The following is a 223833-nucleotide window of genomic DNA, read 5'->3' on the forward strand; positions in this document are numbered from 1 at the left end:
CGGTCGCCTGATGCCGTCGTCTTCCTCCGTCGCTCTGGTCGCTTCGCTCCCGGCGCTCCTCCTCCAGACGACGGCGCTCCCTCGCGCTCCAGACGACGGCGCTGCCTCGCTGTTTGCCTGACCTTGGTGAAGTATGCCAGGTTAGGCAGGGCTAACTTTAATTAGGGTTGCCTAATATTTGCTGGAAAGGGATCAGATGAGACCGTTGCGCGCTCTGGTGGGGGCCGTACTTGTGGCGGTGCTCGCCGCCTGTGGTTCTTCGACTCCGGCTGAGCAGAAGCCGGCGGAGCCGTTTCGTATCGTCAAGCACGCGATGGGCGAGACCAAGATCCCGGTGCGGCCCAAGCGGGTGGTGGCCCTGGACCAGAGCTTCGTCGACGCGGTGCTGACGCTGCGGACGCCGGTGGTCGGCTACACCACATACCGGTCCATCGACACGAAGCTACCCGATTACCTGGGCTCCGTCGCCGCCGAGTACGGCAAGGAGGCCACCCCGGTCGGCACCCTGGAGCAGCCCAGCCTGGAGAAGATCATCGCGCTCAAGCCCGACCTGATCGTCTCGGCCAAGGTCCGTCATGAGGCCCTCTACGACAAGCTGTCCAAGATCGCCCCGACCGTCTTCAGCGAGACCACCGGCGCCATCTGGAAGGACAACATTCGGCTCATGGGGCAGGCCCTGGGCCAGGAGCAGCTCGCCGACACGACGATCAGGTCGTACGAGGAGCGGGCCGCGAAGATCGGCGCCGCGATCAAGGAGAAGGACGGGAAGCTGCCGACCATCTCCATCGTCAGGTTCGCCGGTGAGCCGACGACGCGGCTGTACGTCGAGAACTCCTACTCGGGTGTCGTGATGAAGGACGTCGGCTTCCCGCGCCCGGAGGGTCAGCCCACCAAGCAGGACGCGATCGTGGTGGACGTGAGCCAGGAGCGCATCGGGGATCTGGACGCGGATCACCTGTTTGTCGCGACATATCCTGACCCGTCGTCTGAGGGGCCCAAGGAGAAGTTCGTGGGCAACCCGCTGTGGGGGAAGCTCAAGGGTGAGAAGCACGAGGTCAGCGATCTGACCTGGATGAGCGCGGTCGGCATCCAGGGCGCCCATGCGATCCTCGACGACGTGGCGAAGCTCTTCGCCGTCGATCCCGCCAGAACCACTTCCTGAGCCGATCCCGCCAGAACCACTTCCTGAGCGATCCCGCCGGAACCACTTCCTGGGCCGTCCCGCCGGAACCGCTTCCTGACCGGCCAGAGCCGCTTCCTGAGCCGATCCGGCCGGAACCGGTTTCTGACCCGGCCGTGACCAGGTCAGCCCGCCGACAGGAACGTACGCAGGTCTGCCAGGTGGGGTGTGAGGTCCAGGCCCTGGGCGGCGAGCCAGTCCTGGTCGCAGTAGGTGCCCCGGTAACGCTCGCCCCCGTCGCAGATCAGGGTGACGATGCTGCCCTGGGCGCCGGTCCGGCGCATCTCGCGGATCAGGTCCACGCAGGCGGCCACGTTCGTGCCGGTGGAACCGCCCACGTCGCGGCCCGTCACCTCGTGGACCCAGTGCATCGCGGCGATCGACCGGGCGTCCGGAACGGTGATCATGCGGTCGATGACCATCGGCTGGAACGAGGGCTCCACCCTCGGCCGGCCGATGCCCTCGATGCGGGAACCCCGCGCGGTGACGGACGTGTCGCCCGACACCCAGCTCGGATAGAAGGCGGAGCCCTCCGGGTCGGCCACCGCGAGACGCGTGGGGTGACGGCGGTAACGGATGTAGCGGCCGATCGTCGAGGAGGTGCCGCCGGTGCCCGCGCCCACCACGATCCAGGTGGGCTCCGGGTGGGGCTCCATGGACATCTGCGAGTAGATCGACTCGGCGATGTTGTTGTTGCCCCGCCAGTCCGTGGCTCGCTCGGCGTAGGTGAACTGGTCCATGAAGTGGCCGTTCGTCTCGGCCGCCAGGCGGTAGGACTCGTCATAGATGGTGCCGGGGTCGTCGACCAGATGACACTTGCCGCCGTAGAACTCGATCAGCGCGATCTTCTCCGGCGACGTGGACGCGGGCATCACCGCGATGAAGGCCAGACCGAGGAGCCGGGCGAAATATGCCTCGCTGACCGCCGTCGAGCCGCTCGACGCCTCCACGACCGTGGTGGCCGGCCCGATCCAGCCGTTGGCCAGGCCGTACAGGAAGAGAGATCGAGCAAGTCGGTGTTTGAGTGAACCAGTGGGGTGGACTGACTCGTCTTTCAAGTAGAGGTTTATGCCCCAGTGCGAGGGAAGCGGGAAGACGTGGAGGTGCGTATCACAGCTCCGGTTGGCGTCGGCTTCGACTTTGCGAATCGCCTCCGTCACCCACAGTCGCGTCTCTATTTCATGCCGATCCACGAACTCCATGTTCATACGCTATCCCATGTGACTCTGACCACATTAAGTGCGGAATTGGGAGTATAGTGTTATGCTAACGAGACTGGTCCCGCCGTGGACGTGATGACGCACGCCGCGAGCAGGTGGACCTTTGACCTCTCTGACCTGGCGGAACCGTTAACGCGGCCCTTACGTGCCGATTGCGAAACTGGTACCAAGGCCAGCGGCTTGGCCGAGATGGGGGATAGCGCAAGGGGGAATGATTTGATCACCATGACCGATGAACAGCGACAAGACTGGTTCGAGCGCGACGTCGTGCCCGTGACGTCGCAGCTGTTCGCCTCCGCCATGCGCCTGACCCGCAACTCCGCCGACGCAGAGGACCTGGTCCAGGAGACCGTGGCCAAGGCGTATACCTCGTACCACCAGTTCCGTGAGGGCACGAACCTGAAGGCCTGGCTGCACCGGATCCTCACCAACAACTTCATCAACGACTACCGCAAGAAGCAGCGCTCGCCCAAGCTGGCCGCCGCCGAGGAGATCGAGGACTGGCAGCTGCACGCCGCCGAGTCGCACAGCTCCACCGGCCTGAAGTCGGCCGAGACCGAGGCGATCGAACGGCTGCCCGACAACGTCGTGATGAACGCGCTGCGCTCACTGCCGGAGGACTTCCGCGTCGCCGTCTACCTGGCCGACGTCGAGGGGTTCGCCTACAAGGAGATCGCCGAGCGCATGGGCACGCCGATCGGCACGGTCATGTCCCGGCTGCACCGGGGCCGCCGCCAGCTGCGCGGCATGCTGGAGGGCTACGCCCGCGAAGAGGGCGCCCTGCGCGTGCCGGCCCAGAGCGCCGCATAGCCGCCCGACCCCCGACCCCCTACCCGGAGCGGCTGCCTAGCCGTCCAACCCCATATGGAGCCGTACGCGGAGTGTTCCGTTCTCGGCGCGTAGGTCGACGTAGTCGCAGAGCTGTCGGCTGATCCAGAGCCCGTATCCTCTAGAGGATTCGGGCTCAGGTGGTATATAGCCCGGTAAAGGGTCATCGAGGGCGCCGCCCGGGTCGGCGATCTCGCAGATCATCTCCCCTCCGCTCACCCACATCTTGATCATGCCGTGGCCGGCGCCGTGCTCGACGCTGTTCGCGGCGATCTCGGAGACGCTGAGCACCAGGGAGCCGATGAGGTTCACGTCCATCCCCGCGGCGCTGGCGTAGTCACGTACCGTGTGCCGGAGCCCTTTGATCTCCCGCGCGGTGAAACTGACCGTCGCCACCCGCCCGCTCGGTGCCGGCAGCGGCTCCAGGTCGCCGTTCAGTACGAGCTCGTGCGGCCGGACGAAGCCGGGGCTGACGGCCTCGCCGGTGGCATCCAGCAGCAGGGGATGGATTGCCGGTTGATACTCCAGCACCGCAGCCGGGGTGGTTCGCGGGTTGTAGAGGCACAGCGCGACGGCCCTGGCGTCCTCCAGGGCGGCGTTCAGCACCGACTCGTACCGGATCCACTCGCGGGTCTCGCGCTCGCCGCGCTCGGGCCAGGGGATCTCGCCGATGACGAGCGTGCGCCGCCCCCGGGTGTACTCGTGGTAGGCGGCCAGCGTCCGGGGCGGGTGGATGTACCAGGTGCGGGAGTCTCTGTGGTCGATCTGCCGGGCTTCGTCGCCCAGCACCTCGTCGAGCAGCCGGAGCTTGTCCGCCGAGGTCGCCACGATGACCCGCCTGTCGTGGGCGAGGGCCGCGCGTACGCGTGGCACGATCAACCTCAGGAAGGCGTCATTCGAGTCGTACGACACCGCAACGTGCTTGAACGACTCGTGGTCTGGACGAGCCCGATCAGGGCGCACGGCCGAAACGTAGCAAGCGCTTGCAATCTGCGCAACGGCTGCGGTCGGCACCGCGCCGGACGGCCGAATTGACGCGCCAAGTGACCGCAACTGTCGCGCAGAGACCTCACGCGGGCCCTGCGAAGCGCCGGAGAGACCTCACGCGGGCCGCGCCAAGTGGCCGCGGAGACCCCATGCGAAGCGCCGCGTCAGGCGACCGCGATGAGCGCCACCGCGCCGAGCGCGCACGCGACGCCCGCCACCTGGATCGCGTGCAGCCGTTCGCCCAGCACCCGCCGGGCCAGCAGCAGCGTGCTCGCCGGGTAGAGGGACACCAGCACCGCCACCAGGCTCAGCAGGCCCTGCTGCTTGGCCTCCAGGTACAGCACGTTGGCCAGCATGTCGAGCACGCCCGCCGCGACGATGATGTGCAGCGACCCACCGGCCGGCTTCAGCGTGCGCCGCGTCGCCATCGCGAGGGCGACCACCAGCGCCACCGAGGACAGTCTGGCCCCCACCAGGGGCCACAGCCCGCCGTCGGCGGGAGCCAGGGCGAGCAGGATGAAGAAGCCGCCGAACCCGGCGCCCGCGGCCAGGGCGATGAGCACCGAGCCGATCGAGCCGCTCTTCGCGGCGGAGCGGTCCTGGCTGACCAGGAGAACGGAGCCGAGGGCCAGCACCACCCCGACCAGCGCCACGGGCTCGGGGCGCTCGCCGGTCGCCAGGCCGTACATAACGGGGAGTCCGGCCGACGTGACCGCGGTCGTGGGCGCCACCACCGACATGACGCCGGTGGCGAGTGCCCGGTAGAAGAGCATCAGGCCGGCGGCGCCCGCCACGCCCGCGCCCAGCCCCCAGAGCAGCGCCCTGTCGCTGAACACGCCGGGAAGCAGGGGCAGCAGCACGAGGATCACGGCCAGGCCGGAGAGCTGCGACAGCGTCACGACCGAGAACACCTGCGATCGGCGGGTGGCCAGGCCGCCGAAGAAGTCGGCCGTGCCATAGACCACCGCGCAAGTCGTCGCGAGGATCACCGCGAGCATGCTCCACCGTCCGTCCAGTTCATCAGAGTGCACTGCTAGTACAACACATTAGAGTACAACACAGTGCAAACCACCTTCACTACACTGCACTGCATGGAGGATCCGGAGACGATCACGCAGGCCATCGCCAACAACGTGCGCGCCCAGCGCGCGCACCGCGGGCTCACCCTCGACGCGCTGGCCGCCAGATCGGGAGTGAGCAGAGGCATGCTGGTCCAGGTCGAGCAGGCCCGGACGAACCCCAGCGTCTCCACACTCACCCGGATCGCCTCCGCGCTGGGCGTGACCGTGGCGAGACTGGTGGAGGTCTCAGACGTGCCGGTGGTGCGGATCGTCGAGAAGGCCGACGTGGTCACGTTCGACCAGGGCGAGGTGCAGGCGAAGCTGCTGGTCGGGGCCGATACGCCGATGATCCTCGAACTGTGGGACTGGCGGCTGGCGCCCGGCCGGCACCACGACGGCGACGCTCACCCGCCGGGCACCCGCGAGATGCTGACGGTCCTGGAGGGCGAGCTGACACTCACGGTGTACGGCAGGAGCCACGTGGTCAAGGCCGACTCCGCCGTGCTCTTCACCGCCGACAGACCCCATCGCTACGCCAACGAGGGATCCGAGGAGCTCCGGCTGGTGATGGTGGTCGCCGAGCCCAGAGAGGCGCCTGACCAATGAGGGCGCCTGACCGATGGGGGCGCCTGACCGATGGAGGGCGCCTGACCAATGGAGGTGCCTTACCAATAACACTAATAACGTCGAACAGCCTCCGGATCACCTTCTGGAGTTTGATGATTACAGCATGTCCTTGACGGCTGATGCCGGATGGTGGGTACATCCCGGTGTGTGCGACGTAACGTCAGCTGGGGGTGGCGCGTGACCGAAGGGCGCACGGCGACGGAGAAGTTCCACGCGGAACTGCACGGTCTCGGTGTCACCAGCGCCTACGAGGTGGGCGATGACGCCACCGTCTCGGTGTGGATCGGCCTGGTCGTGCATTACAGGGACGGCTTTTACCGCTGGCAGGAAGGGCCCGTGAAACGTCGGCATTTGGGTACGGATCCGGTTGGATGTGCCATACGCGTGGCGCGTCGATACACCGAACTGCAGGCCGATATCCCACTCTGGTGGGAGGACCTGGCCAAGGAGCTGCGGGGTAACCCGGTACAGGAATATCCGTAAACCCCGCTCTCGGGGGGTGGCATGCGGGGCTGGGCGATATCTCTGGCATTGCTGGTCGCGGTGGCGGGATGCGGGCCCCGGCCGATGATCCAACCCCAGCTGACCCGCCCACAGGCGCCCATCGACCCGAAGAAGCTGGCCAGGCGGCTCGAAGCCATGCAGCCGGGCTGGCCGGCGGCCCGCAGGATCAACTGCAGGCGCATGAAGTGCGTCGCGCTCACCTTCGACGACGGCCCCGGCGAATACACCGCCAGGCTGCTGGACCTGCTGAGCGCCCGGAAGGTCAGGGCCACGTTCTTCGTCGTGGGGCAGATGGTCGCCGCGCATGGGGGTGCCCAGCTCGTACGCCGCATCGTGGCCGAGGGGCACGAGCTCGGCAACCACACGTGGAACCATCCACCGCTCACCGGGTTGACGGACCGAGGGCTGCGCTTCCAGCTGGAGCACACGAACGATCTGGTGGAGCACGTGACCGGGGTCCGGATGCGGGTGATGCGCCCGCCGTACGGGGCGACGAACCGCCGGGTGGCCGCCGAGGCGCGGCGCCTGGGGCTGGCGCAGGTCCTGTGGAGCGTCGACACCCTGGACTGGCAGGACCGGGTGCCCGCCCTCGTGGCCAGGCGCGCGGGCAAGGCGGCAGTGGGGTCGATCGTGCTGATGCACGACATCCACCGCAGCACGGTCCAGGCCGTCCCCGCGCTGCTCGACCTGCTGGCGAAGAAGGGCTGCACGCCGGTGACCATCTCGGAGCTGTACGGCGGGACGCCGGTGCCGGGCCGGATGTACACGGCCCGGATGGACAAAGCCCGATGAGCCCGTACGGCCGTGCGGCGCGTCAAACCGTCGGTCGGCCGTGGCACTCTTGACCACATGGGTTTCACCGGTTTTCCCGACGAGGCGTTCGTGTTCTACGAGGGCCTTGAGGCGGATAACAGCAAGACATATTTCACCCGGCACAAGCACTTCTACGAGGACGCGGTGCGTGCGCCGATGCTCGCCCTCACCGAGGAGCTGGCGGCGGAGTTCGGCCAGGCCCAGCTGTTCCGCCCCTACCGTGACGTCCGCTTCGCCAAGGACAAGTCACCGTACAAGACCCATCAGGGCGCCTTCGTGGACCTCACGCCCGGCATCGGGTTCTATGTCCAGATCGGCGCCGACGGACTCTTCACGGCGGGCGGCTGCTACACCCAGGCGTCCGACCAGGTGGCCCGCTACCGCGCCGCGGCCGACGAGGACCTGACGGGCAAGCCGCTGGCGGACATGGTGACGGCTTTGCGGGCCGAGGGCTACGTCATCGGCGGTGACCGGCTCAAGACCCGTCCCCGTGGCATCGCGGAGGATCATCCGCGCCTCGACCTGCTGCGCCACAGGTCCCTGCACGCGGGCCGCCAGTGGGAGCCCGAGCCGTGGGTCCACACCGCCGAGGTCCTCGACCGGGTCCGCGCCACCTGGCGTGCCTTCGGGCCGCTGGTGGACTGGATGTGCGCCCACGTACGGGCCAGCGAGTTGCCGCGCCGCTGACCATGGGAGGTCGACAGAGCGTGACGGTGCGCGGGGACGACGCGGCGACGGTCACCGCCGAGACGGGGGATCGGACGCGCCGCGACCGCGTCACGCTGGCGGCGATCACCGCCACGGCGACCGCCCTCTACACCACGCTTTCCCTCACCAAGCTGGCGAACTTCAAGGCCGGCGCCTACGACCTGGTCATCTTCGACCAGGCCGTGCGTTCCTACTCCCAGTTCCGCCTGCCCATAGCCATCGTCAAGGGCGTCCACAACGGCTTCGGCCCGGACTTCTCCACCCTCGGCGATCACTGGTCGCCCATCCTCGCCCTGCTGGCCCCGCTCTACTGGCTGTTCGACGGCCCGGCGACGCTGCTGGTCGCCCAGGCGGTGCTGCTGGCCGCGGCGGCGGTCCCGCTGTGGGTGTTCACGCGGCGGGCGCTGGGGCCGGGCGCCGCGCATCTCGTCGCCGTGGCCTACACGCTCTCGTGGCCCGTGGTGGAGACCGTGGCGTTCGACTTCCACGAGGCGGCGTTCGCGCCGCTGCTCACCGCCGTGCTGCTCGAACGCCATCAGGCCGGTAAACGGGTCGGTGTGGTGACGGCCGCCCTGGCGCTGCTGTGCGTCAAGGAGGACATGGGGCTGCTGGTCGCCGGGTTCGGGCTGGTCCTGCTCACCCAGCGCGGCTGGCGGGTCCTGGGCGGCGCGTTCGTGGCCGGCGGGGCGGCCTACACGTGGCTGGCCTCGCAGGTGCTCATCCCGCTGTTCGGGGGGCGGGCCGACTACTACTGGGCGTACGGCGCGCTGGGGCCGGACATGCGGGGCGTCGCGCACACCGTCCTGACCGATCCGCTCGCGGTGCTCGCCCAGCTCGGCAGCCCACCGGTCAAGCTCGTCACGCTGGCCCTGCTGCTCGGCATCACGCTGCTGGCGGCGCCGCTGTCGCCGCTGCTGATCATGGCGGTGCCGCTGCTGGCCGAGCGGATGCTGGCCAGTTCGTTCCCCAACTGGTGGGTGGCCGGCTACCACTACAACGCCTTCGTCGTGGTGGTGGTCTTCGCGGCCGGAGTGGACGGCGTCCGGCGCCTGCGCGCCCGGCACGCGCCCAGCGGGGACCCGGTGACGCGGGCCGGGGTCCTGGGGGCGGCAGGCGGAAACCTGGTGGCGCGGATCGCGGCCCTCGGGGACCCGGCGAAGCGGGTCTGGGCCCTTGGGGATCGCGTGACTCGGGTCTGGGCTCTGGGGGTGGTCGGGTTCGCGCTGATCTCCGTGCCGTTCTTCTCCCTGGCCGGTCTCGCCGACCTCGACTCCTACCGGCACGACGCCCGCGAGCGGGCCGCGGCCGCCGCCGTCGCCGTGGTGCCCGACGGGGTGCTCGTGGAGGCGGCCAACAACCTGGCGCCGGCCCTGTCGGGGCGGAGCAGGGTGCTGCTGTGGGACCGCACGCGGCGCGATGCGCCGTGGGTCGTGGCCGACGTGGGGCGCAAGACCTTTCCGTTCGTGAACGTGGCCGAGCAGCGGGAGCGGGTACGGCTGCTGGCCGGCAGCGGCTACGACGTGCGCTTCTCCCAGGACGGCTACGTGGTCCTGGCGGCTACGGCCCGGACGACGAGGACACCTGGTCCCCCTTGAGGATGCGGTCCACGGTCTGGCCCGCCGCCGACGTCGCCGCCGTGGTGCCCGCCGCGATGACGACGGCCAGCAGCGGCGTGGCCAGGCTGCGTACGCTGCGTACGTTGCGCACCCGCGCCCACGGCTCCCCGGCCAGGTGCATGACGCGCCACTCCCAGTACAGTCCGAGCCCGATGCAGACCAGCGCCACCTCGCCCACCACGATGGCCACCACCTGCACCTTGACCGCCACCCCGATGTCCGGCTCGAACAGCGTGGGCAGGTAGGCCGACAGCTCCGTGACCAACGCCGCCGCCATCAGGTGGAGCGCCTTGGTCATCGGCTGGGTGCCCCGGACGCGCGGATAGAAGTAGCCGAACACGAAGCCGAAGGCGGGCAACGTCAGCAGATACCGGGAGTCGAACACGAAGCTGCTCAGGTCGGCCCCTGTCGGCCAGCCGAACACGAGCACGAAGGGCAGGCTCAGCAGCAGGCTGATCACGAACGCGTACACGCCGTTGTGCCAGGGCGTGCAGCCGGCGGCGGTGGCCAGGGCCGTCTCGGGGTGCCGCCCGTGCTCGTCCAGCGCGGCCTCCAGCTCGTGGCGCCGCGTGTCGAACTCGGTCATCGTCAGCTCGCCGGCGCCCAGCCTGCCCCGGCCGATGCGATAGAGCTCCTGCTCCGAGATGAGCAGGAGCCGCTTGTGCAGGGCGGCCCTGACCAGCTGCCGGTGTTCCTCCGCCGTGGCGGGCTCGACGACGGCCGGGTGGGGGCGTACGAGGAGCCAGCGGGCCGTCACCCAGGCGGCGATCGAAGTGATCGTCAGCTGCGGCAGCGCCACGTTGACGTCGGTGAGCGTGGTGCTGCCCCGAGGGGTGAGGTAGAGCACCATCAGGCAGGCGATCACCGTGGGGTGCGTCGCCGGGTGGTCGAGCGCGGCCAGCGAGCCGCCGAGCCGCCGGAGCCGGAGCACCAGCAGCGCGAACGCCAGCAGCAGTAACCCGAGCACCCCGCGTACGAGCGGGTCGAGCGGCAGGATGCCGATCTTCGGCATGTTCGACGTGTCGGTGCCGCCGAAGGGCAGGTTCCACGACCCACTGTCCAGCCACTCGGTCGGCCAGCCCTGCACCAGCAGGCTCACCAGCACGGCGCCCACGACCGCGGTGCGGGTCCACATCTTGGTGGCCACGGCGATGGCGGACACCGGGATCACCGCCCAGCTGAGGGCCAGCACCAGCCGGATGCTGTCCGGCGGGTACACCCCGGTCAGCAGCGCCCGGCCCCACAGGGCGAGCGCCAGCAGGCCGATCGCCGCCTCGGCCGCCAGCACCGCCAGCCGTACGATCACCACGCGGACCCCCAGGTCCACGCTGAACACCACCGCCGCCGCGGCGGCCGTCACGGCCGCGACCACGGAGCCGATCAGCAGCGTCTGGGCGGGCAGCTGCTCGTGCAGCCACGACCAGGACAGCATGCCGATGCCGACGAGGCAGGCGAGCCCGGTGACCACGAGCATGTCGCGGGTGGTCCACGGCGGGCTGGTCGGCAGGGCCCGGCTCGCGTGCCGCGCCGTGAGCGCCGGCAGCGCGAGGAACAGGGCCACGTACGCCACGGGCCGCCAGTCCGGTGCCAGGAGCGGGAGCAGCACCAGGGGCGTGACCAGGGCGATCCCCAGGAGGAGCTCGCGGTTGGGCGGCCGGTTCCACCAGGCCAGGCCGAGCGAGCGGGCCAGGAAGGCGGCCAGCGCGATCGCGGTGAGCACGCCGAGCCCGGCCGTCCACGAGAAGTCGTCGGCCTCCTCCGCGTCCGGGAACCCGTAGGAGTCCTGGGCCAGCGTCACCTTCACCAGGTACGACCCGACGGTGAACCGCAGGAGCTCCGACTCCTCCCGCTCGGGATCGAGCCCTTGGGCCTGCAGTACGGTCCAGTCGCCCGGCAGCAGGCTGATCGTCCGCTGGCTCACGATGAGCGGCTTGGCGCTGGGGGCGGTGAAGTCGAGCGTCATCAGATCGCTGGGCTTGAACTGCCGCAGCAACGTCACCCGGAACTCGGCCGTGGTCAGCCCGCCGGTTGTGGTGAGGATCGGTGCCGGTCGTGTGGTCGGGGCCAGCCAGTCGCCACCCACCTTGATGGCCCCGAACCCGTCGTCGGTGAACCGCTGGATGCCGCCGGGGAAGCTGCCGCCCTGCCGCAGCGTCTCGACCAGCGGGTCGGCCCGGTTCATGCGCAGCCGGTGCTTGATGGTCACCTTCACCTGGCGCTGCCGCTCGTCGAGCCGTCCCTGGGGCACGGCGCTCAGGTCACCCGGGTCGGCCCTGGTCACCGTGACCTCGGTCGTCGCCTGCCGGGCGAGCTTCACCTGCGGGTCGCCCCGGTCCTCCAGCTCCCATGGTTCGGGCACGGTGGGACTCGCGGACCGCGTGGACAGCGGCACGGGCCTGGCCGCCACCGTGCACCAGACGATCGCTCCCGCCGAGACCATCGCGAGCCCGAACGCGATGAACATCCGGAGCTTCCCCACAAGTGGATGATTCACTCACGGAGGGAGTTGTTCTCGCCACTCCGGTCACGGTGTGGTCACACCTGACTTCTACCGAATGTCAGGAAGAAGTCAGGTGTGGTGGGTGAGAGCCTGAATCAGGCGCGCTTGGCGCGAGCCGCGGAGCGGCCACGCGTGGAGGCGTCGAGGACCACCTTGCGGATGCGCACGTGGTCAGGGGTGATCTCCACGCACTCGTCCTCGCGGATGAACTCCAGCGCCTGCTCCAGCGACAGGTTGCGCGGCGGGATCACCTTCTCGGTCTCCTCGCTGGTGGAGGAGCGCATGTTGGTGAGCTTCTTCTCCTTGGTGATGTTGACGTCCATGTCGTCGGACCGGGAGTTCTCGCCGACGATCATGCCCTCGTAGACCTCGGTGGTCGGCGACACGAACAGCGTGCCGCGCTCCTGGAGGTTGAGCATGGCGAAGGCGGTCACGGGACCGGAGCGGTCGGCCACCAGGGAGCCGTTGTTACGGGTGCGCAGCTCGCCGAACCACGGCTCGTAGGAGTCGAAGACGTGGTGCACCAGGCCGGTGCCGCGCGTCTCGGTGAGGAACTCGGTGCGGAAGCCGATCAGGCCACGCGCCGGCACCACGAACTCCATCCGGATCCAGCCGGTGCCGTGGTTGGTCATGTGCTCCATGCGGCCCTTGCGGACGGCGAGCAGCTGCGTGATCGCGCCCAGGTATTCCTCCGGGCAGTCGACCGTGAGGCGCTCGACCGGCTCGTGCACCTTGCCGTCGATGGTCTTGGTGACCACCTGCGGCTTGCCGACGGTCAGCTCGTAGCCCTCGCGGCGCATCTGCTCGACCAGGATGGCCAGCGCCAGCTCGCCACGGCCCTGCACCTCCCAGGCGTCGGGCCGGTCGGTGGGGAGCACGCGCAGCGACACGTTGCCGACGAGCTCCTTCTCCAGCCGGTCCTTGACCATGCGGGCGGTGACCTTCGAGCCCTTGGACTTGCCGACCAGCGGCGAGGTGTTGGTGCCGATGGTCATCGAGATGGCGGGCTCGTCGACCGTGATGAGGGGCAGCGGGCGCGGGTCCTCGGGGTCGGCCAGCGTCTCGCCGATCATGATCTCGGGGATGCCGGCGATCGCGATGATGTCGCCGGGACCGGCCTCCTCGGCCGGCTTGCGCTCCAGGGCCTCGGTCATGAGCAGCTCGGTGATCTTCACCCGCTGGATCGTCCCGTCCGTACGGCACCAGGCCACCTGCTGGCCCTTGCGCAGCACACCCTGGTGGACCCGGCAGAGCGCGATGCGGCCCAGGTAGGAGGAGGCGTCGAGGTTGGTGACGTGCGCCTGCAGCGGGGCGCTGGGGTCGTAGGTGGGCGCCGGGATCGTCGACTTGATGATGTCGAAGAGCGGCTCCAGGTCCTCGGCGTCCGGCATGCCGCCGTCCTCGGGACGGTTCATGGAGGCGCGGCCCGCCTTGGCGGAGGCGTAGACGATCGGGAAGTCGATCTGCTCCTCGGTCGCGTCGAGGTCCATGAAGAGCTCGTAGACCTCGTCCACGACCTCCTTGATGCGCGCGTCGGGCCGGTCGACCTTGTTGATGCAGAGGATGACCGGCATCTTGGCGCCGAACGCCTTGCGCAGCACGAAGCGGGTCTGCGGCAGCGGCCCCTCCGACGCGTCGACCAGCAGGACGACACCGTCGACCATCGACAGGCCGCGCTCGACCTCGCCGCCGAAGTCGGCGTGGCCCGGGGTGTCGATGATGTTGAGGGTCATGCCGCCGTGACTCACGGCGGTGTTCTTCGCGAGAATGGTGATGCCCTTCTCGCGCTCGAGGTCGTTGGAGTCCATGACACGGTCGTCGACGTCCTGGTTGGCGCGGAACGCCCCGGACTGCCAGAGCATGGCGTCGACCAACGTGGTCTTGCCATGGTCGACGTGCGCGATGATCGCGATGTTCCGCAGGTCGTCGCGGCTGTTCAAAGGCATGATGACGTCTCGCTCTGTGATCGTGGGGTCGGCCACGCGAAGTCGCGGCCTTATAAGTCTAGTTGATCCCCTCTGATGGCAGGAGCGGGACGAGATGCCGCCTGGCGTAGGCACGGGCTTCGTCGTCGCTGTCCAGCGGTATCGCACTGTCCGGAGTGAGTACGAACGACAGCGCGATGCGGATGAACATCTCGGCCACGGCCTCGGCGTCAGGGGTGTCGAGGTGTTCGGCGAGATACGTCCTGGCGACCGCGAGGTACGCGCCCGCCTCCAGAGTGAGGTGCGGCAGGATCATATCGGGCTCGGTCGCCAGCAGTCTGCTCAGCAGCGGATGTCCCCGCACCAGGCGCAGCGTGACCGCGAACCCCTCCGTCACCCGGTCGGCCATGGTCGGCAGCGGCCCGACCGCCTGCTCGAACGCGCGCAGGAACCGGTGGAGCTCGCGCAACATCACGCCCTGGACCAGGTCGCTCTTGCGGGCGAAGCGCCGATAGACGGTGATCCGCGACAGGCCCGCCTGCCGGGCGACGTCGTCGACGGTCAGGCGGCGCAGGCCGTGCTCCAGCATCCGCGCGTAGGCCGCGTCGAGGATGCGCCCAGCCGTGGTCGGCTCGCCGGAGTCGTCCTGCATGGATCAAGACTATGGGCGGCTCGCCGGGCACCGGACGTACATAGCGGGTTGCACATTTCTACGCATGTCCTGGGCGGTGCCGGATGCCTACATTGGCGGCATGACCTGGACAGAGCTGGTGCTGGGCGCCTCTCCCGTACAGGGCGACCAGCCCGCGGTCAGCGACGTCAGAACCGGCGAGGTGCTGTCGTACAACGCGTTCGCGCGGAAGGTCACGCACGCGGCGGCGGGGTTGCGCCGTCACGGTCTGCGCTACGGCGACCGCGTGATCGTCGACATGCCGCTCGGGGTGGGGTTCGCCATCGCCGTCCATTCCGTCGCCTGGTCCGGGGGAGTGGCGGTGCTCGCAGACTCCGGGACCGCCCGCATGATGATCGCCCAGCGCGGCTACGACCCGCTCGCGGTGGATGTTCAGAAGGTCTTCACCTTCGAGCCGACGCCGGGGGAGCTCCCGTTCAGCGACCTGCTGGGTGAGCGTTCTGTCCAGTTCGGGCCGCTGGCCGGCCCCGCGCTGAGCGTCGGCGGCGAATACGTCTACGACCACGACGAGCTGGCGTCGGACCTGCGCAGCCTGTCGTCGCGGCTGCTGGTCAGCGAGGACGACGTCGTGCTCGCCGCGGTCAGCGATCCGCTCAAGGGGCTGCGGGTGCTCGATCTGGCGTTGATGTCGGGCGCCCACGTGGTCATCGCGCACGAGCCGAGCCTGATCGGCTGCCGCGTGCTCGCGCACGTGCACGCGGCCACCCTGGTGATCGCGCCGTACGAGGTGGTCAGACGCCTGCTCGGCGATCCGACGTTGCGCGTTGTGGACGAAAGGGCCGTCGTCAGCTCGCTCAGCCGGTGAAAAGTGCGACACTGTGGGAGAGTGTGATCCTTCCGCGACGCAGGGTGACCACAATGTCCGAGCCCCCCAGGCACAATCTTCCGGCCGAGCCCAACAGGTTCGTCGGTCGCGAGCGCGACGTCGACGACCTGTGCGGGCTGCTGGGTGAGACGCGCGTGGTCACGCTGTGCGGGGTCGGCGGCATCGGCAAGACCCGCCTGGCGCTGCGGGTCGCCGCGCGTCTGGTGCCCTCCTATCCGGGAGGTGTGTGGCTGGTCGAGCTGGCCAGGCTCACCCGGGGCGAGCTGATCCTGCAGGCGATCGGCCGGGCCGTCGGCATCCACGAGGAAGGCACCCGCCCGCTGCTCGACACGGTGGCGGCCCGGCTGCGTGACACGCCCGCCCTGCTGCTGCTGGACAACTGCGAGCACCTGGTCGACCAGTGCGCGCAAGTGGCCGCCGAGCTCGTCGCGGCGTGCCGGGGCCTCGGCATCCTGGCCACCAGCCGCGAGCCGCTGCGCATCGCCAGTGAGCTGGTCTGGCGGGTGCCGCCGCTCGACCTGCCCGACGAGCGGCATCCCGACGCCGAGTCCGTGCTGCTCTTCGTCGACCGCGCCACCGCCGCGGGCACCAGGCTGAGCCCGGCGAGCCTGGACGATGTCGTACGGCTGTGCCGGGCGCTCGACGGGCTGCCGCTAGCGCTGGAGCTGGCCGCGGCCCGCACCAGCCTGCTCAGTCCCGGGCAGATCGTCGATCGGATCGACGGCCGTTTCTCGCTGCTCACCACCGGCGGCCGCACCGCACCGCCCAGGCAGCGCACACTGCTGGCCGCGGTCGAATGGAGCTACGACCTGCTGTCGGCCAAGGAACAGGTGCTGCTGCGCAGGCTGTCGGTGTTCGCCGGGTCCTTCGACCTCGAACTCGCCGAGCAGATCTGCGCCGACCGGCCCATCTCCGAGGCGGAGATCGTCGACCTGCTCGGCGCCCTGGTCGACAAGTCTCTTGTGCTGTGCGACGAGGAGCGCAGGCGCTACCGGCTGCTGGAGACCATCAAGCACTACGCGGCCGAGCGGCTGGCGGAGGCGGCCGAGCGCGAGGTGCTGCGCGATCGGCACCTGGAGGTGCTGTGCGAGCTTCAGCTGCGCCACTTCGGTACGGAGATGGTCGAGCCCGACCTGCCGTGGCCGGTGCGGCTGGCCGCGCTGGAGGCCAGCCGGAGCCTGGTGGACGACCAGCGGGCCGCGCTCGACTGGGCGATCGAGTCCGGCAACGCGCCGCTGGGCCTGCGCCTGTGCGCCTACAGCACCAGCCTGCTCCCGGTCAGCAGTGCCAACCCGGCCGAGATCGTCGGCTGGGTCGAGCGGCTGCTGGCCCTCGACCTGACCCAGGTGTCCGATGAGCAGATCGCGCATGCCCATGCGTACCTGGCCTATGGGCTGGAGGGCCGCGACGAGCTGGCCCGCTCGCTGGAGTACGCCATGGCGAGCCTGGCGGGCCTGGGCGCCGACAACGTCTTCCCCAGCTGCGTCATGCACAGCCTGACGGTCGTGGTGCTGTTGCGCATGGGACGAGGGGAGGAGGCGCTGCACCATGCCGAGACCGGCCTGGCCCTGGCCACCGCCTCCGGCGACCAGTGGAACCAGGCGGCCGGGCTGGCCGGCCTGTCGGCGGTCGCGCTCACCCGCGGCCGGCTGCGCGAGGCCCAGTGTCACGGCGAGGAGGCCTTGGCCAAGGCCCGCCAGCACGGGCACCGCTGGCTGCTGGCCAGGACCGCGACGCAACTCGGCGCGGTCGCCGAGGCGCGTGGCGACCTGGTGAAGGCGATGGCTCAATACGAGCTGGCGGTCCCGTGGCTGGAGGAGCTCGACGGCACCATCGAGCTGGCCCGCTGCCTGGCCAGGATCGGCCGGGTCGCGGCGCTGCTGCACGAGTTCGAGGTGGCCAGGGAGCGGCTGGCCGCGAGCCTGAAGCTGAGCAGGCTGACCGGGCAGCGCCAGAGCGTGGCCCGCTGCCTGGTGAGCCTGTCGGTGCTGGCGGAGGCCGAAGGGGACCTGGAGAGCTCCGTACTTGCCGCCGCCTCGGCCACCGCGCTGCGCGAGTCGATGGGCCAGCACTCCGCCACGATCCGCATCGAGGAGCTGCTCACTCGCGCCCGCGCCAAGCTCGGCGAGGGCCGCACCGCGACGCTCTGGTCGCGGGGCAGGGCGATGAGTCCCGACGACGCCGCCCGCCAGGTCCTCGCGGGCGAGCGGCCGGTCCCGGCCGGTCCGGTGGCGACCGAACCCGTCAGGCACTCGCTGCTGACCGCCCGCGAGCAGGAGATCGCGGCCCTGCTGACCAGGGGCCTGTCCAACCGGGCCATCGCCGAGGAGCTCGTCATCAGCCCCGCGACCGTGGCCAGGCACATCGCCAACATCATGGAGAAGCTCGGCTACACCTCGCGCGCCCAGATCGCGGTGTGGGCGGCCGAGCAGCCGCGCGGTTCTGCATAGCGATCTGCATATTCCGCCCCATGTGTGCATGAGATGCCCTCCATAGCGTGGGCGCCATGGAGGAGCGCATCGTGATGGTGGACTCTGGCACCGGCCTGTGTCTCACCGAGGGGCAGCTGGACGAGAGGTCGGCCGCCGCGACCGTCCAGCTGCGACGCCGGGGCGTGCGCGCGGGCGACACGGTGCTCATCTGCCTGACCGTCGGCCCCGACCTGCTGGTGGCCACCGACGCGGTGATAGCCGCCGGCGGGATCGTCTGGCCGGTCCCGGCGGAGCTCGACGAGGGCAGGCTGCGGGATCGGATCATGGCCAGCCGGGCCCGCCTGATGATCTCCGACCTGCCGCGGGCGATGAACGCGGCGAGAGAGTCACGCGTCCGCATGGTGGTGAGCGTCGCGGAGCTACATTCGTATCCGGTCAGTCGCGAACTCTGCACGGAAAGTGATCCCACCGGACGGCGAACCAAGGGAGACTGTGAGGGAGTGTGATCCTCCCGCCAACACTTGGACCTTCTCCATGACTGCGCAAGTCCAGCACAACCTCCCCGCCGAACCCAACCGTTTCGTCGGACGGGCGCGCGACGTGGCCGAGCTGTGCGCGCTGGTCCGCGGCGAGCGCGTGGTCACGCTCAGCGGAGTGGGCGGCATCGGCAAGACCCGCCTGTCGCTGCGGGTGGCCGCCAACGCCCTGCCCGGCTTCACCGACGGCGTGTGGCTGGTCCAGCTCGCCCGCGTCAGCGACCCCGAGCTGATCGTGAAGGAGATGGCCGACGTGCTCGGCGTCCGCGAGGAAGGCTCCGAGCGGCTGCTCGACGGGCTGCGGATCCGGCTGCGCGGCACCAGGACGCTGCTCCTGCTCGACAACTGCGAGCACCTCGTCGAACCGTGTGCCGAGCTGGTCGCCGGTCTGCTCGCCGACTGCCCCGAGCTGAGATTCCTGCTCACCAGCCGCGAGCCGCTGCGCATCCCCGGCGAGCTGATCTGGCGGGTGCCGCCGCTCGACCTGCCCGACGAGCGGCATCCCGACGCCGAGTCCGTGCTGTTCTTCGTCGAGCGGGCGGCCGCGGCCGGGGCCCGCGCCGTGACCGACAGCATGCCCGACGTCATACGGCTGTGCCGGGCGCTCGACGGGCTGCCGCTCGCCCTTGAGCTGGCCGCGGCCCGCAGCAGCCTGCTCAGTCCGGGGCGCATCGCCGACCGGATCGGCGACCGGTTCAAGCTGCTGACCACCGGTGACCGCACCGCCCACGCCCGCCAGCGCACGCTGCTGGCCACGGTCGAGTGGAGTCACGACCTGCTCGCCCGCAAGGAGCGAGTGCTGCTGCGGCGGCTGTCGGTGTTCGCCGGGCGCTTCGACCTCGACCTGGCCGAGCAGGTGTGCGCCGACGGCGACCTGCTGCGCCGCGACGAGGTGCTCGACGTGCTCAGCGGCCTGGTCGACAAGTCGCTGGTGCTCCACCACGGCGACGGCGGCCGCTACCACCTGCTGGACACCATCAGGCACTATGCCGCCGAGCGATTGTGCGAGGCGGGCGAGGAGGCGCGGCTGCGCGGCGGCCACCTCAAGGTGATCTGCGCCGAGATGGAGCGCTGCAACGAGGCTGGTTCACTTCACCGCCGATTGTCGTGGCCGGCCCGCGCCGTCCACTTCGCCAGGGGGCGCCGCCTGCTCGACGACTGCCGGGCGGCGATCGACTGGGCCGTCGAGTCCGGCAGTGCCGAGCTGGGGCTGCGCCTGGCCCACGCGGCGCTGACCATCCTCGCGGTGCGCGGCGATCTGCGGGAGAGCGTCGGCTGGTACGAACGGCTGCTCGGCCTCGACCTGTCGGGCGTGCCCGACCAGCTGATCGGCGTGGCCAAGGGCGGCTTCGCCTACGGGCTCGAAACGCGCGACGAGCTCGACCGGGCCGCGGCGCTCATCGAGGAGAGCATCGAGGAGCAGCGGCGCCACCCCTATACGCATTGGCTCGGCGTCACCTACGGCGTGGCCCTGACCGTCTTCTTCCGCACCGGCCAGACCGGCACGGCCCTGCGCTACCTGCGCGAGCTCGAAGTGGCGGCCGCCGAGCACGACGACCTGTTCAACCTGACGACCGCCCGTATCGCCCGGCTCAACCTGGCGCTCTTCCAGGGGCAGCCGCGCCAGGCGCAGCGGTTCGGCGAGGAGGCGCTGGCCCTGGCCATGGAGACCGGCCACCACTGGACCCTGGCCAGGGCCCTGACTCACCTGGGCGCGGTGGCCGAGGCCAGGGGCGACCTGGCGGCCGCCATGCGGCACCACACGGCGGCGCTGCCCATCCTCGAAGAGCTCGACAACCGGGTCGAGTTGGCCCGCTGCCAGGCCAAGGTCGGCAGGGTGGCGGCCAGGCTGCACGACTTCCCCGCCGCCCGGCGCAGCCTGGCCGCCAGCCTGGTGCTGAGCACGCAGACCGGCCGGCGCAGCGGCGTCGTCCGCGCGCTGGTCGCCCTGTCCGTCCTGGCGCAGGCCGAGGGCGATCTCGACGAGGCGGTCGTCGCGGCCGCGGCGGCGAGCGCGTTGCGCGAGTCGATCGGCCAGCACGACGCCCCGGCCCGCACCCAGGAGCTGCTCTCGCTCGCCCGCGACAAGCTCGGCGAGGGCCGGGTGGCGCTGCTCTGGGCCAGTGGCATCGCGCAGGATCCCGGCGCGGTGGCCCGGCGGATCCTCGACCAGAAGACCGACGCCGGAGACGTTCATGAGCCCGCCGCCCTGCTCCCGTCCTTGCCCGCCACGCTGTTGGTGTCCTCGTCGGGCCCGGCCGCCCGCGAGCCGCGCTACGCGACGCTGACGGCGCGCGAGCGGGAGATCGCCGGGCTGCTCACCGAGGGCCTGAGCAACCGGGCCGTCGCGGCGCAGCTGGTGATCAGTCCCGCCACGGTCGCCAGGCACGTGGCCAACATCATGGAGAAGCTCGGCTTCGGCTCGCGCGCCCAGATCGCGGTATGGGCGGCCGAGCACGGCCTCGACTACCGGTGACCGTGAGCGCTGTATGGGCGGCCGAACATGGCCTCGACTACCGGTGACCGTGAGCGCTGTATGGGCGGCCGAACATGGCCTCGACCACCGGTGACCATAAGCTCGGAAACATGCCGCTCGCTCCCAACTTCCCGGTCATGCTCCGCACCGAGGACGGCGTCCGCATCGACGCCGCGCACACCCCGTCCACCCGCTCCGGCCTCGGCATCGTGGTGGCGCACGGGTTCACCGGCTCCTGGCGCGACCCGGCCACGCGGCGCATCGCGCACGTACTGAGCGGCTACGGCGGCGTGGTCGCGTTCGACTTCCGGGGGCACGGCCGTTCCGGCGGCGAGTCGACCGTGGGCGACAAGGAGATCCTCGACGTCGACGCCGCCGTACGGCACGCGCGGGTGATCGGCTATTCCAAGGTCGCCGTGGTCGGCTTCTCCATGGGCGCCGCCGTGGCCGTACGCCACGCGGGACTGCTCGGCGGCATCGACGCGGTGGTGTCGGTGAGCGGCCCGGCCCGCTGGCACTACCGCGGCACCAAGCCGATGCGCCAGGTGCACTGGGCCATCGAGCAGCCGATCGGCAGGTGGGCGGCCAGGGTCGCCAAGCGCACCAAGATCGCCCGCGGCGAGTGGGACCCGATCCCGGTGCCGCCCCACGAGGCCGCCGCGCTGATCTCTCCCACGCCGCTGCTGATCGTCCACGGCGACGCCGACGGGTTCTTCCCGCTGGAGCACGCGCACCAGCTCTACGAGGGCGCCCGCGAGCCCAAGAAGCTCTGGATCGAGCGCGGCTACGGCCACGCGGAGGCCGCGGCGACCCCGGAACTCATCCGCAGAATCGGAAAGTGGATCAGTACGAACCTTTTCTGAGTAATAGACGTCTATCTAGGGCGTAAGGAAGAAATCCACCGGGAGAAAGTCCTACGGGAAGGAAACCGTCGAGGCGGTGGACGTAGGACATACTGCGTGGAGTAGCGGAGACCACACCAAGCGTTGCGGGGGCGCGCTGGGTGCGGGGCGCCGTGAGAAGGGCTCCGGTACGGCCGTACCGGAGCCCTGTTCTCAGCCCAGGCGCGCGATCGTCTTGTACTCCAGGAAGCTGCTGAGGCCCTCGGGGCCCAGCTCGCGGCCCACGCCGCTGGCCTTGTAGCCGCCGAAGGGCGCGTTCGACTCCAGCATGAAGCAGTTGATCCCGTAGGTGCCGGTACGGACCTGGCGGGCCACCTCCATGCCGTGGTCGGCGTCGGCCGTCCAGACCGTACCGGCCAGGCCGTAGTCGCTGTCGTTGGCGATGCGGATCGCGTCCGCCTCGTCCTCGTACGGGATCACCGACAGCACCGGGCCGAAGATCTCCTCGCGGGCGATGCGCATCTCGTTGGTGACGCCCGCGAAGACGGTCGGGGCGACGTACCAGCCGCGGTCCATCGGCCGGTCCAGGCCGCCGACGACGACCTTGGCGCCCTCGTCCATTCCGGCCTGGATGTAGCCCTCGACGCGGTCCTGCTGCCGCTTGGCGACCAGCGGGCCGATGCCGGTGCCCGGGTCTGCGGGGTCGCCGACGGGCTGGGAGGTGACCATGTTCGCGACCGCGTCCACGACCTCGTCGTAGCGGGTCCGCGAGGCCAGGATGCGGGTCTGGGCGACGCACGCCTGGCCGTTGTTCATCAGCGAGGCGATGGCCAGCATGCCCATGCTGGAGGGCAGGTCCGCGTCGTCGAGGATGATCGCCGCCGACTTGCCGCCGAGCTCCAGGCTGACCCGCTTGAGCTGCTCGCCGCAGATGGCGGCGATGCGGCGGCCCGCGGCGGTCGAGCCGGTGAAGGCCACCTTGTCCACGCCCGGGTGGGAGACCAGGTGCTCGCCGGCCTCGCGGCCCGCGGGCACGATGTTGAGCACACCGGCCGGGATCCCGGCCTCGATGACCATCTCGGCGAGCAAGTAGGCGTCGAGCGGCGTCTCCGGCGCGGGCTTGAGCACGATCGCGCAGCCGGCCAGCAGCGCGGGCGCGATCTTGGTCATGGCGACGAACTGCGGGACGTTCCACGGCACGATGGCCGCCACCACGCCCACCGGCTCCCGCCGCACGGTCGTCGGCCCGAACAGGCCGGGCCGCTGCTCCTCCTGGGCGAAGGTCTTGCCGTAGTCGGCGTAGTACTGCAGCATGCCGAGCGGCTGCGGCGCCTGCGCCAGGTTGGAGAAGGTGATCGGCGAGCCCATCTCCTCGGTGATGAGCGCGGCCATCTCGCCCTGCCGGGCGGCGTAGATCTCGGCCAGCCTGCCGATCACCTCGGCCCGCTCGGCGAACGTCATGCGCGGCCACGGACCGTGGTCGAACGCCTGCCGCGCCGCGGCCACCGCGCGGTCCATGTCCTCGGGCGTGCCGTCGGGCACGCGGCCCACGACCTCTTCGGTGTGGGGGGAGATGACGTCGATGGTGCCGGTCCCGGCCGGGGCCACCCATTCGCCCCCGATGAACAGCGTGTCGTGCTGGCGCATGTCGTGAGCCTCCTGCTTGACCAAATGCTCGCTTGGTTGTCGTGCTCCTCAAGGTGACCGAACCATGTTCTGTCCACGCGCGCAAGAGGGGTCCGGCACGCGCGTACGCGTGCCGGACCCCTCTGGGCCGATCAGCCGAGCAGGTGCCGCAAGGACCGCTTGACCAGGTCCGTACGCATGGCCTGGGTCGTCAGGCTCTCCACGCCGAAGCCGAGGTAGACGGTGTCCTTGGTGGCGATGCCGCCGCCCTCCTCGAACACCTGGTCCGTGCGGGCCCAGGAGTTGATCGAGGGCGAGGTGCCCTCAGGAGGCGCCGCCGTGCTCCAGCCGCCGAGGTCGCTCTCGAACGAGGTCTGCTCCGCCGTCGCGCCGTTCAGCGTGACGGTGAAGTCGTCGAGGAAGACGCCCGCGCCCTGGGTGCTCCAGTCGCTGATGTACGAGACGGACAGCTCCACCTTCTTGCCCGCGTACGGGGTCAGGTCGACCTTCCACTGCTGCCAGCCGGCCGAGTTGCCCGAGGCGGCGTTCCACGAGCCGGAGGTGCCGGTCGGCTCGCAGCCCGGGCCCTGGTAGCGCTGGGTGAACGGGTGCAGCGCGCGCCAGCCCTCGCCGCCGCTGGGCGGGTCACAGCTGCTGCCCGTGCTCTGCGAGGTGTGACCGTTGACGTCCGGCAGGGTCGTCCAGTCGTCGCCGCCTGCGGTGTGCGCCTCGACGGTCAGGAAGTCCCAGTCGGCCTCGGTGTCGAATGAGGTCCAGAACGACAGGTCGCCACTGGTCTTGCCGGTCAGGTCGACGGTCTTGGTCAGCCGCTTCCAGGAGGCGTCGGCGATGCCGCTGTAGACGTCCCAGGAACCGGTGTGCGGGTCGAACGGCCCGCCAGGCCGTGCCCACTTGACCGGCGCGGAGCTGGCGAACTGCGGGAACTGGGCGGCCGGCAGGATCGCCGAGGTCGCCACGAAGGAGTTGGTGTGGCTCGGCTCCAGCGTGCCGGTGAAGCCCTTGAACCGGCCGCTCACGCCCTGCAGCGCGTACGGCAGGCCCGTGCCGGGGTTGATGCCCGAGTCGTCGAAGAAGACGTAGGCGCCCAGCCAGTACTGCTGGAAGTCGTTGAACACCTGGATGCACGGCGGGTCGTTGGGGGTCGCGCATTCGGGCTGGGCCGGTTGGTCGGGCTGGTAGTAGTAGGCGCCGTTGTTGTTGGCCGCGTACGACGGGTACTTGCCCGAGTGCAGGAGCTTGCCGCCCTCGTTCAGGTAGTCGCGCACGGCCAGCTCGGTGTCGACCCCGCCCTTGGAGGTGGTGCCGGCCACCTGGCCGACCGATCTCGGGATGATGTCGTCGCCCGTCTCCCAGACCACCGCCTTGTAGTGGCTGAGCACGCCGAGCGCGTGCGGAGCCTTGCGGCCCATCTTGTCCATGTCATAGACGTCGGAGCTGTAACCGGCCTCGTCGAGCGCCTTGACGTAGTCGTCGGCGTACTTGGCCTCGGTCACGCCCTGGACGGGGCTGAGGCCCGTGACGTCCTCGGTGGCCAGCACCAGCACCTTGCCGCCGATGTCACTGGCGACCTGGTAGGTGAAGTCCCCGCTCTTCCTGCCGATCGAGCTGAACCAGACCTTGACCTTGTCCCCGGGTCTGGTGCCGGTGATCTTGCCGCGCATCCAGTGGTAGTAGGTGTCGTAGCCCTTGCCGTAGCGCTCGCCGCCCCGCCACTCACCGGTCGGTACGGTCTTGGTCCGGCCGCCGTTGACCTGGTAGTTCAGGAAGATCGGGCCGAGCTTGCGCTTGGCGTCCACCTGGACCACCTGGTCCCGGCCGTAGCTGACCTCGAACGGGTCCAGCACGAAGTCGGCGGTGGAGTTGCCGAGGTGGTTGACCGGCTCGGACCAGTTGGTGGCCGACTTTGCCACGTCCAGGGCGAACGGGATGTTCTTCTCGAACTCCGCCTGGACCAGCGCCTCGTCGTCGGGGAAGACGAACCCGCAGCCGTCGCAGCCCTCGTCGAGCTCCGGCGTCCAGGCCAGCGTGCCGTAGGAGGCGTGGGCGTGGTCGGTCGTCTCGCCGTTGGTGGTGTAGAGCTCCGCAGACAGGTCCGGGTCGAAGCCCGCGATCGCCGGCTTGGCGTCGTTCCCGGAGATGGCCTCGTAGATCGGGTTGTCCGCGGTCTTGGTGGCGACCTGCCAGCCGATCGGATAGAGCAGCAGCGGGCCAAAGGAGTGGTAGTTCACCTGGCCCTTGAACCTGATCCGCCTGAGCAGCCCGTCGAGCGCCCTGGTCTCGGGCTCGCTGGCGGGCGCCGCGCCGCGGTAGGTCTCGCTGCTCGGGATCGACGAGGAGCCCTCCTCGTCGTAGTGGAAGTTGGTGGGGTAGTTGCGGTTCGGGTCGACGCCGTCGCCGGTGGTGATCCGCCCGTCGCCGTCGTTGTCACGCAGGTTCTTGCGCCACAGGCGGTTGCCCTCGGTGAAGGTGAAGTCGTAGCCGTCGGGGTTGGCGACCGGCACGAACCAGAGCTCGGTCCTGTTCAGCACATCCTTGAGCGCGGCCCTGTTGGCGATGACGTGCTTCAGCAGCCGCATGTCGACCTCGGTGGAGATCCACTCACGGGCGTGCTGCGTCGCCGAGTACAGCGTCGCCGGCTTGATGCCGTCGGGCAGCACCCTGGCCAGGGCGGTGACCTTGACGGCGAGGATGTCCTGGCCCTTCAGCGTCTTGCCGAGGGACTCGATCTTCACTATGTCCTTGTTCGCGTTGGCGATGGCCTTGAGCTGGTCGGCGATGCCGCCGGGCTCGGAGTAGGACTTCCAGACGGTGTAGCCGCCGGCGGCCTGCGCCTTGGCGGCCTCCAACTGGGTCTGGCCCTGCGGGTTGCGTACGGGCTCCGGCTTATAGCCGAGCTTGCGCAGGCCGTCGAGGTCGGTCTGGGCGGCGGTCACCTCGACGTGCTCCTTGCCGCCCTTGGTGTCCTGCTGGACGACGTCGAAGCCCTTCTCCTTGAGGGCCTGCCCGGTGCCGGGCGCGCTCTCCAGTTGGTAGAGCTCGATCCTGTCGCGGGGTGGTAGGGGGTCCACCGACGCCTGGGCTTCCAGGGCGACGAGGGACGTGCCGAGGCCGAGGACGACGGCGGTGGACAGGGTCAGTAATCGAGACACGAGGTCTGCCCCTTCGCAGAGACCAGTTTCGTCGCCATCTCAGACCGATACGTGGCGCTCGGCAAGGCCCAATCTTTATGCCTGCCTTAGATCGGACAATCCTCAGATAATTCGCCAAAGGGGCGCGACTTGCCGCGTTCAGGTGACAATATTCAAGATCATCTTCTATAGTTTCGGTCCGTCGATGAGGGGAGGACGGACGTGAAAATCAGTCGCTTCGCCCTATTCGCCATCGTTTTGGCGGGGCTGTTCGCGTTCCCCCTCCCGGTCTCCGCGGCTCCCAACCCGGCCGAGTTGCGCAAGCTGACCAAGCAGGCGTCCCAGCTCAACGATCTCTATCGCGGCCAGATCCAGAGCCTGGAGGAAGTACGGATCCAGGCCAAGAAGGCCACCGACAACTCCGGCGACCTGGAGGCCCGGCTCGCCGGCGCCAAGGCCGAAGTGACCTCGATCGCCCAGAGCACCTACATCGCGGGCCCGCTCGACGGCGTCCAGTTGATCGCCCCGGGCGTCGACCCCACCGTCGCGCTCGGCCAGGCGGCGAACATGACCTACCTGGCCAACGAGCGCATCAGCAAGGTGCAGAGCATCCAGGCGCTGATCGACAAGGCCGCTGACGCCAAGCGGACCGCCGCCGAAAAGATCGACAAGCTGAAAAAAGAGATCAAGACCATGCAGGGCAAGCGCCGCGAGATCGAGCGGCTCCTCGCCAAGTACGGTTTCCAGCAGCCAGGCGGCTCCTCGGGGCTCACGCCGCGCCTGATCGCGGTGCGGGCCGAGATCATGCGGAACTTCCCCATGCCGTACGGGGTGGGCTGCCTGCGGCCTGGTGACCCCGGTGAGCATGGCAAGGGGCGGGCCTGCGACTTCATGATGTCGAGCGGCGGGCGGGCGGCCACGGGGGCCGACGCGGACCGCGGTGACGCGCTGGCCGAGTGGCTGATCAAGAACGGGCCCCGGATCGGGGTGATGTACATCATCTGGAAGCAGCGGTATTACGACATTCGGTCGGGGGGTGGCTGGGACCCGATGTCGGACCGGGGTGGGGTTACCGCCAACCACTACGACCATGTGCATGTGTCGGTGTTCTAGCGGCTGTGCGGAACGACGGTCCGTTGGGGCTGGGGTCCCCGGGGAGGGATACCCCCTCCGGGGAGCGGAAGTAGACGGTCCGTTGGGGCTGGGGTCCCTAGGGATGGACCCCCTCCGGGGGAGCAGACGAAGCGGTCCGTCGTGCCTGAGGGCGGATGCCCCCTTCGGGGAAGGAAGAACGTGCTAGCGCTTGGTCGCCAGGAGGTCGCGGAACCAGGCGTATGACGCCTTCGGGGTGCGGTGCTGGGTGGGGAAGTCCACGTGTACCAGGCCGAAGCGCTGGTGGTAGCCCTCAGCCCACTCGAAGTTGTCCAGCAGTGACCAGACGAAGTAGCCGCGCACGTCGACGCCCTCCGCCGCCGCCTGTTCCACCGCTCTGATGTGGCCGTCCAGGAAGGCGATGCGGCCCTGGTCGTCGATCGTGCCGTCCGGGCCGGGGGCATCCTCCTGGGAGCAGCCGTTCTCCGTTACGTACACCGGCGGCAGCGCGGAGCCGTACCTGGTGCGCAGGCCCGTCAGGAGTTCGCGCAGGCCGTCCGGGACGACCGGCCAGCCGGAGGCGGTGGTGGGGTAGCCGGTGATGCCGTGATCGGTGAAGGGCAGGCCGTCGTCCGTGGGCGCGCCGATGCGGGTGGGGTTGTAGTAGTTGATGCCCAGGCCGTCCAGGGGTGCGGAGATGACGGCCAGGTCGCCGTCGCGGACCACGTCCATGGCGCCGATGGCCTTCAGGTCCGGATACTCGCCCAGCAGGATCGGGTCGTTGAACAGGCGGTTGTGCAGCGTGTCGTACGCGTCGGCCGCCGCCAGGTCCGCGGCCTCCTCCGAGACGGGCCAGACCGGGGTGCAGTTGTTCGTGATCAGTACCTGCCGCGCCCCGGCCGCGCGCAGCGCCTGTACGGCCAGGCCGTGGCCGAGCAGCTGGTGGTGGGCGACGGGCAGGGCGTCGAACAGCAGGGCCTGGCCGGGGGCGTGGACGCCCATGCCGTACCCGAAGGCCATGTGCACGAACGGCTCGTTCAGTGTGATCCACATGGGCACCCGGTCGGCGAGGCGCTCGGCCACTATCGCCGCGTATTCGGCGAAGTAGTAGGAAATATCGCGGTTCATCCACCCGCCCATGTCCTGCAGCGCCTGCGGCAGGTCCCAGTGGAACAGGGTCGGCACCGGCGCGATCCCCGCCGCCAGCAGGCCGTCGACCAGCCGGTCGTAGAAGTCGAGGCCCCTCGGCTCCACCGGGCCCGTGCCCAGCGGCAGCACGCGGGGCCAGGCGATCGAGAAGCGGTAGGCGTTGACGCCCAGGCCGGCCATGAGCGCGACGTCCTCGGGCCAGCGGTGGTAGTGGTCGCACGCGACGTCCCCGGTGTGCCCGTCCCGGATGCGGCCCGGCTCGTGGGCGAAGGTGTCCCAGACGGAGGCGCCCCTGCCGTCCTCCTTGATGGCGCCCTCGATCTGGTAGGCGGCCGTGGCAGTACCCCACAGGAACATGCGCACTCCTAAGCGATCATCCGAGTGGGACTCATGTTAACTCGCGGAGGCTCGGGGGAGCCTACCTGGCGGTAATACGCCAAGATGGGGGGCATGACGAGTACCCTGCGCCGGCGTCCAGCCCAACGCCGCAGCGTGGAGCGAGTCGAACGGATGCTCGACGAGTGCGCACATTTGCTCGACGAGGTCGGTTACGAGGCACTGACCACCAAAGAGGTCGCGCGCCGGGCCGAGGTGCCGATAGGCACGTTCTACCAATTCTTCTCCGACAAGCAGGGCCTGGTGCGAGCGCTGGCTCTGCGCAACCTCGACGCCTTCCTGCAGCGCATCACCGAGCGGCTCACGGAGCGGATCGCCGAGTCCGGTCTCGACCACTGGACCGACCTGGTCGACCTGGCCATCGATGAGTTCGTGGCGATGAAGCGGACCACTCCGGGATTCGCCGTGGTCGACTTCGGAGAGGTGCTGACGGCGCCGGGCGGGCCGGCGCTCAAAGGCACCAACCGGATGCTCGACGCCGCGCTGGAGAACAACGTCGTGGTCGCCGACCGGCTGCGAGCCCTCACGGTCGACCTGCTCGACGCGCCTGTCGGGCCGGGGCTCGACCGCGCCCTGCTGGTGGCGGTCGAGGCCACGGACGCGGTGCTCAAGCTGGCCTTCCGGGTGCGTCCCGACGGTGATTCCGACCTGATCGCCGAGTGCAAGCAGCTGGTCCACCGCTACCTGGCCGACCACCTGCCCTGACGGGCCGTCTGCCGCTGACGGTCCGCCTGCTTCTGTGTCTGCGGCACTTCGCGGGAGCGCTCCCGCCACACTCCGGGCCGCAGTGCCGGTCTCAGCAGGCCGTGTCCAGCCGGGCGCGTAGCTCGTCGTCCAGCCGTACGTCCGCCGCGCCCAGGGCCTCCTCGAGCTGGGCCATCGTGGAGACGCCGACGATCGGGACGTGCCCGTCGGCCAGCAGCCAGGCCAGCACCACCTGGTTGGGCGTCGCCCCCACCTCCGCCGCCACCTCACTCAAGACCGCGAGCCGCCGGGTCGTACCCGGATGCTGGTAAATGTCGGGGATCGGGCGGTCGGCCCGTGTGTAGGCGCCCGCCATCAGCGTGTTGTACGCCCACAGCGTCATGTCGGGCTCGGCGCGTACATACTCCAGCGTCTCGTCCGTCGCCAGCGCGTGGCCCGACTCGGCCGGCCGCGTGAGCGGTCGCGGGCGCAGGTAGGTGTGCCGGAGCTGCAGGCATGTGTACGGCAGCCAGCCCCGCGCCGCCGACAGGTTCCTGGCCCGCTCGGCCCGCCAGGTGGCCAGGTTGCTGGCCCCCACGCTGCGGATCCTGCCCTGCCGGGCCAGGTCGTCGAATGCCCCCAGGGTCTCCTCCAGGGGTACGGACCGGTCCTCGATGTGCGACCAATACACATCGATGTAGTCCGTCCGCAATCTCCGCAGGCTGCCCTCGATCGCCTTGCCGATGGAGGCGGCGGACAGTCCCTCCGCCGAGGCGAGCGTGTCGTCGCCGGGGACGGTGGGCCGGGCGCCGGTCTTCGTGCTCAGGAAGATCTGGTCCCGGTTGCCGCGCGCCGCGAGCCAGGAGCCGATGGCCAGCTCGCTCTCGTCGCCCGTGCACCCCGGCACCCAGAACGGATAGCAGTTGGCCGTGTCCAGCATGGTGCCCCCGGCCTCGACGAACCGGTCCAGAATGGCGAAAGTGTCCTTCTCGTCGACCGCGGTGCCGAACGGGATCGTGCCCAGTGCGATGTTCATGGTGGTGATCGTGGAAGCTGGAGTGCGGTCCATGTCAAGCCGGAGAAACAGTTGACCTGGAGTCGGCTCCAGGTGCGATGCTTCTGCCGTGAGCGTCTACACACCCGCGGAAGTGGTCGAGGAGACCGGCTTCACCCTGGACACGTTGCGCTACTACGAGAAGATCGGCCTGCTGGAGCCCGTCGGCCGCAACGCCGCAGGTCAGCGCCGGTTCACCGAAGAGGACGTCGGCTGGCTCGGCACGATCCGCTGCCTGCGTGACACCGGCATGCCGATCGCCGAGATGCTCCGCTTCGCCGCCCTGGTCCGGCAGGGCGACCACACGATCGCCGACCGCATCAAGCTCCTGGAGGAGCACGACGGCCGCGTACGGGAGCAGATCGCCAACCTCACCGAGCGTCAGCGCTACATCCACAACAAGATTTCCTACTACCGCAGCGTCGTCTAGCCCTGTCTTTGGGGTCCGGTTGTTAGACCGGGACCATGGCCGGGCCCAGGGCGAGACGGATCAACATCCCGCTGCGCCGCGTCGCCAAGGGGTGCGCGATGCTGCTGTTCGCGGTGCTGGCCAACATCACGGTGATCCAGGGGTTCGGGGCGCGGGGGCTCAACGCCGATCCGCGCAACCAGCGCTCCGCCATCGCCAGGTTCGACCATCCGCGCGGCGACATCCTCACCTATGACGGCACGACCGTCGCCGTGAGCCGGGCGACGGCCCGCGGGCCGTACGCGTATCGCCGTGTCTACCCCCACGGCGAGCTGTACGCCCCAGTGACCGGGACGGCGTCACTCAGCCGGACCACGGGCATCGAGGGGGCCTCGGACGACGTCCTGTCCGGCGACGACCCGAGGATCCAGGTCCGCTCACTCGTCAGACACGGCAGGGCCCGCGGCGCCGACGTCCGGCTCACGATCACCGATCGCGCGCAGACGGCCGCGTACGAGAGCCTCAGGGCGGCGGGCCGGCCGGGCGCCGCGGTCGCCGTCAACCCGGCGACCGGCGCGATCCTCGCCCTTGCCAGCTACCCGACGTACGACCCCAACGCCTACACCACCACCGACCCCGCCGAACTGGCCAAGACGGACCGGCGCCTGCGCGGCGACCCCGCCGGGCCGCTGGTCAACCGGGCGGTCAGCCAGAGGTATCCGCCCGGCTCCGCGTTCAAGCTGGTCACCACGGCCGCCGCCCTGTCGTCGGGCGAGTACTCGCTCACCTCACGGGTCGACGCGCCCGACCGGCTGCGGCTGCCCGGCAGCACGGCCTACCTGCCCGAGACGGGCGGGTCCTGCGGCGATGCCCGTCCGACGCTGCCGGACGCCTTCCGGTCCTCCTGCGACACCGCCTTCGCCGGCATCGGCCTCCAGTTGGGGCAGGACATCCTGCGCGACCAGGCGGAGGCGTTCGGCTTCAACGACCGCGACCTCACGATCCCGTTGCAGGTCACCGCCAGCACCTACCCTCCGAACATGAATCGGGCCCAGACCGCCCTGTCGGCCATCGGGCGGCATGACGTCCGGGCCACGCCGCTGATGATCGCCATGCTGTCGGCCGCCGTCGCCAACCACGGCGTCCTCATGCGCCCGTACCTGGTGGAGGATGTACGCCTGCCGGACGGCTCGCTCATCGACCGGGCCGACCCGGCGCCGTACCGGGTGAGCATCCCCGCCACCCTGGCCCGCCAGCTCACGTCGATGATGCGCACGGTCACCGGTGCCGGCGGTTCCGGTACGGCGTCCGCCATCCCGGGCGCGCAGGTGGCGGCCAAGTCGGGGGTAGGGGAGGATCACGCGCTCTTCACGGCGTTCGCCCCGGCGGACACGCCGGAGGTGGCCGTGGGCGTGGTCCTGGAGCACGCCGCCCCGTCGACCGCCGCTCTCATCGCCCGCGCGGTCCTGGAGGCGGCACTCTCCTAATGAGGTACGCCAACCCGCGCCCACGGGGATGACCTCGGCACTCTTCTCCTCCTACATATGAGGCTGCACAGACCTCTCTACACATCTCCGGGGCCGAACGGTTACATCCTCGAATGGCCATCTCGACGCATGCGGCGTCCCGTCCACATGTCTAACGTTCTGCATGTGATCGACCGCACCTTGCGATCTCGCCTCTCAGTCAGGGGGCGTCGTGGCTCGATCCAATGGGGCGTCGCGTGTCCAGGCGGAGCTTGGCCTCCTCGGAGGGGTGGGGGTCTGGTTCCGGACGCGTGACAGCGGGCTCGAGCCGCGCAGGGCTCGGGCCCGCCCACCACCTGCTGGTCGTCGCGCCTATGCGGACCTGTTATCAGCACATGCCTTGACGGCTCCAAGTGCGAAGTGGGTTGATTGCCCTACTGACAACGTTGTCAACCTTCACCACTCGGGGTTTCGAAGGGACGGTGTGCGATGCGACGACGGTGGTTGGCGGCCGTCGCGATCACTATGGCGAGCGTGCTCGGCCTGGCCGGCTGCGGTGGTAGCGGCGGCGGCGCAACGGCGAGCCCGCAGGCCACGGGTGGCGGCGAGAAGAAGCAGGTCGAGGTGTTCTCGTGGTGGACCGGGCCGGGTGAGGCCGACGGTCTGAAGGCGATGCGGGAGATCTTCGAGAAGGAGAACCCGAACTACACCTTCTTCGACGCGGCGGTGGCGGGCGGCTCCGGCGACAAGGCCAAGGCGCTGCTGCAGTCGAAGTTGCAGGCGGACACCCCGCCGGACACTTTCCAGGGTCACGCGGGCGCCGAATTGCAGGGCTACATCAAGGCGGGCGACCTGGAGGACCTCAACTCCCTCTATGACGAGTTGAAGCTGAAGGACGTCTTCCCCTCCCAGCTGATCGACCAGATCAGCGTGGACGGCAAGATCTATTCGGTGCCGGTCAACATCCACCGGTCGAACGTGCTGTGGTTCAACCCGAAGCTGCTGAAGGAGGCGGGGATCGCGGCCGCGCCCAAGTCGGTCGACGAGTTCATCGCCGACCTGGGCAAGGTGAAGGCCAAGGGCAAGATCCCGCTGTCCATCGGCTCGGAGTGGACCGTGGTGCACCTGATGGAGAGCGTGCTGCTCGGCTCGCTCGGCACCGACGCCTACAACGCGCTGTTCAAGCCGGGCGCCAACTGGGGCAGCCCCGAGGTGAAGAAGGCGCTGGAGAGCTTCAAGACGATCATGTCGTACGCGGGCGACCCGCAGGACGACTGGCAGCCCGCGGCCAAGCAGGTGGCCGACGGCGAGGCCGCGTTCAACGTCATGGGTGACTGGGCCTACGGCTACTTCCACAACCCGCCGGACGGCGGCCTGGGCAAGAAGTCGAAGGAGGACTTCGACTGGGCGCCCTCTCCCGGCACCGAGGGCACCTACCTGTGGCTGTCCGACAGCTTCACGCTGCCCAAGGGCGCCAAGAACCGTGACGGGGCCATCGCCTGGCTCAAGGTCGCGGCCAGCAAGGAGGGACAGGACGCCTTCAACCCGAAGAAGGGCTCCATCCCCGCCCGTAAGGACGCCGATCAGTCGCTCTACACCGACTATCTGGCGGACGCGCTGAAGGACTGGTCGAGCAACAAGCTGGCCGGCTCCATCCAGCACGGGGTGTCGGTGAACCAGCCGTGGCTGGCCTCGATCACCGAGGCGGTCGGCCTGTTCATCGGCAGCAAGGACGTCGCGGCCCTGCAGAAGGGGCTCGTCGACGCCGCAACGGCCAACGCGCAGTAAGACAGTCACCCGGGTACGGCAGGCGTTCACGCCTGCCGTACCTCTTGGAGGGGATGTTGTGAGGCGGGCACGCACCTGGCTGCCTGGTTTACTCCTCGTCACGCCGTCCATCATCGCGATCGGCGTGTTCGTGTACGGCATGCTGGGCTGGAACTTCCAGCTGGCCATGACCGACAAGCACGACGAGGTGTCCGAGGGCAAGTTCGTCGGGCTGAAGAACTTCGTCGACATCTGGGACCTGCCTCGATGGCACCTCTCGGTACAGCACGCGATCATGTTCACGCTCGTGTTCGTGCTGGGCGCGCTGGTGCTCGGCTGGTTCCTGGCCTTCCTCATGGAGAAGGGGATCAGGGGCGAGGGGACGTTCCGGGCGATCTACCTGTTCCCGATGGCCATCTCGTTCGTCGCGACCGGCATCGTGTGGCGCTGGCTGATGAACTCGGGGATGGAGCAGCGGGCGGTCGGGCTCAACCGGCTCTTCGACTGGATCGGGCTGCCGCAATGGCAGTGGTTCCGGGATCCGGACTGGGGGATGGCCGCGATGGCTCTCCCGGCAGTCTGGCAAATGTCCGGATATGTCATGGCACTGTTCCTGGCGGGGTTCCGCGGCGTGCCGGAGGAGCTGCGCGAGGCGGCGCGGGTCGACGGGTGCAACGAGTGGGGCGTCTACCGGTACGTCGTGCTGCCGATGCTCCGGCCCGTGACGCTGTCGGCGCTGATCATCCTCGGGCACATCTCGCTCAAGGTGTTCGACCTGATCGTGGCGGTGTCGGGCAAGCAGATCATCACCGACGTGCCCGCCGTGTTCATGTGGGTGGCGGTGTTCGACTCCCACGACCCGGCCAAGGGCGCCACCATCGCCTCGTACATCGTGCTGAGCGTGGCCGTCTTCGTCATCCCGTACCTGATCTGGTCCGTGCGTAAGGAGAGGCGTTCATGACCGCGGTGATCGGGCGCCGGCGGGTGTCCAGCGGCGTGCGGCTCGTCCTGCTGATCGCCTTCGTGGTGATCTTCCTGATCCCGATCTACGTCCTGCTGGTCACCAGCTTCAAGCCGCTCACCGAGGCGGACCCGAGCCAGGCGTGGAATCTGCCGCGGACCTGGACTTTCGAGGCGTGGCGGGTGGCATGGGAGAAGCTGGCCCCGGGCCTGTGGAACTCCGTCCTGCTGGCCGTGCCGGGCTCGCTGCTGTCCTGCGTGCTCGGTTCCATGAACGGCTACGTGCTGTCGAAATGGCGCTTCCCGGGCGCGGACCTGCTGTTCACGCTGTTCCTGTTCGGCATGTTCATCCCCTACCAGGGGGTGATGATCCCGCTGGTGCAGCTCCTGGTGAAGCTCAACGAGGTGACCGGGCTGCAGGGCGTCTTCTACGGCGGGATCCCCGGGCTGACGCTGGCGCATGTGGTCTACGGCATCCCGATCTGCACGCTGATCTTCCGCAACTACTACGTCACCATCCCGGACGAGCTCATCGAGGCCTCGCGGGTGGACGGCGCGGGGATGCTGCGTACGTACTGGTCGGTAGTGCTGCCGGTGTCCGCGCCGGCCATCGCGGTGGTGATCATCTGGCAGTTCACCTCGATGTGGAACGACTTCCTGTTCGCCGTCTTCCTCACCGGGCCGACGAGCTGGCCGACGACCGTCATGCTCAACAACATCGCCGGCGCCCAGGCCACGCCGTACAGCCAGCAGATGGCGGCGGCGATTCTGGCGTCGGTGCCGACGATGCTGATCTACGTGCTGCTCGGCCGGTTCTTCATGCGCGGGCTGATGGCCGGCGCGCTCAAGGGATGACCGTCAAGGGATGACCGTCAAGGGATGAGCGCCGCTGGGTTGGCCCAGTGCTTGAGCGGCTCCTTGCGGACGTAGCGGGCCACGTCCTCGGCGACGATCTCGGCGGCGTTCATGGCCGTCTCCTTGCTGGCGCCGGCCAGGTGCGGGGTCATCACCAGGTTGGGGGTCGTGAGGAGCCGCGACCCCGCCGGGATGGGCTCCTCGGGGAAGACGTCCACCGCGGCGCCGAACAGGTGACCCGACTCCAGCGCGTCGCACAGGGCGTCGTAGTCGAGCAGCGAGCCGCGCGCGCAGTTGACGATGACGGACCCGCGGGGCATCGCGGCGATCTGCGGTGCGCTGATCATGCCGATGGTCTCGGGGGTGGCCCGCGCGTGCAGGGAGAGGAACTGGGAGCGTTCGAGCAGCTCGGCCAACTCCACCTGTCCTGAAATTTCCACGTAAGGGTCGTAGACCAGGACCTCTGCCCCGAAGCCCTCCAGCATGCGGGCCACCCGGCGGCCGATCGCCCCGTAGCCGACCAGGCCCGCCGTGGAGCCCTCCAGCTCGGGCCCGACGTTGTCATAGGTGTAGTAGTCGCCCCGCCAGACGCCCCCCGCCAGGTCGGCGTGCGTCTGGGGGATGCGGCGGGTGGCCGCGAGGAGCATGGCCAGCGTGTGCTCGGCGGTGGCCACGGCGTTGCGTCCCGGCGCGAACGTGACCGCGACGCCCGCCTCGGTGGCCGCGTCCAGGTTGGCGTTGACCGGGCCGCCCCGGCTGACACAGAACAGCTTGAGCTCCGGCGACGCGTCCAGCACCCGCTTCGTCAGGGGGGCCATCTGGGTCACGCAGACCTCGACGCCGCGCAGCGCCTCGATCAGCTCGTCCTCCACATCGGACGCCTCGTCCACCTCGCTCACCCGGCCGAACGGCACCTCCGGCCACGGCAGCGTCAGCTCGCTGATCTCCACCTCACCGGGAACCGCGTGCCGGAGCGCGTCGATGAAGAGGCGGTTCTGGACGAAGTGGTCGCCGGCGGCGAGGACTCGGATGGTCAACGAAGAGCTCCAATCGGGGAGTTGTACCGCAGGATCGCCACCTGGCCGTTCCGCGGGCGGATCTCGGTGATGGCGCAGTTGTCCAGCTTTGGGAAAAGCCGCCGGTACTCGTCCAGCGGCACGCCCATGAGGCGGCACAGCGCGATCCTGATGACGGTCGTGTGGGCGACGACCATCACCCGGCCGTCGGGATGGGCGGCGGCGATGTCCTGCAGGCACTCGGTGAACCGGTCAGCCGCCAGCTTGGGATCCTCGCCGCCCGGCAGCGGGTTCGTGGCGGGATCGGCCTCGAAGGCGGCGCGGGCCTCGGGGAAGCGCTCGCGCATCTCCGCCGCGGTCAGCCCGTCGGCCTGGCCGAAGTCGAGCTCCCGCAGTCGCTCGTCCACCCGCAGCTCGACACCCGCCGCCTCGGCGCTGGCGGCGGCGGTGATGCGGGCCCTGCTCAGCGTGGACGCCCAGACGGCCGCGAGCCCGGCCCGGCCCGCCCAGGAGGCCAGCTGCCCGGCCTGGTCGAGGCCGCGCGGGGTCAGCTCGATGTCGCTGAGCCCGGCGTAGCGGTTCTCGGCATGCCAGACGGACTCGCCGTGGCGCACCAGTGCGATGTTGGTCATGGCGCGGTCCTCTCACGGGCGTGGTCGGCGGCGCTCGCGGGCAGCCAGCCGCGTCCTTCCAGTTCGGTGACGAAGCGTAGGTAGGTCTCGTCCATGCGGGGTCCTGCCGGGTCCACGACCGCGCGGGTGCGGATCATCGCGGCCGCGTCGCCCTTGTCTCCGGCGGCCAGTACGGCCATGCCGAGCGCGGGCTCGGCGTTCTCCCGCAGCGTGACGGGACGTCCGAGGACGTCGGCGCGCAGCTGGGTCCAGTACGCGCTCCTGGTGGCTCCGCCGGTCAGCACGATCTCCCCGTCCGCCGGGGCGCCCAGCAGGTCGAGATAGTCGAAGCAGAGCCGCTCGACGAACGCCGCGCCGCGCAGGATCGCCACGTAGCGCTCGACGTCGTCGGCGGGGCGGCCGAGCGTGAATCCCTCGGCCTCGGGCGCCACGAACGGGAACCGCTCCCCGCGCGACACGAGCGGATAGGTGACGACCGGCTCCCCGGTGCTGGTGGGGGTGGCGGCGGGACCGAAGCGGGCGGTGGGGCCGTAACGGGCGGCGGCCTGGGTGCTCATCGCGTCGAGGTCCTGCCCGGCGAACTCGCGGGTCAGCACCCCCGCGCCCGTGCTCGACGCGCCACCCGGCAGCCACGAGCCGTCCGGCGCGCGGTGCGAGTAGACGACGCCCAGCGGGTCGTGGATCAGCTCTCTGGTGACGCCCTTGAGCACCAGGGTGGTGCCCATGACGGAGTTCCAGCTGCCCGGCGTCATCGCCCCGGCGCCGAGCTGCGCCGCGCACCCGTCGGTGGTCCCGGCGATCACCGGGGTGCCGAGTGGGATGCCGGTGCTCGCGGCGGCCTCGGCGCAGACCGTGCCGAGCGTGGTGCCGGGCCGTACGACGTCGGGCAGTGTCTCGGCGGGCACCCCCAGCTCGTCGAACACCTCGTACGGCCACCGCTCCTCGATCAGGTCCACGCCGGTCTTCAGCGCGTTGCTCAGATCGGTGGCCACGTCGCGCCCGACCAGGCGCCGGTTGACGAAGTCGTTCTGGTGCGCCAGCCGCGCGCCCGGTGGGGCGTCAGGCAGCAGCCACAGCAGCTTGGGCAGCGCCCAGTTGGCCTGCATGCGCTGGTAGCCGAGCCGTTGCCAGACGGCCGCGCCGACCGAGTCGATCCGCGCCACCTCGGCCGCCGCCCGCCGGTCGTCGTACATCAGACCGGGGGTCAGCGGGGTGCCGTCGGGGCCGGTCAGCAGGATCGTGCCCGAGGTCGCGGCCACGGCGACGCCGCGGATCCGCTCCGGCGGCACCTCGCGCAGCGCCTCGCGGGTGGCGGCGGCGAGCTGGCGCCACCACTCCTCAGGGTCCTGCTCGTGCCGGGGCCCGTCGCGGTGGCTGGTCAGCGGCCTGCTCGCCGCACCGAGCACCTCGCCGCCGTCCGTGACGGCCATCGCCCGGACGCTCTGGGTGCCCAGGTCCACACCGATCCAGACGCTCACGAGCGCCCCCGCATCTCGGCGAGCAGCGGCCATGATCGGGCGCTGGTCTCGCGCAGGGCCAGGAAGTCCTGGTACGCCGTGCCGTACGCGCCGGACTCGGGTCGTACGGCATCCCGCAACCGGACGAACCGGTCGGCCGCCGCCTCGATGCTCGTGGCCGCGCCCGTGGCGACCAGGCCGACCAGGAAGGCGCCCCTGGCGCCGACCTCGGTGTCACCCGATCGGAAGACCGGCAGGCCGGTGACGTCGGAGATCATCCGCAACCACAGCGCGCTGGCCGAGCCGCCGCCGCACACCCGCAGCTCGTGCGGCCCCTCACCGGAGGCGGCCAGGCAGTCCTGGATGACGAGTGTGAGCCCTTCGAGCACGGCTCGGGCGACGTGCTCGCGCCCATGCTCGAAGGACAGGCCGAGGAAGGCGCCTCTGGCCAGTGGATCGGAGAACGGCGCGCGCTCACCGGCGGGGGAGAAGTAGGGCTGGAACGACAGCCCGCCCGCGCCCGGCGGGCCGGTGGCGGCCAGCTCGCCCAGCTCGGCCGGGCCGTCCAGGCCGAGCAGCCGGCAGGCCCACTGCAGGACCTCGGTGCCGGCGAAGGTGGGGAAGGCGCGCAGGTAGCCGTCGGGCATCGCGATCGTGATGCCGACGGGCTCGCCGTCCAGGTCGGGCCGCTCGACGACGGTCTCCGTGCAGAGCGTGGTGCCCAGGATGCTGCACGCCTGTCCGGGGCCGACGCTGCCGGCGCCGATCGCGGTGGCGGCGATGTCGTAGGGCGCCATCACGACCGGTGTCCCGGCGGGCAGCCCGAGGAGCTCGGCGGCCTCCCGCGTCAGGGCGCCCACCCGGCGCGTGTCGTCGCGCAACTCGGGCAGCAGGCGTTCGGCCCATTCCAGGCCGAACATGGCCAGGAGCGCGGGGGAGTAGGCGCGGGTGCGCAGGTCCATGAAGGGGGCCGAGCCGTCGGACTCGTCGGCGGCCAGCTCGCCGGTCAGCCGGGAGAAGATCCAGCCGCCGCACGTCAGGTTGGCGGCCGAGCGAGTCAGCCGGTCGGGGTCGTGCTCGTTCAGCCAGGTCAGGATCGCGTGGGGGAGACCGGAGGCGGCGGAGGAGCCGTTGACGCGGAAGGCGTCGGCGGCCAGCCCTGAGCGGTTCCAGTGGTCGACCGTGGCGGCGGCGCGGCCGTCGTTCCACAGGATCGCCGGACCGGTGGGGCGGCCCGCCGCGTCGACCAGCCAGCAGCCGTCACCCTGCGCGGTCACGGCGACGAAGTCCGGCGCGGTGCCGAGCCGGGACGCGACCTCGCGGACCGTGCCGGCGACCGCGTCCCAGACTGAGTCCATGTCCTGCTCGGCCTGGCCGGGCGCGGGCCTGGAGACGGTGGTTCCGTGCCGGGCGACGGCCGTCTCGGCGCCCGTCTCGTCGTACCCGACGGCCTTGATGACAGTGGTCCCCGCGTCGACGCAGATGACCGCCATCAGGCGCGTCCGTGGGAGGTCCGCGACTTGCGGGCGATCGAGTCGACGACCACCGCGAGCAGCAGGACGATGCCCGTGACCACGAAGCGGATGGAGGAGTCGAGGTTGAGCAGGGTCAGCCCGCTGGAGATCGACTGGATGACGATGATGCCGAGCAGCGCGCCGAAGGCCGTGCCGCGCCCGCCGAACAGGCTCGTCCCGCCGATCACGGCCGCCGCGATGGCGTTGAGGTTGACGTCGCCCGAGCCGCTGCTCTGGTTCGCCGCGGCCAGCCGGGCCGCCGCGAGGATGCCGCCGACCGCCGCGAACGACGAGCAGAGCACGAACACCGAGGTGTAGACGGCCTTGACGTTGATGCCCGCGCGGCGCGCGGCCTCCACGTTGCCGCCGACCGCGTAGACGGCCCGGCCCCACTTGGTACGCGACAGCAGGTAGTGCATGATCAGCACCAGCGCCACGAAGAAGATGAACATCCAGCCGATGCCGCGGGTCTGCCCGAGGTAGTAGACCACGAAGGCCAGCACGACCAGCAGCGCCAGGCTCCTGACGGCCAGCATGGACAGGCTCCTGGCCGACAGCCCGGCGCGCCGCCGCTCCTGGGCGTGCAGGTAACCGCTGGCGAACAGCCAGACGGCCGCGATCACCGCGAAGCAGTACGACAGCCAGGCCGGTACGAAGTCGAGCTGCGCGAAGTTCACCAGGCCCGAGTCGAACGGCAGGTTGATCGAGCCCTTGGTGCCCAGCACGTAGAGCTGCAGCCCGAGGAAGGCCAGCAGCCCGGCCATCGTGATGACGAAGCTCGGCACCCCGAAGCGGTTGAACAGCTGCGCGTACACCCAGCCGATCACCGCGCCCATGATGACCGCGGCCAGGATGGCCAGCCAGACCGGCAGCCCCTTGGCCACGAAGAGCACGGCGAGCACGGCCCCAGACAGGCCGCTGACCGAGCCGACCGACAGGTCGATCTGGCCGACCAGCAGCACGCAGACGATGCCCAGCGCGATGATGCCGGTCGCGGCCGACTCCAGCGTGAGGTTCACCAGGTTCGCGCTGGACAGGAAGATCGGGTTGAGGATCTGCAGCACCGTCCAGATGACGATGAGCCCCACCACGACGGGGATCACGCCCAGGTCGCCGCCACGGGCCCGTTCGAGCACGTCGGCGATCGCGCCGCGCAGCCCTTCGTTCCCGCTCAGCCGCTCGTCCTGGCGGTCCGTGGTGAGCGTGCTGTTCATGAGGGCAGACCTTCCTTGCGGCGCGCCTGGCGCTGGGAGACCGCATTGTCGGTGGCGCCGGTGATGGCGGCGATGATCTCTTCGGTGGAGACCGCGCCCACGTCGAACACCCCGTTGTTGCGGCCGAGCCGGAGCACGGCCACGGTGTCGGCCACGGCCTGCACGTCGGCCATGTTGTGGCTGATCATGATGACGCCGAGGCCGTTCTCGCGCAGCCGCTCGACCAGGTTGAGCACCTCCGCCGTCTGGGCGACGCCCAGGGCGGCGGTCGGCTCGTCGAGGATGATCACCTTGGGGTCGCCGAGCAGCGACCTGGCGATGGCCACCGTCTGCCGCTGGCCGCCGGAGAGCGCGGCCACCGGCACGCGGACACTCGGGATCTTCGCTGACAGCTGGCGGAGCAGCTCCCAGGAGCGGGTCTCCATCGCCACGTCGTTCAGCCGGAGCGGGCGGACCTCCTGGCCCAGGAACAGGTTCTGGATCACGTTGAGGTTCTCGCACAGGGCGAGGTCCTGGAACACGGTGGCGATGCCGAGTTTGTGCGCCGCCGCCGGCGTCGGGATGTGGATGTCCCGCGACTCGAAGGTGATCGTCCCCGAATCGGGCGGATGCACCCCCGACAGGATCTTGACCAGCGTCGACTTGCCCGCGCCGTTGTCACCGACGATGGCCATGACCTGGCCCGCCGCGACATCGAGGTCGATATCGGTGAGCGCGGCGACCGCTCCGAACGTCTTGCTGATCCCTCGCAGGGACAGAACGCTGTCCGCTTGCTGTGTGGGCGACAAGGCCGCTCCTCCCTAGCCCTACTTGATGTCCAGGTCGGCGCAGCCCTTGGCGTATTCGCCGGTGCACACTTCGCCGGCCTTCATGATGCCGCTGTCGAACAGGACCGCCTTGATGTTCTCCTTGGTCACGACCGTGGGGACGAACAGCTGGGACGGCGTGTTGTAGAGCGTGGTCTTGCCCGCGGGCTTCTTGCCCTGCATGAACTGGTAGGCGACGTCGGCCGACGCTTCCGCCACGATCTTGATCGGCTTGGAGATCGTGTTGTACTGGTCGCCGGCGATGATCCGCTGGGCGGCGGCCGGCTCGGCGTCGTTGCCCGTGACCGGCGGCACCTTCACGCCGGCCGCCTTGAACGCGGCGATCGAGCCGCCGCCGGTGCCGTCGTTGGCCGCGACCACGCCGGCGATCTGGTCCTTGAACTGCGTGATCTGGCCGCTGACCCAGGTCTGGGCCTTCTCCGGCTGCCAGTCGGGAGTGTCGTACTCGGCCAGCAGCTTCAGGCCGCTCGGGTCGATCGCGCTGTGGATGCCCTTCTTGATCAGGCCGGCCGCCGCGTCCGTGGGCGAGCCGTTGACCTCCAGGAGGCCGCCCTGGATGTTCTCCTTCTTGAGGTGGTCGACCAGGGACTGGGCGATCATGTTGCCGATCTTCTCGTTGTCGAACGAGATGTAGTAGTCGGCGGGCGTGGCCGGGATCGGCCGGTCGTAGGCGATGACCGCCACTCCCTGCGACTGCGCCGTCTTGACCATCGTGGCCGCGGCGGCCGAGTCGACCGGGTCGAGCACGATGGCCTTGACGCCCTGCGCCAGGGCCGAGTTCGCCTGTTGCTGCTGCTTGGCCGCGTCGGAGTCGGCGTTCTGGTAGATGACCGTGCAGCTCGGGCAGAGCTGCTTCATCTTGGCCTCGAACAGCGGCTTGTCCTGCAGTTCGTACCTGGTGGAGGCGAGGTCGGGCATGAGGAAGGCCACCTTGGCGTTCTCCGCGCCGCCGCCCGCCTTGGTGCCGCTGGAGCCGCTGTCACCACCGGTGGAACCGGAGCCGCAGGCGGCCAGCGCCGACCCTGCGATGACTACAACCGCGGCGAACGCGGAGGTCCGCATCTGAACTCTCTTCACGGGATATTTCCTCACTTACTACGTCCTCACGGACTCGCTGATCGCGTCGCTCCCCTGAAAACGCCACGGGAGACAAGCCGCTCACAACCGGCCACGTCCTGTGGTGTGGCTCACGCTAGCGCGAGGTCTGAATAATTGTCCAGCAAAAGTGTTCAGGGCATGAGCCTGGTTTTGGGCAAGAAGTAGTCGTTTGGGGTTCGTTCCCGGTTTGTCGGGTGTTTATCAGGGTGTCGCTGTCGGGAACGTCGGCTGCTTGTCAGGAACGGCGTGCCGCGGCCAGGAGGCCCTCGGCGGTCAGGACGTCGGTGACCAGCTGGTTGAAGTAGCCGCCCTTGGCGCCCGCGATGATCGACAGCACCTTCTCGGCGCCCACCGCGACGGCGATCGACGACGGGATGCGGCGTAGTTCGTGCAGGCCGGGGGCCACCAGGCGCTCGCTGCCCGGGTAGGAGACCGGCTCGCCGGCGCGGTCGTACACACGCATGCAGACGTCGCCCACGGCCTCACGCAGGCTCTCCGCGTCGCGCGGCATGAAGGCGGGCACGACCTGCCGCATCAGCGGCGCGGAGCCGACGCCGACGATGGCGCACTTGGCGTGCGCCCACAGGTCCATGACCTTGCGCACCGACGGCTCGTGCTGGAGCGAGTAGAACAGCTCGGGCCCCGGCAGCGCGGGCGCGTACAGGTAGCTGGGCACGCCGCCGACGCGTTCGGCCAGGATGCGGGTGGTCTCGTTGGTCTGGAACCACGGCTGCGGCTCCTCCTGCCCGCCCACGGCTGGTGCGATGGTGACGCCGGGGAACTGCCCGAGCCCTTCACGCGCGCACTCGTACACCGTGCTGCCGGACGAGACCAGCACCACGTCGCCCGACTCCAGCCCGACCCCGGCCAGGGCACGGGCCAGCCCCGGCGCCAGCCAGGGGCCCAGCGCCGGGCCGCTGACCTTGGGGACCAGGTGGACGCGCCGCAGCCGCAGCGCCTCGGCCACGCTGGCGGCCAGGGGGCCGTCCTCAAGGGTGGCGGGACGGTGCACCTTGATCTCGACGATGCCCTGGCGGCGGGCCTCGGTGAGCAGCCGGCTCACGGTCGCCCTGCTGACGCCCAGCCGCTTGGCGATGTCGGCCTGGGTGGCGTCTTCGAGGTAGTACTGGGTCGCCGCCGCGTACATGAGATCGTGCGGGAACCGGGCCTGCGCCTCTGGCGCGACATCGGCGGCCTTCATGCGCGCGCTCCCTCGGCCTGAACAGTTGTGCTGGACGGATGTGACTATACCTTCGTGCCCTCAGATCACGGGGGTATCGAGTCTGCCGAACTATCATCGGTCCTCGCGCGCGTACCCGTGCTTCAGCTGTTTCCCGCTATGAGGGCGTCGCCGAGTGGGGTGCGGGCGTACAGGACGGCGCGGCCTGTACGGGTGCCCGCGATGAGGCCGGTGCGGCGCAGGGCGGCCAGGTGGCCGCCGGTGGTGCCGAGGCTGTGCCCGAGCAGGGCCGCGAGGTGGGTGGTGGTGGCGGGCACGGCGAGCTCGGCGAGGATGCGGGCCCGGGTGCGGCCGATCAGCACCGCCAGGCCCGCCCCCGTTCCTGTCGCGGGCGCCTCGACGGCCGTGCCGCGGGCCGGGTACGTGAGCGCGTACGGCCAGGCGTCCTCCAGGTAGGCGCCCACGGCGGGCACGAACGCCGACGGCAGGAACAGCAGCCCCTTGCCGCCGAGCCGGTGCCGCTCGTCGCTCTGGCCCATCCGGACCTCGATGTACCCGTCGCCGTGCCACCGGACCTGCTCGCTCAGGTCGTCGAGCGCGGCGGCCCAGCCGTACGCGGCGAGCCGGCCCGCCCGCTGCACCACGTCGCGTTCCAGGATCGCCTGGAAGCGCGGCCAGTCCTTGGACAGGATCTCCGTCCACAGCGTCTCGTAGGCATCGGCCAGCACCTGGACGACGTCGGGTCCGAGCAGCAACTCCCTGGTCCACTCCGGCACGGGCGGCCGCTGGGCCAGGACGGAGGCGATCTCGCCGTGCGCCTGCTCGACCGGAGTCGTGCGCATGGCGGCCAGTTCGGTCTCGAACGGCACGCTCATCCCGGCGGGCGGCGGCGCGATGAAGTCGACGTTGCCGGTGCCCTTGTTGCCGGTGATCGCCGCCATGGCGCGCAGGGCGGGGTGGCGGCCGGCGAGCTCCTTGTACCGCTCGTGCCACCTGCCCACCCACCGCCGGTGCGCGCCCGCCCTGGTACGGCCTTCGAGCACCCACTGCGCGTGCATGGTCTCGATCAGCGGCGAGATGGCGAACCGGCTGGCCACCACGTCCTGCGGGGTGACCTCGATCCTGAACACCTTTCGTTTATATCCGAAACAGTCGCCCTCGCCGGGCGTGCTCCCGCAGCATCGTGACCGGCGGCTCCGAGACCTCCCTCCGGAGCCGCCCTTCTCACTCAACAGGGGGTGCGGGTTGACCGAGCGTGGGGCCACCTTCGGGCAGGTGTTCGCGGTACGGGAGTTCCGGGTGCTGTTCGGCAGCTTCGCGCTGCTGATCTCCGGGGACTCGATCAAGATGCTGGCATTGTCGGTGCTGGTGTACGCGGAGACGGGATCGCCGGCGCTCTCGGCCGCCACGTACATGGCCGGGTGGCTGCCGTACATCCTGGGCGGGATGTTCCTGCTCTCGCTGGCCGATCGGCTGCCACCTCGGGCGGTGATGGTCGCGGGGGAACTGGTCAGGGTGGTGGTGTGCCTGCTGCTGGCTTTCGCCGGGCTGCCGGTGCCGGTGATGCTCGGGCTGGTGCTGGTGACGGGGTTGTTCGCGCCGGTGTTCGGGGCGGCACGCAGTGCGTTGCTGCCGGACGTACTGCCTGGGGACGCGTTCGTGCTGGCGCGGTCGCTGATGGGGGTCACCTCGGCCGGCGCCCAGATCGCGGGGCTGGCCGTGGGGGGTGCCTTCCTGGCGGTCACGGGGCCACGCGGGGCGCTGGCGATCACGGCAGGGCTCTCGGCGGTGGCCGCCCTGGTGCTCCGGTACGGCCTGCCCTACCGGCCCGGCCGGGGCGCGGCTGTCAGTGGTGTGGCGGCTGGCGGTGCGGCGGTCGGCGATGCCTCGGCGGCTCGCGGTGCGGGCGGTGGGGCCGTGCGGGTGACTCTGCGGGTGAATCGGCTGCTGCTGGTCGATCGGCGGGTGCGGGGGCTGCTGCTGGCGAGCTGGCTGCCGTGCATGTGCATGGCAGGGGCCGAGGCGATGGTCGTGCCCTATCTGGGCGGTCAGGGGCAGGCGGGGGCGGTGCTGGCGGCGGCGGCCGGTGGGATGGCGGTCGGGGAGTTCACCGTCGGGCGGTTCGCGGCTCCGGCGATCAGGGAGCGGCTGTCGCTGCCGTTGGCGGTGCTGATCGGGCTGCCATGGTTGGCCTTCCTCATGGCGCCCGGCGTGGCGTGGGCGGCGGTGCTGGCCGCCGTGTCCGCCGCCGGGGTGTCCTACCAGCTCGGGTTGCAGCGGCGCTTCGTGGACGCGGTGCCGGAGGAGGCGCGCGGCCAGGCGTTCGGGCTGCTGTCGGCCGGGCTGATGACCGGGCAGGCGATCGGCGCGGCGGTGATCGGTGTCCTGGGTGAGGCGATCGGCCCGGGACCGGCGATCTTCGCGGCGGGCATCGCGGGCGTCCTCGCCGCCCTGGCCCTGTCCGGCACACTACGCCCGGAAGCTCGCTCCGTCTCCGCCTCGGAGGTCACGGAGGTAGTTCGCCCGAGCCGCGGGGGATGAGGCGTACCGGCAGCTCGACGTGCTCCGACGGCCCGCCGTCCCCCGCCAGGCGGCGGAACAGCAGCTCGGCGGCCACCCGGCCCATCCCGGCCGGGTCCTGGGCCACCACCGTCACGCCGGGCGTCAGCAGGTCGGCCAGCTCGAAGTCGTCGAACCCGACCAGCCCCATCCGCCGCCCGCCCAGCGCACGCAGCGCGGTCACGGTGAGCCGCCCATTGCCGGTGAACAGGGCGGTCGGCGGCGAGTCGAGCGCCAGCATGCGCTCCAGATCGTCCCGGACCGTCTCGGGCGTCGGGGCGTGCATCGCCACCAGCCGGGGGTCGTAGAGCGGGCCGAGGGCCGCGCGGTAGCCCGCCAGCCGCTCGGCCGCCGTATAGATCGACGGATGGTCGCCGAGCATGGCGATCCGCCGGTGGCCGTGTGCCAGGAGGTGGCCGACGGCCTCCCTGGCGCCGCCCGCGTTGTCGCTGAGCACGGTGTCGACGTCCAGGCCAGGCCCGGGCGGCCGGTCGGCGAACACCGCGGGCGTCCCGGCGTCGAGCTCGGGACGCAGGTAGGAGTGGTCGTCACCGGCGGGCACCACGATCAGGCCGTCGACCCGGCGGGCGCAGAACGTACGCACCAGCTCGCGCTCCCTGGCCGGTTTCTCGCCGGACGAGCCGCTCAGCAGCAGGCAGCCCTCGACGATGACCACGTCCTCGACCGCCCGGCTCAGCCCCGCGTAGAACGGGTCGGCGACGTCCTCGATGACCAGCCCGACGGTCGCGGTGCGGCCCCTGCGCAGCACGCGCGCGCTCTCGTTGCGGCTGTAGCCCAGCCGGTCGATGGCCTCGCGCACCCGTTCGGCCGTCGCCGGGTTGACGCCCGGCTCGCCGTTGACGACGCGCGAGACCGTCTTGAGCGCCACCCCGGCTGCCGTGGCGACATCCTTCATCGTCGGTCTCACCCTTGGATCCTTTCCCAAGTAGGACGGCCAGACAACGTTGTCAGAGCGTTATGCGAGAGTAGAGGTTCTATGCCCCTGAGATCCGCACTCCTCGTCGCCGGGTTCGTGCTGGCCGCGCTGAACCTGCGGCCCGCGATCGCCGGCATCTCCCCGCTCCTCGATGAGATCATGAACGACGTCGGTCTCACGCCCGCGGCGGGCGGTGGGATCACCACGGTGATGGTGGTCTGCTTGGGCGTGTTCGGGCCGATCGCGCCGCTGCTCGCGCGCCGGATCGGCCTGGACCGCACGCTGCTCGCCGGGCTCCTCGTGCTGGCCGCCGGCGTGGTGCTGCGCGGCCTCGACGGCATCCCCGCGCTGTACGTGGGCTCGGCGATCGCGGCCACCGCCATCGCCGTGATGAACGTGGCCATGCCCGGCATCACCAAGGAATATTTCCCCGACCGGGTCAACCTGATGACCGGCGTCTACAGCTCCGCGATCGTGGGCGGCGCCGCGACCGCCTCGGCGCTGGTGATCCCCGTCGAGCACGCCACGGGCTACGGCTGGCGCGGCATGTCGGCGCTGATGGCCGTACCCGCGCTGCTGGCCGCGTTGCTCTGGCTGCCGCAGGCGCTGCGCGGGCAGGCGGGGCCGCAGGGCGGGCCGCGGCCGTTCGGGGTGGTGCTGCGCAGCCGGGTCACCTGGTACGTGACCGCCCTGATGGGCCTGCAGTCCTTCACCTTCTACGTGCTGCTGGCCTGGCTGCCGACGATCTTCCATGACGCCGGGCTGCCCGCCGACCAGGCCGGCTACCTGCTCAGCGTGACGAACCTGGTCCAGGTGGGCGCCACACTCGGCGTGCCGATCCTGGCCGGGCGGCGGCCGTCGCAGGTGCCGTTCGTGATCGGGGCGGGGCTGCTGACCGTGGCCGGATACCTCGGCATGTTGCTGGCCCCGGTCGCCGCGCCCTGGCTGCCGTGGCTGTGGATGGTCGTGCTCGGGGTCGGGCAGGGAGCCTCGTTCGCGCTGGCGCTGCTGCTGATCGCGCTGCGTGCGCCCGACCCGGCATCGGTGACCGCGCTGTCGTCGGTGGCGCAGTCGGTGGGGTACGCGGTGGCCGCGCTGGGGCCGGTGCTGTTCGGGCTGCTCAGGCAGGTGTCCGGCGGGTGGACGGTGCCCTTACTGACGGGGCTCGGGGTGCTGGGGGCGCAACTCCTGGCCGGTTGGTTCGCAGGGCGCCCTGCTACCTTGGGTAAGGCTTACCGGTAGTGGAAGGACTTCACGTGCTCACGGAGGCGCTCCAGCGGTTGGCCGACGAGCGCGGCGGGGTGATCGGGGTCGAACCCGAGCTGGTCATCACGCCGGACGAGACCTGGACGGCCGCCTCGGAGCTGCTGCGCCCGCCGTACACCCTGCTGGAGGAGCTGGTCGACCAGACGGCGGCGCGCTGGAGCGCCCCGCGCCACGTCGGTGCCGCGCTGTTCTGGAAGACCTACGGCTACTGGCACACGCTGCCGATGGCGCTCGGCTGGGCGCTCGACGGGCGGGTGCCGACCATGCGGCCGGCCGAAACGTACTTCAAGGTGTCCGGGGCGGGGGTGACGATCGCGGCCAGCCGTGTGAGCTGGGGCTCCGGCGTCGCGCCGATCAGACGGGCGCTGGCCGAGTCGCAGGAGCCGCTGGTACGCGTGCTCAGCCGGATGGCCAGAGTGGGTGAGCGGACACTCTGGGGTTCGACCGCGGAGGCGTTCGCCCACCCGTTGACGCAGTTCGTGGCGGGTGACTACATGGCGCTGCTGGCCGAGGTCGGCAAGCCGGTCGACGGGCTGATCGAGCCCGCCGACGACGGCTACTTCCGCAGGACCTGCTGCCTGTGGATCGCGCTGCCCGACGTGGAGCCCTGCGCGAGCTGCTGCGTGCTCAGGCCACCACCGCGTCGTCCATCGGACGAAGCTCGTCGGCGTAGCTGACCGAGACGCGGCGCATGACGCCGGTGTCGTCGATGGAGTACTGGCCGAGCCGCCACAGCGGCGGCGAATAGGCGTGGATCGAGACGCTGTTGTCCACGGCACCGTTGAGCCGGTGGATGTGGTCCGGGCCGAACGAGAACGACTGGCCCTCCGACACCACGGTCTCCAGGTGCTCGCCGCCGATGCGCGGGTTGCACTCCAGCAGCGCCCCCTGGACCACGTGGACCGCGCCCGAGGAGATGTCGTGGTCGTGCCAGCCCGTGTCATCCTCGGGCCGCCAGCACAGGAGCCAGACGTCGACGTAGGCGTCACGGTAGAGCGAGGCGTAGTGCCGGCCGCCGTCGGCGGGGAACTCCACCTGATCGCGCCACTCGGCCGGGTCGGCTGCCAGCTCGTTCACCAGCTTGCGCAGCTCGCGCCGGTCCAGTGTGCGCTCCGGGAGCCGAGCACAGGCGCCCCCGTCCTGGGTCTGATTCATGCCGGGGTGCTCGAGGATTAGCTCGCTCACGTACGGGTCTCCTTTCGGCCGAGTAGACGACGGGGATTGGTGACCCGGATGGCGTGGGCGGCTGCCTCGCCGAGCCCCGGGTCGGGTGCGGTGGCGTAGGGGGCGTCGGAGCCGTTGACCACGACGTCGACGCCGAGCTCGCGGACGATCGCGTCGATCGCGCGCGGGCCGTACGAGGAGGTCTCCACGAAGCAGCCGGGGTCCACCAGGCCGCGGCCCGTGCCGCCCCTCGCGATCAGTCGCTCCGAGTGGAGCGGGGCCAGCCCGGCCAGCAGCGCGAAGCACACGCGCAGCCTGGGATGGCGCGGTCTGACGACCGCGTGGAAGTAGTGCCACGACGCGTGCATCTGCTGGACGTACGGCACGAGCGCGGGCCACCAGGACGGTGTGCCGGGCGTGGCCGCGGCCGGGCCCGGATGGACGAACAGCGGCAGGTCCCGCTCCGTGAGCACGTCCAGCAGGCGGTCGTCGGGCAGGGCCGTCGCCGGGATCTGCAGCCCGGCGAACCCGCGGTCGAGGTCCTTGGCCAGGCGCTCGGGGTCGGGCTCGCTGTGGCAGGTCGAGGCCCACGCGCCGAACGGCTCGGGCAGCCCGAGCGCGCCCTCGTGGTAGGCGTCGAGCAGCGGCCACGCCTCCTCCGGAGGCAGGAACTCGATGCCGAGCGGGCTGGACAGCGAGACCAGGGCCAGCTCCAGCCCGGTGACGTCCCGGTCGGTGTGGTCGGCGGGGTCGACCTCGTAGGGCGGCTCGCCGTCGAGGATCAGCGTCCAGCCGTCGAGGTAGGGGGGCGCGGTCCGATCGCGGAGCGCTTCGACGAATGTTCCGGTCCACAAATGCTGATGGATGTCGATGATCACGACCACACCTCCCTCTATTTCCTACTAGTATTGCAGGTAAACCTATCACGCTGGAACTTCATGCTGTGAACCGTTTCAGTGATACGGTTCAGTGAACCGCTTCACTGGACAAATGTCAACGGTTGGCCGCTTGCCCCCCGATAGGGACGAATCCCGCCGGCGGCCCCTTTGGCATGCGAGCTTCTGTCGGTGCCACGCAATAGGCTGACTAGATGCCACGGAAGAGAGCGACGATCCGGGAAGTGGCCCAGGCGACCGGTCTGTCGCCGGCCGCTGTCTCCTACGCGCTGCGTGGCATGCAGGTCTCCGAGGAGACCATGGAGCGGGTCCGCGCCGCCGCCGCCGAGCTCGGCTACGAGGCCGACCCCATCGCCAGGGCCCTGGCCAGCGGGCGCACCAACATGATCGGGCTGCTCTGCGGCTCCCTCGAAGACCTCTGGCAGCAGTCGCTGGCCGTCGGCATCAGCAGGGGCCTGCGGGAGAAGGACCGCTACGCGCTGATCCTCGACGCGGTCGGCGACCCGGCCCGCGAGCGGGCGCTGGCCCAGCAGCTGCGCGACCAGCGGGTCGACGGCATGATCGTGCAGCCCGTCGATCCGGCGGCGCCGTTCTGGTCGGAGCTGTGCGAGTCGCTGCCGGTGGTGGCGATCGGCGACTCACTGGCGGGCACGGCCGGCGAAGTGGTCTTCGACAACCGCCGCGGCGTCACCCTCGCGCTGGAGCACCTCCACGCGATGGGCCATCGGCGGATCGCCCTCCTGACGCCGACTTTGACCAGCACCCCCGACCGTCCGGCCGACGTGCTCGTCACCGCCGAGGCCGACCGCCTCGGCCTCGACATCGTGGTGGCCACCGCGCCCCACGGCCTGGCGGCGGCCACCGACGCGGCCCACCGCATCCTCGACGCGCATCGGCCTAGCGCGGTGTTCTGCTTCGCCGACTCGATCGCCTATGGCGTTTACGCGGCGGCGGCGGAGCTGGGGCTGTCGATCCCCGGCGACGTCTCGGTCATGGGTTACGACAACCACCCGATGTCGGGCCTGCTCACACCGGGGCTCACGACGGTCGACTGGGACATCGACGGTATCGTGCGGGCCGCGGTGCGCCTCATGTCGGCGGCGGCCGACGGGGGGACGCGGCGTCGGAGGGTGGTGCAGCAGCCGACACTTCGCGAACGGGGCTCGGTGGGGCGCCTGTCGGTCGCGGGCGGTCCGTAGCGGCGGGTTGCTGGTCGTCGGTGGGCGGGGCTTTGGCGGCGAGCGGGCGGGTGTCTGTCGTCGGGGGGTCGTGGTGGCTGGCCGCCTGTCTTCCGCGGGCCGTAACGGCGGGATGTCTGTGCCGGTCAGCGGCCGTCTTCCTGGAGGCCCTCAGCTCCGTGCGGTGGGGGGCGGGTGCCCACCGCTTGCCGTACAAGATCGAAAAGGTTGTGAGAGCAGCAGCCGTGCGGCGTGGAGGTCATCCGAGAGGGGACGGTCGGGGACATCGGGCCTCTTGTGACGGCGACGCGCTCGCAGGCGAGCACGATCTCCAGCGGCTCCGGTGGCGCGGCTCGGCCGGCGCGGCCCGGGCCCGATCCAGTGAGGAGATCGTGACCCGGGCCGCGCCGTACGCCGCCGCATGGACCCGCGCGCAGGTCAGACCGGCACCGCCGAGCTCCACCGGGATCAATCGTTGTCGGGGATGAACAGACCGAGCAGCCAGCTGACGACGCTGATGATGATCGCGCCCCAGAAGGCGGCCGGATAGAAGTTGGCGACATGGAAGGGGATGTCGAGCTGGCCGGAGATCCAGCTCGTCAGCAGCAGCATGGCCGCGTTGATCACGAGGAGGAACAACCCCAGCGTCAGCACGATCAGTGCACAGCCCAGCGTTTTGATGATCGGCTTCACGATGGCGTTGATGAGGCCGAAGATCAGGGCGACGATGAGCAGGGTGCCCCAGTATTTGGGGGTGTTCGACCCGGCGATCTGAATGCCAGGGACGAACTGGATGGCGACCCAGAGGGCGACCGCGGCCGCCAGGGTTCTGATGATGAATCTCACGCTGGTTGATCCTCCCATTACCGATCGGTGCTCCGATAGAGGCACTCCGTGATGAGCGGATATGTGCCGCCCGGCCACCCACTGTGATACGCCTTGTCGATAGGCGTTACCGAGGGGCAACGCTGGGAAGAGGCAGTCGGGGGAAGGGAGCGAGATGGACTCGGATGGATTCGAATCGCTGTCGGCCAGCGAGCTGCACGATCGCGCGGTCAGCTACGCCGTGCGCCACGGCGATCTGGGCTTTCTGTGGAACCTGTTGCGAGTGATCCCGGCGGCCGAGGCCGCCAGCGGTCACGACACCGAGACCGCCAACGACCTCAGCCGGGTGTCCGCGCTGCTCAGCGATGCCCTGGCGGCCGGCGAAGGCGAGCTGGGCGAGGCTCTGCGGCCGGTCTACATCGAATATCTGAGCAAGCATCCCGAGGCCTAGCGCTTCCACCCCACAGCTGTTCCGTTCCGCGCCGATCGAACGCCCGCGCGACTCGCAAGGCTGCGCGACCCGCAAGGCTGCGCGACCCGCAAGGCTGCGCGACCCGCAAAGCCGCGCGACTCGCAAAGCCGCGCAGCCCGAAGGCCGCCTCAGCCCGCCAGCAGGGCTTCCGGGCTGCTGTAGGCGGCGAAGCCGGACGTGGTGATGACCTCCTGGTCGTCACGGCCGATGATCATGGTCTGGTACGGCCCGGCCGCCGCGAGCTCCATGGCGAAGCGCCTGCCCAGCACCGGCCCCATGGCGTACATCGCCGTCGCGTAAGCGTCGGCGGCGCCCAGGTCGGGGCCGAGCACGGTGACCGACCCGAGGGTGTCCTGCTTGATTCCGGTGCGCGGATCGACGACCTTCGCGCCGCCCGTGGTGGCGATGCCCAGGTCGTGGGTGAACACGACCGTGCGCACCCGATCGGTACGCGGATCACGGACGCCGATCTGCCAGCGCTTGCCGGGGGCGGCCGAGCCGCGCACCCTGATGTCCCCACCGGCGTTGATGTGGTGATCGACGGCGCCGGCGTTGGTCAGCGCGCGGGAGAGCCGTTCGAGCGCCCAGCCCTTGATGTAGCCGGAGGCGTCTATGACGCCGTTGATGCGGGACTCGAACCACCCGCCGGTCGCCTCGCTGAGCTCGTCGCAGCGATGCAGCACCTCGATGAGCTCCGGGACCTGCCGGATGGTCCCACCGCGGTTCAGTGCGCTGATCTGGCTGTCTTCCCTGGCGGGGTTGAACGTCTCGTCCACCCAGCGCAGCCAGGCGAAGGCGTCGTCGAGTACGGGGGCCAGCTCGCGCCGTGGCAGGGCGGTGCGGATGTCCACGCTGACCGGTATGCCCATGACCATTTCGACACGGGCGCTTCCGGGGAAAGTCGTCACCTTGCCTCCTTGTTCGCAGCAACCGTCCCACGGCGCGCGTAATGCCTGGTTAAACCCTAGGCTTGGGTTTGAAACGAGTTGTCCTGACCTGCGCCTTTGGTACGGATAGCCGGGTCAGGGCGCCCCGGACGTACCGCTGGAAGGGCCGGGGTCCGGCGACGATCACGGTGCGTTCGGCGATGTCGGGCACCTGGCGGCGCAATCCCGAGGCGCTGAGCCGCTCCTTGGCCCGGGGGTCGTGCTCCTCGCCCTCGACGAGCACCAGGCCGTGCTCGGCCTCCAGCTCGCGCAGCTCGTCGGTCACCCGGTCGGTCCGGTAGACGGTCACGGTGTCGCCCGTGCGGGTGGCGAGCAGGTCGCGCAGCCCGGCGGGTTCGAGATCGGCGACAATGAGCAGGGAGCCCCGGGTGGTGGCCCGTACGCCGTGGTGCCAGACGGCCATCACGGCCGCGATGCCGTACAGCAGGAGCGAGCCGGTGCGGCTGGCGCTGGTCACATAGGCGGTGGAGCTGAGCTGGTGCGCCACCAGCAGCGTGCCCGCCACGTACCCGGCCAGGCGCAGGCGCCGCCTGACCTGCTCCGAACGGAGGAGTTCCGGCGCCCTGGCCGACAGCAGCCCGAGCGTCACCAGCAGTCCGGCGACGGCCCACGCGGAGGGCCGCCAGGGGTAACCGAACCCCGGTTGGATCGCCCCGAACTCCGCGACCGCCACACCGCACCAGAACACGATGAGAGGCTGATTCGCCTTTGCCTCGCTAGCCATGGGATAGACGATGCTCGCCGAACATGAGAGGCGTCTGAGTAGTGTCTGAAACATGGCTAACGTACGAGTTGAGCGGACCGAAGACGGCGGGTTCCGGGCGACGAACGCCCGCGGCGCGGAGGTACAGATCGGGGCCGGCGACGAGGAGGGCGCGTTCACGCCCGTCGAGCTGCTGCTCGCGGCGGTGGGCGGGTGCAACATCGTGACCGTGGAGCCCCTGACCGCCAAGCGCGGGCAAAGGCTGATCCGCCTGTCGATGACCGTCGAATCGGAGAAGGTCGAGCCGAACCTGCTGGGTCCCGTCACGGTGACCTATGACGTCGAAGTCCCCTCCGAGCAGGCGGACGAGGTCTTCCGGGCGGTAGCGGATCGGGTGCACGCGAAGTACTGCACGGTCAGTCGCTCCCTCCAGGAAGGTACGGAGGTCCGTTTGGTAATCCCGTAACCGGATTAGGCGGACATTCGACCCCCCTATGACACGTTCGTTGCATTCGTCTCGGTAGTGTCGAGGCAGGTCAAGAGTCCTGCGACTGACTTGCAGACTTTTACCGAAGAGCGGACGCGGAGGGGGACCGTCGTTCGCAGTGCGGGACCGCCGGCGTTTTTGGGGGAAAGCGCCGGCCTGGACCGCCCTCGGTCGGGGCCGGACAGTTGGGGGACTGTCCGGCCCCGATTCATGCGTATTGTTCGGTTCTGTGACAAAGGTCCTCATTGACTGCGATCCCGGCATCGACGACGCGCTGGCCCTGGCGCTGGTGGCGGGCACCCCGGCCCTCGAACTCGTGGGTATCACCACGGTAGGCGGCAACGTCGACCTCGCGTTGACCACGGCCAACGCGCTGGCACTCAGGGAATTTCTCGATCTCGGCGACGTTCCGGTCGTTCCCGGCAGCGCGGGCGCGCTGGTGTGCCCCACGGTCCGCGCCGCCGACATCCATGGTCTGTCCGGCCTCGGCGACGCCGTCCTCCCACCGGCGACCCGCCCCGTTTCCGACGGCCACGCCGTGGACTTCATCGTGGAGAGCCTGCGGGCCGCTCCGGGCGAGATCACGCTGGTCGCCATCGGCCCGCTGACCAACATCGCGCTGGCCGTACGCCGGGAGCCACGCGTCGTGGAGTGGGCCCGCGACTTCGTGATCATGGGCGGCTCCTACACCCGCGGCAACACGACTCCCGCGGCGGAGTTCAACATGAAGGCCGATCCGGAGGCGGCCGCCATCGTCTTCGACGCCGGTTGGACGGTGAAGATGCTCGGCCTCGACGTGACCCTCACGGCCGCGGTGACCACCGAGGTGCTGGACCGGATGCGCCCGCTCGGCCGGCTGTCCGACCTGCTGGTCCCGGCCGCCCAGTCCTACGGTGAGGTCACGGCCGACTCCGGGCCGGGCATCCATGACGCGTGCGCCGTGGCGTACGTGCTCGACCCCGCGCTCTTCACCTGCGTACCGGCGCGGGTGGACGTGGAGACGATCGGCCGGCACACCTCGGGAATGACGGTCACCGACTTCAAACTCCGAGACGCGCGGCCCAACGCGCTGGTGGCCACATCGCTGGATGTGAAGCGGTTCTGGGAGACGGTGCTGGAGGCCTACGAGGGGCTGGGCGAGCGGCTCGGATGATGTGCTGGGTGGTGCGCGGTGGCTGCTACAGTTACTTCTGTTGCGGGCGCCGCTAGCTCAGTTGGTTAGAGCAGCTGACTCTTAATCAGCGGGTCCGGGGTTCGAGTCCCTGGCGGCGCACCAGCGAAGGTCTTCTGGCCAGGTAAAACCGCCTAGTTCACTAGGCGGTTTTACTGTTTTCTGGGCCGGGATCAACGCCTTCAGGCGACCCACGCCATGGCCCCGCCGTCACTGGAAAAGACCGGCTCTACCGGGTGGTTCGTTGGAATCTCCATGTCGCCAGTGGGATGAAGACGACGAGGATGGCGATGGACCAGGCCAGGGTGGCGGTGAGGGGGTGCTGCAGCGGCCATGATCCCTCTGTGGGGGTGATGGTGGGGTTTCCGAAGAGTTGGCGGCTGGCGGCGACGAGGGCGCTGATGGGATTCCAGTCGGCGATGAAGCGGAGCCAGGTGGGCATGCCGTCGGTGGGGACGAAGCTGTTGGACAGCGCCGAGATCGGGAAAAGGATGGGGATGAGCGCGTTCGCGGTCTCGGGGCTGATGGAGAGGCCGACGGTGACGCCGATCCAGCTGACCGCGAAGCGGACGAGAAGGATGAGGCCGAATCCGGCCAGCGTGGCGGCCAGGCCGTTGTGGGCTCGCCAGCCGACCAGGAGTCCCACGCCGGCCATCATGGCGGTGGTGATGATGCCGGTGGCCAGGTCGGCGAGGGTGCGGCCGAAGGGGATGGCCGACCGTGCCATGGGCATGGAGCGGAATCGGTCCATGACGCCTTCGGCGATGTCCTTGGAGATGAGCAGGGCGCTGGCGATGACTCCGGTGATGGCGGTCATGGCGAACAGCCCCGGCATGAGATATTCGCGGTAGCTGCCGCCGCCCGGCACGTTGATGGCGCTTCCGAAGACGTAGCCGAACAGAAGCACCATGATGACCGGGACGATCATCGCGCCGACCAGTTCGCCGGGGTGGTGGCGGAGTTGGCTGAATTCCCGGCCGGCCACCGCCCATCCGTCGCGGATGGCCCAGCCCAGCCGGGAGAGCGGGCCCGCGACCGCGGGCGCTGCGGATGTGGACGTCACGGTGTCTCCTGCTCTTCGGTGGTGGTGTGGCCGGTCAGACGGAGGAAGACGTCGTCGAGTGTCGGTCTGCGCAGGGTGATGTCCTCGACGGTGACGTCCGCCGCGTCCAGCGCGCGGACAGCGGTCAGCAGGTCGTCTCTGGCGCCTTCGGTCAGCGCGCTGACCCTGCGGGCACCCGGGGTGATGTGGGGTTCGGTGGTGAACGCCTGGGCGAGTGCCGCGGCGGCGACCGGCAGGGTGGCCGGGTCTTCGACCACGACCTCGACGCGTGCGCCGCCGATGCTGGCTTTGAGGTCGGTGGGGGTGCCGTCGGCGATCAGCCGGCCGCGGTCGATGACCGCGATCCGGTCGGCGAGCTGGTCGGCCTCGTCGAGATATTGCGTCGTCAGGAGCACCGTGGTCCCCTCGCGGACCAGGCCGCGGACCAGGTCCCAGACCTGGTTGCGGCTGCGTGGGTCCAGCCCGGTGGTCGGCTCGTCGAGAAACAGCACGGCCGGCTCGATCATGAGGCTGGCCGCCACGTCCAGGCGGCGCCGCATGCCGCCGGAGTAGGTCCGCACCACCCGTCCGGCGGCCTCTAACAGGTCGAACCGCGCCAGCAGTTCCTCGGCACGCTGCCGGATCAGTTGTCCCGGCAGATGGTAGAGGCGGCCGAACAGGCGTAGGTTCTCTCGTCCCGTCAGCTTCTCGTCCACGGCGGCGAACTGGCCGGTCAACCCGATCTGATAGCGCACCGCGGTCGCCTGGCGGACGACATCGTGTCCGGCCACCCGGGCGGTGCCGGCGTCCGGCCGCAGAAGGGTCGACAAGATCCGGATCATCGTCGTCTTGCCCGCGCCGTTGGGGCCGAGCAGGCCGTAGACGGTGCCGGTCGGAACGGACAGATCAACGTCTTGCAGGGCGGTCGTCGAGCCGAAGCGTTTCACGATGCCGCGCGCTTCGACAACGGGCTGCGTTGTCATACCTGCTCCCAGAGAGTTGCGAGTGGCGCACCTTGGGGGCTTCCCCGGCGGCGGAGCACTCGGAGGAAGCTGGTCGATCACGTCGGGTTGATGCCTTCTGTCGCAGCTTTAACACCAGTAGCGTACCAGAATTGGATCGGTGCCAACAATGGTATCGATCCAATTAGCTACGCGGATGGCGTCTCCGCTCCGCCGAGGCCGGTGTCCAGGATGTCCAGTGCGCGGCCGGCCGTCTCGGTGAGGGCGGCGGTGATCTGCTCCGCCGGTTGGCCTCCGGCCCGTAGTCGCATCGCCTCTTCGACCATGGCGGTGACCGTGGTCAGGATGAAGGCGGCGAGTGCGCGTGCCGCGACAGGTCCCAGCCGCGCGGGCACCCGGTCGGACAGGATCGCCGCCAGGTCCTCCTGGTAACGGCTGCCGCGCCGCCGCAACGCGTCCTGTATCGAGGGGCTCTTCATGATGATCGCCCCCAAGAGGGCGAGGCGCGGGTCGCCCCCGGCTCGCCCGCCGCCGACTTGCGGGTCGCCCGCGGCCCGTCCGCCGCCTTGGGGGCCCGCGGCCCGTCCGCCGCCGCCTTGGGGGGCCTTCGGTGTCTCCGGCAGTTTCGCGAACATGCGCGGCAGTTCCTCCTTGAGGAACTCCGGTAGCGGGGTGCTCAGGGGAAGCTGGTCGATCAGGTCGATCACGTCGGCCTCCACCGGGCGGTGCCAGGCAAGGAGGAGGTCCTCCTTGGCCGGGAAGTGGTTGACGACGGTCTGTTTCGCGACGTCGGCGGCCTCGGCGATCTCGGCGATGGTCACCGCGTCGTAGCCGCGCTCGCTGAACAGGGTCAGGGCCGTGTCGGCGATCCGTTCCCTGGTCTGGATCCGCCGCCGTTCGTGTCGGGTCTTCACGGTCTCTTCGTGGGGCAGGTCTGTACTCATAGAAGTACCGTACCATACTTGGTCTCATATCAATATTGGGATCAGTCTTATTTTCTCGGAGTCGATGGCTACTCGATCGCGTTCCGATGGCGGCCTGGTGGGGTTGCCCTCAGTACTCGCGGATCCATCCGACCGACGATGAGGACAAAGCATGGGCAGCAAGGTTCAGATCGGCCTGGCGGTGGGCCGGGGCACGGGTGCCGAACTGGCGAGCGCGTTCGAGCAGGTCATCGGGAAGCTCGGGGACATCTACGCGGTGCGGCCCGTGATCAGTCGATCATCCCGGATCTACGGCTCGTACTTCTCGCTGCTTCCAGAGCTCGACGCCGGTCGCATCAAGGAGGCGACGGCCGAGGACGCGCGCCACTACGAGGAGTTCTGCCGCGGTCAGGCCAGCCGGGGAGTCACGGCGATATTCCGGACCGCGATCAACGCCCAGTCGCTGTACATCGTGCGAGAGCGCCTGCACTCGGTCAAGGTCGACGCCCTCGACACGGATCTCGTGTCACTCCTTCTGGTTCGCGACCAGGCCCAGGGTTTCTACACCGGCTTCAACACACACCACGACGGTGTCGTGACGCGCACGTTCCAGTTCAGCAGGCACACCACTGAGAAGGTCGTCTCGTTCGCGCTGGAGCGGGCGCGGCTGCACTGGGGGGACCGGCCGATCGACCGCGTGATCATGGCGTACAAGTTCCACCTGCTCGATGGCGCGCTGAGCGGCTGGGTGAGCGAACTCTCCCGGCGTTACGACATCGAGATCGAACTGTGCCAGCCGGACACCGCCAACCGCGACCTCATCGCCGGCGGCCTGTCCGGCCGGGTGCTCGTCATCGGAGGCAACGAATGGGCCGACATCATGCACGTGGTGCTGCTGGACTGGCTCGGCCTGGGCCGCCAGGAGAGTCGCTTCAGCGAGAACGTGTACCTCCACCCTGACCTGGCCGGGCTGGCCGAGTTCCAGACGGTGCACGGCTCCGCCGACAGCCTGGAGGGGAAGGATCTGGTCAACCCGACCGCGGCCATCCGGGCCGCGGCCGCCATCATGCAGCGGCATGCCGCCTGCGACGGCGCCGAGCGACTCGTCGAGCACGGGCTGGAGCGGCTCACCGAGCGCGGTCTGGTCACCGCCGACATGGGCGGCCGGCAGAGCACCACGTCGGTGGTGAACGCTCTGTGCGAGGCCCTGGAGTCACGCCGCGGGTGGTCAGGGACCCGGTAGGGCATCGGCCATGACCACCCGGAAGAGCACGGTGATACCGGCCGCCGCGAACGACGCGGCCGGACGGCGCGCCGCGCTGCTCGTGATCGACATGCAGAACGACTTCTGCCTCAGCGACAGCTCCGGTTCCGGTCGCCCGCTCGACCGGGCCACGGTGTCCGCGGTGGTGGAGAACACCCGCCGGTCCGTCGGGGTGGCCAGACAAGCGGGCGTGGAGGTCATCTTCGTCCGCTTCCTCGGCGACGAGAAGTACCAGGGACCGAGCTGGCGGGAACGCAACCGGCGACTGGGCAAGCGACCCCGGTGCCGGGAACACACCTGGGGCGCTGAGTTCCACCGCGTGGAGCCGGCGCCGGGCGAACGGGTGTTCACCAAGCGCGCCCACTTCGACGCGTTCCTCACCGCGGGATTCGAGGAGTATCTGGCCTCGCGAGGCGTGAGCACGGTGGTGCTGGCCGGGCTCTACAGCGATGTCTGCGTCGACTCGACCGCGCGGACGGCATTCCAGAAGGGCTACCACGTCACGGTCCTGTCCGACTGCACGACCAGCCTCCACCTCGACCCGGCCGCCGTGCTGCGCTTCATGGAGGTGTTGTACGGCGCCCGGATCACCTCATGGGAGGAGATGGCGCGGACCGGGCTGTGGGCGACCGAGCCGGCCGGGTGACCGGCGGCACTCCACGGGCACTCCAAGCGGCTCCGAACCGGCGGTGTGACATTCAGGAGCCAGTGAAATCCACGGTTAGGGGCGAGAGCATGGCGTTGGCGTACATCATCGACGGTGGGCTGCACGATCAACCGGGACTCGGCACCGATCTGTACGAGGCGTATCCCGCCGTGAGCAGCGTCTACGAGCAGGTGGCCGAGTGGACCGGCGTACCGGTGGAACGGCTGCTCTCCTGGGGGGCGGATCCGTTCGCCGAATACCGGGAAGTGGGTGCGATCAGGCGGGCGGCGGTGGTGCTCGGCGTCTGCGATGTCCTGGCCGAGCACGGGGTCCGGCCGGACATCGTCGCGGGAATGAGCCTGGGCGCCATGACCGCCGCCGCGGTCGTCGGCGCCGTGGAGAGGCGGGAACTGTTCGAGCTCCTCGCGCGCCTGCGCGAGATACCGCTGAGGTTCGACCCGCCGCAGGGCATGGCCAAGCTGTTCGTACCCGCCGGCCTCGATCCCGAGGAGTTCGTCGGCGGGTTCCCGGAGGGGGTGTACGTCGCGGTGGAGATCGGGCGCGTCGCCGGCCGGTCCTCGCGGCTGGTGCAGCTTTCCGGCCATCAGGAAGCCCTGCACCGGCTCGCCGAGCGGATGCCGGACAAGGAGGCGCTCGAGATTCCGCCGGAGAGCTCCATAGCCTTCCACTCACCGCTGCGGAACTACGTCCGCGAGGCCCTGGAACCGCAGATCGCCACCATGACCTTCGCGAACCCTGAGGTCCCGTTCTGCGGAGGCATGGAGCCCGGTCTGTACGCGACCGCGGACCAGGTGCGCGAGGTGTTCCGCAGGAACCAGACCGACCCCCTCAGCCTCCCCCGGATGCTCGAATGCCTCGACCGGCACGAGGTCGAGCTGTCCTTCCTGGTCGGCCCCGCCGCGGTGGATCTGTACCTCGGGGCGCTGGAACACGCCGCTGTCCATATCGACAAGCCGAAGCATCTGTCCGAGGCGCTGGACGCCATTCAGGAATTCGGGATGCTGCCGACCGAGCGGTGAGGAGGCCGTCGTGGACGCCCTGATCGAACAGTTCCTGGACCAGGACCTCGACGAGTGGACCCGAAAGGTGATCGCGCGGCACTTCGACCCCGAAGGCGGAAGCCCCTACTGGCTCAAGCGCGCGGCCAGCCTGCCCTTCGACCCGAGGGACGTGACCCGCTACGACGAGATGGCCGCGTTCGGCCCGTTCCCGCTGGTCGATCTGCGTACGCTCGATCCCGCCGACCTCGTGCCCAGATCGGTGCCGAGGCCGTTGATCGGGCGCGTCTTCGACTCGGGCGGCACCACCGGCGATCCTTGCCGCGTTTTCTACACCACGCGGATGCTGCGCCAGCGCGGGATCTGGCGCCGCTGGTCGTTGCGGGCCGAGGGATTCGAACCGGGGCGGGCGTGGCTGCAGGCGACGCCGACCGGGCCCCACATCATCGGTCACGGCGTCGCGGAGCTCACGGAGTATGACGACGCGCGCGTATTCGTGATCGACGTCGATCCGAGGTGGGTCAAACGCCTGGTGCGTGCGGGCCGGCCGGCTGAGGCCGAGGCGTACACCCGCCACGTCGTTGACCAGATCGCCAACATCGTCGAGCTTCAGTCCATCGACTACATGAGCACGACCCCCACGTTGTTCCGGGCCTTCGTACAGGAGGCCCCCGACCTGGCGCGGACGCTCAAGGGAATCCGGGTGGCCGGCACGCAGATCACCCCGGCCATGAACCGCGCCTTCAGGGAGGTCCTGGCCGGCGGAATCGTCGGGCGTACCTACGGCAACACCTTTGGCGTCGCCGCGGGACTGCCCGCCGCGCCGGACGGCGGGATCCTGCCTTACGTACCGACGTATCCGCACGTCACCATGGCCGTCACCGACAAGCAGGACTGGCGGCAGGTGGTCAGCTATGGCGCGATGGGACGGGTACGCCTGACCGTCCTGCACGAGGACCTCTTCCTGCCGAACATCCTGGAGCGCGACCAGGCGATGCGGTACGACACGGGCCCGGAATGGCCCTGCGACGGTGTCGCCAATGTCCGTCCACTCCAGATCACCCGCGCCACTCCCGAAGGCATCTACTGACATGATTCTGGTATGTGGGGCGACGGGCACCGTGGGTCGAGAGGTGGTGGAGCAACTCCGCCACACCGGGGAGAAGGTCCGCGCACTGACCCGTGACCCGGCAGCGGTCTCCTTCCCGCCCGACGTGGAGGTGGCGGGTGGCGACCTGGGCGATCCGGCCACCCTGGCGGCACCGCTGCGCGGGATTCGGTCGGTGTTCCTGACCGGGATGACGTACCTGCGGGCCGAACACGACCGGAACCTCGTGGAGGCGGCGGAAGCCGCCGGTGTGCGGCACATCGTCCAGCTCTCCTCGCTCGCCGTCGAGGAGCGCGATGGTGGCGCGCTCGCCCGCTGGCAACGGGCGGCCGAGAACGCGCTGCGTCGCTCGGACATGGGATGGACGATCCTGCGTGCCAGCGGTTTCATGTCCAACGCGCTGCGGTGGGCACCGCAGATCGTCGTCGCGGGGGTGGTCCGGGCGCCGTTCGGCGCGTCGCCGTCAGTCCCCATCGATCCGCGCGACCTCGCGGCCGTCGCGGTGGCCGCGCTCGTCGGCGAGGGGCACCGGCGCCAGGTATATCCGGTGACGGGACCCGAGGTGCTGACCACCCTCGATCAGGTGCGCGTCCTCGGCGACGTCCTCGACCGGGCCCTGCGCCTGGAGGAGATCACCCCGGCCGACGCCAGACGGGCCATGCTCCGGCACCTGCCGGAGGAGATGGTGGACGCTCTGGTCGGGATGTGGGGCAGCGCCGACGTCGAGTTGCGGACCCGCGTCCAACCGACCGTCGAGCGGCTCACGCGCTGGCCGGCCCGGACCTTCCGGGAGTGGGCCGCCGACCACGCCGACCGCTTCGCGCCGGGCACGTGGACGGGCGAGCGCCGTTCGCACTGAGACGGGCGACCGCCGTTCGCACGAGACGGGTGCCGCCCCGCCCCGCGCGGGGCACCCGGTGGCTCAGGCGGCGCGGTTACGGGGAGTCACGCGCGCCGCGCACCGCGGGGGCCACACTCCGTGCAGAAGTATCCCGGAGGCGTAACCGTGGGCGACCAGGCCCGCCCGGCTCCTGCGGCCCGACTTGCGGAGCATGTTCCTGACGTGGCTCTCCACCGTCCGGACGCTGATCCCGAGCTCCGTCGCGATCTCGGAGTTCGCACACTCCGTCGCCACCAAAACGAGGACATCTACTTCACGCCGGGTAAAACGCGGCTTCGAATACTCGACTGTCATGGCAGATTACTCACTGTACGCATCTGGCCCCCCGCTCTGCCTGGTTACGCAGTTAGGCATGGCCGTGATCATGTCTACTCACTCATACCCAGGAAAAGATCCGTGCCACCCGTGATGTTTTTAGACCTTGCTTGAGGCAGATTGAGGGAATCAAGAAGCACGCTAGAGGCACTGTTAAATGCGGCACTTACCGCATGCGTACGGATGATCGACGGGCACGTGCGCGGGTGCCGTAGAAGATCACACTCTTCGCGGAGTGCGGGCAGGGCGACGAGGGGGTGGCGGGTGGCAGCCGAATACCGCCCCGGTGCCGGCAGATCCGAGGAGTCCACCGGGCGGCTCGCGGTCGAGGGCGGGGTGGAGCTCCCGGCTCGGCGTCGCGCACGTGCGCCGCCCGGTCGCCGCCGGCCTCGGTCACCGGTCGACCGGCGGCGCCCGGGGCGGCTGACAACCTGCCTCCGGTCGAACGCGAAGACCCTGAATTCCCAAGACCATGAAAAGGCAGTTCTATTCTTATTGATGCGTAGTCGAGAATGGGTTCCGAACCCTCGGAGAAGTGCGGAGCGTCGGTTCATGAGAATTTCCATGCTGGGGGCTTTTCAGGTCGAACTCAACGGCAAATCAGACTTCACTCCCGATCCGCCCAAAGAAAGGACGGTGCTCGCTCTCATCGCGCTCCATGCGAATCGCGTGGTGAGCATCGACACCATCATCGGCGAGATTTGGGGTGATGGGCCGCCGAGGACCTCGGTGGCGACCGCTCGCACGTATATCTACCACCTGCGCAAGATATTCATCGAACGCCTCGGACCGGCCGGCGTCGACCTCCTGGCGACAAAGACCCACGGCTATCTGCTGCGACTCGCCGAGGATATGGTCGATGCCAATATCTTCTGCGGTCTCGTGGCGAAGGGGCGTCAACTACTCAGTGACGATCAGCCCGAGGACGCCGCCATCACGCTGCGTGAAGCGCTGGATATGTGGCGGGGCCCCGCACTCGGGAACGTGCCGTTGGGCCAGACCCTGAGCGCGTACGCCACCTTCCTCGAAGAGGAGCGCAGGAGCGCCAAGGAGCTCCGGATCATGGCGGACATGCGGTTGGGCCGCCATCGGGAACTGATCTCGGAGATCCGCTCGCTGGTCGTCGAGGATCCCGTGAACGAGTGGCTGAGCGCCCAGCTCATGATCACCCTCAGCCGGTGCGGTCGCCGGGGAGAGGCGCTCGGCGTGTACGCCGATCTGCGCAGCCAGCTGGCCACGCAGCTCGGCCTCGACCCGTCGCGGGACCTCCAGCGGCTGCATCACCAGGTGCTGGTCGCCGACCAGCAGCCGGTGCTCTTCTCGTGACCGGCTCTCGTGACCGGCTCTCGTAACCGGCCGACCAGCGGGTCTGTACCGCGTTGATACGCCGTCGATCCGCGTGCCGTGTCCTATCCGTGACCCGTCCTATCCGTGACCCGTCCTATCCGTGACCCGTCCTATCCGTGAATCGCCCTACCCGTGAATCCCGCCGTGACGTCGTTTCCGCACCGGACGGCTCGCGACGCCGGCATCGAGCGAAGGAGCCGCACCAGTGGAGTTGAAAGGTCGTAGCGCGCTGGTCACCGGGAGTTCTCAGGGGATCGGGAAGAGCACGGCGCTGGCGCTGGCCCGGCGCGGCATGCGGGTGTACGCGGGAGTTCGCTCGGCGGAAGATGGGGAGCGGCTGCGCGCCGCCGCCGAGACGATCACGGCGATCCGGCTCGACGTCCGCGAACTGCCGGACGTCAAGGCGGCCGCCGCGCGCATCGAGGCCGAGGTGGGCGAGTCGGGGCTGGACGTGCTGGTGAACAACGCCGGTGCCGTCGCGATGGCTCCGATCGAGCATGTGACCCTCGACGAGCTGCGAAACCTGTTCGAGGTCAACGTCCTCGGACAGGTCGCGGTCATCCAGGCGATGCTCCCCCTGCTGCGCAGGGCCGGTGGCCGGATCGTCAACATCGGCTCCGACGCCGCCAAGTTCACCCTGCCGCTGGCGGGGCCGTACGGGTCCGCCAAGGCGGCCTTCGAGGCCATCGCGGTGGCGCTGCGCCGGGAGGTGCGTGCGCAGGGAGTGACCGTGGTGGCCTTCCAGCCCGGCTCGGTCAACACCAGGCTGTGGGACCGCATCGTCGCGGACCTGCGCGCGGGCCGGGGTTCCTGGTCCGGCCATCCGTCCTATCAGGCCTTCGCCGCCGGTGTCGCGGCGGTGGCCGAGCGCGGGCGGCACCAGGGGCAGTCGCCGGAGGCGGTGGCGGAAGCGGTGGTCCGGCTGGTGTCCATGCGCCGGCCCCCGGTGCAGCGTCGGCTGGGATGGGACGCCAGGATGCGCAGCCTGATCATCGACCTGCTGCCTGCCCGTGCGGTCGACAACATGATCATAAAGAGCCTGACCTCGCACGGCGGCCGTCAGCCGGCTCACGCCCCGGAATCGATGTGATGCCCATGTCCTCGAATGACAAGCTCGACGCCGAGCACGTCGAGCGACTGATCACTGCCGGTACCGCGCCGGACGCGGCCGTCGCCGAACTGGTCGACGAGCTCGGTCTGGACACCGTCGGTGAGATCCTCATCGACGAGATCGTCTTTCGGTGCCCCCCGCCGGAGAACACCACGGCGGTCACCATCGCCCTGGAAGTCGTACACGGTGTGCGACGGCGCAGGACCCTACTCCGGGTAATGCGCGACGAGCCGATCAGCCAGGTGAACGGCGATGGTCGCGCCGTCCAGATGGTGCTGGAGATCGACGTCCTGGATCTCGTCCGCCGCATTTTCGGGCCGGTCGGGCACCGGCGCACGGGGGACTTCCGTAACGCGTTCCTCCCTTCGGGGCTCGAACATCTCGGGTATCTTCGCGACACGGCTCTCGCGACCGACACGCTTCTCTCGGGATGCGGTAACGACTCGGTTGATCTGGGCGCCCTCGCTGTCCGCTACGGATCGGACAAATGGGCCAGCCTCCATTGGTACGCCCCTCACTACGAACACCATTTCGAGCGGTTCAGGGACCATCCCGTCCGCTTGTTGGAGATCGGCATCGGCGGCGAGGATCGCGAGTTGGGTGGCGCTTCTCTGAAGATGTGGAAGAGATATTTCCACCGTGGGCTCATCGTCGGTGTCGACATATTTGACAAGTCGCTGCTGAATCAACGCCGGCTGACCGCCGCCGTGGCCGATCAGCGAGTGGCCGAGGAGTTGGCCGCGATCGGTGACCTATACGGTCCGTTCGACATTGTCATCGACGACGGCAGCCATGTGGCCGAGGACATCCGGACGGCCTTTCATGCGCTGCTGCCGTACTTGCGGCACGACGGGATCTATGTGATCGAGGACCTGCAGACGTCGTACCTGCCGGAATTCGGGGGCAGCGCGGGAGAGGCCGCGGAGCCGTACACGGCGGTCGGGCTGGTCAAGCAGCTCGTGGATGACCTGCACTTCCAGGAGCGCGCGTCGGCCGCCGACCAGCCCCCGACGCTCACCCAGGCCTGCGTCACCGGGATCCACGTCTATCACAACATCGTCTTCTTGGAGAAAGGCACGAACGGCGAGGAAGGCTTTCCCCATTGGCTTCGGCAGTTACTCGCCGGCCCCGGACATTCGTAAACCACTGTTTTCTGAGCTGCCGCGGGCACCTCAGCCGGCCAGGCCATCCCATCGGGACACCGTGTCCCCGAGCGTCGGCTGATCGAGGATGTGCTGCCGCAGAGCCAGCGCGGCCTGGCGATGGCCGTTGGCGCCGAGCAGCGGCGCGAGAGCCTGCTCGATGGCCGCGGCCGTCGCGGCGCCGGCCGCCAGGTGCCGGCCCGCGCCGGTGGCGGCGAGCCGTTCCCCCGCGAGTATCTGTTCGTGCAGCGTGGGAATGACCAGCTGCGGTACGCCGAGCAGCGACGCGGTCATCAGGGTGCCCGCGCCGCCCTCGTGCACGATCGCCGTGCACGACTCCAGCACCGTGCGCAACGGCATCCAGCCCGTCGCGGTGACGTTCTCCGGCAACGCGCCCAGCCGGGACACCTGTTCGTCGGATGCCGCGACCACGACGTCGACGTCATGGGCCGCCAGGGCGCGCAGCGCCTCGCCGGCCGGAAACTGGGCCTTGCCGGCCAGCTGCTCCACCGTGGTTCCCCAGGTCACGCACACTCTCGGCCGCCGGGAGGCGGCCATGATCCGGCTGGCGCCGGCGTCCGGCCCGTTGTACGGCACGTACCGCGCCGATGTGGTGCGGGCCTCCGGCGGCAGTTGCAACAGGGGCGGGCAGATGTCGAGGCACAGGTCCTCGCGGACGCGTTCTACCGGTACGTCGTGCTCGGCCAGGAGCGCACGCAGATCGGACGGCCAGTCGTCGTACAGCCGCATGGACCGGGCGCTGTCCAAGCCCCACGTATGGCGTACGGAAAGCGCGCCGGCCGCGCGGGCCGCGATGGCGCCGGCGAAGGTGATCGGATCCCAGACGACCACGTCGGCGGACCACCCCTTGGCGAGCCTGACGGTGTCGTCGGCCATGGCCCGCGCCAGCGCGCCGTAGACCTCGAGCACCAGCAGCCGCGGATCCGCCGGCCCGCCGGCGCGAGGTGCGCCCGGCGCGGTCAGCTTGGTCAGGCGGCCTTCGGCGTCCTTGCCCGGCGCGCTCAGTTTGGTCAGGCGGCCTTCGGCGTCCTTGGCCTTGGCCATCCGGTTTCTGAACATGCCGGCCGTGTCAAGATCGGCGCCGACGCACGCGGCGGGCAGCCCGCTGTCACGGAGGGTTTTCTGCAGCGCCGGTTGGGTGGCGACGAGCACCTCGTGCCCGGCCGCCCAGCTGGCCCACGCCGTCGGCACCATCGGGAAGAAGTGCGAGGGCCACGCCCAGACCACGAAGAGAATCCGCATGACCGCTCCCTTCAAGCGGGCTGGCCGTCACGGGTGACCCGGCGATGCCGGACCAGCCAGCCCCGGTCGGTGCGCACCAGCAGGTCCTCGCAGACACATGACTGGTGCAGCCGCGACTCGCCACCCGCCGGGGTCACGAAGATCAGCGCGTAGCAGGTCACCCGTACGCAATCCGCGTCTTCCGCCGGCCGTACGGACACCATGCCGTGCCAGTGACGGTGCGTCTCGCCCTTCCGCGCGCGTTCGGCCGCCGCGCGCGCGGAGGCGTCGGCCAGGTTGTCCCGCCCACGCACCGCGGGCCGCGGCGGCGGCGGCTCGAAGGTCCCGTCCTCGGTGAAGGTGGCCGCCCATCCAGCCGTGTCGCCGCTGTCCAGCAGGTGCATGTGCGCGGCGTAGAACTGCTGGATCTCCACGTACCGCGTGTCGAGTCGGGTCGGCTCGGTGTCAACGTTCACGTCGTCTCCGTCTCCGGCAGCGAATGTCGATTTCTCGTCGCCGAGGCTCGCCGCCGCACATCGAGCGCGACACGAGAACGAACCGAACGATCCTCTGTCTCAGCTCGGCGTCCGCTCGACCAGGCCAGGCCAGCGTTGTCTCCAAAGACCGGCGGAAAGGATGCGGTTCATGTCGGAGATGCAGCGTGAGGTCGTGGTCCGTGACGTCACCGTTCCAGCGACCGCGGAAACGGTCTACGCGATCGTTGCCGACCTGTCGTCGTGGCCACAGTTCCACCCGTGGGCCGTGCACGCCGAGGTGTGCCGGCGGGACATCTCCGGCACCCTCGTCCAGCACTGGGCCCTGACGGACCGGGCGGCGGTGCGGACTTGGCGGGCGCGCTGGCAGTTCGACCCCGCCGTGCGCCGGATCCGGTTCACGCACGAGACGCCACCGGCGCCGCTGCGGTCCCTGGAAGGCGAGTGGACCTTCGACGACCGACCCGGTGGCACCTGCCAGGTGACGCTGCGCCACACCATGACCTGCCTCCCCGGCGAGCGGGATCAGGTACGCGACCTCGCCCTGGGGATCGAGCGCAACACGCAGGAACTGCTGGAGACCGCCAGGGACACGGCAACGCGCTGGGAGGAGCTGCGCTCGCTCGTGCTCTCGTTCGAGGACCGCGTGTTCATCGCCGGCTCGATCCACGACGCCTACACCTTCCTGTACGAGGCCGGCGCGTGGCCGGACCGCATTCCGCACGTCTCCCGGCTCGTCCTGGAGGAGCCGTCTCCCGGAATCCAGTTCTTCGACATGGACACCAAGGCACCTGACGGGTCGACGCACGGCACCCGATCGGTGCGCGTCTGCCGCCCGCACCACCTGATCGTCTACAAGCAGACCGTCCTGCCGGCCCTGCTGGACGCGCACACCGGCCACTGGTCATTCCTGGAGACGCCCGAGGGTGTGCTCGCGTCGGCCCGGCACACGGTGACGATCAAGAGGTCGGCGCTCGGCCTGCTCGGTGACACGGCGACGGTGAGCGACGCGCGGCGCTACCTGCGCCGGGCGCTGAGCATCCACAGCGTGCGGAACCTGAACCTGGCCAAGGACCACGCCGAGGAGCCGGCCGGTGTCTGACCCACTCGCCGCCCGCCCGCTCTCGCTGCCGGAGATCCGTCTGGACGAGCGGCTCCATCAGACGGCGGAGCGGCTGCCGACCCGCCCGGCCATCAGGTGCGATGACGTCCTGCTCACCTTCGCCCAACTGGACGCCGCGGTGTCCCGGCTCGCCGACACGCTGCGCGAACTCACGGCGCCCGGTGGCTCGGTCATCGGCCTCGCGAACGCCTTCGACCCGTGCTTCGCGGTGGCGTACTACGCGATCCTGCGCAGCGGCAACACACTGGCGATCCTGAACCAGCTCCAGAGCGGGCAGGCGCTGGCGCACATGCTGCGCACGGCGGGTGTCCGGCTGGCGTTCGTGACCGATGACATGCGTACGCGTCTGGCCCCCGAGCTGACGGATACCGACCGGGTGGACCTGGTTCCGCTGCCGGCCGCGCTCACCCCGTCGTCGATCTCCGCCGGCCCGGCCGCCGCGACCGGACCGCGAGGGGCGGCCTGCGTGCTGTTCACCAGCGGTACCACCGGACTGCCCAAGGGCGTCCTGCTGTCGCACCGCAACCTGGTGGCCAACGCCGCCCAGATCGTCCGCGCGCACCGGCTCAGCCCCAACAGCGTGACGGTGAACCACCTGCCGAGCTTCCACCCGATGCACCTGAACTCCGCCGTGTGGTCGGGCGCCACGCAGGTGCTCTGCACCGATCCGGACCCGGTCGTGGCCACCCGCCTCGCGGCCGAGGTCGAGGCGACGCACTATTACAGCCTCCCGATGCGGCTGGCCCAGCTCGCCCGGGACACCCGGCTGCGCGAGCTCCGGCTGGACACCGTCAGGGCGATCCTGTCGGGCGGATCCGCGCTGGCCCCGGCGTCCGCCCGCGCGCTGACCGACCACTTCGGCGTCGCGGTGATGCAGGGGTACGGCCTGGCGGAGACCTCGCCGCTGACCCACTGCGACCAGCCGCCCTGGCCGCGGTACGGCTCGGTCGGTCCTCCCGTCGCTGAAACCGGGTGCCGGATCGTCGACGTCACGACCCGCGCGGTGCTGCCGGCCGGAGAACGGGGCGAGGTACAGGTCCGCGGCCCCCAGATCATGCTGGGCTACCTGGACACCCGGGAGCCCTCGCCGATCGACGCCGACGGCTGGCTGTCCACGGGAGATATCGGACGCCTCGACCAGGACGGCTACCTGTTCCTCATCGACCGGCTCAAGGACACCTTCAAGTACGACGACAACCTGGTGGCGCCGGCCGAGATCGAGCAGGTTCTCGCCACCCACCCCGCGGTGGCCGACTGCGTGGTCGTCGACACCCCCGACCCGCTGCACGGCGCCGTCGCCAACGCGCTGGTGGTGCCGCGTGCGGAAGGTGTCACCGAAGAAGGGATCGCCACGTTCCTCAACGACAGGGTTCCCGTTTACCAGCGGCTGGCGCGGGTGGTCCTGACCGCATCGATTCCGCGTGGGCCCGGTGGCAAGACCAGCCGCGCCGCGCTTCGCGACCTGCTCGGCGATCCGACGACGATCCAGTGAATCCGATTTCCCGAGAAGACGGAGTACGTTCATGGTCACCCTGGTGAACAAGCTGACCTGCACCGGAGACCTCACCGAATTCACCCGCATCCTGGAGCACCTGACCGAGTACATGCGGGCCCAGCCCGGCTACCTGTCCTCCGAGCTGCTGCGGTCCGTCCACCACCCGGAGGTGTACGTCGAGGTGGCGCGGTGGGAGAGCGCCGAGGCCCACCGGAACGCCGTCACCGGCGACGGCTTCCGCGAGCGGGTCGCCGGACTCGGCGCCCTCGCCACCGTCGACCCCGATGTGTACGACGTCGTCCACGAGAACTTGGGGACGGCGGGCCGATGACCGATCCCCAAACGACCGATCCCCAACTGGTCGATCCCCAACTGGTCGATCCCCAGGAGCACCCGCGCGGATCCGCCGGCGTCGCCCAGAGGGTGGCGCTGGTCACCGGATCAAGCCGGGGCATCGGCGCCGCGATCGCGCGGGAGCTGGCCGCGCGAGGAGCGTCGGTCGCGGTCAACTACCGGCGCCGCGAGAGCGACGCGCGGCGGGTCGTCGCCGACATCGAGTCCGCCGGCGGCCGGGCGGTGGCCGTGGGCGCGGACGTGACCAGCAAGGCCGAGGTCGAGGAGATGGTCAAGCGGGTCGAGGCCACACTCGGCCCGATCGGCATCCTGGTGATCAACGCGCATGGGTTCGACGAGTCCATCCGCGATTTCCCGCTCGACGTCGACGTCGAGGATCTGACGGCCATCGTGTCCGGCCAGATCCGCGCGGTGCTGCTCAGCGTGCAGGCCTGCGTTCCCGGCATGGTGGAGCGCGGCGCGGGCGCGGTGGTGACGATCTCCGCGCTCCAGGCGCGAGATCCGTGGATCCGGTCGATCACGCACGGCACGGCGAAGGCGGCGATGGAGGCGATCGCCAAGTTCCTCGCCCGCTACCTCGCCCCCACCGGCGTCAGGGTCAACACCGTCATCGCGGGGGTGACCAGGACGGAGTCGTCGGCGCAAATCCGGCCGGAGCGGCTCGCGGCCGCCGTCGAGATGGTCCCGATGAAGCGGATGGGCGAGCCCGAGGACATCGCCCGCCTGGTGGCCGCGCTCGCGTCGGACGACTCCTCCTACGTCACCGGGGCCTTCGTGCCCGCGTGCGGAGGGGCGCTGATCCTGTGACGGGCGCCCGGCCGCCGGTGCGGGGGAAGGGCCGATCATGGATCTCGGGCTGACCGGCCGCGTCGTCCTGGTGACAGGGGCGACGGGAGAGATCGGCGCGGCGATCGCCACGGCGTTCGCCGCGGAGGGCGCCAGGGTCGCGGTCGCCTACCACAGCGACAAGGCCGCCGCGGCCGACCTGGCCGAGCGCCTCGGCGCGGTGGCGGTCCCCTACGAGCTCGCCGACCCCGACTCGCCGGCCGGCACGCTCGCCGAGGTGGCCGAGCGCCTTGGCCCCGTGGAGGTGCTCGTCGCCAACGCGATGCGCTGGGGCCGCCGCCGAGGACCCGAGGAGCGGTTCGAGGACGTCGCGCCCGCCGACTGGTCGCCGGTGATCGCGGAGAATCTCACCCCCACCATCAGGACCGCACAGCACGCCGTCGCCGCGATGCGGGGCGGCGGCTGGGGCCGGATCGCGCTGATCTCCTCGCACGTGGCCGTCGACGGCCACCGTGGGCAGGAGTTCTACGGCGCGACGAAGGCGGGCCTGCACGGCTTCGCCAGGAGCCTGGCCTGGGACGTGGGCCGGGACGGTGTCCTGGTCAACGTGGTGTGCCCGGGACTCACGCTCACCCGCCGGGTCAGCACCGGCCTGCCGCTCGCGCTCCGGCAGAGGGAGACCGACCGTACGGCGACCGGGCGGCTCAGCCGCGCGCAGGACATAGCCGCCGCCGTGGTCTTCCTGTGTTCCTCGGCGAACAACAACATCACCGGAGAGGTGCTCACGGTCGCCGGCGGCCGGTGACACGGCTCCGCAGGTCACCGATCCCATCGCCAAGGAGGCAGAAGCCATGCCCACCGCACCGTCGGCGCCGGGCGCCTACAGCCCCGGCTTCCAGCTCGACCCGTTCCCGACCCTGGCCCGGCTGCGCGAGGAGGCGCCGCTCAACCGGGTGAAGCATCCGGAGGTCGGCGACGCCTGGCTGGCCATCCGCTACGACCTCGTCAAGACGCTCTCGGCGGACCGGCGGCTGGTCAAACCGCCCAATCCGCTGGACGGCAACTCGCTGAACAGCCCGCCACCGGTGCACACCAGGCTGCGCAAGCTGGCCCAGGCCAGCTTCACCACCCAGCGGATCGAGGCCCTGCGCGGCTGGAGTGAGCAGGTCACCGGGCAGATCCTAGACGACATGGCCGAGCGCGGCACCGTCGAACTGCTCGGCACCCTGGCCGATCCGCTGCCCATCACGGTGATCTGCAGGCTACTCGGCGTGCCGTACGAGGAGATGGAGGAGGTCAGCCACTGCGCGCGGGGCTTCCTGACGGAGTCCGAAGAGGTCCGCGACAAGGCGTTCGGTACGGCGCGCGCGTACGTGCTCCGCCTCGTGGCGCACAAGCGCCGCAACCCCGGCGACGACGTCACCAGCGCCCTGATCGACGCCAGGGACGGGCAGGACCGGCTCGACGAGGACGAGCTCGTCCGGATGGTGATGGCGCTGCTGGTGAACGGCTCCATCACGACGACCACCATCATCGGCACCGGAACGCAGCTGCTACTGACGCACCCGGACCAGCGCGAACTGCTCCGGCGCCGACCCGGACTCGTACGCGGCGCGGTGGAGGAGATCCTGCGGCTGGAGGCACCCATCAGCGCGCTGACCTGGCTGGCCACCGAGGAGATCGCGGTGGAGGGGTTCGTCATCGGCGCGGGCGAGTACGTCATGACCTGTGTGCAGGGCGCGAACCGGGACCCGTCCTGGTTCGACCGGCCGGACGAGTTCGACATCACCCGAAGCCCCAATCCGCACCTGACCTTCTCGCACGGCATCCACCACTGCCTCGGCGCGCCGCTGGCGCGGATGGAGGCGCAGGTGGTGCTGGGCGGGCTGGTGCGCAGGTTCCCCGATATACGGCCGGCGGGCGAGGCGGTCTGGCGCGACGGCCATATGGTGCGCGGCCTGACGCACCTGCCCGTAGCCGTCGGCGCGTCCTCGGTGTGAGCATGAGTGACGAGGTCTCGGCGGACGTGTGCGTGGTCGGCGGCGGTCCTGCCGGTCTCACACTGGCGCTGCTGCTGGTGCGCTCCGGCGTGAGCGTGGTGATGCTGGAGAAGAGCCCGCTGCTGACCCGCGAGTACTGGGGCGAGATCCTGCAGCCGGGAGGGCTGGCGATACTCGACCAGCTCGGCGTGCTCGACGCGGCCAGGCAGCGCGGCGGGCACGAGCTGGCCAGGTTCCGGTTCGTCGACAAGGGCACGACGGTGGTGGACATCGACTACCGGTCGCTGCCCGCGCCGCACAACTACCTGTTGAGCATGCCGCAGCGGAATCTGCTGGCCGCCCTGCTCGACGCCGTCCGGCGCTATGACCGTTTCGTCTATCGCGACGGCTGCCGGGCCACGGAGCTCATTCACGAGGATGGCCGGGTTCGTGGCGTCGTGGGCCGCGGCGCGACCGGCACCACGGTGGTCCGGGCCCGGTACGTGGTCGGGGCCGATGGCCGGTTCTCTCCCGTGCGGCGCCTGGCCGGGATCCCCAGTGGCCGCCGGGACGTGTTCGACTTCGACGTGTTGTGGGTCAAGCTGCCCGCCACCGAGCGGACCCCGCCGTACGCCCAGATCTTCCGGGATGGGGGCACCCCGCTCCTGGCTTACCCGTCCTGGCCGGACCACCTGCAGCTGGGCTGGACCGTCCCGCACGGCGGGTACGCGAAGATCATCGCGGCGGGGCTGGACGAGGTGAAGGCCCGGCTGGGGCGGGCCGCTCCGCCGTACGCGCCGCTGATCGACGCCGCCATCACCAGCCCGGCCGACCTCTCCCTGCTGGACGTGTTCGCCGCCAGGGCGCCGCGCTGGGCGGTGCCCGGCCTGGTCCTGACCGGTGACAGCGCGCACACCCACAGCCCGCTCGGGGCGCAGGGCATCAACCTGGCCATCCAGGACGCCGCCGTCCTGCACCCGCTGCTGCTGGCCGCGCTGCGGGAGCGGGACGAGGCCGTCACCATCGAGGAATTCGAGCGGCTGCGGGGGCCCGACATCGAACGGATGATGCGGATCCAGACCATGCAGGCCCATGGCATGCGCTCCGGTGGGCTGAAGGGCCGGTTGGGCCGCCTGTTCGTGGCGCGGGTCCTGTCGCGTACTCCGCTGTTCGCCAAGGTCACCCGCGAGATCGTCTACGGCAATCCGAACATCCGCGTGGCCACCGACCTCTTCCTGACACCTCCCTCGTCCTGACGACTCTCTAAGGAGTGACGACGTGCGCGTCATCGACCTGTCGACCCCGGTCGACGCGGCCGGCTTCGAACCCAATCCGGTACGTCATGAGATCCTTTCCCCCGCCGAGGGGGCCCGGCACATGAGCGACGAGATGCGCACCCATTTCGGGCTGGAACTGGATCCGTCCGCGCTGCCGGATGGGGAGTTCCTCTCGCTGGACACCCTGACCCTCACCACGCATACCGGCACCCATGTCGACGCGCCTTCGCACTACGGATCCACCGCCTCCTACGGCAGGCCGCGGAACATCGACGAGATGCCGCTGGAGTGGTTCATCGGGCCCGGTTGCGTGCTGGACGCGACCGGCGAGCCGGTGGGCGCGCTCGACGCCGACTGGGTCCGTGGGGCGCTGCGCCGGATCGACCACCACGTACGGCCCGGCGACATCGTCCTGCTGAACACCGGAGCCGCCGCCCTGTGCGGGACACCTGAGTACTTCTCGAAGTTCGTCGGCCTGGACGCCTCCGCCGTACATGTCCTGCTCGACCTCGGCGTCCGGGTGATCGGGACCGACGCGTTCAGCCTGGACGCGCCGTTCGCCCACATCGTCAGCACGTTCGCCGAGACCGGCGACCGGTCGGTGCTGTGGCCGGCGCATTTCGTCGGCCGCGACCGTGAGTACTGCCAGCTCGAACGGCTCGGGAACCTCGACGCGCTGCCCGCGCCGACCGGGTTCCAGGTCTGCTGCTTCCCGGTGAAGATCAGCGGTGCCGGAGCCGGCTGGGCCCGAGCGGTGGCCATCGTCTCATGAGCGGTTCTCTTTTCCCCGCGCGAAGCGGCCTCTAACCCATTTCGAGCAAGCGTCTACCCGGCTGGCCGATGATTTCCAACAACCGCCTCCGCCGGAGCGTTCCCGGGAAAGGGAGAATCGACGATGCTGACCATCGGTCTCGTGCAACAGGGCGCATGGGACATGCCATTGGAGTCGATGCCGCTCGCGGCCGGATATCTCAAGGCCGTGCTGGACGCGGACCCGGTCACCGCGGCCGCCGTCGACGTCAAGATAAACAATTTCCGGGGTGGCGTGGCGCTGACCGCGATGGCCCGGGACCTGTTCGGCGCGGAGATCCCCGAGGTGCTCGGTTTCTCGGTGCTGGGCTGGAACTACCGGAGCTTCGGCTGCCTGGCGGAGACGTTCAAACAGCTGAATCCGCGAGGCGTCGTGATATTCGGCGGAAACCACGTGGCGAATCAGGCGGACCGTGTATTCCGCGAAATGCCGCAGGTGGACTACGTGGTGAACGGCGAGGGGGAGACGACCCTTCCCGCCCTCGTCCGGTATCTGCTGGACAACCCCGGCGGCCGGGATCCGGCGAATGTCCCGGGCATCTCCTACCTCAGAGAACCCGGCAGCGTCCACACCACGCCGGACGCCGCGCGGATCGAGAACCTGGATGTCGTCCCGTCGCCGTTCCTGACCGGCGCCATCCCCATGAACTGGCCCAACGGCCGCTTCCGCTACGACGTCGCGCTGATGGAGACCAACCGCGGCTGCCCGTACAAGTGCTCGTTCTGCTACTGGGGCGGCGCCGTCGGCCAGCGGGTGCGCTCGTTCTCCCGGCAGCGACTCGTCGAGGAGCTGGACTTCTTCGGCTTCCACGAGGTCCCGACCGTCGTCCTGTGCGACGCCAACTTCGGACTTCTGGAAAGCGACGAGGAATTCGTCGAGGACCTGATCAAGACGCGGGAGCGCCGCGGCTTTCCGCGCGCGATCGAGACGAGTTGGGCGAAGAACAAATCAGCCAGATTCCACCGCATCGTCACCGAACTGCGGCAGCACGGATTCAAGAGTTCCTTCACCCTCGCCCTCCAGACGCTCTCCGACGATGCGCTGACCGAAATGCATCGCAGGAACATGAAGGTGAATCAGTGGGAGAGCCTGGCCACCTGGCTGGCCGACGAAGGGCTCGATTGCTACGCGGAGCTCATCTGGGGCGCGCCGGGAGAGACTCCGGACTCATTCTTCGAGGGCTATGACCGGCTCGCCGGAAAGGTCTCCAGAATCGCGGTGTATCCACTCCTGCTCCTGCCGAACACCTCCTACAGCGAGCAGCGCGCGGACCACGGTTTCGTGACGTTGCGCGGCGAGCACGACGACTTCGAATATGTTCTGGCCAATCGCAGCGCGACGCTGAACGAACATGTCCGGATGCAGCGCTTCATGCTGTGGGCCAGGGTGCTCGGCGAGAACCAGTTCTTGCGGCACGTCTGGCGGCCGGCCGCCGCGCTGACCGGGCAGACCCAGTCCGCTCTCATCACGAGCCTCATGCGCTGGTTCGAGTCGTCCGCCACGCCGGAGGCCAGGGAGTTCTGCGCGGCCATCCCGGTCATCGCGGAATCGCCGTCGGTGGTGCGGGCGCTCCGCGCGCTGTACGGCGGCCACTCGCTGGAGCGGGAGATCGAGATGTGGTGGCGGACCGCGATGGTCCCGCGGTTCCCCGAGCGGTGGCGCCCGTTCGCCGAGGAGCTCTACACCTACGAACACTGGACCCGCCCGGTGTACGTCGACCCGAACCTCGGGCCGCCGCCCGGCTGGCGAGCCGACGGCGCGTCGTACCAGACGGACCCGATCCGCTTCTCGCATGACATGCGCCGGGTGCTGCACCAGGGCGAGTGGGACCGGGACAAGCCTCCCGAGGCGGAGACGGTCTGGTACGTCTTCGACGCCAAGCCGGGCTTCTACGAACACATGGACAACCACGAGACCGCCGCCCACTACGCCGCCGAACCGCTACGGGTCGACCCGGCCCTTTCGCATGGAATGTGACCTGCTGTTCGCGTGATCGAGGAAGCGAGATGACATGCTTGTGGACAAGGTAGACGACGCGTCGTCCATCCTTCAGCTGGGCACGGCGTACGCGCCCGCCAAGATCCTGCACAGCGCGGTGGAGATCGGCCTGTTCGAAGCGCTCAGCGACGAGCCGGCCGATCTGGCGCAGGTGTGCTCGACGCTGGAGTTGCACCCCAGGCTCATGCGGGACTTTCTCGAAGCGCTCGTGGTGCTGGGGCTCCTGGACAAGGCCAACGGCGGGTACCAGGCCAGCGAGACGGCGAAGAAGTTCCTCGTTCCCGGTCATTCCGGCTACGTCGGCGGCCGCATCAAGATCGGCAGCCGGCTGCATTATCCCGCCTGGCACTCGCTGGCCGACGCGCTGCGCGACGGAAAGCCGAAGGCCAACATCGAGGCGGACGCGAAGGCGTACGAGCGCCTGTACAACGACCCCGAGAGGGCGCGCGTCTTCCTGTCCCACATGGACGCCAGCAACGTCATGGTGGCGCCGCAGCTCGACGAGTGCCTCACCTGGTCGGAGCACGAGTCGTTCCTCGACGTCGGCGGCGCGCGCGGCCAGGTGGCCGCGATCCTGGCGAGCAGGAACCGGCATCTGCGGGGAGGCGTGTTCGACTTCCCCATCGTTCGACCGTACTTCGACGAGATCATGGCGGAGTACGGGACCGCGTCCCAGGTCACCTTCCACCCGGGCGACTTCTTCCTGAACGCGCTGCCGGAAGCCGGCGTGTATCTCATCGGCCACGTGCTGCACGACTGGTCGGTCGAAGAACGGCGCCAGATCGTCAAGCGGATCTCCGAGGCGGCCCGGCCGGGAAGCCTGCTGCTGGTCTACGACCACATGATCGACGAGGACCAGCCCGATCTCCAGAGCCTGATCACCAGCCTCAACGTGGCGCTGGTAACCCCCGGCGGGTCGGAGTACACGGTGGCCGAATGCCGCGAGTGGCTGGAGGGGGCCGGGTTCCGGTTCATCCGCGCCCACCGCCTTCCCATCGGCAACGACACGGTCGTGGTCGCCGAGCGGACCGGCTGATCCGGCGGAAGGGCGGGAGATCATGGCGAAAGAGATCATGGCGAAAGAGATCATGACGGAATGGGATGTCCCCGCGCTGCTCGAGGTCGCGGCCAAGACGCCGCGCGAGGCGTTGGCCGTCCTGGCCAACGCGGACCGGTTCGCCCGTGCGATCCATGTGCTCGCCGAGCTGAACATCGCCGACCACCTCGCCGCGGGCCCGAGAACGGTGGCGGAACTGGCCGCCGAGGTGGGCGCGGATCGGCCATCGCTGTATCGGGTGCTGCGGTGCGCGGCGTCGGTGGGCGTCTTCACCGAGGTCGCAGAGGAGAGGTTCGGGCTGTCCCCGATGGCGGAAGGGTTGCGTACCGACATCGCGGACTCGGCGCGCGACGCCATCGTCATGGATGGATCTGATTTCTTCTACCGGGCGCTCGGCGCGCTCGGCCACAGCGTGCGCACCGGAGAAACGGCGTTCGACCACGTCTTCGGCATGCCGATCTGGCCCTACCTGGAGAGTGACTCCGGGTCGAGCCGCATCCTGGACGACGCGATGGCCGCCATCAACCGGCGGCTCGGCAACCGATATCTCGACCGGATCGACTTCGGCCGGTTCGAGCGCGTCGCCGACATCGGCGGCGGTAAGGCGATCTTCCTGGGCCTGCTGCTGGCGCGCTATCCCGGATGCGCCGGCGTGCTCTTCGAACGGCCGGCGATGGTCGAAGCGGCCGTGGCCTCGATCGCCGAACAGGGGCTGTCGGACAGGGTGACCGTCACAGCGGGAGACTTCTTCGCCGGCCCGCTGCCGGCCGGGTGCGACGCCTACATCCTGAACATGGTCCTGCACGACTGGAGTGACGAGGCCGCCGCCCGGATTCTCCGCCAGGTCAGGACGGCGATCGGCGACACCGGCGCCGTGCTGTTCGTCCTGGAGCAGGTCGTGTCGGAGCTGAACACCTGGGATCGCGCCAAGCTGCTGGACATCGACATGCTCACCGTCTGGGGCGGGCGCGAGCGCTCCATCCACGAGTGGGAACGGCTCCTGCGCTCGTCCGGCTTCGCCCTGGCCAACCAACCCACACCCGGAGAATGGACGGTACTCGAATGCCTGCCTCAATGATGTTGAACCTGCTCGCCATGGCCTCGCTCGCCCCTCTGTGCGTCGGAGGGATCTTGCTGCCATGACGGATCACTCCCCAACTCTCACTCCGTTCGCGGGCCAGCACGTCGTCGTCACCGGCGGCAGTTCCGGAATCGGCCGCGCCGCGGCGCTGATCTTCGCCCGGCAGGGCGCGGAGACGGTGTTCATCACCGGCCGGGACGCGGAACGCCTGAAGGAGACGGCCACGCTGCATCCGAAGCTGGTCCCCGTGGTGGCCGACGTCTCCACCGCCGAGGGCGCCGACGCCGTGGACGCGGCGGTCGGCGCGGGCCCCGGCGTCCTCGACGTCCTGGTGCACAACGCGGGGATCACCAAGAAGACGCCCCTGGGCCGGGTCGACATGGCGGACGTGATGACGGTGCTCGGCACCAACCTGATCGGCCCGCTGATCCTGACGGACCGGCTGCTTCCCCGGTTACGCGCCCCCGGCGCCAGCATCGTGCTCGTCACGAGCGTCGAAGGGCACCGGCCGCCACCGTTCGGCTCCTCGCTGTACGCGGCGTCCAAGGCGGGCGGCGAGATGTTCACCCGGGCATGGGCGGTGGAACTCGGCGAGGCAGGCATCCGGGTCAACGCGGTGGCTCCGGGTGTGACCAGGACCGACGCGGCAGCGCGCGCCGGCTTCAGCCCGGCCGACGCGCGGCTGGCGTTGGAGATCTTCGGGCAGGCCACGATCGCCGGACGGGTGGGCGAGCCCGAGGAGGTGGCCGTCTGGATCACCCGGCTGGCCGAGCCCGGCAGCGCGTACGTGACAGGCCAGGTGATCTCGGTGGACGGGGGGATCGAGCTCACCGGTATCCCCCGGAAACGGCCCATGAGGCCGCCGGCCGGGGCCGCCGACGCGGAGCGGCAGAAGTCGCCGTGACTCATGCGCTTCGAGGACCTCTTCATCGCGGCCACCGGCGTGTGGTTGCCGCCCGCCGTACCGGCTGATGGCGTCACACCGGGCAGCCCTCGCTCTGACGGCATCACGTCGGTGACGGTGTCCCGGAGCGAATCCGCGCCGGAGATGGCCACCCGGGCGGCTCGCTCGGCCCTGGCGCGAGCGGGCCACCGCGGCGACGACATCCGGCTGCTGCTGCACGCGAACGTCTACTACCAAGGGCACGATCTGTGGCCGCCCGCCTCGTTCATCCAGCGGTACGCCGAGGTGGGGGACTGCCCGGCCATCGAGATCCGGCAGATGTCCAACGGCGGAATGGCCGCGCTCGGCCTCGCGGCCTGCCACCTGGTCGCGGCCGGGGACGGCGCGGCGGCGCTGATCACCGCGGCGGACCGGTTCTGCCCTCCGGGGTTCGACCGGTGGCGCAGCGACGCCGGGACGGTGTACGCCGACGGCGGCGCGGCGATCGTCCTGTCCCGCGGCACCGGCTTCGCGCGGCTGCGCTGCCTGGTCACCGAGTCCGACCCCGGCCTTGAGCGGATGCACCGCGGCGACGATCCGTTCGGAGCGGCGCCGTTCTCGGTCCGCGGCCGGGTGGATCTCGATGCCGCCAAACGGGCCTTCCTCGCCAAGGCCGGGATCTCCGAGAGCGTGGCACGGGTCGCGGCCCGCCAGCACATGACGATCAAGCGGGCGCTCGCCGAGGCCGAGAGCAATCTGACTGACATCGACTGGTTCGTCCTTCCCAACTTCGGCCGCCGGCGGCTGGAGCTCACCTACATCGGCCCGTACGGCATCGACATCGAGCGGACCACCTGGCCATGGGGCCGGCGGGTGGGGCATCTCGGCGCCGGCGACCAGCTCGCCGGGCTGGACCACCTGGCGGCGACCGGGCGGCTGCGGCCGGGCGACCGATGCCTGCTCGCCGGCGTCGGCGCGGGGTTCACCTGGTCGTGCGCGGTCGTCGAGGTCCTGGCCGTACCGGGCTACCCGGCGAGGGGGGACGACATGGCAAGGAAGGAGGGGCCCGATGACCGGTGACGGTCGAACCCGAACACGCCTGCTGGCCTGGTCAGGGGCGCACGAGCACGACTGGCGGCAGACCGGCGCCGCGCTGGAACGATGGCTGACCACGGACGGTCCGCCCGAGTTCCAGGAAGCGGCGGACCAGTGGCGGCCGCCCACCCCGGCCGGGCCGGTGCGCGGCGCCGTACTGGCCGCGACCCATGCCGAGGCCCTGGCCGGGGTGCGTGCCGCGGAGCCGCGACAGGGCCGGAGACGGCCCGTGGCGCTGCTGTTTCCCGGCCAGGGCGCCCAGCACGCCCGTATGGGGGCAGGGCTCTATCGGCGAGATCCCGAGTTCACCGCCCGCATGGACGAGGTCATCGAGCTGTTCGGCCCGGACGCGCGGGCGATCAGAGACGACTGGCGATCACCGCGACCGGCGCTCGACCTCGACGACCTGCGACGGGCGCAGCCGCTGCTCTTCGCCGTCGACTGGGCGCTGGGCAGGCTCGTGCTCAGCTGGGGAGTCCGTCCGGCGGCGCTGCTGGGCCACAGCGTGGGCGAGGTCGCCGCGGCGGCGTTGGCCGGCGTGTTCACCATGGCCGACGCGGTCACGGTGATGCGCGATCGCATCGACCGGCTGACCGGGCTACCGCCCGGCGGAATGCTCGCGGTCGCCGCCGGTCCCGATGAGCTGCGCCCGTTCCTCGCCGACCTCGACGGCGCGGTGGTGGTCGGCGCGGTCAACGCGGCCCGCCAGGTGATGCTGGCCGGCCTCGACGGGCCGCTGCGCCAGGTCGAACGCGACCTGCGCGCCGCCGGCTACGGGTGTCGCAGGGCCAGGGCGACGACCGCGTTCCACAGCCCGGCCGTCGCCGCGGCGTTGGCCGGATCGCGGGAGGTGATGGCCGGCCTGGCGCTGCGCCCGCCCGCCATCCCCCTCTACTCCGGCTACACCGGCGCGCCGATGTCGCCCGGTACCGCGACCGACGTGGATTTCTGGGCGGACCAGCCGGCGGAGCCGGTGCTGTTCGGCCCGGCGCTCGACCGGCTGCTGGCCGAGGGCGACTACCTGCTGGTCGAGGCGGGCCCGTCGGAGAGCCTCACCGCGCTCGCCCGGCGCCATCCGAAGGTGCGATCGGGTGCCAGCGACGTCGCGGCCCTGCTGCCGGCCGGGCCCGGCGAGGGCGAGCGGGATCGGCGCGCGGTACTGGCGGCGGCCGCGAAGCTCTGGCTCGAGGGCCACGACCTCGATTTTGCGGGCTTCAGGGAACAGACCGGTTAGGGATCAGACCGCGTCGGGATCAGACCGCGTAGGGATCAGACCGCGTAGGGATCAGACCGCGTAGGGATCAGACCGCGTAGGGATCAGACAACGTGACGGCAGAAGGGTGTGCCAGCAGATGGATTCCCCAATAGAGGTGCTGATCGCGGGCGCCGGGCCGGTCGGCCTGACCGCGGCACTCGACCTGACCCGGCGCGGCATCGGGGTGCGGATCATCGACGCCGCGCCCGGTCCCGCCACCACCAGCAGGGCGATCGCGACCCATCCCAGGACGCTGGAGATCTACGAGCAACTTGGGGTGATCGACGCCGTGCTCCGCAGGGGGCGGCGGATCACCGGGTTCGCGCTGTACAGGGACGGGCGCCGGCTGGCGCGGCTGGCCGCCGACTACACGGACATGCCGACTCGATTCCCGTTCACCATGGCCATCGACCAGATCGTCACCGAGGAGATCCTCCGCGACGCCCTGCGCGAGCTTGGGGTCGTGCCGGAGTGGGGAGTGCGGCTGGAGTCACTCCAGCAGGACGAGGAGGAAGTGACGGTCCAGCTGCGCCAGGACGACTCCCACCAGAAATACGGGGTGCCCTGGTTGATCGGCTGCGACGGAGGACACAGCACCGTGCGCTCGGAGCTCGACCTCACGCTCGTCGGCACGTCGAGGCAGACCTGGCTGCTGGCCGACGCGCAGGTCGAGACCGACCTCCCGCCGAACAGCATCTACTGGATCCGCGCCGAACGCGTCACCATGATGGCCGTGCCGTTCATCGAGCCCGGCCGATGGCGGCTGCTGGACACGGTGGACGTCGACTACGACGGCGACCCGGTACGGCTCGCCGAGCGGCTGACCCACAAGCTGCGGATCGGGCTCGGGCGGCCGGTGGTGGTGCGTCCGCCCGGCTGGGTGTCGGTCTTCACCGCGCAGCAGCGCATGGTGCGGACGATGCGCCGTGGCCGGTGTTTCGTCGCCGGCGACGCGGCTCACGTGCACAGCCCGGCGTCCGGCCAGGGCATGAACACCGGGATCCAGGAGGCGTACAACCTCGGCTGGAAGCTGGCCATGGTCATCAGGGGCCACGCCGGGCAGGCGCTGCTGGACACCTACGGCGTCGAGCGCGTTCCCGTCGGCGCGGAGCTGCTGACCTCCACCGAGAAGGCCACCCGGCTGGTGCAACTGAGCAACCCCGTCGCGGACCGGCTGCTGCCCGTGGTCTTCGCCGCGGTCTCCAACATCCCCGCGCTGCGCAGGCGGATGCAGGGCAAGATGCTCGGCGCGGTGTCCGGCCTGAACCTGGAGTACTCCGACAGCCCGCTGACGCTCAACGGCGCCGAGCCGCTCCCAAGGCCCGGCCAGCGTCTCACCCGTCGCGTCGCCGGCCCACCGGAGTCGGCCGCCGAGCAGGCGCTGATCGCGGAGCTCCAGGACCCGCGCTGGACGCTGCTCGTCGCCGGTGACCTTCCCGAGCCGCTCGAAGCCGCGAAAACCCGTCACGACGCGTGGCTGTCCGTGCGATCGGCCGGTTTCGACCTGCCGGACCGTGACGGCGCGCTGCGCGCCAGCCTGGGGCTGGCCGACGGCGGCTGGATCCTGGTACGACCGGACGGCTACGTCTCGGCTCGCGGCAGGCGGCTGAACCGCGAGCTCATCGACACGCTCCCTGCCCGGCTGTGGCCGGACCGGACGGTCGAGCGGACCTGATGGGAACGGCGGAGCGGACCTGATGGGAACGGCGGAGCGGATCCCGCTCCGCCGTTTCCGGATCAGCGCCCTTCCCGGATCAGCCTACGCGCCGCTGCATGGCCTTCTCCAGGCGCGCGTGCAGCTTCGAGCCGGACTCCTGACGCATCATCCGGCGCAGCATGATGGGCGCGATCAGCGCACCGGCCACCGCCCACGCGACGAGTACGGCGACGCCGGCCGGAAGCCGCCACGCTCCACCGATCTCCACGGCGGCCATGGCGTCGGGCAGCAACGCCGAGCGGGCGCCGAGACCCAGCCAGTACATCGGGAACGCCTCGCCGATCCACTGCAGCGCCTCAGGCAGCCGGGTGATCGGGTAGAAGACGCCGGAGACCGCCGCCAGCGCGCACAGCGGGAACATGACCAGCCCGAAGCTGTGCGAATTGGGCAGCAGCGGACCCACGGCCATCCCCACCGGCAACGCCGCCGCCAGGCCGAGAAGCGACACGACGGCCAGCGTCAGCCAGGTGCGCGCGCCGTGGATGACCAGTTCGGGGAACACCGCGAGTCCGGCACCGAGAGTCAGCGCCGCCGTGATGACGATGGAGCAGGACAGCCCGACGACCTTACTGACCAGGTAGCCCACCATGCCGCCCGGCACGGTCCTGGCGCGCAGCAACGTCCCGTCCTCCCGCTCGACGGCCAGGGTCCCGGCCATCGTCGCGATGCCGTTGAGACCGATGTTCGCCCCGAGGACGCCGGGCAGCATCGTCACTCCCAGCGAGAACTGCGTGCCCGGCACCGCGAACCCCCGGGTGAACAGCATGGCGGTGAAGAAGATCCCGGTGGAGATGAGCGTGACCACGACATGGTGGCTGTCCAGGAACAGCTGCCGCAGCTCGATCAGGCCGTGTCGTACCCCCGCGCGCAGCGGGACGTATGCGGCCCTCATCGCGACCTCACGGGCGACGTGCCGGATTCCCAGTCCCGCACCAACGTCAGGTAGCTCTGCTCAAGGGTGGCCCGGTGCACCTCCAGATCATCGATGTCCGCGCCGTGTTCGGCGTAGAGCCGGTGAACGAAGTGGGCCGGCGCCGGTGTGGAGGCGTTGAAGCGCCGGCCGTTCCTGGTCCAGCGCACCTCGGAGGTCTCGCTCGCGCGGCCGGAGAGTTCCTCGGGCGATCCGTCCGCGATGATCTGGCCGCCGGCCAGCAGCAGTATCCGGTGCGAGAGCCGCTCGGCCTCGGCGAGATCGTGGGTGGCGAGTACGACGGTGATCTGCTCCGTCTCCACCAGCTGCTTGATCATCGTGTGGAAGTCGTGCCGGGACCGGGGATCGAACCCCACCGTCGGCTCGTCGAGGAACAACAGCTGCGGCCGGCCGACCAACCCGATGGCGACATCGAGGCGTCGGCGTTGCCCCTGCGTCAGCCGGCGCAGGTTCTGCCCGGCCAGGTCGGTGAGCCCGACGAGCTCAAGCAGCGCGTCACAGTCCCACGGCCTGGGCATCGACTCCCGCGCGTACGGGACGTAGTAGGTGCCCAGGTGGGAGATCAGCTCGCGTACCCGCCACTTGCCGTGATCGGCCCACGACTGGAGGACCACCCCGATCTCGGCGCGCCAGCGCCGGTCGCCGTGCACGGGATCCGCGCCCAGCACCGACACCTGACCGGCGGAGCGCAACCGGAACCCCTCGAGGATCTCGATGGTCGTGCTCTTGCCGACGCCGTTCGGTCCGAGCAGGGCGACCACCTCTCCTCGCCGTACCGCGAAGGTGATTCCGGCCAGCACCTCGGTGTCGCCGTACCGCATCCGCAGGTCCCTGACGTCGATGACGCTGTCGGCGCCGGACGGTGTGACCGGCGCCGGAGAGGGCTGCACGATCACCGGTCGATGACCGCGATGGCGCGGACCGGGTAGCTCCCGACTCCCGCGATCGGCGCGGGCAGCACGGTCAGCCGGGCGCCGGTGTCCGGCAGCCGGTCCAGCCGGGTCAGGCTTTCCAGCAGATAGATGTCCGCGCCGAGCAGGAGGTTCTGCGCGGGTTTGCTGTTGTCGGTGCCGCTGTCGATGTTCTGGCTGTCGATCCCGACGATGCCGGGGTTGGCGTCGAGCAACGCCTTCACCGCCTCCTGCGTCAGGAACGGCGAGTCCTTGAAGAACCCGCCGGTGCCCCAGTGCCGGTCATGACCGGTGTTCACCAGGACGGCCCGGCCGGCCAGCTCGAGCCCCTCGAACACCTCAGGTCCGATCGACCGCCCATCCGGCAGTTTCTCAGGGGACACCCGGACCACCGTGATCGGGACGTCCACCATGCGCTCCAGGCTCAGGCCCGCCACGTCGGCGGCGTCGACGTGGAACTGGCTCGGCGCGTCGATGTACGTGGCCGTGTTGCCGCAGAGTTCCACCGTGGTCAGGGCGAACGTGACGCCGGGCGCGAGGAACCCCGCGGACTGCTCCCGGCTGATGAACTCGCTGATGCGCGGCTTGGGCATCCAGGGGTGGGTGAGCATGTCGTGGCTGATCGAGAAGCTCAGGTCGACAATGGTCCGGTTGTTCGGCATCTGGCTCTCCGCTCTGTCGGTCGGAGATCACCGTCGCAGCGTGGTGTCGAAGGGCGATAAAGGCGCCGTAGGGGCTGAAAGTTCTTCTCCGGCCCGATATCCGCTCGACGACGCGGCGACAGAGTCCATCGAGGCACCGCAACCGTGGCAGGGGAGAACCGTTTCAGGGGAGAAGCATTGATGGGTACGCGAGACCGCCGGGTGGTGATCACCGGGATGGGCGTTGTGGCTCCTGGTACCCCCGGCCGTAAGGCCTTCTGGCAACGGCTCGTCGACGGGCGCCCGGCATTTCGCCCGATCAGTTTCTTCGACGCCGGGGCCTTTCGCTCCAGGATCGCCGCCGAGTGCGACTTCGATCCGGCGCGGGAGGGGTTGACCGCGCGGGAGATCAGGCGACTCGATCGCGCGGCGCAGCTGCTCCTGGTGGCCGGTGACGAGGCGGTGGCCGACAGCGGCGTCGACATCGACGGTTCGGCCGAGCGCGCCGGAGTGAGCATCGGCACGGCCGTCGGCTGCACCATGCGCCTGGAGAGCGAGTACGTGGTGCTCAGCGACCAGGCCCGGCGATGGGAGGTCGATCCCGGCTATGTCGTGCCGCACCAGTACGACTATTTCGTCCCGAGTTCGTTCGCGGCGGAGGTGGCCACCCGCTTCGGCACCCTGGGCCCGGCGACCGTCGTCTCCGCCGGGTGCACCTCCGGCATCGACTCCGTGGGGCACGCCTGGCGGTTGATCCGCGAGGGCAGCGCCGACATCATGCTGGCCGGCGGGACCGACGCGCCGATCTCGCCGATCACCGTCGCCTGCTTCGACGCGATCAAGGCCACCTCGCCCCGCAACGACGATCCGGTCAACGCGATGCGTCCCTTCGATCGCCATCGCAGCGGCTTCGTGCTGGCCGAGGGCGCCGCCGTACTCGTTCTGGAGGAGTACGGGGCGGCCCGGCGACGCGGGGCGCACATCTACGCCGAGATCGCCGGTTATGGAGCGATGTGCAACGCGTACCACATGACCGGACTGCGTACCGACGGCGCCGAGCTCGCCGGTGCGATGGACGCCGCGCTGACCACGGCGGGCGTCGCGCCGAACGCGGTCGACTACCTCAACGCGCACGGCACCGCGACCCAGCAGAACGACCGGCACGAGACCGCGGCGATCAAGCGCGCGCTGGGTCAGCACGCGTACTCGGTGCCGATCAGCTCGGTCAAGTCGATGATCGGCCACTCGCTCGGCGCGATCGGCACCATCGAGATCGCCGCCAGCGCGCTGGCCATCGAGCACGGCACGATCCCGCCGACCGCCAACCTCACCGAGCCCGACCCCGAGCTGGATCTCGACTACGTCCCCTTGACCGCGCGAGAGGCCCCGCTGCGCACCGTGATGACGGTGGGCAGCGGCTTCGGCGGGTTCCAGAGCGCGATGGTGCTGCGGGGGCGGCCGTGACCGGAGCCTTGATCACCGGCGTGGGCGTGATCGCGCCCACCGGGCTCGGCACCGACGCGTACTGGGCCGCCACCCGTGCCGGGCACCTGGGCATCCGCCGGATCGGCCGGTTCGACGCCACCGGATGGCCGGCGCCGCTCGGCGGCGAGGTGGACGGGTTCGACGCCGCGGCTCACCTGCCGGGTCGCCTGATCGCGCAGACCGACCGAATGACCCAGTTCGCCCTGGCCGCGACCGACTGGGCGGTGGCCGAAGCGGGCCTCACACCCGACGAGCTGGCCGGCGCGTCGATCAGCACCGCGGCCGCGTTCGGCGGCTTCGAGTACGGCCAGCGGCAGCTCCAGTCGCTGTGGCGGCAGGGCCCCAAGCACGTCAGCACCTACATGTCCTTCGCCTGGTTCTACGCGGTCAACGCGGGCCAGATCTCCATCCGGAACGCGACGCGTGGCCCGGCCGGCGTCTTCGTCGGCGAGCAGGCGGGCGGGCTCGACGCGATCGGGAACGCGCTGCGCCAGGTGCGCTCCGGCGCGGCCGTGGTGATCACCGGTGGTATGGAGAGCTCGCGCTCTCCGTACGGCCATGCCTCCCATCTCGGCAACCGGGACATCAGCCGGGAGCCGCGGCCGGACCGGGCCTACCTTCCCTTCAGCGCCGACGCGTGTGGTTACGTGCCCGGCGAGGGCGGGGCGATCCTTGTGGTCGAACCCGACGCGGCGCCCCAGCGCCGGCAGCCGGTGCGGTACGGGCGCGTCAGCGGGTACGGCGCGGCGTTCGACGCCCGCCCGGGCGCCACGGGCTCGGGCCTGCGCCGCGCCGCCCAACTGGCCCTGGCCGACGCGCGGCGCACGCCTCAAGACATCGACGCGGTGTTCGCCGACGCCGGCGGCACCCGCGCGCTGGACCTGGCCGAGGCGACGGCCATCGCCGAACTCTTCGGGCCGCACGCCGTACCCGTCGTGGCGCCGAAGGCCGGCACCGGCCGGCTGTTCTCCGGCGGTGGCCCGGTCGATGTCGTGGCGGCGCTGCTGGCCTTCCGCGATGGCGTGCTGCCCCCTGCCGGACGCGTCACCGCGCCGGACCCGGTCTACGAGATCGACCTGGTGACCACGGAGCCCCGGCAATGGTCAGGGCGCAGCGCGCTGGTCCTCGCCCGCGGCACGGGGGGTTTCCACTCCGCCCTGGTGCTGACCACATCGGACGAGTGACCAGACCCACTCAGACGACTGACCAGACCAGACCCCACTCAGACGACGACTGACCAGACCAAACCCCACTCAGACGCTGGCCGACCAGGTCAGACCCCACCCAGAGACGAGGAGCGCCATGGACCGCATCGACGTATCGACTGTCCTCCGGATCCTGTGCGAGGCGGCGGGGGAGGACGGCGGTGTGGACCTCGCCGCTGACGACCCGGGAACCACGCTGGGTGATCTCGGCTTCGACTCGCTGGTGTTGATCGCGGCGACGACCAAGGTCGAGCTCGAGTTCGGTGTGACCATCCCGGAGGACCGGCTGGCCACCGTGGCGACCGTCGCGGACTTCCGCGACATGGTCAACGAGTCCCTCCTCGACGCGGGGTCCCGCTGAGCGAGTCTGGCCGCTCTCCCGTCATGGGGAAGGCGAACTACTGGGGATTGGCTTCAGGGGCGCCTTCGAGGGTTTCCGGGGTGATCAGCTCCACCTCGTTCTCCTTCAGCGCTTCCAGAAGATCAGGCGGCGGGGTGGAGTCCGTGACGAGGTAGTCGGCGCCCCCGAGCTCGGCTACCTGGGCGAAGAGCCGGCGACCGAACTTGGAGGAGTCCGCCAGTATCGCCACGCGCGCCGCCCGAGAGATCATCTCTCGCATCATCGCCGCCTCGGCGAGGTTGCTCGTGGTGTAGCCGGCGGCCGCTGAAACGGCGCCGACCCCGATCAACGCCAGATCGCAGCTGATGTCCAGCTCGCTTCCGCCGGACGCCCGGAAGCTGACGGGGCCGATGGTGGCCAGTGTGAGCGGGCGGACCGCGCCGCCGACGACGTACACGTCGCGGATCGCCGAGGACGGCAGCGCCGGGGGCACGAGCAGACTGTTCGTCACCACTGTCAGGTCTCGGTGGTTACGCAGGTTCCGGGCCACGGCGAGAGTGGTCGTACCGCCATTGATCATGACGATGGACCCGTCTTCCACCAGCGACCCGGCGAGTGCCGCGATCTTCTCCTTCTCGCGTTCTTCCATCTTGAGCCGCACGTCCACGGCCCGGTCGACCCGGGAGAGGGTCGACTGACTGACCGCTCCGCCATAAGTGCGGACCAGGACGCCGTCGGCGCTCAGCTGGTCCAGGTCCCGCCGGATCGTGTCGATGGAGACGCCGAAGCGCTCCGCGAGCGCGCTGACTGTGACCTGCCCGGTCTCTGCGACGTATGCCGCCAGTTGGGCCTTACGTCCTGCGGGTAGACGACGCTGCCGATCCTCTTCGTCAAGGGTCACTGACCCTCCCATCTCTGCGGTAGTTGCGTTATGGATCAACGCAACAGAGGGGTTATACAGGTCCTAGAACAGCAGACTACCGCATAATGCTGCTTCTCTCGGGCGAGATTCCGCTTACCGCACGGGCCTCGGCGCGGCGATCCGCCAACGACTGTGCGTCTCTTCCCATTTCTTTGCCGAACTGTGCGGTTCCTAGCGGAACTTTGCTGTTGCTAGGTCTTGTGAGGCGACGTCACGCGTTGTTAATGTGGCGGAAACCGGCAAAGAGCGGTAACACCTGTACAGCAAGGAGGTCGCGATGACCGGAGGCAGCACCCGGTTGCAGGGCCGGACACGGCGACTACTCGGGATCATGGCGGTGGCGGTGCTCAGCGCCACGGCCGTGGGGTGTGGTTCCAATTCGGGAACCAGCGCGGGATCGAGCGGCGGCGGCCCCGTCACGCTGGAGTTCGCGCAGTGGTGGGCGCCGGAGCTACCGGCGGGATCGTTCGACAAGCTCATGACGGAATTCACGGCCCAGAACCCGAACATCAAGGTCAAGCTGCTGAGCGGTCCGTACGCGTCCACCAAGCAGCAGTTGGTGTCCGGAGCGGCGTCGAGGACGTTGCCTGATGTCGTGGGCCTCGACGGCGCATGGGTGAGCGACTTCGCCAAGCAGGGGGCCATTGCCGACCTGTCCGAGCTCATGGCGAGTGCGAAGTACGACTCGAGCCAGCTGGCGAGCCAGATCCAGGTCAAGGGCAAGACCTACATGATCCCGGTGGTGAACTTCGTCTACCCCCTGTTCGTCAACAACGATCTGCTCGAGAAGGCGGGGGTCAAGAAGCCGCCGAGCACACGTACGGAGTTCCTCGACGCGGCCAAGAAGATCAGCGCGCTCGGCGGCAACGTCAAGGGCTGGGCCCTGCCGCTCGACACCGCCGTTCCCAACGGCATTCAGAATGACGTGATGTCGTGGCTGTGGGCATCAGGCGGCAGCATGCTCACCAAGGACGGCAAGCCCGACCTGACCGGTCAGGGCGTCAAGAGTACCGTTGAGTACGTCAAGAGCCTGAACGACGCGGGCGTCATCGCTCCCGGATCGCTCACCATGAAAGAGCAGGACAAGGTGGAGAAGTTCGCCACCGGCCAGGTCGGCATGATGATCGATTCCTTGGCTCACATCACACTGATCAAGAAGAACAATCCCAAGCTGAACTTCACGGTGGTGCCGATCCCGGCCCAGGACGGTTACACCGGCAAGCGCGGCATCCCGTACGCGTCCTGGGGCATCGGCGTCGCCGACTCCTCGGAGCACAAGGCCGAGGCGTTCAAGCTGGTCCAGTTCTTGATGGACAAGAAGGCGAACGCGGAGCTGAGCACGTTGGCGAAGGGCTTCCCCGGCAACAAGACGGCCGAGCCGGACTTCAGCAAGAGTGACTCGCTGTTCAAGACGGCCTTCGACATCTACAAGGCGGGCTATCCCGCCAACGAGTTCGTGGGCTTGCCGAAGGCGGAAGACCTCATGCGCAGCTTCGACGAGCAACTGCAGCTCCTGCTCACCGGCAAGCAGAGCATCGACGACACCCTCAACAAGGCGCAACAGGCCTGGGCACCGGTGCTCTGACCTTCCGCACTTCGTGGGCCGCGCCGACCGTGCGGCGCGGCCCCGAACCAAGGAGACATCGATGGACACCGCGAAACTCGATCCCGCGGCCTCCCCGGGAGCCGCACCATCGGCATCGAAATCCCCTGTGGGCCGACGAAGAAGTACGCGGCCTTTCCCCGTACAGCGTGTTGTCCCGTACGGCTATCTCTCGCCGACGCTGATATTGATCTTTGTGCTGATGATCATCCCCATCGCGATGGTGGTCAGCTATTCGTTCAAGGACAACGTGATCGTCGAGCAGAATCCGGTCTTCGCCGGTCTCGCCAACTACACCACGGTGCTCACCGATCCCAACTTTTTGGCCGCGCTGAAGAACACGTTCATCTTCATCACTCTGAGCACGGTCGCGCACCTCGGTCTCGGGCTGGCCTTCGCGACGATGCTCAACACGCCGTTGCTGGGCGGAGTGACGAAAGCCATCTTCCGCATCGTCTACATCCTGCCCTGGCTGTTCACGGTCGCCGTGATCGCGGTCATCTGGCGGCTCATGCTGGACCCGTCCGGGGTGGTCAACTACCTCCTGACCACGATCGGCGTACTGCGCGCGGAAGTGAGCTGGCTCTCCGACCCGAACATGGCGCTCTGGGCGTTGACCTTCATCAACATCTGGGCCGGCTTCCCCTTCTTCATGATCAGCATCCTGGCCGGGTTGCAGGGAATCTCGCCCGTTCTGTACGAGGCGGCCTCCGTGGACGGCGCGACTACTTACCGCAAGTTCCGCAATGTGACGCTTCCCCAGTTGAAGCCGGTGCTCCTCAGCATGGCCGTGCTCGATCTCATCTGGACCTCTCAGCAGTTCGCCCTCATCTGGATGACCACCGGTGGCGGCCCGCTGAATGTCACCGAGATGCTCAGCACCTACACCTACAAGCAGGCCTTCAGCAGTTACGAGTTCGCCACCGCGTCCGCCGCCGCCGTCATAGTCCTGCTGCTCACGATGATTCTGGCCGTCTTCTACGTTCGCCTGCAAAAGGAGAGGTGATCACCCGTGCTCACCCGTCAAAGGCGGCGCCTCTACGCGAAGATCGCCGTGCTCGCAGGCTTGATCGTCGGCGCGCTCTTCGCCGGCCTGCCGGTCCTGTGGATGCTGTCGACGTCGTTCAAGACCAATGGGGAGGTCTTCCAGGTTCCGCCACGGCTGATCACCGACAACTTCTCGTTCGACGCCTACGTGAAGATCCTGGGCGATGCGGCCCAGTTGCGGTTTTTCATCAACAGTTACATCGTCGCGCTGTCGGTGACGGTGCTGACATTGTTCGTGGCGATACTCGCGGCATATGGATTCAGCCGCTACAACTTCCCGTTGAAGCGATCCATCAACGTCGTGATCGTCAGTGTTCAGGCGGTGCCGCCGATCACACTCGTCATTCCCTACTTTGGTCTCGTGGTGGGACTCGGCCTGTATAATACGTATGCGGGGTTGATTCTCACGCACATGGTCTTCACCTTGCCCTATGCGATCATCATGATGACCGCTTATTTCAATACCCTGCCCCGGGAATTGGATGAATCCGTCAAGGTGGACGGGGCGTCGAGCTGGACGGCTCTCTGGCGGATCCTGGTGCCCATTTCGGTTCCCGGGCTGGTCGCCGTGGGCGTCTACACCTTCATGATCTCGTGGAACGAATACCTGTTCGCGCTGACTCTCACTCGTACTGACGACATGCGAACCGTCCCCATCGGCATCCAGTTGTTGATGGGACAGCACTCCTACGAGTGGAACCAGATGATGGCCATGAGCATTCTGGGATCCATTCCGGTGCTCCTGTTGTTCCTCATCTTCCAGCGGCGATTCATCGGCGGCCTCACCTCGGGTGCCGTCAAGACCTGACGCATCATGCCCGTCCTGCGGCATAATCAATTATTCAGAAGGAGAAATACAGTAATGCTGACGACCGGCAAGGTGCTCCTGGCCGCCGCGCACGAAAACAACTTCGCGGTGCCCGCCTTCAACATCAGCGACTACGCCATGTTCAACGGCATCGTGGACATCAGCGAAGAGAAGAACGCGCCGCTCATCGTCGGGATCCACCCCGACGAGGTGCGGCACCTCGGAGTGGACGCGATCGCCGCGATCGCCCAGCGAGCCCATCGCTCCTCGGTGCCGATCGCGATTCACTGGGACCACGGCGCGACCTACGAGGAGATGCTGACCGCGATCCGGATCGGCTTCACCTCGGTGATGATCGATGCCTCGATGAAGTCCTTCGAGGACAACATCGCGCTGTCCAAGAAGGTCACCGAGACCGCGCACGCGGTCGGCCTGTCGGTCGAGGCGGAGCTGGGGACGATCGGCAAGACCGACAACGAGGCCGAAGACGGCAGCGACGCGATCATCTACACCGACCCGGCGGACGCCGTGACCTTCGTGCGGGAGACCGGGGTGGACAGCCTCGCCGTGGCCATCGGCACTTATCACGGCATCTACCCGAAGACCCTGAAGCCGGAGCTCAAGCTCGACCTGCTGAAGGAGATCAAGGACCGGGTCAGGATCCCCCTCGTGCTGCACGGCGGCTCGGGCAACCCCGACAACGAGATCGCGGAATCGGTCAAGCTCGGGATCAACAAGATCAATATCTCCAGTGACATCAAGCTCGCGTACCACATGAAGATGCGCGAAGTCCTGGCCGATGAGAGCCTGCGTGAGCCGAACTCCATCCAGCCGCCGTGCATCGAGGCGATGAAGGTCGTGGCCGCGCAGAAGATCGACCTCTTCGAAGCGACCGGCAAGGCATCTCTCTACTGACATGGCCAGCCATGTGGTCCTGGGCCTGGGGGGATGCGTCGACTACGAGCTCAAGCTGTCCTCGGCGGTCTTGGAGCAGCTGGTCGGCGAGTATGAGATCCACAATGCCGAGCTGACGTCATCGGTCACCGTGACCGACGAACGCGAGCTGGTCATCTCCATCCTCACCTACCTCAAAAAGGGCGGAGGAGGCGAGCACTTCGTCGCCTCCTCCGAATGCCTGAGCGCGTTCGCGGGACGGTTCCCCAAACGGACGACTCTGGGCGGCACCTCCGTCCGAGCGGCGCTGGAGATGAGCCGGCTCGGCGTACCCTCCACCCTGCACCTGGTCAGCCTCAACGACATCGTCCGCCGCCTGCTGCCGGCAAGCTGCGACTACATCTGCAGCGGCGACCGGGACACCCTCTATCCGCACCTGATCGTGCAGTACGACCAGGACCTGCGGGTTCGAGCAGGCGACATCGACATCCGGGCGCCGTTCCCGAACAGATTGATCTACGTCAACGACCCGGCGAACGAGTCCATGCTGCTGAGTGATGAGCTGGGCTCGTTGCTCCGCGACGCACGCGTTTTTCTGATCTCGGGATTCAACGCGATCAGGGACCAGCAGACACTCGACCGGCGTCTGACCACGCTGAGAAACCACATGCGACAGCTTCCTGCCGAGGCGGCCGTCTACTACGAGGACGCCGGCTTCCACGAGCCGGGCCACAGCCAATTGGTCCGCGACGCGCTTCTGGAAGTCATCGACGTCTACGGACTGAACGAAGACGAGCTGCAGCTGCACCTGGGCTACGCCGTCGACCTGCTCTCCGTGACGGAGGTGGCCCGCGCCCTCGAATCGCTGCGCGCTCTCATCCCCGTGCCGACCCTGGTCGTCCATACGAAATATTGGTCGGCGGCATTCGGCGAGAGAGCCGGCGAGTACGCGGAGCCGCTGAACGAGGGCATCGTGATCGCCAGCACCCGCTACTCCCACGGCGATGGGTACACGGAGCACCAGTACGAACTCATGCGGAACCGGCCAAGGCGAAGGGAGTCGGTGGAGTTCGCCGCGGCTCTGGAAGACCGAATGGGCGAGGTCGTTCGCTGCCTGCCCGGCTTCGACCTTGACGTCGCCGCACCCACGACCATCGGGCTCGGCGACGCGTTCGTCGGCGGTTTCCTGGCCGCGCTCGCCCAGGGCCGGTCAAGCACATGAGCTGACCCGCGCCTACGAAGCAGCGGCGAGCGCGTCCCGTACGAACATCAGGCCGCGGCGGCGGCGAGCGCGCCCCGTACGGACATCAGGCCGAAGCCGAGAAGGTTCAGACCTTGCCAGGTCGCCGGGGAGGCGGCGCGCTCGTCGTCGGCGGTCAGGCCGATGCCCCAGATCCGGTCGTGGGGGCTGGCCTCGACCAGGACCCGGTTCCGGGTGCCGAGCAGGAAGTCGGCCAGTTCGGGGTGCTGGGCGAACTTGGCGAGGTTGCCGCGGACCACGATGTCGAAGCGGTGGGCGTTCCAGACGTCCTCCTCGAAATCGCGCACGCCCCGGCCGAGCTTCTTGGCCTCACCGGGATGAGCCGCGGCGAGGATCTCGGCGGCGCTCTGGTGGTCGTCGAACAGCCACGCCTTGTAAGCCATCATGTAGTGCTCGGCGGAGGCGAAGAGGTGGCCGTCCTCGCTGAACGTGACCGGCCACCACTGAGACAGGCAGCCGGGGCCGACGCCGCCGTCGCGGGCCGGGCGATGGCCCCAGAAGAAGAGATAGCGCAGAACCTGGCCCGCCTGCTCGGCGGCGATCGCCTCGGCCACGGTCTGAGGAAGCGCGGTGCGGGGAAGTTCGTCGGACACGCCCACACCGTCCCACAGTCGCGCTCGGATCCGCCAACGGCCAAGCTCTGCCAGCGGTTGATCACTTTTCGTGGAGTCGACCCGACGGCGGTAAGCCGCCTGCTTCTGGTCGACCCGGTGATTTCCCCCGCCAAAGTTCTGGCCTACGGGCAGGTGGTGGACGCTGTCCCGGCGCAGCAGGTCGGCGGCTGCGGCGGGCGGCCCGGCGGTCAGCCCGGGGTTTGGGACTGTCGTACGCCGCGGCGCCACACGTCGGCGATGGCGCGTGTGGCGGTGATGTCCTGGGTCGGGTCGCCGTCGACGAGCAGCAGGTCGGCGCGGAGGCCCGGGGCGATCCGGCCGCGGTCGGCGAGTCCGAAGCAGCGGGCCGGGACGCTGGTGGCGGCGGCGAGCGCCTGCTCGGCCGTCAGCCCGGCCCTGGTGAGCGTCAGCAGTTCGTGGTGCAGGCAGGCGCCGTGCGGAGGGCCGAAGGGCGTGCAGTCGGTGCCTGCCGGCAGGGGGGACACCGGCCCGGAAGAGGGCCAGGGCCGCGTGCGAGACGTTCGTCACGCCTCATGTAAGAACCGTCGAGAACACCAACTTGGACTCCTCCGAACGCAACGGTTCGACAACAACACGAGCACCTTCACGGCAAACACCCTGGAACCCCTGCAAGTCGATGACCAGCCACACAAATCCGCCCCGCATCACCATGACCAACCGCCCCGACCACACCAACCCGGCAGCCCCCAACCGCCCCACACGGCCGCCGTGCCACCCGATGGGACCGGGGCGAGAGTGACCGGCAACCGGCTGTCCAAAGCCCTGTCAGGCCTCCGCCATCACAGCCGCCCGCCGACCCGAACACGTCCCCCGTTCCTAGGCCCGGGAAGACCACGAGGCCCTGCCCGACTCGCCCGTACTTCGGACGGGTCGGACAGGGCCTCGAAGGCGTCCTGCGCCTATCCTTGCCCTCAAGGAGGGCCAGCCTGTTAAGCCCAGGCTGGACCTCCCCTAAGACGCCAGCAGCCGCATCGTCTCCCCGGACGCCTCCTTCGCGGGTTCGGGGAGGGCGAGGTCAGCCCACACGAGATGGCCGAGCGCGTCACTCCCGCACGCACCGATAGCGACCGCGAGCTCGGCGACGATCGCCAGCCCGCGCCCCCCGAGCGCGACCCCGGCCAGGTCCTCCAGCCCGGCCGGGCCTTCGAGATCGCTGAGGTCGTCGTCCAGAGTCGGCTGGTGCGAGCAGGGGGAGGATGCTCCGATCAGCCACCCGGCCCCGCCGAGGTCAGCGACCCCGACCCGCGCCAGGGTGCCGAAGGCCAGCTCCACACCGAACCAACCGCCCGGCTGACCCGAACGCGTGTAGAGCACCGAGTTGTTCGCGAGCTCATCGATCACCAGGCCCGCGTCATCCTCGCGGCCGGTACCAGTGAACAACTCCTCCACCAGCTTGCGTGCATTGCGGACCTGCTCGGGCACACCCGGAAAGGTGTAGCGGAACACCCCGGGCGGAGCCGACGCCCGCCATTCCTTCGCCGAGGCGCTCGTGGTCGTGTTGTGCATGTTGCCTTCCTTGTCGGGGTCTCGGCCGCCGGGCGGCGGCTGGGGGATCATGCGTCTGCCCGTCATCGCGGACGACCGGGCGGACGGCAGAGTGAGGGGCGCGGTCATCGGGATCTCCTCCCATGCTTACGGCCCTTGCGGGCCTGGGTTCGCCCAGCCGGGCGGCTGTGCCGCCCGGCTGGGCGTGATCACGTTGTCGCGGCCGGTCCCTGGATTGACGACCACCATGCCGCCAGAGGTCAAGCCCGTCCCGCCTGCGCCCCGTGTCCATCCACGATCGAGGTCGGCGAGCGGTTTCAAGGAGCGGCATCTCATCCGGGGCGGCTCAACCGGAGGAAAGGCGACCATGTCAGTGGCTTCGTGTCAGCCGAGCCGTCAGGCGCGGGTTCCCCATGGCGGACATATCCATATCTCCGATTGCGTGAGCGTGGGCGTCGTTATCCGGTCTTGCTGAGACCACTCTTTTCAAGGTCCGCGATAGTCAGCCCGATGTAGGGGTCCGGCTGGATCAGGATCGTAAGGACTCTGGCTTCGGTACGGTCGCGAGCCCAGCTGTGATCGGCGGGCGTGAAGTCGTCGTCAATCCAGATGAGCGGCTGATCGGTGAAGAGCTCGGTGATGGTGTCGCGTTTCCAGAGGTAGCCGTCGGGGTGGCTGGTGGTGAGGGGTAGGCGGGGAAGGTCGATGTGGTCCCAGATCGGCAGGCCGAGGCGAGTGCCGATAAGGGGCGCGGCGTCGGCGCGCCAGCTGGTGCACCACAAGGGGGTCAGGCCGTATCTGGTCGCTAGGTCGAGGACGAGGCTGCCGGTGGCGGGGTTGAGCCAGATCTTGACCGGGTCTTCGTAGCCGGTGGGGGCGACGTGGTGGGTGTGGAAGCCGGTGGGGGTCTGGCCGTTGGGGCTGGGGAAGGGGATGTGGACGCCGTCGATGTCGCATAGCAGGTGCATGGTCAGCTCCTGGTGTAGATGAGGACCAGGTCCGTGGTGTCGGTGGCGCGCAGGGTGAGGGCGAACCGTCCGCCGGGTCGAAGGACGCGGGCGGTCGCGGTCAGGAGCGGGCCGGGCTCGGTGGGTTCGAGGAAGGAGAACGCGCCGAAGATCGAGAGGCAGAGGTCGACGGAGGCAGGCGGGAGGGAGCGGAGGTGGCTGGTGGCGTCGGCACGGACGAAGGCGAGTCCGGGATGCTCTCCGTAGAAGGAACGGGCGCGCTCGATCTTGTGGCGGTCGTGGTCGACGCCGACCGCTTCGGCGTGGTGGTAGGCGGCGAGGTGGGCGAGGTTATGCCCGCTGCCGCAGCCGAGTTCGATGACCCGCTTCCCCGCCAGATCGCCGAAGACGTCCGGAGGGGGTCCGACCCCGTTGGCGCGGGTCCATTCGAACCGGCCGCGGACGGTCAGGCGCGGAGGAGGAGTGCGGCTTCGGTGAGATGGCGGGAGATGGCGGAGATCCATGCGTCTTCGGCTCCTTCGGCCCACCCGATGACGAGTTGGTGGGTGAACCAGTCGGCGACCCAGACACGGTGCCAACCCAGTGCCCAGCGGGCCGCGATCAAGCCGCCTCGGCTGACCGCCGCCGCCTCGGAGCCGCCGGCCGCGATGTAGGAGGTGATGAGCTCGCCGAGCTTGGCTGGGTCGGGAGCGTCGATGGTGCCGTGCCAGGAGGCCAAGTCGAGCAAGCCGGGCCCGCGGAAGGCTCGAGCGAAGTCGAGCAGGTACGTCTCGGTGCCGGTGGGGTAGACGGAGGTCGGGTGCCATTCGGAGTGGCAGAGCCCGTACGGTGCGAGTTCGGCTCCAGCCGCGCGATCGTCGGCCACCTTCGCCAAAGCATCCGCCGTCCCGATCAGGGCGCCGAGGTCATGGCGGGCGCGGTTGTGCTGGTTGAGGCGTGCGTGAATCTTCTCGGGCATCGCCGCCAGGCTCTGTTCATCCACGAACGGCAGGTCCTTGGTGTCGGTGACTTCGTGGACGCGGACGGCCAGTGCCGCGCCTTCGGCTTCGGTCACCGCGCGCGTCGCCGGGCCGAGGTCGGTCAGCAGCATTCCCAACAGCTCGGGCGTTTGGTCGACTGCGAGGCGTGCCGGGACAGGCAGACCCCCTTGCTCGGCGACGTCCAGGGCGTGGTGCTCAGCGGCGAAGGGGCTTTCGGCGTACTTGAACACCACCGAGGTGCCGTCGGCCATATGGAGGCGTTCCACGCCGGAGCGTGCCCAGACGCGGATCTCCTCGCGTTCGGCCGGCCCCTGCCCAAGGGCGTCCAGCAGCCGGGCTAGCAGAACGTCTACCTCGATGGTGTCCAAGGTCCTGGGCCTTCCTTATCGAGCGGTGGGGACGCGGCAGGCTTCGACGGCCGCGATCCAGCTGTTCTTCATGGTTGCGAGCTCGGTCCGGAACTTCTCCAGCGGAGCGCCGTATGGGACGACCGCGCCGCCGGTCTGGTTCGGGACGGACTGGCAGCCGTGCACGAGGCGTCCGCCCAGGGCGGTGTGGGCGCGGACCAGCTCCAGGCGACGGGCCTCGTTGAACCAGCCGCCGTGGTAGACCTCATCCAGCATGTCGCCTTCGGCGTCGGTCAGGTCGAACACCGCGCGGGTGGTGGAGTTGAAGAACCAGGCCGGGCCGATGTTGGAGATCTCGCCGGTCAGCTCGACCTTGTTGAGCGCCATGAACGTGCCCGTCTGGCGGAGCATCGTCAGGTGTTCCTCAGTGATCTCGGGCATGCCGAGGTCAGCGAGGTGTGCGGCGCGGAAGACGTACCGGTACACCTCGTACCCGATCTGCAGGACGGTCGAGGCGTCGCTGGTGGGGGTGGCGTTGGCGCGGATGTAGTCCAGCGCTATCTGCTCCAGCGAGGTGTCGGGGGTCTCGCGGATGTCGAGTATGTCGCGCTGTACCCGCGGCCAGGGGATGACGAGCCAGGTGTGGTTGGTGAACTTGAAGAAGTACTCCTCGGGGTCGAGGGTGATGCGGTGGCCGTCCACGGTGATGCCGGGGATGCGGTTCCAGCGCGGGTCGAACGCCTCGGGCAACTCGACGTTGATCTCGGGGACGCGGTCCCTCGGGTGCTTTCGCTCTACACCCGTGACGACGTCGAGGCCGGTCAGAGCGGTCATCGATCTTCTCCTTCCGCGGACGCGTTCTCACGCTCCGTATTTGAACTGCTGCTAACAGTGGCCGTTCTATGGGCAGGGCCGCTATGGTCGAAGGAGTCGCAGGGCGTTTAATCGGTTTATCCATAGGGAGTTCCGATGGCGAGGCCCCCTGGCCAGCGCTTCCCGAATGACCGGCTGCGGGAGATGATCTCGGCTTCCGGTCTGGGCTATGAAGGAGTCGCTCGCGCCGTCGTGCGTGTCGCTGCGGAGAACGGCGAAGCGCTGCGCACCAACAAGTCGGCCATCGCGCACTGGGTGGCGGGCATCGAGCCGGGTGAACGCACCATCGGCTACCTCGTCGAAGCACTCTCGCGCCGCGCCGGGCGTCCGGTGACCCGACAGCAACTTGGCTTCCTCACCGATGAACCGGCAGCGCTTGAGGGTCCAGAGCCCATCGAGACCGCGACCCTTCTTGGCAGAACCGACGTCGAGAACGGGGGCTACCTCGCCACGGCCGTCTACACCGCCGCCCAATTGAGGATGCCTCTCGACTACGACGCCGAGGCGGTGAGCAGGCTCCTCCGGGCGCGCACCGGACTGGCCCGAGTCGGTGCGGCTGAGGTTGCTGTCGTCCGGCAGATCACCAAGGCGTTCGGCGCGGCCGACGAACGGCTCGGCGGAGGACACGGGCTTTCCACTGTCGCGTCCTACCTTTCCGACACCGTCGCCCCCACGCTGTCGGGACGCTTCGCCGACGAAGCAACACGACGTGACGCGTTCAGCGCCGCAGCCGAACTTGCCTGGCTGCTCGGATGGAAGCACCACGACCTCGGTCACGAGGGCGCTGCACAGCGGTATTACCTCACCGGCTTCCAACTGGCGGTCGAGGCCGACCCCGTCGCCCACGCCGCCTGGATGATGCGAGCGATCGCCCACCAGGCGCTCAGCTTGAAGGAATGCCACCACAGCCGAGATCTCATCGAAGCCGCTCTGAAGCGAGCCGAAGGCCGCTGCGACGGCGCGACCGAGGCGCTCCTGCACATCACCCACGCGAGGTCGAGCGCGGCACTCGGGGAGAAGGCCCGCGCCGCACGTGCACTTCTCGCGGCTGAGGATGCCCTGACCCGTCAGACAGATCCCCAGCCCTCTTACTCGCTGCTCATGGGACCAGCCTTGGGAGCCGTCGACTCCCACACCGCGAGAACCCTGACCGAGATCGGCGATCACCTCGGCACCGAGGCCCGCCACCGGGCGGCCTTCACCTCGTGGGACCCCATCTCCTACCCGCGCGTTCACCTGCTCACCCACATGGACCTCGGCGACTGCCTCGTCGCTCAAGCACGAGCAGACGAAGCGATCGGAGCCTGGAGCCAGGCGCTTGACCTCGCAGAAGGGATGACGTCGGGCCGCAGCAGGACCGCTCTAGCGGGAATCCGCCCGACCCTCGCCGTCTACAAACACCGAGGCGTCCCCGGAGCAGCCCTGCTGGAACAGCGCATCCGGCAGGCGGCCACCGCCGCATGAAAGGATCGCATCCATGCCCACGCCCGGCACCGCCCTGCCACCCGCACTCGAAGCGCACACCCTCCTGGTCGCCGCCGTCATCGTCCACGATCAGGAGCAGGAACGGGTATTGCTCATCCGGCGAGGACGCCAAGCGAAGTTCGCTCCCGACCATTGGGACCTCCCCGTCGGCAAGACGGGTAAGGGCGAAGTGATCACCCAGACCGCAGTCCGCGAACTCAAGGAGGAAACCGGTCTGGTCGTGGACCCCGCCGACCTCCGCGTTGCCGGTCTGATTCACTGCTCCTGGGGCGTCGAGGCACCGAACGGCTTCGTCACCGTCGTCTTCGTTGCCAGCGCTTGGAGCGGCGACCCCTTCAACGCCGAACCAGACAAACACGGCGACGTCGTGTGGCATCCGGTTGACGAAGTGCCAGAGGCATTCGTGTCGACCACCCGGACCGCATTGATCAACTACCTCAACAGCGGTCCCATGGTGACCACCGAAGGCTTCTGATTTCGGAACCGCTCATCCTCGGCATCGATGATCTGCGGCCGCTGCCCCGGGCTTCGCGGGTCGCCCGCACCAGCGAACTGCTCCAGGAACACCGCGACGGCTTCATCGACGAACTCTGGCTCGACCACGACCTGGGCGGCGACGACAGCATCATGCCTGTCGTGACGCTCTTGGAGGAGGCGGCCTTCAACGGGCAGCCCTTCCATATCGGAGCGATCTTCGTCCACAGCGCCAACCCGATCGGTGCGGAGACGGTCGTCCGCGTCCTTGCACGGTGGCACTACCGCGTCCTACGAGCAGTTGCCTGAATCGACTGAGCCGCCCGCTTGTCAGCGTCATGGAAACCAGGCTGGCCCAGTCCTCTGCGCCCTGTATCGTCCACCGTCCTGACCTTGCGATCGATCACCTCTGGAAGGGGGGTAGCGCTCGTGTCCGGTGGAAGCGAAACGACGACCCTCTTCGACGGCCTAGAGCTCCTGATCCCCGACCGCGCGAAGTGGCCGGGCGGTCAGGCCGGAGTTTGGGACTGTCGTACGCCGCGGCGCCACACGTCGGCGATGGCGCGTGTGGCGGTGATGTCCTGGGTCGGGTCGCCGTCGACGAGCAGCAGGTCGGCGCGGAGGCCCGGGGCGATCCGGCCGCGGTCGGCGAGTCCGAAGCAGCGGGCCGGGACGCTGGTGGCGGCGGCGAGCGCCTGCTCGGCCGTCAGCCCGGCCCTGGTGAGCGTCAGCAGTTCGTGGTGCAGGCCGGCGCCGTGCGGAGGGCCGAAGGGCGTGCAGTCGGTGCCTGCCGGCAGGGGGGACACCGGCCCGGAAGAGGGCCAGGGCCGCGTGCGAGGCGTTGGTCGCGCCTGTGGAATGCAGGGGAATGTCGCTGAACTCCCGGTTCAAGGTGGCCTTCGACCGCTCCGGCATCCGGGACGCGCCCCGCTCGTCCCGCAGGAGTCGTCGACCGCGATCTTCAGGTAGTCGGCGCCCTCCGCCAGCCGGGCCTCCACGAACGCCTTGGCCTGGCCGGAGTCGGCGATCGTGGCGTCCGTGCCCAGGGCCTTTAAGTACGTCGGGAGTCATGATCTGGGTCGGGTGCCCGCCGGGCGCGGTGGCGATGACGCTGGAGCTGCGCAGGTCGGCGACGTCATCGCGCTCGGCGGCCTGCCGGCGCTGTGCGGCCAGCGGGGGCGGCAGGTTGTTCAGGTCGAGCTCGGTGGTGACGCCGAACCGCAGCGCCTCGGCGAGGTCGCCCTCGAAGACGTGCGCGTGCGCGTCGATCAGTCCGGAGAGCAGGGTCTTCCCGGCGCCGTCGAGCACGATGTCGACGGGGCCGCCGATGTCTAGGAGATGATGGCGCTCTGTTTCCCCGCCACCGCTGCCGTCACATAGCGATCGAGAAGCGGCAGCCGGGCCAGGTGGAGGGCGGCTCTGCGGGCCAGCAGCTGCCAGCGCGCCTCCGGCACGAACCAGCGGACACCCTTGCGCCCCACCTCCTGCTTTTCCGCCACAACCGGGCGCAGCACCCGCTCGTACTCGGCCAGGGCGGACTCGATCGACGGCGCTGTCGAGAGGCGGTCGGCGAGGATGTAGGCGCCCGCGATCGCGAGCGAGGCGCCCTGACCGGCCACCACCGACACCGCCTGGCAGGCGTCCCCGATGAGCGTCACCCGGTCGCGGCTCCACTGCGGCAGCTCCACCTGGGCGACCTGGTCGTAGTACATCTGCGCTGCGGGTGGGCAGGCGGCCAGGGCGCGAGGGGCGAGCCAGCCCAGTGACGCGTACTCCTGGAGGACTCGCTCGCGGGGGTCGGCGGGCAGGGTGCGGTCGTCCGTGCGGTGGACGGCGAAGACGGCGACCTGGTCGCCGCGCAGGGCGTAGAAGCCGAGTTGCCTGGTCATCGTGTCGGTCAGCGTCAACTGCCCGGCCACCTCGGCCCGGACCTCCGGGTCCGTGAAGGTCCACGCGGCCGTGTGGAAGCCGAGGTGGCGCAGGAAGTCGCGCTCCTCGCCGAACACCAGGCCGCGGACCGTCGAGTGGATGCCGTCGGCGCCCACCAGGAGGTCGGCCTCCAGAGTGTCGCCGCCGACGGTCACCCGGACGCCGTCCGGGTGGTTCTCGACGCCGGTGAGCGCGGCGCCGTAGCGGAGGTCGACGCGCTCGGAGAGGTGTTCGCGCAGGGATCGTTCGAGGTCGGGGCGCATGATGCTGATCAGGCGGCCGTTTACGACCTTGGCGAACTGGTCGAAGCCGAGCCCGGCGCGGCGGCGGCCCTCCTCGTCGCGGTACGTCATCTCCGTGACCGTGTAGCCCACCTCCTGGAGGCGAGGCAGTACGCCCATGGCCTCCGCGGCGTCGAATCCCGGACCGAAGAAGTCGATCATGTAGCCCTGGGGTCGGGGGCCGGGGGACCGCTCCAGCACCACCACGTCCCAGCCGATGGCGTCGAGGCGCTGGGCCAGGGCCAGCCCGCCGATGCCGGCACCGCAGATCACAGCTTTCATCTGAATGGTGACGCGGAGACCCGGTCCTTCAGGGCCGGGAGGAAGCGCCACCCCTCCTTTCGAAAACAGTATGGAAAGACTCGGTCACGTTCGGTAATGTGCACGGTGGGTGATGGCGCTGTGACAGGAGGTGTGCGATGGCGATCCGCCGCTCCACCACCAAACGCCACGGCCTGCCCACGATCGTGCAGCTCCGACTCACACCCGCACCGGCCCAAGCTGAGGCGCTGGCGGCGGCGGTGCTGTTGTGCAATCAGGCGGCCACCGTCGTCTCCCGCCTGGCCTTCCAGCACCACACTTTCGCCGTGCTGGAGTTGCATCGATTGGCCTACTACGAGGTGCGGGCGCAGGTGTCTGGGCTCGGCGCGCAAGCGGCCGTGCGGGCGATCGCCCGGGTCGCGGGCGCGTATGCCAACCGGCGCGCCAGCAAGAAACGCGCCCACATCTTCCGGCCGCAGGGCGCCGTCCCCTATGACGCCCGGCTGATGAGTTTCAACCGGGATGCCCGGACGGTGTCGTTGTGGACTCCCACCGGCCGTGTCACCGTGCCGTACGTTGGCTGGCCGGAAGACCTCAAAGCCATCGAGGCGCTGCCGATGGGGGAGGCCGCCCTGATCTACCGGCGCGGGGTGTGGCTGCTGCACGTAGCGCTCACTCTGCCCAAGCCAGCGGTGCGTGAGCCCGTCCACGGCTTCATTGGGGTGGATCAAGGCGTGGCGAACCTGGCTGTCACCTCCGACCGGGTGGTGCTGCCCGGCCCGGCACTGACCGGGCCGATCGGCGGCAACAGCCACGTTCGCACCCTGCGGGAGCGGCGACACCGCCAACGCCGACGCCTGCAGAAGAAGGGCACTGCTGCGGCGCGGCGGGTGCTGCGCCGCCTTGCCGGGCGTGAGCACCGGATGATGACCGACCTCAACCACCAGATCAGCACGTTCGTGGTGCGTGAAGCCGAACGCACCGGCCGTGGGGTGGCCCTGGAGGATTTGCAGGGTATCCGCGGGCGGGTAAGGGCTCATCGGTTCCAGCGGCGCACCCTGCACGGCTGGGCGTTCGCCCAGCAGATCGCCTTCACCCGCTACAAGGCCGCCCGGACCGGGATCGCCTTCGTCCTGGTCGACCCCGACTACACCTCGCAGGCATGTCCGGACTGCGGGTACATCAGCCGGGCGAATCGGCCGGCGCGGGGACGGTTCGTCTGCACCAGGTGTGGCCTCGCTGGGCACGCCGACCACATCGCGGCCCGCAACATCGCCACACGCGGCATAGCGGGCTGGGCTGCCATCAACCAGCCACACGCTACCGGCCTCCCCTCACCCAGACGGGACCGCGAGAGCAAACCCCCAGCTTCATCCGGTGGTAGTTGATGAGAGTTCCCTTCTGTCGAGGAGCCGTCTGAGTACGGGGGCGACGGCCGGGGCGGTCAGGTCGGGAGTGAAGGCCCGGTGCAGCATGAGGCCGTCGATGGCGGCGGCGACCACCGCCGCCGTCTGGTCCGGCGCCGCCACGCCCTGGGCGGCCAGTCGCGAGGCCAGCCGGTCGCGGAAGGCGGCGATCACCTCGGCCAGCGACCGGCGCAGCGTCTCGTCGCGGGTGGCCGCCAGGTACGTCTCGGTGAACAGCAGCGACATGGGGTCGCGGCCGTCGTGCTCGTCCAGCGTGGCGAGCATGAGGTCCAGTGCTTCCTCCGCCGTGCCGGCCTGCTCCAGCAGCGGGCCCATCCCCTCGACCAGGCCCCGCATCGTGCCGATGGCGGCCTCCGTGAGCAGCGCGTGCACCGAGGAGAAGTGGTAGTGCACCAGTCCGGGCGTCACCCCGGCGCGCTCGGCGAGCATCCGCGTGCTCACCGCCGACCAGCCGCGCTCGGCGATCAGTTCCGCGGCCACGCGCAGCAGCCGCCCGCGCACCTCGCGGCCCTGGTCCGCCGCCTTGGGTCCGGGCATGGATTCCTCCGTTTGGACGTACGCCCTGGGCGATCGACCAAGGCGTTTGACCAGAGGATAGCATCCGAGGCATGACTGAGATCTTCACGAGCTGGAAATCCTGGCGGGACGCCGAGCAACCGCTGGCCGCGGCACTGCCGGGGGAGACGGTCGCGGTGCTGGAGGAGGCCGTGGCCTTCGCCGAACTGCGGCACGGAGATCAGTTGCGGCCGACCGGCGTGCCCTACCTGGAGCATCTGCTGGAGGCGTTGGAGGTCGCGGTGCGCGGGGCGGGGGTGCGTGACCCGGACGTGCTGGTGGCGATCGTGCTGCACGACGTGGTCGAGGACACCCCGTGCACCCGCGCGGAGATCGCCGAACGGTTCGGAGAGCACGTCGCCGAGCTGGTCGCGTGGGTGACCAAGCCCGACGTGGCGGCCTCACAAGATAAGTCCGACGTGGCCGCCCCACAGGATAAGCCCGACGTGACCGCCGGGCAGGATGAGCCCGACGTGACCGCCGGGCAGGACGAAGCAGCGGCGAGGGCGGCGGCGAAGGCGGCGGTGAAGGCGGCCTACCTGCGGGGGTTGGCGGAAGCGCCGCCGCAGGCCGTGCTGGTCAAGCTGGCCGATCGGGTGAGCAACGTGCAGGAGCTGCACCGGGTGCCGGTGGACTTCCAGCGGCGATACCACCGGGAGACGGTGGAGCACATCATGCCGCTGGCGGCGACGTCACCGTGGTTCGCCCGCTGGTTCGCCGACTGGCGGGACGACTGGCGGGCCTTCGAATCCCCCGAGTAGACCCCGAGCAGACCCCGAGACCCTGAGTAGACCTCGTCAGCGGGTGTGCAGGCGGGCCAACCGGTTGCGGACGCCGTCGAAGTGGGCGAAGACCGCCGCCACTGCCGCGGTCTTGTCGCTGGCCTGCACGGCCGTGTAGATGTCGCGGTGCCGCTTGGCCACGTCGGCCGGGGGCTCGTCGGGCGTGCCGAGCTGGTCACGCAGCTGGTGGTAGACGTCCCAGAACGCCCCGAGCAGCTGGCTGACCAGCGGGTTGCCGAGCGGGCGGTAGAGCAGGTCATGGAAGAGCCGGTCCGTCTCCGGTGACACGTCGCCGACCAGCGCCTCGCTCTCCATGCGGGCCATCACGTCGGCCACCGGTGTCAGGTCGGCCTCGGGGCCCAGGTCGATGAGCCGCTGGACCAGGCCGGCCTCCAGGATCTCGCGGATCTCGGTGAGGTGGGTGAGGTGGCTCTTGCCGTCCTGGAGGGTGATGCGGCTGTGGAAGGCCAGCTCGTCGACCAGCCCGGCCAGCGACATCCGGCCCACGAACATGCCGAAGCCGTGGCGGATGTCGACGATCCCGACGGCCTGGAGCGCTTTGAGCGCCTCCCGGACGGAGTTGCGGCTGACCTGGAGCTCTTCCATGAGCTCGGTTTCGGTGGGCAGGGGATCACCCGCCACGAGCCCGCGCCGGAGGATGAGCTCTTTGACGCCCTCCTGAGCCTCGACGGCACGGCTGGGCCGCGGGCGCGGGACAGTGGTCATGAAAAATCCCTTCGTCGTAAGCGCTTAGGTAACATTCCGGAAATCTCCTGTTGACCTCAACCGGGTCCGGCCCATAGCGTCCACCCTACGCACAACATAGGACATGGGATGTCCCACGTTCTACATTAGGACCGTAATGAAGCGGCCTAATGCGGATCGCAGGATCTGCACCAACCCCCAGGAGGCATCCGTGAGCTCTGAGTTCAGCCGCCGTGATTTCCTGCGCTACAGCGGGGCCACGGGTGCGGCGGCGTTCATCGCCACCACCCTCGCCGCCTGCTCGGGTGGCCCGGCCTCGACCGGCTCGGTCGGCGCCGGATCCAACAAGGACCTGATCACCGCCGTCATCGGCTATGGCAACGACCAGAGCTGGGATCCGACGCAGACGGCCTCGGCCTTCGCGATGGCCGGCATCCAGCACGTCTACGAGGGCCTGCTCGACACCGACCCGATCACCCGCGAGCCGTTCCCGGCGCTGGCGACCGCGCTGCCGACGGATCTGAACGCCACCTCGTGGAAGTTCACCCTCCGCGACGGCGCGAAGTGGCACGACGGCCAGCCGGTGACCGCCGACGACGTGGTCTTCACCTTCCAGCGCATCCTCGACCCGGAAGCCAACGTGCTGACCGGCAACTTCTTCAAGTCCTGGCTCCAGGAAGTGAAGAAGATCGATGACAAGAACGTCGAGCTGGTCTTCAAGTTCGCCTTCCCCGACGCGGCGCCCAGGCTGACCATCGCCAAGATCATGCCCAAGCACGTCTTCAGCCAGCCGGGCGCCTGGGACCAGGCCAAGACCGGCAAGGCCGTCGGCTCGGGGCCGTACAAGCAGACCGCGCACAACCCCAAGAGCAACACCACCTTCGAGGCGTTCGCCGACTACAACGGGCCGCGCCCGGCGACCGTCAAGAAGATGAACTGGCTGACGATCGTGGACGCGGCGGCCCGCGTCGCGAAGATCTCCGGCGGCTCGGCCGAGGCGCAGATCGCCGACAACATCCCGTACGCCAACGTCGAGCAGCTCAAGCAGCAGGGGCTGAGCGTCGAGGGCGGGGCGGGGATGAACCACATGTTCCTGATGTTCAACACTGGGACCAAGCCGTTCGACGACGTCCGCGTACGCCAGGCGCTGCACTACGCCATCGACAAGAAGAAGCTGATCGACGTGGCCCTCAAGGGGCACGGCACCGCCTCCAGCTCCTTCCTCAACGAGGGCCACCCCGACCACAAGCGGGCCTCGGTCGTCTACGACTACGACCAGGAGAAGGCCAAGGCGCTGCTCAAAGAGGCGGGCGTGACCAACCTGACGGTCAACCTGATGGCCGTCAACGTGAGCTGGATCGCCGACTGCCTGCCGACCATCGCCGCCTCCTGGGAGGCGATCGGCGTCAAGACGACGCTGGAGCCGCAGGACACGGCCGCGCTGTTCGCCAAGATGGACCAGTTCCAGGACTACCAGGTGGTCGCGGCGGCCTCGAACCCCAACCAGTTCGGCATGGACGCCGACCTGATCATGCGCTACAACTTCGTGGCCGGCGGCCTGTGGATGAAGTACAGCCACTGGGGTGACAGCAAGGACGCCAAGACCCTGTTCAGTCAGATGGACGAGGCCACCAAAGAGCCCGACAAGGCGGCCAAGACCGCGAAGGTTCAGAAATATCTGGATCTCATCGCCGAGCAGGCGGTCCTCTACCCCGTCGTCCACACCGAGCTGATGACCGCCTGGGACCCGAAGAAGCTGACCGGGATCCGCGCGCAGGCATACCCGGGCATCAACGTCCTCCAGGCCAAGCGCACCTGAGCCCATGGCCTTCATCGTCAGAATGCTCCTCCGGCGGATCCTCGTCCTGGTCCCGCTGGTGCTCGGGGTCGCCGCGTTCGTGTTCATCGTGATGCGCTTCTCCAACAGCAAGCCGGAGTACGCCTATTTCCAGGGCGCGAACCCGACCCCCGAGCAGATCCACCAGTTCCAGGTCGAGAACGGCCTGCTCGACCCGCTGCCGCTGCGCTACCTGCGCTTCGTCGGCGACCTGGTCCGCGGCGACCTGGGCACCAGCGTGCTCACCAAGAAGCCGGTGCTCGAATCGGTCACGACCGCGCTGCCGCTGACGCTCCAGCTCACGCTTCTCGGCCTGCTCGTCGCGGTCGTGCTGGCGCTGATCTTCGGCGTCACCGGGGCGTTGTTCCGTGACCGCTGGCCCGACCAGGTGATCCGCATCGTGTCCCTGGTCGGGGTGGCGGCCCCGGCCTTCTGGCTGGCGCTGCTGATGATCCAGTGGCTCGCGGTGGGGGAGGGGCTGTTCCCGACCGGCGGCTACATCAACCCCGCCGACTCGACGAGTGGCTGGCTGCGCTCGATGACGCTGCCCGCGCTGTCGCTGTCGCTGCCGGTCGCGGCCCAGCTCACCAGGATCATCCGCACCTCGATGGTGGAGGAGCTCGACCGCGACTACGTACGCACCGCGATCGGCAGCGGGCTGCCGCCGATCGTGGTGGTGGGCCGCAACGTGCTGCGCAACGCGCTGATCAACCCGCTGACCGTGCTCGGCCTGCGCATCGGCTACCTGATCGGCGGCGCGGTGGTCATCGAGCAGATCTACGGCCTGCCGGGCATGGGCCAGCTCATGATCAACGCGGTGCGCGACGGCGACCCCGCCGTCGTGCAGGGCGTCGTGCTGACCGTCGCGGTCGGCTTCATGGTCGTCAACCTGCTGGTCGACGTCCTGTACCTGCTGGTCAACCCCAGGCTCAGGAGCGCCACCTGATGAGACGTGGACTGACCGAACGCCTCGCCAAGCCGGGCGTCAACCTCAGACGGCTACGGCCGCTGTCGTGGATCGCCGTCGGCGTCGTCGCCGTGATCGTGCTGGCCGCGCTGCTCGCGCCGGTGATCGCGCCGCACTCGCCGTACTTCCAGGAGATCGCCGGCGGCGGCCCGTCCGCGAGCCACTGGATGGGACTCGACAGCGCCAACCGCGACATCCTGTCCAGGCTCCTGTACGGCGCGCGCTGGTCGTTGCTCATCGGCCTCGGCGCGACCGTCCTGGCCCTGGTCGTGGGGGCCGTCATCGGCGCCGCCGCGGCCACCTCGCGCCGGGCCGTCGACGAGACGATCATGCGCCTGCTCGACGTGATCATGGCCTTCCCCGGCATCGCGCTGGCCGCGGTGCTGGTGGCGGTGTTCGGCGGCAGCATCCCGGTGCTGGTGATGGCGATGGCCTTCCTCTACATGCCCTCGGTGGCGCGCGTCGTACGGGCCAACGTGATCGCCCAGTACGGCGAGGACTACGTCGCGGCCGAGCGGATCATCGGCGCCCGCACCCCGCACATCCTGATCCGGCACATCGCCATCAACTGCGCCGCGCCGGTGCTGGTGTTCTGCACGGTGATGGTGGCCGACGTGATCGTGTTCGAGGCGTCGCTGTCGTTCATCGGCGCCGGAGTACGCCCGCCGAACCCGTCGTGGGGCAGCGTCATCGCCGACGGCAAGAACATGGTGCTCCTCGGCGGCTGGTGGGCCACGGTCTTCCCCGGTCTGCTCATCCTGATCACCGTGCTGGCCCTGAACATCCTCTCCGAGGGCATCTCCGACGCCTGGGCCGCGCCCGCCACCCGCAAGGCCGCCATCAAGAAGGACGACGCGTTCGAGGCGGCCCGGCCGGGCTCGGGCGAGGTCGTCGAGCTGCCGGGTCTGGCCGAGGCCGCCCGCAGACTGGCCGAACGGGCCCGGCCCCTGCCCTCGGGCCCGCCGATCCTCGCGGTGGAGCGGCTGCGCATCGGCTTCGCCGAGGGCGTGGACATCGTCGACGGCATCGCCTTCGAGGTACGTCCGGGCGAGGTCCTCGGACTGGTCGGCGAGTCCGGCTGCGGCAAGTCGCTGACCGCGCTGACCATCATGGGCCTGCAGCCCCGCGACGCCCGCGTCAGCGGCCACGTACGCTTCGACCAGCAAGAGCTCCTGTCGCTCCCGCGCCGCGCCCGCCGCCGCCTGCTCGGTCACGAGATGGCGATGATCTACCAGGACGCGCTCTCCTCGCTGAACCCGGCCATGACCATCAAGGCCCAGCTCAAGCAGGTCACCCGTCGTGGTGGCCGCCGGACACCGGCCGAACTGCTCGAACTGGTCGGCCTGGACGCCCGCCGTACCCTGTCCTCCTACCCGCACGAGCTGTCCGGCGGACAGCGGCAGCGGGTGCTGATCGCGATGGCGCTGTCGCGCGAGCCCAAGCTGATCGTCGCCGACGAGCCCACCACCGCGCTCGACGTGACCGTCCAGGCGCAGGTCATCGAGCTGCTGCTGGAACTGCGCGCGGAGCTCGGGTTCGCGCTGATCCTCGTCTCGCACGACCTCGCGCTGATCGCCGACGTCACCGACCGCGTCGTGGTCATGTACGGCGGGCAGATCGTGGAGACCGGCGCCACGGCGACGCTGGTCGGCGCGCCCGCCCACCACTACGCGCGCGGGCTGCTCGGCTCGGTGCTGTCGCTGGAGTCGGGGGCCGAACGGCTGACGCAGATCCCCGGCGTGGTGCCCGCGGCGGCGGACTTCCCGGCCGGCTGCCGCTTCGCCGACCGGTGCCCGATGGCCACGGACGTGTGCCGTACCGACACTCCGGCGCTGGAGGGGGACACCCAGCGGCACGCCGTGGCGTGTCACCATCCCGCTGTCGTCCTCGTGGGGAGTGATCAGCATGCTTGAGCTGAAGGATGTGCACGTCGTGCACAAGGCCCGCTCGGGCGGGGTGTTCTCGCGGGACCGCGTCTACGCGCTGACCGAGGCGAACCTCTCGGTCAGCCCCGGCGAGACCGTCGGCGTCGTGGGGGAGTCGGGCTGCGGCAAGTCCACGCTGGCCAAGGTGCTGGTGGGCCTGCAACGGCCGACCTCGGGCACCGTGACCTTCCGCGGCAAGGACCTGTGGGCGCTCAAGGAGGCGGAGCGGCGGGGGCTGATCGGATCCAGCGTCGGGATGATATTTCAGGACCCGTCCACGGCGCTCAACCGGCGGCTGCCCGTCAGCAAGGTGCTGCGCGACCCGCTCAACGTGCACGGGCGCGGCACCCCGACCGAGCGGGACGCCCGGGTCCGCGAGCTGCTCGATCTGGTCGGCCTGCCCGCCGGCGCGGCCGATCTGCTGCCCGGCCAGCTGTCCGGCGGGCAGCGGCAGCGCGTGGCCATCGCCAGGGCGCTGGCCCTCGAACCCGACCTGCTCATCGCCGACGAACCGACCAGTGCCCTTGACGTCTCGGTACGGGCGCAGATACTCAACCTGCTGCTCGATCTGAAGGAGCGGCTCGGGCTGGCGCTGGTGTTCGTCTCGCACGACATCCAGACGGTCCGGCGGATGAGCGACCGGGTGGTGACCATGTACCTGGGCAGGATCGTCGAGCAGACGCCCGCGCACGCCGTACCCCTGAACGCCCGGCACCCCTACACGCGGGCGCTGTTCTCCGCCACGCCGGGACTGATCTCCCCGATCAACCCGATCCCGCTGGTCGGCGCCGTGCCTTCGGCCACCAGGCCGCCGAGCGGCTGCCCGTTCCGCACCCGATGCTGGCGGGCGGACGAGGAGTGCGGCGCGGCCTGGCCCGCGGCGCGCAGCGACGCCGACCACCTCTTCCACTGCTACCACCCGGTGGCGGCGGGAGCCACCGACCTCGAACTGATCCAGGAGCGCCCATGACATTGACCGGTGTGATCCCCCCGGTGTGCACCCCGATGACCGCAGACGGCCAGGTGGACGCCGCGTCGCTGATCCGGCTGGTGGACCACCTGCTCGACGGCGGGGTGGACGGGCTGTTCGTGCTCGGGTCGTCGTCGGAGGTGGCCTACCTGCCCGACGCCCAGCGCCGGGTGGTGCTCGACACCGTGGTCGGTCATGTGGGCGGACGTGTGCCGGTGCTTGCGGGGGTGATCGACATGACGACGCCGCGGGTGCTCGAACACGTGCGTGTCGCCGTCGAGGCCGGGGTGTCGGGACTGGTGGCGACGGCGCCGTTCTACACGCGCACCCATCCCACCGAGATCCGCACCCATTTCCGGACCATCAGCGCCGAGAGCGGCTTGCCGGTCTACGCCTATGACCTGCCGGTCGCCGTGCACACCAAGCTGACCGCCGAGCTGCTGCTGGGGCTGGCCGCCGAAGGGGTGCTGGCCGGAGTCAAGGATTCGAGCGGGGACGACGGCGGACTCCGGCAGGTGATCCTGGGCCGCGAGGCGCCGTTCAGCGTGCTGACCGGCTCCGAGGTGACGGTGGACTCCGCCCTGTGGATGGGCGCCGACGGGGTGGTGCCCGGCTTGGGCAACGTCGATCCCCACGGGTACGTCCGGCTCTACCAGGCGGCCCGGCGGGGCGACTGGGAGGCGGCCCGGTTGGAGCAGGAGCGGCTGGTACGGCTGTTCGAGATCGTCACGGTCGGCGGCGGCCGGATGGGCGGCAGCTCGTCGGGGCTCGGCGCCTTCAAGGCCGCGCTGCACCTGCGCGGCGTCATCGACCACCCGGCCACCGCGCTGCCGCAGGTCCCGCTGAACGACGAGGAGACCGGCCGCATCGGCAAGCACCTGGCGGCCGCGGGTCTGCTGTAGCAGCGGGGCAGGTACTACGGCTTGCATCAGCGGACAATCGTACGACAATCGGTGTCCCGCATCCTGTGCTGGTGACTACTGACAACGCCCCTGCCATCTGGGAGATGGTGGTCGTCCACCGCGTGTTCCGCCGCGAGTTCAGGCTGGCCCCCGAGCTGATCCGGCAGGTGGCCCCCGGCGACACCGAGCGGGCCGCCACGCTGGCCGCGTACCTGGGCGAGATCCTGGCGGGTCTGCACCACCACCACGAGGCCGAGGACAAGCTGCTCTGGCCGGTGCTCCTGCGCCGCGTACGGCTGGAAGGCGCCCTCATCCGCACGATGGAGGAGCAGCACGAGCGCGTCGCCGACCACATCTCCGTGCTGGAGGAGCTGCTGCCCGCCTGGCGGGCCGAGGCCGACGCCGACCGGAGGGACCGGCTGGCCGACACGCTGACGCTGCTCCACGACGAGCTGCTCGTCCACCTCGACCAGGAGGAGGAGCGCATCCTGCCGCTCGTCGCCGCGCACCTGACCAAGGCCGAATGGGACACGCTCTCGGAGTACGCCCGCGCCCAGCTGCCCAAGGACCGGCTGCTGGTCAACCTGGGCGCGCTGCTGGAGGACGCCACGCCTTGGGAGCGCGAGGCCTTTCTCCGCCTGATGCCGATGGCCGCCCGCGTCCTGTGGAGACTGATCGGCCAGCGGCAATACCGGCGCGAATGCCAGAAAGTCCGGCTTAGAACTTTTGGTGTGATGCACGCGTCAAAAAGCCCATGAAGACGTTCAGGATCGCCGCCCTCGTGAGCGGGTTGCTGCTGGTCGGCGGTGCCGCGCCCGCGCTGGCCCAGGAGACCGCACAGCAGGCCGGGGCCCCGGGGCGCTGCTCGGCGCCGCAGCTTCAGGTGCGGCTGGGTAGGGTGGATGCCGGGGCGGGCAACCGCAACGCGCCGCTGGTGTTCACCAACCGGTCGCGGGCCGCGTGCACCCTGCAGGGCTATCCGGGGCTGGTGATGTTCGACAAGCAGGGTGACGCCCTGCGGACCCGCGTCCGCCGGACACCGGGAGCGCGGCCGAAGGTGACGCTCAAGCCTGGCGGCAGCGCCCGCGCCGTCCTCCACTGGACGGTCGTGGAGACCGGCACCGAGACCGCCTGCCCGGGTGCGGCCCGGCTCATGGTCATCCCGCCGGACGAGCGTGCGCACACGGAGATCGCGTTCGCTGTCGACCGCGTGTGCGACCAGGGCCGGCTCGACGTCACACCGATCAAGTGACCGACTGGCGGCCCTGATGGCATGCCGGTCAGGTGTCCGACCGGCGCAGGCGCGGCCGTGCCGGGGTGGGGTGGCTAGCGGCTGACCCCGTCGGCGGGCTGCTGGAGCAGGTTCAGGTCGGCCCGGCTGGGCAGGCTCTCCCAGTCGCCCTGCGAGGTCACCGCGAAGGCCCCCGCCGCGCACGCCGTGCGCAGCCGCTGGTCGGCGTCCGCGCCGGCCAGCCAGTCGGCCAGCCACCCGGCCGCGAACGCGTCCCCGGCGCCGACCGGGTCCACCTCCGTCACCTGGTACGGCTGAGCCCGCCGTACGGAGCCGCCCGAGAACTCCAGGGCCCCCTCGGCACCGGACTTCACCAGCACGTGGCCGGGACCGAGCGAGCTGAGCGCCTTGGCCAGGTCGGCGCCCCCTTCGACGTCGGTGACCAGCCGGCCTTCCGCCTCGGTCGCGAACAGCACGTCCACGTCGCCGATCGTCTCGCGCAGCCAGGCACCGGCCTCCTCGGGCGTCCACAGCGCCCGGCGGTAGTTGATGTCCAGCGACACGAACACCCCGGCGGCGCGGGCCACGGCGATCGACCGCTGTACGGTCTCGCGGGCCGACGCCGACAGAGCCGGGGTGATCGCGGAGACGTGCAGCACCCGGGCGGCCTGGATGAGCGCGGGGTCGACGTCTTCGGGCGTGATCCGGGAGGCGGCGCTCCTCGCGCGGTAGTAGCGGACGTCGACGAGGTCGGCCGTCCGCCGGCCCTTGATCATCAGACCGGTCGGCGCCTCCGGATCCGTGACGACCCTGACGTCGACGCCCTCGCCCTGGAGCGTGAAGCGGATCAGCTCGCCGAACTCGTCGGCCCCGACCCGGCTGATCCAGGTGGCGCTGTGCCCCAGGCGGCTGACGCCGATGGCCACGTTCGACTCGGCGCCGCCGACACCCAGGTCGAAGTCGCGGGCGAAGCGCAGCGGACCGGTGCGCCGGGCCGCGAACAGCGCCATGGTCTCACCGAAGGTCACCAGATCGGTCATCGAGTCGAGCTCCCAGCCATTCGAAGATGCGTGGTGCCGTCGCGGGGACGTTCGGCCGCCCCACAGGCTACCCGCTGGCAACTGTTGTTGGATTTCTCTGGCTCGATCTGTTGCGACGGATGGTAATCGTGCGGTAATTTTCTGTCACAGCCGTGTGCCTGACTGGCGCTCGGTCCCCGCCCCCGTTGGTGTCCGCATCAACGGGAAAGCGTCCGGCGGGGCGGTGGCCCAAGAGGCGCACTTCCTCCAGGAGCGCGCAGTCAGGCCCCGACAACGCGGTTCTCAAACCACGGTCCGCCCGGCTTGCCGGACGGACGCGGCTTCGGCTTTTACCGGATCACTGTCCGGCCCCGGCCGGGTGCGATGAGACTACGCCGATGTCCGCTTTACCTAGGTAAACACAGGGAACCGAAGACGCTACCCGCCGACCAGGAGCGGCATCACGCTGGCGCCGGTGAAGTGCCGGGCCAGCCAAGCGCTCGGCTAGCCCGGCGCCCGGGCTAGCCGAAGATCTGACGCTCGCGCCGGGTGTAGCCCGGCCTCGTGGCGGCCGCCAGCAGACGAAGCGGCCGGCCCGCCCTCGTGAGCAGGCGCGCGGCCTCCTCGGGCGTGGCGTGGCGGAGCAGCCACGGAGTGGTGAAGGCCAGTTCGCGGAGGGTGGCCCGCCTGGCGACCTGCCGCTCCACCCGTACATAGGCGTCGAACGGCACGAACCGGAACACGATCGGGAACAACTCGGACTCCTCCTCAGAGAGGTGCTCCTCGAGCGGCTCCAGCAACTCGCCCAGCTCCCGGCCGAGCGCGCCCGGGTCGCCGCTCAGCGCGGCGCGGCAGCGCTCCAGCAGCGGGCCGAACGCCTGGTGGCCGGTGGTGTAGGCGGTCAGGTCGACGGACTGGCCCGCCGCGCGCTCGATGGCCGGCCACAGCAGTTCGCGCTCGTTGGCGTGGTGGTGGTCGACCTGGGTCAGCAGCGAGGCCGTGTAGCCGCGCACCGCCCTGCCCTTGGCCGCGCCGAGCTCGGCGGGCCCGGTCAGCAGCTCGGCGAGCCGCCGCAGGTCGGTCAGCATGGCGCGGTGGACGACGTACATCGAGGTGAGGTCGGCCATCGAGGTGAGGTCCGGCATCGAGATGGGGCCGGGCCGCAAGATGGGGTTGGTCCGGGTCGCGTCGTCTTCGCGGGCGGAGGCCGCCCGCCGGGCCGCCGGGCCGTTCGTCCGCCGGGCCGGCGCGGCGCCTGAGCGGCGGGTCGCCGCGTCGTGCGCCGCCCAGTCGCGCAGCCGGGGCCAGGCGCGGAAGAGCGCGGCGCTGGCCGGGGCGACCCGGTCGTCGCTGATCGCCACCAGCTTGCCCACCTCGGTCGTGACGGGCTCGACCCGGACGCTGAGCCGTACCAGCAGGCCGGCGGCGACCAGGCGGGTCAGCACGCTCCCCTCCTCGCCGTCGTCCTTGACCTCCTCGCCGTCCAGCAGGCGCAGCAGCAGGCCGGGCAGCTCGCCCTGCTGCGCCGGGGTGAGTGAGGAGTACACCTCCTCGGCCACCTCGCCGAGCGAGCGCGGGCCGGTCAGCCCGGCGGGCGGGCGCAGCTCGGCAGGACCGCGCGCCGGCAGCTCCATGGCGGAGGGGCGGTCGGCCGGGTTCTTCGCCAGGGCGCGCCCCACCAGGTCACGCAGCCGCGGCGGCAGCTCGCCGAGGTCCGGGTCGACGGTCAGCAGCCGGTGCATGATCGCGCCGAGGCTCTCGCCCTCGAACGGGTCGCGGCCGGTGGCCGCGTAGAGCACGACCGCGCCCCAGGCGAACACGTCGGCCGCCGTCCCGGCCCGCTGCCCGGTGAGCACCTCGGGCGCCAGGTAGGTGTGCCGCCTGCCGACCGGATCGCCGGCCGCCACGCCGTAGTCGATCACTCGCGGGCCGTCGGGGGCCAGCAGCACGTTCTCGGGTTTCAGGTCGCGGTGGGTGATGCCCGCCTCGTGCAGCGTCCTGAGCGCGGTCGCCAGGGCGAGCGCGAGCGCGAACAGCTCGTCACCCGCGTACGGCCCGTGGACGGCCACCGCCTGCCGCAGATCGGGCCCGTCGGCGAACTCGCTGACGATGTAGGGGCTCTCGCTGTCGAGCCCGACACCGACCACCCGGGCCAGATGGCGCGGCTTGATCAGGCCGACGGCCTCGGCGAGCTGCCTGGTGACCTCGCCCCGAGGCACCTTGATCGCGAACCGGCGGCCTTCGTCGTTGTAGGCGTCGTAGACCACCCCGCGCCCGCCCGCGCCAAGCCGCCCGGCCAGCCAGTAGCCGCCAAGTCTCTCGGGGTCACCGGGCACCAAGCGCATCGTCACTGCTGCTTAGATGCACGAAATCGTGATTTGGTTGCAAGACGTCACAGGTCCCCCGCGCGCCCCGGAGGACCCGTGCGTCATGATCATTATGTCAGGCTTTCCGATCTTGGCCGCCATTCGGTCCGCAGCACCGACATGGTGATGGCATCATGCCACTCGCCGTCCCAGAGCAGCGCGTCACGTTGCACGCCCTCCTCGACGAATCCCACCTTCTTGTAGACGTGCCTGGCGCGGTCGTTGAAGGCGAAGACCTCCAGGCCGATCCGGTGCAGCGGGGTCGTCGTGAAGGCATGGCCGAGCAGCAGGTCGATGGCCTCCGTGCCGTAGCCCTTGCCGAACGCGCGAGCGCCGATCAGCGCGATCCGCATGCTGCAGGCGAGGTTGCCCGCGTCGAGCTCGTTGAGCACGATCTCGCCCACGAAGCGGCCTTCCGCGAGGATCGCCAGGTCGAGGCGGTCGGCGTGCTGGCTCCTCGTCGCGTACCAGTGGCGGCTGGCCTCCCGGTCGAACTCGCCGTGCGAGCCGGTCAGCCGCCGCACCTCGGGGTCGGTGACCAGCTCGAACAGGTCGTCGGCGTACTCGGGGCCGACCGGGCGCAGGGTCACTCGATCGCCCTGGAGTGTGGGCTTGTCAGCGAACATCCCCCCTCACTATCAAGCCTGCTCAGCAGGGGCAAACCCGACCCGGCCATGACCGCTGGTTTGTTTTTCGACATGGGGATAGAGGTTCATCTTGTCAAGGAGGTAAAAAACATGACCATCGCCGGAAGCATCATCCTCATCATGCTGGGTGCGATTCTCACCTGGGCCGTCGAATTCGATCTTGCCGGTATCGACATCAACGTGGTCGGCGTCATCCTCATGCTCGGTGGTGTGGCCGGCCTGCTGTTCGGGATCTACCGGATCAGCGTGACCCGCAGGGCCGTGGCCCCCATCGACGAGCCGGTAGTCCGTCACGACGTCTACGAGGAGCCCCAGGCTCGCCGGAGCACCGTGTACGAGGAACGTCGCCGCTATGACGAGCCCCCCTTGTAGATCCGCCGGCCGTAAGAAGGTCAGCCGGTGGGCCGGCTGACCTCCCAACCCCTCTCACAGCACCCGCTTGACCGCCTCGGCTATCGCGTGGCGGTCTATGCGGGCGTCTGCCAGCTGTTCCTGCGGCGTCGCCGACCCGGGCAGCTCCCGTACCGCCAGCTTCACCACGCGCGGCCCGAGCTCGCTGACGGCGTCCTGCACGGCGTCACCCAGCCCGCCCTCCGGCCGGTGGTCCTCCACCGTGATGAGGGTGCCGGTGGTGGTGGCCGCCTCCATCAGCGCGGCCGTGTCGATCGGCTTGATCGAGTACATGTCGAGCACGCCCACGGGGATCCCCTCGCGGCTCAGCTCGTCGGCCGCCGCGAGCGCTTCGTGCACGGTGATCCCGGCCGCCACGATCGTGGCCCGATCCGCCGCCGACTGCCGCAGCACGGACGAGCCGCCCACGGGGAAGCGCTCGCCCGGCTCGTAGATCACCGGCAGGTCGCCACGGGTGGTACGCAGGTACGACACCCCTGAGATGTCGGCCATCGCGGCCGTCAGCGCGGCGGCCTGGTTGGCGTCGCACGGGTAGAGCACCGTGCTGCCGTACACCGCGCGCATCATGGCCAGATCCTCCAGCCCCATCTGCGACGGGCCGTCCTCGCCGATGGACACGCCGGAGTGCGAGCCGACCAGCCTGATCGACGCGTGGCTCACCCCGGCCATCCTGATGAAGTCGTACGCCCTGGTCAGGAAGGCCGCGAAGGTGGCGGCGTAGGGGATCCAGCCGCGCACCTGCAGGCCGATCGCCATCGCGACGAGCTGCTGCTCGGCGATGTAGCACTCGATGAAGCGCTCGGGGAACTCCTTGGCGAAGTCCTCGGTCCTGGTCGAGTCGGCCACCTCGCCGTCGACGACGACCACCTCGCCACGGGCCGCGCCCAGCGCGACCAGCGCCGCGCCGAACCCGTCCCTGGTGGCGACCTCATCGCCGGTCTTGTACGCGGGCAGCGCCAGGTCCCCGTTGTGGAAGCGGAACGGCTCACCGTTGGGCTCGGGCGGCCGCACCTCGACTCGCACGTCCCGCACGCCGCCCAGCTCGCTGATGGCCTTGTCCGGGTCCTTGAGCGCCTTGCCGTGGGCGCCCTCGCGGTTCTCCACCTCCAGGACGCCCTCGCCCTTGCGCGTCTTGGCGAGGATCACGGTCGGCCGCCGGCGGGTGTTGCAGGCGTCGTTCAGCGCGAAGTCGATCTGTCCTGGGTCGTGCCCGTCGATCTCGATCGTGTGCCAGCCGAACGCCCCGAACCTGCGGGCGTACGCGCCGGTGTCCCAGCCATGCCGGGTCGGGCCGCGCTGGCCAAGCCGGTTGATGTCCACGAGCAACGTCAGGTTTGCCAGTCCCTCGGCACCCGCCTGCTCGGCGGCCTCCCAAATGGACCCCTCGGCCAGCTCGCTGTCACCGCAGAGCACCCACACCTGGTACGGCAGGCGCTCCAGCCGCCCGGCCGTCGCCACCCCCACCCCGATGGGCAACCCCTGCCCGAGCGAGCCGGTGGCGACGTCCACCCAGGGCAGCTTGGGCGTCGGATGGCCCTCCATACGGCTGCCGCGCTTCCTGAACGACAGCAGCTCCTCGTCGGTGATCGCGCCCACGGCCTTGTACAGCGAGTAGAGCAGCGGGGAGGCGTGACCCTTGGAGAAGATGAGATGGTCGTTGGCGGGGTTGCCGGGATTCTGGAAGTCGTAGCGCAAATGACAGGCGAACAGCACCGCCATCAGGTCGGCCGCCGACATCGACGACGTCGGATGGCCGGAGCCGGCGGCGGCCGAAGCGCGTACGGAGTCCACACGCAACTGCGCGGCGAGTTCGGACAGGAAATGCAGATCGCGATCAGGCATCAGGTCCCTCCTCGTGGTTGCCCCGCCGCCTACCCCATCGGGCTGCCTTAACGCCCCGGTCTGCCGCCCCGGCCGAGGACCGCGGGCCTCAACGCCCCGGTCTGCCGCCCCGGCCGAGGACCGCGAGGCCGGTCGCCGTCGCGGCGGCGGCCAGGGTGAGGAGCACCGCGCGCCGGTGCTGCGACAGCCAGAGCTGCGGGCTGCGGGCGTGCGAGCGCTTGTCGAAGCTGCCGTGCGCGCCGTAGTCGCGGTCGTCGTCCACGGGCTGCCAGAGGTTGGCCGCGCCGCTGGGCGGCTTCTCGTCCGTCACTTGGGAGTCCACGCCGGTCCGCGCCAGGTAGCGGTCCACCAGGGCGGGCGCGATCCGCTGCGCGAGCAGGGTGGCCGCGGTCGTGGCGCCGACCCAGTACTCCTTGCGCTCTGGATGCTCGGCGGCGTACACGATGCCGTGGGCCGCGACCTCGGGTTGGTAGATCGGCGGCACCGGCTGCGGGTGGCGGCGCAGCTTGCTGAGCACCCAGTCGAACTGGGGTGTGTTGACCGCCGGCAGCTGCACCATGGTGATCTTGACGTTGCTGCGGGCCGCCAGGAGCTCGACCCGTACCGACTCGGTGAAGCCCTTGATCGCGTGCTTGGCCCCGCAGTACGCCGACTGCAGCGGGATCCCCCGATACGACAGGGCCGAGCCGGTCTGGACGATGACGCCCCTGTTGCGGGGCCGCATCAGATCGAGCGCCACCCGCGTGCCCCAGACGTAGCCGAGGTAGGTGACCCTGGTCGTCCGCTCGAACTCCTCCGGGGAGACGTCGGAGAACCTGGCGAACACCGAGGAGAACGCCACGTTGATCCACACGTCGATCGGGCCGATCTCCGCCTCGATGCGCTCGGCCGCCTGACGTACCTGGTCGTACTCGGCCACGTCCGCCTCATAGACCTGCCCGCTCCCGCCCGCGACGGCGACGTCCACGGCAGCGGCGCCCAGGCCGGTCGTCCCGCGGGCGATCAGCGCCACCTTGGCGCCTTTCGCCCCGAGTTCGCGCACCACGGCGCGGCCCACGCCGCCGCTCGCGCCCGTCACCACGACCACGCGGCCACGCAGGTCGTCGGTGATTTCCGTCTTGGTGGTCAGATTCTCGGCACTCTGTGGCGCCATGAAGGTCAACCCGCCTCTCCTGATCTACCGCGGTGCTGCCGCCGGACGGCCAGCACCATGTCAATGACCGTGGCGATCGCCGCCACGACCGCGATGCCCGTCATCACCGGGGCCCTGGCGATGACGCCGAGCACGGCGAACGCGAACAGGAACATCAAGATGAAGGAGCCCACCCTGATGTGCGCCACATCGCGCGGTGTCGCGGGGACCATCGCGTGGGATCGCTCATCCCGGCTCTCTTCCCAACCGTTGTTCTCAGGCATATGGGCCACCTGCCCCTGCCGTTTGCCGCGTAACGTCGCGGGTAGCCGCGCTGGCGTGCCTGAACTACGGCCGAGTGACCAGAACGAGCCGGGGATCGCGCGCCGCCGGCGCGGTCGCGGGTTCAGCTACCACCGGCCCGGCGGCGGCGCGGTGCGCGACGCCGGGACGCTGAGCCGGATCAGGGCGCTGGCCATCCCGCCGGCGTGGACCGACGTGTGGATCTGCGCCTCGCCGGACGGGCACCTCCAGGCGGTCGGTACCGACGCCGCCGGGCGCAGGCAGTACCGCTACCACGACGACTGGCGCGAGCAGCAGGACCGGGAGAAGTTCGACCGGGTGCTGGAGCTGGCCGAGCGACTGCCGGCCTTCCGCGAGAGCGTCGAGAAGCAGCTCTCCGGGCGCGGGCTGACCAGGCAGCGGGTGCTCGCCGCCGCCGCGCGGCTGCTCGACGTGGGCTTCTTCCGGGTCGGCGGCGAGAGCTATGACTCCTACGGCCTGGCGACGCTCAAGATGGAGCACGTGTCCTGCGGCAAGGGCGTGATCACCTGCTCGTACCCCGCCAAGGGCGACATCGCCCGCGAGATCGAGGTGGCCGACCCGGGGGCGTGCGCGGTGATCAGATCGCTCAAGAGGCTCAGGGCCGAGGGCGAGCTGCTGCGTTACCGGCACAACGGCGGCTGGGCCGACGTACGCAGCGAGGACATCAACGACTACCTGCGCGAGACGATCGGCTACGAGGTGACCGCGAAGGACTTCCGCACCTGGCACGCGACCGTGCTGGCCGCCGTGGGGCTGGCGGTCTCCATCCACGCCGGGACCGGCAAACGGGCGATCACGCGGGTGATGAAGGAGGTGGCCGAGTATCTAGGCAACACCCCCACGGTCGCTCGCGAATCCTACGTCGACCCGCGGGTGATCAAGGCGTACGACCGGGGCAAGACGATCGCGGGAGCGCTGACCGAGCTCGGCGCCGACGCCGGCTTCGGCCAGCTGGCCACGCGTGGCCCGGTGGAACGGGCGGTCATCGGCCTGGTACGCGCCGTTTGAGCGGTTTCCCGCTGGGCATGCGGCGTCTGGAGAAGGAGGAAGTTGCGATGGAAGCTCCGCAGTACGTCGCGGCCAGGGTCCAGCGGGCGCTGGCCGAGGATGCGCGCACGCACGAGCTCGGCATCCGGGTCGACATCAGAGGCGATCAGCTGTTCCTGCGCGGCCAGGTGGACGGCGCCGAACAGCGCGAACGGCTCGGGGCGGTGGCCCACGAGACGGCGCCGGCCCTCCACCTGCACAACGAGATCAAGATCGTGGAAATCATCGAGCCCGGAGAGGATGAGCACCTTGACTGACCTGCGTATAGCGGCCGTGGGGGATGTTCACCTGGGCGAGGACAGCCGGGGCCACTACCGGAAACATCTGGAGGGCATCGAGGAGCGCGCCGACGTGCTGATGCTGGCGGGCGACCTGACCCGCCACGGCACGCTGGCGGAGGGCCGGGTGGTCGCCGACGAGTTCCGCGACCTGCCCGTCACCGTCGTCGCCGTGCTTGGCAACCACGACTACCACTCCGACCAGCAGTACGAGATCGCTTCGGAGCTCCGCGACGCCGGGGTGACGGTGCTCGACGACGACGGCGCCGTGCTCCAGTGCGGCGAGGCGAAGCTGGGCGTGGTCGGCGGCAAGGGCTTCGGCGGCGGGTTCGCGGGCAAGAGCGCGAGCGAGTTCGGCGAGCGGGAGATCAAGAACTTCGTGGCGCACACCCGGCACATCGCCGAGGCGTGGAAGGTGGCGCTGAAGGAGGTTCAGGCCGATCATCGCCTGGTGCTGTCGCACTACTCGCCGATCAAGGAGACGCTGGAGGGCGAGCCGCCCGAGATCTACCCGTTTCTCGGTAGCTACCTGCTGGCCGAGGCGGTCGACACCGCCGGGGCGGACCTTTTCGTGCACGGGCACGCGCACAAGGGCACCGAGAAGGGCATGACACCGGGCGGGATCAGGGTCCGCAACGTGGCCCTGCCGGTGCTCGGCAGGGCGTACGGGGTCTACTGCCTCGACGACTGCGACTGACCGATCGACTGATCACAGGATGCGGGCGGCGACGATGCAGACGTCGTCGTCCGAGGCCCGGCCGCCCAGGTGCGACAGCACGCAGTCGATCATCTTCTCCGGGTCGTCGCCGACGCACTGGCTCCCGGCCTGGGCGAGGGCGGCGATCCCGGCGTCGAGGTCCTGGCTTCTCCGTTCGATGACGCCGTCGGTGTAGAGCACCAGGGTGTCGTCGGCCTCCAGCCGCGTGGTGGCCAGGCCGTACTGGGCGGCCTCGAAGGCGCCCAGCATGGTGCCGGGCACGCCTTCGAGCAGCTCGGCGCGGCCGTTCCTGACCAGGACCGGCGGCGGATGGCCGGCGTTCGTCCAGGTCAGCGTGCGGTCCGCGGGGTCGAAGTGGCCGATGATCGCGGTGCCGGTGACGGTCACACCCTCGTTGGAGTGGACGAGCAGGTCGTTCAGCCAGGTAGTGAGCTGGTTGGCGGGCGCGTGCGTGTAGGCCAGGCCGGCCAGCGCCGAGCGCATCTGCAGCATGAGGCTCGCCGCCGCCAGACCGTGGCCCATCGCGTCGCCGATCGCCAGCAGCACCCTGCCGTCGGGGATGGGATGGGCCTTGAACCAGTCGCCGCCCAGCCGGGCCAGCTCCTCACCGGGCAGGTAGCGCACCCCGATGGACAGGCCGGGCAGCTGCATCAGCCCCCGGCGTACCGGCAGGATCGTGTTCTGGAGTTGGACGGTGACGCGGTGCTCCTCCTCGGCCCGCTCCCGCTGCCGGGAGGCCTGCGCGTGGGCCACGGCCAGGGCCCGCTCCCTGCGGCGGTTCTTGGTCACGTCCTGGACGAGGAAGCGCACCTTGACGGGCAGCCCGTCGGTGTCGAGCACCGGCTCGCTGACCACGCTGAGATGCCGCAGCCCGTGCCGGTGATGGATGCGGAACTCCGTCTCGACCGCCTCGCTGTGCTCCAGGAGGGTGCGCAACTGGTCGTCCACGATGGACAGGTCCTCGGGCACCACCACGAGGGGCAGTTCCTCCAGGGGCATCGGGCCCTCGCCGTGTTCCCTGCCGAACATCTCGTACATCTGCGGCGTCCACAGCGTCCGCTCGGTGGCCAGGTTCCATTCGCCCCAGCCCAGCTCGGCCAGCCGCTGCGCCCGCTCCCAGCCGGCGACCAGCACTTCCTCATCGTCCAGCGCGCGCCAGGTGACCAGCAGCCCGTTGTCCATACGCACCGCGCGGACGGTCATCGTGGCCGGCCAGAGCAGGTGGTCCCGCGCCTCGACGAACTCCAGCGGCCCCCGGTGCAGCGTCTCACCGGTCTCCAGGACCTGCAGGAGGTCGTCGAACAGCCCCGAGTTTGCCGCGCCGGGGCTGGTCTCGATGAGGCGGCGCCCGCGCAGCTCCTCGGGCGTCCGACCGGCCGGCTCGCCGGCCTGCTGGTTGGCGGCGGCGATCAGGAAGTCCACGACGCGGCCCGTGGCATCGCGCACGGGGGTGAGGAAACAGGCCGGGACGTGCACGCTTTCGAGGACTCCGGTGACCCAGCCGGGCAGCTTCGGTGGCTCGACGGGCTTGTCGGGCGGCCGATCGACCCCCATGGCGACCTCGACGAGCGAGATCCCACTGTCGTGCGCCATCCGTGACAGCTCGTCGGCCGCTTCCGCGGGCCTGATGTTCAGCCGTATCGCCAGCCGGGCGGTGGCCTCGTCGACGATCGCCTCGTTACGCATCCGGCGACGCAGCCGCGTCAGCAGCTCGCGAATCCCGGCGGCCGCCGCGCCACAGTCGTAGCGGCCGCCGAACGGCGGGTAATTGCTCACATCCTTCCCATTCCCTACCAGAGGGCGAGAAAGAGGTGCATACGTTGCGATATTTCAGCAAAGAGTGGACAGTCCACTGAGCCGGACTCGGAGACCGGCCCAGTGGAAGGGACGGTGTGACGGGGCGTCAAGCCCCTTACACATTGAAGATGCTGACACCGCCGGGACCCACCAGGAAGCCGAGTACGATGAGTACGATTCCCCAGAGAAGGTCGCGCCGGGCCAGGATCACATAGATCCCGGAGATGACGAGTATGACGGCGATGATCCAGAGCAAAGTAGCCATGAACCGCCTCTGCCCTCAGCCATCGGCCTTTAACATGCTTTTCTCCGAACCACCAGGTAGAAAGGTGTATGAGCCATTTTCTTGGCCTGCGAAGGGGCTCGTTAATCGGTCGCCTTGATGAGCTTGGCGTAGCCCAACTGGAGCCAGTCCGCGACGGCCACCGCGGTCATCGTCGCACCCGCCAGCCGGGTGAACCGGGGCGCGAAGACCATCCCGGCCGCGTACACCGTCGCCGCCCACTGGGCGATGCAGAACGGGCAGCCGAGCAGTTCGCCGATCGTGTTGCGGGGCGTCTCCTGTAGTTCGGCGGGCCCGCTCACGCCCTCGTAGCGGGTGAAGGGCGCCCGTATCGGGCTGGTCACCGGATCCTTGGCGATCAGCCGCGCCACCTTGTGCGTGCAGGCGGCCATCAGCGCCACGTCCATGAACCCGACGCGCTCGGGCGGCCGCCGCCCGGTGAGCGCGGCGGCCGCCACCGCCGTCGCCACCGCGCCGCCGTAGACGGCCATGATCCGTGCGTACGTGCCGAGTGGCCGGTCGTGCTCGCCTTCGTAGTCCCGTTCTGTCTGCTCCAGGAAGTCGGTCATAGGGGCAGGCGCTACCCTCGGCCTCCCGCTCTACTCCGCCGGTCGGGGTAACGCCTACTTGTCGATCGTCCGGGTAGCCCGATCCCATGGGCAGCCATAGTCATGCGGTCACTGATGCCATCCTCGACACACTCAAGCGCGCGAGTTCCGGATTGAAGGACGCGGGGGTGAAATTCGCCCTGGCGGGCGGCTGTGCGGCCTATGCCAGAGGTGCGGCTCCTTCGCTGCACGACGTTGATTTCGTACTGACCGAGCATGACGTGCCGGCCGCGTTGGAGGCTCTGCGGGGGATCGGCTTCAAGACCGCCAAACCGCCGGAGGACTGGCTGGTCAAGGCATTCGACGAGGACCGGCTGGTCGATCTGATCTTCCGGGTGTCCGACCAGGCGATCACTGACGAGCTCCTCGACCGGGCCGAGCCGATGACGGCGTCGGCGGTCATCGTGCCCGTGCTGGAGGCGACCGACCTGGTGATCTCGTGGCTGTTGCCGCTGTCGGAGCACGCCTGCGACTACGGGGCGCTGCTGCCCCAGGTGCGGGCCCTGCGCGAGCAGGTCGACTGGCCCCGGGCGGCCGCCGTGGTCGCCGGATCGCCGTACGCCACGACGTTCATCACGCTGCTCGAACGCCTGGGCGTGCTGGAAGCGCCGGTGAAGGCGAACGGAGACCCGCACTGGCCGTGACCATATGCCGCACTGGCGGTCGTGAGACGGCGAGAGCCGCGCCCGGGGTCGGGCGCGGCTCTCGTCTTGTGCGCGGAGCTTAGTGCGGGAAGCGGCCGTAGTAGTCACCCAGCCGCGTCCTGTACTCGGGCTCCTTGAAGCTGCCCTCGTCGAACTCGGGCGCGTCCTTGATCTCGGCCTTGGTACGCGAGACGTAGACGTTGCGCTCCTGCGGGTCGATACGTGTGACGACCTTGGCAGGGAGCATCACCTTCTTGCCGAAGATCCACGGACCGGTGTCGACGATGATGTAGCTCTCGCCGACCTCGTACGTGGCCTCATCGACGGACCCGATTTTCCCGTCCGTCGCCTGGACGTGGTAACCCACGAGGTCCAGACTCTGGCCGCGATTGTAGACGTCAGGCTGATAGTCCCAGAGCTCCATGGCTCATCCTCTCTCCGTCTTTCGTCTTTTCTCGGGCAGGCCCTCCGCTACCCCGTCTATGGCCGCTAAACACCGCGCTCTCGTATAGCGGCTGTCAATGAGCCGTCAAGGCGGCCGGGCGACCCTCCTCATGACGAAGGGGGCGAATCACATGAAGAATCGGCTGTACGAACTCGACGGGCATCGTGTTCAACAGGATCGGCGGCGCGGTCGACAAGTACGTTCTGCTCTTCGTGCTCATCGCGGTGATGGGCGCGGCGGCCTACGCCGTGCACCGCTTCGTCGAACGGCCGCTGGCCCCCGCGCTCAAGCGTCTGATGGCTCCCCGGCGGCAGCCCACCAAGGTGGCCAGCAGTTTCGGAATGGCCAGCTAGCGGATAACATCCGCGTCACAGATGAGGCGAAAGGGGACAGGTGACTCTCGGGTCCGAGTGGGCGCCTCCCGGCGTGGACAGCACCACGCCGAGCGTCGCGCGGGTGCACGACGCCCTCCTGGGCGGCACCGAGAACTTCGCCGCCGACCGGGCCATCGCCCGCCGCCTGAAAGAGGCGGTGCCCGAGGTGGTGAACCTCGTCTGGTGCGACCGCGCCTTCGTCGGCCGGGTCGTCGACTTCTTCGTCCGTGAGGCCGGGATCCGGCAGATCATCGACCTGGGGTCCGGGCTGCCCACGATCGAGAACACCCACGAGGTCGCCCAGTTCGCCGACCCCTCCGTGCGGGTCGTGTACGTCGACTCCGACCCCATGGTCGAGCCGCACGCGCGGGCGATCCTGAACGGGAACGAGAACGCGCTGGCGATCACCGAGGACGCCAGGGACGCGGCGGCCGTGCTGCGGCATCCGAGGCTGACGCGGCTCATCGACCTCTCGCAGCCCGTCGGGCTGATGGCGATCGGGCTGCTGCACCTGTTCCCCGACAGGGACGATCCGCACGGGCTGGTCAAGCGATACATGGACGCGCTGGCGCCGGGGAGCTACCTGGCGGCCTCCAACATGCTGGCCTCGGTCAGCCCGCAGGCCCAGGCGCTGGAAGCCATGCTGCACGCGACGATGGGGACGGGCTACTTCCGGTCGCGGGAAGAGGTCGAGCGCTTCTTCGACGGGCTGGTGCTGGAGGAGCCCGGGGTGGTGCACTTCCCGGAGTGGCGGCCGGACGAGCGGTTGCCGGGGCCGTTGGCCACGTGGGAGGCGCTCCTGCTGGGCGGCGTGGCCCGCAAACCCGCCTCAGCTGTCGGAAGCCTGGCTGACGTCCGTGCGCTGGCCTCCGACGTCCGGGAACCTGGCTGAATCGTGACGGATTGTCGGCGCTAGAGTGGGCGTCGTGCCGCGTCGACTGATCTGTTCCCCTCCGCCCGCCGAGTAGCGGGCGGCTTTTCCCGATTTTTCCGGATCTGACCAGATCTGGGGGTGGCTGCTGCCCGCGCGCCGGGCCCACTTCCACCACTCCATCCGGAGAGATCAGTCATGTCCCATGTCTCCGCGCGGCGGGGCGCCTTCTTCATGTCCGTGGCCGCGACCGCCTGGGGCACCGGCGGCGCCGCCGGTTCCCTGCTCTTCCAGTCGGGCGGGCTCGGCCCCGTCGACGTCTCGTTCTGGCGCTACCTTCTGGGCGCTGCCTTCCTGTACGTCACCACCCGCCTCACCGCGACCGCCGTCCGGCGAGCCGCCGTTCGGCCGGCCATCGTTCGGCCGGTCGTTGTTCGGCCGGGTGATGTCGGCGGGCGTCGGCCTTTCCTGCAGTGGGCGCGTTTCGACCGGCGGCTTCTGGTCGTCGGGGTCGGGATGGCCGTCTATCAGACGGCCTACTTCGGCGCGATCGCCCAGTCCGGCGTGGCCATCGCCACGGTGGTCACGATGGGTGCCACGCCGGTGTTCACCGCTCTGGGCGGCCGCTACCTCCTGGGGGAGCGCATCACCCGCACCTCGCTCGCCGCGCTGGCTGCGGCGCTGGGCGGGCTGCTCCTCCTCACCGGTGAGAGCGCCTTCACCGGGGAGAGCGCCCTCATCGGGCAGAGCACCCTCTCCGGGGTGAGCGCCGTCCTCTCCGGGAGTGTCGGCGGTGGGCGGGCGGCCGGGATCGTGCTCGCTCTGGTGTCCGCCGCAGGGTACGCCGGTGTGACCGTCTATTCGCGCCACCACCGCGACGACCCCCAGCGCACGGCCATGGGCGGGTTCGCCGTCGCGGCCGCTTGCCTGGCCCCGTTCGCCCTGGTCGACGGAGTGCTGCCGACGGGCGGGGCGACCCCTGTCGCCCTGCTGCTCTACCTGGGCGCCGTGCCGACCGCGCTCGCGTACGGGCTGTTCTTCCGCGCCCTGACCACGCTCAACGCCACGACCGTCTCCATCATCTCGCTCGGCGAGGCGGTTGGCGCGGCCGTGCTCGGCGTGGTGCTGTTCGGTGAGCGGCTCACGCCCATGGCATGGTGCGGATGCGCGTTGCTGCTGGCGGCGGTGGTCGTTCCGGCCGTTCAAGCAGGGCGTACTACAGAGAAGGATTAGTGGTCGCGGAGCGGAGTGGCGATTGCGGCCGTCCTATGAGTTAGGGTCCGGTACGGCGATGCTTGCCGTACCGTCGCTCCGCTCCCGATAGAGCGCACTTGACACTAAATGGGAACGGCGCTGACAAAGCATGCGTTGGAGGGATTGTGGCGTCGATTTCCGGAATAGTGAGAAACCTCCTGGATCGTCCGGGCGGGGTGAACCTCAGCCCGTACAAAAAGATCGTCAAGGCGGCGGGCGAACGAGCCGAACGCGTCAGCGCGCTCGAAGAGTTGCCCAGGCCGAAAATGGATGATCTGGCGGAGTTCTGCGCTGTAGCGCGGGAGGCGGCCGACCGGACGCTCGGGCTCAGGCCGTACGACGTGCAGCTTCTGGGCACGCTCGCCCTCCTCGACGGGCAGATCGCCGAGATGGCGACCGGTGAGGGCAAGACGTTGTCGGGGGCGATGGCCGCGGCCGGCTACGCGCTGCAGGGCAAGCGCGTGCACGTGATGTCCGTCAACGACTACCTGGCCAGGCGCGACGCCGAGTGGATGGCGCCGTTCTACGAGGCCATGGGCGTCTCGGTGGGCTGGATCGACCAGAACTCCACGCCCGACGAGCGGCGCGCGGCCTACGCGCAGGACGTGACGTACGGACCCGTCAGCGAGATGGGCTTCGACGTGCTGCGCGACCGGCTGCGCACCGACGCGGCGGAGATCATCGTGCCCGCGCCCGAGGTGGCGCTGGTCGACGAGGCCGACTCGGTGCTCGTGGACGAGGCGCGGGTGCCGCTGGTCATGGCGGGGGCGGCCGACGAGGGCAGTGCGGTGCCCGAGATGGCCGCGCTGGTCAGGCAGCTGATCCGGGGCTACCACTACGAGATCGACGACCAGGCGCGCAACGTCTACCTGACGACCAAGGGCGCCGACAGCGTCGAGGGCATGCTGGACGTCGAGCTGTACGACGAGAACGAGCCCGGCACGCTGATCGAGCTCAACCTGGCCCTGCACGCCCACGCCCTGCTCACCCGCGACGTCGACTACATCGTGCGCGACGGCAAGGTCCAGCTCATCAACCCCTCACGCGGCCGGGTGGCCGTGCTCCAGCGCTGGCCCGACGGCCTGCAGGCGGCCGTGGAGGCCAAGGAGACGCTGCCGCCCAGCGAGAAGGGCGAGATCCTCGACTCGATCACCGTCCAGGGCCTGATCCGGCGTTATCCGCAGATTTCCGGCATGACGGGCACGGCGGTCGCCGTCAGCGAGCAGCTCGGCGAGTTCTACGGCCTCAAGGTCGCGGTGATCCCGCCCAACCGGCCGTGCGTCAGGAAGGACGAGCCGGACCGCATCTATCCCACCGTTCCGGACAAGGACGCCGCGCTGGTCGAGGAGATCCAGGAGGCGCACGCCACCGGCCGGCCCATCCTCATCGGCACGCTGGACGTGGCCGAGTCGGAGAACCTGGCCAAGCTCCTGCAGCGGCGCGGCCTGGAGCCCGTCGTGCTCAACGCCAAGAACGACGCCGAAGAGGCCGCGATCATCGCCAAGGCCGGCGAACGCGACGCCATCACCGTCTCCACGCAGATGGCCGGCCGCGGCACCGACATCCGGCTCGGCGACGGCGTGGCCGAGCTGGGCGGCCTGTACGTGATCGGCTCGGGCCGCCACGCGAGCAGCCGCCTGGACGACCAGTTGCGCGGTCGCGCGGGCCGTCAGGGCGATCCCGGCGCCTCGGTGTTCTTCGTCAGCATGCAGGACGATCTCATCACCCAGTTCGTCCCCGACGAGCGCCCGCCCGCGGCCGACGCCGACGGCCTCGTACGCCACCGCCGCGGCCCCTACCTCGTGGCCCACGCCCAGCGGGTCGCCGAGGGCGTGAACCTGGAGATCCACCGCAACACGTGGCGCTACACCCGCCTGCTGGAGCACCAGCGCGAGCTCATCCTGGAGTGGCGCGACAAGGTCCTGCACGGCGACTCGGCGGCCAAGGCGCTGGCCGAGGCCGACCCCGAACGCTGGGAGGCGCTGCCGGAGGACACCCGCGACGAGACGGCCAGGCAGATCGTGCTGCACGCGATCGACCGCTGCTGGACCGAGCACCTGGCGTTCCTGACCGACCTGCGCGAGGGCATCCACCTGCGGGCGCTGGGCCGGATGAACCCGATCGACGAGTTCCACCGGGAGGCCGTGGCGGAGTACAAGTCACTGCTGTCGGAGGTCGAACGCCGCTCGGTCGAATCGTTCGAGGCACCAGAGCCCGATCTCAAGCGCCCCACCGCGACCTGGACCTATTTGGTGCAGGACAACCCGTTCGGTACGGAGTGGGACAGGATCCTCAAGCGTGTGACATCGGCCACTCGTCGCGGCTAGGCGTACCTGACAAAAGATGGCAGGTATGGCTGCGAACCTTCCATCATGACAACTCACGCGAAGCTCATCGCCTTCACCATCGACTGTGCCGAGCCCAAGAGGCTGGCCGAGTTCTGGCACCAGGTGACCGGGCTGGACATCCAATACTCCGAGGACGAATACGCCGCGGTGGGCGACGGGACGACGAACATCTACTTCGGCCGCGTCGCCGACCGCAAGCCGGTCGAGTGGCCCAGCTCGGACAAGCAGTTCCATCTCGACTTCCGGGTGCCGGATGTGGAGCGGGCGGTGGAGGAGTACATCGCCCTGGGGGCGACGAAGCCCGCTTTCCAGCCCGGGGTCACGGACGGGAAGGTCGGGTGGATCGTGATGCAGGACCCGGAGGGGCACGCGTTCTGTGTCTGCCCCGAGAAGTCCTGAAAAATCCTGACACGTCCCGTCGTCCCGCCGTGTGGCTGGGGTGATGGACCGGACTGGTGCGGCGGTACGTCCGTGATGAGGGATGTCTGGCCAAAAGGATGATTCAAGCACTTAGCTTCCCTCATAAGCTGGTGCAATGCTCTTGGAAGGATCCATGTCCCTGCGCGGGCGCCGATGACCTGGGTCGGTCTCGTGATCGCGCTGGCCGGGGCACTCGGATACGCGTTCGGCGCGGCGCTGCAACAGTACGAAGCCGTGGCGGAGGGCGCCTCCCTCAGACTGGTGAAGCGCCCTCGCTGGTGGATCGGCGGGGTCATCGGCTTCGTCGGCGCGTCCCTGCACGCCGTGGCGCTGAGCCTCGCGCCGCTGGTCGCCGTACAACCGATCAGTGTGGCCACTCTGGTGTTCGCGGTGCCGCTCGCCGCGCTGATGTACGGTCGCCGCCCGTACAAGGCGGAGATCCTCGGCTCCATCGCGGTGGCCGTCGGATTGCTCTGGCTCATGGTGCTGGTCCCGGCGCACAACGTCAGACCGAGTCTCGGCAGCGGGGCCGCGATCGGTTTCATCGTCGTGATCGGCCTGATCGTGCTCGCCGCCGAACTGTTCGCCAACAGGCTGCGCGGGCCAGGCAAGGCTCTCGTCCTGTCCGTGGGCGCCGGCGCCGTGACGGCGAGCGTGTCAACGTTCGTCCGGGCGGTCGGCGGTGGCATGAACGGGGACTGGGGCAGGCTGTTGCACTGGTTCACACTCGTCATACCTGTGCTGCTGGTCGGCGCGGTCGTGATGCTGCAACGCTCTTACGCGGTGGGCTACTTCGGCATCGCGTACGCGGGCGTACAGGTCGTGGACCCGATCACCTCGGTGCTCGCGGGCGCGATCCTCCTCGGCGAACCACTGCCGACCAGCCCGTCCACGGCGGTCCCGGCCATACTGGCGGCCGCACTCACCATCGGGGGAACGATCACACTCGGGCGACTGGCCCCTGACCACTCCCAGCCTGTCGGGGTGGACGCCACCCGAGGATCTCGTTCATTGACCACCACCTCAGAGCTGACCCCGAGCTAGCACACCGGTCGATACGGCACCTCTGCCAGATAACGGTCCCAATCGGTCCGGGACAGCCCTCCGTACCGGCCGCAGATCGACGCCGCCGACCCGGCCGGATCCGGGGGCGGGGTCGCGTGGGCGAGGTCGATGGTGACGACCGTGCCGTGGCCGGCCAGTACGCGCAGCCAGCGTCCGCCCGGCGCGAGAGCGGCCTGGACGGGACGGTCGGCGCCGGCCGCCGGGACCTGACGGTCCGTGAGACGGGTGCCGTCCGAGACCCGCCAGACCCGCACGCGGTCGCTGTCAGTGCTGGCCAGGAGCTGGCCGTCGGCGCTGAAGGTGAGGCTGCCGGGAGAGGGCCGGAGCCGCACCGGGAGCACGGGCACGCCGTCCAGCGTGTAGATCTGCACCCCGGTCTCCTCGGCGATCGCCACCCGTTCACCCTCGGGACTGAACACCGTGTACTCCCACGGCATCCGATCCAGCCAGGGCGCCGGCGTACGGGCGCCACGGCCGGACAGGCGGACCACCTCCGAACGCGTTCCCGCGAATACCAGCGCCACCTTGTCACGCGGCCCCACCACCGCGTACCGGCCGACGAACGCGGCCCGGCCGGTCCGCAGGTTCCAGGCCCATCGCTCGCCCGACTGACGGGCCGCGGCGAACAGCAGCCCGCCCCCCGGACTGAACCAGGCCGCCTGCTGTCCCGGCGCGCCCAGCCCCCGGCCGAAGGGCCGTCCCACGCCCGCGCCCGAAGTCGTGTCCCACAGGTAGGACCGGTCGACGCCGACGAGCGCCAGTGTCCGGCCGTCGGGGGACCAGGCCAGCGCCCGCACGCTCTGGGCGGGACCGGCGGTCATGGCCAGCTGCCTGCGGGAAAGGGGGTCGTACACCCGGATCGTCCCGTCGGTCAGCGCGGCCAGCCGGGTGCCGTCGTCGCTGAGGGCGTCGAGCGAGTGCGGACCGCCGTAGGGGTCGGCGAACACGTCCACCGCCGGATCGGCCGCCGAGTCCGCCAGCGCGGCACGGGCCTCCGCGACCGGGGCCAGGCGCCACGCGGCCAGACTCAGCCGGCGCGCCGTCACCGGATCGGCCGCCCGCATTGCCCGCGCCCTGGACGCCGCCACCCTCGCCATCGCCTGGTCCAGCCGCCCGTCGGCGCTGCCCTCGCGCCAGACGGCGACGACGACCGCCGCCAGGACCGCCACGAGCGTCACCGACGCCAAGGCCGCCATGGCCCGCCGCCGACCGCGGGCTCGCCCGCGTACCAGCGCGCGTCCGCCGTCCAGGAACGCCTGCTCGGCGGCGCTCAGCGTCACGCGCCGCCGCCCGCTCGCCGCCCACGCCAGCGCCCGGTCCAGGTCGTCATCCTGGAACAGATCGCTCTCCCGCCGGCCGCCAGCCTCCCACCGCCGCGCCGCCTTGGTCAGGTCGCGGTGTACGGCGAGGCCGTCGCGTTCGGCGTCCAGCCACTCGTGCAGGCGCGGCCAGGCCCGCAGGAGCGCCGCCTGGGCGATGACCAGGCCGCCCGCGTCGGTGCCGCTCCGGTCGATGCCCACCCCATCCGCGTCGGTGCCGCTCCGGTCGATGCCCACGCCGCCCGTGTCGGTGTCGCTCTGGTCGATCAGCCCCGCTTCCGTGTACGCCCTGAGGACCCGGTCCATGGCGGCCTGTTCCGGAGGGCGGCCGGTGACCAGCTCGGTACGGGTGGCGCGACGGCGGGTGTCGGTGCCGTCGGCCGCCATGCCGACCAGACGTAGGAACACCTCGGGCACCAGATCCTGGTCCGCCCGGCTGAGCTGGAGGTAGAGGCGTTCCGCCCGCGTGCCCAGTGGGGGGTCGTCCACCGGCTCGGGAGGGAGCAGGCGCCCCTGCTGCGACTGCGGCACGTCGAGCAGGGACAGCAACAGCTGGTGCGCGCTCGGCCGCCGGTCCGGATCCCGGCGCAGCGCCGCCAGCACGAGCTCCCGAAGCGGCCGATCGAACCGATCGAGCAGCCGCTCGGGCCGCCCAGGCCGGCCCACTTGAGCGGGCTGGCCGGGCGGGACGGGCTGGCCGGGCGGGACGGGTTGTACGGACTGGTCGGGCTGAGCGGGCTGAGCGGGCAGGCCGGGGGGCTGGCCCGGCGACGGGTCCAGCCCGTCCGGTGGTGCGGGGCCGTACGCCGCGAACACCAGCAGCCTGCCCCAATCCCGCACATCCCCTGGCGGCCCACTCCCGTCGGTCGCGGTCCCGAGCCCGACGAGCCGCGGCCCCTCGGCCCCCAGGACGACCCGGTCCGGCGTGAGCCCTCCGTGCACCGCCCCGGCCTCGTGGATCGCCGCCAGCGCCGTCGCCGTGGCCGCCGCCAGCCGGTACAGGTCGTCCCCGCCGTACGGCCCCCGCCGCCCGACCACCTCCGCCAGCGTCGGCCCGGGCACGTACTCGCTGACCAGATACGGCGCGTCCCCGTCGAGACAGGCGTCCACCACCCGCGCGACGCACAGCGACCGGACCTGTAAGGCCGCCTTGACGGGGCCCTGGGGTCGCGCGGGGAGGCGGGTGAGCGCATATCGAGTGCCCGACTCGTCGTAGGCGTCATGGACGGCACCGCCGAGCCGGGAGCCTAACCAGTAGCCCCCCAGCCGGTCAGTCATGCGGCCCTTTCGGCTAACGGATCAGGCGAGCTCGGTGGTCCGGCCACTCCTCTTCGAGGATGCCGAAATAGACCGTGTCGCGCCAGGTGCCGTCCGGCCTCCTGCGCTGGCGGCGCAGCGTCCCCTCGTGCACACCGCCGATGCGCTTGATGGCGTTCTGCGAACGTAGGTTGAGGACGTCCGTCTTGAGCAAGACGCGGTTTTAGCCCAGCTTGTCGAAAGCATGGTCGATGAGCAACACCTTGCAGGCGGTGTTGACAGCGGTACGCCAGACCGTCCGGCCGTACCAGGTCCAGCCGATCTCGATGCTCTTCTCGAACCCGGGCACGTCGCCGTACGTGGTCCAGCCGACGGCCAGCCCCGACGACCGGAGCACGACCGCGAACGGGATGTGCTTGTCGTCCGAGATGAGGCCCTGAGCGAGCCCCGCCAGCTCCGACTCGGCCTGCGGCGGCTTGGCGGGCATCCAGCGCCAGACCTCCTCATCCCCGCCGCCGGCCAGGAACAGGTCGGGAATGTGCTCCATCGTCAACGGCTCAAGGCGGACGACGTCGTTCTCGAGCACCACAGGGGAGGGCAGGTTCGCGGTCATAGCGGTCACCCTAAAAGAAGATCCGGATCACCTTTACGGCCACCTGAGCCGGTTTCCCGGCGACCACCTGTCGACACTCATACCGGCCGGTCGGTAGGCTCCGGGGTATGGACTTCGCCTTCGACAGTGTCACCGAGGACCTGCGTGAGCGCCTGCTGCTCTTCATGGACGAATGCGTCTATCCGGCCGAAGCCGCCTTCGAGGAGCAGGCCGCGACCAGCGGATGGAGCTCCCCGCCGCTCGTCGCCGACCTCAAGGACGAGGCCAGGAAGCGCGGCCTGTGGAACCTGTTCCTGCCGGGAGAGCACGGCGCGGGGCTGACGAACCTGCAGTACGCGCCGCTGGCCGAGATCATGGGCCGCAGCCCCAACCTCGCCCCGGTGGCCACCAACTGCGCCGCGCCCGACACCGGCAACATGGAGGTCCTCTCCATGTTCGGCAACGAGTGGCAGCGCAAGGAGTGGCTGCAGCCGCTGCTCGACGGGCAGATCCGCTCGGCGTTCGCGATGACCGAGCCCGACGTGGCCTCCTCCGACGCCACGAACATCGCCACCTCCATCGCCCGCGACGGCAACGAGTACGTCATCAACGGCCGCAAGTGGTTCATCTCCGGCGCGATGAACCCCGACTGCAAGATCTTCATCCTCATGGGCAAGACCAACCCCGACGCGCCCAAGCACCGCCAGCAGAGCATGGTCCTGGTGCCGCGTGACACGCCCGGGATGCAGATCAAGCGCGGCATGCACGTCTTCGGCTACAGCGACGCCGACCACGGCGGCCACGCCGAGATCGTCTTCGAGGACGTAAGGGTGCCGGTCGACAACCTGATCGGCGAGGAGGGCGGCGGCTTCGCGATCGCCCAGGCCAGGCTCGGGCCGGGCCGCATCCACCACTGCATGCGGCTGATCGGCATGGCCGAGCGCGCCGTCGAGCTGATGTGCCGCCGGGCGCTGGCGCGTACGACGTTCGGCAAGCCCATCGCCCAGCAGGGCGTGATCCAGGAGTGGATCGCCGAGTCCCGCATCCGGATCGAGCAGCTGCGGCTGCTCGTGCTCAAGACGGCCTGGCTCATGGACACCGTCGGCAACCAGGGCGCCCACACCGAGATCCAGGCCATCAAGATCTCGACCCCGATCGCCGTGGAATGGATCCTGGACAAGGCGATCCAGGTGCACGGCGCGGGCGGCGTCTCGCAGGACTTCCCCCTGGCGGGGCTCTGGGCGGGAGCCAGGTCGCTGCGCCTGGCCGACGGCCCCGACGAGGTGCACAAGCGCTCACTCGCCTACCGCGAACTGAAGAGGTACATGTGAACGAGGCGGAGATCAAGGAGCGCGTCGACGCGCTCCTCGGCGCCAATGATCCGAAGAACCGGCTGGAGTTCCTGCGGGCCAGGTTCGACGCCGGGCTGGCGTGGGTGTGGTTCCCCGAAGGGCTCGGCGGCCTGGGCGTGTCGCGGGACCTGCAGCAGGTCGTCGAGCGCGAGCTCGCCGACACGCCGCAGCTCAACACCGGCGTGCAGGGCATCGGCCTGGGCATGGCGGCGCCGACGGTCCTGGCGTTCGGCACCGAGGAGCAGCGGCGCCGTTTCCTGCGGCCCCTATGGACGGGCGAGGAGATCTGGTGCCAGCTCTTCAGCGAGCCGGGCGCCGGGTCCGATCTGGCGACGCTGGCCACGAGGGCGGTCAGGGACGGCGACGAGTGGGTCGTCGACGGCCAGAAGGTCTGGACCTCAGGCGCGCACCACGCCCGGTGGGCGATCCTCGTCACCCGTACCGACCCGGACGTGCCCAAGCACCGCGGCATGACGTACTTCATCTGCGACATGCACGCGCCGGGCGTCGAGGTGCGCCCGCTGCGGCAGATCACGGGGGAGGCCGAGTTCAACGAGGTCTTCCTGACCGGCGTGCGGCTCTCCGACGACCTGCGGCTCGGTGAGGTCGGCGACGGCTGGCGGGTCGCCCAGACCACGCTGATGAACGAGCGCGTGGCGATCGGCGGCGCTCCCGTACGGCGCGGCGGCGGCATGATCGGGCCGGTGCTCGACACCTGGCGCGAGCACCCCGAGCTGCGCACCCACGACCTGCACCAGCGGCTGCTGTCGCTGTGGGTCGAGGCGGAGGTGACTCGCCTGTCCGGAGTACGCCTGCGCGAACAGCTCGTCGCCGGGCACCCCGGTCCTGAGGGGTCGGGCATGAAGCTGTCGTTCGCCAAGCTGAACCAGGAGCTGTCCGGCCTCGACATCGAGCTCAGGCGGGACCTCGGCTACGACGACTGGACCTTCCGCCGATCGGAGGACCTCGACTTCTACGGGCGTGGCGCCGGCTACCGCTACCTGCGTGCCAAGGGCAACTCGATCGAGGGCGGCACCTCGGAGATCCTGCGCAACATCATCTCCGAACGGGTGCTCGGCCTGCCCTCAGAACCCCGCGTCGACAAGGACGTCCCTTGGAAGGACCTGCCACGATGACCCTGCTGTACTCGGAGGTCGAGGAGGAGCTGCGCGCCGCCGTGCGCGGGCTGCTCGCCGACCGCTGTCCGCCCGCCGCGGTGCTCAAGCGGGTGGAGTCCGACCCCTACGACCTCGACCTGTGGAAGACGCTCGCGGGGGAGATCGGGGTGGCGGGCCTGCTCATTCCCGAGCAGTACGGCGGGGCGGGCGCGTCGGCCCGTGAGGCCGCCGTCGTGCTGGAGGAGCTCGGCCGGGGTGTCGCGCCGGTGCCGTTCTTCACCAGCGCCGTGCTGGCCACCCAGGCGCTGCTGGCGACGGGCTCGGCCGACCTGCTGGGCGGGCTGGCCGAGGGGCGGACGACCGCGGCCCTGGTGGTGTCGTTCGCCGCCTCGCCGTACCGGCCGGGGCGGGGCTCGTCGGTGAGCCTGGACGGCGGGACGCTGTCCGGAACCGTGTCCGCGGTCGCGGGGGCGGAGGTGGCCGACGTGCTGCTGGTGCCGGTCGGCGGCGAGCTGTACGCGGTCGAGGCCGCCGACGCCGCCGTCCAGGTCGTACCGTCGCTGGACCTGACCCGTCCGGTCGCGACGGTCACCTTCTCGGCGTCGCCCGCCCGGTCGCTGGGCCCGTGCGACCTGGTCGAGGTGCTGCGGTCCGGCGCCGGGCTGCTCGCCTCCGAGCAGCTCGGGGTGGCGGGGTGGTGCCTGGACACCACGCTCGCCTACGTCAAGGAACGCCACCAGTTCGCCCGCCCGATCGGCTCGTTCCAGGCGATCAAGCATCGGCTGGCCGATCTCTGGCTCGACGTGGTCAGGGCGCGGGCCGCCGCGCGGGCCGCGGCGAGTGACGATTCGGCCGTGACGGTCGCCGTGGCCCAGGCGTGGAACGCGGGTGTGGCCGTACACGCGGCTGAGGAGGCCCTCCAGCTGCACGGCGGGATCGGGATGACCTGGGAGCATCCCCTGCACCTCTACCTCAAGCGTGCCAAGGCCACAGAGACGGCGCTCGGCACGCCCGGCGACCACCGGGAGGCGCTGGCATCACTGGCCGACGTGCCGGCGCCGGCCTCACTCGTCGGCGAGCCCGGCCCCGAGCGAGGTCAGCAGTAGGTCGGCGAAGTGCTTGCCCACCTGGGCGCCGGTGAGTGGTCCGTCCGTGTGGAACCAGCTGCCCAGGTGGTGCACCGAGCCGAAGAAGTAGTCGACGACCAGCTCGGCCGGGACGCGTTCGCTGAACAGCCCCTCGCGCTGGCCCTCGATCACCAGGTCGCGGAAGCGCTCGTGGTAGCGGCGGCGCTCGGCGCGTACGGTCTTGCGGGTCTCGGGCGCCAGCAGGTGCATCGAGCGGAAGAAGATCTTGGAGTCGTCGAGGTTCGCGGTGGTGGTCTCGATGACGTCGGCCGCCGCCGCGTGCAGCCGCTCGGCGACCGTCCCGGGGCCGTCGGCGATGTGGGTCAGGCGCTCCATCTGCATGCGCAGCACACGCGCGTAGATCTCGTGCAGCAGATCATCTTTGGAGTCGAAATAGTGGTACATGGCGCCCTTGGTGACGCCGGCGGCCACGACGATCTCCTGCACGGACGCGCCCTCGAAGCCCCGCTCCGCGAACAGCCGGGTCGCCTCGCTCAGCAGCCTCCTGCGTACCGGTTCTTCCTTCACGTGCCACAGCATACCGACTGGTCGGTTGATGGACTTCCCGCAGGTGCTATTTCCGTCACCTTAGGGTCCCCTTGCTTCCGTTGGGGTCAGGTGGGGTATTAATTGACTCAGCGAGGGATCTTCGGCGTGGCAGATCCTGATGGTTCAGCGACTCATTGGGGGAGTTTGCCGTGCCTGGTGGCTCGATCTACGTGCAGCAGGACGAGAAGTTCACTGGGGCCTCGCCTCAGTGGTACTACGAGAAGTTCTGGCGGGAGGACGCGAACAACCGCAAGCGATCAAGGATGATCAAGGCGGGCGTGGGCTTCGTGGCCGGCATCGGCCTGGCGATCCGGTTCGACCTGGCGCTCACCGCCTTCTACGGCGTCGCCTTCGCGGGCATCGTGGCCGGCGTCGACTGGTTTCTCGCCTGGCGCTCCTTCCACGCGACCGCGGTCTGGCGTGGCCGGCGGCGCGGTGAGGTGATCACCGGCCGGATGCTCCGCCGCTCGCTCGGCAAGCTCGGCTACAGCGTCCTGGACGGCCGGGCCATCAGGGATCAGGCGTCCATCGACCACCTGGTGATCGGTCCTGGCGGCCTGTGGGCCATCGACAACGAGTCGTGGAGCCCCGACACCGAGATCGCCACCTACAACGGGCGGCTGTTCTTCGGCGAGAAGTACGGCACCAAGGTGGCCAAGTCTCTCGTCGAGACCTCCAATGCCTTCGCCGAGCTGCTGACCCGCGAGACCGGCATCCCGGTGACGATCACGCCGCTGCTCGCCGTGCACTGCGGCCTGCTGCCGCGCGGCGGCCAGGTCACGGCGGAGGGCCTCACGCTGCTCAAGCCGAGCCTGGCGGCCCGGCGCGTCAAGGCGACCGCCGGCGAGGTGCTCGACGAGCAGCAGATCGAGCTGCTCACCCGCACCGCCGCCCGGGAGCTCCAGCGCGCCTAGGCCAAGTCCTGGATGAACGCGCTGAGCTGCGCGACATTGCGGCACTCGTACATCGGCACGACCGCGTCGTAGTCGGTGGCGATGGAGTCGCCCGTGTCCCACTGCCGCCGGGGCTCCGGATTGAGCCAGTAGGCGTGGCGGGCCTTCGCGGCCAGGGCGCGCAGGGTGTCGACGGCGGCCGGCTGGTAGTTGGAGCGGGCGTCGCCGAGGATCAGCAGCGAGGTCCTGGGGCCGATCGCGTCGCCGTAGCGCTCGGCGAACCGCTCGAAGGAGTGGCCGTAGTTCGTGCGCCCGAAGCGGACCATGTCCGCCTCGTTGGCCAGCCGGGTCATCGCCTCCACTACGTCCGCGCCGGGGACGAAGAAGCGGGTGATCTCGTCGACCGTGTCCACGAACCCGAACGCCCGTACCTTGGTGAACTGCTCCCTCAGCGCGTACGTGAGCAGCAGCGTGAAGTGCGCGAACGACGAGACCGAGTCGCTGGTGTCGCAGAGGATCACCAGCTCGGGCTTGTGCGGCCGGGGCGGCTTGAAATGGGTGGTCAGCGGGACACCGCCGCTCTGCAGCGAGGCCCGCATGGTGCGGCGGAAGTCTAGCCGCCCGCGCCGCCCCTTCCTGTGCTTGATCGTCAGCCTGGCCGCCAGGCGCCGGGCCAGCGGGTAGACCTCGCGCCGCAGCCTGGCCAGGTCCGCCTTGGTGATGCGCAGGAAGTCGAGCTGGTCGAGCGGGGGGCGTACGGCCGAGCGGGCGATGCGTTCGACGCCGGAGTCCTCGGCGATCCGGCGGCGCACGTCGGTGGCGACCGCCTCCTCGAAGCGCTTGATGCCGGAGTTCACCCGCTGGCGGGCGGTCTTCTCGGCCAGGCCGCCGCGCTCCTGCCCGGCCAGGACCTCCTGGAGGATCCGGGCCATGAGCGTCTCGGGGGACAGGGCGCGCAGGACGCTGTAGGAGAACCAGTTCTGGCGGCCGGGACCCGCCGGCTGGCGGCCGAAGCGGCCGACCATGGCCCTGGCGAACTCCCGCATCTCGGCCTCACCGCCCCTGGTCAGCAGCCTGGCCAGCTGGTCACGCAGCTCACTGAGCTCGGCGGTGTCACTCTTTACGGCGCTTTCGTCGTACAGACCGGTCGTGGATGACGGGAACCACAGGTCGAACAGCATGTCGAACCCGGGACGGTACCCCGGCTTCTTGACCAGCGTCGCCGCGTAGGCGGCGCGCAGCGACTCGCGCTCGGTCAGATCGATCACCCGCAGCGCCCGCGCCGCGTCGAGCCCTTCGGCCAGCGACACGGGCAGCCCCGCCTCGCGCAGCGCGTGCACGAACCCGACATGCCTGTCGACCAGCGAGGTATCACTCATGAGGGCAGCCCGAGCTCCTTGACCGCGCGAGCATGATCGGAGGCGTGCTTGAGCACCACACCCAGCGTGCCCGCCACCGTCGGCTCGTCCAGCTCGTCGCGCCCGAGCGCGAGCAGTGTGTTGGCCCAGTCGACCGTCTCCGCCACCGACGGCGCCTTCTTCAGCTCCATGGCCCGCAGCGTGGCGACGGTCCTGGCCAGCTGCTCGGCCAGGTCCGCGCGGATCGTCGGCACCTGGCTGAGCACGATGTCGCGCTCGCGTTCGGGCGTCGGGTATTCGATGTGCAGATAGAGGCAGCGCCGCTTGAGCGCCTCGGACAGCTCGCGGGTCGCGTTCGAGGTCAGCACGACGTACGGCTTGCGGACCGCGCTGATCGTGCCCAGCTCGGGGATCGTCACCTGGAAGTCCGACAGGAGCTCCAGCAGCAGCCCCTCGACCTCCACATCCGCCTTGTCCGTCTCGTCGATGAGCAGCACGGTCGGCACCCCGGCCCTGATCGCCTTGAGCAGCGGCCGCTCCAGCAGGAACTCCTCGCTGAAGATGTCATCGTCGGCGCTGGTGGCCTGGATGCGCAGGAGCTGCTTCTTGTAGTTCCACTCGTACAGGGCCCTGGCCTCGTCGAGCCCCTCGTAGCACTGCAACCTGACCAGCTGGGCGCCGGTCGCCAGCGCCACGGCCTTGGCCAGCTGCGTCTTGCCCACCCCCGCGGGGCCCTCGACCAGCAGCGGCTTGCCGAGGGCGGCGGCGAGGAACACCGAGGTGGAGATGGCGTCGTCGGAGAGATAGTCAACGGCGGCGAGCCGCTCGGTCACGTCGGCGGGCGAGTCGAACATCGATGCTCCTGTCTGCTTGCCGAACTTTATTCTAGCGGCTGGCAGACGGGTGATACCGATTCGACCAGGATGCGGAGTGCCGGTATATTCCTCTCTGCAAGCGCCGCTAGCTCAGTTGGTTAGAGCAGCTGACTCTTAATCAGCGGGTCCGGGGTTCGAGTCCCTGGCGGCGCACCGCACAGAAACCCCAGCTCACCTAAGTTGAGCTGGGGTTTCTCGTTTTTCAAGTAGCTCTGGCCGAGCTGAGGAGCTTCTCCCGGCTCCCTGGAACGGGGAGCCGGGAGAACGGCCGGCGTCTCAGCGAACGGCGCGAGGGTCTTGTCGTCGAAGTCGCGCAGCTCTCCCAGTGGTCAGTGGCCGTTGTGCGTGGTGGCGGGCTCGGACGTGGCCGGCTCGGTGCGGTGGGAGCGCAGCGTCAGCCCGGCGAGCAGGGCGCCGACGGTGGCGATGCCGGCGGCGCCGATGAAGGCGGAGGAGAAGCCGTTGGTCAGGGCGGGCAGGTCGCCGAGTTGTCCGGCGCCGTTGGCGGCGGCGACGGCGGTCATGGCGGCCAGGCCGAGCGCGGAGCCGACCTGGTAGCTGGTGTTGACGATGCCGGAGGCCAGGCCGCCTTCCTCGGGGCGGGCGGAGGAGATGGCGGTGCCGAGTGAGGGGATGAAGGCCAGGGACATGCCGAGGGCGGCGACGAGGCTGGCGGGCAGTACGTCGGTGGCGAAGCTGCCGTTCGGGCTGATCAGTGACAGCCAGCCCATGCCGGCGGCGAGCAGGGCCAGGCCGGCCACCGTGGTCGCCTTGGGGCCGAAGCGGCCGATCGCGCGGGGTGCCAGGACGATCATGCCGACCATGATGAGGACGGTCATCGGCACCAGCGCCGCGCCGCTCGGGAAGGCGCTGTAGCCGAGCACCTGCTGCAGGTAGAGGTTGAGGAAGAACCACATCGGGATCCACGCGCCGCCGAGCAGCAGCTGGGTCAGGTTGGCGGCGGAGAGGTTCGGAGCACGGAAGATCGACAGTCGCATCAGCGGCTCGCGGCGGCGGGCCTGGATCGCGACGAAGCCACCGAGCAGGGCCACGGCGCCGACTAGCACGAGCCAGGTCTCCGCCGAGCCCCAGCCGATCTCGGGTGCCCGGACGATGGCGTACACGGCGGAGGCGAGGCCGGCGGTGACGGTCAGCGCGCCGACCACGTCAATGGAGCCGCGCTGGGACTGTACGGCGGGCATCAGCGGCTTGTTGGCCAGCAGGACCACGATGGCGATGGGGATGTTGATGTAGAAGACCCAGGGCCAGCTCAGGTATTCGGTGATGACGCCGCCGAGGAAGACGCCGGCGGTGCCGCCCGCCGGGGCGGCGGCGCCGTACAGGGCCATGGCCCTGGTGAGTTCCCGGGGGTCGTGGCCGAAGAGCATCATGAGCAGGGTGAGGGCGGACGGCGCGATCAGGGCGGCGCCGGCGCCCTGGATCACGCGGCCGGCCAGCTCCACCCACACCTCGGGGGCGATGCCGGCGACGAGCGAGCCGGCCAGCAGGATGACCCAGCCGGCGCCGAACACGCGGCGGGCGCCGAACAGGTCGGACAGTCGGCCGCCGAGCAGCAGCAGGCCGCCGAACGCGACGACGTAGGCGTTGAAGACCCAGGACAGGTTCTCCTGGGAGAAGCCGAGGCTTTCCTGGATGCGGGGGAGGGCCACGCCGATGATCGACGTGTCCATGATGACGATGAACTGGGCGGTGGCGATCAGGGCCAGGGCGGCCCATCGCCGGGGAGATGGAGCAGACATCAGCGGTTCTCCATGCTATACGGGGGTAGGGTATGTGATTCGCAAACGATTCCGCGAGAGGCGGGTTCGTGTGCGAGGGGTATTGCTGGCTTAATGAATACCCTCGGGGGGTATCTGTCAAGTGCTACCGGCCCACTTCTCGCCGGCGTCGAAGCGCGACGAGGGCGATCACCGCTGATGGAAGCACCAAGGCGAAACCGATGGCCATGCCCACCGTGAGCCGACGAGTTCCTGGATCCAGCCGAGTGCCACGTACAGCGCACCCCCGAGGGCGGCCGACATGCCCAGGACCATGTCGGCCGCGGTCGCCGGTTACTCCGGAGCCAGGTCCTGTGCGAGCACCACGTTGATCGGACTGCTCGCGTACAGGAGCGCGCCTGCCAGGGGGTCCCGCTGAGCACGCCCGGCCTGCGCATCACATGTGGCATCTCATCCTCCCGGATTTCGTCAGTCTCGCTGGGCTTCTGTTGTCCGGAATACGGTAGGGGGGTATGGTGTTATTGCCGGCGACGAAGGATGGGAGGTCCGGACATGGCCGGATACGGCGGAACCAAGAAGGATCACGCGATGCGGTTGCGCCGCGTCGAGGGGCAGGTCCGCGGCCTGCAGCGCATGGTCGAAGACGACAAATACTGCATCGACATCCTCACTCAGGTGTCCGCGGCGACCAGTGCGCTGAAGTCGTTCTCACTGTCGCTGCTGGAGGAGCACCTGGCCCACTGCGTCGCCGAGGCGACGCGGAAGGGCGGCCCGGAGGCCGACGCGAAAGTCAAGGAAGCCGCCGACGCCATCGCCAGACTTGTCCGTTCCTGATCGACCTTAAGGAGAGACCGATATGAGCACTGCCACCTACACCGTCAAGGGCATGACCTGCGGCCACTGCGTCAGCTCGGTCAAAGAAGAGGTCAGCGAAGTGGCCGGCGTGACCAATGTCCAAGTGGACCTGGCCACCGGACTGCTGACCGTTGACAGCGACGACTCCATTGACCCGGCGAAGATCGTCGCCGCGGTCGAGGAAGCCGGATACGAAGTGGCGAATCAGTCGTGAACACAGCAGCCAAGCTCGGCGCCTACGTCCTGGGGCTGGCCGTCGTCTTCGGCGGCGCTCTTGGGGCGGGCAAGGCGGTAGGGCCGGTCGGGACGCCCCCGGCCGAGGATCACAGCGCCATGACGGCGCCCACCACGAGCGCGAGCGCGGGTCACGACCAGCACGCCACCCAGCAGGCCAAAAGCGATACCCCTGGGGGGCTCCAAGTGTCCGAGAACGGTTACACCCTCGTCCCACTCACCGAGGCGCTCAAGCCCGGTGAGCCCGCAGACTTCCAATTCACCGTGACCGGCCCCGACGGCAAGCCGGTCACCGACTACAAGGTCGAGCACGACAAGAAACTCCACTTCATCGTGGTCTCCCGCGACCTGGGCACCTTCCAGCACCTGCACCCCGCTGAGGCGGACAACGGCGTGTGGTCGGTCAAGCTGACGCTGCCGGACGCGGGCACGTACCGAGCCTTCGCCGACTTCTCACCGGTCGGCGGTGAAGCGCTGACACTGGGCACCGACCTGGCGGCGGCGGGTGACTACGAGCCAAAGGCTCTGCCCGAGGAGAGCCGCACCGTGACGGTCGACGGATACACCGTCACCCTTGACGGAGACCTGGCCCCCGGGCAGTCGAGCAAGCTCACGTTGAAGGTCGCCAAGGACGGCAAGCCGGTCACCGACCTGCAGCCCTACCTCGGCGCCTACGGCCACCTGGTGGCCCTGCGCGCCAAGGACCTGGCCTACCTTCACGTCCACCCGGACGGTGAGCCCGGTGACGGCAAGACCCCGGCAGGCCCCGAGATCGTCTTCTACGCCGAGGTGCCCAGCACCGGCGACTACCGGCTGTTCCTGGACTTCCAGCACGACGGCGAGGTCCGTACCGCGGACTTCACCCTTGGCGCCGGCGAGCAGTCCGCCCTCCCCAAGGCGACTCCGACGGCCACCCCGAGCGGCCACGGCGCTGATGGCCACGGCCACTGAGCGAGGGAGCGGAGCGAGAGAAAGGAGCAGGGTGATGACTTCGGTCTCCGATGACCGGCAGAACGCGGTCGAACTCTCGATCGGCGGCATGACCTGCGCCTCGTGCGCCAACCGCATCGAGCGCAAGCTGAACAAGATGGACGGCGTGACCGCCACGGTCAACTACGCCACGGAGAAGGCGAAGGTGACCTTCCCCGATGGCGTGGATCCGCAGCAGTTGATCGCGGAGGTGGAGAAGAGCGGCTACACGGCCGCGCTCCCCGCCCCACCCAAGACGGAGGGGGCGCAGGCGGGCGCACAAGAGCCGGAGGACGAACTCCGACCCCTGCGCAACCGCCTCATCACCTCCGTGGTGCTGGCTGTGCCCGTGATCGCGATGGCGATGATCCCGCCGCTGCAGTTCACCAACTGGCAGTGGCTGTCGCTGGTGCTGGCCGCGCCGGTGGTGGTGTACGCGGGCTGGCCGTTCCACAAGGCCGCCTGGACCAACCTCCGGCACGGCGCCGCCACGATGGACACGCTGATCTCGATCGGTACGCTGGCCGCGCTCGGCTGGTCGCTGTGGGCGCTGTTCTTCGGCACGGCCGGCACGCCGGGCATGACGCACCCGTTCGCGTTCACCATCGAGCGCACCGACGGCACCGGCAACATCTACCTCGAGGCCGCGGCCGGGGTCACGGCGTTCATCCTGGCGGGACGCTATTTCGAGTCCCGCTCCAAGCGGCGGGCCGGGGCGGCGTTGCGGGCGCTGCTGGAGCTCGGTGCCAAGGACGTCGCGGTGTTGCGCGACGGCGTGGAAAGCCGGATTCCCGCCGACCAGCTGACGGCCGGGGACCGGTTCGTCGTACGGCCGGGCGAGAAGATCGCCACGGACGGCGTCATCGAGGAGGGCACGTCGGCGGTCGACGCCTCCATGCTGACCGGTGAGTCCGTGCCGGTCGAAGTTCGGGTGGGCGACGCGGTCACCGGCGCCACCGTGAACGCCGGCGGCCGGCTCGTCGTACGTGCGACCCGGGTGGGCGCCGACACTCAACTCGCCCAGATGGCCAAGCTGGTGGAGGAGGCCCAGACCGGCAAGGCGGCCGTGCAACGGCTGGCCGACCGCATCTCCGGCATCTTCGTCCCGATCGTGATCGCGCTGGCCATCGGCACGCTCGGCTTCTGGCTGGGCACCGGCGACGGCGTGGGCGCGGCCTTCACCGCCGCGGTCGCGGTGCTGATCATCGCCTGCCCGTGCGCGCTCGGTCTGGCCACGCCGACCGCCCTGCTGGTCGGCACCGGCCGGGGAGCCCAGCTCGGGATCCTGATCAAGGGTCCGGAAGTGCTGGAGTCCACCCGCAAGATCGACACCGTGGTGCTGGACAAGACCGGCACGGTCACCGAGGGCCGCATGACCCTCACCGACGTCCACGTCGCCGATGGCGAGGACGAGGCCAAGGTGGTGCGCCTTGCCGGGGCGCTGGAGCACGCCTCTGAGCACCCGATCGCCCGGGCCATCGCCAAGGGCGCCGCGGCCCGGGTCGGCGAACTGCCCACGCCGGAAGACTTCGCCAACGTCGAAGGACTCGGCGTGCAGGGCATCGTGGACGGTCACGCGGTGCTGGTCGGCCGGCCCCGGCTGCTGGAGGAGTGGTCCCAGCACCTGCCCGCCGATCTGGAGCGGGAGCTGCACGCCGCACAGGCAGCCGGTCGCACGGCCGTCGCGGTCGGGTGGGACGGACAGGCCCGTGCCGTGCTGGTGGTGGCCGACGTGGTCAAGTCGACCAGCCAGGAGGCCATCACCCAGCTCCGCGCGCTCGGTCTCACACCGGTTCTGCTGACCGGTGACAACGAGGCCGTGGCCCGTACGGTGGCGGCCGAGGTGGGCATCGACGAGGTGATCGCCGAGGTGCTGCCCGCCGACAAGGTGGACGTGGTCAAGAAGCTGCAGGCCGAGGGCCGGGTCGTGGCCATGGTCGGCGACGGGGTCAACGACGCCGCCGCGCTGGCCCAGGCCGACCTCGGGCTGGCGATGGGCACCGGCACCGACGCCGCGATCGAGGCGAGCGACCTCACGCTGGTACGCGGCGACCTGCGGGTGGCCGCCGACGCGATCCGGTTGTCCCGGCGCACGTTGTCCACCATCAAGGGCAACCTGTTCTGGGCCTTCGCCTACAACGTGGCCGCCCTTCCGCTGGCGGCGCTGGGTCTGCTCAACCCGATGATCGCCGGAGCCGCGATGGCGTTCTCCAGCGTCTTCGTGGTGAGCAACAGCCTCCGGCTGCGCCGCTTCAAGTAAGAACCGCGTCGAAATGGCTCCGAGCAGCGCTGCTCGGAGCCATTTCGACGCGCTCGGTGTGGTGCTGCCGCCTACGGCTGGTAGATGGTCCGGAAGGTGGTGCCGCTGCCCACAGACTCTCCGCACCTGGCCGTCAGGGTTCACGCCGACCAGACCTTTCTCACCGGTCACGTCCAGGAACGACAGCAGCGGCGCTCCCGCCGGATGCGGGCCCGCATGTCCGGTGGTGCGAGGAGAGGGTGAGGCGACCTCACCCTCCTACTCGATCTACCGACCGGCCTAACCGTGCCCAGGGAGGTGGCCGGTCCCGCGCGGCCGAGATCGCTTTCGGGGTGGGCCGTCCAGCAGGCTGCGGAACCCTTTCGAGAGGTAGTCCCAACGCCTCCGCCCACCGGCGACGCCAGGCGAGTCGACGTTGGGCCGTGCGTTCCACGCGGGTTTGAGCTTTGCGGCGGCGGCGCTCGACCTCGGCGAGGGCCGCGCTCTCCGACCGAAGCCAGGGCGCCCAGACGAGCACCTGGATCGGGTCCCCGTTGTCACAGGGCATGGCCCGTTGCAGCAGGGCCCGTGCTGCCACCGCCCTCTCCTTGTTGAGCTTGCGGGTCGCGGCTGCCTTGCGCGCTGCTTCGGAGCGCGAAAGGGTCCGGGCCGCGGCGCGCAGTTCGGTGTCGGCCCGGACGAGGTCGGCGAGCACGTCGACGTCGGCGGCGCGGTAGTAGCGGATGGTGAGTGTCCGGCCGTATTTCTGGATCTCATCGACGGCGACGGGCGCCAGACGGTCGGCGAGGCGTTTGAAACGCTGAGGTGAAATGCCCAGTCTGATGGCCGCCTGGGTGGCGTTACAGCGATGTTCGGCGGCGAGCAGGCGTTGGAAGCGCTCGGCGTCCGTCTTCGCCGCGTTAACCGAGACGGGGTCGAATGTGCGGTCCGGCAGGCGGCGGAGCAGGCTGGTCTCGACCGCGAGCTCGACTTCCCAGACGGCGAGGCCGAGCTCCTCGCGCACCCTCTTCATGCCCAGACCGTGTGCCATGGACAACAGTGTGCTGGCGGCCTACGACAGTTCCGCGGACTGAGATCGATGGGCGCGACAGGTAAGTAACCATTACTGTACAGAGAGTGAAGTCCTTTAACACGACGGGTCCGTGTCGGCCGGGCAAGCACTTCATGCTGCCCCCGATTCCCCGGATCCCCGAGGCGCGGGAGCTGATCGACGAGGAGAAATACTTCGTCATTCGCGGGCCACGCCAGAGCGGCAAGACGACCTCGCTCCAGGCCCTGGCCGCCGAATTGCGGGACGAGGCCAAGTATGCGGCGGTGTACATCTCCTGCGAGAGTGCCTCCACCCGGCCCGATCAAGCCGCTCCGGCTGAGGTGCGGATTCTCTCCGAGATCGCGGCCATGGCACAGGCGACGGGGCTTCCAGAGGAATGTCTGCCGCCGGAGCCGTGGCCGGAGGCTCCTGGAGGCAACCGACTGCTCAGAGGGCTCTCCGCATGGGCTCGCCGCTGCCCGCGCCCGGTCGTGCTGCTCATGGATGAGATCGACGCGATTCAGGGCGATGAGTTGATCAGCGTTCTCCGGCAGCTCCGCCAGGGATACAACAGCTTCCCAGTGCCGTTCCCGCACAGTGTGGCGCTGTGCGGGATGCGTGACGTGCGCGATTACAAGGCAGCCTCGGGCGGCGACCCGTCAAGGCTGGTCGGCCCCTCGCCGTTCAACATCCTCGCCGAGTCGATGCGGCTGGCGGACTTCACCTTCGAGCAGGTGGCCGAGCTGTACGGCCAGCACACCGACGCCACCGGCCAGGAGTTCACCGCGCACGCGATCCAGCGCGCCTTCCACGCCAGCCAGGGGCAGCCGTGGCTGGTCAACGCCCTCGCCCGCGAGATCATCCGCAAGATGCGCATCCCGGAAAGCCAGTTGATCACCGACGAGCACATGAACCAGGCGGTCGAGCGGCTCATCGTCGCCCGCGCCGTCCACCTGGACTCCCTGGCCGCCAAGCTACGTGAGGACCGCGTCCAGCGCATCATCGAGCCACTCCTCACCGGCGAAGTTCGGGAGAACGTCTATGACGATGACCTCGCCTACGCCCGCGATCTCGGCCTCATCACCCAGAAACCGCCGGTCCAGGTCGCCAACCCGATTTATCAGGAAGTCATCGTGCGCGTCCTCAGCCAGGACGTCGAGGCTGAGATCCGGCTCGACCGCTCAGCCTTCCTCACCCCGGACGGGCGGCTCGACATGCCCGCGATCCTGCAGGGGTTCCTCACCTTCTGGCGGCGCAACGGCGAGATCCTGCAAAGCCGCGAGACCTATCACGAGGCCGCCTGCCACCTGATCTTCATGGCTTGGCTGCATCGGGTGGTCAACGGCGGCGGTGTGATCGACCGTGAGTACGCCCTGGGCCGTGGGCGCATGGACATCTGCGTCCAATGGCCCTACACAGACGCCGACGGCGAGCGCGGCTGGCAGTGGGAGGCCATCGAACTCAAGGTCCATCACCCCAGACGGCCCGATCCCGTCGAAGAGGGCCTGCACCAGCTCGACGGTTACCTCGATCACCTCGACCTGAGCCACGGCACCCTCATCGTCTTCGACCGCCGGCCCACCGCCCCGCACCTCCTGGAGCGCACCGCCATCGAAAAGGTCACCAGCCCGCGCGGTCACGCCGTCACTCTCGTCCGGGCATGAAGGGTCACCCGCTGACATCCAGGGAGTCAGACCAGGTGACGCCGACCCATGGGTCATTTTTGACCTGGGGTTTTTGGCGTTCCTGGCTGCTCTAATGTGACGTGCGGGCCTGCAGGAGGTCGGCCAGGAGATGGAGCAGGGCCGCCGCCGTGGTCGCGGACGTGATGGCCTGCTCGCTGATCAGCCGCTGGATGCCCAGCACCGGCAGCCATTCGGCCCGCTCTCGTTCGTCAGCCCGGCCGCCGACCGGCGCGGTCTGGTCGCCGACCGGTGCAGCATGGTCGCCGGTCGGCTCAGTCTGGTCGTCGGCCGGTGTGGCGACGGGGGTGGCCTGGTAGGCGACGAAGATCACGTGGTCGCTGTCGGCGACGTCCTCGGCGGTGCGGATCCGGATCAGCGGCATCAGGGGACCGGGCCGCCAGCCGGTCTGCTCCTCCACGAGACGGGCCGCGGCCCGCTCCGGGTCCTCGTCCGGGCCGATCTCGCCGAGCGGGATCTCCCACCCCCACGTGTCGGTGACCGGGCGGTGCCGCCACAGCAACAGAGCGCGCCCGGCGTGAAAGACCACCGCTCCGGCGGCCTGCGGCGTACGGACGAAGGGTTGCTCCACGTGCTCGCCGTCGGTCAGTTCGAGGTCCACGACGCGAAGATCGACCCCGTTCGCCGCGTAGAGCAGCCTTTCCGACCGACTCATGGGATGCTCCTCACCGATTCGCCGGGGGCCCGCTTCTTCGAGCATACGCATGGCGATGACCCGGCATCCCGGGCGCATGGACGTCGGTGGGGGAGATTAGCCTGGTAAAGGCCGGGGTCGGTTCGACCTGGATGTCATTGATGTCCCGACGTCTGACCGGAGGGAAGCGATTGTGGGGTCTTTCGCGGGCGGAGAGTTGCCTTCGGATGACGTCATCGTTCCGGCCCTGCGCGCGGGCGATGAGGCGATGTTCGCGGCGCTGCTCGACACCTGGTCCCGGGGCATGCTCCGGGTGGCCAGGTCGTACGTGCCCACCGACCACGCCGCGGAAGAGGTCGTCCAGGACACCTGGCTGGCGGTGATCGGCGGGATCGACGACTTCGAGGGCCGTTCGTCGGTCAAGACGTGGGTTTTCCGCATCCTGGTCAACGCGGCGAAGAAGCGCGGCGTACGCGAGAGGCGCACGCTGCCGTGGAGCGCTGTCAAGGATGATGGCGGCGCGATCGCGGGCCAGAGCCTCGACCCGGTGCCGCCTGGCGGTTGGCGGGATCCGCCCGCGGCATGGCCGACGCCCGAGAAAGAGGTGCTGGCCTCGGAGGTGCGCGGCCTGATCGGCGAGGTACTGGCCAGGCTGCCGCCCCGGCAGCGGACCGTGATCACGCTGCGGGACGTGGAGGGATGCACCTCCGACGAGGTGTGCGAGATCCTGAAGATCTCCGCCGCCAACCAGCGGGTCCTGCTGCATCGCGCCCGTGTCGCGGTGCGCGGGTGGCTGGCGGACTACTTCGAGTTCGCGAAACAGCCGGACTGACCACTTCGAGTTCGTGAGACGGCCGGACTGACCACTTCCGCTTCGCGCGGCGGCACAATAGGTGAAACGGTTCATTCAGCAGACGAGGGCGGTCAACGTCGTGAAGCGCTTCACATGCGGCGAGCTGGTGGAACTCCTCACCGCCTACCTTGACGACGCCCTTGATCAGCCCGAGCGCGAGGGCGTGCACGCCCACCTGGCCGCCTGCGAGGGGTGCGGCCGCTACTTAGAACAGTTCCGCGCGACCATCGTCTCCCTGGGCGACCCGCCCCCGGAGAAACTCCCCGCCGACGTGCGCGATCGGCTCATGTCCGCGTTCCGCGAGCGCCGGCGGTCATGAGGCGCGAGCCCCCCATGTGACTGCTCATCCAACTACCCGAAATCCCTTACTCGAAATTCGCGTGTAACGCTCGCGCGGTTCGTGGGTCTGTAGATGGGGCCACCGTTGCCTGCGGTGGACCGCTGGACCATCACAGACCCATGCGCCACGCGAAGGGGAAACGATGATCGGGCTTACGGCCGAGAGTCCGCCGTTGCAGGACGCCTCGGAGGTGGTGGACTTCGCGCGTCGCTGCTTTTGTCCCGCCGCCGCGGACCTGGTCGGCGTGGAGCTGGAATTCCTGATCTTCGACCGTACGTCGGCAACGAGGCATGTCCCGCTGGCCAGGATCGAGCGGGCCATGCCCGAGCTGCCCGGTGGCAGCCGGTTGACCTTCGAACCGGGCGGACAGCTCGAACTGTCCGGCCCGACAGGCCCGTTGACGGAATCGCTGGCCCGCGTGGCCGCCGACGTGGCCGCCGTACGCGCCGCCTTGCGGGCGTCCGGGCTGGTGCTGGCCGGTGTCGGTCTCGATCCGCTACGGCCGGCCCGGCGCCAGTTGCGTCTGCCCCGGTACGACGCGATGGCCGAGTTCCTCGGCGTGCCGTACGGACAGCTCATGATGTGCTCGACCGCGTCGATCCAGGTCAACCTGGACCTGGGCGAGCGGCCGGTGGCGCGCTGGGAACGGGCGCACGCGCTCGGCCCCGTGTTGATGGCTGCCTTCGCCAACTCGCCGCTGCGCGATGGCCGGCCGTGCGGCTGGATGTCGGGCCGTCAGGCCGTCTGGGATCACCTCGACCGCACCAGAACCTCGCCCGTGCCCGCCTCGGATGATCCCGCCGCGGACTGGGCCGAATACCTGCTGGATGCCCGGCTCATGCTGGTGCGGGAGGACGAACAGAGCTATCACACCATCCGTGACGGCTCCAGCTTCCGCGACTGGCTGAACGCCGACGGCCGGCGGCGGCCCACCGCCGAGGACCTGGCCTACCACGCCACGACGCTGTTTCCACCGGTGCGGCCCCGGGGGTGGCTGGAGATCCGCTACCTCGACGCCCAGCACCCGGCGATCTGGCCGGTCTGTGTGGCCGTGACCCATGCCCTGGTCACCGACGACCGCGCCGCTGATGCCGCGATGGCCGCCGCGGAGCCGTACCGGCAGCTCTGGGGGGTGGCGGCGCGGTGCGGGCTGGCCGAGCCGCGCCTGCGCCGGGCCGCCGAGGAGTGCTTCCGCGCCGCGCTGGAGGCGCTGCCGCGCTGCGGCGCGGGTCCCGGTCTGGTCGGCGAGGTGGCCGCGTTCGCCGACCGGCACGTGAGCACGGGCCGCTCACCGGCCTCCTACCTGCTGGATCTTCCGAACTGGCCGAGCGACGAAGGATGGGAATGAACGACATTAAGGAACGTATCGCCGCCGAGCTCATCGCGGTGCGCGACCGGTCACTCACCTACACGGCCGCGGAGGACGACCTGCTGGTACGCCAGCACTCCCCGCTGATGTCGCCGCTCGTCTGGGACCTGGCGCACGTGGGCAACTACGAGGAGCTCTGGGTGCTGCGTGAGGCCGGGGGCATCGACCCGCTCCGGCCCGAGATCGACGACATCTACGACGCGTTCAAGACACCGCGCAAGGATCGCCCCAGCCTGCCCTTCCTGGGTCCGGCCGAGGCCCGCCGCTACATCGAGGGCGTACGCGGGCGGGTGCTCGACGTCCTCGACGCGATCGACCTGGACGGGCCCGCCCCGCTGCACCGCGACGGCTTCGTGTTCGGCCTGGTGATCCAGCACGAGCATCAGCACGACGAGACCATGCTCGCCACCCTGCAACTGTCCGGGCAACCCGGGCTGGTGCGCGACGGCGACCTTCCGCCCGGGCGGAGTGGGGGTCCGGAAGAGGTCTTCGTGCCCGCGGGCTCCTTCCTCATGGGTACCGACACGCTGCCCTGGGCCTACGACAACGAACGGCCGGCGCACCGGGTGGACCTGCCCGCGTACTCGATCGACCGGCTGCCTGTCGGCAACCGCGCCTACGCGGCGTTCATCGAGGACGGCGGTTACGACGACCCGCGCTGGTGGTCCGCGGAGGGCTGGCAGTGGCGGCAGCGGAGCGGCGTCTTCGCCCCGCTGTTCTGGGTCAGGGATGGCGGCGCCTGGTGGCGTACCCGTTTCGGGCGCAGCGAGCCGGTCCCGATGGACGAGCCGGTCCAGCACGTGTCCTGGTACGAAGCTGACGCCTACGCCCGCTGGGCGGGCAAGCGGCTGCCCACCGAGGCCGAATGGGAGAAGGCCTGCGGTTGGGACGCCCGGTCAGAGAAAGCGCACCGGTATCCCTGGGGTGAGGACGCCCCAGGCGCCGAGCGGGCGAACCTCGGGCATCGCGCCGCCCATCCCGCGCCGTTGGGCGCCTACCCGGCCGCGGCCAGCCCTTACGGGGCCGAGCAGATGGTGGGAGACGTCTGGGAATGGACCGCCTCGTGGTTCCAGCCCTACCCCGGCTTCCGCAGCTTCCCGTACAAGGAGTACAGCGAGGTGTTCTTCGGCGAGGAGTACCGGGTGCTGCGCGGCGGCTCCTGGGCGGCCGATCCGGCGGCGGTGCGGACCACGTTCAGGAACTGGGACTACCCGATCCGCCGGCAGATCTTCAGCGGCTTCCGCTGCGCCCGTTCGGAGCTGGTCTAACGTGTGCAGGCACGCGGCCTGGCTGGGCGCCGCCCGCCCGCTCGCCGCGCTCATCCACGAGCCGGAATTTGGCCTGCTGAAGCAGTCGTACGCGCCGCGGCGGCAGCGTTACGGCATGATCAACGCCGACGGGTACGGCATGGGCTGGTATGAGCAGAGCCCGGACCCGGTGCGCTATCGCCGTGCCATCCCCATGTGGGCCGACGCCAACCTGCCCGGACTCGCGCGGATCGCCCGCTCGACCTGCCTGCTGGCGGCCGTACGCTCGGCCACCGTCGGCATGCCGATCGAGGAGAGCGCCACCGCGCCGTTCACCGACGGGCGGTGGCTGCTCAGCCACAACGGGCGTGTCGAGCGGGACGCGGTCAGGGACCTGGCCGACAGCGCCGAGAGCGCGTGCGACGCCGCCTGGGTCGCCGCCGCCGTGTTCCAGCGCGGGCACGCCGGGCTGGGCCTGGGCGAGGCGCTCGCCGAGGTGGTCGTCCGCGCCGGGGAGAAGGACCCTGGCGCTCGCCTGAACCTGCTCGCCTGCGACGGCGCGTCGATCGCCGCGACCGTCTGGGGCGACACCCTCTTCCATCACCGACTCCACGACGGCGTGCTGGTGGCCAGCGAGCCGCTCGACGACCTGCCCGGATGGCAGGCCGTACCCGAGCGCAGCCTGCTCACCGTCACCCATGACGACGTACGCGTCCAGCCGTTGTAACCCACTTCAGGAGGCATCGTGCCTGTCAGCCAGTCGACCGTGCAGGTGATCAACTATCTTGACCGCGACTATCTGCGCCAGGCGCTCGAACATGATGTCAGGGCCGGGCTGACAGCCGTGCCCAAGTGGCTACCGCCCAAGTGGTTCTACGACGCGGCGGGCAGCGAGTTGTTCTCCCGCATCACCCGGTTGCCCGAGTACTATCCGACCCGGCGCGAGCTGGCCATCCTGCGCGCGCGGGCCGCGGACCTGGCCGCCGCCAGCGGCGCGGACACGCTGGTCGAGCTGGGCTCGGGCACCAGCGAGAAGACCGTCCTGCTGCTGGAGGCGCTCGCCGCGCGTGTCTACACGCCGGTGGACGTCGACGCGGTCACCCTCACGGAGGCGGCGCACCGGCTGGCCGGGCGCTTCCCCGGGCTGCGGGTGAAGGCGGTGTGCGCCGACTTCGAGCGCCATCTGGCGCTGCTGCCGCGTACCGGAAGGCGGATGGTGGCCTTCCTCGGCGGCACGATCGGCAACCTCGAACCGGCCGCGCGCGAGCTGTTCATGAAGGACCTGCGGGCCACGCTCCAGCCAGGAGACACGTTCCTGCTGGGGGCGGACCTGGTGAAGGACACCGAGCGGCTGGTGGCGGCCTACGACGACCCGGCCGGGGTGACGGCCGCCTTCAACCGGAACGTGCTGCGGGTGATCAACCGGGAGCTGGAGGCGGACTTCGACCCGGAGGCGTTCGAGCACGTGGCGCTGTACGACGAGCGGCAGGAATGGATCGAGATGCGGCTACGGGCGAGCCGCGACATGCGGGTGCGGATCGGTGGGCTGGGGCTGGTCACCGACTTCGCGGAGGGGGAGGAGGTACGGACGGAGATCAGCGCGAAGTTCCGGCCGGAGGGGCTGTGGGCGGAGCTTGTGGGTGCGGGCTTCAAGGTGCGCCGTCGCTACACGGACCTGGCCGGGGACTTCACCCTGATCCTGGCCGAGGCCGGCTGAAAGTTTCAGCAGCGTCGTCGGCCTTGTCCAAGGTCGGCGTAGGTGCCGCGCGCTGAGGCGTGGGGAGGCTCTTGCGAGGCGAATCGGGGCGACAGATCGTTGGGAGCGCTCCCAAGTGTCGGAGCTCGGCCGCTTCGAGAAAGCGGTGTCCATCGGTTTCGTCACGGAGGGCTCCCATGCCGATCGTGTTACGCAGGGCCTTGACGGCCGCCGTAGCTGTGGTGCTGGCCGGGTTCGGCCTCGCCGCCGTCCAGAGCGCGGCCGACGCCGCCGTGTCGTGTTCGGCCACCTATACCAAGAGCTGGGACAACGGCAGCGCGTTCGGCGCCACCATCGCGGTGACCAACACCGGCGACGCGTTGACCAGCTGGACGCTGAGCTTCGACTTCCCCAACAATCAGGTGATCACCCAGATGTGGGAGGGTGTGCCCACTCCGGCGACCCCCACCCCGGCGGGTGCGGCCATCACCGTCAACCCGGTCTCCTACAACGCCGCCAAGCCCGCCGGGGCGACCTGGAGTCTCGGTTTCAACGGCACGTACACCGGTGGCGCCAACACCAACCCCAGCGTCTCCTGCACGGGGACCGGCGCCGGAGGGACGCAACAGGCGCTGGTGGTCTCCGCCACCAGCGTGAGCGTGCCCGAGGGCGGGACCAGCGGCTACACGGTCCGCCTGCGCTCCCAGCCGACCGGCAACGTGACGGTCACCAGTACGGCGGGTACCGGTGACACCAACATCACCGTGACCGGCGGAGCCTCCCTGACCTTCACCACGGCCAACTGGAACACCCCGCAGACGGTGACGTTGAGCGCCGCGGAGGACAGCGACACCACGAACGGCACCCGGCCGATCACCGTGGCATCCAGCGGTTTGACCTCGGTGACGGTGAACGCCACCGAGGCCGACAACGACGGCAGCACGGGAGGCGCGGCACCCGTGCTGCACGTTTCGGGGAACCGGCTGGTCACCGCCGCCGGCGCCACCTACCGTCTGCTGGGCGTCAACCGGGCCAGCGGCGAGTTCGCCTGCGTACAGGGCAAGGGCATGTGGGACAGCGGCCCGGTGGATCAGGCCTCGGTCGACGCGATGAAGGCGTGGAACATCCGCACGGTCCGGATCCCGCTGAACGAGGAGTGCTGGAACGGCACCAACGGCACCCCCAGCGGCCCCGCGTACCAGCAGAACGTCAAGGACTACGTCAACCTGCTGGTCGCCAACGGCATCACGCCGATCGTGGAGATGCACTGGAACTACGGCCTGTACACCGGTCAGGGTGCCGGTTGCTCCGACACCACGGCGACCTGCCAGAAGCCGATGCCCGACGCCCAGTACGCCCCGACGTTCTGGACCGGGGTCGCCAACGCCTTCAAGGGCAACAACGCGGTCGTCTTCGACCTGTTCAACGAGCCCTACCCGGACGCGGCCGCGAACTGGGACGCGACCGCCGGCTGGAAGTGCTGGCGCGACGGCGGCACCTGTACCGGCATCGGCTACCAGGTGGCCGGCATGCAGTCGCTGGTCAACACGGTGCGCGCCACCGGGGCCACCAATGTGATCATGCTGGGCGGGCTGGCCTGGTCCAACGACCTGAGCCAGTGGCTGACGTACAAGCCGACCGATCCGACCGGCAACCTGATGGCCGCCTGGCACACCTACAACTTCAACACCTGCTCCAACACCGCCTGCTGGAATAGCCAGGTCGGCGCCGTCGCGGCCCAGGTGCCGGTGCAGGCCGGTGAGATCGGCCAGAACTCCTGCGCGCACGACTACATCGACCAGGTGATGAGCTGGGCCGACGCGCACGGCGTCGGGTACACGGCCTGGACCTGGAACCCGTGGGGCTGCAGCCAGGGCAACGTGCTCATCACCGACTACAACGGCACGCCCACCAGCACGTACGGCGAGGGCTTCAAGGCACACCTGCTCACCCAGAACCCCCTCTCGTAGCAGCACTCGACCGGTCCGTCATCGGGCGGGCCCGGGTCTCTCCATGGAGCCGCTCATGCGCCGCAGATCCCACCTGTACGCCGTCCTCGTCACGCTCCTCGTGGCGGTCGCCTTCGGTGTCGCCCTGCCCGCGCTGTCGGCGACGGCCCCCGTCCGGATCATGCCGCTCGGCGACTCCATCACCGCCGGACCCGGCTGCTGGCGCGCCCTGCTCTGGAACCACCTGCAGACAGCCGGATATACGAACATCGACTTCGTCGGCAGCGTCCCCGACGGCGGCTGCAATTACGGGTTCTCCTACGACGGTGACAACGAGGGTCACGGCGGCTACGCCGCGACCGGCATCGCCGATCAGAATCAGCTGCCGCCGTGGCTGGACGCGGCGAAGCCCGACATCGTCCTCATGCACCTGGGCACCAACGACATGTGGGGCGGCTTCATCCCCACCACCACCGTCCTGGCCGCATATACCAAGCTGGTCGGCCAGATGCGGGAGAACAACCCGAACATGAAGATCATCGTGGCGCAGATCATCCCCATGAACCCGTCCGGCTGCCCCACCTGCGCGGCCAGTGTGGTGGCGCTCGACAACGCGATCCCGGGCTGGGCCGCCGGCCTCACGACCGCGCGGTCGCCCATCGTCGTCGCCGACCTGTGGACCGGCTTCAACACGGCCACCGACACCGGCGATGGAGTCCACCCCAACGACACCGGCTTCCGGAAGATGGCCGATCGCTGGTACCCGTCGCTCGCGCAGGTACTCAACGGCGTGACCCCGCCGGTGACTCCTCCGCCTACCGATGCCCGGTGCACCGCCACCTACAAGGTGATCTCCCAGTGGGGCGGCGCCTTCCAAGGCGAGATCACGGTGAAGAACGCCTCCCAGAACGCCTCCTCCGCCTGGACGACCACCTTCACCTTCGCCAACGGCCAGCAGATCAACCAGTCCTGGAACACCACACTCACCCAGAACGGGGCCACCGTCACAGCCCGCAACGCAAGCTACAACGGCAACCTCCCGGTCGGCGCGTCCACGACCTTCGGCTTCACCGCCACCTGGAACAACACCACCAACGCGCTACCCCAGGTGAGCTGCTCACTCGGCTGAGCATATTGCCGGGCGACACCTCAACATCAAGCCTCGGGAAATGGAGATATTAAATGAAGCTTGCCTGATCCTGGGATTATGTCGCAGAATTGTGGCCGATTGGTCCCGCAATTGATCCCGCCTGCGGCGGAGTTAGATGATGCCACGGTAGCCGCGATCTGTGTGAGCGCACCTCGTCGCGATACCCTCCGCGAGGGTGAGCGGATCCTCGGCTACTCATCGTTTCGCGAACTGCTCCTGCGCCACTGCCGTCCTGGCGCTTCGATGCGGCGCCAGATGGTGCCGAGTGTCATCGTAGCGCGATATTCGTACTTCGGTTCTTCGGCGGGGCTCCCTGCTTTTGCGGCACACTCCGCCACGGCTATTCGGGGTGACGTGAGGAAGTGCAGGGCTTTCATGATCATTTCCTCATCGGCTCGGTGTCCCAGCTTGCGCAGCTCTCTGCGGATATCTTTTATCTCAAGCCAAGCGCCTTCTGTAAGGGGATCCTGAGCCTCATTGTGAAGGACGATTGCCACTGACAGTTCCAGATCGGCAAGCCGCTGCTGTGCGTTCCATTCTTTCGCGAGAAGGTCACGTCGCTGGTCGGACCGCAGCAGCGGGTCGACAAGCGGGCCGAGTTGTGCGGGCGTGAGTGGTGTAACCCCTTGACGGCGAACGGCTTCCGCCAACAACGATGTCAGAACGACGGCAACCTGGGGGTCGTCGTCGACTGCATCCAGTAGGCGGCGTTCAAAGCCAGGGCCGATGTATATTGTTGCCTCGGCATTTATCTTCGATCGCTGGCCCGGCAGGGTGAGCGGCCGACCGTATTCCTCTGACACCTCGCCGTTCTTCGCGGTTTTGGTTTCGACGGCCAAGATCCGTCCGTGCACCCCTGACCCCGTCCGCACCTCGCCATCGGGACTGTCCGTCGTCGCTCCACCTATATGGCGACTGGGCATGCCCAGATAGTTGAACGCGGCGATCACAGCGACCTCAAGTCGCTCCGGCTCGCCACTGTCATGTGCGGAATCCTCGATCTTGGCCGCGATCTGCTCCGCCTCGACGACGTCTGTCGGCGGCACGCTGGCGAATTCTTCCTCGTGGAGCTCTACAAGCTGCTGTGGAGTAAGGCAGCGAACGGAATCACGGAAAGCCCGGCCTAGTGGCGTTACCTTGAAAAACGTTTGAGAGATCTTGGTGACCAGGCCACAAGCCAGCAGCAGGTTCAGTCGCCCGGTGACGGCCGCAGGGGGGAGCCCCTGCGCGGTATCGATGCCATAGTGCGAACTGCGTTCGGCGAGTCCTTTTGCAGTTGGCTTCACTCCGACCGTATCAAGATCGAAGAGAATCTCTCCGAAATATGAGATGTGAGCGTGAACGATGCGGGCGAGGTTCACGGACTGATCGGTGTCCAGCCAGGCTTGGGCCGCCCCAGTCGCCGCAAGACGATCCGACGAGATTCGCGCCACCAGTCCTATCGATTTCAGGGTGTCTAGAGCGCTGCGCGCAGACGATGCCGAGATGCCATGCGTTCGACAGCAGAGGTTGGCGAGGCCGCCCACGGTGATCGAAGGCATGGCGCCTTCAGTCAGGACTCTCAGGGTCTCGATCCACCCGGCCTCTTCCTGTTGGCCGGGGATGTAGAAACCCGCAGCTCGCGCTCGGCGATGCAGACGCACATCATCCAGTGCCGCCAAAAGGTCGGCGATGGCCGTTGGGGTGGATGGGAGGACGGCAGGCGCGTCCCCTTCGTCCGCGTCCGGCTTGCCGAGTTCCAGGTCGCTGAGCAAAGCTCGCCCTGCCTCGGTCAGGTGAACCTCGCCATCGAAGATGTCCACCATGCCGGTGACCCTCAGCCAACTGGTCCTGGTGCGTACTGGAGTCAGCGACTCCCAGCGGAAGCCGTACTGAGAGCGCGCGACGATCAACAATTCCTCGTGTGAGGTTGATCCCCGTTCGAGGGTGCTCATGAGTTCGCCAATGAATCGCACGTGCCGGTGCAGAATTAGCACGAGATGGGCATTTTTGCCGCTCTCAAGCCAGTTTTGGGCATTTGCGGTTGGTGTTATCCAGGAGCCATGGCGAGCAATGAGTCCCGTGCGAGTCAGGCGCCTCGTCGCCTCCCCTGCGCGAATGAAGTCATTGGTGGAAGGCCATGCGACCATTGCGCTGGCTTCCACGCCATCACCCAACACATTAAACAGTCGTCGTAGCTTGGCCAGCCAGCTGGTCAAGGGTCCTGGCAGGTTGGCTAGGCCATCGGCGCGTGCGGCCCAAGGCAGTGGTTGCATCAATCTTCCCAGAAGCGGAGACAAGCTCTTCATTGAAGATGCCACAGGATCGTTATCTGGGGAACTATTCTCAGCACACATGGCCGTGTTTCTTCCGCTGATGGCCAGCGTAACCTTCACTGTTTTTCGAGAGTCGGCGAGCCAGTTCCGTTGTGCATGGGATAGGAATGAATGTGCGTGAGCTGTACGGGTTCGAGGTGGAGCCGGAGGTTCGTGAGTGGCTCGAGACACTCAGTGATGGCGATTTCAAGCGGGTGGACGAAGTCGCCGGGCTTCTCGCGGAGAAGGGAACCGAACTGGGCGGACCGTGGTCAGACCACCTAGAAGGACCGGTATGGGAACTGCGAGTACGGCTTCGCGATGTTGCGGCCCGGGTGACGTACTTGGTGTACTGCCAACAGGACCATCGTGTTGCTCACGGTCTTCCGCAAGACCAGGCAGCATGAGCAGCGACAGATTGACCGGGCGGTATGGGCGCAGAAGATCTGCGAACGTGACCATGGCCGACCGGCGGCCGAGAGCTTCGAGAGGCAGGTGTGATGGCCGGCTACCACACCCGCTGGGTGCGTCCTGAGCCGCAGGCGGACGATCCCGAGCGGATCGCGATCCGTGAGGCGCTGGTCTTCGGCAAGGCTCTGTATGACCGGCGGACCGCCCTCGGCCTGACCGTCGCGGAACTCGCCCAGGCAGTGGGCATGACCGTCGATGAGATCGAGTGCATCGAGGAGGGCGGCACCGCGCCCACGGTCGCGCTGCTCCGTCTCCTTGCCGCTGCTCTCGATGCGGATGTCCGGCTCACTTCCGGGCATGATCTTGACTCTCTGTGGTTCGAGGCTCACGCGGCCTGACCAGACAGACACGACCGACAGTGGAAATCCCCGTTTGGCGCGGAGGACATGAGGGACACTTGACCCCATGTCCTCGCCGACCCAGGAGCCCCAGCCCTTCGCCCATCTGAGTGCGCCGAACGCCGCCCTCTACCGGGACGTGCTGCGGACCTTCGTCAGCGCCAAAGAGCGGTTCATCGTGCACCTGCGGCCCGAGGACGTGGCCGTCGAGCTGCGGCGCGACAGTGACGAGCAGTTGGCCGGTGCGCTGGACAAGCTCGTGGAGTGGGGCAATCTACGCGCCGACGCCGACACCGGCCGGGTCACCACGGTGGAGGAGTTTCACCGCAAACGCCTGCTGTTCCAGCTGACCCCGGCCGGTCAGGCCGCCGAGCAGGCCATCGCGTTCTACGAGGAGGCGATCGGCCGGCGTGGCTCGCTGCAGTCTGTGGCGCTGGCCGACATCGCCGAGCAACTGCGGTCGCTGGCCCTGCTCGCCGGGGAGGACGAGCCCGATCCCGCCAGGGTCCACCTGCTGTTGCTGTCCCTGGCCGAGCGGTTCTCCTCGCTGGCCGACAACGCGCAGGCGTTCATGGCGTCACTGCGGCGGGCCATCGACTTCTCCGACGGCGACGTGGACGGGTTCGTCGCCTACAAGGAGCGGCTGATCGACTACATCAACCGGTTCATCGCCGACCTGGCCAACTCGGGGGCGCGCATCGCGGCGCTGCTCGTCGAGCTGGAGGGCAGCGGTCACGAGCGGCTGCTGGTGCTGGCCGCCCGGCGCGAGGCCGCCGACGCGGTGCCGGACGGCGAGGACCAGGATCGGGCCCAGGAGAAGGCGCTCGGCTCGTGGCGGAACCGCTGGCGCGGGCTGACGGACTGGTTCGTCTCCCAGGACGCCGGTCATCCTTCGCAGGCCCGGCTGCTGCGGCAGGCGGCGGTGACCGCGATCAAGCAGCTCATCGACACAGTCGGGCTGCTCAACGAACGGCGGGCGGGCCGTTCCGACCGTACGGCCGACTTCCGTACGCTGGCCCGCTGGTTCGCCGAGGCGCCCGACGAGGCGTCGATGCACCGGCTGTGGCGGGCGGCGTTCGGGCTGACCTCGGCCCGGCACCTGAGCGTCACCGTGTCCACGCTGGACGAATGGCAGGACGTCCCGGCCGCCACGCCTTGGGCGCAGGCGCCGCCGATCAGGATCTCGCCGCAGCTGCGCCGTACCGGCTCCTACGAGCGGCGGGGCAAGCCGAACAAGGTGGCCGACCGTACGCGGGCCCGCCGGTTGCTGCTGGAGCAGGCCGAGCGCGAGGCGGCTGAGACCGCCGCGGCGCGGGCGCGGCTGCGCACGGACGGTCCGGTGCTGCTGTCGGAGCTGGACGTGCTGGACCCGCGCGCGTTCCGGCTCTTCCTGGGCCTGCTGGGCGACGCGCTGGCCGCGCGGCACCCGGACGACCTCGAGGTGAAGACCGTGACGAGCGACGGCTCTCTCGAGGTACGGCTGGCGCTGGTCCTCGGCGGCGGCCAGGTCGAGATCCGTACCGACGACGGCGTCCTGACCGGGCCGGAGCACGTCGTCGAGATCACCGACCTGATGGTGGCGCCGTGACACCGGAGGAGGACCTGGCCCAGCGGCGTACGGCGCTACGTGCCCTGCTGGCCGCCCCGCTGCTGCGCGATCCGGACAAGCTGGTGCTGGTCCGGCGCCATCTGAGCGAGCTGCGCGACTGGCTGACCCGTGAGACGGGCTGGCGGCTGGTCGTCGACTCCGAGAGCGCGCGGCTGTTCAAGACGGCGCCGGACCCCTCCGACGCCACTCATCCGGCGCGCGGCCGGGCCGGCGAACCGTACGGAAGGCGGCGGTACGTGGTGCTCTGCCTGGCCCTGGCCATGCTGGAGCGGGCCGACGCGCAGACCACGCTCGGCGGACTCGCCGAAGAGGTGCTGAACGCGGCGGCCGAGCCGGAGCTGGACTTCGCCTTCACCCTGGACAGCCGCCAGGAGCGCGCCGACCTGGTGGCCGTGGTCCGCACACTCATCGACTGGGGTGTCCTGCGCAAGGTCGCGGGCGATGAGGACGCCTACCTGTCGGCCACCGGCGACGTCCTGTACGACGTACGCAGGCCGGTGCTGGCCGCCCTGCTCACCGGCACCCGCGGCCCGTCCACGATCACCGCCGAGTCCTTCGGCGAGCGGATCGCGAAGCTGGCGGCCGAGCCGGTCGCCGACACCGACGACCTGCGCAACCAGGCGCTGCGCCGCCGTCTCACCCGGCGCCTCCTGGAGGATCCCGTCGTCTACTACACCGATCTGGACGACGCCGAGCGCGCCTACCTGACCTCCCAGCGGCACGCGATCACCCGCCGGATCGAGGAGGCCACCGGTCTGGTCGCCGAGGTCCGGGCCGAGGGCATCGCGATGGCCGACCCGGACGACGAGCTGACCGACGTACGGATGCCCGAGCAGCGTACCGACGGCCATGTCACGTTGCTCGTGGCCGAGCTGCTCGCCGAGCGCGGTGAGCAGAGCATGGAAGAGCTCAGGAGCTTCGTCCGGCGGGCCGCCCGCGAGCACACCTCCTTCTGGCGCAAGGGCGTGACCGAGCCGGGCGCCGAGGACGGCCTGCTGGCCACGGCGCTGGGCAAGCTGACCGCGCTGCGCCTGGCCGAAGTCCGCCACGACACGGTCGCCGGACTGCCGGCGATCGCCCGCTACGCACTCGACGCCCCCGTCGTCAAAGGACCGTGATGCTCCCCGAGCCCACCTCAGAGCGCTGGAAGCCGCTGCGCGCCGGCCTGGTCGACCTGTTCTACTACGACGTGGAGGAGTTCCACTTCCACGACGGGCGGCTGCTGCTGCGCGGCAACAACGGCACGGGCAAGTCCAAGGTGCTGGCCCTGACCCTGCCCTTCCTGCTGGACGGCGAATTGGCCCCGCACCGGGTCGAACCCGATGGCGACCGGCAGAAGCGGATGGAGTGGAACCTCCTGCTCGGCGGCAAGCACCCGCACGCCGAGCGGCTGGGCTACGCCTGGCTGGAGTTCGGCCGCCGCGCCGCCGACGGCACCCGCGAGTTCCGTACGATCGGCTGCGGGCTCAAAGCGGTCAAGGACCGTGGCATCGTCCGGCACTGGTTCTTCGTCACGCCTCAGCGGCCCGGCCTCGACCTGCACCTGCTGTCCGCCACCGGAGTGGTGCTGACCAGGGAGAAGCTGCGCGAGGCGGTCGAGGGCCACGGCATGGTGTACGACCGGGCCGCCGACTACCGGCGGGCGGTGGACGAGGCGATGTTCGGCCTCGGCGAATACCGCTACGAGGCGCTGGTCAACCTGCTCATCCAGCTGCGCCAGCCCCAGCTGTCCAAGAAGCCGGACGAGAGGCTGCTGTCCAGGGCCCTCACCGAGGCGCTGCCGCCGCTCAGTCCCGCCCTCATCGCCACCGTCGCCGAGGCCTTCCGGGGCCTCGACGAGGAGCGCGACGCCCTGCGCGGTCTGGAGGAGGCGCGCGCCGCCGCGTCCGCGTTCCTCACCCATTACCGCCGGTACGCCACCATTGCCGCCAAGCGCAAGGCGGCGGGCCCCCGCCTGGCACACAGCCGGTACGAGCACCTGGGCCGCGAACTGGGCGAGGCGGAGACCCGGCAGAGCGCGGCGGAGACCAGGCTGGAGGAGCTCGACGACCTGCTCTCGGACCTGGCCACCCGCCAGAACCAGCTGGAGGCCCGCCGCAACGCCCTCCAGGAGAGCCCGGAGATGCGCTCCGCCGAGCGGCTCAAGCAGGCCGGCGAGGAGGCCCGTCGGCTGGCCGAGCACGCGGGCCGCGCCGACCGCGATCGTGATCGCCTGACGGGGCAGGTCGACAAGATGCTGGGGCGGGCGGACACGAGCCGGCTCAAGGCCGACCAGGCGGCGGCCGGGCTGACGGCCGCCCAGGAGCGGACGGCGCGGGCGGCCCGCCAGGCCAGACTGCCCGGCGATCCACACGAAACCAGGTCGCCCGGCGATCCACGCGAAGCCGAGTTGCCTGGCATGCCACGCGGAGCCGGGTTGCCTGGCGTGCCACGCGGAGCCGGGTTGCCTGGCGTGCCACGCGGAGCCGGGTTGCCCGGCGAGCCACTGGACCGGTCGGCCGCCGAGGCGCTCGCCACCCGGCAGGAACACGCCGTGGCCGAGCTCGAACGGCTGCTCCACGCCGTCGCTCAGGCCGAGGCCCGGCTGGCCGCAGCCCGCACGGAGGTGGACCGGCTGACGGGCGAGCTCCAGGCGTCGGCCGTCCGCATCGCCGCCGCGGAAGAGGCCACGGCCACCAGGATCACCGAGCTGGTCCAGGCGTACACGCTCTACCTGGCCGGACTGGCCGAGCTGCGGCTGACAGACCCTGACGGCGTGCTCGCCGCGCTGGCCGGCTGGGCGAACACCGCGGATGGCGCCAATCCGGCCGAGGCCGCCGTCAACGACGCCGTCCGCGCCGCCACCGCCGCACTCGGCCGTCGCGGCGCCGAGCTGGACGCGGCGCTGGTCGCGGCGCGCCGGCGGGCCCGGGAGCTGGGGGAGGAGATCGTCAGGCTGGAGGCGGGCGGTCACGACGCCCCGCCCGTGCCGCACACCCGCGGTGCCGCCCGCGACGGCCGTCCTGGTGCGCCCCTGTGGCGGGCCGTGGACTTCGCCGACGCGGTGCCCGCCGAACACCGGGCCGGGCTGGAGGCCGCGCTGGAAGCGGCGGGCATCCTCGACGCCTGGCTGACCCCCGCCGGAACCCTCCTGGCCGAGGACGACACGACCATCGTGGCGGGGGCGCCGGTGTCCGGTCCGTCCTGCGCCGTCGTGCTGCGTCCCGCCGTGGATCGAGCCGACCCCGTGGCCGCCGCGCTGCCAGACGCCGCCGTGCATACCGTATTGGCGGCGATCGGGCTGGGGCCGGGCGCGGCGACGTGGGTCGCGGTCGACGGGCGGTGGGGCAACGGGGTGCTGGCCGGGTCCTGGCACAAGGTCAGCGCCGACTACATCGGCGAAGGCGCGCGGGAAGCGGCCCGGCGGGCCAGGCTGACCGCGCTCCGGGCCGAACTCGCCGAGGTCGACGGACAGATCACCACGTTGGGCGACGAACTGGCCGCGCTGGCCGTACGCCAGGATGATCTGGCCGCCGAGCAGCGGGCGTTGCCGCCGGACGCGGCCGTCCGCGAGGCGCACGTCAAGCTGGCGGCCGAGCACGAGCGGCGCGGCCAGCTGGCGACCGAGCACGGCGTGGCCGAGCGGCTGGCGCAGGACCGGCAGGGCGAGCTGGGCGTCGCGCGGGAACGGGCGGCGGAGTTCGCGGGCGACGTCGGCCTGCCCCTCGCCGCCGCGGAGCTGGCCGAGGTCAAGGCGGGCCTGGCCGCGTACCGGCTGGCGCTGGCCGAGCTCTGGCCCGCCGTGCGGGCGGCGCGGACGGCCGAGGAGGCCGCGCGGGAGGCCACCGACGACCTCGCGCAGGCCCGCGAATCGCTGACGGAGGCGGCCGTGGTGGCGGCCGAGGCGCGCGAGCAGGAGCAGGCCGCCGCCGAGACCTACCGGGAGCTGACCGCGACGGCCGGCGCCGCCGTCGAAGAGCTGTTCCGCCGCCTCGAAGAGGTACGGCTCCAGCTGCGCGAACGGGCGAAACAGGAGCAGCAGGCCCGAACCGACCAGCAGCAGGCGCTGACGGAGCGGGGTCGGGCCGAGGCCACCAGCGCGAGCCTGCGCCGCCAGATCAAGGAGGCGGCTGACACGCGCGACGACGAGGTACGCGAGTTCCGCGCGTTCGCCGCGACCGGGCTGATGCGGGTCGCGCTGCCCGAGCTCGACCTCCCCGATCCGGCCGCGGAATGGGCGGCCACCCCTGCCGTACTCCTGGCCAGGACCGTCAACGCGTCGCTTGAGAGCGTCGATGATGGCGAGGGTCCCTGGGACCGGGTGCAGAAGAAGGTCGCCGAGGAGCACAAGCTGCTCTCCGACGCCATGGCCAGGCACGGCCACTCGGTCGGGCTGACCCTGCGCGAAGGCGTCATGGTCGTGGACGTGCACTTCCAGGGCCGTACCCGGGAAGTACCCGGCCTGGTGGCGGCCCTGGGCGAGGAGACCGAGCACCGCGCCCGCCTGCTGTCGGCCAAGGAGCGCGAGATCCTGGAGAACCACCTGCTCAACGAGGTCGCCGGCACCCTCCAGGAGCTGATCACCGCGGCCGAGGCCGAGGTGCGCGAGATGAACGCCGAACTGGCCGCCCGCCCCACGTCCACCGGAATGCGCCTGCGCCTGCTGTGGAAGCAGGCCAGGAACGCCCCGGAAGGGCTCGACCGGGTACGCGACAAACTCCGGCAGATCGTGGACGCCTGGTCGCTGGACGACCGGGCGGCGGTCGGGGCGTTCCTGCAGGAGCGGATCGCCCGCGAGCACGCCGACAACCCGGCGGCGGGCTGGACCGAGGCGCTGACCAAGGCGCTGGACTATCGGACCTGGCACGAGTTCGCGATCCAGCGGCTCCAGGACGGGCAGTGGCGGCCGGCCACCGGGCCCGCTTCGGGGGGCGAGCGGGTGCTGGCCGCCTCCGTGCCCCTGTTCGCCGCCGCGTCGGCGCACTACAAGTCGGCGGGCAACCCGTACACGCCGCGGCTGGTCGCGCTGGATGAGGCTTTCGCCGGAGTGGACGATGATTCACGGGCCAAGTGCTTGGGGCTGCTGGCCACGTTCGACATGGACGTGGTGATGACCAGTGAGCGTGAGTGGGGGTGTTATCCGTCGGTGCCGGGGTTGGCGATCTGCCAGTTGACCAGACGGGACGGTATTGATGCCGTGCTGGTGACGCCATGGCGGTGGGATGGGCGGGAGCGGACACGGGCGGAGCGGCCTCGGGCCATGGCCGATGCCATCGAAGCTGAGCCTGGCTCCGCCACCTCCGCCGTACAGGACAGCCTGCTTTGACCGGCAACGGTTTGACCGGTGAGGAGCGGCTGCGGCGACTGCTGGGCGGCGAGGAGACCGAGTGGCTCGTCGAACGCGCCCGGCAGCGCCTCGAACGCGGTCGTTCCCTCACAGGCACGGTCACCCTCTCCGCCGCTTCCGCGGCGCAGCGCCGCGCGGCCGAACTGCTGCTCGGCCGCCGCGCGGGCGCCGGCGCCTCCCTGTCGGTCTCCCTGGAGGAGGTGGACCGGGTCCTGCGCGCCAGCGGCGCCGCCCCCGAAGGGCTCCATGAGGCGGTGGTACGGCTCCGCGGCCCCCTGCGTGACCTGGCCGGGGAACGGGAGGCGTCGGCGTCGGCCTGGCAGGCGGCGTACGGGAACCTCGACGCCGCGACGGCCGCCCGTCCCGAGCTGGCCGGATGGCGGGCCTGGCTGGAGTCCACCGGCCTGGTCAGGCGGCTCGCCCCGGACCCGGTCCAGGCACGGCACCTGCTCGACCAGCTGGCCCAGGTGGTGGCGCGGCTGCCGTCGCCCGGCCTGCCCATCGGCCGCCTGGCCGCGCAGACCGCCGGTGACGCGCACGCCCTCGACGAGGGGAGGCCGCTGGGGACACTGGCGCTGTCGGCGGCCAAGGCGCTCACCGGCCGGGCGTACCCCGGGGAAGGTGGCGCGGACGCCCGCCGCGCCGCGTGGGCGGCCGTGGGCGTTCACCTCGACGACCTGTCCTCGCTGGTGCTCTGCCTCGGCCTGCCGGGAGACGATCGGACGCCGACCGGGCGCATCCTGGCGGCGGCCCGAGCCGCAGGGGAGCCCTGCGTGCTGACGTTGCGCCAGCTCCGCCGCCACGACGGGCCCCTGTCCTCTGGGGCGGCGTCGCCGTCGCCGTCGCCATCGCAGTCGCCGTTCGCGACCGGTGCCGGGCTGGTGCGGATCTGCGAGAACCCCGTCGTGGTGGCGGCCGCCGCCGACGAACTGGGACCGTCCTGCCCGCCGCTGGTCTGCGGCGGCGGCCGGCCGTCGGCGGCCGTCTGGCGGCTGCTCGACCTGCTGTCGGAGGGTGGCGGGCGGTTCGCGTACCACGGGGACTTCGACTGGGGCGGCGTCGCCATCGGGGCCGCCGTCCACGACCGGTACGGCTTTGAGCCCTGGCGCTTCGACACCGCCGCCTACGAGGCGGCGCTGTCACTGGCAGCGCCCTCTCCTGCAGGGCCCGCTTCGCCATCGGCTTCTTCGGCGGCGCTGGCCGGGCGGCCGTGTCCGACGCCGTGGGATCCCGCCCTGGCGGAGGCGATGGCGCGCCACGCGGTCCGGGTGGAGGAGGAACTCGTCCTACCCGTCCTACTCAGCGATCTGTCGCCAGGTCCCAACGATCGAGGCACGAGGTGACGGACCTGTAGCGAACTCAGTCCAGAGGGCCGAGATAGGGACCCGGCACTATTCCTCCATGAGCTGCAGGGTCGCCTCGGCACGGTGATCAGCGAGTTGCCGGCTCTCCTCGACCAGGTCGTCGACGCCGCCGGGCTCGTCATCGGGCCGGGGATTGCGTTTGGCCCACCGGCGCAGCCGTGCCAAGCCTGAATCCAGATCGGGCAGCGGTGGTCCATCGGCCAGATCGAGCCGTACTTCGTGATGGTTCTGCTTGATGGTTTCCTGCATGGAAGGCGTTCGGGACAGATGAGAAGTGGACGTACCTGGTCGACGCTCCTCTCGAGCGCCAGGCCATGCGGGAGCAGTCGGACCGGGACAGCTGATCGGGTAGAGCCGTACCCAACTGGGCTGATAGAGCCGACCAGCAAGGTGCTGACCGAGCGGGGCAGGGCCCGAGGCCCATCTCAGCCAATGCCATACGGCTTATGCCAGATGGTCGAATTCGCCCTTCTGGCGCCGTCCAACCATGCCTGCCACTCCGCGAGCGTGAAGATGAGCGTCTCGGCGGTGGAGGAGAGACGCATCGCGACGTGGCCGCCGACGAACACGATTACAGCATCCAGCCCTGCTCGTCAGTCATCACATCGCCTTCGTCGGGCCCTTGATCAGGGTCGCGGAGTCGTCGGGTGCCAGGGCCGTCCAGCGAGCGGCATCGGCGGCCATGCGATAGCTAGGTTGCCTTTTCCCGCGGCCAGGTGCCGCCCGTCCGCAGGGTCAGCCCGCCGCCCAGTGGCGGCCTGCCGATGAGCAGGTTGCTGTCCTCTTCGAGGAGGAAGACGGGCTCGCTTTCGACGTGGCGCAGGAGGTCTCCGCCAACCCAGCGTTGATCGCTCGCCGGTGCCGCCGTGACCTAATCGCTCACTGTCTGCGCAGCGCAGATCGCGAGGAATATGTCGAAAGCCACCGCCCCGTAGGCGGTGGCCACGATATTGCGTCGGTCAACCTATCGCGTCAGATATGAGCGTGATGATGTGAGTTATAACCCACATCATCATATTGACTACGGCAAATGGGTGCATCCCGGTCCTTTCGGACATTCCTCTACATTGCCGGACGTGAACCGTACCCCAGGGGGAAGGTTGGCATATCTATCAAGCTTCCCTTTTCTGGCTTAAGCCTTTCACGATCCTGTGCCAGGGTGTGGCGGTTCGCCGAAATGATCTTTACGGGATGCCGTGCGGAGCGCGGGCATGCCGAGGACCCGGTGGCATGGCCTGGTGCGATCCGTGGTGTCTCTGGCGGACAAGTTGCCTTCCCCTACGCGGCGGTGTCCCAACGGCCGAGGGACGTGGCGATCGGGTGACTCTCCCGCAGCCGGGCCAGTTCCACCTCCGTCAGCGAGGCCGTACTCGGAAAGGTGTCACCCACCTTCCACCCCGCGTGGAGCACGGCGTCCTTGAGTGCCGTGACGGGGTTGCGGGTGGCGAGCCAGCCGTGCAGGAACGACGCGAACAGCGCGTCTCCCGCCCCGGCGGTGCTCGCCACGCCGCGTGGCGCGACGGCCGCGGCCTCGATCAGGGTGCCGTCGCGTAGCCCCATGAGGCAGCCGCGCCCGCCGAGGCCGACCGCGGCGATCGCGCACCCGGGATAGCGCTCGAAGGCGCTCGCCACCCACTGCTCCGGCGGGTCGGCCAGCCGTTCGTGGCTGCAGAAGACGATGTCGGCGACCTCCAGCCAGGGCCGGTTGTACGCGTCGTCGACGTCGGTGATCAGGTGGACGTCGACCGCGATCGGCACATCCGATGCCCGCGCGTGCCCCAGCAGGGGCCGGACGAACGCGGTATTGGTGAGGACCGCGAGATCGACGTCGCGGACCAGGCGGCGGAACACCTCGACGGGATATTCGACGGCGTTGACCGCGGCGACGTACGGATGCCCGGAGCGCCGTCCGTCCGGAGCCACGAGCACCACGCCGAGCGACGAGCGCGGTACCGTCACCACCCCAGGCCCGAGCAGCCCTCGGGTGCGTAACGACGCGTTGATCGCCTCACCCGCGACGTCCTCGCCGACGAAGGTGCACAGGCGGGCCTCGTCGCCCAGGGTGCGCAGGGTGTCGGCGATGTGGCACGCGGCCCCGGACACCTCGGCCCGCATCCAGTCGGGAAACCGCAGCGAGGTGTACGGGAGCGGGAACTCCGCGACCGGCATGGCCATGTAGAGGCTGCTGACACCGGCCACGACTATCTTGCTGCCCATCGCTCCTCCTTCAAAGATGGGGTGGGGGGACCGGGTCGGTCCGTGGAATGGTGAGTGGCTGCGTCATGCGCATCAGCCGATACATCAGGCGCCGCATGTTCCGGTCGAAGCAGCCGGGAGCCGAGGTGAGCCGGGCCACGACAGTGTCGTGCCGTCCCTGCCAGTGGCCGGCGGCGGCCGCGCGCAGCTGGGCCGCCAGCGGTCCATGGGGCCGTAGCCGGGGCGCCGCCGAAGCCAGCAGCCCACCGGCGGACTCCGGGTCCACATCGTCCTCCGCGTCGCCCACCAGCAGGACCGGGGCACCGCAGACCGCGCCGTACACCGCGACGGAGCCGTGGTCGCCCACCACGTGATCGGCGGCGACCAGCGCGCCACGCCAGTCCGCCTCGGGCGGTATCAGGGCGAGCCCGTCACGCAGGCAGTCGGCCAGCCAGGCTCTCAGCTGCCAGACGCCGTGGCCGAACCAGACGTTCGGATGGAAGAGCGCGGCCACGCGGTAGCGGTCGCGGGGCAGCTCGGCCAGCATCCGCCGGAACAACTCCGCACGCCGCCCGAAAAGGGATCGTGTTCCCCAGGTCGAGGTCACCACCACGAGCTCGCGGTCGTCCTGGACGCCGAGAGCCTGGCGGTAGGCACGTCGCTCTCCGGCGCTGGCCACCAGCCGGTCATGGGAGGCGTCGCCGACGACCTCGGCGACCGCGACGGCCTCCGGGCAGCTCCGCGCCAGCCGCCCGCGCTCCGCGTCGTGGGCGAGCACGATCGCCGACGGGACCACCATGCCGTCCCGGACCAGTTCCTGAGCGCTGAGCCCGTACACGCCGCGAGCCGCGACGGCGCCACCGCCCAGCCGGCGGCTGACTCTCTTCTGATAGCCCGCGCCGTGCGGGATGACGACGAGCGGCGCGTGAACGTCCTCGATCCCCCCATAGGCGGCGGAGACGGCGAGGTCGAAGGGCTGGCGGATGGCCAGCCGCCACGGCATCACCACGCCGCCGATGCGCCCGAGCAACTCGCTCACCCCGTTGCCGAAGACATCTGGGGCCCTGGTGAAGACCACCTGGACCCGCAGATCGGCGGCGAGCAGACGGACGACGTCCAGCAGAATCTGCCCGGACGTGACCGTGTGGACGATCACGAGTACGGTCCGCAGGCCGCGGCGCGTCACCCAGCGCGCCGCATCCGGCCCGACCGGCACGTGGTACCCCTCTGAACAGGACATCGGGCTTTCGACCCCCCATTTCGCGTACGACGCGGTTTCGCGCCGCCGTATTCGCCCGGCCGTAATCCCCGTTTCAACGGCTCTATCCAAGGGTCCACCGCATTCCTGGACAAAACCTTGCAACAATCGTGAAGTTGAAGAGTCAGATCAAAGGTGCGTATGGACCATTAAGCGAATACGCGGGAAACTGGCGGCACGTGGGTCTTTAGCGGTGAAAGGACACTCGTGGAGTTCCGAATACTCGGCTCCGTGGAGTTGTGGTCCGACGGGGAGGCGTGTGAGCTCGGGTCGGCCAAGGAACGGTACATCCTGGCCATCCTGCTCCTGTCGCCTGGGCAGCCCGTGTCCATCGAAACCATGATCAACCGGGTTTGGGGTGACGCGCCGCCGGCAAAGGCGCGCGAGAGCGTCCACAGCTATATCGCCCGGCTGCGCGGACGCCTGAATCGCCGGTTCGGGGATAGCGGGGCACGGCTGATTTCCCGTTCCGGGGCTTACCTTCTGGAAGTCGATCCCGAGCAGATCGACCTGTATCGTTTTCGGCGGCTGAACGTGCAGGCGCGCGCTATCGCGGCCAGCGGCAACCCGGAGGACGCGCTGCGCCTACTCCGCGAAGCGGAGAATCTGTGGCGGGGCGATCCGCTTTCCGGCCTGTCCGGGGAATGGGCGACGCAGTTCCGTACGAGCCTGGAGAGCGAGCACCGCGCGGCGATCGGCACCCGCCTGGCGATGGAGCTCGACGCGGGCCGGCACGCTGAACTGGTCGGGGAGTTGTACGGGCTGGTCGATCAATATCCGTATGACGAGTCGTTCGTCGAGCAGCTGATGGTGGCCCTGTATCGCTGCGGGCGCCAGGGTGACGCGCTGAAGGCGTACCACCGGGCCAGCCACCGCCTCTCCGACGACCTCGGAGCCGATCCCGGGCCCTCCTTGCGCGGCACGCACGACCGCATGCTCCGCGGCGATCCGGATCTGGCCGTGCCGCCCGCCCGCCACCGCACTCCCGGCGGGCCACTCGCCGACAACCTGCCCCGCGACATCGCGGACTTCACCGGGCGAGAGACGGAGCTGAACCAGCTGTACGCCGTGTTGGATCGTTCCCCGTCGGCGGTCGTGATCGAGGCCATCGACGGCATGGCCGGGATCGGCAAGACGGCCCTCGCCATCCACGCGGCGCACAGACTGGCGGACCGCTACCCGGATGGGCGGTGGTACCTCCATCTCCGCGCGCACGATCCCCACCAGCCGCCGCTCGATCCCGCCGAAGGTCTCGACACCCTGCTCCGGCTTCTGGGGGAGGATCCCAAGCGCATTCCTGGGGCGCTGGAGCCGCGGGCCGCGCTGTGGCGGGCGTGGGTCGCCAACCGCAGGATGCTGATCGTGCTGGACGACGCGGCCGGCGCCGACCAGGTGCGGCCATTCCTTCCCGGGGCGCCCGGCTGCCTCGTACTGGTCACGAGCCGGCATCGGCTCGCCGGCCTCGAAGGCGCGCGACCGCTCCCGCTGGACGCTCTGGCGCCACCGGAGGCGGCGCTGCTCTTCCGCCGGATCGTCGGCCAGGACCGGCAGCTCGACGCGGGTGACGTCAACCAGCTGGTCCGTCTGTGCGGCTACCTTCCGCTCGCGGTCACGATCATGGCCAACAAACTCCGCCATCGGCCGGCCCGCGGGGTCGGAGACCTGGTGGCCAAGCTGTCTCGCTCCAAGGACCGGCTGGCCGAGATGCACGCGGGAGACAGCGACCTCGTCACCGCGTTCGAGCTGTCGTACCGGGAACTGTCCCCGGAGCGGCGGCACGCCTTCCGTCGCCTGGGCCTGCACATCGGCGCCGACCTCACCGCGGTCGCGGCGGCCGCGCTGATCGGCTGCGGCCTCGAGCGGGCGGAGCGCGTCCTGGAGGAGCTGATCGACCGCCATCTCGTGGAGGAGCCGGATTCCGGCCGGGTCCGCTTTCACGACCTGCTGCACGCCTATGCGGCGGAGCGCGCGGCCGAAGAGGAACCCGTCGAGGAGCTGCGGCGAGCCGTCCACCGGCTGCTCGACCTCTACCTGTACACCGCCGACCAGGCCGATCGCGTCCTGTACCCGCACAGGCGCCGCGCCGCCGTGGACGTCACCCATCCGCCCGTGGATCCGCCGTCCGTGAGCGACCCGCGTGCCGCCGCCGAGTGGCTGCGCGCCGAGCGGGTCAATCTGCTCATGTGTGTACGTCACTCCGCCGCGCGGGGCTTTCCGGCGCATGCGGCCCAGCTCTCGCAGGCCGTCGCGACGTACTTCGAACGATCGGCGCTCTGGGAGGACGCCGCCCGTGTCCACGAGCTCGCCCGCCAGGCATGCCAGGAGATGGGCGACCGCGAGGGGGAGGCTCGCGCGGAGCTCGAACTCAGCCTGGTACGCAGCCGTACGGGCCACTACGCCGTCGCTTTCGAACACGCCCTCAACGGTCTCAGTGCTTTCCGCGCCTTCGGCGACCGGCGCGGCGAGGCCGACGCCCTGGACCACCTCGCCCTCGTGCACTGGCTGTCCGGGCGCAACCGTGAGGCATTGGCTTACGCGGAGGAGGCGCTCGGGCTGTTCCGTGCCGTGGGGGACCGGTATGGGGAAGGGAACGCGTTGCTGCATTCGGGGATCGCGCTGTCGTACCTGGGGCGTACGGAGGAGGCAGTGGCCGTCTTCGAGAGCTCGTTGGAGATCGTGGAGGAGATGGGGGACGTCGCTACCAAGGCGATGTTGTTGAACAATCTCGGGGAATTGCACCTCAACCGTGGTGATCATCGGGAGGCGCTCGGACTCTTCCGGGACTCGCTCGCTGTCATGCGCGAGACGGGGTGGCGGCAGAACGAGGCCGTGGCCTTGAACAACGTGGCCGGCGTCATGGCCCGTGAAGGGCGTCGCGACGAGGCCTTGCATTTCTATCGTGAGGCTTTGTCAACTTATCGCGAGACCGGTGATCGCCGGAACGAGGCCGACGCTTTGAGCAATATCGGGTCGATGTACCTGGAGGCGGGGCTGACCGCTGAGGCGCTGATCCATTTCCAGAAAGCGCTTGCCCTTTCGGGTGATATAGGGGATTTGTACGAAACCGCGCGTGCGCTCCAGAGGATTGGTGACACTCAGCAGGCTAGTGGGCAGTTTGTCCTTGCTCGGGGGACTTATGAGCGTGCGCTCTCTTTGTCGAGGGATGTGGCGGATCCCTCCCTGGTGGCGGGTTCTCTTCAGCGTCTCGGTGAGAGTCTTCTGCAGATTCAGGGGAGGAGCGCGGCTGAAGGTGCGTGGCGGGAAGCTTTGGGGATATTTGAGCGGTTGGGCGCTCCGGAGGCTAGGATTCTGCAGGATCGCCTCAACGGTCACGATGTAGCGGGATAAAAGCTGGCGCCAAATCTCCTTATTGCCCTATCTAAAAGGATATGCTTCACTTGCCGCGGTGAACGCGACAAGTTCTAGAAGGGTAAGAAAATGCCCCATATCTTCCCAATGATGATGATGTGGGTCCTGGAGGCGCTGAAGGTGGTTTTCAGCTAAGGGACCCTCAAGAGAGATGGTCCAGGCGGCCCCTGAGTCGGAGATAGATCGCAGACTCGGCCTCGCTAAGCACTTCCAACGCCATCTCATAGCAGTGATGTGCCTCTTCCGGTCGGCCGGTACGTCGGGCCAGCTCTCCCAGGCCCTCCAGGGCCGCGGCCCGGCCGACCGAAGATCCCAGCTGATCCATGATCTCCAGCGCGGAGCGCAGCTCACGATCCGCCCGCTCCTGATCGGCATACGCATACCCGAGAAAGATCCCCACTCTGGCCCGGTTGTAAAGATCATCGGCCCCGCGCAGCAGCGCTCGCGCCTTCTCCAGGTGGATAACTGCATCAGGCCCTCGACCCTGGGCCACGAGGACACCGGCGAGATCCATAAGCCCCAGCGCGGCCTGCCGGTCGGCCCCCGACTCCCGATACATGGCTATCGAGGCCGTGAATCTGGCAATGGCCACCTCGTGGTCACCCCGCGCCGCCGAGACCAGCCCAAGCCGCCGCAGTGATCCGGCCTCCCTGCCCCGCTCGCCAAGTCGGCGCCAGATCTCCAGCGCCTCCTCGAACCGCTCGACGGCGTCGTCGTATCGCCCCAGGTCATTCAGGCTCAGGCCCAGGCGATTCAGCATTTTGGCCTGACCGTAAACGTCCCCCGCTGCGCGCGCCGCCGCCAGCCCTGTCTCCTCCACCCCGACCCGCTCCCCGTGATGGCCCATGTACAGGAAAAGCGGCCACATGGCATCAGCGAGCTGGAATGCCGAGACCTCCCGCCCCCGTGTGTGCGCCAGAGTGACGGCGGCGCTCAGGTTCGCGCGTTCGGACTCCAGCCAGCCGAGCGCGTCCTCGGGGCCGCCGAAGTCCGTCGGCTCGGCGGGGGGAGGTTCGGCATCGCGCGGCAACCCGGTACGGTACGGCCGGAGCTGACGTTCCGCGCGTGCGGCGGTGGCGAGGTACCAAGCGAGCAACCGGCCCTCGGCGCCCTCACGGGCCTCTCGCTGGTCCTCGACCGCGACCAGTTGGGCGGCGTGCAGGCGGACCAGCGCGTGATGGAAGCGATAGCGGCCGTCGGGGATGTCACTCAGCAGGTTCGCGTCGGTCAGCTCGCCGAGCAGGCGTCTGGCCTCCACGCGAGGGACGCCGGCGAGCGCGGCCACCGCGTCGCCGCCGAACGTGCTCCCTGGGACCAGACCCAGGAGCCGGTACAGGCGGGCCGTGCCAGGGTGGAGCGCCCGGTAGGAGAGGTCGAGCGCGGAACGGAGTGCCACGTCGTCTCCTATCGTCAACGCCGCCAAGGTCTGCTGCTCCTCGGCCAGTGCGGCGACCATCTCGCGAAGCGGCCAGCTCGGCCGGGCGGCCAGGCGGGCCGCCGCGACGCTCAGGGCCAGCGGCAGTCGCATGCACAGTTCGACCAGATCAGAGGCCGCCTCGCGGTGCCGGTCCAGCCGGTCGCTCCCCAGCGCGTCCCGGAGAAGGGCGAGGCTCGCCTCGGCGTCGAAGCGGTCGACGTACACCCCGCGGGCGCCCTGGACCAGCAGGCCGGCCAGCTGGTACCTGCTGGTCACCACGGTGAGGCTCGCCGGTGAGGCCGGAAGCAGAGGCCGCACCTGAGCGGCTGTGAACGCGTCGTCCAGCACGACGAGAAGCCGCTGGTCATGAGTCACTGTGCGGTACAGCGCCGCGCGCTGGGCTGTATCGCCTGGTATGAGCTCTGCTGGAATCCCGAGGGCGTGCAGGAAGTCGCCCAGCACCTCCTGCGGGGTGGCCGGGGCGTCGTCGGAATGGCCGCGCAGTTCGGCGTACAACTGCCCGTCCGGATAGTGCGAGCGGATCATGTGCGCCCAGCTCAGGGCCAGTACGGACTTGCCCACGCCGACCGAGCCCGTTATCAGCGCGGTGATCGGCACCTCCGTCACGTCTTCCCGCAGGGCATCGAGTTCGGCGATGGCGGCCTCGCGGTCGATCAGACGCGGGCGTGGGGGAAGCTGGCTCGGCAGGGGCAGCGAAACCGCCTCGTGGAAATGGACTCCCCCCAATATGTCACGAGCTTGGACAAGCGAACCGTGAACTATCCCAGCCGCCTCGTTGTACACAATTTCCGACAGTTTTCTCCTGGCTATCACGCAGTCTCGACACCAATCCATGCCTCGGCTCGCCGTCCGCCCTCACGGGTCACGCGGGCCTGGAATACAGACATCAACTGCAACAATGACGGATGAAAAAATATGCTGCAATATGGTGGAGATTAATTTTGGGCGTGGCGCTCTGTAGTTCGCCGTTGACGTTATGGCGATGATTGGCCTGCGCCGGTCGGAATGCCGGCAGAGGACCCCTGCGGCGCACCACCGAAACGCATGGCAGCGTGTCCGCCTACGAACGCGATCAACAGAAGGGCATCCAACTCCTCTGGGGTGCGCAGCCATTCGGCGCTGATCAGATTGAGATCGTCGGGGGCGATCGGCGGAGATTCTTCCCCAGGCGGATGCTCTGTTCCGTCGTATGGGCACCACTTCACGGCCTACCTGCTGTGGGACGGCTTGGTAGAACGCCGCGACGATCTGCCCCTGGCGGAGATGGACGAGATCGCACCCCTTTTGGCACTCGCGCGGGAGACACTCCGTGCGCACGTCAAGAGACGCGACCAAGAGCGCCGAAGCAGGCTCATCCAGGAGTGGAAGATCGAGGGGGTCTATCCCTACCCCGAGGAGCCTGCCGAGCCGGCACAGGCTGTCGAACGTGAGATGTTCGACGAAGTGGCCACTCGGATCTCCCGGCGACTGCCAGGCGTGACGCAGAGCAAGAAGACAACCTTGCGGCTGCTCAGAGAGATCATTTCCCGTGATCCGAGTGGGCTCTATCCGGTACTTGATGAACTGTTCTGACTGCCTCAGTCGGAACAGGAGGAGCTCAAGCGGATCCTCCAGAGGACGAGCCTGTCTGAAGTGACCAAGGCAACCGGACAGGTCAGTGACCGGCTCGATTTCCTGGCCGCGCTGAAGAAGCTGGTCTTCGAGCCGGAGATCAGCCGGACGGTCAAGGAGCGGAGCGAGCTGCACAAGATCCTTGAGCGCGAGACCTGGATCTTCGGCGACGCCTACGCCCTGATGGTCAGCGACCGGAGCCTGGATGCGATCCTCGTTCGCCATCTCCAAGAGCTCGGCCGGGAGCCGGAAGACGGCAAGCTCAATCCGGTGCGCCGCGAGGACGGCCGGATGGGCATCGCCGACCTCCTGCTGGGGCGCGCTCACCGGGGAAGCTCCGGGCGAGAGCACCTCATAGTCGAGCTCAAGGCTCCCAGGGTCAAGATCGGCCAGGCGGAGGTCGCCCAGATCAAGAGCTATGCGGAGGCGATCGTCAGCGATCCACAGTTCCGCGATGCCCGCGTTTCCTGGGACTTCTGGGTCGTATCCACCGAGCTGGCGGAGATCGTCCGGCGTGATGCCAGCGCGCCGAACCGCCCGCCAGGCTGCATCGCCGAGTGGGAGGGCGGGGAGGTCGTACCCGCCGACGGATGACGGCTAAATGTCGGTGAGGTCCGATACGAATCGGCCATGGGCACATGGAATGTGGGACCGTTCGACAACGACTCGGCCGCCGACTGGTGCGGCGATCTGCACAACGCAGCACCTGAGCGGCGTCCGGCTCTGGTTCGCAAGGCGCTCAAAGCCGCTGCGGGTCGTACGAAATATCTGGACAGCGATGAGGCGTCGGAGGCCATCGCGGCAGCGGCCATCGTCGCCTCTCAACGCAGCGGCGTGCCGATCACCTCGCCTTATGCGCCGGACTTCCTGTTGGAAGGTGGCCGGCTGGAGATCGATGACGCACTCGTGGCGCTGGCCGTGCGGGGGCTGGACCGGGTGATGGGCGAGGACTCGGAGTGGCTGGAGCTCTGGGAGGAGAGCGGCTCCTCTCCGGAGGCCGTGGCCGTCATAGAAGGCATTCGCGGTGCTCTCTAGAACGGTCCCGGTCCACTTGGATGGACCGGGGCCGTTCGCCGTGACCGGGCTTGGTCTACCTCTCCCATGGAGGCTGCGGGTCACAGGCTGCTGGCGGTGATGTCTCCGTTGGAGGTGGTGGCGTGGATGTCGAGTTCGGCGGTGCCGTCGTTCTTGAGGGTGTTGGCGATGCGGCCGTGGGTGGTGCCGGCGTCCAGGGAGGCCGAGACGCCGGCGGCGGCGCTGATCGAGATGTCGCCGGACTGGGTGCTGAGCACGACCTTGCCGCCGGTGGCCTCGGCGATCCGGATGTCACCCCGTGCGGTGCTGATCTCCGCGGCGCCGCCCAGCCGGCCGACCTCGACGTCGCCGTCGGTCGCGGTGAGGCGCAGGCTCGCGGTCTCCTCCAGCTTGATCTGGTGGTACGCGCCTTCGAAGACGACGTCGCCGAGACGGCCGACGGTCCGCAGTTCGGCGCTGCCCGTCTTCGCCTCGACGCGGGAACCGGCGGGCAGCTCGACCGTCACCTCAATGGCTCCGGTCGGGCCGAGGTACTGGTTCTTCACCGGAGTCTCGATCCGCAGGACGCCGTCGGCGTACTCAACCGTGGTCACCTCTGCCGCCTTCACATCGCGGCCCTTGGAGGCGTTCGCGGGCAGGACCTCGACCGTGGTCTCGGCCCGGTCGGCGGCGATGAAGCGGACTCGTCCGGCGGGGATGTCCAGGACGGTGGTGATCGGGGCGAGGGTGTCGAACTTCTGCATCATGTGCTCCTTGGCTGCGTTGTTTCGATGTCCACCTTCGCCAACCGCTCTGATACCGGGCTGTCGCCGTCCTGACGCCGCCGCTGACATGACGCGGAGAGCAGCCAGCCGGGCCCCGGATCCACCCTGCCGAGGTGATGGAACGCGGTGCCCGTGGTGTAGGAGCTCGTCCTGCCCGGCCTGCTCAGCGGCCTGTCGCCTGTGGATCTTCATGGGGAGAGCGGTGCGGGAGGAGGAACGGTGGGCGCTCACTCCAGGAGTAGACAGTCACCGGGATGCCTTTTGTCACGAGCCGGTGGGCGATGAGCGGTTCGATCCGGTCCCAGGTACCGCCGGCCAGACCGCAGCCGATCCGTGGCATATGCAGGCTCGCGCCAAGCTCGATGGCGTTGATGGCGACGGCTTTCAGGCCCCGATCGACCGCGTCGTAGCGGATGGGCGGCCCTTCCTTGGTGGGCCGGATGCCGTGCTGGCCGATCATGTTCGCCACCCACAAGGACTCCTCGACCTGCACCAGCCGCACCTGGCCCAGCTCGAACCCCGCATCCGAGCGATGCCAGGCGCGGAACTCGGCCTCGGGTTCCGGCCAGCGGCGGGAGATGGCCAGGACGAAACCACGGCCCCAGCCGCCGACGTCGTTGCAAATGTGGCAGATGATGCGCGGCTCGTTGCCGGCCGGGTTGGTCGCGTCGCCCGGGAGATAGGTGATCACAGCCTGGACCTTAGGCAGGGAGACCGACAATTCCTGTCGGACATGCTTGGCAGGTCCAGCGTTGACCCCGACGACGTGGAGGCCGTGTGGTTGGAAACCCACGCAACCTGAACGAGGCCATTGGTGGAAGCGCCCCGCAGTCGGAGGCGGATGGTTGGCAGGTCGGATCCCGCGCCAGACTGGAGTGTCAGGCGGTCCCGTTGAATGGCGTGAGTCGTAGCCGCAGGGCTGTTGGGGCCAGGTCCTGTCCATAGGACGCGTAGTTCGCGACGTCGTCGAACGGGAACCCGTACGCCTTGTGGTCCCGGGTGTTCTCGTGCAGGACCCGCGCGTAATGGTTGCTGACCGAGGTGAGATAGAACGTGCTTCGGTCGGTTGTCGGCTGGTCGGGGTGGTTGTGCAGGGTCGAGCGGTTGAACGCGGCGCCGAGGATCGCCGCGACCGGGCCGGAGGTGCCGCCGGCGTCCAGGGCGCCGTTGCAGTAGAAGATGTCGCGGGTGCTCGGCCGGGCGAACGTCCGGATGCCGTTGTCGAAGACGAGCTGGCCGCCGGACACCCGCCCGGTGTACGTGGTCCCGCCGACCGCCACCCGCAGGTTGGCCGCCGCGTACATGTTCCAGACCTGCGTGATGTACGGATCGAAGTACGTGGAAGAGAAGATGCCCGAGTCGATGCCGTGTCCCGGAGCGATCACCCGGAGGTTGTCGCCCACGATGAGGGGCCGGAAGGCGGGGTTGGCCGCGATGCCGGCGAAGATGGTGTCGCGGCCGTTGGGGACAAGGGTGCCGACGGTCTGGCTGGACTGCCCGTCGAGCCGAAGCTCCATCGGGATGCTGAACATGTCGACCATGGTGGTGTTGCAGAACATGCCGTCGCTCTTGAACGTGAACTCCATGAAGTCGTGCAGCACGCCGTAGCTGGGGTCCGAGCTCACCCAGCCGGCCGGGTGCTGTAACGCCGGTCGGCCGTTGCCGTCCGTGACCACCCTGAACTTCACCTTCTGGCCGATGGAGACGTAGATGCGGCCGGACATCCATGGCAGGTTGAGGCGGGTGTCGCCGTTGGCGGCGAGCGGGATGGACAGGTCGGCGAAACCGTCGGGGCCGTTGAGTGAGCCCGATACCGGCACTCTCGTGCCGTCCGCGCGGACGTAGACCTGCTGGCCGGTGGCCAGGTCGGTGCCGACGATGTAGAGGAAGATCGCGCTGTTGGCGTACCGGAAGGTGTGGTTGACGACGGTCAGGGGGAGCACCGTGGCGGCCTCGGCTCGGGGGGCGAGGGCCAGCACCGGAGTGGCGGCTACTGCCGCGCCGGCGAGTAGGGTTCGTCTTGTGATCATGGTTCGGGCTCCTCACGGTCGTGCCGGCTGCGGGGTCACCTTGCCGTCCTAGGGTCAAGAGAGCGCTCTCTCGCAGCATTTGGTTAAGTTTCTTTTCTGTAAAGCGGGCTGTCAAGAGCCTGAGTGGTGGGTCGGCGGAGGTGGGATCGTGGATCTGCTCGACGACGACGCGCTCGAACGTTCCCCCGTCGTGGCCAATTGCCGGATGAACCGAGAACGCCGCCTGCCCGGCTACAACCGCGAGCTGGGCATCGACGTCGTCGACACACTGCGTGCCCGGCGGCGCGTGGGGGAGCCCGTGCGTTGGCTCGATCTGTGCTGCGGGACGGGGTACGCCCTCGGCCAGGTCGCCGACCTGCTCGGCGGTGAGGGCGGTGAGGACAGCGAGGGCGGTGAGGACAGCGAGGGCGGCGGGGGCGGTGAGGCTGAGATCGTCGGTGTGGATCTGGTCGACTTCTTCGCCCGCACATCGTGCCCGCCGCGCCTGCGGCTGATCACCGCCTCCGTCACCACGTGGCGGCCCGAGCGTCCCTTCGACCTGATCACCTGCGTACACGGGCTGCACTACATCGGTGACAAGCTCGGGCTGCTTGCCAGGGTCGGCACATGGCTCGCCGACGACGGACTGTTCATCGCGAACTTCGACGTTCGCGCCATCCGTCTCGAAGACGGCGCGCCCGCGGGCCGCCGCCTCACCGCGTCGCTGCGCTCGCAGGGCGTGAGGTACGACGGGCGGACCCGGCGGATCGGCTGGACGGGTCGGCGCCTCATCGATCTGCCGTACCGCTACCGGGGGTCCGACGATCAAGCCGGCCCAAACTACACCGGCCAGCCCGCGGTCAACTCGTACTACGAATACTACGAATACTAGGAAGCGGTGGCGATCGCGGCGCGGATGGCGTCGGCGCGTTCCTTGGGGAAGATCCTGTGTTCGGGGTCGGCGTCCAGGAACAACAGCATGGACAGGACCTGGCCCGCTGCTGCCCAGCTGCCTTCGTCGATGACGCGGAACGTGACCCACCAGGAGGGCGAGGGAGCCGGCATGCCGCAGGCGTCGGCGAGCGCGGCGAGGATGCCTTCGATGGCTTGGGCGCGGGTTTCGCGGGGCCAGGCGCCGTACATGACGGCTACGTCGACGACCATGACGTCGGCGGGTTCCGGGATGTCGCTGAGGAGGGCGCCGCCGATGGCGATCATGTCGGCATCGCGTTCGACGAAATGGACCTGGAAGCCGATGCGCGCCTCGGGTGCGTGCCGGCCCACCTCGGGGACCAGGACGGCGTCGGTGAGGGTCTGGGCGAGCAGGCGGCGCTGTTCCGGCGTCAGCCTCCCCTTGGGGGTGTTCACGGTGATCACGGTCATGCTGCCGGTCCTTTCGTGGCGGTCTGGATGAGGTGCTCCAGTTGGACGGCGACGTGGTCGAGGGCGGTGATGTCGCGTTGGGCGCGGCACATGGCGACCGTGCCTTCGACGGCGGCGACGATCAAAGTGGCCATCCGCGCCGCCACCGCGGTGTCGGCGCCGTGCTCGCGTAGCGAGTCGGACAGCAGGTTTTCCCAGGTGGTGAACACCTCGGCGGCAGCGTCCAGGGCCTCGGGGGCCGCGTCGGCAGGTGGTTCCTCCACCGAGACGGCCAGCACCGGGCAGCCGGCGCGGAAGTCGCTGTCGAGCACGGTCTGCCGCCACAGGCCGAGGAAGGCACGCAATCCGGCGACCGGCCCGGCGGCCAGTTCCCGGCGCAGTACGCCGGACACCAGGTCGCCGGCGAAGCGGACCGCTTCGGCGGCCAACTGCTGCTTGCCGCGCGGGAAGTAGTGGTAGGTCGAGCCCAGCGGGGCGCCGGAATGGGTGGCCAGGTCCCGTACTGTACTGCCGGCCAGGCCGCGCCGCCGGATCAGGTCGGCGGCGCCGACGACGATCCGCGATCGCGGATCCGTCTGTGACATCGGGTACGCCCTCCTCGGAGTTGATTATGACGCTCGTTATAACTTACCGTGAGGTGCGGCTATAACGAGCGTCATAACCTGGAGGACCAATGCGGGAACTCACGTTCGTGCGCAGCGGCCGTCTCGCCTGGCATGAACGCCCCGCGCCCCGCCTGACCGAGCCGGGTGACGCCATCGTCCGGCCGTTCATCGCCGGACGCTGCGACGGTGACACCCTGCCGCTGCACCGGCCGGTGTCCCGCGCCATGCAGGCGGGCCTGACACTGGGGCTGATCGATCCGGTCGTACGCGGCATCTGCGGCCCGGTACCGTTCCGTGGACCGTTCGCCATCGGCCACGAGTGCGTCGCCGAAGTCCTCGAAACCGGCCCAGGCGTCACCAACGTGCGCCCCGGCCAGTGGGTGATCGTGCCGTGGTCGATCTCCTGCGGCGCCTGCTCACCCTGCCTGCGGGGGCTCACCGCCAAATGCGACACCACCACTCGTCACGCCGGACGTACCCTGGCCGCCTTCGGGTTCGGCCCCGCCTGCGGCCCCTGGGGCGGCATGATCACCGACACCCTCCGCATCCCCCACGCCGACCACATGCTCGTCCCGATTCCGCACGGCGTCCCCGCTCTGCGGGTGGCCGCCGCCAGCGACAACCTCGCCGACGCCTGGCGCGCCGTCGTCCCGCCCCTGACCGCGCGAGGCGGCGGCCGCGTCCTGATCCTCGGTGGCGGAGCCAGAAGCATCGGCCTGTACGCCGCCGGCCTGGCCGCCGCCCACGGCGCCACGGTCGACTACCTCGACGCCAGCGCCACCCGACGCCGGATCGCCGAAACCCTCGGCGCCCGCACTCCCCGCAGCCTCGAAGCCAGCCTCGAAGGCCGCTACGACATCGCCGTCGAAGCCACCTCCCGCCCCGCCGGGATCCGCCAAGCCCTCCGCGCCCTGGCGCCCGGCGGAATCTGCACCGCCGTCGGCTACTACCTCGCCACCGGCACCCGCGTACCGCTCATGCACATGTACGCCACCGACGCCACCCTCCACCTCGGCGTCTCCCACCCCCGCGCCGTCCTGCCCGACCTGCTCGACTTCGTCGACCGCACCGGCTTCCCCGCCGAAACCGTCACCACCCTCACCGCCGACTGGGACGACGCGCCCAGCGCCTACCAGGCCAGGACCACCAAGGTCGTCCTGCGACGTGACCCCATCACCCCGGAGTCACCCCGGGCTGGGGACTTCCCATTAGCTCGTGAGCAGAGCTAACCTTTTGGTATGAGCACAGCGGACCTACCTGACGCCCTCGTCGGTGTCCTGACCGGTATCCAGCGGCTCATCCGGCGGCGGCTGCGCCAAGGGATGACCGGGCCGCCGCTCCGTGGCGCCCAGGTCGAGCTGCTGCGGTTGGTCGGCGCCAACCCCGGCATCGGCGTCTCAGCGGCGGCCAAGGAGCTCTTTCTGGCGGGGAACTCGGTTTCCACGCTGGTCAACCAGCTCACCGCCGCCGGGCTGCTGCGGCGCGAGATCGGTCATGACGACCGCCGCTCCGCCCGGCTGCTGCTCACCCCCGAGGCCGAGGCGCGGCTGCGGGCGTGGGAGGAGCGGCGGGCCGCGCTCGTTCGCGAGCGGGTGGAACGACTCAGCGAAGACGACCGGGTCGCGCTGGCCGCCGCGCTTCCGGCGTTGCGCCGGCTGGCCGAGGGTCTGCAAGAGGAGGCGGAAATGATATGAGTGACGACACACCGGCCGTCGCCTGCACGGGCCTGCGCTATTCCTTCGGGCAGACCAGGGCCGTGGACGGCCTTGATCTGACGGTCGGCGCCGGTGAGGTGTTCGGTCTGCTCGGTCCCAATGGCGCGGGCAAGACCACCGCCATCCGCTGCGTGACCACGCTGCTGCCCATTCCGTCCGGGATGGTGCGGGTTTTCGGGCACGACGCGGCCACCGAGCAGATGGCGGTACGCCGCCTGCTCGGCTACGTACCCCAGCAACTGTCGGCGGACTCGAGCCTGACGGGGCGGGAGAACGTCTCCCTGTTCGCCCGCGTCTTCGACGTCCCCCGGCGTGAGCGGGCGGCCCGTGTCGAGCAGGCGCTGGAGGCCGTGGGGCTCGGCGACGCCGCCGACCGGATGGCCGCCACCTTCTCCGGCGGCATGGTACGCCGCCTCGAACTCGCCCAGGCGCTGGTCAGCGCGCCGCGCCTGCTCATGCTCGACGAGCCGACGATCGGGCTCGACCCCATCGCCCGCACCAGCGTGTGGGAGCACATCATGGCGGTACGCGCCGCCACCGGGATGACCGTCCTGGTCACCACGCACTACATGGACGAGGCCGACCAATACTGCGACCGGGTCGCGCTCATGCACCAGGGACGCGTACGGGCGCTCGGCACACCGCGGCAGCTCACCGACGACCTGCGCGCCCGCCTCGGCGACGGCTCGGCCCCGACGCTGGAGGACGTCTTCCGCGACGTCGCCGGCAGCGGCCTCGGCGACGGAGGAGGGGAGTTCCGCGATGTCCGACGTACCCGCACCACTGCCACTCGACTCGGCTGACAAGAGCGGCTTCGACCTGCTGCTCGTTCCGCCGCGTCCCCGCACCGGGTGGCGGGTGCTGCCCGCCAGGGTCGCCGCGATGTGCGTGGTGGAGCTGCAGAAGCTGCGCCACGATCGCACCGAGCTGTACACCCGCGCCGTCCAGCCCGCCCTGTGGCTGTTGATCTTCGGCGAGACCTTCACCCGGATCAAGGTGATCCCCACCGAGGGCATCCCGTACCTGGACTATCTGGCCCCCGGGATCATCGCCCAGTCCACCATGTTCATCGCCATCTTCTATGGCATCCAGATCATCTGGGAACGCGACTCGGGCGTCCTGACCAAGCTCCTGGTCACGCCGACGCCGCGGGCCGCGCTGGTCACCGGCAAGGCGTTCGCCGCGGGGGTCAAGGCGATGATCCAGGCGGTGGTCGTGGTGCTCATCGCCGCGCTGCTGGGCGTGAGCATGACCTGGAACCCGTTGCGCCTGGCCGGGGTCATCGTGGCCGTGCTGCTCGGCTCGGCGTTCTTCTCCTGCCTGTCGGTGACGATCGCCGGGATCGTGCTGACCCGCGACCGGCTGATGGGCATCGGGCAGGCCATCACGATGCCGCTGTTCTTCGCGTCCAACGCGCTCTACCCGACCACGGTCATGCCCGACTGGCTGCGGTACATCAGCGTGATCAACCCGCTCAGCTACCAGGTCGACGCGCTGCGCGGGCTGCTGCTCGGCATCCCTGCGAACCTGCCGCTGGACTTCGCGGTGCTGCTCGCGGCCGCGGCGCTCGGCATCACGGCGGCCTCCGGCCTGCTGGGGCGGTTGGTGCGCTGACTCGCCGGGTCAAGCGCCAACTCATTGCGTCGCTGGGGTCAGCCAGTGAGCGAGCCGGTCCAGCGACAGGTTGATGCCGATGAAGATGGCCGCGATGAGGATGGCCGCCGGGATGACGTTCGAGAAGTTGGCCGCGATCCCGTTCAGCCCCCGGTCCACCAACTCGTCGTAGCCCACGATCAACCCGAGCGCCGAGTCCTTCAGCAGTACCACGAACTGGCTGATCACGGCCGGCATCATGGCCCGGAACGCCTGCGGCAGCAGCACCAGCCGCATGACCTGCCCCTTGCGCAGCCCGATCGCGTGGGCCGCCTCCGCCTGGCCGCGGTGCAGGCTCAGCACCCCGGCCCGGATGATCTCGGCGATCACCGACCCGTTGTAGAAGGTCAGTCCGAACACCACGGCGGTGAAGGCTGAGACGTTGGTCCCCGCAAAAACGTAGGACCCGAAGAAGGCGAAGAAGATGAGCAGCAGCAGCGGCACGGCCCGGAAGAACTCGACCACGGCCGCCGCCGGCCACCGGATCCACCGGTGGTCCGAGAGGCGGGCCGTTGCGAAGACCAGCCCGAACAGGCCCGCCAGCACGACGCCCACCACTGCCGCGGCCAGTGTGCCCGCCAGTCCCGGCAGGATGAAGGTGGTCCACACCTCTGGCCGCAGCAACGGCGTCCACTTGCCGGCCGCCCACTGCTCCTTGGCGTCGAAGCGCACATAGGTCACATAGGCCAGCCCCAGCAGGACCAGCGCGATGACCCCGGCCAGCACCCGGTTGCGCCGTGCGCCGCGCGGCCCCGGCGTCTCGTAGAGGTTGGCGTAGCTCACCGGGCCACCGCTCATCGGGCCACCGCCAAGCGCCGTGACAGCCAGCCGAACAGCAGGCCCATGGGCAGGCACAGCAGCACGAACCCGGCCGCGAACCCGAGGAAGATCTGCATCACCTGGTCTCCGTATGTCTCGATCATCTCCCGCATCCGCACCGACGCCTCGCTCACGCCCACCACGAGCGCGATCGTGGTGTTCTTGGTCAGCGCGATCAGGATGCTGCCCAGCGGCGCGATCACCGCGCGGAACGCCTGCGGCAGCGTGATCAGCCCCAGCGTCTGGAGGAAACCGAGCCCGAGCGAGCGCGCGGCCTCGGCCTGGCCGACCGGCACGGTGTTGATGCCCGCGCGCAGCGCCTCGCAGACGAACGCCGAGGTGTAGGCCGTCAGGCCGATGCAGGCCAGCCAGAAGTTGTTGGTCGCGATGTCGGACGAGAGTTCCACGCCCAGGTTCGCGCCGACGCCGAGGCCGGTGAACAGCAGCACCAGCGTCAGCGGGGTGTTACGGGCCACGGCCACGTAGACGCCGGCGGTGCGGCGCAGGGTCGCCAGCGGCGCCACGCGCATGGCCGTCAGCAGCGTGCCGAGCACCAGCGAGCCGAGCGCGCTCACCGCCGTCAGCCGCACGGTCATCCAGAAGGCCGCGACGACGGTGTCCCACTCCAGGAGCAGCGCGTCCATGATCAGTACTGCTCCAGCTTCGGGGCCTCCGGCACGGTGAAGCCGGCTCCGCCGAAGCTGCTCTCCAGCGCCTTCTTCCAGCTACCGTTGGCGAACATCGTGGTCAGCGCCTCGTTGACGGCCTTGCGGCCCGCCGAGTCGTCCTTCTTGAGCCCGATGCCATACTTCTCCGTGCTGAACGGCTTGCCGACCAACTTGAGCTTGCCGGTGTGCTGGGCGGCGTACCCGGCGAGGATCACGTTGTCCGTGGTGATCGCGTCGAGCTGGCCGCCGAGCACCCGGTCCACGCACGCGGAGTAGGTCCGCTCCTCCTGCAACTGCACCTGCTTGGCGTAGCTCTCCTTGACCTTCTGCGCCGGGGTCGAGCCGGCGACTGAGCACAGCTTCTTGCCGTTCAGCGTGTCGGGGCCGGTCAGCGCCGTGTCGTCCGCCCTGACCAGCAGGTCCTGACCGGCCACGAAGTACGGTCCGGCGAAGGAGACCTTCTGCTTGCGCGCGTCGGTGATGGAGTACGTCGCCACCACCATGTCCACCTGGCCCTGCTGCAGGAACGCCTCCCGGTTGGCCGACACCGTCTCCTTGAACGTGATGTCCTTGGCCTCGACGCCGAGCGATTTGGCCACGTACTTGGCGACCTCTATGTCGAACCCGGAGAAGCCGCCGTCCGGCGTCCGCAGGCCGAGTCCCGGCTGGTCGGCCTTCACTCCGATGACCAGCTTCTTGTCGTTCTTGGCCTTGTCCACGACCGAGTCGTAGGTGTCCTGGCCGCCGCCGCAGGCAGTGGCGGTGGCGGCCAGGGCAACGACGGCGAATACCGCGTAAAGGGATCTTCCAAACATGACGCGTCCTTAGTGAGTGAGGATCTTGGCGAGGAACGACTTGGCGCGCTCGCTGCGCGGGGTGCCGAAGAAGTCGTCCGGGGCGTTCTGCTCGACGATCTCGCCGTCGGCCATGAACACCACGCGGTCCGCGGCCCGGCGGGCGAAGCCCATCTCGTGCGTGACGACGACCATGGTCATGCCCTCGCGGGCCAGCGCCGTCATCACCTCGAGCACCTCGTTGACCATCTCCGGGTCGAGCGCCGAGGTGGGCTCGTCGAACAGGAGCACCTTCGGCTCCATGGCCAGCGCGCGGGCGATCGCGACGCGCTGCTGCTGCCCACCTGACAACTGCGCGGGGAACTTGCCCGCCTGGCTGCCGATCCCGACGCGCTCCAGCAGCTCGTACGCCTTCTTCTCGGCGTCCGCCCTGCTCTTCTTCAGTACGTGGACCTGCCCGAGCACGACGTTCTCCAGGACTGTCTTATGCGCGAACAGGTTGAACGACTGGAACACCATGCCGACCTCGGCTCGCAACCGGGCCAGCTGCCGTCCCTCCTCGGGCAGCGGCGTGCCGTCGATCGTGATGGTGCCGGAGTCGATGGCCTCCAGCCGGTTGATCGCGCGGCACAGGGTGGACTTGCCGGCGCCCGACGGGCCGATGATCACCACGACCTCGCCCCGCCGTACGCTCAGCTCGACGTCCCTGAGCACGTGATGATCGCCGAAGCGCTTGTTGACCTGGTCGAGGACGACCAGCCCTTGATCGGACACGGGTGATGCTCCTTCCGTCCGCGTTGGCGCAACGGTAGGAGCGGCTTGTGTCACGCAGAGGGTTGTGCGCGTTCTGCTCAGTGATTGACCGGCCGTCAGTGAGTGACGGGCGGCTTGGCCTGTGCGGCGGTCGCGCCGGACAGGCCGATGGTGTCCTTGAACGCCCGATCCCACCGGCCGTCTTGCAGACAGCGCCCGATCAGTCCGCTGAGGTAGTCGCGGAACACCACGTCCTCCTTGCGGACGCCCATGCCGTACGGTTCGCGGCCGAACGGCCGGCCGACCAGCCTGAGCGCGTCCGGCCGCCGGTTCACCAGGCCGAGCAGGATCGTGTCGTCGGTGCTGATGGCGTCGATGCGGCCGGCCGTGAGGGCGGGCACGCATTCGCTGGAGTTGTCGACCACCACCAGCCGGGCGCCGGGCACGCGGTCCCGCAGCCGGTCCAGGGAGGTGGAGCGGGTGGTCGTGCACACCGCCCGGCCGTCGAGGTCCGCCACGTCGTCGATGCGCTTGTCCCCGGCTCTGACCAGCACGTCCTGCCCGGCTTGGTAATAGGGCTCGGTGAAACCGACGACCTGGCTCCTGGCCGGCGTGATGGAGTAGGTCGCGATGACGAGGTCCACCACCCCCTGCCGCAGGAAGTCCTCGCGCTGGACCGGCAGGGTCTCCACGAAGCGGACGTTGCGCTCACCGCCGGTCAGGTCCTTGGCGACCATCCTGGCCATCTCCGCGTCGAACCCGGTGATCCGCCCGCTGTCCGGGTCCTTGAACCCGAACAGCGGGTAGTCGAACTTGATCCCCACCGTGAGCAGTCCGTTTCGCTGGACGCGGGCCATGGTGGAGCCCTCGGGGAACGCGGGCTCTACGGGGGAGCCGCAGGCCGCCAGTGCCAGGCAGGCGAGTACGGCGAGCAGCGCCCTGACCGGCTTCACCGCACCCAGTACCGGTGCTGCGGGCGGCCCGTCGGTCCGTACCTCAGCCTGGCCTCGACCTGTCCCCGTTCGACCAGGTGTTCCAGGTAGCGGCGGGCGGTCGCCCTGCTGACGCCGATGGCCTCGGCGAGTTCGTGCGCCGACAGGTCGTCCTGGGCCGCGGCCAGCCCGTCGAGCACCGCCTGCTCGGTCGCCGCCGAGATGCTCTTCGCCCGGGGAGACGCGTCCAGATGCAGCGAGCGGAAAATCCGGTCGATCTCCTGCTGCTCGACGAACCTGCCGCCCGAGCCAAACTGCTCCACCGTCGCCGCGTACCGCAGCAACGTCTGCTCCAGAATCCCGGCCCTGGTCGGCTTGACCAGGTAGTACAAGGCGCCGCGCTGCATGGCCGCGCGCACCGCGGCCGACTCCTTGTGGCCGGAGATCACGATCACGTCGGTGGGTGGCTGGTCCGGGCGCCGCAGCCGGTGCGCGACCTCCAGTCCGGGCAGGTCGGGCAGGTGCAGGTCCAGCAGTACCAGCCGCGGCGCGAACCGGTGGGCGGCGGCGAGCGCCACCTGTCCGGTGTGTGCGATCCCCACCACCTTGAACCCGGAGACACGGTTCACCTGGGCGTGCAACGCGGCGGTCACGACCGGGTCGTCGTCCACGATGAGAACGGTGATGTCCGCCGCTCCAGGCATCGCCACACTCCTAGCTCGACTGTGATCGACGCGGGCATCTTAGGGACGTCGTGTTACAACCAATCGCCTTCTGCTCCTTTTGCTCAGTGCGGGGCTTCGCCCCAAGCTCTTCCCTCTTACTGTGTGATGCGTGTCAGCGGCCGGTGAGCCGTGGGGGAGGTGATCACTGGTGAGAGAGCGCGGATGGCTCCTGGCAGTGACTGCGCTGTGGATTCTGCTCGGCCTGCTCCCGCTGGCGCTGCTGACCTCGTCCAGCATCACGCTGTCGGCGGAAGCGGTCGGCGACGAGGTCGGCGACCGGGTGCGAACCACCGCCTCGGTCAGCCGGGTCGTGGTGGAGCAGCAGCTTGGCTCGCTCAAGCAGCTCGTCAGCGCGTACGCCCAGCGGCCCGAGGTGCGCGCCGCGGCGACCTCCGGCAAGCCGGTGGGCCGCGAAACGATGATCGGGTTCCGCGAGGAACTGGGCAGGATGCGCGCCGGAGTCGGCGGTGTGATCGTGATCGGGCTCCGGGGCGACATCGCCGGCGCCGAGCCGACGAGCGTGCTGCCCCAGGACGTCAGCAGCACCGACTGGTACGTCGCCGTCCGCGATCGCCTGCGACCCTACATCTCCCAGGCGTACACGCCCACGATGCGCGGCGTGTCCAGGGCCGTCGCCGCGGCCGCCGTGATCTCGAGCGCCGACGGCAAGAGCGTGCTGGGCGTCCTGGTCGTCGTCTACAGCCTGGACGCCATCCAGGACTTCGCCTCGCAGGCCGCCGAGGCGCAGGGGATCCGGCTGCTCATCACCGACCAGTCGGGCGTGCTCGTCGCCGACCCCGGCAGGAAGCTCTACGCTCTCACCTCCCTGCGCGAGGACCCCAGGGTGGACGCGGCGCTGGCCGGCCGTACCCTCTTCACCACCCACCACGACGCCGGCGGGAAGGTGCTGTCGGCGTCGGAGCCCATCCCCGACGTCGGCTGGACGGTCACCGCCGAGGTGCCCGCCGACGCGGCGCTCGCCTCGGCCGAGCAACTCCGGGTACGGGTGCTGTCGATCGCCGCCGTCCTGGCGCTGCTGATCCTCATCGGGTTAGGCCTGCAGATCCACACCACGCGCGGCCGGCGCCGGGCGCAACGGATGCTCGCCCGGTACGCCGCCGAGCTGGCCGTGGCCCGGGACGAGGCCGTGAGCGCGTCCGGCGCCAAGTCCGAGTTTCTCGCCAAGATCAGCCACGAGATCCGCACCCCGATCAACGGTGTCCTCGGCATGAACTCCCTGCTGCTGGACACCCTGCTCGACGGCGAGCAACGCCACTACGCGAGCACGGCGCAGGAGTCCGCGCGGAGCCTGCTCCGGCTGCTCGATGACTTCCTCGACCTGTCGAAGATCGAGGCGGGGCATCTGGAGGTGGAGTCGGTGCCGTTCGACCTGCTCCGACTCTGCGACGAGGTGGTGGCCCCGTTCGCGCCGCACGCCTACCAGCAGGGGCTCTGGCTCACCTCGCGGCTCGGCGACAGCCTGCCGCAACAGGTGCTCGGCGATCCGGTACGTCTCGGGCAGGTGCTCACCAACGTCGTGGGGAACGCGCTGAAGTTCACCGTCAAGGGTGGCGTCGACCTGGAGGTGACCCTCGACGAAGGCGGTCCCGGCGACGATCGGGTCACGCTGCGGTTCACGGTGACCGACACCGGCGTGGGCGTCGGGCAGGGCGACCTGGAGCGGGTCTTCGGCATCTTCCGTCAGGTCGACTCCCCGATCACCCGGCGGACCGGCGGGAGCGGCCTCGGCCTGGCCATCAGCAGGCAGCTCACCGAGCTGATGGGCGGTGAGATCGGGCTGGACAGCGTCGAGGGAGTGGGGAGCCGGTTCTGGGTGACGCTGCCGGTGGACGTACTGACGTGGTCGGCCCCGGCCGCGCCCGCGCTGCGCGGACGGCGGGTGCTCGTCGCCGACGCCCGGCCGGAGGACCTCGCGCTGGCCGTGCGCATCCTGGACGATGCCGGTCTGGTGGTGGAGACGGCCTCCGACGGCCCGGCCGCCCTGGCCGCCCTGCGGGCCGGTGCCGCGGCGGGACGTCCGTTCGACCTGGCGGTCATCGACCTAGACCTCGATTTCGCGTTGGCCGACGGGGAGTCGGCCGATCCGCTGCTCCGAGACGCCGGTGTCGTCGTGCTCGTCACACCGGGGCGCTCGGGGCGCGCCTGGCCGATCTCGGTGGCCGAGCGGACCGTGCAGTCGATGACCCGGCCGCTCAGCCGCCGCCGGCTGCTCGACGCCGTGGAGAACGCTCTGACTCCCGCGCAGGGAGCCGGGCCGGGTTCCGTGCCTGCCTCCGCGCAGGGCGGCGAAACGCCGGATGTGCCGGTCGACGGCGCCGCACCGGCGCGGATCCTGGTCGCCGAGGACGACGAGGTGAGCCGCCAGGTGGCCGAGCTGGTCCTGCGGAGGGCGGGCCACCACGTCGACTCCGTCGCCGACGGGAAGCAGGCCGTGGCGGCGGTGCTCCTGGGCGGGTACGACCTGGTCTTCATGGACTGCCAGTTGCCGGTTCTCGACGGCCTGGCCGCGACCGCCGAGATCAGGCGGCGCGAGGAGCCGCGCACGCCGATCATCGCGATGACCGCCGCCGCGATGCCGGACGACCGACTTCGCTGCCTGGCGGCGGGCATGGACGACCACCTGGCCAAGCCGGTGGACTGGCAGTACGTCGTGACCCAGGTGCCGCTGTGGGCCGCCACGTCAGAGGTCCCGCCGGAGCTGGCGGGGCTGTCGCAGGGGGATATCACGGAGATCGCCGAGGTGTTCCTCTCGACGGCCATGGCGATCTATGACGAGCTCCGCCAAGCCGAACGCGGTCAAGACCTGGCCCGGGTGGCCGCGCTCGCGCACCGGTTGAAGGGCAGCTGCGCGACCGTCGGGCTCATCGAGGCGGCCGAGGTGTGCGAACGGGTCGAGGTGTCGGCCCAGCGCGGGGTTGCCGAGCGGGAATCAGTGGATCGGCTGGGTGGTTTGTTGCGCGAGCTGCCGAATTGGATGTCAGTAAATTAACCCTGGTGACGGATTTATTAACGTGTGAGTAATTTTCTGTCACTAGCGTGCTTATGTCGCGAATTAACGTATTTGTAATGGGGGAAGGTAAATGGCGGATTCGACTGAGGAGCCCAGTCCCACGGGCATCCCCACCCCGTCGGACACTCCCACCGCGACACCCACGCCCACGGACTCCCCGGCACCCACGCCCACGGATACACCCGCGCCGACCCCGACCCCGTCGGACACGCCGACCCCGACCCCGCCGGATACACCCACCCCGACCCCGTCGGACACGGCGACCCCGACTCCGTCGGACACCCCTTCCCCATCGGGCACCCCCACGCCATCGAGCCCGCCGTCCAGCACCCCTCCGGACGCGTCGAGCCCTACGCCGACGCCCACCCACTCGTACACCCCGCCCCCGACGCCCGCCGGGCCGCCGGGCGCGTCGGGCCAGGTGCAGATCGACTGGGACTCCATTCGCGAGCTGGCCGGACTCTTCGACAAGCTGGGCGACGACGTCGTGGAGCGCCGGCTGAACTCCTGGAAGCTGGGAAGCACCTCCGGCCTCGTCGGCGGCGACGAGGAGGGTATCGATTGGGCCGAGTGGTACCACGCCGGTTACGCCGCCCTGACCCATCACATGGACGCCATCGCCGAGAAGAACTTCACAGCGGCCGGCAATCTGCGCAGCCTCAAGAAACTCTGGGACTACCTGGAGCAGGACATCATCGCGTCCCTGCCCACGGCCCTGGACCTCCCTGACGCGCCGATCCCCGTGACGCCGCCGGCCAAGGAAGGTGCCTGATGTTCGATCCGTTCCAGGCGCTCGCCTGGTTCGCCGACGTACACGTGCCCGTGGCCGACGTGTCCAACCTGCGGGCGCGCGCGACGGAGCTGCGCGAGTTCGCCAAGGCGATCGGCACGCTCGCGCAGCACACGGAGAGCGGGGTCGCGGGCGTGCTCAAGACGAACGACAGCCGGTCGGTCGACCGCTTCGCGGACGTGTGGCCCGACCAGCTCGCCCCTCGATACGCCGCCATGCGGGCGGCGCTGAACGAGCTGGCCGACGGCTGCGACGACTACGCCGACGCGGTGGAGGAACACCGGGAACAGCTCAAGATCATCGGCACCCAGCTGGCCGCCATGGCGTTCACCATGATGTTCGGCTATCTCTACCCGGCGGCCAGGATCGCGGCCGAGGGCGTGTTCAAGTGGCTCGTGGCGCGGGCCAGGCTGGAGAAGACGATCTTCCAGAAGCTGATGAAGACCATCCTGGCCGCGAAGGTGGGCAAGTTCAACGTGGGCACGTACGCGGTGCGCGAAGGACTCGACGCCGTGGCCGACTCGGTCGTGTGGGCCACGGTGAAGACCGGCGTGCACGCGGCGAGCTCCGCCGCCACCGGCCAGCCGATGGGCAACCTGTGGGAGTACGCGGGCAAGCACTTCGTCGCCGAACTGGCCTATGACGGCGGTATCAAGGCCTTGCGCGACGTACGCAAGTTCATCCCGGCCACCAGGTTCACCGAGACCATGCTCGGCACCGGTCCCATGGGCAACTTCTTCCGGCGGACCACGTCGGCGGCGACCCTCTACGCACTGGTCGCCAACGGGGACATGTCCGTCCAGGGATCGCTCAGATCCGCTTTGGCGCACGCCCCCCGGGCGTTCATCCTCCACCGATAAGGAGCCGGTATGACCATACCCAGGAGCGGCGATCCGGAGATCGACCGGGCGCTGGCGCAGCTCGCGGTACAGACGGCTCAGTTCGAGGAAGTGGGGCGCCGACTGGAGTCGGCCAGGGGGCGCGGTGTGGCGGCGGACGGGCAGGTGACGGTCGAGGTCCTGCCCAGCGGCGGGCTGGCGAGCGTGCACATCGCGCCGCGAGCGATGCGGCTGGGCTCCGAGGCGCTGTGCGAGGCCCTAATGGAGGCGGCCCGGCAGGCCGAGGATGACGTGACCGCCCAGACCTTCACCGCCACCCAGGCCCTCTTCGAGCTGCCCGGCCGCTGACGTCGAGCCCGGCCGCTGGCGACGCTGGGTCAGGGGCGGCCCGGTGGGGCCGCGATCGGGCTGTAGTGGAGGCTCGCCAGCAGGCGCCGGTCCCCGTCCTTGACCGAGATCTGGGTGACGCGGAAGCGTCCGTCGGCCGGTGTGCCCTGGAAGGCGGCGCGCTGCGCCAGTACGCCGATGGCCACCGCCGTGTCGCCGTATTCCCGTACGGTGACGTCCGCCCAGCTCATCTCGTGCGTGACCATGCCGCCGCCGCGGTAGCGCGCCAGCCACTGGTCCTTGTTCAGGATGAAGCCGAGCGGTCCCACGAGGGTGAAGTCGGGCACGGTGAGCGCGTCGAGCGCTGCGGTGTCGCCGCGGCGCTCGGCCTCCATCCACTGCCTGCTGAGTTCGTCGAGTCGCTGGTCGATGGTCATGATCAGATCTCCTGTCTCTCCATGGGCCGGCCTTGGCGGTACATGCGCGCGGGCTTGTTGCCCGCCGCCTGCCCGCCGTCGATGGGCAAGGTCACTCCGGTGATGAACGACGACTGGTCGGAGCAGAGCCACACGACCGCCGCGGCCACCTCTTCTGATCGGCCGATGCGCCGCATGGGCGTCGACAGCCCGGCCAGGCGCTGCGCCTCCTCGCCCGCCGCCTCCAGGTGATGGGTGAGGATCGGCCCTGGGGCGACCACGTTGACGCGGATGCCCTGGTCGGCGTAGTCGAGCGCGGCCACCTTCGTCAGGCCGATGATCCCGGCCTTGCCCGCCACGTACGCGCTCAGGTTCGCGCTGCCCTGGAGCCCGGCGAGCGAGGCCATGTTGACGATCGACCCGCCACCTGAGGCGAGCATGGCCCGGATCTGGTACTTCATGCCGAGGAAGGTGCCGCGCACGTTCGTACGGATGCCCCGGTCGAACTCGTCGGGATCGATGTCGGCCAGCGGCGCGGGCATCGGCCCGTCGGTGGCGTTGTTGAAGGCCGCGTCCAGCCGGCCGAAGGTCTCCAGCGCCCGCTGGACCAGCCGCTCGCTCGACGCCGCGTCACCGACGTCAAGGGATACGGCCAGCGCTTGCCCGCCGTCGAAGCGGATGTCCGCGGCGACCTGTTCGACCGCCTGCGTGTCGCGGGCGCCGAGCACCACGGCGGCGCCGGCCTGGGCCAGGGCCTGGGCGGTGACGGCGCCGATGCCGCGGCTGGCCCCCGCCACGACCGCGACCTTGCCGTTGAGGGAAGGGTTTGGCTGCATGTCTCCGACGATAGATATCGAAGCATTAGATGTCAAACGATTAGATGGCACTGCTAAACTCGGCGGCATGATGCCACCCTTCCGCCCACCGATCGGCCTGTTGCTCACCAACACCGCCAGGATCGTGAGCCGGGCCTTCGACGACGCGCTCGCCTCCGTGGGCGGGTCGGCCCCGGTCTGGCAGATCCTCATCTCGATCAAGTCCCGGCAGCTGGGCAACCAGCGCGAGCTCGCCGAGGCGGTGGGCATCCAGGGGGCGACGCTGACCCACCACCTCAACGCGATGGAGAGCGGCGGCCTGCTGACCCGCCGCCGGGACCCCGCCAACCGGCGCGTCCACGTGGTCGAGCTGACCGAGGAAGGGGAGCGGTTGTTCCACCGGCTGCGGGAGGTGGCGATGGCCTTCGACACCCGCCTGCGCGTGGGCCTCAGCGAGGAGCAGACTGCCTCGTTCGAGGAGATTCTCACCCAGCTGGCGCAGAACATCCGCGACTAGACAGGCGGCCAGAGCGGGCTCAGCCTGCGGGTTTCGGCCGATGCCTGCCGGGAAGCATGGTCCACGGCCCCCCGCCCGCGGGAGGTGGAGACGTATGCGCATCGAGGTGACGCCCGACGGTCCCTACGTGGTGACCGGATCGGTCCCCATGGCCAGGCAGGTCATCGGCGGCGACGCGATGGGCCAGTCGACGGAGTGGATCCAGGGCGAGGACTATCCGGTCGCGGAGTCGTACGAGCTCTGCCGTTGCGGCCGTTCGCAGAACAAGCCCTACTGCGACGGCAGTCACGAGCGGGTGCGGTTCGACGGCACCGAGACCGCCTCGCGGCGGTCATACCTGGGGCAGGCGGAGGAGCAAATCGGGCCCGAGTTGGCGCTCACCGACGCGCCCGCGTTCTGTGCTTTCGCCCGCTTCTGCGATGCGGACGGGCAGGTATGGAAGCTCCTCAAGATCCCCGGACAGGGCGAGACCGCCGCGCGGCAGGCCGCGCACTGCCCGTCAGGCCGGCTCACCGCCTGGGCGTCCCGCTCGCCGATCGAGCCCGAGCTGCCGCCGTCCATTGGCATCGTCGAGGACGAGGTGGCGGGCGTGGGCGGGCCGATCTGGGTACGCGGCGGCATTCCGGTCACCTCGGCCGACGGCGAGGACTATGAGGTACGCAACCGGGTCACGCTCTGCAGGTGCGGAAACTCGAGGAACAAGCCGTTCTGCGATGGCTCGCACGTGACCATCCGTTTTGCCGGCGCCTGACCCCGGTTCGACTTCACTTCCGCGGCCTGGGGAGGATGGGTTCATGAACACACGATCTATTGGCCAGACCCGTGTCGGCGCCATCGGGCTCGGTGCCATGCCCATGTCCGTAGCCGGGCACATGCCCGACGAAGCCCAGTCGATCAAGACCATCCACGCGGCGCTCGACGCGGGAGTCACCCTCATCGACACCGCTGACGCCTACACGCCGTCGGCCGACCAGGTGGGTCACAACGAGCGGATCGTGGCCAAGGCCCTGGCGAGCTGGAGCGGCGACACCGGTGACGTGCTCGTGGCCACCAAGGGCGGCCACACCCGGGTAGAGGGCGGTGGGTGGCAGGTCAACGGCCGGCCGGACTACTTGGCCGAGGCGTGCGAGCGCTCCTTGAAGGCGCTGGGGGTGGAGGCGATCGGGCTCTATCAGCATCACCGGCCCGACCCCGCCGTGCCGTACGAGGAGACGCTCGGCGGCCTGCGGGACCTGCTCGACGCGGGGAAGATCCTGATGGCGGGCATCTCCAACGCCAATCCGGAGCAGATCAGGCTCGCCCACGAGATCCTGGGTGGGCGGCTGGCCAGTGTGCAGAACGAGTACTCGCCGAAGTTCCGGTCCAGCGAGCCGGAGATCGACGTGTGCGCGGAGCTCGGGGTGGCGTTCCTGCCGTGGTCGCCGCTGGGCGGCATCAGCTCGGCGTCCGAGCTCGGCGGCAAGCACACGGCGTTCGGCACGGTGGCGGCGGCGCGGGGCGTGTCGCCGCAGCAGGTCTGCCTGGCCTGGGAGCTGGCGCGCAGTCCGGTGGTGATCCCCATCCCCGGGGCGAGCAGGCCGGAGAGCATCGTCGACTCGGCCGCCGCGGCCGACCTCGTCCTCACCGCCGAGGAGCTGTCCCTGCTTTCTTAGCTGGACGCTTTCTTAACTGGACGCTTTCCTAGCTGCACGCTTTCCTAGCTCTACTGCAAGTGGGCTGGGGCCGGCTGGTCGGTCGGCTCCAGCCCGCGCAGCTCGGCCAGGGTCTCGTCGGCCCAGGCGAGCGCCGAGCGGCCCTGCGTGAGGCCGAGATTGAGCGCGTGCCTGCCGAGCCTCGACCCGTCCTCGGGTTTGCACTCCAGGACGGCCAGCCGCTGCTGGAACCCCGCCCTGATGCGCTCGACCACCGCGATCGCCGACTCCTTGTCGAGCAGCGGAAGCAGGAACGCCTGGAGGGCCACCTCGCTGCGTATCGCACCGACCGGTTCGTGCTCGACCAGCCAGGAGCGCACCTGCTCCGCGCCCTCGGGCGTGATCGCGTACATCTTCCGTCCGCGCGCCCCCTCCGACTCGACCGCCACCAGCCCGTCGGCGGCCATCTTCACCAGCTCCGGGTAGATCTGTGTGTGCCCGGCCTGCCAGACGTGATTGAGCGACCGCTCGAAGGATTTCGCCAGGTCGTAGCCGCTGGCCGGCCCCTTGGCGTCGAGGAGCCCGAGCAGCGCGATCCGTAGGGACATGTCGGCAAGCATAGCAATGGGTTGACATGTCAATACTTACATGTCACTCTCCACATGTGAATACTGACAGGAAGCGCGGAGGCGATGGCCTCCTGCTGGTCGCCGTGCTCGGCGGCATGTTCTTGGGAATGCTCGACCAGACGATCGTCGGTACGGCCCTGCCGCGGATCATCACGGAGCTGGGCGGCGTCGATCTCTACACCTGGGTCGTCACGGCCTACCTGCTGACCTCGACCGTTACCGTGCCCCTCTATGGAAGGCTGTCGGACCAGCACGGCAGGAAGCCGCTGCTGTTGATCGGCATGTCCGTGTTCCTCCTGGGCTCGGCGTTGTGCGGGGTGGCGCAGGACATGACGCAGCTCATCCTGTTCCGCGCGTTGCAGGGCTTGGGCGCGGGCGCGCTGCTGCCGTTGTCGATCGCCCTGGTGCTCGAACTGTTCCCGCCGGAGAAGGGCGGGGCGCGGGTGCAGGGCGCGATGGGCGGGGTGATGGCGCTCAGCTACCTCGCCGGGCCGTTCCTGGGCGGGCTCTTCACCGACCACGCGAGCTGGCGCTGGGCCTTTTATGTGAACGTGCCGATCGGCCTGGCGCTGATCGCGATCATCGTGCTGCGTCTGCCGCGACTGCCGGGGCACGGCGGCGGGCGGCCCGACTACCTGGGCATCGGGGTCTTCACGGTGGCCATCAGCGCGCTGCTCATCGGCCTGACCGAGAAGGGACTCGACGGCCACACGTGGACCAGCGTGCCGGTGATCGGGCCGATCGTGCTGGCTCTGGTGTCGCTCGTGGTGTTCGTGGTGGTGGAGTTGCGGGCCGAGGCGCCCATCGTGCCCATGCACCTGTTCCGGAACCGTACGTACACGCTGGTCAACGTGACCTCCTTCTTCACCGCCTTCTGCATGTTCGCCGGTGTGGTGTTCCTGCCGCGCTACTTCCAGGAGGCGCTCGGCGCCAGCGCCACCGAGTCGGGGCTGCGGATCTACCCGCTGACCCTGGCCATGGTGGTGGGCAGCATGGTCGTGGGCGCGCTGATCAGCCGGACGCGCGTCTACAAGCCGTGGCTGGTGGCGGCGCCGTTCCTGCTGGTCGTGGGCACGCTGCTGTGCGCCGGTCTGACGCTGGACACGCCGCCCTGGGTGCTCGTCGGGTGGATGGCGCTGATCGGTCTCGGCATGGGCCCGATGCTCTCCGGCCTGACCGTGGCCGTGTCGGACTCGGTGCCGCCCCAGTACATGGGTACGGCCTCGGCCAACCTGACGTTCTTCCGCCAGATCGGCGGCTCGGTCGCCCTGGCGCTGGCCGGCACCGCCTACACCTCCGTCATCGCCACCGAGACGCCGCTGCACGGGCTGGCCGCCGCGCACGCCTCGGCAGCGGCCCTGGTCATCCCCTCGCTGGGGGTCGCGGGCGCCCTCGTGGCGCTGGTCGCCCTGATCGCCATGCCCGGTACGCGTATCGACCGGGAAACCCCCCAGCCCAAGGTCGAGGCCAGTTTCGCGTCCTGAGCGCCGTCATGCGAAGCTGTCCTTGTCCCCAACACCAGGAGGTCCTCATGGCGGAAACACCGGAGCCGGAAGTCGACGAAACTCCCGAGGACGAGATGAAGCGCAAGTTCCGCGAGGCGCTGGAGCGCAAGCGTAACCAGCATGCCGACTCGAGCGCGGGTGGCAGGGGCAACGACCCTTCCAAGATTCACGGCGCTCACGGGCCCGCCGCCAGCAAGCGTTCTTTCAGGCGGAAGAGCGGCGGTTGACCTGAGCTTTTCTGGGGGTACGGCATGCCGTACCCCCTTTTTTCTTGACCCTCTAGGTAGATCTTCGCCCGTTTCATGGGCTTATGTTTGCCTTTGTCCGGTTCGGTACCTATAGTTCATGGAGTTACCAGCCGGTGACTTTGGGGCTTCAACAGGGGAGTACCAACCGGCAGGCGCCGAATCCCGCTCGCGGGAACCGGGGAACCAATGTTCCTTAGGGGTGAATCCGACCGCGGTCGGTAGGGCATCTCCACGTCCGAACCCGTCAGCTAACCCGGTAGGCGAGATGGAGAGGACACCTACCGCATGCGTAACCCCCGCGTCGTGCCGCCAGCCCGCGTGTTGTCGTCCGCTGACTGACCGGCACCTTCCCCCCGCTCTTCCACGCTCCGCGTAGCGCCCGTTTGGCGTTTTGCCCGGCTACGCCCACCTTTCGCGAGCGCAATCCCCTTGTTCCCGTATAAAGGACTTTGCTACTTCATGTCTGTTCGATCTGCCATGCTCACCGCCGCCGTCGTCGGTGCGATCTCCATCGGCGCAGGCACCGCCGCACACGCCGACACCGGCAGCGACAAGAAGGTCCTGCTCAAGGGCAAGACCACCGCGTCCTACTTCTGGGACGACTCCTCCGGCCGCGCCGGGGACACCGGGCTGCCGGCCAGTGGCAAGCCCATGCAGAAGGGGCTCGCCGCCAGCCCGAGCTGGCCGCTCATGACCGAGGGCTACGTCGTCTACAAGGGCAAGAAGATGCCCTTCTTCGTCGGCGACCGCGGCCCGGGCGTGCCGTCCTCCAGCGGCGTCATGCTCGACCTCGACGCCAAGACTTTCGCCGCCCTGACCGGTGGCAGCTTCAACTCCAGCACGCTGGGCGTGGACGGCAACGGTGGCGCGGGCCACATCAAGATCGACTACGTCATCACCAAGTGGGGCAGTGGCCCGGGCAAGAAGAACTACCCGCAGCCCTTCTCCACCGGTGCGTACGCCGTAGTGGACCACAACCCCGCCAAGCCCCCGAAGATCGTGGCCGAGGGCGACAAGCCCGCCGCGGTCAAGCCCGCTCCGGCCAAGGCCGTGCCGGTGGCTGCCAAGAAGGCTGGCAAGGCCGAGGACAAGGCTGAGAACAAGGTTGTCGAGTCGAACGCCATCGGTGGCGCCGCCGCGGCGGTCGCGCTGGCGATGTTCGGCGGCTCGACGGTCGGCCGCGAGCGGATCCGCAAGCTCGTCCGGCGCTGACGGCCGTTAGGTCCGAAGACGGTCTTGCTGACGGTCGTCAGGTCCGGAGCCGACGGCCTTGATGGTCGTCGATTTCGGAGCTGACGGTCTTTGCGTCGCGGGAAACAGAATGTCATTCTGACCTCGTGACCACGCTTGCAGCCGCGAACGGCATCGAGATCGCGTACGAGTCCTTCGGCTCGCCCGGCGGACGTCCCCTGCTCCTCATCATGGGGCTCGGCGCCCAGCTCATCCACTGGGACGACGAGCTCTGCGAGCTCCTGGCGGAGCAGGGCCATCACGTCGTCAGATTCGACAACCGTGACTCCGGACTCTCCACGCACCTGCACGACGAGGGCGTTCCCACACTGGGGACGTCCTCTTCGTATCTGCTGGATGACATGGCCGACGACGCGGCCGGGCTGATGGACGTCCTCGGCTGGCCCGCCGCCCACGTCGTGGGCGCCTCGATGGGCGGGATGATCGCCCAGACGCTCGCCATCCGGCACCCCGAACGGGTGCTGACCCTTACCTCGATCATGTCGACTCCCGGTCCGGACGTGGCCCCGCCCACGCCGGAGGCCAGCGCGGTGCTGCTCGCCGCGCCCCCGACCGATCGGGACGCCGTGCTCGCCCAGTCCCTGAGGACCTGGGCGGTGATCGGCTCGCCAGGCTTCGACATGGACCGGGAACGCATCCTCCGGCTGTCCGGCCAGGCGTACGACCGGTGCTTCGACCCGCCGGGCACGACCCGGCAGCTGGCCGCGATCATGGCCTCCGGTGACCGCACGGAGCGGCTCGGCACGCTGGGGATCCCCGCCCTGGTCATCCATGGCGAGGCCGACGCTCTCGTTCCGGTCGCCGCCGGCCACGCCACGGCGGCGGCGATTCCGGGCGCCACGCTGCTGACGTTCCCCGGTATGGGCCACGACCTGCCCCGGCCGCTCTGGCCGGACATCGTCGGCGCCATCACCAAGCTCACCACGAGCTGACGTACCAAGGATCAGGCCGGTCAGGGGTCGGTCGTTCAAGGACCGGGCTGTTCAAGGACCAGGCTGGTCAGGGATCGGTGGAGGTCGGTGGCTCGTGTCCGCCGCGCCCGGACGCGAGCCACCGGGTCTCTCAGATCTCCAGCTTCTCCTCGATCCCGCGGAGCTGGTGCCGGGCCAGTGCCAGGTTGGCCCGTGCCCGGTCCAGGGCGAGATAGAGGAAGAGCCCCTTGCCGCCGCGGCCGGTGATCGGCCGGATGATGTGGTACTGGCCGCCTAGCGTGATCAGGATGTCCTCGATGGAGTCCTTGAGCCCCAGCGAGTCCATCGTGCGCAGCTTGGCCTTGACCACCTCCGTGTTCCCCGCCGCGGCGACCTGGAGATCCAGGTCCTTGGAGCCGCCGAGTGCCCCCAGCGCCATGCCGCTGCCGTGATCGACGATCACCGCGCCGATGGAGCCGTCGATCGTCATCATCTCCTTGAGAGAGACGTCCATGCTGGCCATGCCTTCCTCCGTTCAAGCTCAGTGGATCCGTGCTGAGATGGCGGCCACGCTGGCCGCCGTCTTGCGCCCCTCCAGCCGGAGCAGCCCGAGATTGGTGCCGGGCTCAGCCAGGACTGCGAGGACGATGGTGGGGCCCGCCGCGTAGAAGGCGGCGAAGCCGGCGGTGCCGGAGATGAGCGTCTCCTCCAGTACGCCCTGGCCCGTCATGATCGTCATTCGCCTGCTCAGCGCGAGCAGCGCCGCGGACAGTGCGGCGACCTGCTCGCCACTGCCGTCGGCGTTGTCGCAGGCGATGCTCATGCCGTCGACCGTGCAGGCGACGCTCCCGCTGATGTCCGGAGTGCGCTCGCGCAGGAGAACCATCTCCCTGAGCACCTCTTCACGCAGCTCCACCGGTGGCCTCCTTTGCGGGCGGGGGAACCTCATGTCAGCTCCTCCAGTGCCTTCTTCAGGCGCATCAGCAGGGCCAGGTCCGTGGGGTCCGCCGTGACCGGCGGGCCGAGCGGCAGGCCCGGGGCGCGGGGATCGTGCGGCGGCCGTTGATCGGCGGCCACGCGCCCCCGCTGCGGCAGCGCCCCCTGCCCGCCTGCGGCGGCCTTCGCCCTGTGCTCACCGGTCTTCGTCGCGCTCTCCTCCGGGGCGCGCGTGGTGGTCGTCTCCACGGGCGGTGCCAGCAGCCCGGCCGCCGCCATCCTCCGTACGGCCAGCAACACCGAATAGCCGGACCTGCCGATCCGCTTGGCCAGGTCGAGCGGTGTAGCCTCGGCCCCGGCCCCGGTGACGACCTCCCACTGGACCGAGTCCAGAGTCACCCCGCTGCCCGGCAGCCACCGCGCCGGCCGTACCGGAGCCGCGTCCAGCTGGGCGGACGGCCAGATCTGCGCGAGATAGGCGCGGCGGCGCGCGCACTCCCGCATCAGGCCCGCCACGTCGAATAACCACTGCCCGCCCAGCCAGTGCTGCTCGCCCGGCCGGAACTTCGGCCGCGACCCGCCGGCCGGCAGCAGGAAGAACGCGGCGTCCAGGACGGCCCCGAGCACGCAGTACTGCAGCTCGCCCAGCGTGACGGGCCCCTCCTCCAGCAGGCGCGCGCAGCCTCCGTCGGCCTGCAGCCGGCGCAGCGCGGTCTCCGGCAGCCGCCCGCGCGCCGCCAGCAGCCGTTCGACGCCGGGGGTCTGGGCGCACTCCATGTACGTGACCCGGCCCTCGCTGAGGAAGATCGTCCCGGCCCGGCCCACACGGAGGGCGCCCGTGGCCCGTTCACGGGCTAGGCCGGCCAGAAGCGTGTCCAGCGGTGCCATGGCTCAGGTGAGCAATTGGCGGGAGATGTTCAGCAGGCGGTATCGCGCCAGGGCGAGATTCGACCGTTCCAGGTCGAGGCGCAGGTAAATGACGAGCGGCCCCTCGAATACCGTTTCAAGGAATCTCAGTAAATGATGGCCTTTGTCGGTAGTGACCAGCATGTCGTCGATACGGATGGTTTCACCCGGGCAGGAGCGGGCCAGACCGTCCATGGTCGCGCGCAGTGTCTCCGTCAGGGCGGCGGCGGAGCTCTCGGCGTCCACGCCTTGCGGCGGTCCGCTGATGGCCACGGCCATGCCGCTCGTCTGGTCCACCAGCATCGCGTCCAGCGCCCCTGGTATCGCCATGACCTCGGTCAGGCAGTCATCCAGTCCCAGCACGTGACCCTCCCACGCCGTCATGAGGACTGGGACAGCGTAGGAGCGGCGGATGGCGGCCGGGTGATCGGATAAAGCGAGATATGTATGAGGTTGAAGATGTCTACGGCCAAGGTGGAGAAAAACCTAACCGCGACGGAGATTTCCTGATTAGGGGTATTGCTTGCGACATTTAAGAGTATCGCTCACATTATTCTCGGCCCAGCTCGCCAGTATCCAATGGATACTCTGGAGAATATGAAGATTCTTCTCTTTGGCGCGACCGGCATGGTCGGTCAGCGCATCGCCGCCGAACTGGCGGCCCGCGGCCACGAGGTGACCGGTGTCAGCAGGTCGGGGCCGGTCAAGGGAGATGTGCGTGACGCCGCCACGCTGGGCCGCGGCCACGACGCCGTGATCTGCGCGATCGCTCCGCCCCGCGACGGGAGCGAGCCCGAGGGGCCGTTCCTCGACGCCCATCGCGCCCTCATCGACGGCGTCCGCGCCGCCGGGGTCAGGCGGCTCGTCGTCGTCGGCGGCGCCGGCGGCCTGGAGGTGGCGCCCGGTGTCGACCTGGTCGACACGCCCGGCTTCCCGGAGATGTACAAGAAGGAAGCGCTGGCCCAGCGGAGCGCTCTCGGCCTCTATCGCGAGGTCGACGACCTCGACTGGACCTACGTCTCCCCGGCCGCGGAGATCGCGCCCGGAGAGCGCACCGGACACTTTCGTGTCGGCGGCGACCAGCTTCTCGCGGACGCCGAGGGCAACAGCCGCATCTCCGCCGAGGACTACGCGATCGCGATCGCCGACGAGGTGGAGAAGGGCGAGCACCCGCGCCGGCGCATCACGGTCGCCTACTGAACTCCGTCCGACTCCTTAAGGTCCGATCCCTTAAGGTCCGATTCCTCAAGGAGTCGGCTCCTCAAGCAGGTCGTCCGCCTCCTCCAGGAGGCCGCCCGGCTCCTCGGGCAGGAGGGCCTTCTCGTCGGGCTTGTGGACGAGCACCTTGTCCACGTACGACTTCACGGCGGCCGCGATGCCCACGTCGGCCCCGGCCGCCTCCGACAGGTACCACCGGTGGTCCAGCACCTCGTGGAACAGCTGCGCGGGCTCCAGCTTCCCGCGCAGCCGGGCCGGAATGCCCTCGACCGTCGGCTGGAACACCTCGGCCAGCCACCGGTGCGCCACGATCGCCTCGTCCTCGTGCCGCAGGCCCTTGGCGACCCGGAACCCGTCGAGGTCGTTCAGCAGCCGCCTGGCCTGGTTCTCCTCGACGTCGAGCCCGGTGAGCCGGAGCAGCCGCCGCTGGTGGTGCCCCGAGTCGACCACCTTGGGCCGGACGATGAGCCGCCCGGTGCCGACCTTGCGCCGCACCATCATCTCGGCGACGTCGAAGCCCAGCAGGTTGAGCCGCCTGATCCGCTGCTCCACCCGGTGCCAGTCGACCTCCTCGATGATCTCGTCCTGGGTGATCTCGTTCCACAGCCGGTGGTAACGGGTCACGATGTCCTCGGCGGTGTCCATGGGGTCGATCGACGGGTGCAGCAGCCCGCCCGCCTCTAGGTCGAGCATCTCGCCGAAGATATTCATGTGCGCGGTCTCGATGTCGCCGAGCCGCTGGCCCTCGCTGATCATCGGGTGCATCTCCCCGGTCTCCGCGTCCACGAGGTAGGCGGCGAAGGCGCCCGCGTCCCTGCGGAACAGCGTGTTCGACAGCGAGCAGTCGCCCCAGTAGAAGCCGATCAGGTGCAGCCGCACCAGCAGCACGGCCAGCGCGTCCAGCAGCCGGGTGAGCGTGTCTGGGCGCAGCGTGCCTGACATGACCGCGCGGTACGGGAGCGAGAACTGCAGGTGCCGGGTGATCAACGCCGCGTCGAGCCCCTCATCCCGGCCGGTGACGTAGGCGATCGGCTCGACCGACGGCGCGTCGAGCCTGGCCAGGTCCCACAGCAGCTGGTACTCCCGCCGGGCGTACCGCTCGCTGATCTCCTTGATCGCGTACACGTTGCCGGACAGCCGCACGAACCGCACCACGTGCCGCGAGATACCGCGAGGCAGGTCGACCATGTGGTGCGTCGGCCAGTCGGCGAGAGGGACCTCCCAGGGCAGGCGGATCAGGTCGGGGTTGCCGAGCGCGCCGGTGATCTGTAGGGGCATATGCCCAGGATATTGTGCGGACGTGGACGAGTTTCTCAAGTGGTACTTTTCCGGTCGTCCCGTCGTCGCCAGCACCCTGGGAGCCGACGGCTACGATCACACGCTCGGTGACTTCACCGCCGCCGCCTTCGCCGCCCGTGAACGGGAAGAGATCGTCTGGCTGGACCGGCTCTCCAGACTGGAGACGCCGACACCGGACGACGCGATCGACAGGGATCTCGTCCTGTCTCAGCTGAGGGGTTCCATCGCCCTCGCCTCCTGGCCGGAGTGGCGGCGCGACCCGGCCGTCTACCTGTCGGCGATCTTCACCTCCATGTTCACGCCGTTCCAGCGGCGGCTCAAGCCCGAGCCCGAGCTGGTGGCCGCCGCCCTCTCCCGGCTGGCCGAGGTGCCGGACGTGCTGGCCGCCTGCCGGGCCAACCTCGACGCCGAGCTCGCGGCGCCGCTGCTCGTCCAGCGCGGCCTCGGGCAGGCGCGCACCGGGCGCAACTTCCTCACCAAGACCATTCCGTCGATGGTGACAGACCCGGAGCTGCGCGCGCGGCTCGCGTCCGCCGCCGAGCCGGCCGCCGCCGCTTTCGATGCCTTCGTCATCTTCCTCGAAGAGTTCAAGTGCGGCGGCACCTGGCGGATGGGCGAGCGGCTCTACTCGACGCTGCTGCGCGAGCGCGAACTGCTCGGGTACGGCGCCGCCGAACTGCACGAAAAGGGCGAGGCGGCCTGGGCGTCGCTGGACGCGCGGATGCGCGAGGTCACCAAGCGGCTCAACGGCACCGAGGACTGGCGCGCCGCGATGGAGTCCCTGATGGACGACCATCCCGCCACGCTGGCCGACATGCGGGCCGAGTACGAGGCCGAGACCCACCGGGCCCGCGAGTTCGTCAGGGAACGCGACCTGGTGACCTTCCCCGAGGGGGAGGAGTGCCTGGTGCTGCCCTCGGCCGAATACACCAGGCCGATCCTGGCCGTGGCCCACTACCTGGCGCCGCCGCCGCTGAGCAGCTCGCGTACCGGCGTGTTCTTCGTGCCGTACACGCCTGACGGCTTCACCGAAGAGCAGGTACGGCAGCGCCTGCGGACGAACTCGCGGGCCCAGATGCCGTCGATCGCCGTCCACGAGGCCTATCCCGGCCACCACTGGCACCTGTCGCACATGGCGAGCAACACCCGGACCGTGCGCAACGTGTTCCGCACCCCGTACTTCACCGAGGGCTGGGCCCTCTACGTCGAGAAGGTGCTGCACGAGCAGGGCTACTTCGACACGCTCGCCACCGAACTGGCGCACCTGGACTGCCGCATCTTCCGCGCGGCCCGCATCGTGGTGGACACGGCGCTGCACTGCGCGGACATGTCGATCGAGGAGGCGGAGACGTTCATGGCGACGAAGGCGTCACTGTCGCCCGGAACGGCGCAGGGAGAGGTCAACCGCTACTGCGCCTGGCCCACGCAGGCGCCGTCCTACCTGACGGGCGCGATCGAGATCGACCGGATCAGGGAGTCGTACGACGGGCCGCTGAAGTCGTTCCACGACAAGATCGCGGGCTCGGGCGGCCTGCCGCTGGGCTTGGCGGAACAGGCGGCCCACCTGTAGCCCCCTCAGGTGGTGCGGCGGGGGAAGGCCGGTGGGTTGAGCGAGCGGTCTATCACGGCCGCGAGCTGCTCGTCGGTCAGGATCGTGG

At 69.5% G+C, this 223833-nt stretch carries 217 protein-coding genes, 2 tRNA genes and 1 riboswitch (1 of these 220 only partly in view); of the genes, 128 read left to right on the forward strand and 91 right to left on the reverse strand.

Annotated elements, in window-relative coordinates; translation table 11 throughout:
* Window positions 1–196: 196 nt before the first annotated feature.
* Window positions 197–1162, forward strand: a complete 966-nt coding sequence (locus AB0J16_RS16615; RefSeq protein WP_358539620.1) for an iron-siderophore ABC transporter substrate-binding protein — start codon at window positions 197–199, stop codon at window positions 1160–1162.
* A gap of 143 nt (window positions 1163–1305) precedes the next feature.
* On the opposite strand, the gene AB0J16_RS16620 is transcribed toward AB0J16_RS16615, so the two are convergent.
* Window positions 1306–2382: a PLP-dependent cysteine synthase family protein gene (locus AB0J16_RS16620; protein WP_358539622.1), complete on the reverse strand. Its 1077-nt coding sequence runs from the start codon at window positions 2380–2382 to the stop codon at window positions 1306–1308.
* A 243-nt stretch (window positions 2383–2625) separates the two neighbouring features.
* Here AB0J16_RS16620 and AB0J16_RS16625 point away from each other — a divergent pair, with 243 nt between their 5' ends.
* Complete coding sequence (locus AB0J16_RS16625) at window positions 2626–3210, forward strand: sigma-70 family RNA polymerase sigma factor (RefSeq protein WP_225291958.1); 585 nt, start codon at window positions 2626–2628, stop codon at window positions 3208–3210.
* A gap of 36 nt (window positions 3211–3246) precedes the next feature.
* Here the strand turns inward: AB0J16_RS16625 and AB0J16_RS16630 are convergent, their stop codons facing one another.
* Window positions 3247–4191 (reverse strand): sensor histidine kinase, encoded by a 945-nt coding sequence (locus tag AB0J16_RS16630; RefSeq protein WP_358539624.1) that lies wholly within the window; start codon window positions 4189–4191, stop codon window positions 3247–3249.
* Window positions 4192–4379: 188 nt separating this feature from the next.
* The gene (locus AB0J16_RS16635) at window positions 4380–5246 is read right to left on the reverse strand and encodes a DMT family transporter (protein WP_358539627.1); all 867 of its coding nucleotides are present in this window, start codon (window positions 5244–5246) and stop codon (window positions 4380–4382) included.
* A 60-nt stretch (window positions 5247–5306) separates the two neighbouring features.
* Between AB0J16_RS16635 and AB0J16_RS16640 the strand changes: the two genes are divergently transcribed.
* The 5 genes from AB0J16_RS16640 (at window position 5307) to AB0J16_RS16660 (ending at window position 9523) form a co-directional block, all read left to right on the forward strand.
* Complete coding sequence (locus AB0J16_RS16640) at window positions 5307–5882, forward strand: XRE family transcriptional regulator (protein WP_358539629.1); 576 nt, start codon at window positions 5307–5309, stop codon at window positions 5880–5882.
* A gap of 198 nt (window positions 5883–6080) precedes the next feature.
* Complete coding sequence (locus AB0J16_RS16645) at window positions 6081–6386, forward strand: hypothetical protein (RefSeq protein ID WP_358539632.1); 306 nt, start codon at window positions 6081–6083, stop codon at window positions 6384–6386.
* A gap of 84 nt (window positions 6387–6470) precedes the next feature.
* Window positions 6471–7199, forward strand: a complete 729-nt coding sequence (locus AB0J16_RS16650; protein ID WP_358539635.1) for a polysaccharide deacetylase family protein — start codon at window positions 6471–6473, stop codon at window positions 7197–7199.
* Between the two features lie 57 nt (window positions 7200–7256).
* A complete protein-coding gene (locus tag AB0J16_RS16655; protein WP_358539638.1) occupies window positions 7257–7907 on the forward strand; it encodes a DUF2461 domain-containing protein in 651 nt (216 codons plus the stop codon).
* A gap of 20 nt (window positions 7908–7927) precedes the next feature.
* Window positions 7928–9523: a DUF2079 domain-containing protein gene (locus AB0J16_RS16660; RefSeq protein WP_358539642.1), complete on the forward strand. Its 1596-nt coding sequence runs from the start codon at window positions 7928–7930 to the stop codon at window positions 9521–9523.
* On the opposite strand, the gene AB0J16_RS16665 is transcribed toward AB0J16_RS16660, so the two are convergent.
* The 3 genes from AB0J16_RS16665 to AB0J16_RS16675 form a co-directional block, all read right to left on the reverse strand.
* On the reverse strand, window positions 9486–12023 hold the full coding sequence (locus AB0J16_RS16665) for a hypothetical protein (RefSeq protein ID WP_358539645.1): 2538 nt from the start codon (window positions 12021–12023) through the stop codon (window positions 9486–9488). The two genes, AB0J16_RS16660 and AB0J16_RS16665, sit on opposite strands and share 38 nt — an antisense overlap.
* Window positions 12024–12139: 116 nt before the next feature.
* Window positions 12140–13990, reverse strand: coding sequence for a translational GTPase TypA (gene typA, locus AB0J16_RS16670; protein ID WP_358428786.1), 1851 nt, complete (start codon window positions 13988–13990; stop codon window positions 12140–12142).
* Window positions 13991–14048: 58 nt separating this feature from the next.
* Window positions 14049–14621: a TetR family transcriptional regulator gene (locus AB0J16_RS16675; RefSeq protein ID WP_358539649.1), complete on the reverse strand. Its 573-nt coding sequence runs from the start codon at window positions 14619–14621 to the stop codon at window positions 14049–14051.
* A 100-nt stretch (window positions 14622–14721) separates the two neighbouring features.
* Between AB0J16_RS16675 and AB0J16_RS16680 the strand changes: the two genes are divergently transcribed.
* From AB0J16_RS16680 to AB0J16_RS16700, 5 genes are all read left to right on the forward strand, one after another.
* Complete coding sequence (locus AB0J16_RS16680) at window positions 14722–15465, forward strand: AMP-binding protein (protein WP_358539652.1); 744 nt, start codon at window positions 14722–14724, stop codon at window positions 15463–15465.
* Between the two features lie 53 nt (window positions 15466–15518).
* Window positions 15519–17936 carry a LuxR C-terminal-related transcriptional regulator gene (locus tag AB0J16_RS16685; RefSeq protein ID WP_358539655.1) on the forward strand — a complete coding sequence of 806 codons (2418 nt, stop codon included), beginning with the start codon at window positions 15519–15521 and terminating at the stop codon, window positions 17934–17936.
* Between the two features lie 56 nt (window positions 17937–17992).
* On the forward strand, window positions 17993–18424 hold the full coding sequence (locus AB0J16_RS16690) for an AMP-binding protein (RefSeq protein WP_358539658.1): 432 nt from the start codon (window positions 17993–17995) through the stop codon (window positions 18422–18424).
* A gap of 28 nt (window positions 18425–18452) precedes the next feature.
* Window positions 18453–20930, forward strand: coding sequence for a LuxR C-terminal-related transcriptional regulator (locus AB0J16_RS16695; protein ID WP_358539661.1), 2478 nt, complete (start codon window positions 18453–18455; stop codon window positions 20928–20930).
* 110 nt (window positions 20931–21040) lie between these two features.
* The gene (locus AB0J16_RS16700; RefSeq protein ID WP_358539664.1) at window positions 21041–21793 is read left to right on the forward strand and encodes an alpha/beta fold hydrolase; all 753 of its coding nucleotides are present in this window, start codon (window positions 21041–21043) and stop codon (window positions 21791–21793) included.
* 192 nt (window positions 21794–21985) lie between these two features.
* On the opposite strand, the gene AB0J16_RS16705 is transcribed toward AB0J16_RS16700, so the two are convergent.
* Complete coding sequence (locus tag AB0J16_RS16705; RefSeq protein ID WP_358539666.1) at window positions 21986–23419, reverse strand: aldehyde dehydrogenase; 1434 nt, start codon at window positions 23417–23419, stop codon at window positions 21986–21988.
* A gap of 131 nt (window positions 23420–23550) precedes the next feature.
* Window positions 23551–26568 carry a M14 family zinc carboxypeptidase gene (locus tag AB0J16_RS16710; RefSeq protein WP_358539668.1) on the reverse strand — a complete coding sequence of 1006 codons (3018 nt, stop codon included), beginning with the start codon at window positions 26566–26568 and terminating at the stop codon, window positions 23551–23553.
* Between the two features lie 201 nt (window positions 26569–26769).
* Here AB0J16_RS16710 and AB0J16_RS16715 point away from each other — a divergent pair, with 201 nt between their 5' ends.
* Window positions 26770–27660, forward strand: coding sequence for a hypothetical protein (locus tag AB0J16_RS16715; RefSeq protein WP_358539671.1), 891 nt, complete (start codon window positions 26770–26772; stop codon window positions 27658–27660).
* A gap of 183 nt (window positions 27661–27843) precedes the next feature.
* Here AB0J16_RS16715 and AB0J16_RS16720 read toward each other — a convergent pair whose 3' ends face one another.
* On the reverse strand, window positions 27844–29145 hold the full coding sequence (locus AB0J16_RS16720; RefSeq protein ID WP_358539674.1) for a GH1 family beta-glucosidase: 1302 nt from the start codon (window positions 29143–29145) through the stop codon (window positions 27844–27846).
* A 93-nt stretch (window positions 29146–29238) separates the two neighbouring features.
* Between AB0J16_RS16720 and AB0J16_RS16725 the strand changes: the two genes are divergently transcribed.
* Window positions 29239–29889, forward strand: coding sequence for a TetR family transcriptional regulator (locus tag AB0J16_RS16725; protein ID WP_358539676.1), 651 nt, complete (start codon window positions 29239–29241; stop codon window positions 29887–29889).
* A 91-nt stretch (window positions 29890–29980) separates the two neighbouring features.
* On the opposite strand, the gene AB0J16_RS16730 is transcribed toward AB0J16_RS16725, so the two are convergent.
* Window positions 29981–30904 (reverse strand): aldo/keto reductase, encoded by a 924-nt coding sequence (locus tag AB0J16_RS16730; protein ID WP_358539679.1) that lies wholly within the window; start codon window positions 30902–30904, stop codon window positions 29981–29983.
* Window positions 30905–30992: 88 nt separating this feature from the next.
* Between AB0J16_RS16730 and AB0J16_RS16735 the strand changes: the two genes are divergently transcribed.
* The 5 genes from AB0J16_RS16735 (at window position 30993) to AB0J16_RS16755 (ending at window position 36379) form a co-directional block, all read left to right on the forward strand.
* The gene (locus AB0J16_RS16735) at window positions 30993–31352 is read left to right on the forward strand and encodes a MerR family transcriptional regulator (protein ID WP_358539682.1); all 360 of its coding nucleotides are present in this window, start codon (window positions 30993–30995) and stop codon (window positions 31350–31352) included.
* Window positions 31353–31387: 35 nt separating this feature from the next.
* Window positions 31388–32818 (forward strand): penicillin-binding protein 2, encoded by a 1431-nt coding sequence (locus AB0J16_RS16740; protein ID WP_358539685.1) that lies wholly within the window; start codon window positions 31388–31390, stop codon window positions 32816–32818.
* A 468-nt stretch (window positions 32819–33286) separates the two neighbouring features.
* Window positions 33287–34585 (forward strand): ABC transporter substrate-binding protein, encoded by a 1299-nt coding sequence (locus AB0J16_RS16745; RefSeq protein WP_357950534.1) that lies wholly within the window; start codon window positions 33287–33289, stop codon window positions 34583–34585.
* A 58-nt stretch (window positions 34586–34643) separates the two neighbouring features.
* Complete coding sequence (locus AB0J16_RS16750) at window positions 34644–35525, forward strand: sugar ABC transporter permease (RefSeq protein WP_358539689.1); 882 nt, start codon at window positions 34644–34646, stop codon at window positions 35523–35525.
* On the forward strand, window positions 35522–36379 hold the full coding sequence (locus AB0J16_RS16755; protein ID WP_357950539.1) for a carbohydrate ABC transporter permease: 858 nt from the start codon (window positions 35522–35524) through the stop codon (window positions 36377–36379). The genes AB0J16_RS16750 and AB0J16_RS16755 overlap by 4 nt, the downstream gene beginning before the upstream one ends.
* Before the next feature lie 17 nt (window positions 36380–36396).
* Here the strand turns inward: AB0J16_RS16755 and AB0J16_RS16760 are convergent, their stop codons facing one another.
* From AB0J16_RS16760 to AB0J16_RS16800, 9 genes are all read right to left on the reverse strand, one after another.
* Window positions 36397–37416 carry a 2-hydroxyacid dehydrogenase gene (locus tag AB0J16_RS16760; protein WP_358539694.1) on the reverse strand — a complete coding sequence of 340 codons (1020 nt, stop codon included), beginning with the start codon at window positions 37414–37416 and terminating at the stop codon, window positions 36397–36399.
* Window positions 37413–38027 carry a histidine phosphatase family protein gene (locus AB0J16_RS16765; protein ID WP_358539698.1) on the reverse strand — a complete coding sequence of 205 codons (615 nt, stop codon included), beginning with the start codon at window positions 38025–38027 and terminating at the stop codon, window positions 37413–37415. Before AB0J16_RS16765 ends, AB0J16_RS16760 begins: the two co-directional genes overlap by 4 nt.
* Window positions 38024–39505, reverse strand: a complete 1482-nt coding sequence (locus tag AB0J16_RS16770) for an FGGY family carbohydrate kinase (protein WP_358539701.1) — start codon at window positions 39503–39505, stop codon at window positions 38024–38026. The genes AB0J16_RS16765 and AB0J16_RS16770 overlap by 4 nt, the downstream gene beginning before the upstream one ends.
* A complete protein-coding gene (locus AB0J16_RS16775) occupies window positions 39502–40977 on the reverse strand; it encodes an FGGY-family carbohydrate kinase (protein ID WP_358539704.1) in 1476 nt (491 codons plus the stop codon). Before AB0J16_RS16775 ends, AB0J16_RS16770 begins: the two co-directional genes overlap by 4 nt.
* Window positions 40977–42212 carry a sugar ABC transporter permease gene (locus AB0J16_RS16780; RefSeq protein WP_358539708.1) on the reverse strand — a complete coding sequence of 412 codons (1236 nt, stop codon included), beginning with the start codon at window positions 42210–42212 and terminating at the stop codon, window positions 40977–40979. Before AB0J16_RS16780 ends, AB0J16_RS16775 begins: the two co-directional genes overlap by 1 nt.
* Window positions 42209–43000 carry an ATP-binding cassette domain-containing protein gene (locus tag AB0J16_RS16785; protein WP_358539711.1) on the reverse strand — a complete coding sequence of 264 codons (792 nt, stop codon included), beginning with the start codon at window positions 42998–43000 and terminating at the stop codon, window positions 42209–42211. Before AB0J16_RS16785 ends, AB0J16_RS16780 begins: the two co-directional genes overlap by 4 nt.
* A gap of 18 nt (window positions 43001–43018) precedes the next feature.
* Window positions 43019–44116, reverse strand: coding sequence for a sugar ABC transporter substrate-binding protein (locus AB0J16_RS16790; RefSeq protein WP_358539715.1), 1098 nt, complete (start codon window positions 44114–44116; stop codon window positions 43019–43021).
* 256 nt (window positions 44117–44372) lie between these two features.
* The gene (locus AB0J16_RS16795) at window positions 44373–45338 is read right to left on the reverse strand and encodes a sugar-binding domain-containing protein (protein WP_225291924.1); all 966 of its coding nucleotides are present in this window, start codon (window positions 45336–45338) and stop codon (window positions 44373–44375) included.
* 122 nt (window positions 45339–45460) lie between these two features.
* On the reverse strand, window positions 45461–46447 hold the full coding sequence (locus AB0J16_RS16800; RefSeq protein WP_358539718.1) for a winged helix-turn-helix domain-containing protein: 987 nt from the start codon (window positions 46445–46447) through the stop codon (window positions 45461–45463).
* 115 nt (window positions 46448–46562) lie between these two features.
* Between AB0J16_RS16800 and AB0J16_RS16805 the strand changes: the two genes are divergently transcribed.
* A complete protein-coding gene (locus AB0J16_RS16805) occupies window positions 46563–47858 on the forward strand; it encodes an MFS transporter (protein ID WP_358539721.1) in 1296 nt (431 codons plus the stop codon).
* Here the strand turns inward: AB0J16_RS16805 and AB0J16_RS16810 are convergent.
* Window positions 47824–48792, reverse strand: a complete 969-nt coding sequence (locus AB0J16_RS16810) for a LacI family DNA-binding transcriptional regulator (RefSeq protein WP_358540336.1) — start codon at window positions 48790–48792, stop codon at window positions 47824–47826. The genes AB0J16_RS16805 and AB0J16_RS16810 overlap by 35 nt on opposite strands.
* Window positions 48793–48873: 81 nt before the next feature.
* On the opposite strand from AB0J16_RS16810, the gene AB0J16_RS16815 reads away from it, so the two are divergent.
* Together AB0J16_RS16815 and AB0J16_RS16820 are read left to right on the forward strand one after the other, a co-directional pair.
* A complete protein-coding gene (locus tag AB0J16_RS16815) occupies window positions 48874–50055 on the forward strand; it encodes an MFS transporter (RefSeq protein WP_358539725.1) in 1182 nt (393 codons plus the stop codon).
* 14 nt (window positions 50056–50069) lie between these two features.
* The gene (locus tag AB0J16_RS16820) at window positions 50070–50756 is read left to right on the forward strand and encodes a hypothetical protein (RefSeq protein WP_358539729.1); all 687 of its coding nucleotides are present in this window, start codon (window positions 50070–50072) and stop codon (window positions 50754–50756) included.
* On the opposite strand, the gene AB0J16_RS16825 is transcribed toward AB0J16_RS16820, so the two are convergent.
* The gene (locus tag AB0J16_RS16825) at window positions 50707–51264 is read right to left on the reverse strand and encodes a cysteine dioxygenase family protein (protein WP_358539732.1); all 558 of its coding nucleotides are present in this window, start codon (window positions 51262–51264) and stop codon (window positions 50707–50709) included. The two genes, AB0J16_RS16820 and AB0J16_RS16825, sit on opposite strands and share 50 nt — an antisense overlap.
* Entirely contained in the window at window positions 51261–52121 is an 861-nt protein-coding gene (locus AB0J16_RS16830; protein ID WP_358539735.1) for an amidohydrolase, read from the reverse strand. The genes AB0J16_RS16825 and AB0J16_RS16830 overlap by 4 nt, the downstream gene beginning before the upstream one ends.
* Before the next feature lie 212 nt (window positions 52122–52333).
* Between AB0J16_RS16830 and AB0J16_RS16835 the strand changes: the two genes are divergently transcribed.
* Entirely contained in the window at window positions 52334–53338 is a 1005-nt protein-coding gene (locus tag AB0J16_RS16835) for a LacI family DNA-binding transcriptional regulator (RefSeq protein ID WP_358539738.1), read from the forward strand.
* 447 nt (window positions 53339–53785) lie between these two features.
* Here the strand turns inward: AB0J16_RS16835 and AB0J16_RS16840 are convergent, their stop codons facing one another.
* A complete protein-coding gene (locus AB0J16_RS16840; protein WP_357950586.1) occupies window positions 53786–54163 on the reverse strand; it encodes a phage holin family protein in 378 nt (125 codons plus the stop codon).
* 154 nt (window positions 54164–54317) lie between these two features.
* Here AB0J16_RS16840 and AB0J16_RS16845 point away from each other — a divergent pair, with 154 nt between their 5' ends.
* Entirely contained in the window at window positions 54318–54593 is a 276-nt protein-coding gene (locus tag AB0J16_RS16845; protein ID WP_225291914.1) for a hypothetical protein, read from the forward strand.
* 149 nt (window positions 54594–54742) lie between these two features.
* Here AB0J16_RS16845 and AB0J16_RS16850 read toward each other — a convergent pair whose 3' ends face one another.
* Together AB0J16_RS16850 and AB0J16_RS16855 are read right to left on the reverse strand one after the other, a co-directional pair.
* On the reverse strand, window positions 54743–55522 hold the full coding sequence (locus AB0J16_RS16850; protein ID WP_358539741.1) for an FAD:protein FMN transferase: 780 nt from the start codon (window positions 55520–55522) through the stop codon (window positions 54743–54745).
* Between the two features lie 49 nt (window positions 55523–55571).
* Window positions 55572–56285, reverse strand: a complete 714-nt coding sequence (locus tag AB0J16_RS16855) for a hypothetical protein (protein ID WP_358539744.1) — start codon at window positions 56283–56285, stop codon at window positions 55572–55574.
* A 52-nt stretch (window positions 56286–56337) separates the two neighbouring features.
* Here AB0J16_RS16855 and AB0J16_RS16860 point away from each other — a divergent pair, with 52 nt between their 5' ends.
* The 3 genes from AB0J16_RS16860 to AB0J16_RS16870 all read left to right on the forward strand — a co-directional run bounded on the left by AB0J16_RS16860 (window position 56338) and on the right by AB0J16_RS16870 (window position 58027).
* Window positions 56338–56730, forward strand: coding sequence for an OsmC family protein (locus tag AB0J16_RS16860; protein ID WP_358539747.1), 393 nt, complete (start codon window positions 56338–56340; stop codon window positions 56728–56730).
* Window positions 56731–56980: 250 nt separating this feature from the next.
* A complete protein-coding gene (locus AB0J16_RS16865; RefSeq protein WP_358539750.1) occupies window positions 56981–57904 on the forward strand; it encodes a nucleoside hydrolase in 924 nt (307 codons plus the stop codon).
* Between the two features lie 46 nt (window positions 57905–57950).
* Window positions 57951–58027: transfer RNA gene (locus AB0J16_RS16870), tRNA-Lys, on the forward strand.
* Between the two features lie 124 nt (window positions 58028–58151).
* On the opposite strand, the gene AB0J16_RS16875 is transcribed toward AB0J16_RS16870, so the two are convergent.
* From AB0J16_RS16875 to AB0J16_RS16885, 3 genes are all read right to left on the reverse strand, one after another.
* On the reverse strand, window positions 58152–58985 hold the full coding sequence (locus AB0J16_RS16875) for an ABC transporter permease (RefSeq protein ID WP_358539754.1): 834 nt from the start codon (window positions 58983–58985) through the stop codon (window positions 58152–58154).
* A complete protein-coding gene (locus tag AB0J16_RS16880; RefSeq protein ID WP_358539757.1) occupies window positions 58982–59947 on the reverse strand; it encodes an ATP-binding cassette domain-containing protein in 966 nt (321 codons plus the stop codon). Before AB0J16_RS16880 ends, AB0J16_RS16875 begins: the two co-directional genes overlap by 4 nt.
* A gap of 167 nt (window positions 59948–60114) precedes the next feature.
* A complete protein-coding gene (locus tag AB0J16_RS16885; protein WP_358539760.1) occupies window positions 60115–60870 on the reverse strand; it encodes a helix-turn-helix domain-containing protein in 756 nt (251 codons plus the stop codon).
* A gap of 151 nt (window positions 60871–61021) precedes the next feature.
* Between AB0J16_RS16885 and AB0J16_RS16890 the strand changes: the two genes are divergently transcribed.
* The 5 genes from AB0J16_RS16890 (at window position 61022) to AB0J16_RS16910 (ending at window position 65745) form a co-directional block, all read left to right on the forward strand.
* A complete protein-coding gene (locus tag AB0J16_RS16890) occupies window positions 61022–62092 on the forward strand; it encodes an isocitrate/isopropylmalate family dehydrogenase (protein ID WP_358539763.1) in 1071 nt (356 codons plus the stop codon).
* Between the two features lie 10 nt (window positions 62093–62102).
* A complete protein-coding gene (locus AB0J16_RS16895; RefSeq protein ID WP_358539766.1) occupies window positions 62103–62759 on the forward strand; it encodes a cysteine hydrolase in 657 nt (218 codons plus the stop codon).
* An 89-nt stretch (window positions 62760–62848) separates the two neighbouring features.
* Window positions 62849–63799: an acyltransferase domain-containing protein gene (locus AB0J16_RS16900; protein ID WP_358539769.1), complete on the forward strand. Its 951-nt coding sequence runs from the start codon at window positions 62849–62851 to the stop codon at window positions 63797–63799.
* Between the two features lie 10 nt (window positions 63800–63809).
* Entirely contained in the window at window positions 63810–64868 is a 1059-nt protein-coding gene (locus tag AB0J16_RS16905; protein ID WP_358539772.1) for a hypothetical protein, read from the forward strand.
* Window position 64869: 1 nt separating this feature from the next.
* Window positions 64870–65745, forward strand: coding sequence for an NAD(P)H-binding protein (locus AB0J16_RS16910; RefSeq protein ID WP_358539775.1), 876 nt, complete (start codon window positions 64870–64872; stop codon window positions 65743–65745).
* A gap of 63 nt (window positions 65746–65808) precedes the next feature.
* On the opposite strand, the gene AB0J16_RS16915 is transcribed toward AB0J16_RS16910, so the two are convergent.
* Window positions 65809–66081: a helix-turn-helix transcriptional regulator gene (locus AB0J16_RS16915; protein ID WP_358539778.1), complete on the reverse strand. Its 273-nt coding sequence runs from the start codon at window positions 66079–66081 to the stop codon at window positions 65809–65811.
* A 285-nt stretch (window positions 66082–66366) separates the two neighbouring features.
* On the opposite strand from AB0J16_RS16915, the gene AB0J16_RS16920 reads away from it, so the two are divergent.
* The 3 genes from AB0J16_RS16920 (at window position 66367) to AB0J16_RS16930 (ending at window position 69702) form a co-directional block, all read left to right on the forward strand.
* Complete coding sequence (locus AB0J16_RS16920; RefSeq protein ID WP_358539781.1) at window positions 66367–67428, forward strand: AfsR/SARP family transcriptional regulator; 1062 nt, start codon at window positions 66367–66369, stop codon at window positions 67426–67428.
* Window positions 67429–67654: 226 nt separating this feature from the next.
* Window positions 67655–68539 carry an SDR family NAD(P)-dependent oxidoreductase gene (locus AB0J16_RS16925; protein ID WP_358539784.1) on the forward strand — a complete coding sequence of 295 codons (885 nt, stop codon included), beginning with the start codon at window positions 67655–67657 and terminating at the stop codon, window positions 68537–68539.
* A gap of 5 nt (window positions 68540–68544) precedes the next feature.
* Entirely contained in the window at window positions 68545–69702 is a 1158-nt protein-coding gene (locus AB0J16_RS16930) for a class I SAM-dependent methyltransferase (protein WP_358540339.1), read from the forward strand.
* 30 nt (window positions 69703–69732) lie between these two features.
* On the opposite strand, the gene AB0J16_RS16935 is transcribed toward AB0J16_RS16930, so the two are convergent.
* Both AB0J16_RS16935 and AB0J16_RS16940 read right to left on the reverse strand, forming a co-directional pair.
* Complete coding sequence (locus AB0J16_RS16935) at window positions 69733–70965, reverse strand: nucleotide disphospho-sugar-binding domain-containing protein (RefSeq protein ID WP_358539787.1); 1233 nt, start codon at window positions 70963–70965, stop codon at window positions 69733–69735.
* 11 nt (window positions 70966–70976) lie between these two features.
* Entirely contained in the window at window positions 70977–71420 is a 444-nt protein-coding gene (locus tag AB0J16_RS16940) for a nuclear transport factor 2 family protein (protein WP_358539790.1), read from the reverse strand.
* Between the two features lie 169 nt (window positions 71421–71589).
* Between AB0J16_RS16940 and AB0J16_RS16945 the strand changes: the two genes are divergently transcribed.
* From AB0J16_RS16945 to AB0J16_RS17015, 15 genes are all read left to right on the forward strand, one after another.
* Entirely contained in the window at window positions 71590–72540 is a 951-nt protein-coding gene (locus AB0J16_RS16945) for an aromatase/cyclase (protein ID WP_358539793.1), read from the forward strand.
* Window positions 72533–74053, forward strand: coding sequence for an AMP-binding protein (locus AB0J16_RS16950; protein WP_358539795.1), 1521 nt, complete (start codon window positions 72533–72535; stop codon window positions 74051–74053). Before AB0J16_RS16945 ends, AB0J16_RS16950 begins: the two co-directional genes overlap by 8 nt.
* 31 nt (window positions 74054–74084) lie before the next feature.
* Entirely contained in the window at window positions 74085–74387 is a 303-nt protein-coding gene (locus AB0J16_RS16955) for an antibiotic biosynthesis monooxygenase family protein (RefSeq protein ID WP_358539798.1), read from the forward strand.
* Entirely contained in the window at window positions 74384–75217 is an 834-nt protein-coding gene (locus AB0J16_RS16960) for an SDR family oxidoreductase (RefSeq protein WP_358539801.1), read from the forward strand. The genes AB0J16_RS16955 and AB0J16_RS16960 overlap by 4 nt, the downstream gene beginning before the upstream one ends.
* Window positions 75218–75254: 37 nt before the next feature.
* Window positions 75255–76001, forward strand: coding sequence for an SDR family oxidoreductase (locus AB0J16_RS16965; protein ID WP_358539804.1), 747 nt, complete (start codon window positions 75255–75257; stop codon window positions 75999–76001).
* A 46-nt stretch (window positions 76002–76047) separates the two neighbouring features.
* Window positions 76048–77196 (forward strand): cytochrome P450, encoded by a 1149-nt coding sequence (locus tag AB0J16_RS16970; protein WP_358539806.1) that lies wholly within the window; start codon window positions 76048–76050, stop codon window positions 77194–77196.
* A 2-nt stretch (window positions 77197–77198) separates the two neighbouring features.
* Entirely contained in the window at window positions 77199–78431 is a 1233-nt protein-coding gene (locus AB0J16_RS16975) for an FAD-dependent monooxygenase (protein WP_358539809.1), read from the forward strand.
* A 22-nt stretch (window positions 78432–78453) separates the two neighbouring features.
* Window positions 78454–79224, forward strand: coding sequence for a cyclase family protein (locus AB0J16_RS16980; protein ID WP_358539811.1), 771 nt, complete (start codon window positions 78454–78456; stop codon window positions 79222–79224).
* 123 nt (window positions 79225–79347) lie between these two features.
* Window positions 79348–81240, forward strand: coding sequence for a KedN5 family methylcobalamin-dependent radical SAM C-methyltransferase (locus tag AB0J16_RS16985; RefSeq protein WP_358539814.1), 1893 nt, complete (start codon window positions 79348–79350; stop codon window positions 81238–81240).
* 34 nt (window positions 81241–81274) lie between these two features.
* Window positions 81275–82297, forward strand: a complete 1023-nt coding sequence (locus AB0J16_RS16990) for a methyltransferase (protein WP_358539817.1) — start codon at window positions 81275–81277, stop codon at window positions 82295–82297.
* 22 nt (window positions 82298–82319) lie between these two features.
* Window positions 82320–83396, forward strand: a complete 1077-nt coding sequence (locus AB0J16_RS16995; RefSeq protein WP_358539820.1) for a methyltransferase — start codon at window positions 82320–82322, stop codon at window positions 83394–83396.
* A 61-nt stretch (window positions 83397–83457) separates the two neighbouring features.
* Complete coding sequence (locus AB0J16_RS17000) at window positions 83458–84303, forward strand: SDR family oxidoreductase (RefSeq protein WP_358539822.1); 846 nt, start codon at window positions 83458–83460, stop codon at window positions 84301–84303.
* Window positions 84304–84306: 3 nt separating this feature from the next.
* The gene (locus tag AB0J16_RS17005; protein ID WP_358539824.1) at window positions 84307–85362 is read left to right on the forward strand and encodes a ketoacyl-ACP synthase III family protein; all 1056 of its coding nucleotides are present in this window, start codon (window positions 84307–84309) and stop codon (window positions 85360–85362) included.
* Window positions 85352–86611 (forward strand): acyltransferase domain-containing protein, encoded by a 1260-nt coding sequence (locus AB0J16_RS17010; RefSeq protein ID WP_358539827.1) that lies wholly within the window; start codon window positions 85352–85354, stop codon window positions 86609–86611. Before AB0J16_RS17005 ends, AB0J16_RS17010 begins: the two co-directional genes overlap by 11 nt.
* Window positions 86612–86729: 118 nt before the next feature.
* Window positions 86730–88307 carry an FAD-dependent monooxygenase gene (locus AB0J16_RS17015; protein ID WP_358539829.1) on the forward strand — a complete coding sequence of 526 codons (1578 nt, stop codon included), beginning with the start codon at window positions 86730–86732 and terminating at the stop codon, window positions 88305–88307.
* Window positions 88308–88386: 79 nt separating this feature from the next.
* On the opposite strand, the gene AB0J16_RS17020 is transcribed toward AB0J16_RS17015, so the two are convergent.
* The 3 genes from AB0J16_RS17020 to AB0J16_RS17030 are packed head-to-tail and all read right to left on the reverse strand — an operon-like array spanning window position 88387 to window position 90853.
* Entirely contained in the window at window positions 88387–89241 is an 855-nt protein-coding gene (locus AB0J16_RS17020) for an ABC transporter permease (protein WP_358539831.1), read from the reverse strand.
* Window positions 89238–90176: an ABC transporter ATP-binding protein gene (locus AB0J16_RS17025; RefSeq protein ID WP_358539835.1), complete on the reverse strand. Its 939-nt coding sequence runs from the start codon at window positions 90174–90176 to the stop codon at window positions 89238–89240. The genes AB0J16_RS17020 and AB0J16_RS17025 overlap by 4 nt, the downstream gene beginning before the upstream one ends.
* The gene (locus tag AB0J16_RS17030) at window positions 90173–90853 is read right to left on the reverse strand and encodes a cyclase family protein (RefSeq protein ID WP_358539837.1); all 681 of its coding nucleotides are present in this window, start codon (window positions 90851–90853) and stop codon (window positions 90173–90175) included. Before AB0J16_RS17030 ends, AB0J16_RS17025 begins: the two co-directional genes overlap by 4 nt.
* A 180-nt stretch (window positions 90854–91033) precedes the next feature.
* Here AB0J16_RS17030 and AB0J16_RS17035 point away from each other — a divergent pair, with 180 nt between their 5' ends.
* The 3 genes from AB0J16_RS17035 (at window position 91034) to AB0J16_RS17045 (ending at window position 93883) form a co-directional block, all read left to right on the forward strand.
* Window positions 91034–92296, forward strand: a complete 1263-nt coding sequence (locus AB0J16_RS17035) for a beta-ketoacyl-[acyl-carrier-protein] synthase family protein (RefSeq protein ID WP_358539839.1) — start codon at window positions 91034–91036, stop codon at window positions 92294–92296.
* Window positions 92293–93501, forward strand: a complete 1209-nt coding sequence (locus tag AB0J16_RS17040) for a beta-ketoacyl synthase N-terminal-like domain-containing protein (RefSeq protein ID WP_358539841.1) — start codon at window positions 92293–92295, stop codon at window positions 93499–93501. Before AB0J16_RS17035 ends, AB0J16_RS17040 begins: the two co-directional genes overlap by 4 nt.
* Before the next feature lie 118 nt (window positions 93502–93619).
* The gene (locus AB0J16_RS17045; RefSeq protein WP_358539844.1) at window positions 93620–93883 is read left to right on the forward strand and encodes an acyl carrier protein; all 264 of its coding nucleotides are present in this window, start codon (window positions 93620–93622) and stop codon (window positions 93881–93883) included.
* Window positions 93884–93920: 37 nt separating this feature from the next.
* Here AB0J16_RS17045 and AB0J16_RS17050 read toward each other — a convergent pair whose 3' ends face one another.
* Complete coding sequence (locus AB0J16_RS17050; RefSeq protein WP_358539847.1) at window positions 93921–94763, reverse strand: DeoR/GlpR family DNA-binding transcription regulator; 843 nt, start codon at window positions 94761–94763, stop codon at window positions 93921–93923.
* A 298-nt stretch (window positions 94764–95061) separates the two neighbouring features.
* On the opposite strand from AB0J16_RS17050, the gene AB0J16_RS17055 reads away from it, so the two are divergent.
* Genes AB0J16_RS17055 through AB0J16_RS17075 form a run of 5 tightly spaced genes read left to right on the forward strand, consistent with a single transcriptional unit; the run spans window position 95062 to window position 100358 of the window.
* Window positions 95062–96369 (forward strand): sugar ABC transporter substrate-binding protein, encoded by a 1308-nt coding sequence (locus tag AB0J16_RS17055; RefSeq protein WP_358539850.1) that lies wholly within the window; start codon window positions 95062–95064, stop codon window positions 96367–96369.
* 13 nt (window positions 96370–96382) lie between these two features.
* On the forward strand, window positions 96383–97393 hold the full coding sequence (locus AB0J16_RS17060) for a sugar ABC transporter permease (RefSeq protein WP_358539854.1): 1011 nt from the start codon (window positions 96383–96385) through the stop codon (window positions 97391–97393).
* 6 nt (window positions 97394–97399) lie between these two features.
* Window positions 97400–98242, forward strand: coding sequence for a carbohydrate ABC transporter permease (locus AB0J16_RS17065; RefSeq protein ID WP_358539857.1), 843 nt, complete (start codon window positions 97400–97402; stop codon window positions 98240–98242).
* Window positions 98243–98296: 54 nt separating this feature from the next.
* Window positions 98297–99157 (forward strand): ketose-bisphosphate aldolase, encoded by an 861-nt coding sequence (locus AB0J16_RS17070; RefSeq protein ID WP_358539860.1) that lies wholly within the window; start codon window positions 98297–98299, stop codon window positions 99155–99157.
* Between the two features lies 1 nt (window position 99158).
* Window positions 99159–100358 (forward strand): ADP-dependent glucokinase/phosphofructokinase, encoded by a 1200-nt coding sequence (locus AB0J16_RS17075; RefSeq protein WP_358539863.1) that lies wholly within the window; start codon window positions 99159–99161, stop codon window positions 100356–100358.
* Window positions 100359–100405: 47 nt separating this feature from the next.
* On the opposite strand, the gene AB0J16_RS17080 is transcribed toward AB0J16_RS17075, so the two are convergent.
* The 7 genes from AB0J16_RS17080 to AB0J16_RS17110 all read right to left on the reverse strand — a co-directional run bounded on the left by AB0J16_RS17080 (window position 100406) and on the right by AB0J16_RS17110 (window position 105646).
* A complete protein-coding gene (locus AB0J16_RS17080; RefSeq protein WP_358539865.1) occupies window positions 100406–100990 on the reverse strand; it encodes an NADAR family protein in 585 nt (194 codons plus the stop codon).
* A 209-nt stretch (window positions 100991–101199) separates the two neighbouring features.
* Complete coding sequence (locus tag AB0J16_RS17085; protein WP_358539867.1) at window positions 101200–101496, reverse strand: amidohydrolase family protein; 297 nt, start codon at window positions 101494–101496, stop codon at window positions 101200–101202.
* Between the two features lie 487 nt (window positions 101497–101983).
* On the reverse strand, window positions 101984–102646 hold the full coding sequence (locus tag AB0J16_RS17090) for a hypothetical protein (protein ID WP_358539871.1): 663 nt from the start codon (window positions 102644–102646) through the stop codon (window positions 101984–101986).
* Between the two features lie 329 nt (window positions 102647–102975).
* Window positions 102976–103485: a hypothetical protein gene (locus AB0J16_RS17095; RefSeq protein WP_358539873.1), complete on the reverse strand. Its 510-nt coding sequence runs from the start codon at window positions 103483–103485 to the stop codon at window positions 102976–102978.
* Window positions 103486–103487: 2 nt separating this feature from the next.
* Window positions 103488–103988: a class I SAM-dependent methyltransferase gene (locus AB0J16_RS17100; protein WP_358539875.1), complete on the reverse strand. Its 501-nt coding sequence runs from the start codon at window positions 103986–103988 to the stop codon at window positions 103488–103490.
* Window positions 103931–104833, reverse strand: a complete 903-nt coding sequence (locus AB0J16_RS17105) for a hypothetical protein (protein ID WP_358539880.1) — start codon at window positions 104831–104833, stop codon at window positions 103931–103933. The genes AB0J16_RS17100 and AB0J16_RS17105 overlap by 58 nt, the downstream gene beginning before the upstream one ends.
* A 15-nt stretch (window positions 104834–104848) precedes the next feature.
* The gene (locus AB0J16_RS17110; protein WP_358539883.1) at window positions 104849–105646 is read right to left on the reverse strand and encodes a hypothetical protein; all 798 of its coding nucleotides are present in this window, start codon (window positions 105644–105646) and stop codon (window positions 104849–104851) included.
* Between the two features lie 135 nt (window positions 105647–105781).
* Here AB0J16_RS17110 and AB0J16_RS17115 point away from each other — a divergent pair, with 135 nt between their 5' ends.
* The 3 genes from AB0J16_RS17115 (at window position 105782) to AB0J16_RS17125 (ending at window position 107953) form a co-directional block, all read left to right on the forward strand.
* Window positions 105782–107149 carry a tetratricopeptide repeat protein gene (locus AB0J16_RS17115; protein WP_358539886.1) on the forward strand — a complete coding sequence of 456 codons (1368 nt, stop codon included), beginning with the start codon at window positions 105782–105784 and terminating at the stop codon, window positions 107147–107149.
* Between the two features lie 13 nt (window positions 107150–107162).
* On the forward strand, window positions 107163–107645 hold the full coding sequence (locus tag AB0J16_RS17120; RefSeq protein ID WP_358539889.1) for an NUDIX domain-containing protein: 483 nt from the start codon (window positions 107163–107165) through the stop codon (window positions 107643–107645).
* A gap of 77 nt (window positions 107646–107722) precedes the next feature.
* On the forward strand, window positions 107723–107953 hold the full coding sequence (locus tag AB0J16_RS17125) for a cyclic-phosphate processing receiver domain-containing protein (protein WP_358540342.1): 231 nt from the start codon (window positions 107723–107725) through the stop codon (window positions 107951–107953).
* 200 nt (window positions 107954–108153) lie between these two features.
* On the opposite strand, the gene AB0J16_RS17130 is transcribed toward AB0J16_RS17125, so the two are convergent.
* Complete coding sequence (locus tag AB0J16_RS17130; protein WP_358539892.1) at window positions 108154–108450, reverse strand: amidohydrolase family protein; 297 nt, start codon at window positions 108448–108450, stop codon at window positions 108154–108156.
* 232 nt (window positions 108451–108682) lie between these two features.
* Here AB0J16_RS17130 and AB0J16_RS17135 point away from each other — a divergent pair, with 232 nt between their 5' ends.
* Window positions 108683–108979 (forward strand): hypothetical protein, encoded by a 297-nt coding sequence (locus AB0J16_RS17135; protein ID WP_358539895.1) that lies wholly within the window; start codon window positions 108683–108685, stop codon window positions 108977–108979.
* On the opposite strand, the gene AB0J16_RS17140 is transcribed toward AB0J16_RS17135, so the two are convergent.
* A complete protein-coding gene (locus AB0J16_RS17140; protein ID WP_358539898.1) occupies window positions 108976–110136 on the reverse strand; it encodes an FAD-dependent monooxygenase in 1161 nt (386 codons plus the stop codon). The two genes, AB0J16_RS17135 and AB0J16_RS17140, sit on opposite strands and share 4 nt — an antisense overlap.
* Window positions 110137–110273: 137 nt before the next feature.
* On the opposite strand from AB0J16_RS17140, the gene AB0J16_RS17145 reads away from it, so the two are divergent.
* On the forward strand, window positions 110274–111503 hold the full coding sequence (locus tag AB0J16_RS17145) for a transposase (protein WP_358539901.1): 1230 nt from the start codon (window positions 110274–110276) through the stop codon (window positions 111501–111503).
* Here AB0J16_RS17145 and AB0J16_RS17150 read toward each other — a convergent pair.
* Window positions 111486–112079 carry a TetR family transcriptional regulator gene (locus AB0J16_RS17150; protein ID WP_358539904.1) on the reverse strand — a complete coding sequence of 198 codons (594 nt, stop codon included), beginning with the start codon at window positions 112077–112079 and terminating at the stop codon, window positions 111486–111488. The genes AB0J16_RS17145 and AB0J16_RS17150 overlap by 18 nt on opposite strands.
* A 71-nt stretch (window positions 112080–112150) precedes the next feature.
* On the opposite strand from AB0J16_RS17150, the gene AB0J16_RS17155 reads away from it, so the two are divergent.
* Window positions 112151–112858, forward strand: coding sequence for an HD domain-containing protein (locus tag AB0J16_RS17155; protein ID WP_358539907.1), 708 nt, complete (start codon window positions 112151–112153; stop codon window positions 112856–112858).
* A 36-nt stretch (window positions 112859–112894) separates the two neighbouring features.
* Here the strand turns inward: AB0J16_RS17155 and AB0J16_RS17160 are convergent, their stop codons facing one another.
* Complete coding sequence (locus AB0J16_RS17160) at window positions 112895–113605, reverse strand: FCD domain-containing protein (RefSeq protein WP_358539910.1); 711 nt, start codon at window positions 113603–113605, stop codon at window positions 112895–112897.
* Window positions 113606–113795: 190 nt separating this feature from the next.
* Here AB0J16_RS17160 and AB0J16_RS17165 point away from each other — a divergent pair, with 190 nt between their 5' ends.
* From AB0J16_RS17165 to AB0J16_RS17195, 7 genes are all read left to right on the forward strand, one after another.
* Complete coding sequence (locus tag AB0J16_RS17165; protein WP_358539913.1) at window positions 113796–115403, forward strand: ABC transporter substrate-binding protein; 1608 nt, start codon at window positions 113796–113798, stop codon at window positions 115401–115403.
* Between the two features lie 4 nt (window positions 115404–115407).
* Window positions 115408–116367 carry an ABC transporter permease gene (locus AB0J16_RS17170; RefSeq protein ID WP_357643883.1) on the forward strand — a complete coding sequence of 320 codons (960 nt, stop codon included), beginning with the start codon at window positions 115408–115410 and terminating at the stop codon, window positions 116365–116367.
* Window positions 116367–118301: a dipeptide/oligopeptide/nickel ABC transporter permease/ATP-binding protein gene (locus tag AB0J16_RS17175; protein ID WP_358539916.1), complete on the forward strand. Its 1935-nt coding sequence runs from the start codon at window positions 116367–116369 to the stop codon at window positions 118299–118301. The genes AB0J16_RS17170 and AB0J16_RS17175 overlap by 1 nt, the downstream gene beginning before the upstream one ends.
* Complete coding sequence (locus AB0J16_RS17180) at window positions 118294–119283, forward strand: ABC transporter ATP-binding protein (RefSeq protein WP_358539919.1); 990 nt, start codon at window positions 118294–118296, stop codon at window positions 119281–119283. Before AB0J16_RS17175 ends, AB0J16_RS17180 begins: the two co-directional genes overlap by 8 nt.
* Window positions 119280–120185: a dihydrodipicolinate synthase family protein gene (locus tag AB0J16_RS17185; protein ID WP_358539922.1), complete on the forward strand. Its 906-nt coding sequence runs from the start codon at window positions 119280–119282 to the stop codon at window positions 120183–120185. The genes AB0J16_RS17180 and AB0J16_RS17185 overlap by 4 nt, the downstream gene beginning before the upstream one ends.
* A 71-nt stretch (window positions 120186–120256) precedes the next feature.
* Complete coding sequence (locus AB0J16_RS17190) at window positions 120257–120943, forward strand: hemerythrin domain-containing protein (RefSeq protein WP_358539925.1); 687 nt, start codon at window positions 120257–120259, stop codon at window positions 120941–120943.
* Window positions 120940–121437, forward strand: a complete 498-nt coding sequence (locus AB0J16_RS17195; protein ID WP_357643893.1) for a DUF4232 domain-containing protein — start codon at window positions 120940–120942, stop codon at window positions 121435–121437. Before AB0J16_RS17190 ends, AB0J16_RS17195 begins: the two co-directional genes overlap by 4 nt.
* Window positions 121438–121511: 74 nt before the next feature.
* On the opposite strand, the gene AB0J16_RS17200 is transcribed toward AB0J16_RS17195, so the two are convergent.
* From AB0J16_RS17200 to AB0J16_RS17210, 3 genes are all read right to left on the reverse strand, one after another.
* Window positions 121512–122456 carry a sugar kinase gene (locus AB0J16_RS17200; protein WP_358539928.1) on the reverse strand — a complete coding sequence of 315 codons (945 nt, stop codon included), beginning with the start codon at window positions 122454–122456 and terminating at the stop codon, window positions 121512–121514.
* A 500-nt stretch (window positions 122457–122956) separates the two neighbouring features.
* Window positions 122957–124780, reverse strand: coding sequence for a hemerythrin domain-containing protein (locus AB0J16_RS17205; protein WP_358540345.1), 1824 nt, complete (start codon window positions 124778–124780; stop codon window positions 122957–122959).
* 92 nt (window positions 124781–124872) lie between these two features.
* The gene (locus tag AB0J16_RS17210) at window positions 124873–125427 is read right to left on the reverse strand and encodes a GNAT family protein (RefSeq protein WP_358539931.1); all 555 of its coding nucleotides are present in this window, start codon (window positions 125425–125427) and stop codon (window positions 124873–124875) included.
* Window positions 125428–125538: 111 nt separating this feature from the next.
* Here AB0J16_RS17210 and AB0J16_RS17215 point away from each other — a divergent pair, with 111 nt between their 5' ends.
* Window positions 125539–125820, forward strand: coding sequence for a hypothetical protein (locus AB0J16_RS17215; protein ID WP_358539934.1), 282 nt, complete (start codon window positions 125539–125541; stop codon window positions 125818–125820).
* Window positions 125821–125874: 54 nt separating this feature from the next.
* On the opposite strand, the gene AB0J16_RS17220 is transcribed toward AB0J16_RS17215, so the two are convergent.
* From AB0J16_RS17220 to AB0J16_RS17230, 3 genes are all read right to left on the reverse strand, one after another.
* Window positions 125875–127701 (reverse strand): transketolase, encoded by a 1827-nt coding sequence (locus AB0J16_RS17220; protein WP_358539937.1) that lies wholly within the window; start codon window positions 127699–127701, stop codon window positions 125875–125877.
* Between the two features lie 88 nt (window positions 127702–127789).
* Window positions 127790–128854, reverse strand: coding sequence for an SDR family oxidoreductase (locus AB0J16_RS17225; RefSeq protein WP_358539940.1), 1065 nt, complete (start codon window positions 128852–128854; stop codon window positions 127790–127792).
* 5 nt (window positions 128855–128859) lie between these two features.
* The gene (locus AB0J16_RS17230) at window positions 128860–129117 is read right to left on the reverse strand and encodes a hypothetical protein (RefSeq protein WP_358539943.1); all 258 of its coding nucleotides are present in this window, start codon (window positions 129115–129117) and stop codon (window positions 128860–128862) included.
* Between the two features lie 55 nt (window positions 129118–129172).
* Here AB0J16_RS17230 and AB0J16_RS17235 point away from each other — a divergent pair, with 55 nt between their 5' ends.
* The 3 genes from AB0J16_RS17235 to AB0J16_RS17245 are packed head-to-tail and all read left to right on the forward strand — an operon-like array spanning window position 129173 to window position 131179.
* Window positions 129173–130165 carry a DNA topoisomerase IB gene (locus AB0J16_RS17235; protein WP_358539945.1) on the forward strand — a complete coding sequence of 331 codons (993 nt, stop codon included), beginning with the start codon at window positions 129173–129175 and terminating at the stop codon, window positions 130163–130165.
* Between the two features lie 47 nt (window positions 130166–130212).
* Window positions 130213–130461 carry a BON domain-containing protein gene (locus tag AB0J16_RS17240; RefSeq protein ID WP_357950676.1) on the forward strand — a complete coding sequence of 83 codons (249 nt, stop codon included), beginning with the start codon at window positions 130213–130215 and terminating at the stop codon, window positions 130459–130461.
* Window positions 130454–131179, forward strand: coding sequence for a metallophosphoesterase (locus tag AB0J16_RS17245; protein WP_358539948.1), 726 nt, complete (start codon window positions 130454–130456; stop codon window positions 131177–131179). The genes AB0J16_RS17240 and AB0J16_RS17245 overlap by 8 nt, the downstream gene beginning before the upstream one ends.
* A 12-nt stretch (window positions 131180–131191) precedes the next feature.
* Here AB0J16_RS17245 and AB0J16_RS17250 read toward each other — a convergent pair whose 3' ends face one another.
* The 3 genes from AB0J16_RS17250 to AB0J16_RS17260 form a co-directional block, all read right to left on the reverse strand.
* Window positions 131192–132976 (reverse strand): SpoIIE family protein phosphatase, encoded by a 1785-nt coding sequence (locus AB0J16_RS17250; protein WP_358539951.1) that lies wholly within the window; start codon window positions 132974–132976, stop codon window positions 131192–131194.
* A 136-nt stretch (window positions 132977–133112) separates the two neighbouring features.
* Window positions 133113–133262, reverse strand: coding sequence for a GPGG-motif small membrane protein (locus AB0J16_RS17255; RefSeq protein WP_165959640.1), 150 nt, complete (start codon window positions 133260–133262; stop codon window positions 133113–133115).
* A 101-nt stretch (window positions 133263–133363) separates the two neighbouring features.
* Window positions 133364–133849, reverse strand: a complete 486-nt coding sequence (locus AB0J16_RS17260; protein WP_358539954.1) for a DUF1360 domain-containing protein — start codon at window positions 133847–133849, stop codon at window positions 133364–133366.
* Between the two features lie 86 nt (window positions 133850–133935).
* On the opposite strand from AB0J16_RS17260, the gene AB0J16_RS17265 reads away from it, so the two are divergent.
* Window positions 133936–134532, forward strand: a complete 597-nt coding sequence (locus tag AB0J16_RS17265) for a nucleotidyltransferase (protein WP_358539957.1) — start codon at window positions 133936–133938, stop codon at window positions 134530–134532.
* A gap of 79 nt (window positions 134533–134611) precedes the next feature.
* Here the strand turns inward: AB0J16_RS17265 and AB0J16_RS17270 are convergent, their stop codons facing one another.
* On the reverse strand, window positions 134612–134956 hold the full coding sequence (locus tag AB0J16_RS17270) for a PRC-barrel domain containing protein (RefSeq protein ID WP_225291879.1): 345 nt from the start codon (window positions 134954–134956) through the stop codon (window positions 134612–134614).
* A 185-nt stretch (window positions 134957–135141) separates the two neighbouring features.
* On the opposite strand from AB0J16_RS17270, the gene AB0J16_RS17275 reads away from it, so the two are divergent.
* The 6 genes from AB0J16_RS17275 (at window position 135142) to AB0J16_RS17300 (ending at window position 141288) form a co-directional block, all read left to right on the forward strand.
* Window positions 135142–135330, forward strand: coding sequence for a hypothetical protein (locus AB0J16_RS17275; protein WP_358539960.1), 189 nt, complete (start codon window positions 135142–135144; stop codon window positions 135328–135330).
* A 40-nt stretch (window positions 135331–135370) separates the two neighbouring features.
* Window positions 135371–136243 (forward strand): SAM-dependent methyltransferase, encoded by an 873-nt coding sequence (locus AB0J16_RS17280; protein ID WP_358539963.1) that lies wholly within the window; start codon window positions 135371–135373, stop codon window positions 136241–136243.
* A 177-nt stretch (window positions 136244–136420) separates the two neighbouring features.
* On the forward strand, window positions 136421–137455 hold the full coding sequence (locus tag AB0J16_RS17285) for an EamA family transporter (RefSeq protein WP_358539966.1): 1035 nt from the start codon (window positions 136421–136423) through the stop codon (window positions 137453–137455).
* A gap of 167 nt (window positions 137456–137622) precedes the next feature.
* A complete protein-coding gene (secA2, locus tag AB0J16_RS17290; RefSeq protein ID WP_358539969.1) occupies window positions 137623–139803 on the forward strand; it encodes an accessory Sec system translocase SecA2 in 2181 nt (726 codons plus the stop codon).
* Window positions 139804–139848: 45 nt separating this feature from the next.
* Window positions 139849–140223, forward strand: coding sequence for a VOC family protein (locus AB0J16_RS17295; RefSeq protein WP_358539972.1), 375 nt, complete (start codon window positions 139849–139851; stop codon window positions 140221–140223).
* 174 nt (window positions 140224–140397) lie between these two features.
* Window positions 140398–141288: a hypothetical protein gene (locus AB0J16_RS17300; protein WP_358539975.1), complete on the forward strand. Its 891-nt coding sequence runs from the start codon at window positions 140398–140400 to the stop codon at window positions 141286–141288.
* Here the strand turns inward: AB0J16_RS17300 and AB0J16_RS17305 are convergent.
* From AB0J16_RS17305 to AB0J16_RS17315, 3 genes are read right to left on the reverse strand one after another with little or no spacing between them, the layout of a single operon-like run.
* Window positions 141285–143906 carry a hypothetical protein gene (locus tag AB0J16_RS17305; RefSeq protein WP_358539978.1) on the reverse strand — a complete coding sequence of 874 codons (2622 nt, stop codon included), beginning with the start codon at window positions 143904–143906 and terminating at the stop codon, window positions 141285–141287. The genes AB0J16_RS17300 and AB0J16_RS17305 overlap by 4 nt on opposite strands.
* A 13-nt stretch (window positions 143907–143919) precedes the next feature.
* Window positions 143920–144099, reverse strand: a complete 180-nt coding sequence (locus AB0J16_RS17310) for a GNAT family protein (RefSeq protein WP_358539981.1) — start codon at window positions 144097–144099, stop codon at window positions 143920–143922.
* Between the two features lie 9 nt (window positions 144100–144108).
* Complete coding sequence (locus AB0J16_RS17315) at window positions 144109–144498, reverse strand: GNAT family N-acetyltransferase (RefSeq protein WP_358539984.1); 390 nt, start codon at window positions 144496–144498, stop codon at window positions 144109–144111.
* 107 nt (window positions 144499–144605) lie between these two features.
* Between AB0J16_RS17315 and AB0J16_RS17320 the strand changes: the two genes are divergently transcribed.
* The 3 genes from AB0J16_RS17320 to AB0J16_RS17330 are packed head-to-tail and all read left to right on the forward strand — an operon-like array spanning window position 144606 to window position 148053.
* Window positions 144606–145808, forward strand: a complete 1203-nt coding sequence (locus AB0J16_RS17320) for an acyl-CoA dehydrogenase family protein (RefSeq protein ID WP_358539987.1) — start codon at window positions 144606–144608, stop codon at window positions 145806–145808.
* Window positions 145805–146965, forward strand: coding sequence for an acyl-CoA dehydrogenase family protein (locus AB0J16_RS17325; protein ID WP_357950716.1), 1161 nt, complete (start codon window positions 145805–145807; stop codon window positions 146963–146965). Before AB0J16_RS17320 ends, AB0J16_RS17325 begins: the two co-directional genes overlap by 4 nt.
* Window positions 146962–148053 carry an acyl-CoA dehydrogenase family protein gene (locus AB0J16_RS17330; protein WP_358539990.1) on the forward strand — a complete coding sequence of 364 codons (1092 nt, stop codon included), beginning with the start codon at window positions 146962–146964 and terminating at the stop codon, window positions 148051–148053. Before AB0J16_RS17325 ends, AB0J16_RS17330 begins: the two co-directional genes overlap by 4 nt.
* Here the strand turns inward: AB0J16_RS17330 and AB0J16_RS17335 are convergent.
* The gene (locus tag AB0J16_RS17335; RefSeq protein ID WP_358539993.1) at window positions 148012–148602 is read right to left on the reverse strand and encodes a TetR/AcrR family transcriptional regulator; all 591 of its coding nucleotides are present in this window, start codon (window positions 148600–148602) and stop codon (window positions 148012–148014) included. The genes AB0J16_RS17330 and AB0J16_RS17335 overlap by 42 nt on opposite strands.
* A 170-nt stretch (window positions 148603–148772) precedes the next feature.
* On the opposite strand from AB0J16_RS17335, the gene AB0J16_RS17340 reads away from it, so the two are divergent.
* Entirely contained in the window at window positions 148773–149537 is a 765-nt protein-coding gene (locus AB0J16_RS17340; RefSeq protein ID WP_358539996.1) for a nuclease-related domain-containing protein, read from the forward strand.
* Here AB0J16_RS17340 and AB0J16_RS17345 read toward each other — a convergent pair.
* On the reverse strand, window positions 149534–150895 hold the full coding sequence (locus AB0J16_RS17345; RefSeq protein ID WP_358539999.1) for a VWA domain-containing protein: 1362 nt from the start codon (window positions 150893–150895) through the stop codon (window positions 149534–149536). The genes AB0J16_RS17340 and AB0J16_RS17345 overlap by 4 nt on opposite strands.
* Window positions 150892–151728, reverse strand: a complete 837-nt coding sequence (locus AB0J16_RS17350) for a MoxR family ATPase (protein WP_358178300.1) — start codon at window positions 151726–151728, stop codon at window positions 150892–150894. The genes AB0J16_RS17345 and AB0J16_RS17350 overlap by 4 nt, the downstream gene beginning before the upstream one ends.
* Before the next feature lie 100 nt (window positions 151729–151828).
* Here AB0J16_RS17350 and AB0J16_RS17355 point away from each other — a divergent pair.
* Window positions 151829–151902: transfer RNA gene (locus AB0J16_RS17355), tRNA-Lys, on the forward strand.
* A gap of 176 nt (window positions 151903–152078) precedes the next feature.
* Here the strand turns inward: AB0J16_RS17355 and AB0J16_RS17360 are convergent.
* Window positions 152079–153509, reverse strand: a complete 1431-nt coding sequence (locus AB0J16_RS17360) for an MFS transporter (RefSeq protein WP_358540002.1) — start codon at window positions 153507–153509, stop codon at window positions 152079–152081.
* A gap of 531 nt (window positions 153510–154040) precedes the next feature.
* On the opposite strand from AB0J16_RS17360, the gene AB0J16_RS17365 reads away from it, so the two are divergent.
* Genes AB0J16_RS17365 through AB0J16_RS17380 form a run of 4 tightly spaced genes read left to right on the forward strand, consistent with a single transcriptional unit; the run spans window position 154041 to window position 157806 of the window.
* The gene (locus AB0J16_RS17365) at window positions 154041–154322 is read left to right on the forward strand and encodes a metal-sensitive transcriptional regulator (RefSeq protein ID WP_357956311.1); all 282 of its coding nucleotides are present in this window, start codon (window positions 154041–154043) and stop codon (window positions 154320–154322) included.
* A 22-nt stretch (window positions 154323–154344) separates the two neighbouring features.
* Window positions 154345–154557 (forward strand): cation transporter, encoded by a 213-nt coding sequence (locus AB0J16_RS17370; protein ID WP_358540005.1) that lies wholly within the window; start codon window positions 154345–154347, stop codon window positions 154555–154557.
* The gene (locus tag AB0J16_RS17375; protein ID WP_358540008.1) at window positions 154554–155528 is read left to right on the forward strand and encodes a hypothetical protein; all 975 of its coding nucleotides are present in this window, start codon (window positions 154554–154556) and stop codon (window positions 155526–155528) included. Before AB0J16_RS17370 ends, AB0J16_RS17375 begins: the two co-directional genes overlap by 4 nt.
* A gap of 34 nt (window positions 155529–155562) precedes the next feature.
* A complete protein-coding gene (locus AB0J16_RS17380) occupies window positions 155563–157806 on the forward strand; it encodes a heavy metal translocating P-type ATPase (protein ID WP_358540010.1) in 2244 nt (747 codons plus the stop codon).
* Window positions 157807–158056: 250 nt separating this feature from the next.
* Here AB0J16_RS17380 and AB0J16_RS17385 read toward each other — a convergent pair whose 3' ends face one another.
* Window positions 158057–158836, reverse strand: a complete 780-nt coding sequence (locus AB0J16_RS17385; protein ID WP_358540013.1) for a hypothetical protein — start codon at window positions 158834–158836, stop codon at window positions 158057–158059.
* 86 nt (window positions 158837–158922) lie between these two features.
* Here AB0J16_RS17385 and AB0J16_RS17390 point away from each other — a divergent pair, with 86 nt between their 5' ends.
* Window positions 158923–160500: an ATP-binding protein gene (locus AB0J16_RS17390; RefSeq protein WP_358540015.1), complete on the forward strand. Its 1578-nt coding sequence runs from the start codon at window positions 158923–158925 to the stop codon at window positions 160498–160500.
* Window positions 160501–160591: 91 nt separating this feature from the next.
* On the opposite strand, the gene AB0J16_RS17395 is transcribed toward AB0J16_RS17390, so the two are convergent.
* Window positions 160592–161194, reverse strand: coding sequence for an NUDIX domain-containing protein (locus AB0J16_RS17395; RefSeq protein ID WP_358540018.1), 603 nt, complete (start codon window positions 161192–161194; stop codon window positions 160592–160594).
* A 172-nt stretch (window positions 161195–161366) separates the two neighbouring features.
* On the opposite strand from AB0J16_RS17395, the gene AB0J16_RS17400 reads away from it, so the two are divergent.
* From AB0J16_RS17400 to AB0J16_RS17435, 8 genes are all read left to right on the forward strand, one after another.
* On the forward strand, window positions 161367–162005 hold the full coding sequence (locus AB0J16_RS17400) for a sigma-70 family RNA polymerase sigma factor (RefSeq protein ID WP_358540021.1): 639 nt from the start codon (window positions 161367–161369) through the stop codon (window positions 162003–162005).
* 100 nt (window positions 162006–162105) lie between these two features.
* Entirely contained in the window at window positions 162106–162345 is a 240-nt protein-coding gene (locus AB0J16_RS17405; RefSeq protein WP_358540024.1) for a zf-HC2 domain-containing protein, read from the forward strand.
* Between the two features lie 163 nt (window positions 162346–162508).
* Entirely contained in the window at window positions 162509–163714 is a 1206-nt protein-coding gene (gene egtA, locus AB0J16_RS17410; protein ID WP_358540027.1) for an ergothioneine biosynthesis glutamate--cysteine ligase EgtA, read from the forward strand.
* Window positions 163711–165003: an ergothioneine biosynthesis protein EgtB gene (egtB, locus tag AB0J16_RS17415; RefSeq protein ID WP_358540030.1), complete on the forward strand. Its 1293-nt coding sequence runs from the start codon at window positions 163711–163713 to the stop codon at window positions 165001–165003. The genes egtA and egtB overlap by 4 nt, the downstream gene beginning before the upstream one ends.
* 1 nt (window position 165004) lies before the next feature.
* A complete protein-coding gene (egtC, locus tag AB0J16_RS17420; protein ID WP_358540033.1) occupies window positions 165005–165709 on the forward strand; it encodes an ergothioneine biosynthesis protein EgtC in 705 nt (234 codons plus the stop codon).
* Window positions 165710–165727: 18 nt separating this feature from the next.
* Complete coding sequence (gene egtD, locus AB0J16_RS17425) at window positions 165728–166699, forward strand: L-histidine N(alpha)-methyltransferase (protein WP_358540036.1); 972 nt, start codon at window positions 165728–165730, stop codon at window positions 166697–166699.
* A gap of 176 nt (window positions 166700–166875) precedes the next feature.
* Window positions 166876–168648 (forward strand): cellulase family glycosylhydrolase, encoded by a 1773-nt coding sequence (locus tag AB0J16_RS17430; protein WP_358540039.1) that lies wholly within the window; start codon window positions 166876–166878, stop codon window positions 168646–168648.
* Window positions 168649–168703: 55 nt separating this feature from the next.
* Window positions 168704–169756, forward strand: coding sequence for a cellulose binding domain-containing protein (locus AB0J16_RS17435; RefSeq protein WP_358540042.1), 1053 nt, complete (start codon window positions 168704–168706; stop codon window positions 169754–169756).
* Window positions 169757–169968: 212 nt separating this feature from the next.
* Here AB0J16_RS17435 and AB0J16_RS17440 read toward each other — a convergent pair whose 3' ends face one another.
* A complete protein-coding gene (locus tag AB0J16_RS17440; RefSeq protein ID WP_358540045.1) occupies window positions 169969–171975 on the reverse strand; it encodes a hypothetical protein in 2007 nt (668 codons plus the stop codon).
* Window positions 171976–172205: 230 nt separating this feature from the next.
* Here AB0J16_RS17440 and AB0J16_RS17445 point away from each other — a divergent pair, with 230 nt between their 5' ends.
* The 6 genes from AB0J16_RS17445 to AB0J16_RS17470 all read left to right on the forward strand — a co-directional run bounded on the left by AB0J16_RS17445 (window position 172206) and on the right by AB0J16_RS17470 (window position 181158).
* On the forward strand, window positions 172206–172478 hold the full coding sequence (locus AB0J16_RS17445) for a type II toxin-antitoxin system RelE/ParE family toxin (protein ID WP_358540048.1): 273 nt from the start codon (window positions 172206–172208) through the stop codon (window positions 172476–172478).
* A gap of 93 nt (window positions 172479–172571) precedes the next feature.
* Window positions 172572–172880 carry a helix-turn-helix transcriptional regulator gene (locus tag AB0J16_RS17450; protein WP_358540051.1) on the forward strand — a complete coding sequence of 103 codons (309 nt, stop codon included), beginning with the start codon at window positions 172572–172574 and terminating at the stop codon, window positions 172878–172880.
* A 67-nt stretch (window positions 172881–172947) separates the two neighbouring features.
* Entirely contained in the window at window positions 172948–174468 is a 1521-nt protein-coding gene (locus AB0J16_RS17455) for a TIGR02677 family protein (RefSeq protein WP_358540054.1), read from the forward strand.
* Window positions 174465–175607, forward strand: coding sequence for a TIGR02678 family protein (locus AB0J16_RS17460; protein ID WP_358540057.1), 1143 nt, complete (start codon window positions 174465–174467; stop codon window positions 175605–175607). The genes AB0J16_RS17455 and AB0J16_RS17460 overlap by 4 nt, the downstream gene beginning before the upstream one ends.
* Window positions 175607–179794 (forward strand): TIGR02680 family protein, encoded by a 4188-nt coding sequence (locus tag AB0J16_RS17465; RefSeq protein ID WP_358540060.1) that lies wholly within the window; start codon window positions 175607–175609, stop codon window positions 179792–179794. The genes AB0J16_RS17460 and AB0J16_RS17465 overlap by 1 nt, the downstream gene beginning before the upstream one ends.
* Window positions 179791–181158 carry a TIGR02679 family protein gene (locus AB0J16_RS17470; protein WP_358540063.1) on the forward strand — a complete coding sequence of 456 codons (1368 nt, stop codon included), beginning with the start codon at window positions 179791–179793 and terminating at the stop codon, window positions 181156–181158. The genes AB0J16_RS17465 and AB0J16_RS17470 overlap by 4 nt, the downstream gene beginning before the upstream one ends.
* A gap of 48 nt (window positions 181159–181206) precedes the next feature.
* On the opposite strand, the gene AB0J16_RS17475 is transcribed toward AB0J16_RS17470, so the two are convergent.
* The 4 genes from AB0J16_RS17475 to AB0J16_RS17490 all read right to left on the reverse strand — a co-directional run bounded on the left by AB0J16_RS17475 (window position 181207) and on the right by AB0J16_RS17490 (window position 184591).
* A complete protein-coding gene (locus AB0J16_RS17475; RefSeq protein WP_358540066.1) occupies window positions 181207–181428 on the reverse strand; it encodes a hypothetical protein in 222 nt (73 codons plus the stop codon).
* 176 nt (window positions 181429–181604) lie between these two features.
* Complete coding sequence (locus AB0J16_RS17480; RefSeq protein ID WP_358540069.1) at window positions 181605–181748, reverse strand: hypothetical protein; 144 nt, start codon at window positions 181746–181748, stop codon at window positions 181605–181607.
* 709 nt (window positions 181749–182457) lie between these two features.
* Window positions 182458–183396 carry a carbohydrate kinase family protein gene (locus tag AB0J16_RS17485; RefSeq protein WP_358540072.1) on the reverse strand — a complete coding sequence of 313 codons (939 nt, stop codon included), beginning with the start codon at window positions 183394–183396 and terminating at the stop codon, window positions 182458–182460.
* Window positions 183397–183406: 10 nt separating this feature from the next.
* Window positions 183407–184591, reverse strand: coding sequence for a hypothetical protein (locus AB0J16_RS17490; protein WP_358540075.1), 1185 nt, complete (start codon window positions 184589–184591; stop codon window positions 183407–183409).
* 249 nt (window positions 184592–184840) lie between these two features.
* Between AB0J16_RS17490 and AB0J16_RS17495 the strand changes: the two genes are divergently transcribed.
* A complete protein-coding gene (locus tag AB0J16_RS17495) occupies window positions 184841–187981 on the forward strand; it encodes a tetratricopeptide repeat protein (protein WP_358540078.1) in 3141 nt (1046 codons plus the stop codon).
* Window positions 187982–188144: 163 nt separating this feature from the next.
* On the opposite strand, the gene AB0J16_RS17500 is transcribed toward AB0J16_RS17495, so the two are convergent.
* Window positions 188145–190166: a tetratricopeptide repeat protein gene (locus tag AB0J16_RS17500; RefSeq protein WP_358540081.1), complete on the reverse strand. Its 2022-nt coding sequence runs from the start codon at window positions 190164–190166 to the stop codon at window positions 188145–188147.
* Between the two features lie 537 nt (window positions 190167–190703).
* Between AB0J16_RS17500 and AB0J16_RS17505 the strand changes: the two genes are divergently transcribed.
* Genes AB0J16_RS17505 through AB0J16_RS17515 form a run of 3 tightly spaced genes read left to right on the forward strand, consistent with a single transcriptional unit; the run spans window position 190704 to window position 192086 of the window.
* Window positions 190704–191012 carry a hypothetical protein gene (locus AB0J16_RS17505; RefSeq protein ID WP_358540084.1) on the forward strand — a complete coding sequence of 103 codons (309 nt, stop codon included), beginning with the start codon at window positions 190704–190706 and terminating at the stop codon, window positions 191010–191012.
* Window positions 191013–191072: 60 nt separating this feature from the next.
* Window positions 191073–191645 carry a hypothetical protein gene (locus tag AB0J16_RS17510; protein ID WP_358540087.1) on the forward strand — a complete coding sequence of 191 codons (573 nt, stop codon included), beginning with the start codon at window positions 191073–191075 and terminating at the stop codon, window positions 191643–191645.
* 36 nt (window positions 191646–191681) lie between these two features.
* Window positions 191682–192086: a DUF4259 domain-containing protein gene (locus AB0J16_RS17515; RefSeq protein WP_358540090.1), complete on the forward strand. Its 405-nt coding sequence runs from the start codon at window positions 191682–191684 to the stop codon at window positions 192084–192086.
* A gap of 80 nt (window positions 192087–192166) precedes the next feature.
* Here AB0J16_RS17515 and AB0J16_RS17520 read toward each other — a convergent pair whose 3' ends face one another.
* The 3 genes from AB0J16_RS17520 to AB0J16_RS17530 all read right to left on the reverse strand — a co-directional run bounded on the left by AB0J16_RS17520 (window position 192167) and on the right by AB0J16_RS17530 (window position 194880).
* Window positions 192167–192829: a DUF4097 family beta strand repeat-containing protein gene (locus tag AB0J16_RS17520; protein ID WP_358540348.1), complete on the reverse strand. Its 663-nt coding sequence runs from the start codon at window positions 192827–192829 to the stop codon at window positions 192167–192169.
* Window positions 192830–193013: 184 nt separating this feature from the next.
* The gene (locus AB0J16_RS17525) at window positions 193014–193541 is read right to left on the reverse strand and encodes a macro domain-containing protein (protein WP_358540093.1); all 528 of its coding nucleotides are present in this window, start codon (window positions 193539–193541) and stop codon (window positions 193014–193016) included.
* Window positions 193542–193728: 187 nt separating this feature from the next.
* Window positions 193729–194880 carry a beta-1,3-glucanase family protein gene (locus AB0J16_RS17530; protein WP_358540096.1) on the reverse strand — a complete coding sequence of 384 codons (1152 nt, stop codon included), beginning with the start codon at window positions 194878–194880 and terminating at the stop codon, window positions 193729–193731.
* Between the two features lie 148 nt (window positions 194881–195028).
* Between AB0J16_RS17530 and AB0J16_RS17535 the strand changes: the two genes are divergently transcribed.
* The gene (locus AB0J16_RS17535; RefSeq protein WP_358540099.1) at window positions 195029–195751 is read left to right on the forward strand and encodes a class I SAM-dependent methyltransferase; all 723 of its coding nucleotides are present in this window, start codon (window positions 195029–195031) and stop codon (window positions 195749–195751) included.
* Here AB0J16_RS17535 and AB0J16_RS17540 read toward each other — a convergent pair.
* Entirely contained in the window at window positions 195748–196242 is a 495-nt protein-coding gene (locus AB0J16_RS17540) for a hypothetical protein (RefSeq protein WP_358540101.1), read from the reverse strand. The two genes, AB0J16_RS17535 and AB0J16_RS17540, sit on opposite strands and share 4 nt — an antisense overlap.
* A complete protein-coding gene (locus AB0J16_RS17545; RefSeq protein ID WP_358540104.1) occupies window positions 196239–196826 on the reverse strand; it encodes a helix-turn-helix domain-containing protein in 588 nt (195 codons plus the stop codon). Before AB0J16_RS17545 ends, AB0J16_RS17540 begins: the two co-directional genes overlap by 4 nt.
* Window positions 196827–196915: 89 nt before the next feature.
* Here AB0J16_RS17545 and AB0J16_RS17550 point away from each other — a divergent pair, with 89 nt between their 5' ends.
* Genes AB0J16_RS17550 through AB0J16_RS17565 form a run of 4 tightly spaced genes read left to right on the forward strand, consistent with a single transcriptional unit; the run spans window position 196916 to window position 200176 of the window.
* The gene (locus AB0J16_RS17550; protein ID WP_358540107.1) at window positions 196916–198076 is read left to right on the forward strand and encodes an alcohol dehydrogenase catalytic domain-containing protein; all 1161 of its coding nucleotides are present in this window, start codon (window positions 196916–196918) and stop codon (window positions 198074–198076) included.
* A 9-nt stretch (window positions 198077–198085) separates the two neighbouring features.
* Window positions 198086–198541 carry a MarR family transcriptional regulator gene (locus AB0J16_RS17555; protein ID WP_358540110.1) on the forward strand — a complete coding sequence of 152 codons (456 nt, stop codon included), beginning with the start codon at window positions 198086–198088 and terminating at the stop codon, window positions 198539–198541.
* Window positions 198538–199365, forward strand: a complete 828-nt coding sequence (locus AB0J16_RS17560; protein ID WP_358540113.1) for an ATP-binding cassette domain-containing protein — start codon at window positions 198538–198540, stop codon at window positions 199363–199365. Before AB0J16_RS17555 ends, AB0J16_RS17560 begins: the two co-directional genes overlap by 4 nt.
* Window positions 199325–200176 carry an ABC transporter permease gene (locus tag AB0J16_RS17565; protein WP_358540116.1) on the forward strand — a complete coding sequence of 284 codons (852 nt, stop codon included), beginning with the start codon at window positions 199325–199327 and terminating at the stop codon, window positions 200174–200176. Before AB0J16_RS17560 ends, AB0J16_RS17565 begins: the two co-directional genes overlap by 41 nt.
* 21 nt (window positions 200177–200197) lie before the next feature.
* Here the strand turns inward: AB0J16_RS17565 and AB0J16_RS17570 are convergent, their stop codons facing one another.
* The 6 genes from AB0J16_RS17570 to AB0J16_RS17595 all read right to left on the reverse strand — a co-directional run bounded on the left by AB0J16_RS17570 (window position 200198) and on the right by AB0J16_RS17595 (window position 204885).
* On the reverse strand, window positions 200198–201013 hold the full coding sequence (locus tag AB0J16_RS17570; protein WP_358540119.1) for an ABC transporter permease subunit: 816 nt from the start codon (window positions 201011–201013) through the stop codon (window positions 200198–200200).
* Complete coding sequence (locus AB0J16_RS17575) at window positions 201010–201678, reverse strand: amino acid ABC transporter permease (RefSeq protein ID WP_358540122.1); 669 nt, start codon at window positions 201676–201678, stop codon at window positions 201010–201012. The genes AB0J16_RS17570 and AB0J16_RS17575 overlap by 4 nt, the downstream gene beginning before the upstream one ends.
* A 2-nt stretch (window positions 201679–201680) precedes the next feature.
* Window positions 201681–202517: a glutamate ABC transporter substrate-binding protein gene (locus AB0J16_RS17580; protein ID WP_358540125.1), complete on the reverse strand. Its 837-nt coding sequence runs from the start codon at window positions 202515–202517 to the stop codon at window positions 201681–201683.
* A 9-nt stretch (window positions 202518–202526) separates the two neighbouring features.
* A complete protein-coding gene (locus tag AB0J16_RS17585; RefSeq protein WP_358540128.1) occupies window positions 202527–203270 on the reverse strand; it encodes an amino acid ABC transporter ATP-binding protein in 744 nt (247 codons plus the stop codon).
* A 95-nt stretch (window positions 203271–203365) separates the two neighbouring features.
* Complete coding sequence (locus tag AB0J16_RS17590; protein ID WP_358540131.1) at window positions 203366–204202, reverse strand: glutamate ABC transporter substrate-binding protein; 837 nt, start codon at window positions 204200–204202, stop codon at window positions 203366–203368.
* Entirely contained in the window at window positions 204199–204885 is a 687-nt protein-coding gene (locus AB0J16_RS17595) for a response regulator (RefSeq protein ID WP_358540134.1), read from the reverse strand. Before AB0J16_RS17595 ends, AB0J16_RS17590 begins: the two co-directional genes overlap by 4 nt.
* Before the next feature lie 169 nt (window positions 204886–205054).
* Between AB0J16_RS17595 and AB0J16_RS17600 the strand changes: the two genes are divergently transcribed.
* The 4 genes from AB0J16_RS17600 to AB0J16_RS17615 all read left to right on the forward strand — a co-directional run bounded on the left by AB0J16_RS17600 (window position 205055) and on the right by AB0J16_RS17615 (window position 209914).
* Window positions 205055–207916, forward strand: coding sequence for a response regulator (locus AB0J16_RS17600; RefSeq protein ID WP_358540137.1), 2862 nt, complete (start codon window positions 205055–205057; stop codon window positions 207914–207916).
* Between the two features lie 91 nt (window positions 207917–208007).
* Entirely contained in the window at window positions 208008–208709 is a 702-nt protein-coding gene (locus AB0J16_RS17605; protein ID WP_358540140.1) for a hypothetical protein, read from the forward strand.
* The gene (locus tag AB0J16_RS17610) at window positions 208709–209587 is read left to right on the forward strand and encodes a hypothetical protein (protein ID WP_357956186.1); all 879 of its coding nucleotides are present in this window, start codon (window positions 208709–208711) and stop codon (window positions 209585–209587) included. Before AB0J16_RS17605 ends, AB0J16_RS17610 begins: the two co-directional genes overlap by 1 nt.
* A gap of 9 nt (window positions 209588–209596) precedes the next feature.
* Entirely contained in the window at window positions 209597–209914 is a 318-nt protein-coding gene (locus AB0J16_RS17615; RefSeq protein WP_358540143.1) for a YbaB/EbfC family nucleoid-associated protein, read from the forward strand.
* Between the two features lie 29 nt (window positions 209915–209943).
* Here the strand turns inward: AB0J16_RS17615 and AB0J16_RS17620 are convergent, their stop codons facing one another.
* The gene (locus tag AB0J16_RS17620; RefSeq protein WP_358540146.1) at window positions 209944–210330 is read right to left on the reverse strand and encodes a nuclear transport factor 2 family protein; all 387 of its coding nucleotides are present in this window, start codon (window positions 210328–210330) and stop codon (window positions 209944–209946) included.
* A gap of 2 nt (window positions 210331–210332) precedes the next feature.
* Entirely contained in the window at window positions 210333–211145 is an 813-nt protein-coding gene (locus tag AB0J16_RS17625; protein ID WP_358540148.1) for a glucose 1-dehydrogenase, read from the reverse strand.
* A 67-nt stretch (window positions 211146–211212) separates the two neighbouring features.
* On the opposite strand from AB0J16_RS17625, the gene AB0J16_RS17630 reads away from it, so the two are divergent.
* The 3 genes from AB0J16_RS17630 to AB0J16_RS17640 all read left to right on the forward strand — a co-directional run bounded on the left by AB0J16_RS17630 (window position 211213) and on the right by AB0J16_RS17640 (window position 213293).
* Entirely contained in the window at window positions 211213–211641 is a 429-nt protein-coding gene (locus AB0J16_RS17630) for a MarR family winged helix-turn-helix transcriptional regulator (protein WP_358540150.1), read from the forward strand.
* A gap of 94 nt (window positions 211642–211735) precedes the next feature.
* Complete coding sequence (locus AB0J16_RS17635) at window positions 211736–212392, forward strand: CDGSH iron-sulfur domain-containing protein (RefSeq protein ID WP_358540152.1); 657 nt, start codon at window positions 211736–211738, stop codon at window positions 212390–212392.
* Window positions 212393–212435: 43 nt separating this feature from the next.
* A complete protein-coding gene (locus tag AB0J16_RS17640; protein WP_358540155.1) occupies window positions 212436–213293 on the forward strand; it encodes an aldo/keto reductase in 858 nt (285 codons plus the stop codon).
* 50 nt (window positions 213294–213343) lie between these two features.
* Here the strand turns inward: AB0J16_RS17640 and AB0J16_RS17645 are convergent, their stop codons facing one another.
* Complete coding sequence (locus AB0J16_RS17645) at window positions 213344–213880, reverse strand: PadR family transcriptional regulator (RefSeq protein ID WP_358540158.1); 537 nt, start codon at window positions 213878–213880, stop codon at window positions 213344–213346.
* 56 nt (window positions 213881–213936) lie between these two features.
* Here AB0J16_RS17645 and AB0J16_RS17650 point away from each other — a divergent pair, with 56 nt between their 5' ends.
* The 4 genes from AB0J16_RS17650 to AB0J16_RS17665 all read left to right on the forward strand — a co-directional run bounded on the left by AB0J16_RS17650 (window position 213937) and on the right by AB0J16_RS17665 (window position 217837).
* On the forward strand, window positions 213937–215385 hold the full coding sequence (locus tag AB0J16_RS17650) for an MDR family MFS transporter (RefSeq protein ID WP_358540161.1): 1449 nt from the start codon (window positions 213937–213939) through the stop codon (window positions 215383–215385).
* 47 nt (window positions 215386–215432) lie between these two features.
* A complete protein-coding gene (locus AB0J16_RS17655; RefSeq protein ID WP_357644044.1) occupies window positions 215433–215633 on the forward strand; it encodes a DUF5302 domain-containing protein in 201 nt (66 codons plus the stop codon).
* Between the two features lie 164 nt (window positions 215634–215797).
* Window positions 215798–215932: riboswitch (cyclic di-AMP (ydaO/yuaA leader) on the forward strand.
* A gap of 181 nt (window positions 215933–216113) precedes the next feature.
* Entirely contained in the window at window positions 216114–216866 is a 753-nt protein-coding gene (locus AB0J16_RS17660; protein ID WP_358540163.1) for a hypothetical protein, read from the forward strand.
* Between the two features lie 125 nt (window positions 216867–216991).
* A complete protein-coding gene (locus AB0J16_RS17665; protein ID WP_358540166.1) occupies window positions 216992–217837 on the forward strand; it encodes an alpha/beta hydrolase in 846 nt (281 codons plus the stop codon).
* Window positions 217838–217967: 130 nt separating this feature from the next.
* Here the strand turns inward: AB0J16_RS17665 and AB0J16_RS17670 are convergent, their stop codons facing one another.
* From AB0J16_RS17670 to AB0J16_RS17685, 4 genes are read right to left on the reverse strand one after another with little or no spacing between them, the layout of a single operon-like run.
* Window positions 217968–218339 carry a hypothetical protein gene (locus tag AB0J16_RS17670; RefSeq protein ID WP_358540169.1) on the reverse strand — a complete coding sequence of 124 codons (372 nt, stop codon included), beginning with the start codon at window positions 218337–218339 and terminating at the stop codon, window positions 217968–217970.
* Between the two features lie 18 nt (window positions 218340–218357).
* Window positions 218358–218732 (reverse strand): roadblock/LC7 domain-containing protein, encoded by a 375-nt coding sequence (locus AB0J16_RS17675; RefSeq protein WP_225292286.1) that lies wholly within the window; start codon window positions 218730–218732, stop codon window positions 218358–218360.
* A gap of 29 nt (window positions 218733–218761) precedes the next feature.
* Complete coding sequence (locus AB0J16_RS17680; protein ID WP_358540172.1) at window positions 218762–219640, reverse strand: hypothetical protein; 879 nt, start codon at window positions 219638–219640, stop codon at window positions 218762–218764.
* Window positions 219641–219643: 3 nt separating this feature from the next.
* Window positions 219644–220021 (reverse strand): roadblock/LC7 domain-containing protein, encoded by a 378-nt coding sequence (locus AB0J16_RS17685; RefSeq protein ID WP_357644054.1) that lies wholly within the window; start codon window positions 220019–220021, stop codon window positions 219644–219646.
* Window positions 220022–220255: 234 nt separating this feature from the next.
* On the opposite strand from AB0J16_RS17685, the gene AB0J16_RS17690 reads away from it, so the two are divergent.
* Window positions 220256–220858 (forward strand): NAD(P)-dependent oxidoreductase, encoded by a 603-nt coding sequence (locus tag AB0J16_RS17690; RefSeq protein ID WP_358428364.1) that lies wholly within the window; start codon window positions 220256–220258, stop codon window positions 220856–220858.
* Between the two features lie 45 nt (window positions 220859–220903).
* Here AB0J16_RS17690 and AB0J16_RS17695 read toward each other — a convergent pair whose 3' ends face one another.
* Window positions 220904–222154, reverse strand: coding sequence for a DUF4032 domain-containing protein (locus AB0J16_RS17695; protein ID WP_358540175.1), 1251 nt, complete (start codon window positions 222152–222154; stop codon window positions 220904–220906).
* A gap of 22 nt (window positions 222155–222176) precedes the next feature.
* Here AB0J16_RS17695 and AB0J16_RS17700 point away from each other — a divergent pair, with 22 nt between their 5' ends.
* Complete coding sequence (locus tag AB0J16_RS17700; RefSeq protein WP_358540178.1) at window positions 222177–223745, forward strand: DUF885 domain-containing protein; 1569 nt, start codon at window positions 222177–222179, stop codon at window positions 223743–223745.
* A gap of 5 nt (window positions 223746–223750) precedes the next feature.
* Here AB0J16_RS17700 and AB0J16_RS17705 read toward each other — a convergent pair whose 3' ends face one another.
* On the reverse strand, window positions 223751–223833 hold the end of the coding sequence (locus AB0J16_RS17705; protein ID WP_358540181.1) for a class II aldolase/adducin family protein. 556 nt of this gene lie beyond the right edge of the window; 83 of the gene's 639 nt are visible here — the last part of the coding sequence; the start codon falls outside the window, past its right edge; its stop codon occupies window positions 223751–223753.

It is taken from the genome of Nonomuraea sp. NPDC049750 (assembly GCF_040659625.1).
Taxonomy (GTDB): domain Bacteria; phylum Actinomycetota; class Actinomycetes; order Streptosporangiales; family Streptosporangiaceae; genus Nonomuraea.

Bases quoted from the DNA above. Each gene is read 5' to 3' on its own strand.
- AB0J16_RS16690 (WP_358539658.1), top strand. From the start codon at position 17,993: ATGGAGGAGCGCATCGTGATGGTGGACTCTGGCACCGGCCTGTGTCTC.
- AB0J16_RS17160 (WP_358539910.1), bottom strand. From the start codon at position 113,605: ATGACCACTGTCCCGCGCCCGCGGCCCAGCCGTGCCGTCGAGGCTCAG.
- AB0J16_RS16845 (WP_225291914.1), top strand. From the start codon at position 54,318: ATGGACTCGGATGGATTCGAATCGCTGTCGGCCAGCGAGCTGCACGAT.
- AB0J16_RS17620 (WP_358540146.1), bottom strand. From the start codon at position 210,330: ATGACCATCGACCAGCGACTCGACGAACTCAGCAGGCAGTGGATGGAG.
- AB0J16_RS17520 (WP_358540348.1), bottom strand. From the start codon at position 192,829: ATGCAGAAGTTCGACACCCTCGCCCCGATCACCACCGTCCTGGACATC.
- AB0J16_RS17680 (WP_358540172.1), bottom strand. From the start codon at position 219,640: ATGGCACCGCTGGACACGCTTCTGGCCGGCCTAGCCCGTGAACGGGCC.
- egtB (WP_358540030.1), top strand. From the start codon at position 163,711: ATGAACGACATTAAGGAACGTATCGCCGCCGAGCTCATCGCGGTGCGC.
- AB0J16_RS17430 (WP_358540039.1), top strand. From the start codon at position 166,876: ATGCCGATCGTGTTACGCAGGGCCTTGACGGCCGCCGTAGCTGTGGTG.
- AB0J16_RS17625 (WP_358540148.1), bottom strand. From the start codon at position 211,145: ATGCAGCCAAACCCTTCCCTCAACGGCAAGGTCGCGGTCGTGGCGGGG.
- AB0J16_RS17645 (WP_358540158.1), bottom strand. From the start codon at position 213,880: ATGTCCCTACGGATCGCGCTGCTCGGGCTCCTCGACGCCAAGGGGCCG.
- AB0J16_RS17180 (WP_358539919.1), top strand. From the start codon at position 118,294: ATGCTTGAGCTGAAGGATGTGCACGTCGTGCACAAGGCCCGCTCGGGC.
- AB0J16_RS17370 (WP_358540005.1), top strand. From the start codon at position 154,345: ATGAGCACTGCCACCTACACCGTCAAGGGCATGACCTGCGGCCACTGC.
- AB0J16_RS16995 (WP_358539820.1), top strand. From the start codon at position 82,320: ATGGCGAAAGAGATCATGGCGAAAGAGATCATGACGGAATGGGATGTC.
- AB0J16_RS17175 (WP_358539916.1), top strand. From the start codon at position 116,367: ATGAGACGTGGACTGACCGAACGCCTCGCCAAGCCGGGCGTCAACCTC.
- AB0J16_RS17300 (WP_358539975.1), top strand. From the start codon at position 140,398: ATGACCTGGGTCGGTCTCGTGATCGCGCTGGCCGGGGCACTCGGATAC.
- AB0J16_RS16655 (WP_358539638.1), top strand. From the start codon at position 7,257: ATGGGTTTCACCGGTTTTCCCGACGAGGCGTTCGTGTTCTACGAGGGC.
- AB0J16_RS17210 (WP_358539931.1), bottom strand. From the start codon at position 125,427: ATGTTCGCTGACAAGCCCACACTCCAGGGCGATCGAGTGACCCTGCGC.
- AB0J16_RS17225 (WP_358539940.1), bottom strand. From the start codon at position 128,854: ATGGCGCCACAGAGTGCCGAGAATCTGACCACCAAGACGGAAATCACC.
- AB0J16_RS16780 (WP_358539708.1), bottom strand. From the start codon at position 42,212: ATGAACAGCACGCTCACCACGGACCGCCAGGACGAGCGGCTGAGCGGG.
- AB0J16_RS17630 (WP_358540150.1), top strand. From the start codon at position 211,213: ATGATGCCACCCTTCCGCCCACCGATCGGCCTGTTGCTCACCAACACC.
- AB0J16_RS17005 (WP_358539824.1), top strand. From the start codon at position 84,307: ATGCGCTTCGAGGACCTCTTCATCGCGGCCACCGGCGTGTGGTTGCCG.
- AB0J16_RS17530 (WP_358540096.1), bottom strand. From the start codon at position 194,880: ATGATCACAAGACGAACCCTACTCGCCGGCGCGGCAGTAGCCGCCACT.
- AB0J16_RS17580 (WP_358540125.1), bottom strand. From the start codon at position 202,517: ATGTTTGGAAGATCCCTTTACGCGGTATTCGCCGTCGTTGCCCTGGCC.
- AB0J16_RS17435 (WP_358540042.1), top strand. From the start codon at position 168,704: ATGCGCCGCAGATCCCACCTGTACGCCGTCCTCGTCACGCTCCTCGTG.
- AB0J16_RS16620 (WP_358539622.1), bottom strand. From the start codon at position 2,382: ATGGAGTTCGTGGATCGGCATGAAATAGAGACGCGACTGTGGGTGACG.
- egtA (WP_358540027.1), top strand. From the start codon at position 162,509: ATGATCGGGCTTACGGCCGAGAGTCCGCCGTTGCAGGACGCCTCGGAG.
- AB0J16_RS17380 (WP_358540010.1), top strand. From the start codon at position 155,563: ATGACTTCGGTCTCCGATGACCGGCAGAACGCGGTCGAACTCTCGATC.
- AB0J16_RS17145 (WP_358539901.1), top strand. From the start codon at position 110,274: ATGGCGATCCGCCGCTCCACCACCAAACGCCACGGCCTGCCCACGATC.
- AB0J16_RS16910 (WP_358539775.1), top strand. From the start codon at position 64,870: ATGATTCTGGTATGTGGGGCGACGGGCACCGTGGGTCGAGAGGTGGTG.
- AB0J16_RS17200 (WP_358539928.1), bottom strand. From the start codon at position 122,456: ATGACCGATCTGGTGACCTTCGGTGAGACCATGGCGCTGTTCGCGGCC.
- AB0J16_RS17615 (WP_358540143.1), top strand. From the start codon at position 209,597: ATGACCATACCCAGGAGCGGCGATCCGGAGATCGACCGGGCGCTGGCG.
- AB0J16_RS17100 (WP_358539875.1), bottom strand. From the start codon at position 103,988: ATGGATCTCCGCCATCTCCCGCCATCTCACCGAAGCCGCACTCCTCCT.
- AB0J16_RS17635 (WP_358540152.1), top strand. From the start codon at position 211,736: ATGCGCATCGAGGTGACGCCCGACGGTCCCTACGTGGTGACCGGATCG.
- AB0J16_RS17285 (WP_358539966.1), top strand. From the start codon at position 136,421: ATGTCCCATGTCTCCGCGCGGCGGGGCGCCTTCTTCATGTCCGTGGCC.
- AB0J16_RS17030 (WP_358539837.1), bottom strand. From the start codon at position 90,853: ATGCCGAACAACCGGACCATTGTCGACCTGAGCTTCTCGATCAGCCAC.
- AB0J16_RS16755 (WP_357950539.1), top strand. From the start codon at position 35,522: ATGACCGCGGTGATCGGGCGCCGGCGGGTGTCCAGCGGCGTGCGGCTC.
- AB0J16_RS17655 (WP_357644044.1), top strand. From the start codon at position 215,433: ATGGCGGAAACACCGGAGCCGGAAGTCGACGAAACTCCCGAGGACGAG.
- AB0J16_RS17315 (WP_358539984.1), bottom strand. From the start codon at position 144,498: ATGACCGCGAACCTGCCCTCCCCTGTGGTGCTCGAGAACGACGTCGTC.
- AB0J16_RS17695 (WP_358540175.1), bottom strand. From the start codon at position 222,154: ATGCCCCTACAGATCACCGGCGCGCTCGGCAACCCCGACCTGATCCGC.
- AB0J16_RS17350 (WP_358178300.1), bottom strand. From the start codon at position 151,728: ATGTTCGACTCGCCCGCCGACGTGACCGAGCGGCTCGCCGCCGTTGAC.
- AB0J16_RS17450 (WP_358540051.1), top strand. From the start codon at position 172,572: ATGGCCGGCTACCACACCCGCTGGGTGCGTCCTGAGCCGCAGGCGGAC.
- AB0J16_RS17575 (WP_358540122.1), bottom strand. From the start codon at position 201,678: ATGGACGCGCTGCTCCTGGAGTGGGACACCGTCGTCGCGGCCTTCTGG.
- AB0J16_RS17015 (WP_358539829.1), top strand. From the start codon at position 86,730: ATGGATTCCCCAATAGAGGTGCTGATCGCGGGCGCCGGGCCGGTCGGC.
- AB0J16_RS17020 (WP_358539831.1), bottom strand. From the start codon at position 89,241: ATGAGGGCCGCATACGTCCCGCTGCGCGCGGGGGTACGACACGGCCTG.
- AB0J16_RS17055 (WP_358539850.1), top strand. From the start codon at position 95,062: ATGACCGGAGGCAGCACCCGGTTGCAGGGCCGGACACGGCGACTACTC.
- AB0J16_RS16880 (WP_358539757.1), bottom strand. From the start codon at position 59,947: ATGACAACGCAGCCCGTTGTCGAAGCGCGCGGCATCGTGAAACGCTTC.
- AB0J16_RS17560 (WP_358540113.1), top strand. From the start codon at position 198,538: ATGAGTGACGACACACCGGCCGTCGCCTGCACGGGCCTGCGCTATTCC.
- AB0J16_RS17385 (WP_358540013.1), bottom strand. From the start codon at position 158,836: ATGGCACACGGTCTGGGCATGAAGAGGGTGCGCGAGGAGCTCGGCCTC.
- AB0J16_RS16965 (WP_358539804.1), top strand. From the start codon at position 75,255: ATGGATCTCGGGCTGACCGGCCGCGTCGTCCTGGTGACAGGGGCGACG.
- AB0J16_RS17000 (WP_358539822.1), top strand. From the start codon at position 83,458: ATGACGGATCACTCCCCAACTCTCACTCCGTTCGCGGGCCAGCACGTC.
- AB0J16_RS16705 (WP_358539666.1), bottom strand. From the start codon at position 23,419: ATGCGCCAGCACGACACGCTGTTCATCGGGGGCGAATGGGTGGCCCCG.
- AB0J16_RS17505 (WP_358540084.1), top strand. From the start codon at position 190,704: ATGGACGAGATCGCACCCCTTTTGGCACTCGCGCGGGAGACACTCCGT.
- AB0J16_RS17045 (WP_358539844.1), top strand. From the start codon at position 93,620: ATGGACCGCATCGACGTATCGACTGTCCTCCGGATCCTGTGCGAGGCG.
- AB0J16_RS16855 (WP_358539744.1), bottom strand. From the start codon at position 56,285: ATGGCTAGCGAGGCAAAGGCGAATCAGCCTCTCATCGTGTTCTGGTGC.
- AB0J16_RS17075 (WP_358539863.1), top strand. From the start codon at position 99,159: ATGGCCAGCCATGTGGTCCTGGGCCTGGGGGGATGCGTCGACTACGAG.
- AB0J16_RS17035 (WP_358539839.1), top strand. From the start codon at position 91,034: ATGGGTACGCGAGACCGCCGGGTGGTGATCACCGGGATGGGCGTTGTG.
- AB0J16_RS17305 (WP_358539978.1), bottom strand. From the start codon at position 143,906: ATGACTGACCGGCTGGGGGGCTACTGGTTAGGCTCCCGGCTCGGCGGT.
- AB0J16_RS17565 (WP_358540116.1), top strand. From the start codon at position 199,325: ATGTCCGACGTACCCGCACCACTGCCACTCGACTCGGCTGACAAGAGC.
- AB0J16_RS16720 (WP_358539674.1), bottom strand. From the start codon at position 29,145: ATGTTCCTGTGGGGTACTGCCACGGCCGCCTACCAGATCGAGGGCGCC.
- AB0J16_RS17595 (WP_358540134.1), bottom strand. From the start codon at position 204,885: ATGCCTGGAGCGGCGGACATCACCGTTCTCATCGTGGACGACGACCCG.
- AB0J16_RS17095 (WP_358539873.1), bottom strand. From the start codon at position 103,485: ATGCACCTGCTATGCGACATCGACGGCGTCCACATCCCCTTCCCCAGC.
- AB0J16_RS16695 (WP_358539661.1), top strand. From the start codon at position 18,453: ATGACTGCGCAAGTCCAGCACAACCTCCCCGCCGAACCCAACCGTTTC.
- AB0J16_RS17545 (WP_358540104.1), bottom strand. From the start codon at position 196,826: ATGTCACAGACGGATCCGCGATCGCGGATCGTCGTCGGCGCCGCCGAC.
- AB0J16_RS17550 (WP_358540107.1), top strand. From the start codon at position 196,916: ATGCGGGAACTCACGTTCGTGCGCAGCGGCCGTCTCGCCTGGCATGAA.
- AB0J16_RS17610 (WP_357956186.1), top strand. From the start codon at position 208,709: ATGTTCGATCCGTTCCAGGCGCTCGCCTGGTTCGCCGACGTACACGTG.
- AB0J16_RS16975 (WP_358539809.1), top strand. From the start codon at position 77,199: ATGAGTGACGAGGTCTCGGCGGACGTGTGCGTGGTCGGCGGCGGTCCT.
- AB0J16_RS17120 (WP_358539889.1), top strand. From the start codon at position 107,163: ATGCCCACGCCCGGCACCGCCCTGCCACCCGCACTCGAAGCGCACACC.
- AB0J16_RS17320 (WP_358539987.1), top strand. From the start codon at position 144,606: ATGGACTTCGCCTTCGACAGTGTCACCGAGGACCTGCGTGAGCGCCTG.
- AB0J16_RS16795 (WP_225291924.1), bottom strand. From the start codon at position 45,338: ATGAAGGCCGCCGATGTCGCGCCAGAGGCGCAGGCCCGGTTCCCGCAC.
- AB0J16_RS16725 (WP_358539676.1), top strand. From the start codon at position 29,239: ATGACGAGTACCCTGCGCCGGCGTCCAGCCCAACGCCGCAGCGTGGAG.
- AB0J16_RS17010 (WP_358539827.1), top strand. From the start codon at position 85,352: ATGACCGGTGACGGTCGAACCCGAACACGCCTGCTGGCCTGGTCAGGG.
- AB0J16_RS17140 (WP_358539898.1), bottom strand. From the start codon at position 110,136: ATGAAAGCTGTGATCTGCGGTGCCGGCATCGGCGGGCTGGCCCTGGCC.
- AB0J16_RS17455 (WP_358540054.1), top strand. From the start codon at position 172,948: ATGTCCTCGCCGACCCAGGAGCCCCAGCCCTTCGCCCATCTGAGTGCG.
- AB0J16_RS17185 (WP_358539922.1), top strand. From the start codon at position 119,280: ATGACATTGACCGGTGTGATCCCCCCGGTGTGCACCCCGATGACCGCA.
- AB0J16_RS17485 (WP_358540072.1), bottom strand. From the start codon at position 183,396: ATGGGCAGCAAGATAGTCGTGGCCGGTGTCAGCAGCCTCTACATGGCC.
- AB0J16_RS17270 (WP_225291879.1), bottom strand. From the start codon at position 134,956: ATGGAGCTCTGGGACTATCAGCCTGACGTCTACAATCGCGGCCAGAGT.
- AB0J16_RS16970 (WP_358539806.1), top strand. From the start codon at position 76,048: ATGCCCACCGCACCGTCGGCGCCGGGCGCCTACAGCCCCGGCTTCCAG.
- AB0J16_RS16615 (WP_358539620.1), top strand. From the start codon at position 197: ATGAGACCGTTGCGCGCTCTGGTGGGGGCCGTACTTGTGGCGGTGCTC.
- AB0J16_RS16895 (WP_358539766.1), top strand. From the start codon at position 62,103: ATGACCACCCGGAAGAGCACGGTGATACCGGCCGCCGCGAACGACGCG.
- AB0J16_RS17475 (WP_358540066.1), bottom strand. From the start codon at position 181,428: ATGCAGGAAACCATCAAGCAGAACCATCACGAAGTACGGCTCGATCTG.
- AB0J16_RS16680 (WP_358539652.1), top strand. From the start codon at position 14,722: ATGACCTGGACAGAGCTGGTGCTGGGCGCCTCTCCCGTACAGGGCGAC.
- AB0J16_RS17240 (WP_357950676.1), top strand. From the start codon at position 130,213: ATGGAAGCTCCGCAGTACGTCGCGGCCAGGGTCCAGCGGGCGCTGGCC.
- AB0J16_RS17640 (WP_358540155.1), top strand. From the start codon at position 212,436: ATGAACACACGATCTATTGGCCAGACCCGTGTCGGCGCCATCGGGCTC.
- AB0J16_RS17555 (WP_358540110.1), top strand. From the start codon at position 198,086: ATGAGCACAGCGGACCTACCTGACGCCCTCGTCGGTGTCCTGACCGGT.
- AB0J16_RS17195 (WP_357643893.1), top strand. From the start codon at position 120,940: ATGAAGACGTTCAGGATCGCCGCCCTCGTGAGCGGGTTGCTGCTGGTC.
- AB0J16_RS16900 (WP_358539769.1), top strand. From the start codon at position 62,849: ATGGCGTTGGCGTACATCATCGACGGTGGGCTGCACGATCAACCGGGA.
- AB0J16_RS17540 (WP_358540101.1), bottom strand. From the start codon at position 196,242: ATGACCGTGATCACCGTGAACACCCCCAAGGGGAGGCTGACGCCGGAA.
- AB0J16_RS16985 (WP_358539814.1), top strand. From the start codon at position 79,348: ATGCTGACCATCGGTCTCGTGCAACAGGGCGCATGGGACATGCCATTG.
- AB0J16_RS17330 (WP_358539990.1), top strand. From the start codon at position 146,962: ATGACCCTGCTGTACTCGGAGGTCGAGGAGGAGCTGCGCGCCGCCGTG.
- AB0J16_RS16815 (WP_358539725.1), top strand. From the start codon at position 48,874: ATGCCCCTGAGATCCGCACTCCTCGTCGCCGGGTTCGTGCTGGCCGCG.
- AB0J16_RS17255 (WP_165959640.1), bottom strand. From the start codon at position 133,262: ATGGCTACTTTGCTCTGGATCATCGCCGTCATACTCGTCATCTCCGGG.
- AB0J16_RS16650 (WP_358539635.1), top strand. From the start codon at position 6,471: ATGATCCAACCCCAGCTGACCCGCCCACAGGCGCCCATCGACCCGAAG.
- AB0J16_RS17365 (WP_357956311.1), top strand. From the start codon at position 154,041: ATGGCCGGATACGGCGGAACCAAGAAGGATCACGCGATGCGGTTGCGC.
- AB0J16_RS16730 (WP_358539679.1), bottom strand. From the start codon at position 30,904: ATGAACATCGCACTGGGCACGATCCCGTTCGGCACCGCGGTCGACGAG.
- AB0J16_RS17395 (WP_358540018.1), bottom strand. From the start codon at position 161,194: ATGAGTCGGTCGGAAAGGCTGCTCTACGCGGCGAACGGGGTCGATCTT.
- AB0J16_RS16990 (WP_358539817.1), top strand. From the start codon at position 81,275: ATGCTTGTGGACAAGGTAGACGACGCGTCGTCCATCCTTCAGCTGGGC.
- AB0J16_RS16685 (WP_358539655.1), top strand. From the start codon at position 15,519: ATGTCCGAGCCCCCCAGGCACAATCTTCCGGCCGAGCCCAACAGGTTC.
- AB0J16_RS17260 (WP_358539954.1), bottom strand. From the start codon at position 133,849: ATGACCGACTTCCTGGAGCAGACAGAACGGGACTACGAAGGCGAGCAC.
- AB0J16_RS16775 (WP_358539704.1), bottom strand. From the start codon at position 40,977: ATGGCGGTCATCTGCGTCGACGCGGGGACCACTGTCATCAAGGCCGTC.
- AB0J16_RS17295 (WP_358539972.1), top strand. From the start codon at position 139,849: ATGACAACTCACGCGAAGCTCATCGCCTTCACCATCGACTGTGCCGAG.
- AB0J16_RS16945 (WP_358539793.1), top strand. From the start codon at position 71,590: ATGTCGGAGATGCAGCGTGAGGTCGTGGTCCGTGACGTCACCGTTCCA.
- AB0J16_RS17570 (WP_358540119.1), bottom strand. From the start codon at position 201,013: ATGAGCGGTGGCCCGGTGAGCTACGCCAACCTCTACGAGACGCCGGGG.
- AB0J16_RS16700 (WP_358539664.1), top strand. From the start codon at position 21,041: ATGCCGCTCGCTCCCAACTTCCCGGTCATGCTCCGCACCGAGGACGGC.
- AB0J16_RS17070 (WP_358539860.1), top strand. From the start codon at position 98,297: ATGCTGACGACCGGCAAGGTGCTCCTGGCCGCCGCGCACGAAAACAAC.
- AB0J16_RS16640 (WP_358539629.1), top strand. From the start codon at position 5,307: ATGGAGGATCCGGAGACGATCACGCAGGCCATCGCCAACAACGTGCGC.
- AB0J16_RS17515 (WP_358540090.1), top strand. From the start codon at position 191,682: ATGGGCACATGGAATGTGGGACCGTTCGACAACGACTCGGCCGCCGAC.
- AB0J16_RS16740 (WP_358539685.1), top strand. From the start codon at position 31,388: ATGGCCGGGCCCAGGGCGAGACGGATCAACATCCCGCTGCGCCGCGTC.
- typA (WP_358428786.1), bottom strand. From the start codon at position 13,990: ATGCCTTTGAACAGCCGCGACGACCTGCGGAACATCGCGATCATCGCG.
- AB0J16_RS17170 (WP_357643883.1), top strand. From the start codon at position 115,408: ATGGCCTTCATCGTCAGAATGCTCCTCCGGCGGATCCTCGTCCTGGTC.
- AB0J16_RS17345 (WP_358539999.1), bottom strand. From the start codon at position 150,895: ATGAGTGATACCTCGCTGGTCGACAGGCATGTCGGGTTCGTGCACGCG.
- AB0J16_RS17265 (WP_358539957.1), top strand. From the start codon at position 133,936: ATGGGCAGCCATAGTCATGCGGTCACTGATGCCATCCTCGACACACTC.
- AB0J16_RS16860 (WP_358539747.1), top strand. From the start codon at position 56,338: ATGGCTAACGTACGAGTTGAGCGGACCGAAGACGGCGGGTTCCGGGCG.
- AB0J16_RS16835 (WP_358539738.1), top strand. From the start codon at position 52,334: ATGCCACGGAAGAGAGCGACGATCCGGGAAGTGGCCCAGGCGACCGGT.
- AB0J16_RS17205 (WP_358540345.1), bottom strand. From the start codon at position 124,780: ATGCGCTTGGTGCCCGGTGACCCCGAGAGACTTGGCGGCTACTGGCTG.
- AB0J16_RS17605 (WP_358540140.1), top strand. From the start codon at position 208,008: ATGGCGGATTCGACTGAGGAGCCCAGTCCCACGGGCATCCCCACCCCG.
- AB0J16_RS16930 (WP_358540339.1), top strand. From the start codon at position 68,545: ATGTCCTCGAATGACAAGCTCGACGCCGAGCACGTCGAGCGACTGATC.
- AB0J16_RS16765 (WP_358539698.1), bottom strand. From the start codon at position 38,027: ATGACCAACATCGCACTGGTGCGCCACGGCGAGTCCGTCTGGCATGCC.
- AB0J16_RS17670 (WP_358540169.1), bottom strand. From the start codon at position 218,339: ATGGCCAGCATGGACGTCTCTCTCAAGGAGATGATGACGATCGACGGC.
- AB0J16_RS16915 (WP_358539778.1), bottom strand. From the start codon at position 66,081: ATGACAGTCGAGTATTCGAAGCCGCGTTTTACCCGGCGTGAAGTAGAT.
- AB0J16_RS17230 (WP_358539943.1), bottom strand. From the start codon at position 129,117: ATGCCTGAGAACAACGGTTGGGAAGAGAGCCGGGATGAGCGATCCCAC.
- AB0J16_RS17110 (WP_358539883.1), bottom strand. From the start codon at position 105,646: ATGACCGCTCTGACCGGCCTCGACGTCGTCACGGGTGTAGAGCGAAAG.
- AB0J16_RS17360 (WP_358540002.1), bottom strand. From the start codon at position 153,509: ATGTCTGCTCCATCTCCCCGGCGATGGGCCGCCCTGGCCCTGATCGCC.
- AB0J16_RS16955 (WP_358539798.1), top strand. From the start codon at position 74,085: ATGGTCACCCTGGTGAACAAGCTGACCTGCACCGGAGACCTCACCGAA.
- AB0J16_RS17155 (WP_358539907.1), top strand. From the start codon at position 112,151: ATGACTGAGATCTTCACGAGCTGGAAATCCTGGCGGGACGCCGAGCAA.
- AB0J16_RS16890 (WP_358539763.1), top strand. From the start codon at position 61,022: ATGGGCAGCAAGGTTCAGATCGGCCTGGCGGTGGGCCGGGGCACGGGT.
- AB0J16_RS17690 (WP_358428364.1), top strand. From the start codon at position 220,256: ATGAAGATTCTTCTCTTTGGCGCGACCGGCATGGTCGGTCAGCGCATC.
- AB0J16_RS16885 (WP_358539760.1), bottom strand. From the start codon at position 60,870: ATGAGTACAGACCTGCCCCACGAAGAGACCGTGAAGACCCGACACGAA.
- AB0J16_RS17465 (WP_358540060.1), top strand. From the start codon at position 175,607: ATGCTCCCCGAGCCCACCTCAGAGCGCTGGAAGCCGCTGCGCGCCGGC.
- AB0J16_RS17115 (WP_358539886.1), top strand. From the start codon at position 105,782: ATGGCGAGGCCCCCTGGCCAGCGCTTCCCGAATGACCGGCTGCGGGAG.
- AB0J16_RS16935 (WP_358539787.1), bottom strand. From the start codon at position 70,965: ATGCGGATTCTCTTCGTGGTCTGGGCGTGGCCCTCGCACTTCTTCCCG.
- AB0J16_RS17090 (WP_358539871.1), bottom strand. From the start codon at position 102,646: ATGACCGCGCCCCTCACTCTGCCGTCCGCCCGGTCGTCCGCGATGACG.
- AB0J16_RS16810 (WP_358540336.1), bottom strand. From the start codon at position 48,792: ATGAAGGATGTCGCCACGGCAGCCGGGGTGGCGCTCAAGACGGTCTCG.
- AB0J16_RS16675 (WP_358539649.1), bottom strand. From the start codon at position 14,621: ATGCAGGACGACTCCGGCGAGCCGACCACGGCTGGGCGCATCCTCGAC.
- AB0J16_RS17150 (WP_358539904.1), bottom strand. From the start codon at position 112,079: ATGCCCGGACCCAAGGCGGCGGACCAGGGCCGCGAGGTGCGCGGGCGG.
- AB0J16_RS17660 (WP_358540163.1), top strand. From the start codon at position 216,114: ATGTCTGTTCGATCTGCCATGCTCACCGCCGCCGTCGTCGGTGCGATC.
- AB0J16_RS17220 (WP_358539937.1), bottom strand. From the start codon at position 127,701: ATGCCTGATCGCGATCTGCATTTCCTGTCCGAACTCGCCGCGCAGTTG.
- AB0J16_RS16960 (WP_358539801.1), top strand. From the start codon at position 74,384: ATGACCGATCCCCAAACGACCGATCCCCAACTGGTCGATCCCCAACTG.
- AB0J16_RS16625 (WP_225291958.1), top strand. From the start codon at position 2,626: ATGACCGATGAACAGCGACAAGACTGGTTCGAGCGCGACGTCGTGCCC.
- AB0J16_RS16745 (WP_357950534.1), top strand. From the start codon at position 33,287: ATGCGACGACGGTGGTTGGCGGCCGTCGCGATCACTATGGCGAGCGTG.
- AB0J16_RS17215 (WP_358539934.1), top strand. From the start codon at position 125,539: ATGACCATCGCCGGAAGCATCATCCTCATCATGCTGGGTGCGATTCTC.